The following is a 225,480-nucleotide window of genomic DNA, read 5'->3' on the forward strand; positions in this document are numbered from 1 at the left end:
AAGCGCTGTCAACCATCATCTCAACCGCTGGCGATCATTAGATCGTAGCCCTTACAGCATCTTTCGAATCGCCTAACTCATTGAATTTCAAGGAGTTTGTCGTTCCGTTGTCGCTGGAAGTGGGGCGCATTATAAGGGGATTCGAAAGGCCGTCAACCTTTAATTTCAACAAACCTTCAGATCCCTGAAAAAGCAAAGCGGGGAGGCCTGACGGCCTCCCCGCTTTCAATAGACGCTGAAGCCTCTACAGCACACCATTACCGCGCAAGCGCTGCACCTCGCTCGCATCCAACCCTAGCAGTTCCTCCAGCACAAGCTCCGTATGCTCACCCAGCAGCGGCGGCGCACGACGATACTCCACCGGCGTCTCCGACAAGCGTATCGGGCTGGCCACCTGTGGGACGCTACCCGCCAACGGATGCGGCATCATTACTGCCAAACCACGCGCCACTACCTGAGGGTCCTCGAACATCTGCGCCAGGTCATTGATAGGCCCGCACGGCACCCCGGCCGCCTCCAACTGGCTCACCCACTCCGCCGTGGTCTTGAACACCGTGGCCTGACGAATCAAAGGAATCAACTCGACCCGATTGGCCACGCGCAACTTATTAGTGGCAAAGCGCGGGTCGTCCGCCCATTGGGGTTGCCCGGCCACCTCGGCGAACTTGCGGAACTGGCTGTCGTTGCCCACGGTAAGAATGAAGTCACCATCCGCCGTCGGGAAATCCTGGTAGGGCACGATATTAGGGTGCGCATTGCCCAGCCGCCGTGGCGCAGTCCCCGTGGTCAGATAGTTCATTGCCTGGTTCGCCAGGCAAGCCACTTGCACATCGAGCAACGCCATGTCGACATGCTGGCCGACGCCAGTCTGATCCCGGTGCGCAAGGGCGGCGAGCATGGCGACCGTCGAATAGAGCCCGGTGAGAATGTCAGTAAGCGCCACCCCCACTTTCACCGGCCCAGCACCTTCTTCACCCTCCGGGCGGCCGGTCAGGCTCATCAGCCCACCCAACCCCTGAATCATGAAGTCATAGCCAGCACGCCTGGCATAGGGGCCGGTCTGACCAAAGCCTGTAATGGAGCAATAGATAAGCCGTGGATTGACCGCTTTCAGGCTCGGGTAGTCCAGTCCATACGCCGCCAGCCCCCCCACCTTGAAGTTCTCGATGACGATATCGCACTTTGCCGCCAGCTCGCGCACCAGGCGCTGCCCCTCGGGCTGGGTGAAATCGATGGTCACCGAGCGCTTGTTGCGGTTGGCCGACAGGTAATAGGCCGCCTCACTTGTATTCTCACCCTCGGCATCCTTGAGGAAGGGCGGCCCCCATGAACGCGTGTCGTCGCCGCTGCCCGGGCGCTCGACCTTGATCACGTCAGCACCGAGGTCAGCGAGAATCTGGCCAGACCACGGGCCGGCCAACACGCGCGAAAGGTCCAGCACCCGCAGATGTGAAAGCGCGCCCATGGGCTGGCTCCTTATCAATAGAAGGCCTGGATACCGGTCTGTGCACGCCCCAGGATTAGCGCATGCACGTCATGGGTACCCTCATAGGTGTTGACCACCTCCAGGTTCACCAAGTGACGGGCCACGCCAAATTCGTCGGAGATACCGTTGCCGCCCAGCATGTCACGCGCCATGCGGGCGATATCCAGCGCCTTGCCGCAGGAGTTGCGCTTCATGATCGACGTGATCTCCACCGCAGCCGTACCTTCGTCCTTCATACGCCCCAGGCGCAGGCAGCCCTGCAGCGCCAGGGTGATTTCGGTCTGCATGTCGGCAAGCTTCTTCTGGATCAGCTGGTTGGCGGCCAGCGGGCGGCCGAACTGCTGACGGTCCAGGGTGTACTGGCGGGCGGTGTGCCAGCAAGCTTCAGCGGCACCTAGCGCCCCCCAGGAAATACCGTAACGAGCCGAGTTCAGGCAGGTGAATGGGCCTTTCAGACCACGCACATCCGGGAATATGTTCTCTTCCGGCACGAATACGTTGTCCATCACGATTTCGCCGGTGATAGAAGCGCGCAGGCCGACCTTGCCGTGAATCGCCGGGGCACTCAGACCTTGCCAACCCTTCTCCAGGACGAAGCCGCGAATGTCACCCGCATCATCCTTGGCCCAGACAACGAAGACATCGGCGATCGGGCTATTGGTGATCCACATCTTGCTGCCGGTCAAGCGATAGCCACCGTCGACTTTCCTGGCACGGGTAATCATCGAACCCGGGTCGGAGCCATGATTGGGCTCGGTCAGGCCGAAGCAACCGATCCACTCGCCACTCGCCAGCTTGGGGAGGTACTTCTGCTTTTGTGCCTCTGTGCCAAATTCATTGATCGGCACCATTACCAGCGACGACTGCACGCTCATCATCGATCGATACCCCGAGTCGATGCGCTCCACTTCGCGGGCAATAAGGCCATAGCACACATAGTTCAGGCCACTGCCGCCGTACTGCTCGGGAATGGTAGCCCCCAGCAGACCGACGTCACCCATCTCGCGGAAGATCGCCGGGTCGGTCTGCTCGTGACGAAACGCTTCGAGCACGCGCGGGGCCAGCTTGTCCTGGGCGAACTGATAAGCGCTGTCACGCACCATGCGCTCTTCTTCAGTAAGCTGCTGATCCAGCAGCAGCGGGTCGATCCAGTTGAAGCTTGCTTTAGCGGCCATGAGCGAAATCCTCGAAATAGGGCTCAGTTTCTCGTGCCTTTGAGCCTAGGCCTGATCGGCCGCCGGGACAAACGAGTATTGCGCACCAACCAGTGATAATTCCTCACTTCGTAGATCGAAAAACCGCCATACTGAACGCCTTACAAGTGAGGTAGATGTACATGCGTCGCAAGATCCCCAGTACAACTGCCCTGGTTTGCTTCGAAGCGGCAGCGCGCCACGAGAGCTTCACGAAGGCTGCTCAGGAGCTTGCGCTGACCCAGGGCGCCGTTTGTCGGCAGATCGGTGGCCTGGAAGCCTTCCTCAATGTGGAACTGTTCCGTCGCTCGCGCCGCGGCGTAAAGCTGACCGAAGCCGGCCTCTCTTACAGCCGCCAGGTCGCCGCCCAACTGGACGCCGTGGAGCGCGATACGCTATCCGTGATGCGCCAACAGGGCGCCAACGTGATCGAACTGGCAGTGGTGCCTACATTTGGTACCCAATGGCTGCTTCCTCGGCTCAAGGACTTCCAGCAGCGGCACCCCGATGTCACGGTCAACCTCACCAACCGCACTCGGCCATTCCTGTTTGCCGACACCACCTTCGATGCCGCCATCTATTTTGGTGACGCTGACTGGTCCGGCACCCAGTCGCACCGCCTGATGGGGGAAAACCCGGTCCCCGTCTGCAGCCCAGCGCTGCTAGCCGGGCAGGGCACCCTCGAAGCAGAGCGCATCGCCCAGCTACCCCTGCTGCAGCAAAGCACGCGCCCCTACGCTTGGCGACAATGGTTCGCCAGCACAGGCATAAATGTGGAGTGCGACATGACAGGCCCCCGCTATGAACTATTCTCGATGCTCGCCCAAGCAGCCATGCACGAGATGGGCATAGCCCTGATACCGCCGTTCCTGATCCAGCGCGAGTTGCAGGAGGGTAGGTTGGTGGTCGCTAACAGATACGCCCTGAGTAGCGACAAGGCCTACTATCTGATGATCCCAGAGCGCAAGGTGGAATCTGCCTCGTTGCGCGCTTTCCGCGACTGGCTGCTAAGCCAAGCCCAGGCGTACAGCGCGCAAGCGTGATCAAGATCGACAACCTGACTCCGTAGTCAATAATTTTAAACACCTACAGATATATGTATCTGTCGCATATACGTAAACTGTTACGTAAGCCCAAAAATACCCTTTAACCCTCATGACTGCGCGGCTTTGCGGGTTATTTAGCGACATTCAGCAAGTCGAAAGCGAATTGACCGAAATTTTTTGATTTTTTCTCCTAATCTGCCAATAGCCCATGATTGACGGGCTGCAGCCATGTAGCTGCGACACGCGGTCACAGGGTGACTTGTAGTTTTGACTTCGTTTCGCTCCAGAACCGGTTGAAGGCCCCTGGCTTCGTCTGCAAAATGCTTCGCCCGCCCGGGATCCGGCGGGATGGCGCTCCACTGCCGCCCCAGCACACCATCCGCAGTGCGCTGGCTTTTACAAAGACAAAAGGTCACCGCAGGAGAAATAGTCGTGCACATTGGTGTTCCTCTCGAGACGCAGACCGGTGAGACAAGGGTCGCTGCGACCCCCGAAACCATCAAGAAACTGATTGGCCAAGGCCATCAGGTCACCGTCCAACGTGGGGCAGGTCTCAACGCCGCCATTCCGGACAGTGCCTATGAGGCCGTGGGTGCTTCCTTGGGGAGCGCAGCCGATGCCTACGGCGCCCAATTGGTCCTCAAGGTGGTCGCTCCCAACGACCAGGAACTGGCGCTGATCAACAGCGGCAGCCTTCTGGTGGGCATGCTCAACCCGTTCAACAACGAACTGATCGGCAAGATGGCCGAACGCGGCATTACCGCCTTCGCCCTTGAAGCGGCGCCGCGTACCTCCCGGGCACAGAGCCTGGACGTGCTGTCTTCGCAGGCAAACATCGCGGGTTACAAGGCGGTCTTGCTGGCTGCGCATCACTACCCACGCTTCATGCCCATGCTGATGACCGCCGCCGGCACCGTTAAGGCTGCGCGCGTGCTGATCCTGGGCGCAGGCGTTGCCGGCCTGCAGGCCATCGCTACGGCCAAGCGCCTGGGTGCGGTGATCGAAGCGTCCGACGTACGTCCGGCAGTGAAGGAGCAGATCGAGTCGCTGGGCGCCAAGTTCATCGACGTGCCCTACGAAACCGACGAGGAGCGCGAATGCGCCGAGGGCGTCGGCGGTTATGCCCGGCCCATGCCAGCCAGCTGGATGCAACGCCAGGCCCAGGCCGTCCACGAGCGCGCCAAGCAGGCCGATATCGTCATCACCACCGCGCTGATCCCCGGGCGCAAAGCACCGACCCTGCTTAGCGCCGAAACCGTGGCGCAGATGAAGCCAGGCTCGGTGGTCATCGACCTGGCTGCAGCCCAAGGCGGCAACTGCCCGCTGACTGTCGCGGACCAGGTGGTACAGGCAAATGGCGTGACCATCGTTGGGCCGACCAATTTGCCAGCCCAAGTAGGCGCCGATGCCTCGGCCCTGTATGCACGCAACCTGCTGGACTTCATGAAGCTGCTGTTCGACAAGGACGGCGCACTGGTCATCAACCTCGAAGACGACATCGTCGCGGCCTGCCTGATGTGCCGCGATGGGCAGGTCGTCCGCAAGAACGGCTAAGGAGCACGACAATGGAAGACATGCTGATTTCCCATGGCATCTACAACCTGATCATCTTCGTGCTGGCCATCTATGTGGGCTACCACGTGGTGTGGAACGTGACCCCGGCGCTGCACACACCGCTGATGGCAGTCACCAACGCCATCTCGGCCATCGTCATCGTCGGCGCCATGCTCGCTGCAGCCCTGACCGTGACCCCGGCCGGCAAGCTGATGGGCACCCTGGCGGTGGCACTGGCGGCGGTCAACGTGTTTGGTGGCTTCCTGGTCACGCGCCGGATGCTTGAAATGTTCAAGAAGAAAACCAAGAACGAGGCGCAGAAGTAAGCATGAGCATGAATCTGGTAACGCTCCTCTACCTCGTCGCCTCGGTATGCTTCATCCAGGCGCTCAAGGGCCTGTCGCACCCGACCACCTCGCGGCGCGGTAACCTGTTCGGCATGATCGGCATGGGCCTGGCCATCCTCACCACGGTGGGCCTCATCTATAAGCTGGGGGCTGAGCTTGCCACCGCCGGCATCGGCTATGTCATCGTCGGCCTGCTGGTCGGCGGCACCGCCGGTTCGATCATGGCCAAGCGCGTCGAGATGACCAAGATGCCCGAGCTGGTCGCCTTCATGCACAGCATGATCGGCCTGGCCGCGGTATTCATCGCCATTGCAGCCGTGCTCGAGCCGCAGTCGATGGGTATCGTCGCGTCCATCAGTGACCCGATCCCCACCGGTAACCGCTTGGAGCTGTTCCTCGGCGCAGCCATTGGTGCCATTACCTTCTCGGGTTCGGTAATCGCCTTTGGCAAGCTGTCGGGCAAGTACAAGTTCCGCCTTTTCCAGGGTGCACCGGTACAGTTCGCTGGCCAGCACAAGTTGAACCTGATCCTGGGCCTGACCACCATCGCCCTGGGCCTGCTGTTCACCTTCACGGGTCACTACAGTGCATTCACCCTGATGCTGGCCCTGGCCTTCATCATGGGCGTGCTGATCATCATCCCGATCGGCGGCGCCGACATGCCGGTGGTGGTATCGATGCTCAACAGCTACTCGGGCTGGGCAGCGGCCGGTATCGGTTTCTCGCTGAACAACTCGATGCTGATCATTGCGGGTTCCCTGGTAGGTTCGTCCGGTGCCATCCTCTCGTACATCATGTGCAAGGCGATGAACCGGTCGTTCTTCAACGTCATCCTCGGCGGCTTTGGCGGCGATACCGACGCCGGCGCGGCGCAAGGTTCACAAGAGCAGCGCCCGGTGAAGTCCGGGTCGGCCGACGACGCCACCTTCCTGCTGAGCAACGCCGACAGCGTGATCATCGTCCCTGGCTACGGCCTGGCGGTCGCTCGCGCCCAGCACGCACTGAAGGAGCTTACCGAGAAGCTGACCCACAACGGTGTGACCGTTAAATACGCGATCCACCCGGTGGCGGGGCGTATGCCTGGGCACATGAACGTACTGCTGGCCGAGGCCGAGGTGCCGTATGACCAGGTGTTCGAGATGGAAGACATCAACGCCGAGTTCGGCCAAGCTGACGTAGTACTGGTGTTGGGCGCCAACGACGTGGTCAACCCGGCGGCGAAGAACGATCCAAAGTCGCCGATCGCCGGCATGCCAATCCTCGAAGCGTTCAAGGCCAAGACCATCATCGTCAACAAACGCTCGATGGCCAGCGGCTATGCAGGCCTGGACAACGAGTTGTTCTACCTGGACAAAACCATGATGGTGTTCGGTGACGCCAAGAAGGTCATTGAGGACATGGTCAAGGCAGTGGAGTAAAACCTCTCTGCAAACCAGCTGATATAAAGGAAGCCCCGGTCAGAATCTGCCGGGGCTTTTCTTTTATTGATCCGGATCAACGGCTCTATTTCGAGGCTTCTCATACGACCATGGTCGCGGGACGGCAATGGGCGAAATCTCTAGACTGCGCGGCAGTAGTTTCAGTAGCCCGAGATAACAATCCATGTACCGTGATCGTATCCGCTTGTCCTCCCTGCACAGCAAGGTAATGAGTGCGGCTGATGCCGCTGGTCTGATCGAGGACGGCATGACCGTCGGCATGAGCGGTTTCACTCGCGCCGGCGAAGCCAAGGCCGTACCGCATGCACTGGCCGAACGTGCCAAGCAGTCGCCACTGAAAATCAGCCTGATGACCGGCGCCAGCCTGGGTAACGACCTCGACAAGCAGCTGACCGAGGCCGGTGTATTGGCCCGCCGCATGCCGTTCCAGGTCGACAGCACCCTGCGCAAGGCCATCAACGACGGCCAAGTGATGTTCATCGACCAGCACCTGTCGGAAACCGTCGAGCAGCTGCGCAACCAGCAGCTGAAGCTGCCTGACATCGCGGTCATCGAAGCGGTGGCCATCACCGAGCAGGGCCACATCGTGCCAACCACTTCGGTGGGCAACTCGGCCAGCTTCGCGATCTTCGCCAAGCAAGTGATTGTCGAGATCAACCTCTCGCACAATACCAACCTCGAGGGGCTGCACGACATCTATATCCCGACCTACCGCCCGACCCGCACGCCTATCCCGCTGGTCAAGGTCGACGACCGCATCGGCAGCACCGCCATCCCGATCGACCCGGCCAAGATTGTCGGTATCGTCATCAGCGACCAGCCGGACTCACCGTCCACCGTACTGCCGCCGGATGACGAAACCCAGGGCATCGCCGACCACCTGATCAACTTCCTCAAGAAAGAAGTGGCCGCCGGCCGCATGACCAACAAGCTCGGCCCGCTGCAGGCCGGTATCGGCAGCATCGCCAACGCAGTAATGTGCGGCTTGATCGAGTCCCCCTTCGAAGACCTGACCATGTACTCCGAGGTGCTGCAGGACTCCACCTTCGACCTGATCGACGCCGGCAAGCTGAGCTTCGCATCGGGCAGTTCGATCACCCTGTCGACACGCCGCAACGCCGATGTCTTTGGCAACCTGGAGCGTTACAAGGACAAGCTGGTATTGCGCCCGCAAGAAATTTCCAACCACCCGGAAGTCGTGCGTCGCTTAGGCATTATCGGTATCAACACTGCACTGGAGTTCGATATCTACGGCAACGTCAACTCCACTCACGTGTGCGGCACCCGAATGATGAACGGCATCGGTGGTTCGGGTGACTTCGCCCGCAATGCCCACTTGGCGGTGTTCGTCACCAAATCGATTGCCAAGGGCGGTGCGATTTCCAGCGTGGTGCCGATGGTCAGCCATGTCGACCACACCGAGCACGACGTGGACATCCTGGTCACCGAGCAAGGCCTGGCTGACCTGCGTGGCCTGGCGCCTCGCGAGCGCGCAAGGGCAATCATCGACAACTGTGTGCACCCAGACTATCGCGCTGCGCTGAACGATTACTTCGATCGCGCCTGCCAGCGTGGCGGCCATACCCCACACATTCTGCGCGAAGCCTTGAGCTGGCACGAAAACCTGGAAGAAACCGGGCGCATGCTGGCGAGCTGATACAGCTGTGGTGCGGAACGCCGGCGCTGCTCCCGGCGTTCCGGCCTTTTCGCGGGCTGGCCCGCGGAAAGGCGTCAACACCAAATCCTTCTATCAAGATACGTTGCGAACAACACGCTGAATAATCTGTTCTACTGTACCGGTCATCTCTCGCTTCCTTCCCTCAAAAATTCGCTCTCTGAGCAAATACGCACCAAACAAGTGCGCACCAGTACAGTTGCGCCTATTTCGAGTGCAACAGTAGGATTACACAGTTAACTGAGCCATCGTCTTTCAACAGAACTGTATCTACTGTTATGGACAAGAGGGGAGGATCATTGGCATCAGTTAAATCACTACCTAATCCCGCCATAAGCGGAAGGATGAAGCATCATGGAACGTACCCTCAGTTCCGGTCTGGTTTTTGAAAGCAACGCCCAGCAATCCAACGCCTCGCTGCCGCTGCGCGCTCTGTCGACCCTGCTGCTGTGGCAGCGCCGTATGGCCAGCCGCCGTCAACTGGCTCGCCTGGACGCCCGCCTGCTGGCCGACGCCGGTATCAGCGAGTCGCAGCGTTACGAAGAGCTGAGCAAGCCTTTCTGGCGCTAAGCACCGGCTTGCCGGCTGCGGCCGGCACCGCGAATTCCAAAAACCCGTTGCAGGAAACTGCAACGGGTTTTTTGTTTCCGGGCCGCATGCCAGAGCGTCTGGCCCAGTAACATGCACAGTTTTGGAAAACCTTACAACATACCAGTACAGTTTAATGGTGCGCTGTTCATTAACTACCGCAAACACTGGCGCGTGATACGCTTGGCTTAACAGCTTGGTATAAACCACTGTCAAAAGTACCGCGATGCGCTGTGCAAGCGTCCGATAGACAGAACTACCCGCCCATAGTCCAGGAGTCCACCATCATGTCCCGTAAATACCTGATTGGCGCCGCCCTGATGCTGAGCCTGGCTGGCACCGCAAACGCCACCAGCTTCGTTGTCACCACTGACGCTGTCGTAGGCGCAGTAGCCGCGTCCACCGATGCCACTTCCGATGTTTCCTCCTCCTTCCGTGACGACAAGATCGTCCAGGCTGCCCGTGACGACGCCGCCAGCTTCGTTGGCAGCCAGGGCGACATCCGCGGCGCCAAGCTGGAAAGCGCATTCCTGCACATCCGCTCGCAGATGCCAGCCCTGCAGGCCAGCGACGCACAACTGGCCCAGGCCATCCTGGCACTCTGACCCGGCCTGAATAAAGCAGCTGTGCTGGTCAGCACCAGCACAGCCGTACCCGGCACTGCCGCTACTGTCTCCAGCCGTTTATAGAGCCCATGCGTTATCTGTTGTCTCTGCTGCTTTCCCTCGCCTGCGTGGCTAGCGCCCATGCCATGGACACCACCACGCAAGGTCTGGTGATTACCGGCTACGTTACCAGCCAGGTCACCTCCGCCCCGTTCGACCGCAAGCTGGTCCGCCAGGCACGTGACGATGCTGCGGCGTTCGTTGCCAGCGAGGGCCTGATTCGTGGAGCGCGCCTTGAAGCCGCTCTGGAATCATTACGCCACAATTGCACACGGCATGCCGTCGGCGACCTGGAACTGGCACAGGCAATTCTCGTCCAATAACTACCCCTGACTCCCTGTATTTTTCGGAGATGCTCCATGCGTAAACCGCTGATTGCCGCTACCCTCGGCATGCTGCTGCTGGCTGACCTGGCCCAGGCACAGACTCTGGTGGCCACCAGCAACATCATCGTGCGTGCCTTTGGCCGCTCGATCGACTTCACCTCGGACACCACTACTTCGATCCGCGACTCCAAAGTGGTACGTGAGGCCCATGACGACGCCGCCAGTTTCGTCGCCAGCAACGGAGATATCCGGGGCGCGCAACTCGAGGCCGCTTTCAACACTCTGCGCGAGCGCGTACCGCAAGCGCGCGGCGCAAGCGACCAGGTACTGGCCGAAGCCATCCTCGCACTGTGAAGCGCATACGCGCCTGGCTGCTCGGCTGCGCCCTGACGTTGCTCGGCACGCCCGCCTTGGCCGACCTGCAGCTTGAGCTGCAGGCGTCCGGCCTCGACCCGCAACAAACCCAAGCTACCCAGGCCTTGCTCGACGAGGCCATGGGCAAGCTGCCCCCACGCTTCAAACAACAGCTGGACCGCCGCGTGCGGGTCAGCTGGAGTGACAACATGCCGGCCGACGCCTATGGCCAGGCCTCGCTGGTGTCCACCCTTGAGCTCAACCGCCGCCTGCTCCCCAGCCTCACCGACGGCAGCGCCGCCCAAGAGCGCACCAGCCGCCCGCATGGCACAGTGCGCGAGGAGTTGCTGGCCACCGTGTTGCACGAGCTCACCCATATCTATGACCGTGCCCGCCTGTGGCCGAGCGCCGAAAAGTCGCTGATCGCCCGCTGCAAACGCCAGCAAGGCACGCTGGGCAAGGTCGGTCTGCCAGAGGAATGCCGTGGCCAGGCAGAGCGCCGCTTCACCCTCAGCGACGACCCGCGCCTGCTCGACCTGGCTGGCTGGCAGCAGTACGTCGGCCGGCGCGGCGAGCGTGAGCAGCACAACGGCCAGTTCGTGCGCAGCCCCGACAGCTACGAGTTGAGCAGCCCCAAGGAATACATCGCGGTCAATATGGAGTATTTCCTCCTCGACCCGAGCTATGGCTGCCGCCGCCCGGCACTGAACCAATACCTGCGCGAACACTTCGGCTGGGTACCGCAACAGGACACCTGTGCCAAGGGCCTGCCGTTCATCAACGCCGGCAGCGACTTCGCGCGCCAACCGCTGGGCGAGATAGACCCCGAACGGGTCTATGAAGTGGATTACCTGCTGGCCGAGGCCAACCAGAACCTGGTCAGCCGCTGGGGCCACAGCATGCTCCGCCTGGTCATCTGCAAGCCGGGCCGCCCTCGCGGGCCGGATTGCCGCCTGGACCTCGACCAGAGCCTGGTGCTGTCGTACCGCGCCTTCGTGAACGACGTACAACTGTCCAGCTGGGATGGCCTGGTCGGCGTTTACCCATCGCGGTTGTTCGTACTGCCGCTGGGTCAGGTGATCGACGAATACACCAAGACCGAACTGCGCAGCCTGGCGTCGGTCCCGTTGAAGCTCAACCGCGAAGAAATCGAGAACCTGGTGCGCCAGGCTGCGGAGATGCACTGGAGCTATGACGGCAACTACTGGTTCCTGTCCAACAACTGTGCGGTGGAATCGCTGAAGCTGCTGCGCAGCGGCACCGCCAACCCACAGCTGAACGACCTCGACAGCATCATGCCGAACGGCTTGCTGGCCGTGCTCAAGGGGAGGGGGCTGGCCGATACCAGCGTGCTCGACAACCCGCGCGAGGCGCTGCGCCTGGGTTACCGTTTTGACTCCTACCGCGAGCGCTACCAGGCCATGTTCGAGGTGCTGCGCAAGCAATTGCCGATCGAACAGGCACAAGTGGAGGACTGGCTGGCCCTGGATGCCGAACAACGCCGGCCCTGGTTCGCCAAGGCCGACCTGCGCACCAGCGCTGCCTTGTTGCTGCTCGAACAGGCCAGCTTGCGACGGCAACTGCTGCTGGCCCAGGACGAGGTCAAGCAACGCTACCTGAACGCCGCCGCGCTGAAGGACGGCAGCATCAACAAGGCCGATTCGACGCTCAAGCAGATGCTCGCCAACAGCGGTTTTCTCAGCCGGCCGGCAGAGTTGCTGGATGCCAAGGGCTATGGCCTGCCACAGCTGGAGGAGCGCAAGCACCTGGAGCAGGAGAGCACCGAGCGGCAGGCACAGCTGTTGCGCTTGAGTACCAGCCTGGACAAAGAGGTGAGGGCGCTGCTGGAGCCTTCGCGGGCCAAAGAAATTGCTGCGGTCGAGGCTAACGTGAAACAGATCGGCGAGCATCTGCGAGCGCTGCACAAGGCTGCGGGCGGCCTGCAATTATGATGACTGGTGCATCGAACCTGTCGCGCCGCAAGGCCGCTCCTACGACGCCTCTCCAGCGTCCGAAGGCAAGCCCTCGTCCAGTTGCAACCAAGGCAACCGGCTAGCCACCCAGATATGCCGGTTGGCCCGCACCCGCTCCGGGTGGTCAAGCGTGGCCACCGTTACATCGATCGTCTGCGGGCTGTGGGTGGTCACCAGCGCCACATGCGCCCCACACTGCCCACAGAAGAAGCGGCTGCAACTGGCCGGCGCCAGGTAGCAGCTGGGCTCACCCGCCAGCCACTGGAAGCCAGAGCGGGGCAGGGTGAGCCATGTCACCACCAGCCCGCCGCTAACCCGCCGGCAAATCGAGCAATGGCAGTGGGCGATGTCCGTCAGGTCACCCTCCAGCCGATAACGCAAGGCGCCACAATGGCAGCCACCCTCGGTTACATCCTGCATCACCTACCTCTCGTCGCCTTTGCATTGGCGAAAGCTGGCTGAAAGCTTGCCCTCATAGGATAGGCCCACCACCGGCACAAGACCGGTCAGCCAGGGCACCCGGTAAAAACCGCGCCCGGCCCAATCAACAACAACAATGGTGATTCTGATGTATTCCTGTGCCCGCCTTCCTGCAGTACCCCTCCGCATGCTCCCCGCGCACCGCCATACGCGCTGATCCGCCCGAATCGACGTTCCTTTCGTAGCGCCACGCCTGGAGTATTGCCATGCTGACCTTCCTCGGCTTTGCCATGGTCATCACCTTCATGTACCTGATCATGACCAAGCGCCTGTCGGCCTTGATCGCGTTGATCCTGGTACCGATCCTGTTCGCCCTGTTCGGTGGTTTTTCCGCCAAGATCGGCCCGATGATGCTCGAAGGCATCAGCAAGCTTGCGCCAACCGGCGTGATGCTGATGTTCGCCATCCTGTACTTTGCCCTGATGATCGACTCCGGCCTGTTCGACCCGGCCGTGCGCAAGATCCTCAAGCTGGTCAAGGGTGACCCGCTCAAAGTCTCGGTCGGTACCGCCGTGCTGGCCTTGGTGGTCTCGCTCGACGGTGACGGCGCCACCACCTACATGATCTGCTGCGCCGCCATGCTGCCGATGTACAGCCGCCTGGGCATGAGCCCGCGGATCATGGCCGGCCTGATCATCCTCGCCGGTGGGGTGATGAACATGACCCCATGGGGTGGCCCGACCGCCCGTGCCGCCAGCGCCCTGCATGTCGACCCGTCGGACATCTTCGTGCCGATGATCCCGGCCATGCTGTTCGGCGTGCTGGCGATCCTGGCCATCGCCTATATGTACGGCAAGCGCGAGCGTGTCCGCCTTGGCGAGCTGCACCTGCCTACCGACGACATCGACCATAGCGAAGTCAGCGTGTCGCAGTACCCGGAAGCGCGCCGGCCCAAGCTGCTGTACTTCAACGGCGCGCTCACCGCCGCCCTGATGGTCGCCCTCATCGCCGGCGTATTGCCGCTGCCGGTGTTGTTCATGATCGCCTTCAGCATCGCCATGATCGTCAACTATCCGTGCCTGCAGCAACAGAAGGACCGTATCGCCGCCCACGCCGGCAGCGTGCTGGCCGTGACCGGGCTGATCTTTGCCGCCGGCATCTTCACCGGCATCCTGTCGGGTACCGGCATGGTCGATGCCATGTCCAAGAGCCTGCTGGCGGTGATCCCCGAGGCACTGGGCCCGTACCTGGCAGTCATCACCGCGATCGTGAGCATGCCGTTCACATTCTTCATGTCCAACGACGCGTTCTACTACGGCGTGCTGCCGGTGCTGGCCGAAGCCGCCAGCCACTACGGTATCAGCCCGGTCGAAATGGCCCGAGCCTCGATCGTCGGCCAGCCGGTACACCTGCTGAGCCCGCTGGTGCCTTCCACTTACCTGCTGGTGGCCCTGGCGGGTATCGAATTCGGCGATCATCAACGCTTCACCCTGAAGTGGGCAGTGCTGGTCTGCCTGTGCATAATGTTCGCCGCGCTGCTGATGGGGATTTTCCCGTTGTTCAGTAGTCTTTAATAAGTACGAATTACCCTACCGCGACGCGCCCTTGGTTTGGGCCCGTCGCCTTTACCGTTCAAAGGAAAAAACATGGAATGGCTGACCAGCCCGGAAATCTGGGTTGCCTTTTTTACCCTTACCGCGCTTGAGATCGTCCTTGGGATCGACAACATCATCATGATCTCGATCCTGGTCAGCCGCATGCCCAAGCACATGCAGCCGCGCACCCGGATCTTCGGCCTGGCCCTGGCGATGGTCACCCGCATCATGCTGCTGCTTTCGATCACCTGGGTCATGCGCCTTACCGCCGACCTGTTCGTGGTATTCGGCCAGGGCATATCCGGGCGGGACCTGATCTTGTTCTTTGGTGGCCTGTTCTTGCTGTGGAAAAGCTCGCAGGAGATCTACCACGGCCTGGAAGGCGAAGACGAAAGCTCCGACGAGCCGAAAGGCGCAGGTGGCAAGTTCTTCTACACCATCATCCAGATCGCGATTATCGATATCGTGTTCTCGCTGGACTCGGTGATCACTGCGGTGGGCATGGTTTCCCACGTGCCGGTGATGATCGCCGCCATCGTCGTTGCCGTGCTGGTGATGATGCTGTGCGCGGGCGCCATCAGTAACTTCATCGACAAGCACCCGTCGCTGAAGATGCTTGCACTGTCGTTCCTGATCGTGGTCGGTACCGTGCTGATCGCCGAAGCGTTCGAGGTGCATGTGCCGAAGGGCTACGTGTATTTCGCCATGGCCTTCTCGCTGGCGGTAGAAGCTATCAACATCCGCATGCGTACTGCCCTTGCCCGCAAGGAAGGCAAAGAGCATGAGCCTGTGAAACTGCGCAAGGACATTCCGGGTCAATAGGATCAGGAGTGCAGGACAGGAAAGGGCCCTTCGGGGCCCTTTTTCATGCCTGCACGCCAGTGCTCGGCCGCTGTGGGAGCCGACTTGCCCGCGAGGTGGAACGCACAGGCAACATTCATCTCCCATGTGTTTCAAATAAATGACCACCATGCGAAGCTGGCGACAGCTGCGCAAAACAACTAAAGCTTTGAGTGAGCACTGAAAATTATTCAAACACTCACGCTTCTTCCCTTGGCCCGCTGGGCCTGTACAACAGGGGGCCTTCGCCATGCTGACCCTGCTCAACCTGCTCTCGGCCGTGACGCTTCTGGTCTGGGGCACCCATATCGTGCGTACCGGCATCCTTCGGGTATTCGGTTCCGACCTGCGCCGCATCATCAGCCAGAACATGAACAAGCGCCCGCTGGCATTCATCGCGGGTATTCTGGTCACCGCCATGGTTCAGAGCAGCAACGCTACTGCCATGTTGGTCACGTCATTCGTTGGCCAGGGCCTGATGGCCATGACCCCGGCGCTGGCAATCATGCTCGGTGCCGACGTGGGTACAGCGCTCATGGCCAGGGTACTGACCTTCGACTTGTCGTGGCTGTCGCCGCTGTTGATTTTCCTCGGTGTGATCTTCTTTCTCTCTCGCAAGCAGACGAGGGCCGGCCAGCTGGGCCGGGTAGGGATAGGCCTGGGGCTGATCATTCTCGCACTGGAGCTGATCGTGCAGTCAGCTGCGCCGATCACTCACGCCCAGGGCGTGAAAGTGCTGTTCGCCTCGCTGACCGGCGACATCATGCTCGACGCACTGGTCGGGGCGATGTTCGCCATGATTTCCTATTCCAGCCTTGCCGCCGTGCTGCTTACCGCAACCCTGGCCGGTGCCGAACTGATCAGTCTGCCGGTGGCGATCGGCCTGGTGGTCGGGGCCAACATCGGCAGCGGCCTACTGGCGTTCATCAGCACCAGCATGCAGAACGCCGCCGGGCGCCGGGTGGCCTTGGGCAGCCTGCTGTACAAGTTGATCGGCCTGGTGCTGATCATTCCGGTACTGCACCCGCTGGTGGAGTGGATGGACTCGCTGAGCTTCAGCCCGCAGGAGCTGGTTATCGGCTTCCACCTGCTCTACAACACCCTGCGCTGTTTGCTGATGCTACCCACGGTCAAACCCATGGGACGGCTGTGCAACAGCCTGTTGCCCGAGCGGGAAGCCGGCAACGGCCAAGTCCGGGCGCGCCACCTCGATGCCTCGGCCCTGCAGACCCCCAGCCTGGCCCTTGCCAATGCCGCCCGCGAAACCCTGCGCCTGGGCGATATCGTCGACAGCCTGCTCGAAGCCATGCTCGGAGCCCTGCGGGGTACCCAGACCGCCCTGCCACAGCAGGTTCGCGCCTTGGGCGAAGACGCCGATGCCTTGTACAGCGCGATCAAACTCTACTTGGCGCAGATGTCCCGTGAAGACCTCGGTGAACAGGACAACCGCCGCTGGGCCGAAATCATCGAGCTGGCAATCAACCTCAAGCTGGCCTGCGACCTGATCGAACGCATGCTGCGCAAGGTCCAGCAGCAGAAAACCAGCCAGCGCCGGGAGTTTTCCCAGGTCGGCCTGGAAGAACTGACCGGCCTGCAGGAACAATTGCTGGCCAACCTGCGCCTGGGGCTGTCGGTATTCCTCAGCGCCGACCCGGAAAGCGCCCGCCTGCTGCTGCGGGAAAAGCGTCGCTTTCGCGCCCAGGAACGGCGCCTGGCGCACGCCCACGTCAGCCGCCTGCAGCGTAAGGTAGTGCAAAGTATCGAAACCAGTTCGCTACACTTGGAGCTCATCGCCGACATGAAACGGTTGAACTCTTTGTTCTGTAGCAGTGCCTATGTGGTACTGGGCGGCTCGGACACCGGCGGGCTGATGCTCGACAGCGTGCCGGATGAAGCCCGCCAGCCGTGATTTTGCCTAGCTAAGGACCCTTGCTCGCCAATGCGTTGCCTGATGTTCGTTTGCCTGCTGATCTGCAGCCTGTCCTCATTGGCCCTCGACCGCTCGCGGGTTGAGGGTTACCTATTGCCCAACGGGCTGCAGGTGATCCTGAAAGACGGCTATGAACGTGACCATGTGGCGATTCGCCTCGTGGTTGGGGTCGGCCTGGACGACTTCGATTGCGAACAGAAAGAGCTGCCACACTTGCTCGAGCACCTGCTGTTCAGCGGCATCGACGAAACTGGCGAGGGTGGCCTGGAAGAACGCCTGCAAGCGCTTGGCGGCGAATGGAACGCCTATACCAGCAGCGCCGACACCACCTTTGTCATCGAGGCCCCGGCGCGCAACCAGCGCAAAGTGCTCGACCTTTTGCTGGCGATTGTCCGTGACACCCGCATCGACGCCAAGGCGCTGGCCACCGCCAAGCGCATCATCGAACGCGAAGATGGCGGCCACTATGGCCACCTGCAGCGCTGGCTGGACCGCCAGGACATCGGCCACCCGGCCAGCGACCAGCTGGCGACCGAGCTGGGCCTTAAGTGCCCGGAACGCTCCAACATCGACGACATGACTCTGGAGCAAGTGCAGGCACTGCGTGATCACTGGTATGCGGCCAACAACATGACCCTGATCATGGTCGGTGGTCTCGACCGCCTGCTGCCGGCTTATCTGGAGCGCACCTTTGGTGAGCTGCCTGCCACCGAACCTGAAGAGCGACGCAGCCTGGAGAGCATCACCCAGCAGGCCGAGCAGCGCCGTGACCTGACCCGCGGCTGGCTGGGTGACAGCGTCAAACTGCACTGGCTGTTCATCGAACCGGTGCTGGACAATGACCACCAAGCCACCCTCGACCTGCTGTCACGCTACCTGGACTGGGCACTGTACGACCAGCTGCGCCTGCGCAATGGCTTGTCCTACGGACCCTCGGTGCAACGGGAAAGCTTTGGCGATACCGGCCTGCTCAGCCTCAATGCCGACCTGGAGCGCGATGACATAGACAAGGCCGTCTCGGCAATGCAGGCGTTGTTCGATCACCTGCGCAAGGAAGGCCTCGATCCGGATACATTCGCTCGCATCAAGGATGCCAGCGTTGCCAAGGAAAGCTGGAGTACCCAGGGCAACAGCGCCTTGGCCGACTATTACTGGGGCGCGCTGAACGACTACACCGATGGGCGCTTTATCAACCCGGTACGCAAGCTGCGCCAGGTCAGCCTGGAGCAGGCCAATCAGGCGTTGAAGGAACTGCTCAAGGAGGAGGGGTATGTACGGATCGAGAAACCATTGCTCGGCTATGACGAACTGTACGGGCTGGTGGCCTTGCTGGCGGGGCTGATTCTGGCGGCGGGGATGCTGCGTTGGCGGCGGCATGGCCCGCAGCGGCCAAGTGGTGCTACACGGCAGCGGTGAATCGGCGGTATCCTTTTGCCAGTACCGGCCTTTTCGCAAGCACGTCCACGCCCATAAAGGCCGCATCATCGCTGAGCCCTGTGGCAGAAGGCATGCCTGCGTAGAGGCCAGTACCGCCATCTCATCCTTTCTGTTGTAGCCCCCAATGCCCCAAATTCCCCATATCGTCCAGCGCATCATCGAACTGCTCAAACGCTACCCCGGCATCATCGCGCTCGGCGGTTTCCTCTCCGGTATCGGCAGTTTCATCCTGGTCGACCGCCAGGCCGGCCTGGCCAGTTGGGTAGCCGTGCTGATGCTGGTCAGTTGGGTCTGGCTGATGTTGGAGAACACCCTCACCGGCCTCTTCGCACGTACCTTCAACCGCGAAATCCCGCAACCGCTGCTGCGCTACGCAACGCAGATGATTCACCAGGAAACGCTGTTCTTCGTGCTGCCGTTCTTCTTCATCACCACCACCTGGAACAGCGGACAGCTGGTGTTTACCGGCCTGCTCGGTGCCGCCGGCCTGATTTCCATCACCGACCCGCTTTACTACAAATGGCTGGCCCCACGGCGCTGGCTGTTCCTGGCGCTGCACACCCTGACCCTGTTCGCAGCACTGCTGACCGCGCTGCCGATCATCCTCCACCTGACCACCGCGCAAAGCTTCAAGCTGGCGCTGATCGCGGCCATGGCCCTGTCGTTCCCCAGCCTGGCCAGCAGCTTCCCGATCAATACCTGGCGCCGGGGCGTGGCGCTGGTGCTGGTTACCCTGTCGGTCGGGGCCGGTGGCTGGCTGCTGCGCTCCTGGGTGCCGCCGGCAACCCTGTGGATGACCGAGGTGGCGGTCAGTACCGAGGTGCTCAACCGCCAGCCGGGCGATTCGCTGGACGAAATTGCTGCCAGTCGCATCCGCAGCAGCGGCTTGTACGCCTACACCGCGATCAACGCGCCACGCGGCCTGAACGAGCGGATCTACCATGTCTGGCAGAAGGACGGCCAGGAGGTCGACCGCATTGCCCTGGACATCCACGGCGGGCGCAAAGAGGGCTACCGCGCCTGGACCCACAAGCAGAACTTCCCGCCAAACCCGGTGGGCAAGTGGCAGGTGCGGGTACTGACCGAGGATGGGCAGGTGATTGGCGTGCTGCGCTTCAAGGTGGTCGATGATGCCCCGGCGCAGTAATTGACAGGGGCGCTTTGCGCCCCGATGCCCCCTACACACAGCACATAATCACCAAACAGCCCATGCCCACTGCGCTATGATCAGCCCCTAAGCCTTAGCGCCGAGTCAAATGCATGGAGCCTGTGACCATCCCCAGCGCCACCCTGGACACCAGCAGCCATCCGGCCCGCCTGCGCATCACCGGTGACTGGACCCTGGCGCACTACGCCAGCCTCAAGCGCGAGAGCGAGCAGCTGCGTTCGCAGTACACTGCCGACACCGTCGCCGACCTAAGCCAACTGGGCCGCCTGGATACCGCCGGCGCTTCGCTTCTGGCCGAACTGCTCGGCTCCGAGCGCCTGTCACGCTGCACCCAAGAACTGCCCGAAGCCAGCCGCGCGCTGCTGAAGAATGTCTACTGCTCGGTCCAGGACTACTGCATTCCGGTCAAGGAGCCCGAGCGCAACGTGCTGCTATTGCTGCTGGAGCGCATCGGTTGCGCCGTCGGTACACTGTGGCAAGACAGCATGCAGCTGCTCGGCTTCATCGGTGTAATCCTCGAAACCTTGCTGCGCCGCGCCATCCAGCCCCATCGTTGGCGCATCACCCCAGTAGTTGCGCACATCGAACAGACCGGCCTGGATGCGGCACCTATCGTCGCCTTGCTGACCTTCCTGGTGGGCGCAGTGGTGGCGTTTCTGGGGGCTACGGTGCTGGCCGACTTCGGCGCGACCATTTTCACCGTCGACCTGGTGGCATTTTCGTTCCTGCGCGAATTCGCCGTGCTGCTGACCGCCATTCTCATGGCTGGCCGCACTGCCAGCGCCTTTACCGCACAGATCGGCTCGATGAAGGCCAACGAAGAAATCGACGCCATCCGCACCCTGGGCCTCAACCCCATGGAACTGCTGGTGGTTCCCCGGGTTCTGGCCCTGCTCATTTCGCTGCCGTTGCTCACCTTTGTCGCAATGATCTGCGGCATCGTTGGCGGTGCGGTGGTGTGCGCCCTGACGCTAGATATCTCGCCGGCCATGTTCCTGTCGCTGCTGCAAAGCGACATCGGCGTACAACACTTCCTGGTGGGCCTGGCCAAGGCACCGTTCTTTGCCTTCCTTATCGCCGCCATCGGCTGCCTTGAAGGCTTCAAGGTCAGCGGCAGTGCCGAATCGGTGGGGGCACACACCACCTCGGCGGTGGTGCAGTCGATATTCGTGGTCATTGTGCTGGATGCGGTGGCTGCCCTGTTCTGCATGGAGATGGGCTGGTGAATGGTAAAGAGCGCGTGATCGAAGCACGCGGCATCTGCAACCGCTTCGGCCGCCAGGTGGTGCATGAAAACCTCGACCTGGACTTGTACCGCGGCGAGATTCTCGCTGTGGTGGGCGGCTCGGGCAGCGGCAAGTCGGTGCTGCTGCGCAGCATCATCGGCCTGCGCCGGCCCAACGAAGGGCAGATCACGGTATTGGGCCAGGACCTCGCCGGCCTGCGCGAAGAGCAGCGCTCGCTGGTCGAGCGGCGCTTTGGCGTACTGTTCCAGAAGGGCGCGCTGTTCTCTTCCCTGACCGTCACCGAAAACGTGGCCCTGCCGCTGATCGAGCACGCCGGCTTGTCCCGTGCCGACGCCGAACACCTGGCCGGGGTAAAGCTGGCACTCGCCGGGCTACCGATCTCAGCCGCCGACAAATACCCGGCCTCGCTGTCAGGGGGCATGATCAAACGCGCCGCGCTGGCGCGCGCACTCGCCCTGGACCCGGACATCCTGTTCCTCGACGAGCCGACCGCAGGCCTGGACCCGATCGGTGCCGCCGCGTTCGACCAGCTGATCCTGACCCTGCGTGACGCCTTGGGCCTGTCGGTGTTCCTGATCACCCACGACCTGGACACCTTGTACACCATCACCGACCGCATCGCCGTGCTGTCGCAGAAAAAGGTCCTGGTGGCCGGCCCCCTGGCCGAGGTCGAGCAGACCAACGACGCCTGGATCCAAGAATACTTTCACGGCCCACGCGGGCGCGCTGCCGAACGGGCCGCCACACGCATCGGGCAGGAGCGCTGAACAATGGAAACCCGAGCCCATCACGTTCTTATCGGCCTGGTCACCGTTCTGGTGGTGGCCGGCGCCATGCTGTTCGGCCTATGGCTGACCAAGTCCAGCGTCGATGACGCCTTCAAGGATTACGAAGTGGTGTTCAACGAGGCGGTATCCGGCCTGTCCCGGGGTAGCCCGGTGCAGTACAACGGCATCAAGGTGGGCGACGTCTCCACCCTGCGCCTGGACCCGAAAGACCCGCGCCGGGTACTGGCTCGTGTGCGCCTGAGCGGCGATACCCCGGTGAAGGAAGACACCCAGGCCAAGCTGACCCTGGCTGGGGTGACCGGTAACTCGTTCATCCAGCTCAGCGGCGGTACCCCGCAAAGCCCCGAGCTGAAAGGCAAGGATGGCAAGCTGCCATTGATCATCGCCTCGCCATCGCCCATCTCGCGCCTGCTCAACGACAGCAGCGACCTGGTCACCAACATCAACCTGCTGCTGCACAACGCCAACCAGATGTTCTCCGAGGACAACATCGGCCACCTCAGCAACACCCTGGCCAACCTCGACAAGACTACCGGCGCCTTTGCCGGCGAGCACGGCAGTATCGCCGCGGCTATCGAACAACTGGTACAGGTAGGCAAGCAGGCCAGTGCCACCCTGGCCGAAACCCAGACACTGATGCGCAATGCCAACGGCCTGTTGGGCACCCAGGGCAAGCAAGCCATCGGCAGCGCAGAGCAGGCCATGCAGTCGCTGGCCGAAAGCACTGCGACCATCAATAGCCTGCTCAAAGACAACAGCGACGCCATCGGTGACGGCGCCCAGGGCCTGAACCAGCTGACCCCGGCCATCCGCGAGCTGCGCGAAACCCTCAACGCCCTCAAAGGTATCTCCCGGCAACTGGAAGCCGACCCCAGCGGCTACCTGCTCGGTCGCGACAACAACAAGGAGTTCCAGCCATGAAACCGTCGCTGCGCCTGCTGGCCCTCGCGGCCGCGCTGAGCCTTGCCAGTGCCTGTTCGATCCTGCCCAAGAGCGAACCTGTCGACCTGTACCGCATGCCAGTCAACCAGGCCAGCCGTACAGCAGCGCCGCTGGACTGGTCGCTGCGCCTGAACAAGCCCTTGGCCAGCGAAGTGCTGGCAGGGCCACGGATAGCCGTGATTCCCCAGGGCGATGTGGTCAGCAGCTACAAGGGCGCGCGCTGGAGCGATGCGGTACCGATACTGCTGCGCAACCGCCTGCTCGACGGCTTCCAGCGTGACGGCCAGGTACAGCGCCTGAGCGCCGATGACAGCAACCTGCAGGCTGACTACGAACTGGCGGGAGAACTGCAGGCCTTCCAGACGGAATACCGTACAGGCGGGGCGGTGGAGGTGGTGATCCGCTATGACGCACGGCTGGTACAGGGCCGGACCCAGCGCATTCTTGCCAGCAAACGCTTCGAGATCCGCCAGCCGCTGGCAGACAAGCAGGTGTCAGCGGTGGTAGCCGGGTTTGGCCAGGCCTGTGACCAGCTGACCGGGCAGGTGGTGAGGTGGACCATCGCCCAGGCGAGCAGCGTTCCCGCTGGCTAAGCTCCTGATAGGGGGGAGGGCTGCCCCTCCCACCGGGTTGCACAGGCCCAAGACCCGTGCAGTCACATCATGGCGATTAGCCGAAGAACCAGTAGCAGATGAAGATCGCCGCGACCACACCCGAGAACTCGGCCAGCAGCGCGCAACCCACCGCATGCCGCACGCGCTGGATCCCCACCGCACCAAAGTACACCGCCAGCACGTAGAAGGTAGTTTCGGTACTGCCCTGGATGGTCGCCGCCACCAGCGCCGGGAAGCTGTCCACCCCCTGCGTCTGCATGGTCTCGATCAGCATTGCCCGCGCCGCACTGCCGGAAAACGGCTTGACCAGCGCAGTCGGCAAGCCTTCGACGAAGCGCGTATCCAGGCCCATCCAGTTCACCGCATGGCGAATGCCGTCCAGCGCCAGCTCCAGCGCCCCTGATGCGCGCAGCACACCTACAGCCACCAGCATCGCCACCAGGTAGGGCAGCAGGTTCTTGGCTACGTCAAAGCCTTCCTTGGCGCCTTCTACAAAGGCTTCGTACACCTTCACCCGCCTCAAGGCTCCGATCACCAGGAACAGGATGATCACGCCAAACAACGTAAGGTTACCCAGGATCGATGACAGGCTGGCCAACGCCGCCGCCGACAACGTGCCCAGGAAGGCCATGAAGCCACCCAGCAGCAAGGCGCCAGGGATGAAGTAGGCGAGCACCACCGGGTCCCACAGGCGCAGGCGCTGCATCACCGCAACCGACAGCAAGCCAACCAGCGTCGAGACACTGGTGGCCAGCAGGATTGGCAGAAACACCATGGTTGGGTCGGGCGCGCCTTGCTGGGCGCGGTACATGAAGATGGTCACCGGCAGCAGGGTCAGCGACGAGGCGTTGAGCACCAGGAACAGGATCTGCGCATTGCTCGCCGTGGTGCTGCTGGGGTTCAGCTCCTGCAGCGCGCGCATGGCCTTCAGGCCGATCGGCGTGGCAGCGTTGTCCAGGCCCAGGCCATTGGCCGCGAAGTTCATGGTGATCAGGCCCAAGGCCGGGTGGCCCGACGGCACTTCCGGCATCAGGCGGGCAAACAGTGGGCCCAGCACCTTGGCCAGCCATTCGACGATACCGGCCTTTTCGGCGATTTTGAGAAAGCCCAGCCACAGGGTCAGCGTGCCGAACAGCAGCACCATCACCTCGACCGACAGCTTGGCCATGGCGAAGATGCTCTCGACCATCGCTGCAAAAATGCCTGCGTTGCCGCCTACCAGCCATTGGGCCATGGCGGACACCGCCGCCACCAGGAAAAAGCCGAGCCAAAGGCCGTTGAGCATCCGAGTGTTCCCCCTGAAAAATGCCCGAATGATAGCGTATCGCAGCCCCTGACTGGCGACCTCGCGCCTACAGAGAACCACGAAGGCCTGGAGAATCGCAGACAACAAAAAGCCCCGACAAGTCGGGGCTCTTGGTCAGGCAGCCATCAGGCTCAGCGCTTGGCAGCTTCGCCAACCACTGCGGCTTCCCGCTTTTCAGTCATCAGCGAGGCGTAGTACTTCTCGCCCTTCGCCGCATCGTACATGCCTTCCCAGCGAGCAATGACCAATGCAGCCAAAGCGTTGCCCACGACGTTCAGCGCAGTACGGGCCATGTCCATGATGCGGTCTACACCGGCGATGAAGGCCAGGCCTTCCAGCGGAATGCCCACGCTGCCCAGGGTAGCCAGCAGCACCACGAAGGACACACCCGGGACCCCGGCAATACCCTTGGAGGTGACCATCAGGGTCAGCACCAGCAGCAGCTGCTGGCTCCACGACAGGTCGATACCGTACAGCTGGGCGATGAAGATGGCCGCGATGCTCTGGTACAGGGTCGAACCGTCAAGGTTGAACGAGTAGCCGGTCGGTACCACGAACGAACAGATCGACTTCGGTGCACCGTACTTTTCCATCTTCTCGATCACCCGCGGCAGCACGGTTTCCGAGCTGGAGGTGGAGTAGGCGAGGATCAGTTCATCTTTCATGATGCGCATGATCTTGATCACCGAGAAGCCGAACAGGCGAGCAACCAGGCCCAACACCATGAACGCGAAGAAGGCGATGGCGAAGTACACCAGCAGTACCAGCTTGGCCAGCGGCAGCAGCGAGCTGAAGCCGAAGTTGGCCACGGTCACGGCGATCAGGGCGAACACGCCGATCGGGGCGTAGTTCATGATCATGTGGGTGACCTTGAACATGGTTTCCGATACGGCCTGGAAGGTCCGCACCAGCGGGTCGCGCAACTCTGCCTGCAGGCTCGACAAGCCCAGGCCGAACATCACCGAGAAGAAGATGATCGGCAACATTTCACCACGCATCAGCGCAGCGAAGATGTTCGACGGGATCAGGTTGAGGAGGGTTTCGATGAACGCATGCTCATGCTGTACCTCGGCCGCAGTCGCCTGGTACTTGGAGATGTCCACGGTACCCAGGGTGCTCATGTCGATACCGGCGCCCGGGTGGAACAGGTTGGCCAGAACCAAGCCGACGACGATGGCGATGGTGGTCACCACTTCGAAGTAGATGATGGTCTTCAGGCCGATGCTGCCCAGTTTCTTCGCATCGCCAACCCCGGCGATACCCACGATCAGCGACGAAATCACGATCGGGACGACGATCATCTTGATCAGGCGAATGAAGATGTCACCGGCGGGCTGGAGGACATTGCTGATCCACCAGGCCTTTTCTGCGCTGAAGTGGTTCAGCAGCGCGCCGATTGCAACGCCCAGGACCAGACCGATGACGATCTGCCAAGCGAGGCTCAGTTTTGCCTTCTTCATGTCTTTACCCTTTGTTCTAGTGGTCATGGCGCTTGGCGGAAACGTGCGTGACACAGCCGTGGCCAGGTCACGGGCAGCAATGTTTCACCCGGCGACTTCATGTAAGGACACCGCAGGCGAGCGACAGGGCGCTCTGGCCAGCGAAAAAGGCGGCAACTATTGCGATGGCAAGGTGGGAAATCTAATGCCGGAAACGCATACCCCATACCGTTTGTGCATACTGTTTTATGGCACCTCAGGGGTGTCGCAAGTGCTTGATTTATAACGTTCGGAATCCCGAACAAGACCAAACCGCCATATTTCGGCAGAATCAGCGGTACACAAAGGGCATTGAAGATGGCTTGTTCGACAATCCGAATGGCCGAAATACCGCTTGAACAAGCAGTACGGGGTAAGAAAAAAATTTGATGTACGGTCGAGACAAAATGTGTCCCAAAGGAAAAAACGCGCAAGCAAAGCGATAGAACCTACATGGCTCCTCGGAAGTCAGGTCTGGCATGGTGTCCCTTGACACCGCCGACCTGATGCTTCCGATTCCGCCTTTCCTGACCCGGCCCATCGCTGGAGGCACTCCCTGTACCCCTAGGCCACTCCGATCCTGCAACAATCAGAACAGCCCGGCCCCATGGTCATGTGCTGCCCCTCCTCGAGGCGGCGCATCATAGAAGGCTGAACTATAGAAAGGTTCAGCTTCTATTACGTGACAGTGCGTGACCTTTCTTGGGTACCGGCACTAACCGCTCAGTACCAGTTCGGATCACGCTTGAGCTGCTCCTGCAGCATGGCCTTCATGCCATCGTCGGGCTCGCCTATCCAACGGTATTGCGCATGTCGGGTAGGCGACTTGTCCTTCGGCAAGCCTTCAGGTACCTCTACGAGCATCCCGTAGGCGTCATCCTTGTCCCAGCTGAACGCCACGATCAGGCGTTTGAAGGTGCACTTGTCCTGAGCCTCACACAACGGGCCGACCAAGTACTTGTCACCCTCTTCGCTAACTGCGGACATTTGCTGCTGGGCACTGCCGGTCAAATTGACCACCCAATCAGGCAGGCGTTCCTCGCCCTTGATCGTGTCCTGCCAGGTTTCCCGGTACTCGGGGTCCGAGCCGAGCAACTGGTCGACCCGGACCTGGCCGTCATTGGCCGCCATCGCCGCCGCGCTGCTACCCAGTAACAGGGCGGCAGCCAGGGCTGAACGGAGCTTCCTGCTCATTTTCAACCTCGTCCACGTCCAAAGAAGAAAGAAGCTACGAACAGCACCAGGAAGACAATGAACAGAATCTTCGCGATACCCGTCGCGGCGCCGGCGATACCACCAAAGCCCAGTACAGCGGCGACAATGGCGATGATGAGGAAAGTGATAGCCCAGCTCAGCATGGTGATTCTCCTTTCTTTGCGGAATCGGTTCGGCCAGTGGATCAGAACACCCAACGGTCCTGGGGTACGACATTTTCCACAGTGGCCGGCGAAGCAGTGGCCCGGCCGCCAGATACTGGCTCTGCGGCCTTGACCAGAGTATTGGCACGGGTTGCCTGAATCTGCGTCAACAAGGCAGTCTGCGCTGCCACTTGCTCGGCCAGGCGCGCGGTCTGCCAGCTGTAATAGAACAGGCCAGCGGCCAAAGTCAGCAGCAGCGCCATGCCGAGTGACAGCATCTGGCGAAGAGGCAGTGCGGCGATCTGCGAGCGGTTGACGGATTGGCGGTTCATGCCGGCTCCTCCTGCTGTAATTTTTGTTCAAACCTGAACAGGTAATTGCAGCCTGCATGCCAGTCTTTGAAATTAAATAAAATCCTTTAAAAACAATGACTTACTTACACCTACCAAAACCGCCTAGGACGTATACTGCACGATGCCGCCCATGGGGTCGTGCGAATTGCACGATCAGCCTTCGACCTTGGTCGCCACCTTCAGCAGGTCGGCATCCACCCCACGCACGCCGATGATTTCGCGGGCGATATCTACCGCGATGGTTTTCTGCTCGGCGCTGACTACCTCTCCCGATAACCGCACCATGCCGTCCACGCTGGCCACTTTCAGGTTCAGGCCATCCAGGTTGCGGCTGAAGCGGTAACTGTTCTGGACCTTGTCGATGATCCAGCTGTCGCTTGGCTGCGGCCCCTCGGGCGCCCCGACGGGGGATTGCCGCGCCTTGGCCATGGCGGCGGTATCCAGGCTGACCAGGTTGTTGACCAGATACACCCCGTCGGTGGTACGCGCCACCACGCCCGCCAGCTCCTTGGCCTCAGCACTATCGACCCGGCCACGCAGCGTCACCACGCCTTGGTTGCTCTGCACGTCTATGGGTGCCTTCTCGGTGGTGCGACTCCACAACAGCCGTGCCCGGATGACCGCCGCCAGGGTGGCGTCCTCCAGCCTCTGGGCGTAGGCACGCAGTTCCAGCGGGCGCTCCACCAGTTCGGGATTGACCTGCAATTGGTTATCCACCTGTTCGATGCCGTGGGTAGCCCGCGCCACATCCTCGGCCAACTGCCGCTCGACGTTGTTCTCTACCTCACCGGAAAGCCGCGCTTGCTTGCCATCCACCTCGACCTTGATGCGGAACGGGTTGAGCATGCGGTTCAGTGACAAGGCAGTGTGCAGCGCGCCTTCCAGACGGGCGTCCTGCACCGGCTCGGCGAATGCCGGGGTAAATACTGTCAGCAGGGTGGCTGCCAACACGGCTCTAGGCAGGGGAAAGGGCATGGCAGTGGCTCCTTTTGGGCAAAAGGTGAAAATCCTCGCAACCAATGTGCCACCGCGTACCTCTAAGCAAATCATTGGAAAAACGCGGGTTGCAGGCATCATTTGGCCATTGGCTAGCATGCAAAGGACAGAATCCTTCAGAATTGACCATGCAACTTGCCCGATTTTTCCCACACTAAATACAGATCTATCTCAAAGGAGCGCAGGAAATGGAATCAGCCCAGGACAACCAAGGCCGCATTCTGCTGGTGGATGACGAGTCCGCGATCCTGCGCACCTTCCGCTATTGCCTGGAGGACGAGGGCTACAGCGTGGCCACGGCCAACAGCGCTGCCCAGGCCGAAACCCTGTTGCAGCGCCAGGTATTCGACCTGTGCTTTCTCGATTTGCGCCTGGGTGAAGACAACGGGCTGGATGTACTGGCGCAGATGCGTATCCAGGCCCCGTGGATGCGAGTGGTGATCGTCACCGCGCACTCGGCGATCGACACCGCAGTAGACGCCATCCAGGCCGGTGCCGCCGATTACCTGGTCAAGCCGTGCAGCCCCGACCAGTTACGCCTGGCCACCGCCAAGCAATTGGAAGTGCGCCAGCTCTCTGCACGCCTTGAGGCGCTGGAAGGTGAAGTGCGCAAACCCAAGGATGGGCTCGACTCGCACAGCCCGGCGATGATGGCGGTGCTGGAAACCGCCCGCCAGGTTGCCACCACAGACGCCAACATTCTGATTCTTGGCGAGTCCGGCACCGGTAAAGGCGAGTTGGCCCGCGCCATCCATGGCTGGAGCAAGCGTGCGCGCAAAGCCTGCGTGACCATCAACTGCCCATCGCTGAACGCCGAACTGATGGAAAGCGAACTGTTCGGCCATACCCGCGGCGCCTTCACCGGTGCCAGCGAGAGCACCCTGGGGCGGGTCAGCCAGGCTGATGGCGGCACACTGTTCCTCGACGAGATCGGCGATTTCCCGCTGACCTTGCAACCCAAGCTGCTGCGATTCATCCAGGACAAGGAATACGAGCGCGTCGGCGACCCGGTTACCCGCCGTGCCGACGTGCGAATCCTGGCTGCCACCAACCTGAACCTTGAAGAAATGGTGCGCGAAAGCCGCTTCCGTGAAGACCTGCTGTATCGCCTGAACGTCATCACCCTGCATCTGCCGCCGCTGCGTGAGCGCAGTGAAGATATCCTGACCCTGGCAGACCGCTTCCTTGCCCGCTTCGTCAAGGAGTACTCCCGTCCCGCCCGAGGCTTCAGTGATGAGGCTCGCACAGCCCTGCTCAATTACCGCTGGCCCGGCAACATTCGCGAGCTCCGCAACGTGATAGAACGGGCAAGCATCATCTGCCCACAGGAACGGGTGGAGATCACCCACCTGGGCATGGGCGAACAACCCACTGGCAATGCCCCGCGCGTGGGTGCCGCGCTTAGCCTGGATGAACTGGAGCGCGCCCACATCGGAGCCGTACTGGCCGCCAGCGATACGCTCGACCAAGCGGCCAAGACCTTGGGCATCGACGCGTCGACCCTGTACCGCAAACGCAAGCAGTACAACCTGTGAAGTGGCCACCCATGAAGCTGCGCACGCGGCTTTTCCTCAGCATCTCGGCCCTGGTCACGGTGGCGTTGCTCGGGCTGCTGCTGGGCCTGGTCAGCGTGCTGCAGATGGCCACCGTGCAACAGCGACTGGTGCAAGACACCACCCATGCCCTGGAGGTAGGGCTGAAGCTGCGACAGAACCTGGGCGAACAGCTGACCCTTATCCTCGATGAAGACACCGCTCCGGAAAGCCTGCGGTTGCTGCAGGACAACTTCCAGAACCTGCTCAACCAAGGGTTGGAGCAAGGCGGCGAACGCACCGGTTTCAGCAAAGCCAGCAGCAACTACCAGACGTTCCTCCAGGCCTACCGCGACAGCCCCGCGCCGGCCCGCAGCATGGGTGTCGACCAGCCGCTGGGGGCCGCGTTCAACCAGGTGCGCACTGACCTGATCGACTCCCATAAACAGGCATTGGAACTCATCACCCGTAGCGAGGAACGCTCCCGCGATCAGGCCCTGCTGGTCAGCGGCGTCCTTGGCCTGATGGGCCTGGTGGTGCTGGTATTGGGCTTTGTCACCGCACACAACATCGCCCGGCGTTTCGGCCAGCCAATCGAGGCCTTGGCCAAGGCTGCCGACCAACTCGGCAAAGGCAATTTCGACGTTACCCTGCCAGTCACCCAGGCCACCGAGCTTAACCTGCTGACCCGCCGCTTCGGCCTAATGGCTGATGCCTTGCGCAAGCACCAGGCAACCAACATCGACGAACTACTGGCCGGTCAGCAGCGTTTGCAGGCGGTGCTCGACAGCATCGACGACGGCCTGCTGATCATCGACCGTCAAGGCCGTCTGGAACACCTCAACCCGGTGGCCCAGCGCCAACTGGGCTGGAACGACAGCCGCGTAGGCAGCAGCCTGGCCGAAGCCTTGCAGCGACCGGAGCTGGAACAGCAACTGCGCCAGGTGCTGCGCGGCGGCAGCCTCGACCGCCCGCCAGACGACCTGAACATGGAGGTGGATGAGGAAAGCCGCCTGCTTACCTACAGCCTGACCCCGGTTAGCCACCCGCAGGGGCCTATCCTTGGTGCGGTGATGGTGCTGCACGATGTGACAGAGCAGCGTGCCTTCGAGCGCGTTCGCAGCGAATTCGTACTGCGCGCCTCTCATGAATTGCGCACACCGGTAACCGGCATGCACATGGCCTTCGGCCTGCTGCGTGAGCGGATCAAGTTCCCGCCCGAGGCGCGCGAGAACGACCTGCTGGAAACCATCGGCGAGGAAATGCAGCGGCTGACCCAGCTGATCAACGACCTGCTCAACTTCTCGCGCTACCAGAGCGGGTTGCAAAAACTCGAGCTGGCACCCTGCGCCATCGACGAGCTGATAGCGCGCGCGCAACTGCGTTTTGCCGAGCAGGCCGCACATAAGCAGATCGAGTTGATCAAGGAACTGGAACCACCACTGCCGCGCATCCAGGCCGATCTGGCCCAACTCGACCGGGTGCTGGACAACCTGTTGCACAACGCCATCCGCCACACCGCCAGCGGCGGGCGCATCCGCCTGCATGCCCGGCGGCATGCGGAGCGGGTAATCATCAGCGTCGAGGATAATGGCGAGGGTATTGCCTATGGTCAGCAAGGGCGTATTTTCGAGCCCTTCGTGCAGGTAGGCCGCAAGAAAGGTGGGGCAGGGCTGGGGTTGGCGCTGTGCAAGGAAATCGTGCAACTGCATGGTGGGCGCATGGGCGTGTTCTCCCGGCCCGGGCAGGGTACCCAGTTCTATATGGCCCTGCCGGTATGAGTATCGCCTGCTCCGGCCTCATCGCCGACAAGTCCGCGAGGGGCCGGTGCTGATTATTCAGTGTTCTACCCGTCGCGGCAGATGGCCACGGCTGACAAGCTCGGCAAACTGCCGGGCGTTCAATGGCCGGGCAAACAGCCAGCCCTGCCCGTAATTGACGCCTTCGCTATTCAGCAGTACCGCCTGGTCCTCACACTCGATTCCTTCGGCAATCACCCGCAGGTGGAGGTCATGGGCCATGCGGATGATATGCGGGGCAACTCCGCTACTGGCTGCATCATGGCCGAGGGCATCGATGAACGCCTTGTCGATCTTCAGACAGTCCACCGGCAAGGTCTGCAGGTAGGCCAGGCTGCAGTAACCGGTTCCGAAATCATCGATCAGCACCTGGTGCCCCACGGCACGCAATGCTTGCAGGTTGTCACGAGCCACCACCACGTCGATCAGGCCGCGCTCTGTCACTTCGAAGGCAATCTGGCTGGCCGCCACCCGATGCAAGGCCAACAGGCGCGCTGCTACCCGGCCAATACGCGGCACCATCACATCGCAGGCCGCCAGGTTCACCGATATGTACAGTTTGGGGTGCGAGCGCAGTAGCTGACCCAGTTGTTCAAGTACGCGTTGCAGGACAAAGTCGGTGATCTGGCGAATCTGCCCGGTGTTCTCGGCCAGCGGAATGAACAGGTCGGGGCTGGTCAGCGAGCCGTCGGGGCGGCGCCAGCGCACCAGGGCCTCAGCCCCCACGCAGCGCCGGCTGTCGAGTTCGATGATTGGCTGATAAAGCACCTGCAGTTCGCCACGGCGCAAGGCATGCTGCAGTTCCGAGCTCATCGATCGCCGCTGCAGGATCAACTGCAACACCAGCCACCCGATGCAGCAGGCCGCAAGCACGCTACCAGGGAACAGTAGCCAAAGCATGCCATTCATCCGCAGCGGTAGGCTGGCCCGCGGGGCAATCAGCACCAGTTGATAATCCGGCGACTTGGTTGGCATACGGTAGATCAACCGGTCACTGAGTTCGAGCAGCGACTTGTGGCTGGTTGACCAGGCTGACGGCGGTGGCCATACCTGGGGCGGGCCCAGCACCGGGATAGCCCGGGCGCCGTTATCCAGCACTACCACCAGGCTGCCGCCCGGGGGCAGGTCGACAACATCAGTCAGGTGCCCGCGCGATGTGGATACCAGGAATTTGCCCCGGCCCAGCATCAAAGCAGCCAGGTTCTCGTTCGGCTCGGTGGTAGTGTTGAGCCAGTAGCTGTAGGTCGGGCCCTGGATGTCCGGCGGCCGCAGTGGCACGAATGCGCGCTCGTTACCGCGGTTGGAGCAAGCAATGTCACCATCCACATAGGTTGCTTCGTAGATGAACCGCGAACTCAGGCCTACCTGTTGCAAGGCAGCCAGCATCGCCGGGCTACAGCCGCGCAACGGCTGTGCCTGCAACAGGTCGACACCCTCGCGCAACTGGCCGAACACCTGCTCAAGGCGGTCGAGAAACCGCTCGCCCTGGGCATTCATCTGCTCACTCTCACTTTGCTTCATCTGTTGCAGGGCAATGCCGATGCTGGCGGAGAGCAACAGCGCGGCGCTGGCCAACGCCGCCAAAGTGGCCAGCATCCAGGGACGGTAGAAAATTTGGCGCAGCAGGGTGATGAGTGCTGACATCAAGGGCATCCAGTTGATTACTAAGGTATAGCAACTGAATCAATAATCACCCTCACCGTTTGGCGCTTCGCTCGTTTGTGGTGTGAGCAGCCCTGGGCTGCGAATCAACGCATGCGGTTAAGCACCTGCAGCATCGCCGCCGTCTGCGCATCCGGCATGCCATCGAAGCGCTGCGGGCGGAAGCGCATCTGGAACGCGGCGATCACATGGCGGGTGGCCACATCCAGCACGCCGGTCTGCTCGATCTGGTAGCCAAAGCGTGCCAGCTCCTGCTGGTACCAGCCAATGCTGGGCGGGTTGACGCTGAAATAGGCCTGTTGACGGGCCACGGCATTGGCATCCGGCCAGATCCCCAGGCCAGCATCGGCCAAGCGCTTCCATGGGAACAACGGGCCTGGGTCAAGCTTGCGCAGCGGGGCAATGTCGCTGTGACCGATAATATGACGCGGCTCGATGTTGTTGCGTTTGACGATGTCCTTGAGCAGTGCGATCAACGCCTCGACCTGCGCCTCGCTGTAAGGGTGCCAAACCCGACCGTTCGGGGTGTCGGTGAAACCCGGATTGACGATTTCGATGCCGATGGACGAGGAATTCAACCACGTGCGCCCTTGCCATTGGCTATCACCGGCATGCCAGGCGCGCCGGCTTTCGTCCACCAGTTGGTACACCGTCGCCGGACCATCGCCGATCAGGTAATGGCTGCTGACCTCGCCATGAGTGAGCAGCGCCAGTGAACGCTCCAGCGAAGCATTGGTGTAATGCAGCACAACGAACTGGATGCGGTTGTCCTGATTGGCCGAAGGGTGACTGCGGTCGATGCGCAGGCCGGTCGAGCAGCCGGCGACAGCCAACAGCAAGGAATAAATCAGGGTTTTTTTAAGCGTGGAAAGCACGTCAGTGGCCTCGGCGTATGAGCGCTACAGTATAACGTGCTCGCCACGGCCGCGCCTGCCGTGGCTCTGCGCTGGCCGGCTAGTTCTGTTGCACGCGATTGCGGCCCTGGTCCTTGGCCCGGTACAACGCTGTATCGGCACGTTTGAGCACTTGGTCGGCGCGCTCCCCGGAGTGGAATGCAGCCAGCCCGATCGAAGTGGTGATTACCACCCTTTCACCCTTGAAGTGAAACGGGCAGGCTTCGACCGTGGCCCGCAGCACTTCCGCCATCTGGGCAGCTGCAGCGGGTGGTGTCTGCGGCAAGAGCAGGACGAATTCCTCACCGCCAAATCGGGCGATGAAGTCACGAGCACCCAAGCGTTTGCGCAACTGATCGGCGACGATCTTCAACACTTTGTCACCAGCCAGATGCCCGTAGCTGTCGTTGATACGCTTGAAGTGGTCCAGATCGAGGATCGCCATCGCCAGGTGACCGCCATTCTCCTGCCACTCAACCATTTCACGCTCAACCCGCTCGCTCCAGGCCGCACGGTTGGGCAGGCCAGTGAGCGGATCGAGCAGGGCCTTCTGCCGCTGCTCCTCCAGGTGCTCGCGGTAGCCAAGCGCCTCGTGTTCCATGTTCGCCACCCGCTCCGAGAGCCCTTGCAGGCGGCCTGCCAGGTCCTGCTCGCGGCGGTCGCGCTCAAGCTTGTGCTCATCCATGGTCACCAGCAGGCCTTCCAGACGGTTTTCCAGGATGTGCTTCAGGCTGTCCACGTCGGCGGCACCTAGCACACTGCTTTGCAGCCCGTCGACGTGTTCGCGCAACTGGGTATCCAGCTCGCGGGCAGCACTACTGTTGTCGGCGTGGCCGGCGCTGGCCTCATGCAGGTGGCTCTGGAAACCTTCCAGGCGTTCGTTGAGTTGCTGCAGGTAAGCTTCAAATTCGTGCTGGCCACTGTCGGTGATCGCCAGCATCAGCACCGCCAAGTCATCCAGCACCGGGATCAGCTCATACCAGTTCAGCCCGCGGGCAACCCGTTCGCGCATTTCCAGGGCCTGGGCCTTGTGTCGCTCAGGCAGGCTGAGGTCGTCGAGCAGGCCGATCAGGGTCTGCTCGATGTGAGCGGCCACCTGGCTGTAGGGCGGCTCTACCGCGTAGGGCAGGGCATAGGGCTCATCTTCGCCAAGGACTTCCTCAGGCGTCTGCACCAGCTCTTGCTCAGCCAATGGGTCGCTAGCGGCGGCCTGCGCTGCTGGTTCTGCGTCCGGTTGTGGCGGTACCGATAAAGCGAGCGGGGGCTCGATGGTTTCGATCAGTGCCGGGCCTGCTGACTCCAGCTCCGGCCCGGGCGCCATGGCCAGCTCGGCTGCAGGGGGCGCAGTTGGCAGGGGTTGCAGAGCATCGACGTCGTCAGCCGGCAGGGCCTCGACAGGGCTCGATGCTGCCGGGGGCGGCGTCTCGGCACCAGGCACTGGCACGGGGGCCGGCTCTGGCTCACCTTGGGCATCATCCTCACGGTTACCGAACAAACGCTGCAGAAAGCCGGGACGGATTTCTTCGCCCGGCTTACCCAGGGCCGATAGCGCGCGGCCCTGCAAACCGCTCAACTCCCCCAGCAATGGCGGCAGGTCACGGGACTGGGCGACGCCGCCGTCGAGCTTCTTCGCCAGTTTTTTCAACGGCCGCGAGATATCGTTGGGCAGCGGTAGGCTCTGCAACTGGCCAACCAGCGCGGTCAGCGCATCACCAACCTGGTTCATGCGCGTTTCCCGGCGCTGTTCCGAGTCCAGCACCGCTTTTTCAAGACGTGGAATCAACCCGGCAAGGCCAGCGTCCATGTTGTCGCTGCGGATAACCTCGCGCATTTCCTTCATGCACTGGTCCACCACCTTGTCGCTACCTTCGGCCGCCAGGGTACTGCGCACCAGACCGCGCCGCAGCAGGTCGAGGCGGGCGTTCCAACGCCGTTCGAGCTTTTCCTGCTGCTCGATGCTCTTAAGGTATTTTTCTTTCCAGCGCTCAGCGTCTTCAGTCATGCCCGGTTCCGCAAACGGTGATGGCAATTAGCTCAAAACCGGCAGCGTATCCACAGTCAATGCATCAGGCAATCGAATCTCGACAGCAACGGGAAGGTGGTCGGATATTGGTCGGGCCAACACCTCGACACGCTCCAGCGTGAGGCTTGGGCTGAGCAGAATATGATCCAGGCAACGCTGAGGCCGCCAGCTGGGGAAGGTGGCCTCGACTTGCGGCGCGATCAGACCCAGATCACGCAGCGGCGAGTGCTCCAGCAAGTCTGTTGCATGGGTGTTCATATCGCCCATCAGCACCTGGTGGCGATAACCGCCAATCAGCTCGCGAATGTAGCCCAGCTGCAAGGCGCGGGTCTTGGCGCCGAGTGCAAGATGCATCATCACCACGATCAGTGCATCTTCGCCCTCGCCAAAACGCACCAATATCGCCCCGCGCCCGGCCGGCCCTGGTAGCGGATGGTCTTCGAGCAACTGGGGCTTCAAGCGGCTGAGCACGCCATTGCTGTGCTGGGCAAAACGCCCGAGATTGCGGTTGAGTTGCTGGTACCAGTAGGGGAAGGCCCCCAGATGAGCCAGGTGCTCGACCTGGTTGACATAACCGGAGCGCAGGCTGCCCCCATCGGCTTCCTGGAGCGCCACCAGGTCGAAGTCGCCGAGCAGATCACCGATTTTCTGCAAGTTGCCGGCACGCCCATTGTGCGGGAGCAAGTGCTGCCAACTGCGGGTCAGGTAGTGCCGGTAACGCTCGGTACTGATGCCGACCTGGATGTTGAAGCTGAGCAGCCGCAGGCGACCATCCTGGGGCAGGCCAGAGGCCTGCAGGTGATGCTCGTTGACCTGCGGCTGGTGCAGGCCAATGCCTCGCGTGGTTCTGAAGCGGGGCATGGGTTACGCCGCCTACTTGGCGGCGCGCTCCTTGTCGATCAGCTGGTCGGCGACGTTCAGCACGCCTTCCGGCCCGCCAGCGGTACCCAGGTCGAAGCGGTACTTGCCATTGACCACCATGCTCGGTACCCCAGTAATTTCGTACTTCTTCGCCAGTTCCTTGGCCTGGTTGACCTGGCCCTTGATGGCGAACGAGTTGAAGGTGGCGAGGAACTTGTCCTTGTCCACACCCTGGGTAGCGAGGAAGTCGGCCATGTCCTGCGGGTCGGTCAGGCGTTTGTGCTGGTTCTGGATGGCATCGAACACCGCAGCGTGCACCTTGTGCTCGACACCCATGGCTTCGAGGGTCAGGAACATCTGGCCATGGGCGTCCCATGGGCCGCCAAACATCGCCGGTACGCGCTTGAAGTTGACATCTTGGGGCAGTTTATCAACCCATGGGTTGATGGTCGGCTCGAAGTGGTAGCAATGTGGGCAGCCGTACCAGAACAGCTCGACCACTTCGATCTTGCCAGGCACGGAAACCGGAACAGGGTTGCTCAGCTCGATGTATTCCTTGCCTGCAACAGGCTCGGCGGCCTGCACGGCAGTCATACCGAACACGCTGGCGGCGACCAGCGCGGCGCTGAGAATCAGTTTACGCATGCTTTACTCCTGAGCAGTCGAAAGTCGCCTCTACGCGACCCGTATTGAGACAGGCCGGCAACGGCGTGAGTTCTGTAGTGTAACGGCTGCGGACTGAAAAAAGAGCGGCCCGGCCGCCCTTTCATCATTGGCCTACAACATTAACTGAAAGTTAATGCAGGCCCTGGATGTAACTGGCCAACGCTTCGATGTCGTGGTTGCTCAGCTTACCGGCGATGGTGCGCATGGTCATGGCGTCGCCATCGTTGGTCCGATTGCCTTCACGGAAGTCGGTCAGCTGCTTGGTCACATACTGCGAATGCTGCCCACCCAAGTGCGGGAAGCCGGCCAGCGCGATACCCGCGCCATTGGGCGAGTGGCAGCCGGTGCAGGCAGGCATGCCTTTCTCCAGGTCGCCGCCGTTGAACAGCGCGCGGCCACGCTCAACCAGTTTGGGATCGGCGGCGCCCACGCTGCCTTTCTGGCTGGCGAAGTAGGCCGCGATGTCAGCCAGGTCCTGGTCGCTGAACGCGGTCAGCATGCCGGTCATCTCCAGCACGGTACGTTTGCCCGACTTGATGTCGTGCAGTTGTTTTTCCAGGTAACGCTGGCCCTGGCCGGCCAGTTTCGGAAAGTTCGGTGCCAGGCTGTTGCCGTCGGGGTTGTGGCAGGCGCCACAGACGGCCGTCTTGGCCTGACCGGCGGCGGCATCGCCTTTGACAGGTTGCGCAGCAGTGGCCGCACCTGCGACACCCAGGGTCAACAGCAGACTCACGACTAGTTTGTTCATCAGCTAATCCAACACGGCTAAGGGTGAAATGTTATGTATCGGGACTGCCGCTCATCCAAAGGATGACCAAACGGTAGTCCTCGGCACTGCAGTCCATGCACAATCCACGCGGCGGCATAGCCTTGAAACCCTGGGTTACATGCTTCACCAGTACATCCATGCCCTGCGCCAGCCTTGGCTCCCAAGCTGCCCGGTCACCCTGCCTGGGTGCCTGTGGCAACTGCCCGGTGTGACAGGCCGCACACGTGCGGTTGTACAACACCTCGGGATCCTGTGTAGCCTGTGCGCTGAAATACGGCAGGAACATACCGACAGCTAGCAGCCTTTTCGCCAGGCGAAACGACCTGACAGGGTTGGGGGACGCGCTGCGTTCTGATGCGCAAGCTATAGTTCGGCACCCCATGCCCGCTCTCCTTCGCTGGGAGAATGGGCACACAAAAACTGGGGCATTATATACTTCTGTCAGCCAAACGGAAACGACACCGCTTGCCGGCCTAGGCTTTGGCAACACCCACATCGGAAATCCCATGCAAGTCAAGAACCCCATCCTCGGCCTCTGCCAGAAAGCCAAATTCGCCCTCAGCGCAGCCAAGGTCGAACAATGCCCGGACGACCAGGGTTACGAGGTGGCTTTTGCCGGCCGTTCTAACGCCGGCAAATCCAGCGCCCTCAACACCCTGACTCATGCCAGCCTAGCGCGAACCTCGAAAACCCCAGGGCGCACCCAGCTGTTGAATTTCTTCAGTCTGGACGATGAACGGCGTTTGGTCGACCTGCCCGGCTACGGTTATGCAAAAGTACCGATTCCACTGAAGCAGCACTGGCAGAAACACCTGGAAGCCTACCTGGGCAGCCGTGAGTGCCTGCGCGGCATCATCCTGATGATGGACGTGCGCCATCCAATGACCGACTTCGACAAGATGATGCTCGACTGGGCCAAGGCCAGCGGCATGCCGATGCACATCCTGTTGACCAAGGCAGACAAGCTGACCCACGGCGCCGGCAAGAACACCCTGCTGAAGGTGCAGTCGGAAATCAGAAAGGGCTGGGGCGATGGCGTGACCATCCAGCTGTTCTCGGCGCCCAAGCGTTTGGGCGTTGAGGAGGCCTACCGGGTGCTGGCAGGCTGGATGGAGCTGGAAGACAAGCCAGCTGTTTGAGGGCCCTATCGCCGGCAGCCGGCTCCCCCAGGTACAGCACAGGCCTCAAGGGCGGTGATACCTGGGCGGGGGCTGGCTTGTCGGCGATGAGGTCAGCACGGCCTGACCAAATTTCGGGCAAAAAAAACCCCGGACTTCGTATGGGGAGGGGGAAGTTCGGGGTCCAAGTCCGGACCGCTAGGGCGGGGTCCAGATATCTGCCAACACTTAACACAACATAGGAGCATCGAAAGGCTTCACCAGCCATTCAGTTACTCTGAGTTCCGCTTCACCGGTTTAGTTCCGGAGCCCTGAAAACTATTTGCGATAGTTTGATGAACCATCAGCACCAACGGCACTAGCGGTGCCAGGATCCGCGTCCCTACATCGCAGATCCTACACAGCTTTCCCGGCTCAATCAGTGAGCTTCGTCCCAATTTGCGCCAATTCCTGCCTCAACCAGCAGCGGCACATCCAGCTGCGCCGCCTGGCTCATGTGCTGGCGAATTTCATCTTTCACCTGCTGAACCAGGTCCTCACGCACCTCTAGCACCAGTTCGTCGTGTACCTGCAGGATCACCCGGGCGTCCAGCCCGCTCTCGCTCAGCCAGTTATCCACATTGACCATGGCGCGCTTGATGATGTCCGCCGCAGTACCCTGCATCGGCGCGTTGATGGCCGTGCGCTCGGCACCTTTACGCAGGGCCGGGTTCTTGGCGTTGATGTCTGGCAGGTACAGGCGGCGACCGAACAGGGTTTCGACAAAGCCTTGCTCGGCCGCCTGGGCGCGGGTGCGCTCCATGTAGGCCAACACGCCTGGGTAGCGGGCGAAGTAACGGTCGATGTAGTCCTGCGACTGCTTGCGGTCGACGCCGATCTGCTTCGCCAGGCCAAACGCGCTCATGCCATAGATCAGGCCGAAGTTGATGGCCTTGGCTTTACGACGCTGGTCGGTAGTGACGTCTTCCAGCGCCACCCCGAACACTTCGGCAGCCGTGGCACGGTGCACGTCAAGGTCGTTGCGGAAGGCGTGCAGCAAGCCTTCGTCCTTGGCCAGGTGGGCCATGATGCGCAGTTCGATCTGCGAGTAGTCCGCCGCCAGCAGCTTGTAGCCAGGGCTGGCAACAAACGCCTGCCGGATACGCCGGCCTTCAGCGGTGCGGATCGGGATGTTCTGCAGGTTCGGGTCGCTCGACGACAGCCGGCCGGTAGCCGCCACCGCCTGCTGGTAGGAGGTGTGGATACGCCCGGTGCGCGGGTTGATCTGCCCCGGCAATTTATCGGTGTAGGTGCTTTTCAGCTTGCTCAAACTGCGGTACTGCATCAGCACCTCAGGCAGCGGGTAGCCCTGCTCGGCCAATTCGTCGAGTACCGCTTCGGCAGTGGAGGGCTGGCCCTTGGCGGTCTTGCTCATTACTGGCATGCCCAGCTTGTCATACAGGATTGCGCCAAGCTGTTTGGGCGAGCCGAGGTTGAACTCCTCACCCGCCAGCTGGTAAGCACGCTGCTCCAGCTCGGCCATCTTCACGCCCAGCTCACCGCTTTGCACCTGCAGCAGTGCAGCATCGACCAGTGCGCCTTGGCGTTCGATCTTGGCCAGCACGGGCACCAGCGGCATCTCGATGTCCATCAGCACCGGCTGCAAGCTCGGCGTCTGCGCCAGGCGGGCCTGCAGCGCATGATGCAGGCGCAGAGTGATGTCGGCGTCTTCAGCGGCGTACGGGCCGGCTTTGTCCAGGTTGATCTGGTTGAAGGTCAGTTGCTTGGCACCCTTGCCGGCGATGTCCTCGAAGGCGATGGTGCTGTGGTCGAGGTACTTCTGCGCCAGGCTGTCCATGTCGTGACGCGTCGCGGTGGAGTTGAGCACATACGACTCGAGCATGGTGTCGTAGGCCACGCCGCGCATCTCGATCGCTGGCGAATTGTTGGCGAGGATATTGATATCGTACTTGGCGTTCTGCCCGACCTTGGCCTTGCCCGGGTCTTCCAGCAGCGGCTTCAACGCCAGCAGCACAGCGTCGCGGTCCAGCTGCGCCGGCGCGCCTTCATAATCGTGGGCCAGCGGCACATAGGCGGCCTCATGCGGTTCGACCGCGAACGACAGGCCAACCAATTGTGCCTGCTGAGCATCCAGACCGGTGGTCTCGGTATCGAAGGCGAACAGCGGCGCCTGGCGCAGCTTTTCCAGCCAAACGTCGAAACGCGCCTGGTCGAGGATGGTTTCGTATTTTGGCTCGACCTTGGCCGCCGGCTCTGCAGCCGGCGCAATGTCATCACCGGCCCTGGCTGCATCGCGCTGCACCTCGGCGACCCAGCTCTTGAATTCCATTTCGGTGTACAGCGCAAGCAACGCATCGCGGTCGGGCTCACCGCACACCAGCGCCTCGACCTCGACATCAAGCGGCACGTCACACTTGATGGTGGCCAGTTCATAGGAAAGGAACGCCGAGTCACGGTGCTCTTCCAGCTTGGCCGGCAGGGTCTTGGCGCCGCGAATGGTTAATGTCGGGACCTTGTCCAGGTTGGCGTACAGGTCGCTGAGGCCGCCACCGATACCCGTCAGCAGCCCCACAGCGGTTTTTTCGCCCACACCCGGCACACCGGGAATGTTATCGACCTTGTCACCCATCAAGGCCAGGAAGTCGATGATATGTTCAGGCCCGACGCCAAATTTCTCGTGCACGCCAGCCACGTCCAGCACGCTACCCGTCATGGTGTTGACCAAGGTAATGTGGCCGTCCACCAGTTGCGCCATGTCCTTGTCACCGGTCGAGATGATCACCGGGCGGCCCAGGGCGGCGCTGCTGCGCGCCAGGGTACCGATCACGTCATCGGCCTCGACCCCTTCGACGCACAGCAGCGGGTAGCCCAGTGCCTTGACACTGGCATGCAGCGGCTCGACCTGTACCCGCAGGTCGTCGGGCATGCTGGGACGGTTGGCCTTGTATTCGGCGAACATGGCATCACGGAAGGTACCGCCCTTGGCGTCGAATACCACCGCGAACAGGCTGTCGGGGTATTGCTTGCGCAGGCTCTTGAGCATGTTCAGCACACCTTTCACCGCACCGGTCGGCATGCCCTTGGACGTGGTCAGCGGCGGCAGGGCGTGGAAGGCGCGGTACAGGTAGGAGGAACCGTCCACCAGGACGAGGGGCGCTTGGCTCATGAGCAGAATCAACCTTTTCGACGGGTCCGGCGCTAGAATAGCCAGAATCATTGACGACAAAGGGACTAGGTTATCATGCGTACACTCAATCGCCTGTTACTGCTCGGCCTGTTGGCAACCACGCCTGTCGTCACCCTGGCGGCGGACGACGCCCCCTCGGCCGATCCCGAGGTGACCATTCGCACGGAAGGCGACAAAACCATCCAGGAATACCGGCAGAACGGTTTCCTGTATGCGATCAAGATCACACCGAAAAACGGCAAGCCTTATTTCCTGGTACGCGCCGATGGCACCGATGCCAATTTCATTCGATCCGACCAGCCGGACATGCTGATACCGTCCTGGAAGATCTTCGAGTGGTAATCTGACGCGCGCACCGTTCACATCAACCCGGCACTTCCCGGCGGAAGTGCCCGTATGGGCAATTTTTCATCATGTCAGTCTTCACCCCCGTGACCCGGCCTGAGCTGGAAACCTTTCTGGCGCCGTACGAGCTGGGCCGTCTGCTCGACTTCCAGGGCATTGCCGCCGGTACCGAGAACAGCAATTTCTTCGTCAGCCTCGAACAGGGGGAGTTCGTCCTGACGTTGATCGAGCGTGGGCCGAGCGAGGACATGCCGTTCTTCATCGAACTGCTCGACACCCTGCACGCGGCCGACATGCCGGTGCCGTATGCCATTCGTGACCGCGACGGCAACGGCCTGCGCGAGCTGTGCGGCAAGCCTGCATTGCTGCAACCACGCCTGTCGGGCAAGCACATCAAGGCCCCCAACGCCCAGCACTGCGCCCAGGTCGGCGAGCTGCTGGCGCACATCCACCTGGCCACCCGCGAACACATCATCGAGCGCCGCACCGACCGCGGCCTGGACTGGATGCTGGCCTCGGGTGCCGAGTTGCTGCCACGCCTGACTGCCGAACAAGCCGCGCTACTGCAGCCAGCGCTGGACGAAATCGGCGCGCACAAGGCACAGATCCTGGCACTGCCAAGGGCCAACCTGCATGCCGACCTGTTCCGCGACAACGTGATGTTCGAAGGCACCCACCTGACCGGCGTGATCGACTTCTACAACGCTTGCTCCGGGCCCATGCTGTATGACATCGCCATCACCGTGAACGACTGGTGCCTGGATGAGCATGGCGCAATCGATATGCCGCGCGCCCAGGCGCTGCTGGCAGCCTATGCGGCGCTGCGGCCGTTCACTGCCGCCGAGGCCGAGCTGTGGCCGGAAATGTTGCGTGTAGGCTGCGTGCGCTTCTGGCTGTCGCGCCTGATTGCGGCGGAATCTTTTGCCGGAATGGATGTAATGATCCATGACCCGAGCGAGTTCGAAGTGCGTCTGGCGCAGCGCCAGCAGGTGGCTTTGCACCTGCCGTTCGCTCTGTAGACCGCGCCTGCTTCTTCGCGGGTGAACCCGCTCCCATAGGGATAGCGACAGCCTTGAGGCCTGCGCAGTACCTGTGGGCACGGATTCACCCGCGAAGGGGCCGGTACAGGCTTACAACTGTTCCAGGCAGCCTGCCAGGTCACCGCCCAGCTTCTCCAGCAAGCGTTCATACCCTTTGCCATCCACCGGATCGGTGCCACCCAAGGCATCCAGCTCGGCCAGACGCACCGGTAACCCGGCAGTCAGGGTTTCGGCCAACCGCGGCCGCAGTGGCGGCTCGCTGAACACGCAGGTCTTGCCTACTTCCTGCAAGCGTTTGCGCATGGCGGCCACATGCTGCGCCCCCGGCTGCACCTCGGACGCCACGCTGAACACGCCGGTGTGCTTCAGGCCATATTCTGCCTCGAAGTAATCGAAGGCCTCGTGGAACACGAAGTACGGCTTGTCGGCAATGCCGGCCACCCGCGCCTTGATCCGCCCATCAAGTGCATCCAGGCGTTCATTGAAGGCGTTCAGGTTGCTCTGGTAGCGGATAGCATTTGCAGGATCTACCTGGGCCAGGTCAGCCGCCATTTTTGCCGCGATTACCCGCGCATTGACCGACGATAGCCACAGGTGCGCATCCAGGCTGCCAGGGCGATGGTCGTGGTCATGATCGTCGTGGTCCGCTTCCTCATGGGAATGACTGTCCTCGCCAAAGTGGCGCAACTTCATGCCCGGCAGCGACTGCACAGCCACGGTAGCCTTGCTCCGGCTACCCAATACGCGTGACAGGAAGTTCTCCATGTCCGGGCCGATCCAGTACAGCAAGTCGGCATCACCTACCCGCCGTACGTCGGATGGGCGCAGCGCGTAGTGGTGCGGTGAAGCACCGGGCGGCAGCAAGACATCAGGGCTGCCGACACCCTCCTGAACGGCAGCGGCAATCTGCTGCAGCGGCTTGATACTGGTCAGCACGCGCACATCGGCTTGGGCCGAGCATGCGATGAATACGACAAAAAGGGCTAGAAATCGGGACACGGTGAATACTCGAGTCGTGAGAAACAGGTAACATAATAACGTCTCCATCCAGAACCGTCGCTGCCCATGTCCATCACGCCGCTGGCCAACCGCCCTCACGATCACTCCCATTGCGTCCATAGCGCACTGGCTGAAGCCGACGCCTTGTGCACGCGGCAGGGCCTGCGCCTGACCGCGCTGCGCCGCCGTGTGCTGGAGCTGGTTTGGCAAAGCCACAAGCCGCTGGGTGCCTACGACATCCTCGCCGTGCTCAGCGAGCAGGATGGCCGCCGCGCTGCCCCGCCTACGGTGTACCGCGCCCTCGACTTCCTGCTGGAAAACGGCCTGGTCCACCGCATCGCCTCGCTCAACGCCTTCATCGGCTGCAGCCACCCGGAGCATGTGCATCAGGGGCAGTTCCTGATCTGCCGTGAATGCCATGTGGCCATCGAACTGGAACAGAGCAGCATCAGCGAGGCCATCATCACCAGCGCCAAGGGCGTAGGCTTCACGGTAGAGACCCAGACCGTGGAAGTGGTGGGGCTGTGCGGCAACTGCCGGAGTGCGGCATGAGCGACGCACTGATCCGCCTGGAACAGGTCGGCGTCACCTTTGCCGGCGAGGCGGTGCTCGACAGCATCGACCTGTCGGTAGCTCCGGGCCAGATCGTCACTCTGATCGGCCCCAACGGCGCGGGCAAGACTACCTTGGTACGTGCCGTGCTCGGTCTGCTCAAGCCGCACCGCGGCAAGGTGTGGCGCAAGCCGAAGCTGCGCATTGGCTACATGCCGCAGAAGATTCAGGTCGATGCCACGCTGCCGCTGTCGGTGCTGCGCTTCCTGCGCCTGGTGCCCGGGGTAGACCGCGCGGCAGCCCTGTCGGCGCTGCAGGAAGTGGGTGCCGAGCAGGTCATTGACAGCCCGATCCAGACCATTTCCGGTGGCGAAATGCAGCGCGTGCTGCTGGCCCGCGCGCTGCTGCGCGAGCCCCAGCTGCTGGTGCTCGACGAGCCGGTACAAGGCGTGGACGTGGTTGGCCAGACCGAGCTGTACAACCTCATCACCCGCCTGCGCGATCGCCACGGCTGCGGCGTATTGATGGTGTCGCACGACCTGCACCTGGTGATGAGCGCCACCGACCAGGTGGTGTGCCTGAACCGCCACGTGTGCTGCTCGGGCCACCCGGAGCAAGTCAGCAACGACCCGGCCTTCGTCGAACTGTTCGGCCAGAACGCCCCTAGCCTGGCCGTTTACCACCACCACCACGACCACAGCCACGACCTGCACGGCTCGGTGGTGGCGCCCGGCAACCATGTCCACGGAGAGCACTGCAAGCATGGCTGATTTTCTTCTTTACGCCTTGCTTGCGGGCCTTTCCCTGGCAGTCGTTGCGGGCCCGCTTGGCTCTTTCGTGGTGTGGCGGCGCATGGCGTATTTCGGCGACACCCTGTCCCACGCCGCGCTGCTTGGCGTGGCAATGGGTTTCGTGCTGGACGTAAGCCCGGCCTTGGCGGTAACCGTCGGCTGCCTGTTGCTGGCGATCCTGCTGGTGACCTTGCAGCAACGCCAGCCATTGGCCTCGGACACTTTGCTCGGCATCCTGGCCCCCAGCACCTTGTCACTGGGCCTGGTGGTGCTGAGTTTCATGCACGATGTGCGCATCGACTTGATGGCCTACCTGTTCGGCGATCTGCTGGCCATAAGCCCCACCGACCTGGCCTGGATCCTCGGCGGCAGTGCGCTGGTGCTGTTGCTGCTTGCCGCGCTGTGGCGGCCGCTGCTGGCGGTTACCGTGCACGAAGAACTGGCCATGGTCGAAGGCCTGCCGGTGGCCGGCCTGCGCATGGCGCTGATGCTGCTGATTGCCGTGGTAATAGCCGTGGCCATGAAGATCGTCGGCGTGTTGCTGATCACCTCGCTGCTGATCATCCCCGCTGCTGCGGCGCAGCGTCACGCCCGCTCGCCCGAACAGATGGCGCTGGGCGCCAGCCTGCTGGGCATCGCCGCCGTCTGTGGCGGTTTGGCCATGTCCTGGTTCAAGGACACCCCAGCAGGGCCGTCGATCGTGGTCTGTGCAGCAGTGCTATTCTTGCTGAGCCTGGCGTTGCCAAAGCGCTGAACACAGGGCGTGCGCAGGCACGCCTTGCAACCTTTTGCCAGGTAAAGGGTCTGTAAGACCTGTTTTCGAGCGTGCGCACCTGGGTGTAGACTTGCTCGCTTTTTGCGCAAATAGAGAGTCGCAGGAATGAAGCCGTTCGCCTCCCGTTATCTGCTTGTTGCCGCGTTTTCCCTGTTCCTGGCTGCCTGCTCCAGCGCGCCGGTAGAGCAGGCCACCGCACCTGCCCAAGCCGATGCCTGGCAGCAGTTGCAACAGAACATTGCCAGCAACGAGCTGGCCACCGCCGAAGACCAGTTGACGACCCTGCAGGCCCAGGCGCCCGATGACGCGCGTCTGGAGCAATATCAGCGACAACTGGCCGAGGCTTACCTGCAACGTAGCCAGATCGTCCTGCAAAAGGGCGATGTGAATGCGGCGGCAACTGCCCTGGCCCGTGCCCGTGCGCTCATGCCACAGGCCCCGGCGGTGACCGGTGGCGACGCTGTAACCCAAGCGCGCAAGGCCGAGCTGGAGAAGGCGGAGGCGGCGCTGAAGGCAGCCGAGGCCAAGCCCAAGGCACGCATCATCGACCCAACTGCGCCCAGCACCGTGGTGGCCTTGAAGACCACCGACAGCCGCGCCATGCGTCGCCAGCTGGACGAGATTGCCGCCGATGTAGTGAGTTACCAATGCGAGGTGGTGTTCCAGGTGCCGCGCACCGAGGATGCACCTTGGCTGAAGACGTTGCTGGAGAAGCGCGTGCGCAAGATCGACAGCGGGTTCGATTTGAAGCAAAAGCATGAAATCCAGCGCTCGCTGCCGGCGCAGGTGGTTCTGGTCCCACATCAGCAGTAAACCTTTACAGCCCTATTGCCGGCAAGCCAGCCCCCACAGGTACAGCCTTACGAGCAGTGATGTACCTGTGAGAGCTGGCTTGCCGGTGACGGTATGCAAAGCGCGCCTTAGGCCGGTACCGCCTCCGCAGCCGCCTCCCGTTCCCACACCCGATGCCCCTCGACCGCTTTCACAAACGCATCCACGGTCTTCTGCTCATCCCCCACCAATAATCCCTTGTCTTCCTTGAGCCCCAGCGCTTTGACCAAGTCCTTGGTCAACACCAACGCCTTCAGATGCTTGTAACCCTCCAGCAGGAAGTGCTTGGCCAATCCGCTGGCCGCCAAGGCATTCGTTGCAGCATCACCCCCGGGCACGACAATGCCGTCAAACATGATCGACGGCATCCCCTCCATCGACGCATCCACCGGCAACTGCTTGCCATCCGCCGCCTTCACCGGCGCCGAGGTCGGCCCCAGCAGCATTGGCCGCGCACTGTGCGCCTCCAGCGCCTTCACCAGCCGGTCGACACTCGCTGCATCCACACCATCGGCTATCAATACGGCGATCTTGCGCCCCTTGATGCCTATTGAGCCGGGGTGATTCATCTGGCTCAACGCCTTGGACTGCGCCAGCTTGCTGCCTTGCACCTTGACCGTACCTTGCTTGGGCGCCGGTAGCCCCAGGTTCGCCGCCACGGCCGCCGCCAGTTTCAGATCGATATTGGCGAGGATCTCGTTAACCTCCCGCGCCCGGATGTGTTCCCGCTCCACCTTGCCCAGCTCGAAGCTATAGGCCTTGATGATGTGCTGCTGCTCGGTCGGGCTCATGCTCTGGAAGAACAACCGGGCCTGCGAGAAGTGGTCGCCAAACGACTCGCTGCGCTGGCGGATCTTGTGCGCGTCGATACGCTCCTGGTAACTCTCGAAACCGCCGTCCTGTGCGGCAGGCGGTGTTTCCTTCGGCCAGCCGCCATCAATCGAGTTGGGCTCGTACGAGGCCCGGCCCTTGTCGATGGTCATGCGGTGCATGGCATCGCGCTGGCCACTGTGGTTCGGTGCCACCGGCCGGTTGATCGGGATTTCATGGAAGTTCGGCCCGCCCAACCGGCTGATCTGCGTATCGGTGTATGAGAACAGCCGGCCCTGCAGCAGCGGGTCGTTGGTGAAGTCGATACCCGGCACGATATGCCCCGGGCAAAACGCAACCTGCTCGGTTTCAGCAAAGAAGTTGTCAGGGTTGCGGTTAAGCACCATCTTGCCCAGCAGCGTCACCGGTACCAGCTCTTCGGGGATGAGCTTGGTCGGGTCGAGCAGGTCGAAGTCGAACTTGTGTTCATCGGCCTCGGGCACGATCTGCACGCCCAGTTCCCATTCCGGGTAGTCGCCGGTCTCGATCGCTTCCCACAAGTCGCGGCGATGGTAGTCGGTGTCCTTGCCTGCCAGCTTCTGCGCTTCGTCCCACAATACCGAATGAACGCCTTGGCGCGGTTTCCAGTGGAACTTGACGAAGCTGGCCACACCCTCGGCGTTGATCAAGCGGAAAGTATGTACGCCAAAGCCTTCCATCATCCGCAAGCTGCGCGGGATGGCCCGGTCGGACATGGCCCAGATCACCATGTGCGCCGACTCCGGCACCAGCGAAACGAAGTCCCAGAACGTGTCATGGGCCGAGCCGCCAGTAGGCATTTCGTTATGGGGTTCAGGCTTCACTGCATGCACAAAGTCCGGGAACTTGATGGCATCCTGAATGAAGAACACCGGCATGTTGTTGCCAACCAGGTCGAAATTACCCTCATCGGTATAGAACTTGACGGCGAAGCCGCGTACATCGCGTACCGTGTCCCCCGAACCACGTGGCCCCTGCACCGTGGAAAAGCGCACGAATACCGGGGTAATTTTCTCAGGGTCCTGCAGGAAACCGGCCTTGGTCAGCTCGGCATGGCAGCCGTAGCTCTGGAAATAACCGTGCGCACCGGTACCGCGGGCATGCACGATACGCTCCGGGATGCGCTCATGGTCAAAATGGGTGATCTTCTCGCGCATGATGAAGTCTTCAAGCAACGAAGGCCCACGCGCACCAGCCTTGAGGCTGTTCTGGTTATCGGCAATCTTCACCCCCTGGTTGGTGCGCAACGCCTGGCCGGTGGCATCGCTGCGAAAACCCTCCAGGCTCTGCAGCTTGGTATTGGTGTTGGCCCGGTCGGGGGTCTGGGTTCCGGCGGCCTCGCTGTGCTTGGGCGCGTCCGTTTTCTTGCTGGGCATGGGTCGGCTCTCCTCATCAGTCTTCAGGCGTGCCCGTTCGGGCTTGTTCAAGTAGTGACTAGAGGGCTTTGGCGAGCGTTCAATCAGGATTACCGGTTGTCGCGATATGCCCGAAGGATTGGTGCATTACGAAATAAATGCTAAGAACAGCTATGGGAAAAGGCTAAAATGCGCGACCCCAGCTAACCGCTGACCCCAATTCCATGCGCCCCACAAGGTTCGCTACGTGATCGAGTTCCAACAGGTACATAAAACCTACCGCGTTGCCGGTAGGGAAATCCCCGCACTGAATCCGACCAGCCTGACCATCGAAGATGGCCAGGTGTTCGGCCTGATCGGCCATTCCGGCGCCGGCAAAAGCACCATGCTGCGCCTGATCAACCGTCTGGAAGAGCCCTCCGGCGGCAAGATCATCGTCGACGGCGAAGACGTCACCGCGTTCAACGCCAACCAGCTGCGCGGCTTCCGCCAGCAGGTCGGCATGATCTTCCAGCACTTCAACCTGCTGGCCTCCAAGACCGTCGCCGACAACGTTGCCCTGCCGCTGACCCTGGCAGGCGAGCTGTCGCGCAGCGAAATCGACAAGCGCGTCACCGAACTGCTGGCTCGCGTCGGCCTGTCGGACCACGCCAGAAAGTACCCGGCGCAGCTGTCCGGTGGCCAGAAGCAGCGTGTCGGCATCGCCCGCGCCTTGTCCACCAACCCGAAGATCCTGCTGTGCGACGAGGCCACCAGCGCCCTCGACCCGCAAACCACGGCCTCGGTCCTGCAACTGCTGGCCGAGATCAACCGTGAGCTGAAGCTGACCATCGTGCTGATCACCCACGAAATGGACGTGATCCGCCGGGTCTGCGACCGTGTGGCGGTAATGGACGCCGGCCAGATCGTCGAACAAGGCTCGGTGGCTGACGTGTTCCTGCACCCGCAGCACGCCACCACCAAGCGCTTCGTCCAGGAAGACGAGCAAGTCGACGAAGGCGAGCAGCGCGACGATTTCGCCCACGTGCCAGGCCGCATCGTGCGCCTGACCTTCCAGGGCGACGCCACCTATGCGCCGCTGCTGGGCACCGTAGCCCGTGAAACAGGTGTGGACTACAGCATCCTCGCGGGGCGCATCGACCGCATCAAGGATATCCCCTATGGCCAGCTCACCCTCGCCCTGATCGGCGGTGACATGGAAGCGGCATTCGCCCGCTTCAAGGCAGCTGACGTACATATGGAGGTACTGCGTTGATGGACGCCCTGAATTTCTTTGCCAATGTCGACTGGGCCGAAATCTGGCTGGCCACCATCGACACCATGATCATGCTGTTCGGCTCGTTGTTCTTTACCGTGCTGCTGGGCCTGCCGCTGGGCGTGCTGCTGTTCCTCTGCGGGCCAAAACAGATGTTCGAACAGAAGGGCGTGTATGCGCTGCTGTCGCTGGTGGTCAACATCCTGCGCTCGCTGCCGTTCATCATCCTGCTGATCGTGATGATCCCGATCACCGTACTGATCACCGGTACCTCGCTGGGCGTTGCCGGCGCCATCCCGCCGCTGGTAGTGGGCGCCACGCCGTTCTTCGCACGGCTGGTGGAAACCGCCCTGCGTGAAGTGGATCGCGGCATCATCGAAGCCACCCAATCGATGGGCGCCACCACCCGCCAGATCATCACCAGCGCGCTGCTGCCAGAGGCCCGCCCGGGCATCTTCGCGGCCATTACCGTGACCGCCATCACCCTGGTTTCGTACACCGCCATGGCCGGTGTGGTCGGCGCTGGCGGCCTGGGCGACCTGGCCATCCGCTTCGGTTACCAGCGTTTCCAGACCGACGTGATGGTGGTGACCGTGGTACTGCTGCTGGTACTGGTTCAAGTACTGCAAAGCGTTGGCGACAAACTGGTCGTGCATTTTTCCCGTAAGTAACCCCAATGGGGTCGGCCCGGCCGACCCGTTCGGGGGCCGTCGCGGCCCTCACAAGGAGTGATCAATGAAGAAGCTGCTTGCTGTTGTCGCCGCTGTCGCGGCCTTTTCGGCCAATGCCGCCGAAACCCTGACCGTCGCTGCCACCCCGGTGCCGCACGCTGAAATCCTCAACTTCGTCAAACCTGCACTGGCGAAAGAGGGCGTTGAGCTGAAGGTCAAGGAATTCACCGATTACATCCAGCCAAACGTGCAAGTTGCGGAAAAGCGCCTGGACGCCAACTTCTTCCAGCACCAGCCGTACCTGGATGAATTCAACAAGGCCAAGGGCACCAACCTGGTGAGCGTGGCCGGCGTGCATATCGAACCGCTGGGCGTGTACTCGACCAAGATCAAGAAGCTGGACGAGCTGTCCTCCGGCGCCACCGTGGTCATCCCCAACGATGCTACCAACGGCGGCCGCGCCCTGCTGCTGCTGGACAAGGCCGGCGTGATCAAGCTGAAGGACAACAAGAACATCCTGTCGACCGTGAAGGATGTGGTGGAGAACCCGAAGAACGTCAAGTTCCGTGAGCTGGAAGCCGCCACCATCCCGCGCGTGCTGACCCAGGTCGATGCCGCCCTGATCAACACCAACTACGCGCTGGAAGCCAAGCTGAACCCTGAGAAAGACGCTCTGGCTATCGAAGGCAGCGACTCGCCTTACGTGAACATCCTGGTTGCCCGCCCGGACAACAAGGACTCCGATGCGATGAAGAAGCTCGCAGACGCGCTGCACTCGCCTGAAGTGAAGCAGTTCATCACCGAGAAATACAAAGGCGCTGTGGTTCCGGCGTTCTAAGGCGTCACATCGCGCTGGATTCTTCGCGGGGCAAGCCCGCTCCCACAAGGTAAGGCGTACGCCGACCCATGTGGGAGCGGCCTTGTGTCGCGATAGGCCTGCGCAGCAGGCCCAGCATTCTCAATCCCGCTTCACAAGCCCGGGCAACTGCGCCACCAGCTTCTGGTTGTTGAACGGCGCCCGAATGAACCCCCGCTGACGCCCATCCGGCCCGACAATCGCCAGGTTGCCGCTGTGATCCACGGTATACCCCGGCTTGCTGGTATCCGCCGGGATGAACGGAATGCTCAAGGCATTAGCCAGTTTCTGGGTATCCTCGATCGACCCCGCCACCCCGATAAAATCCTTGTCGAAATAGCCCAGGTACTGCTTCAGCTGGTTCGGCGTATCGCGGTTCGGGTCCACACTCACCAATACCACCCGCAACCGGTCGACGGCTTCCTTGGGCAGTTCGCTCTTCACCTGGCGCAACTGGGCCAATGTGGTCGGGCAGATGTCCGGGCAGTAGGTGTAACCAAAGAACAGCAGCGACCATTTGCCCTTCAGATCATCCAGTTGCACCGGCTGGCCGTTCTGGTCAGTCATGGTCACGTCGGCCACGGTGCGGCTCTGCGGCAGCAGGATGATGCCGGCGTCGATCAGTTCGGTGGGGTTGGGCTGGTCGCGGCCATTGAGCACCTTGTTGACGGTCAGGCCCAGGATCAACGCGACCAGGGCAACGAGAATGAAGACGGTTTTCTGGGTTCGGGTCATAGGTTCAGCAACAGGTAGTGGTCGAGGAGCAACGCGATGAACAGCGCGAACAAGTAGGCGATAGAGTACTTGAAGGTGCCAATCGCCGCGTGCGGCCGGCTGCCACGGTACAACACCCAGGCCCATTGCAGGAAGCGCAGGCCCAAGGCCAGGGCACAGGCGAGGTACAGCGGGCCGCTCATGTGAATGGCATAAGGCAAAAGGCTCACCGCCAGCAAGATCAGGGTGTAGAGCAGGATATGCAGCTTCGTGTAGCGCTCACCATGGGTCACCGGCAGCATCGGGATATCGGCCTTGGCGTACTCCTCCTTGCGGTGGATGGCCAGTGCCCAGAAGTGCGGTGGAGTCCAGGCGAAGATGATCAGCACCAGCAGCAAAGGCTCGGCGCTGACGTGGCCGCTTACCGCAACCCAGCCGAGCAAGGGCGGGGCAGCGCCAGCCAAGCCCCCGATAACGATGTTTTGCGGCGTGGCACGCTTGAGAAAGCCTGTGTAGAGCACGGCATAACCGAGCAGCGAAGCCAAAGTCAGCCAGGCGGTGAGCGTGTTGGTGAACACCAACAGCAGGGCCATGCCCAATAGCGCAAGGGCCAGGGCGAACAGCAGCGCCGGCAGCGGCTCGACTCGGCGCTGGGCAAGCGGCCGCTTGCGAGTACGCGCCATCAGCGCGTCGATGCGCCGGTCCACCACATGGTTGACCACCGCCGCACCACCGGCACACAGGCCAATGCCCAGGTTGCCGAACAGCAGCACACTCCAACCCACCCCCGCGCGGGTGGCGAGGAACATACCCGCCAGCGAGGTGATCAACATCAGCACCACCACCTTGGGCTTGGTCAGTTCCAGGTAGTCGCGCCAGGTGGCCCGCCGTGCGCTCAGAAGCGTCGCCACGAATCGTTCCTCATATGATGGGAGATGCCTACGCCGGTCACCGGCCGCAGGCGCCAGCCGTGGCCGACACCTACGCGCACCTTGTCGACCACCCGAATGCGGTAGTTCACCAGCACCATGCTCAGCAGCAACAGTGCGCCGCCAGCGTTGTGCGCCACGGCCACCGCCAACGGCAGATGCAGCAGCACGTTGCTGATCCCCAGGCCCACCTGCACGGTCAGCGCCAGCAACACCAGCCGCGCCAGGCTGGCAAGGCCACAGCGATGCAGCTTCCAGCTGAGCATCAGCAGCACGCAGGTCACCAACAGCGCTCCCAGGCGATGGCTGATATGAATGGCCGTGCGCGCATCACTGTCCAGTTGCCCGCCCAGGTAGTTGGGGCCGACGTGCTGGGTCAGGTGGAAACCGTTGCTGAAGTCCGCCGCCGGCCACCACTGGCCATGGCAGGTCGGCAGGTCGATACAGGCAACCGCCGCGTAGTTGGCACTGACCCAGCCGCCCAAGGCAATCTGGCCGATGACTACCAGCAGGGCCAGCGCAGCGATCCGGCGCAGGCTCAAAGGCAATTTGGGCAAGGGCGCAAAAGCCCGGGACAGGCGCAGGGATAACAGGAATAGCAAGCTCAGCGTGGTGAAACCACCCAGCAAGTGCGCGGTGACCACCTGTGGCCACAGCTTCAGGGTGACCGTCCACATGCCAAAAGCTGCCTGGGCCAACACTACCCCCAGCAACAGCACTGGCAGGCGATACGGCTGGCCATCGCGGGCATGTCGGCGTATCGCCTGAAAGGCGAGCAGGGCGATTACCACGGCCAGGGTACCGGCGAAGTAGCGATGAACCATCTCGGCCCAACCCTTGGCAGCTTCCACAGGGTGCTCAGGGAAGTGCAGCTCGGCATGAGCCAGCTGCGCTTCGCTCTTGGGCACGCTGATGAAGCCGTAGCAACCCGGCCAGTCAGGGCAGCCGAGGCCGGCGTGGGTCAGCCGGGTATAGGCACCGAGCAGGACAACCAGCAGTGCCAGCAGGGTGGCGAACACAGCAAGGCGAAATCCGGGTCTGGCCATGGCAGGCTCCTAGCCGATGTTGGACAGCTTGAGCAGGTGGCGCAGGTCATCCAGCACATGCTTGCCATTGACCTTGTCGCCGTAGCGCAGTACCAGGTTGCCGTGCGGGTCGACAATCCATAGCTGCGGGCCAGCCTCGCCGACCTGCTTCAGGTAGCGCTGCGCATCCAGCGGGTAGCGTTGCAATTGCGGGTACTCGCGGCCGAGCAGGGCCTGATAATCGGTGCTCAGCGGCTGGGCGGTAGCCAGCGCATGGCTGGCACGGCTGGCATCGCGCCCCAGGCCGACCTGGATCTGCCGGGCCAGATAAACCAAGCGCTGGCAATCTTCGGCACAGGCCTGCGGCGCGCTGACCAGCAACTGCCAGCGCTCGTCCTGGCCAGCCACGCCAAGATCGGCACGGCTTTGCCCGTTGCCGATCATGGCGCCGTGGTAGCTGCGGCCTTCCGGCACCCAGAACTTGAGCTTGTACATGCTCGTGGCCAGGATCATTGGCCCAAGCACCACCAGCAGGATCAACAATAGCTGCAAACGCCCGCGGGCTCTGGGTTTGCTACGTTCAGGCACGTCCAGTGGAGTGGCGGTGGCCATGGCGTTTCTCCTTGTTGTGGTGCCAGCCGAAATAGAGGTAGAGCAGGACCAAAGCAGTAGCCAGGGCAAACCATTGCACGGCATAGCCCACGTGTTTTTCCGGGCCCATGGCCACGATCGGCCAGTCCAGGCGATAGGTAGCCGGGCCCGGTTCCAGGCGCAGTTCGTGGGCGAAACCTTCCCGATCCAGCTGCGGCCAAAGCTGAGCGGCGTCGACGGCGGTCAGCAGGTGGGGCCACTGACCGCCAACCGGGTCCGGGTGCAGCTGGAAGGTGCTACCGGGTGCGACGTACACCGAAGCGTCCAGTGCCAAGGCCTGGGCAGGCGTGTCGAAGTGCACAGGCACGCGGCGATCTGGCCAGGGTAGCCAACCGCGATTGACCAGCACCCACAAGCCGCTGGCCTGGTCATGGAAGGGTTGCAGCAGCTCGACGCCGGCCTGGCCATCGCGCATGCGGTTGTCCAGCAACAGGCTGTGTTCGGCGTCGAAGCGGCCGTACAGGTGCACGCGGCGGAAGGCGTTGTCCTGGTTGCTGGTCAGCTGGGCAATGGCTAATGGCGCTTCGATACGCCGCTCGGCATAGCTGGCCAGCAGCGCACGCTTTTCCTCTGCGCGACCCAGTTGCCAGCAGCCAAGCGCGATCAACCCCGGCAGCAGCGCAAGCACCACCAGAGTCGGCACCCAGCCTGGACGAAACGGCCTCATCGGCGCCTCGCTATACTTATCCACATCACCGCATCCCCCCGGAGAAGCGCCATGCTCAAGGCCGCGATTGTCCTGATGCTGTTGGCCACGATTGCCAGCCTGTTCAGTGGCCTGGTGTTCCTGGTCAAGGACGACGAAAACTCGACCCGCCTGCTGAAAGCGCTGACAGTGCGAGTGACCCTGGCGGCCCTGACCATCGGCCTGGTCGCCTGGGGTTTCATGAGTGGTCAGCTGGTTTCACATGCTCCCTTCTGAATCTGCATGGGCCTTAAAGCACATACACAAAGATGAACAACCCCACCCACACCACATCGACGAAATGCCAGTACCAACTGGCCGCCTCGAAGCCGAAATGTTTCTCTGGGTTGAAGTGCCCCCGCATGATCCGCACGAACATCACGATCAGGATGATGGTGCCCAAGGTCACGTGCGCACCGTGGAAGCCGGTGAGCATGAAGAACGTCGCCCCGTAAATGCCCGAACCCAGCGTCAGCCCCAGCTTGGTATAGGCTTCGTGATACTCGAAGGCTTGCAGCGCGATGAAGCTGATGCCCAACAGGATGGTCAGCGCCATCCAGAGTTTCAGCGGCCTACGGTGGTCACGGCGTAAGGCGTGATGGGCGAGGGTGATGGTCACGCTGGAGCTGACCAGCAGGATGGTGTTGATCAGCGGCAGGTGCCACGGGTCGATCACTTCCTTGGGCGGCGGGAACAGTTTCGGGTCTGGCGTATGCAGCAGCGGCCAGGTGAACTCGAAACTTGGCCACAGCATGTGCGCCACGCCCTTGGCACCTTCCCCCCCCAGCCATGGCCCTGCCAGCACACGCACGTAGAACAGCGCGCCGAAGAAGGCCAGGAAGAACATCACCTCGGAAAAGATGAACCAGCTCATGCCCCAGCGGAACGAGCGGTCCAGCTGCGGGCTGTACAGCCCTGCACGGCTCTCCTTGACCACCGCCCCGAACCAGCCGAACAACATGTAGGCCAGGAACAACGCACCAACAAAGAAGATCAGTGGCCCATGCGAGTCCGGGTGGCCGGCCTTCATGTCGTTGAACCAGGTGCCCAGGCCAAACACCGTGATGAACATGCCGAGGGTGGCGATGATCGGCCATTTGCTCTGCGCCGGGACGTAATAGTGCTCATGACTTGCCATTGCTGTTCTCCTTCCCTTAACGGGCGCCCTGGACGTCCTGGGACGCGACATGCGCGACCGGCGGGTGGCGAGCGGTGATGTCGAACAAGGTGTAGGCCAGTGTCAGGTGCTTCACGCTGGCCGGCAGGTCGCGGTCAACGATGAATCGCACCGGCATCTCGATGCGTTCGCCGGGCTGCAGCACCTGCTGGGTAAAGCAGAAGCACTCGGTCTTGTGGAAGTACGCCGCGGCCTCGGCCGGGGTAATGCTGGGTATTGCCTGCGCACTCATCGGCCGGTCGGTCGGGTTGTGGGCAATGAAGATCATCTGGTTCACCGCCCCGGGGTTGACCTCCAGCTGGTCGGCAGTGGAGTAGAAGTCCCAGACCATGTCGCTGGCATTGGTCGACATGAACTGCACCCGCACAGCACGCGTCGGGTCACTGACCTGGCTACCTTCGTATTGGCCGCCGGTCTTGCCGTTGATACCGAACGCTTTGCACATCACGTCATAGATCGGCACCAGGGCGAAACCGAAGGCGAACATCACCACCGTCAGCATCAACAGGCGCGTTACCAGGCGCTTCAGCGAAAGGCCTTTCATGGCAGGGTTCCTATTTCACTTCCGGTGGAGTCTGGAAGGTGTGGTAGGGCGCCGGTGAAGGAATCGACCATTCCAGGCCCTCGGCGCCATCCCAGGGTTTGGCCGGTGCCGGCGCGCCACCACGGATGCACTTGATGACAATGAACAGGAAGAAGATCTGAGTGGCGCCAAACATGAACGCGCCGATCGACGACACCATGTTGAAATCGGCGAACTGCAGGTTGTAGTCGGGGATGCGCCGCGGCATGCCCGCCAGGCCAACGAAGTGCATGGGGAAGAAGGCCATGTTCATGCCAATGAACGACAGCCAGAAATGCAGCTTGCCGAGGGTTTCGTCGTACATGTGGCCGGTCCACTTGGGCAGCCAGTAGTAGGCCGAAGCGAAGATGCCGAAAATGGCCCCGGGCACCAGCACGTAGTGGAAATGCGCCACCACGAAGTAGGTGTCGTGGTACTGGAAGTCCGCCGGGGCAATCGCCAGCATCAACCCGCTGAAGCCGCCGATGGTGAACAGGATGACGAAGGCAATGGCAAACAGCATCGGCGTTTCGAAGGTGAGCGAACCTTCCCACATGGTGCTGACCCAGTTGAACACCTTCACCCCGGTGGGCACGGCAATCAGCATGGTGGCGTACATGAAGAACAGCTCGCCGACTACAGGGATGCCGACCACGAACATATGGTGAGCCCACACGATGAACGACAGGAAGGCGATGGCGCCGGTGGCGTACACCATCGAGGTGTAGCCGAACAGCGGCTTGCGCGAGAATGCCGGGATGATCGAGCTGACCGCGCCGAAAGCCGGCAGGATCATGATGTACACCTCGGGGTGGCCGAAGAACCAGAACACGTGCTGGAACAGCACCGGGTCACCGCCACCGGCCGCGCTGAAGAAACTGGTGCCGAAGTGAATATCCATCAGCATCATGGTCACCACGCCCGCCAGCACCGGCATCACAGCAATCAGCAGGAATGCCGTGATCAGCCAGGTCCAGACGAACAACGGCATCTTCATCAGGGTCATGCCAGGCGCACGCAGGTTGAGGATGGTGGCGATCACGTTGATCGCGCCCATGATCGAGCTGATGCCCATCAGGTGGATGGCGAAGATGAAGAAGGTGACGCTGGCAGGTGCATAGGTGGTGGACAGCGGGGCGTAGAAGGTCCAGCCGAAGTTCGGCCCGCCGCCCGGGCTGAAAAGGGTCGAGACCAGCAGCAGAAACGCCGCCGGCAGCAGCCAGAAGCTGAAGTTGTTCATCCGCGGCAGGGCCATATCGGGCGCCCCGATCATTAACGGGATCATCCAGTTGGCCAGGCCGACAAAGGCCGGCATCACCGCACCGAACACCATGATCAAACCATGCATGGTGGTCATCTGGTTGAAGAACGCCGGCTCCACGATCTGCAAGCCAGGCTGGAACAGCTCGGCCCGGATCACCATGGCGAACGAGCCACCCAGCAGGAACATGATGAAACTGAACCACAGGTACATCGTGCCGATGTCTTTATGGTTGGTGGTCAACACCCAGCGCATCAAGCCCTTGGCCGGGCCGTGTGCATGGTCGTGCCCGTGGGCGTGGTCGTCGATCACTGCACTCATGTCCTGTCTCCTGCAATCCGTTGATTGCCGCGAGTAACCCGGTTCACTTGGCTTCTGCCTGCTTCAGCGCCAGCACGTCCTTGGGCGTGACCATGTCGCCTTTGTTGTTGCCCCAGGCATTGCGCTCGTAGGTGACCACAGCAGCGATATCGACTTCCGACAGCTGCTTGCCAAAAGCGGCCATGGCCGTGCCGGGTTTGCCATGGAAGACAATGCCCAGATGGCCTTCCTTCGGCCCGGTGGCAATCTTCGAGCCCTTGAGCGCCGGGAACATTGGCGGCAGGCCCTGGCCCTCAGCCTGGTGACAGGCTACGCAGGTGGTGTGGTAGACCTTGTCGCCGCGCTCCACCAGCTCTTCCAGGGTCCATTCCTTGCTGGTCAGCTCCTTGAGCTTGGCGGCTTCAGCCTTGCGCTCGCCCAGCCAGGTGTCGTAGTCGGCCTTGGACTTGACCTCGACCACCACCGGCATAAAGCCGTGGTCCTTACCGCACAGCTCGGTGCACTGGCCGCGGTAGATGCCGGGTTTTTCGATACGGGTCCAGGCTTCGTTGACGAAACCGGGGATGGCGTCGCGCTTTACCGCGAAGGCCGGCACCCACCAGGAATGAATCACGTCGGCAGCAGTCACCAGGAAGCGCACCTTGGCGCCCACCGGCAGCACCAGCGGCTGGTCGACCTCAAGCAGGTAATGCTCGTCCTTGGGCGCTTGGTTGTGAATCTGCTCGGTGGGGGTGGCCAGGTTGCTGAAGAACTCCACGTCCTGGCCCAGGTACTTGTAATGCCACTTCCACTGGTAGCCGGTGACCTGGATGTCGATGTCCGACTCACTGGCGTCGTAGATGTCGATCAGGGTCTTGGTGGCCGGGATGGCCATGGCCACCAGGATCAGGAACGGGATCACGGTCCAGAGAATTTCCACCCAGGTGTGCTCGTGGAAGTGCGCGGCCTGTTGGCCGGTGGAGCGACGGTGTATGACCATCGACCAGAACATCGCGCCAAACACCACGATGCCGATGATCACGCAGATCCAGAAGATGATCATGTGCAGGTCGAAGACGGCGTTGGAGACTTCCGTCGCCCCCGGGTGCATGTTCACGGTCCAGGCAGCGTTGGCCTGACCAAAAACCGACCACAACAGGAGGCCCATCCAGACATGTGGATGTCGCATCATTGCGGGTTCCCCTTCTCGTTCTTGTTGTCCCGGAGGCGTGGCCTGCGGCAAGAGGGAACGGCGGTCAAGACTGCCTGGCTTCGACGACCGAGCCCCTGCTAAAAGCAGCTGGGCCTCATCAACGAATCACGTTCAACGGGAGTATAGACAGCGACCAATGGCACGCAATGAAGCCTGTGAAATGAACTTCATGAAAAGAGGAAATAGCCCGAAAACCGCGTGCTTGATAGGGTATGGCCAAATAATGGCAATCCGATATGCCTGATTGCGCACACGTTTGCGTGATTTATAACAAATACGTCTTAGGTATTCTGTATACCGAGCTAATTTAGTGTCTTCCGTTTGAAACGTAATGTCCCTGGAGTTGTCATGAACATCGCTGCTGTACGCGAGCAGGTAAGCCAAGCCCATCAACATGAAGGCCAGACCGGCCAATTGAAACAGCGTCTCGAGCTGCAACTGCCCCACCTGCATCCCTCGATCCAACTGCCTGAGCAGGACGCCCAGGGTACTTTGGCGCGCTTCGTCAGCGCCTACATCGACCAGGTTCCGGAACTGCTGGAGGCCGCCCACGAGGTCGCCCGCGAGGCCGGCATCGAATCGCAGATCACACCCGTGCTGAAAATTGCCGAGGCCTACTTCCTGCAGCCGCCCAGCGTGATGCAAGGACATGTGGGCCTGGACTGCCTGCTGGACGAGGCCTACCTGGCACACCGCCTGGTGGAAGAGGTGAACGACCTGTACATCCGCCATTTCCAGCAGCCGTTGATTCCGGTCGACACCACTGTCGCCAACCTGATCGCCCACCAGTTGATTGGCGAAAGCTTTGCCAACCAGCTGGATGAAGTGGTGCACCACTCGGTTGACGAAATGCTCAACGACGAGAGCTTTGCGGTTGAGTCGGTGGAGGTTTATCGGGAGAAACTGAGCAGCCCGGCCACCGGCGAGGCGTGGAAGCGCTGGCCTTGCCTGTCGCGCCAGCTAGGTGTCGAGCTAGGACAGCCAGCCTGATACTCCTGTCCCGGCCTCTTCGCGGGCTCGCCCGCTCCCACAGGTACCCCACATGTGGTTTTACTGTGGGAGCGGGCGAGCCCGCGAAGAGGCCGGATCAGGCACCAATGACTGCGCCCCTATGCCCCAACCCCCGCCGTGGTCCGCAAGCGCCCCTCGATCCGCCGCTTCAGGCGCCGCTGCTCTATCAGCAACCGTGACCCATTGGCAGAATTGCTGCGGCTCCAATCCTCGAGCAACTCAAGGCACGAGTGGTCGATATAGCTCAGGTTGCCCAGCGGCACATGCAGCGTGGTGCCCGCCGGTACGGTATCCAGCACCTGGGTCAGCGCCGGCACCTTCAGGAACGTCGCCGCGCCGCTGAGGCGCAACTCCATGTGCCCATCCTTGGCCAGGCTCACCAGGTTGATCTTCAGCCGCGCCGCCTTGAACGCCAGCTTCAGCAAGGTCAGGGCAAAGCCCAGCAGTACACCGGTCAGCAGGTCGGTGAAGATGATCGCCAGCGCAGTCGCCGCGTACGTGAACATCGGCATGCGCCCATAACGGCCCAGCCCGCGAAATGCCTTGAAGTCGACCAGTTTGACCCCGGTAAACACCAGCACCCCCGCCAGGCTCGCCACCGGGATCTGCTGCAGCACGCTGCTCAGCGCTACCACGAAGGCCAGCAACCACAAGCCATGGAAGATCGCCGACGCCCGGGTTTGCGCACCGGCCTGGACGTTGGCCGAGCTGCGCACGATCACCCCGGTCATCGGCAGGGCACCGAGCACCCCGCACAGCATATTGCCGATACCCTGGGCCGACAGCTCGCGGTCGAAGTCCGAACGCTGGCCGCTGTGCATGCGGTCCACTGCTGCGGCCGACAGCAAGGTTTCTGCGCTGGCAATGAACGCCAGGGCAAAGGCGGCGACCAGCAGGGTAGGGTCGGCCAGCTGCATCAGGTCCTCCGGACGAAGCCAGTCGATGGCCTCGGACAGGTCAGCCGGTACCTGCACACGGTTCACCGGCAAGGCCAGCCACATGCTGATAGCGGTCATGCTGGCCACGCCGAGTAAAGCACCCGGCACGAAACGCAGCCGCTGCGGCCGCAAGCGCTCCCAGCCCCACATGATGGCGATGGTCCCAAGCCCCAGCGCACCGGCCATCCAGCCCGAGCCCGTGCTCTCCTGTGGCAGGGCTGCCGACAAAGTTGCCGGGAATTCCAGCAGGTTCTGCAGGCCCGACGGTTGCGGCGCGGTGTCGAACATCACATGCACCTGCGAAAGCACGATCAGCACGCCAATCCCCGCGAGCATGCCGTAAACCACCGCCGGCGCGGTCACGCGGAACCAGCAGCCCAGGCGCAAGCGACCGGCCAGCAACTGCAACAGGCCGGCCAGCAGCAGAATTGGCCCGAGCATGGCCATGCCGTGCTGGCGTACCAGCTCGAACACCAGTACCGCCAGACCGGCAGCGGGGCCGCTGACCTGTAGCGGGGACCCGGCCAGGAAACCGACGACAATACCGCCGATAATCCCGGTAATCAGGCCTTTTGCCGGCGGCATACCAGAAGCGATCGCAATGCCCATGCACAACGGCAGGGCCACCAGGAAGACCACCACCGACGCCAGCAACTCACGCGGCAGGGCCGCTTTCAACTGTGTAATGTTCACCGTGTTTCTCCTTTCTCTAGTCGCACGGCCATTCCCCTGGCCGTGGGCACGTTTGCCCCTGACAGGCGCGCAGGCGCGGGCCGCCAGCGAGCACGCCGGCAGGGCAGTCAGGGAATTCAAGGCAGCCGAAGGCCGCGCCACACCCCTACAGGGTGCAGCCGGCTATCAAGGTTCTAGCGGCGGACGGGTCGCTTAGTAGCGGCCTCTCGGAGTGGCGCAGGGAACTGGTTCACCAGCGGCCAAGGGCATGAAGCTGTCGCTGGCAGCGTCGTAGGCTTCGATCTTGCTGGTCTCGATGTCGTACACCCAACCATGAATGAACAGCTCACCAGCTGCCAGGCGCGAAGCCACCGAAGGATGGGTGCGCAAGTGATGCAGCTGGGCGATGACGTTCTCTTTGGTCAGCACTTGCATCGTCTCGTGCTCGCTGCCGCAGGAGCAATTGTTCTCGACCACGGTGCGAGCCACTTCAGCGTGGCGCAACCAGGCGCCAACGGTAGGCATCTTGGTCAGCGACTGCGGGTTGAGTACGGCACGCATGGCGCCACAGTCAGAGTGACCACAGATGATGATGTGGTGCACTTTAAGCGCCATTACGGCGTATTCGATGGCGCTGGAAACGCCGCCGTTCATCTGGCCGTAAGGCGGTACCACGTTACCCACGTTACGGGTCACGAACAGGTCGCCTGGCGAGCTCTGAGTGATCAGCTCGGGCACGATGCGCGAATCGGCGCAGGTGATGAACATGGCGCGAGGCGTTTGCGCGGTGGCGAGTTTCTTGAACAGCTCTTGCTGATCGGGGAACACATCATGGTGAAAGCGCAGGAAGCCGTCGACGATGTGCTTAAAAGCAGCATCGGCGCTTTCCGCGGGGACCTGCGGTACGACCTTGGATGGGTCCTTGACGGGCATGATTCATCCTCTTGACGGTGTGTAGGTAAATCCATTTTACCGGTGAAAGATTCTGGCTATGCAGGGTATTAGATGACTCGCACGGACCATAGATCACAGTCGGTGTGGACTGGTTTCCTACGCTAGCGGGGAAAACTTAACTGAAACTTAATTCGAGGGCTCTAGAACGGGCGTTCCAGATGAAAAAGGCGGGAACTCGATAATAGCAAAAAAACATCAGTTGCCAATATGTATTAGCGCAATTATCAACTTGGATGAGTGGGATTCGGGGCTGGCAATACGCCCACTGCAGGAGCGCAGCCCTGTGGTATTTCAGAACAACGCCATCTGCCCACCCGGCCGGCAGAATGCGGAGCAATCCAGCGCCTGCGCATCCCGCCCCTGGAACTCAAGGCGTTTCATGGCCTTGGCGAAGCGCTGGGCCAGTAATTCGGCAAACACCCCTTCACCGCGCATGCGCGCGCCGAAGCGGCTGTCATACAGCTCGCCACCACGGCTCTGGCGAATCAGGCTCAGGACATGCGTTGCCCGCTGCGGGTAATGGTCCTGCAACCACTGCTCAAACAACGGCGCCACCTCCAGCGGCAGCCGCAGCATCATGTAGGCCGCACTTTGCGCACCGGCCTCCTTGGCAGCCTCCAGCAGGCGTTCCAATTCACTGTCGTTGATCATCGGAATCATCGGCGAGCACAGCACCCCCACAGGCACGCCCGCGTCACGCAGTACCCGGATGGCACGCAGCCGCGCACCGGGTGAGGCCGCCCGGGGTTCGAGCACGCGCTTAAGGTCGTCGTCCAGCGTGGTCAGGCTGATCATCACCCTTGCCAGGCGCTGGCGGGCCATCTCGGCGAGCAGGTCGAGGTCGCGCAATACCAGCGAGCCCTTGGTGACGATGGTCACCGGATGGCGAAAACGCAGCAGCACCTCAAGCAGGCGACGCGTCAGCATCTGATCCCGCTCAATGGGCTGGTATGGATCGGTATTGGAGCCCAGGTTGATCGGCGCACACACATAGCCCGGTTTGCTCAATTGCTGCGCCAGAACCTCGGCAGCGTTGGTCTTGGCAATGAGCTTGGTCTCGAAATCCAGCCCAGGGGACAGATCCCAGTACGCGTGGGAGGGGCGGGCATAGCAATAAATACAGCCGTGTTCGCAACCGCGGTAAGGGTTGATGGATCGATCGAAGGGCAGATCAGGTGAGGTGTTGCGGCTGATCACGGACTTCGCCGTCTCGATCCTCACCTCGGTCCCTTGGCTTTGCGGCACTTCTTGATACCAGCCGTCATCCTCTGCTACCGAGTGGTTCGGCGCGAAGCGGTTGTGGGGGTTATGTGCCGTACCACGGCCCTTTTGCGGTGCAGGAGGAATCATGGTCAACTCCAATACTGTATTTACATACAGTATATCGTCAACCGTGATTCCACCAGCGCCTCTGGTCCGACAGACGTGGGCCTACTCAGGCTTCTTCAGCTTCGGATTAGGGAAGAATTGCACCGTCTGAACCTTGGCCGGGGCGGCTTTCGGTTGCAGATGGTTGACCCGGGTGCCGAGCTCCTTCGGCACCGACAAGCCCTGCTCGTTGAGGGTGTCGGTAAAGCCGCAGGCCACGCACTCGCGGTGCGGTACATCGTCTTCGTTCCACATCATCAACTTGTCGGGCTCGCTGCATGCCGGGCACACGGCCCCGGCAATGAAGCGTTTCTTGGTTTTGTTCACAGCTACCTCACTCATGCCGCCACGGCCTCGGTCAGGCCACTGTGGCGCAGCAATGCATCGATGGATGGCTCACGGCCACGGAAGTCGACGAACAGCTCCATCGGCTCGCGCGAGCCGCCGCGGGCCAGAATTGCCTCACGGAAGGCCCGGCCTGTCTCGGCATTCAGTACGCCTTCTTCCTCGAAGCGCGAGAAGGCGTCAGCCGACAGCACTTCGGCCCATTTGTAGCTGTAGTAGCCGGCCGCGTAACCGCCCGCAAAGATGTGCGCAAAGCTGTTCGGGAAGCGGTTATACGCGGGAGGGCGCATGACCGACACCTCATCGCGCACGCCTTCAAGCACCTGCAGCACGCTGCGGCCATCGCCATGGCTGGCATGCAGCTCGAAGTCGAACAGCGAGAACTCCAGCTGGCGCACCATCATCATGCCCGACTGGAAGTTCTTCGCCGCCAGCATCTTGTCCAGCAGGTCCTGGGGCAGGGCCGCACCGGTTTCATAATGGCCGGAGATCAGCGCAAGGCCTTCAGGCTCCCAGCACCAGTTTTCCATGAACTGGCTTGGCAGCTCGACCGCATCCCACGCCACGCCATTGATGCCGGACACACCGGCATGCTCGATGCGGGTCAGCATGTGATGCAGACCATGGCCAAATTCGTGGAACAGGGTGGTGACCTCATCGTGGGTCAGCAACGCTGGTTTGCCAGGTGCGGCGGGGGTGAAGTTGCACACCAGATTGGCCACTGGGCTCTGCAGCTGGCCGGCGGCCGTGCGGCGACGGTCGCGGGCGCCGTCCATCCAGGCACCGCCGCGCTTGTTGGCGCGGGCATACAGGTCGAAGAAGAAGCGGCCGACATGCTGGCCGTTCTCCTTGATTTCGAACAGGCGCACGTCCGGGTGCCAGCTGTCGAAGCCCTTGAGCTCGGCGATTTCAATGCCGTACAGACGCTGCACGATGCTGAACAGGCCGCCCAGCACCTTGTCGATCGGGAAGTAGGCACGCAGGGCTTCCTGCGACACGCTGTAGCGCTGCTCACGCAGTTTCTCGCCATAGTAGCCGGCGTCCCAGCTGGCCAACTCAGGGCAGCCCTGCTCGGCAGCATAGGCCTTGAGCTGCTGCAGGTCCTGGGCGGCGAACGGCTTGGAGCGCTTGGCCAAGTCACGCAGGAAGCTCAGCACTTGGTCGCTGGACTCAGCCATCTTGGTCGCCAGGCTCAGCTCTGCATAGTTCTGGTAACCCAGCAGCTCGGCCAGCTCCTGGCGCAGGTCGAGGATGTCCTGCATCACCGGGCCGTTGTCGTTCTGGCCGGCGTTCGGGCCCTGGTCCGAGGCGCGGGTGCAATAGGCCGCGTACACCTCTTCGCGCAGGGCGCGGTCGCTGGCGTAGGTCATGACTGCGTAATAGCTGGGGAACTCCAGGGTGATGAGCCAGCCATCAAGGCCCTTGGCCTGGGCGGCGGCGGCCATCTGCGCCTTGGCCGAGTCGGTCAGGCCGGCCAGTGCAGCTTCATCGGTAACGTGCTTGGTCCAGGCCTGAGTGGCGTCGAGCAGCTGGTTGGAGAAGCGGCTGCCCAGCTCGCTGAGCTTGCTCTGCACTTCGGCGTAGCGCTGCTGCTTATCCGCCGGCAGGTCGATACCCGACAAGCGGAAGTCACGCAGGGCGTGCTCGAGAATAGTCTTTTGCGCCACGTCGAAGCTGGCAGCCTCAGGGCTGTTGATCAACGCCTGGTAGGATTCGAACAACGCACGGTTCTGGCCCAGTTCGGTAGAGTAGGCGCTCAGGGCCGGCAGGCAAGACTCGTAAGCCTCGCGCAGCTCGGCGCAGTTGCACACCGCATTGAGGTGGCTGACCGGGCTCCAGGCGGCGCCGAGGCGGTCGTTCAGTTCGTCCATGGCCAGCACCAGGCCGGCCCAGGTAGGGTTGTTGCCCTGCTTTTCGAGGATCTCGGCAATGGCTTTACGGTTGTCGGCCAGGATCGCTTCGATCGCCGGCAACACGTGTTCGGCACGGATTTGCGAGAAGGGCGGCAGATCGTAGGACTGCAGAAGTGGGTTGTTCGCACTCACGGTTCGGATACCTTGGCAGAAGAAACACTGCCCCATCTTAATTACAATCGACGCCGACCGCAGCAGGCAGCCTGCCTATCGGCACAGATGAGAGACGCTATCATGGCCATTCGCAGCTTCCAGCAACACACTCCAAAAGTGGGGCCCAAGGCGTTCGTCGACCGTTCGGCGGTGGTATTGGGCGACGTGGAGATCGGCGAAGACAGCTCGATCTGGCCACTGACCGTGATACGCGGCGACATGCACCGCATCCGTATCGGCGCGCGCACCAGCGTGCAGGATGGCAGCGTGCTGCACATCACCCACGCTGGCCCGTTCAACCCCGACGGCTTCCCCTTGATCATCGGCGACGAAGTGACCATCGGTCACAAGGTGATGCTGCATGGCTGCACCCTGGGCAATCGCATCCTGGTGGGTATGGGCAGCACTATCATGGACGGCGCCATCGTCGAGGACGAAGTGGTCATCGGTGCCGGAAGCCTGGTGCCGCCCGGCAAACGCCTGGTCAGTGGCTACCTGTACATGGGCAGCCCGGTAAAACAGGCCCGGTTGCTGAACGACAACGAGCGTGCGTTCTTCGCCTACAGCGCCGGCAATTATGTGAAGCTCAAGGACCAGCACCTGGCCGAAGGCTACGATCAACCTGAATGACCGTATTCGCGGGCTCGCCCGCTCCCACAGGTTGAGTGGAGCCTTCAAGGCATGCGCTGTACCAGTGGGGGCGAGCAGGTCCGCGAAGATGGCCACGCAGCACTCAAGTGGAACCCTGTACATGCACCAGCAAAACATCCTTTTCGACCTCGACGGTACCCTGACCGACCCACGCCTGGGCATCACCCGCTCGATCCAGTACGCCCTGGCCAAGCTGGGCATCGACGAACCGGACCTGGCCCGCCTCGAACACTTCATCGGCCCACCCCTGCTGCAGGCTTTCATGCAGTTCTACAGCTTCGACGAAGCCAAGGCCTGGGATGCGGTGAACTTCTACCGGGAGCGTTTCCGCGTCACCGGCCTATACGAAAACCTGGTGTTCCAAGGTGTGCCGGAGTTGCTCGAAGCCCTGAACGGGCAGGGCCGGACGCTGTACATCGCTACCTCCAAGCCGTGGGAGTTCGCCCGCGAAATCGCCCGGCATTTCGCCTTCGACCACCACTTCAAGGTGATCTACGGCAGCGAACTGGACGGCACGCGCACCAACAAGGTCGAGCTGATTCGCCATTTGCTGGATGAAGAACGGCTGGACCCGGCGCAAACCCTGATGATCGGGGACCGCAAGCATGACCTGATCGGCGCGCACAGCAATGGTTTGCAGGCCGTAGCGGTGGGGTATGGGTTTGGTACCAGCGAAGAGTTGATGGCGGAAGAACCCGCTTTCCACTTCGCCACGGTAGCCGATTTGCATCAGGCTTTTAGCAAGGCGTGAGGGCCAGCAGGGCTGCTTTGCAGCCGGCCCCCCCACATCGATCGGCGTACGCAGGGCCTTTGTAGGGGCCTTGTGTCGCGATGGGCCGCAAAGCGGCCCCTTACCTCACTGGCTAACCATCAGACGCTGCAGCGCCGCTTTTCTTTCTTCAGTAGACAACCGCCCCAACTGCTCGACCCGCTTGTAAAACCGAGCCCAATCCCCACCCGCGTCACGAAACAGCGCCGCAAACGCCGGCACCCACTGGTCATACAGCCCGAACGGCAACAGCTTGGCGTTATTCATCGGCCCATACATCCAGGCGTCATAGCGCTTGTCACCGCCCCACTGGCCATCACGCACCTGCCGGTATTCACCCCTCAAACGCTCAAACTCGGCCTGTTTGGCCTGGCGTTTGTGTGCATCATCCAATGGCCCTGCATAAAGCGCCTGCAATCGCTCACGGCTGCCCAGCACCAGGCGGATAAACTGGTCGCGCTGCTTTCCCTGATCCCCGCCAACCGCCGCAAGGCCACGTGCCGCTCGCCATTGCCGCGTGCCTTCCTGCTCGACAAACGAGGCAAATGACTCATTGAACTCGGTGTCGTCCTGCACATAGAAGCGCTGATGGGCCAGCTCATGGAAGATCAAGGTCGCCAGGCGCTCGTCACCCCAGCCCACCATCGAAGACAGGATCGGGTCATCGAACCAGCCCAAAGTCGAATAGGCTTCCACCCCGCCGACGTACACATCCAGCCCGCCCTGGCGCATCAGTGCCGCCGCCCCACGCGCTGCCCCTTGCTGATAGTAGCCACGGTAAGCCACGCATCCGGCAATCGGGAAGCAGTGCGTCACCGGCTGCAACGACAGCTCGGGCGTGGCGAACACGTTCCACACCACGTAGGGGCGGCCCAGGTCGGCATAGACCCGGTAGCTGCGGTTGTCGGGCAGTTTCAATTGCTGGCTGGCAAAAACCCGCGCCTGTTCAGCCCGTTGCAGGTGGGCGCGCAACGCTGGCGGGGTAGCCGGGTCAGCGACTACCTGTTCCACCGGTTGCCGCGCCTGCAACAACTGCCACTGCCCCTGCGCCAGCTGCCCGTAGTAGGCGGCGCTGCTGCAACCGCTCAGCAGAAGCGCAGCCGCCAGCGGAACCAAATGGGTGAAAACGCGGTCGAGTGCCCCAGGGCCTGAGCGCTGCATAAGAAAAAGTCGAAGCATCCGGGACTGTCTGACTCGCTCAAGGCTGACTTCGCTCCAAGACTATCTCGCCAAGGGGGAGTTTCGCCATGCGTGCATTGTGGGTCGCCGGTTCACTGATGCTGATATCTGCCTGTTCGACATTGCCAGATCCCGACCCTAACCAGGCCTGGATCGACCTCACCCCCTACGACAACACTTCGCTTGATGCGGTGCAGGTGGATGAACGTGACTGGGCCGACAACCGGTATTTTGAAGTGCAACCCGGTAGCCATGAGCTGACCGTGCGCTACCAGTTCCCGGTTACCCCCAGCAACATCGGCCCGGTCGAAGAGCCGCTGTGGCGCGATTGCCAGGTGAAACTGACCTTCAAGGACTTCAGCGCCGGGCAGCGCTACCAACTGCAGGCCGGCAGCATCGGCTTTCGTCCCTGGATCAAACTCTACGACCAGCAGCAGAAACTGCTTGGCCAAGGCCTGCCGGCGGGTTGCCAGCGCACCTGACACGCGCAAACGGCGCTATGCTTATAGCGTGTAAATCGCAAGTGGGAGCTTTGCCATGCGCCAGCCCATGATGCTGATCGCCCTCAGTGCACTGGGGGCTTGCGCCAGCCCCTTGCCGCCCGTCGACCCCAAGCAAGCCTGGGTCGACCTCTACACCATGACCCCTGGCCGGGTGATCATGGCCGACCGCCTGGATGGCAAGCGTCTGGATGACGGCCGCTATTTCCAGGTAACACCGGGCAAGCACGAACTGGTGGTGCGCTTCGATTACGAGATTTACTCGGGCGGCATCATGAGTGAGCCGCGGGACCGTACCTGCTACCTGACCGTGCGCTTTGACGACTTCAAGGCCGGTGAGCGTTATCGTCTGGAGGCACGGGCGCCGGTGATGGAGCCGCAGGTGCTGCTGTATGACGCAAGCCGCAAGGTGTTGGTGAATGAGCCTAGCGAGGTGTTCTGCATTCCGTGAACCTGGGGCCGCAAAGCGGCCCCAAGGTCCGGGACCCTACCGATCATTCTTCTGGTAAATGATTTTCTTGGTCCCACCATCGCAAGTCCCGACCACCATGTTCTGGTCCTTGACCTCGCTGTTGGGCACGATTTCGAGGGTGTAGGATGCTACCCCTTGGGCCTGGATCTTGGCCTCGATCTCGGCTTTTAGTTCCTCGCACGGCTTCACCGCCGCCAACGCGGACGTGGCGACCAGCGAAGCCATCACGGCGATTGCTACGCGAATCATGGAACGGCTCCTGAAAGGGCAGTTGTGCTGCCGACGCTGTTTAGACTACAGCAAACTGCCATCGTTGCGCCGCCTCAGCCCACCAACGCAGCATCCAGGCTGATCTTTGCATTCAGTACCTTGGACACCGGGCAGCCTTCCTTCGCTTTGTTGGCGATCTCCATGAATTGCGCCTCGGTGGCGCCAGGCACCTTGGCCCTGAGCACCAAGTGCACAGCGGTAATGGCAAAGCCATCTGCCTGCTTTTCGAGCGTCACTTCGGCTGCCGTGTCGATTCTGTCAGGAGTGAGCCCTGCCTCGCCTAGCATCATGGACAGTGCCATCGAAAAGCACCCCGCATGCGCCGCCCCGATCAACTCTTCCGGGTTCGTTCCTGGCGTGCCCTCGAAACGGGTATTGAAGCCATAAGGGTTCTGCTTGAGTGCGCCGCTTTCAGTCGAAAGCAAGCCCTTGCCTTCTTTCAAACCACCTTGCCATATTGCCGATGCTGTCTTTTTCATGATGCCTCCTTGTCGCTGGTTACGTGCTTATGGGTTCAGAGGTCAGTCGCCTACGGCAAGTTCAGAGCAATCACACGGCAACCATTGAATCCGTCGAATACGCCCATACAGAGTCTTAAAGGCCTCTGGCCAATCACTCTTGCGGAGGCCCCATGACGCAGCTGCGTGACTTGAAGATTTCCACCCTCGATTTGGTGCCCGTTCGCGCCGACGCCGGCCCGGCACAGTCGCTGCGCAACTCGCTGGACCTGGCGCAGCACGTCGAGCGCTTTGGCTACAACCGCTTCTGGGTGGCCGAACACCACAACATGGACGGCATCGCCAGCTCTGCCACTTCGGTGCTGATCGGCTACCTGGCCGGGGGCACCTCGACTATTCGCGTGGGTTCTGGTGGTGTCATGCTGCCCAACCATGCGCCGCTGGTAATTGCCGAGCAGTTCGGCACCCTGGCCAGCCTGTACCCTGGGCGTATCGACCTGGGCCTGGGCCGTGCCCCAGGTTCCGACCAGATGACCGCCTATGCCCTGCGCCGCGATCGCGCGGGCGGCCCTGACGACTTCCCGGACGATGTCGAGGAGTTGTCACGCTATCTCGGCCCGCGGACTGATGATCAAAAAGTGATCGCCGTGCCTGGGCACGACACCGAAGTGCCGATGTGGCTGCTGGGCTCCAGCCTGTTCAGCGCCCAGCTGGCCGGCATGCGCGGCATGCCTTATGCCTTCGCTTCGCACTTTGCGCCACGCTACATGCACGAGGCGATCCGCGTGTACCGCAATCACTTCAAGCCTTCCACCACGCTGGACAAACCCTATGTGATGCTGGGCATTCCCATGGTTGTGGCAGAGACAGATGAGAAGGCCGAGTACCTGGCGACCTCGGTGTACCAGCGCATTCTCGCGCTGATTCGCGGGCAAAGCCTGATGCAGAAGCCGCCGGTGGAGAGCATGGATGGCTTGTGGCTACCCCACGAGCGCGATGCGGTGAGCAGTTTCCTGGGCTTGGCGATGATCGGCAGCCCGCAGAAGGTGCGGGCCAAGGTGGAGGTGCTGCTGGAGCAGACCGGGGCGGATGAGCTGATCTTTACCTGCGACCTGTACGAGCATGCCGACCGGATCCGGTCCTATGAATTGTTGGCGCAGGCCCTGAAAACCGAGTGAGCTTGCGGCTTGCCCACTCCCACAGGAACTGCACGGACGCTTGAATCTGTGGCGAACCTGTGGGAGCGGGCAAACCCGTGAACACGCCAGCACTCAACCGCGGCGATACACAATTTCCTTGGTACCCGCCTCGCAGCTACCAATCACCTTGCCTGCCGGTTCGCCTTTGTCGACGATCTCAAGCTTGTAGCCGGTGACCCCCTTGGCATCCAGCTTGGCGGCAATTTCCGCCTTCAGCTCCTCACACGGCTTGCCCGCTGCCAGCGCACTGCCAGCCAAGGTCATCAGGCCCAGCGCCAGAATCAGTTTGGTCATCACTCGCATTCCTTGTGCAGATGAAATCAGAAAGGGCGCCCGCCTAGACGCCCTTTTCCTAAATACCCCATCCCGCCAGGCTGTTCCAGCCTGGCGATGTATCAGCTATTGGCGATACGGAAGCCAACCTTCAGCGTTACCTGGAAATGTGCAGCCTTGTTATCGCGAATATGGCCACGGGTATCGACCACTTCAAACCACTCCAGGTGCTTGATGCTCTTGCCGGCTTCGGCCAGGGCATTGTTGATCGCCTCTTCGATGCTGGTTGGGGAAGACCCCACCAGTTCGATCTTCTTGTAGGTGTGATGATCGGTCATGAGCACTCTCCTTGGGTGACAATGGAATTGAGCCTAGCAGCGCAGGCCTGGTTTACCTGCGAGCTGTCACCGTCAGCGAAAGTTCGATCGCACTTTCCCGCAGCCGAAGGGTCGCAATCCTTACAGCCCATACTGCAAAGGAGAGTCAACATGCACCGCAACTCGCTGCGTAAAACGTCCCTGGAAAGCATGGAAGCAGAGATCGAAAGCCTGCTGAAAAGCCTGGAGAACCTGAAGCACGATGCCTCCGAAGAAACCCAGAAGTCAGTCAAGGCCATGCGCAGCAATGCTGAGAGTGCCCTGCGCCATTCGCGCAGCCTGCTGAGCGATGCGTATGAAGAAGTGAAACAGCGCACCCGCCAGACCGGTATCGCCACCCGCGACTACGCCCAGGAACATCCCTATACCACCGCAGGTGTAGCCATTGGGGCGCTGGGTCTGCTCGCGGCGTACCTGCTGACCAAGCGCAACTAAGCGCCCTGCCGCACCAACTCCGCCCGTAACCATTGCGCCAGCTGCTCGGCGCGCCCGTCTGCGGCGCGTCGGGGCACCCATAGCGCCAGCGCCGCTGGGGTAGGGGAGAAGCCCCACGGCGCACTCAGGCGACCCGCCCGCAGGTCATCGGCGACCAGCGGCTGTGGCGCGATCGCCACGCCCAAACCCGCCACTGCGGCTTCCAGCAGGTAGTAAAGGTGCTCAAAGGCCTGACCATAATGGATGGCCGTTGGCTCAAGCCCCTGCTGCTCCGCCCAGGTAGGCCAGGCTTGCGGCCGCGATGTGGTGTGAAGCAGGGCTTCCCCCATCAGCGCTCGGGCAGGTGCCCCCTGCAAACGTTCGAAACCTGAGAAATGCGGGCTCAAGACCGGCCCTATTCGTTCTTCAGCCAGTACATGTACCTGCATGTCCGCCGGCCACGGCGGTTCGGCATACACCAGCAGCGCGTCCAGCCCCGGCCGCCGCGGGTCGAGATCACCTTCACCGGCTGAAAGATGCAGACGCAACTCGGGTAAATCCGCCTGGAGCCGTCCAAGCCGCGGGATGAACCAGCGCGCCAGCAGGCTTCCCGAGCAGCCCAGTACAAATGGCGCTTCACTGACATCCCGGCTCAGTTCGGCACACACGCTGCGCAGGCGGTCGAAGGCTTCGCCACTGGCATCACGCAGGCGCACGCCGGCATCTGTGAGTTTGATGCCACGCCCGTCCTTTTCGAAAAGGGCCACCCCAAGGTGTTCTTCCAGCACCTTGATCTGCCGACTCACGGCGCCATGAGTGACATGCAGCGCCTCGGCCGCCTGACTGACGCTGTTGAGCCGGGCGGTTGCCTCAAAGGCGCGGAGGGCATTCAGGGGAGGGAGGTCGTGGGCCATGGTACCTGTGAGTTTTTCTGACAAGTTTGCGCAATCTTATCGGTTTTCAGACGGGCTTGCCGTGGTTAGAGTAAAGCCCATCACTCATTCATTACGCCCTGGAGCGCCATATGACCCAGTCCCAATACCGCCCCGGCCCCGACGCCAACGGCCTGTTCGGCTCGTTCGGCGGCCGCTACGTGGCCGAAACCCTGATGCCACTGGTGCTGGACCTGGCCCGCGAGTACGAAGCGGCCAAGGCAGACCCTAAGTTCCTCGAAGAACTGGCTTACTTCCAGCGCGACTACATTGGCCGCCCCAACCCGCTGTACTTCGCTGAGCGCCTCACCGAACACTGCGGCGGCGCAAAAATCTTCTTCAAGCGTGAAGAACTCAACCACACCGGCGCGCACAAGGTGAACAACTGCATTGGCCAGGTACTGCTGGCCAAGCGCATGGGCAAGAAACGCCTGATTGCCGAAACCGGCGCCGGTATGCACGGCGTGGCCACTGCCACCGTGGCCGCACGCTTCGGTCTGCCATGCGTGATCTACATGGGCGCCACCGATATCGAGCGACAGCAGGCCAACGTGTTCCGCATGAAGCTGCTGGGCGCCGAAATCGTCCCGGTTACCGCTGGCACCGGCACCCTCAAAGACGCCATGAACGAAGCCCTGCGTGACTGGGTGACCAACGTCGACGACACCTTCTACCTGATCGGCACCGTGGCAGGCCCGCACCCATACCCGGCAATGGTCCGCGACTTCCAGTCGATCATCGGCAAGGAAACCCGCGCCCAGTTGCAGGAGAAGGAAGGCCGTCTGCCGGACAGCCTGATCGCCTGCGTTGGCGGTGGCTCCAACGCCATGGGGCTGTTCCATGAGTTCCTCGAGGAACCAAGCGTGCAGATCATCGGCGTCGAAGCCGGTGGCCACGGTGTGCACACCGACAAGCACGCCGCCAGCCTGAACGGCGGTGTACCGGGCGTGCTGCACGGCAACCGGACGTACCTGCTGCAGGACGAAGACGGCCAGATTACCGACGCCCACTCGATTTCCGCCGGCCTCGACTACCCGGGTATCGGCCCGGAGCACGCCTACCTGCACGAAGTGAAGCGCGTGGAATACGTCAGCATCACCGACGACGAGGCGCTGGATGCGTTCCACGCCACCTGCCGCCTGGAAGGCATCATCCCGGCCCTGGAAAGCTCCCACGCCCTGGCCGAAGCGATCAAGCGCGCACCGAAGCTGCCCAAGGACCACCTGATGGTGATCTGCCTGTCGGGGCGCGGTGACAAAGACATGCAAACCGTCATGAACCACATGGCCGCCCAGGAGAAACAGGCATGAGCCGCCTTGAACAACGCTTCGCCGAGCTGAAGGCCGAAGGCCGCTCGGCACTGGTCACCTTCGTCACCGCAGGCGACCCGGGCTACGACGCCTCACTGCAGATCCTCAAGGGCCTGCCGGCCGCTGGCGCCGACGTCATCGAACTGGGCATGCCGTTCACCGACCCAATGGCGGACGGCGTGGCCATCCAGCTCGCCACCCTGCGCGCCTTGGAGGCTGGCCAGACCCTGGCAAAAACCCTGCAGATGGTTCGCGAATTCCGTGTGGATAATCAGACCACGCCGATCGTGCTGATGGGCTACTACAACCCGATCCATCGCTTTGGCGTGGACACGTTCGTGGCTGAAGCCAAGGAAGCAGGCGTCGATGGCTTGATCATCGTCGACCTGCCGCCAGAGCACGACGCCGAACTGGCCACCCCGGCCCAGGCTGCGGGCATCGACTTCATCCGCCTGACCACCCCGACCACCGACGATGCCCGCCTGCCGCGGGTGCTGGAGCGCAGCTCCGGGTTCGTCTACTACGTGTCGGTGGCCGGTGTGACCGGTGCCGGCTCGGCGACTACCGAGCATGTGACCGAGGCGATTGACCGCCTGCGCCGGCATACCGATCTGCCGATCAGCGTTGGCTTCGGCATTCGCACGCCGGAACAGGCAGCGAACATCGCCCGCCTGGCTGATGGCGTGGTGGTGGGCTCGGCGCTGGTCGACAAGATCGCTCAGGCCAAGCGTGCAGATCAGGCGGTGACCGATGTATTGAGCCTGTGCTCGGCACTGGCTGAAGGGGTGCGCTCAGCTCGCAATTGATTGCGAGGGCACCGCCCTCGTTCGCGGCACAACGCCGCTCCTGCAAGGTGATCGCAATACCCTGTAGGAGCGGCCTTGTGCCGCGAACGACGCCGGCACAGGCAATACAAATCTACCCACCAAAAATCGACAGCTTCAATGGCCGCACGGCCCCCATCCAGATCGCATGATCCCGATGGTCCGCCAGTTCATCCCCGGTTTCCGGATGCATGAACACCACCAAGCCCTTGCGGTACAACGCCAGCCAAGGCAAGACTACCCCTACCACTTCAGGCCCGAACGCCAGCTGGCAACTCCAGTCCGGATGCGGTCCCACCGGTTTCTGGTGCATGCGCCCCATGGTTACAGGGAATAGCCGCGCCGCTTCCTCGCATAGTTCACGCGCCTGCTCCATGGTCGACGCATCGTAGTAAATGTGGGCGTGGTAACCCTTGATCCTCTGCACGATAACTCCTGAGTGCGGTCCAACCATCACCACCTGCAAAGGGAGTGATGCAGTGAAAAACGCCGAAACCCCAGTGTTCAAGCTGGTCTTGTTCGGGCCTGAAAGCAGCCTGGGCAATGCCCTGACGCTCGAGCTGCTGTCGCGCCAGCACGAGGTCACCGCCGTGGTCGACGACCTCAACCGTCACTCGCCACGCCCTGGCTTGCATTTCAAGATAGGCGGGCTGGGAGATGCCGACCAGGCGGAGCAGGGCGCAGCGGGCGGCTCGGCGGTGATTGCCGTGTTACCAGCGCTGGCGCCGGGTGACCTGCCGGGGCAGGCACGCTTGAGCGAGGCGCTGATAGTGGGACTTGCGCGTACGACTATACGCCGGCTGTTGTTGGTGGGCGATTTCGATGTGCTGGATCAGCCGGCCAAGTACAGCGAAGGGGAGCGGGAATGTGTCGACCACGTGGTTGATGGGCTGCAGCGCAGTGCATTGCGCTGGACACTGATCAATGCGCCACAGGAGCTGCCAGAGGCGGGGTGGGCACGTGTTGCGGCAGGGATGGTTGATATGCTGGAGCTGGATCTGCACCGCGGCGAGCATCTGAACTTCGTCATCTAGACCGTCCGGGCCGCAAGACCTCAATGGCTGCGCTCCTGCTCCAGCCAATCCACAAACCGCTCGATCAACGCCCCACGCCGCTTGCGCGGTGGCAACACCGCGTAATAACCGCGTTCCGAGCGCAAACTCCCCTCCAGCGGCCGACACAGCAACCCTTGCTCCACCAACCCATCCACCAGGTGCGCCCAGCCAATCGCCACCCCTTGCCCGGCAATCGCTGCCTGAATCAGCAAGGTATAGTTATCAAACCGCAACTGCCCCGCCGGCGGTGGGCTGTCCACACCAAACCCACGAAATACCCCCGCCCAGTCAAACCAGCGGCTGGCCTGCTCACCCTTCAAATGCAGCAGCGGCAATCGTTGCAAAGCCACAGCAGACAAGGCTTTGCCATGAATCAGATGGGGGCTGCACACCGGGAACACTTCCTCATCGAATAGCCAGCGGCTTTCTCCTTGGTGAAAGCGTCCATCGCCAAACAGCACCGCCACATCAATGTCCGGGCGCAACATGCCCTGGCTGCGCTCTCCGGTCACCAGGCTCACATCCACCTGTGGATAAGCCTCGTGAAATCGCTGCAACCGGGGCATCAGCCAGAACGCCGCAAAGGCAAAGTCGGTGGCCACCTGCAACACCTCGTGCTGGCCGCGTCCGCTGGCCTGGGCGACACCCTCGTCCATTGCCTGCAGGCCTTGATGTATTTGCTCGAACAACACCTGGCCGGCCTCGGTCAGTTCGATACCCCGGTAAATACGATCGAACAGGCGCGTACCCAACTGCGCCTCCAACCGTTTCACCTGCTGGCTGACGGCCGGCTGCGTAGTGCCCAGCTCCAGCGCCGCTGCAGTAAAGCCGCGCAGACGCGCAGCAGCTTCGAAGACGCGCAAGGTATCCAGCGACAGCTCGGCAAGGTGCTCAAACATAAGCTTGGCTAATCCCAGTCATTGCCCGCCATGGGCTTTACCCATGTTATTCACAGTCGCATCTTGATAGGCAAGCGGTTCGCATAATCCCCAACGATGGAAGCCACCATGACGCGCCCGAATATCCTGTTCATCATGGCCGACCAGATGGCCGCACCCTTGCTGCCGATCTACGGCCCGTCGCCGATACAAATGCCACACCTGAGCCGCCTGGCCGAGCAGGCGGTGGTGTTCGACTCGGCCTACTGCAACAGTCCGCTGTGCGCGCCGTCGCGCTTCACCCTGGTCAGCGGGCAGTTGCCCAGCCGCATCGGCGCCTACGACAACGCTGCCGATTTCCCCGCCGACGTACCCACTTACGCCCACTACCTGCGCCGCTTGGGCTACCGCACCGCGCTGTCGGGCAAGATGCACTTCTGCGGCCCGGACCAGCTGCACGGCTACGAAGAACGCCTGACCAGCGACATTTATCCGGCCGACTATGGCTGGGCGGTGAACTGGGATGAGCCCGACGTGCGCCCAAGCTGGTACCACAACATGTCCTCGGTATTGCAGGCCGGGCCATGCGTACGCACCAACCAGCTGGATTTCGACGAGGAAGTGGTGTTCAAGGCGCGCCAGTACCTCTATGACCATGTGCGCGAAAACGATGGCCGGCCGTTCTGCCTGACCGTGTCGATGACCCACCCGCATGATCCGTACACCATTCCAAAGCGCTATTGGGATCGCTACGAGGGTGTGGATATCCCTATGCCCCGCGCCGAATTCAGCCAGGCAGAGCTCGACCCGCATTCCCAGCGCCTGCTGAAGGTATACGACCTGTGGAACAAGCCGCTGCCTGTGGAAAAGATCCGCGATGCCCGCCGAGCCTACTTCGGTGCCTGCAGCTACATCGACGACAACATCGGCCAGCTGTTGCAGACACTGGAGGAATGCAACCTGGCCGATGACACCGTGATCGTGTTCTCCGGCGACCACGGCGATATGCTTGGCGAGCGGGGCCTCTGGTACAAGATGCACTGGTTCGAGATGTCGGCACGGGTGCCGTTGCTGGTCCATGCCCCCACACGCTTTGCCGCAGGCCGGGTCAGTGCATCGGTATCGACCTGCGACCTGCTGCCGACCTTGGTCGAACTGGCCGGTGGTGGTGTGGATAACCAGCTGCACCTGGACGGCCACTCGCTGCTTGGCCACCTCCAGGGGCAGGGCGGCCACGACGAAGTGATTGGCGAGTACATGGCCGAAGGCACCGTCGGCCCACTCATGATGATCCGCCGTGGGCCTTATAAATTCGTGTACAGCGAAGACGACCCTTGCCTACTCTATGACCTGAGCCGCGACCCGCACGAGCGGGAGAACCTCACCAGCAGCCCGGACCACCAGGCGCTGCTGCAGGCATTTGTCGATGAAGCGCGGCAGCGCTGGGACATCCCCAGCCTGCGCCAGCAGGTACTGGCCAGCCAGCGGCGCCGCCGCCTGGTGGCCGAGGCGCTGGCCATCGGCAAGCTGAAAAGCTGGGACCATCAACCGCTGGTGGACGCCAGCCAACAGTACATGCGTAACCACATCGATCTCGACGACCTCGAGCGCAAGGCACGTTATCCACAGCCCGCACCCATGGATTGAGAAGAGAGGCCGTCATGCACAAGTTCTCCGCCGCCGTATTCACCCTGGCCTTGGGCCTGGGTACCGCCACAGCCCACGCCGCCGACAGCGATGCTCAATGCAGCACCGTGAAAATGGCCGACCCCGGCTGGAGCGACATCGCCACCACCAACGCTGTCGCCCGCCTGTTGCTGGAAAGCCTGGGCTACCAAGTGAAGATCGACAGCCTCGCCGTACCGATCATCTACGGCGGCCTCAAGGACGGCCGGGTCGATGCGTTCCTTGGCAACTGGATGCCGGCGCAACAGGGCTTCCATGACAAGTTCATCGCGAATGGCGATGTGCAGCAGTTGTCACGTAACCTGGAAGGCACCGAGTTCACCCTGGCAGTGCCCGACTACGTGTGGAATGCCGGGGTGAAGGATTTTGCCGACCTGCAGAAGCATGCCGACCAGTTCGACAACAAGCTGTACGGGATCGGCTCTGGTGCACCTGCCAACTTGTCGCTGAAGGAAATCATCGACAAGAATGAATTCAACCTCGGCCAGTGGAAGCTGGTCGAGTCCAGTGAGCAGGCGATGCTGGCGCAGGTCGACCGTGCGGTGAAAAAGCAGCAGTTCATCACCTTCCTCGGCTGGACCCCGCACCCGATGAACGTGAAGCTGAAAATGCACTACCTGACCGGTGGGGAAAAGTGGTTCGGCAGCAAGGGCGAGGTGTACACGCTGACCCGCAAAGGTTATCCACAAGCCTGCCCGAATGCCGCGAAGCTGCTGGGTAACCTCAAGTTCACACTGGACATGGAAAACAGCATCATGGCAGAGGTGGTGGACAAGAAGATCAGCTTCGATGAGGCGGTCAGGGCATGGGTGAAAGCGCATCCTGAACAGTTGGAGGGGTGGTTGGCCGGAGTTACCACCAAGGCTGATGGTGATGCCCTGGAGGCCGTCCAAGCCAAACTGTAATCTCAGACACGACACGCTTCTGTGGGAGCGGGTTCACCCGCGAATGCCGTATGGAATGTACCGACGCATTCGCGGGTAAACCCGCTCCCACAGGGGACAGTGGACCTTTGGAAATGTGAATATCTCATGCATCGCATCATCCACTTGCTGCCCTTCCTCACCTGGCTTCCCCGCCAGTCGGGCCGCAGCCTGCGCCAGGATCTGCTAGTGGGCCTGAGCGGTGCCATCCTCGCCCTGCCGCAATCCATCGCTTACGCTCTGATCGCCGGCCTGCCCGCCGAGTACGGCCTGTACGCCGCCATCGTCCCAGTGCTGATCGCTTGCCTTTGGGGTTCCTCCTGGCACCTGATCTGCGGCCCGACCGCGGCCATTTCCATCGTGCTCTACGCCAGCATCAGCCCACTGGCCGTGGCCGGCAGTGCCGACTACATCACCCTGGTGCTGCTGCTCACCTTCCTCGGCGGCATCTTCCAATTGCTGCTGGGGCTGCTGCGCTTTGGCGCGTTGGTCAACTTCGTATCGCATTCCGTGGTGCTGGGTTTCACCCTCGGCGCAGCCATCGTCATCGCCCTGGGCCAACTGCCGAACCTGCTGGGCATGGACCTGCCCAGCCAGTCCACGGCGCTGAAGACCGTGCAAGACCTGGCCAGCCATGCCGGTGAGGTCGATCTGCCGTCGCTGGTCCTTGGCCTGGCCACTGTGGTGATCGGCGTGGTACTCAAACTGTGGCGCCCACGCTGGCCCAGCCTGTTGATAAGCCTGATCGTAGTGAGCCTGCTGGCCTGGCTGCTGCCGGGTTTGTTTGGCCATGTGCCGAGGGTGACCGCCTTCACCGGGCAACTGCCGCCCTTCAGCCCGCTGCCCTTGTTGGACGTGGAATTGATACTGCGGCTGCTGCCCAGTGCCGTTGCGGTGGGCATGCTGGGGCTGGTCACCAGTCTGTCGATTGCCCGTTCATTGTCGGCCCGGTCGGAACAGCTGATCGACCCTGACCAGGAAATTCGAGCACAGGGCCTGTCCAACATTGCCGGGGCGTTTTTCTCAGGTTACCTGTCTGCCGGTTCCTTCACCCGCTCGGGCCTGAGCTATGAGGCCGGCGCCCGCTCGCCCATGGCCGGGGTGTTCTCGGCGCTGTGGGTGGCGCTGTTCGCCGTTGGCGGCGCCGGGTTGATCGCGCACCTGCCGATTCCAGCGATGGCTGGCAGTATTCTGCTGATCTGCTGGGGGTTGGTTGACCACAGGGCCATCCGCGCGCTGTTCCGGGTCAGCCGCTCAGAGTTCCTGGTGATGGCATTGACGGCGGCGGCGACCTTGCTGCTGGAGTTGCAGACGGCGATCTATGCCGGGGTACTGGCGTCGCTGTTCTTCTATCTGAAGCGCACCTCACGGCCACGGGTGCAGCAAAGCCGCGAAGGGGAGGCGGATGTGCTGCGGGTGGGCGGGTCGATCTTCTTTGGCGCAGCGCATTACCTGCAGGTGCGCCTGCAGCGCTGCCAGGGGCCACATGTGGTGATCGATGCGCGGCAGGTGAATTTTATCGATTATTCCGGTGTGGATATGTTGCACCGCGAGGCACGGCGGTTGCGTCGATTGGGGGGGAGCTTGACCTTGCACCGGGCCAGGCCGCAGGTGATCGAGGAATTGCAGAAGCTGGAAGGGGTGGAGTTGTGCCCAATCCGGTTTGAGGAGTGAGGTTGGGATTCTGGGGCTGCTTTGCAGCCCCGGCAATCTCAGCCCCGAGCAAGTTGCCGGCGCAATTCAGCCAATACCGGCGCCGTGTCCGGCCTCACGCCACGCCAGATAAAGAAGGCTTCGGCCGCCTGCTCAGCCAGCATCCCCAAGCCATCCATTACCTTGGCAGCCCCCAACTTGGTAGCCCACTGGCAAAACGGCGTCGGCGCCTTGCCATACATCATGTCGTAGCAAACCGTCCGACCTGCCTCGACCAGGCTGTCGGCAATAGGCGGCAATTCCCCGGCCAAACTCGCCGAAGTGGCGTTGATGATCACATCCACCGGCTCCTGCAACCAAGCGAACCCGCTGGCCACCACCGGCCCGAGTTCATCGAACTCACGCGCCAGCTGCTCGGCCTTTTCCACAGTACGGTTGGCGATGACCAGCGACTGCGGCTTGTGGGCCAGAATCGGCTCCAGCACCCCACGTACCGCGCCACCGGCACCCAGGATAAGAATACGCTTGCCGGCCAGCTCGACCCCGGCATTCACCGTCAAGTCACGCACCAGGCCTGCACCATCGGTGTTGTCGCCCTGCAGGGTGCCATCAGCCAGCTTGCTCAGCGTGTTCACTGCACCCGCGCGCTGGGCCCGGGGGGTCAGGCTGTCGCACAGGCGGTAGGCCTCTTCCTTGAACGGCACGGTGACGTTGCCGCCGCTGCCTTGCTTGAAAAAGCCGCGCGCGCAGTCGCTGAACTCATCCAGTGGCGCGAGCAGAGTGGCGTATTGCAGGTCTTCGCCGGTCTGCTCGGCGAACAGGCGGTGGATCAGCGGCGACTTGCTGTGGCCGATCGGGTTACCAAAAACGACGTACTGGTCCATGACGGCTCCTTGGTTGTCCACAGGCTTACTGGCCAAGCCAGTCGCGGTCTTGCAGGAAGTATTCGGTCAGGCGTGCTTCTTCACTGCCAGGCGTGGCCTTCCAGTCATAGCCCCAGCGTACCTGCGGTGGCAGCGACATGAGAATGGACTCGGTACGCCCGCCCGACTGCAGGCCAAACAGGGTGCCACGGTCGTAGACCAGGTTGAACTCAACGTAGCGGCCGCGACGGTACTCCTGAAACTCGCGCTGCTGCGGGGTGTAGGGCGTGTCCTTGCGGCGCTGGACGATCGGCAGGTAGGCATCGACGAAGGCATCGCCAATGGCGCGGATGAAGGCAAAGCAGGTGTCGAAGTCCCACTCGTTCAGGTCATCAAAGAACAGGCCGCCGATGCCGCGTGGCTCGCCACGGTGCTTGAGGTGGAAATAGCGGTCGCACCAGGCCTTGTAGCGCGGGTACACGTCGGCGCCGAACGGCGCGCAGGCCTGCTCGGCCACACGGTGCCAGTGAATGCAGTCTTCTTCATTGCCGTAGTACGGCGTCAGGTCAAAGCCGCCACCGAACCACCATACGGCCTCTTCACCTTCTTTTTCGGCGATGAAGAACCGCACGTTGGCATGGGAGGTCGGCACATGCGGGTTGTGCGGGTGGATCACCAGCGACACCCCCAAGGCCTCAAAGCCACGGCCCGCCAGTTCGGGGCGGTGGGCGCTGGCCGATGGCGGCAGGCCTGCGCCGAATACGTGCGAGAAGTTGACCCCGCCCTTCTCGATCAGCTTGCCGTCACCGATCACCCGCGTACGGCCCCCACCCCCGGCTTCGCGCACCCAGGCATCCTCGACGAAACGGGCGCCGCCGTCTTCGGTTTCGAGGGCAGAGCAGATGCGGTCTTGCAGGTCGAGCAGGTAGGCTTTCACGGCCTCGGTGCGGCTAGTCATCGGGTCACCAGGAACGGGCAGGGAAGAATTCGCCGCGTAGCATACCACCGCCAGCGCGCGCGCCGCAGTTGACGGCGATCAAGCAAAGGCGTCCGATAGAAGGCCTTTTCCGATCCCGACTACAGGAGTGCGAGATGGCCAAGCGTATCCAGTTCAGCCAGCATGGCGGCCCGGAAGTGCTGCAGTTTGTGGACTTCGAACCCGCCCCACCCGGGCCCCAGCAGGTGCGTGTGCGCAACCATGCAATCGGCCTGAATTTCATCGACACGTACTTTCGCAGCGGGCTGTATGCACCGCCGTCCCTGCCTTCGGGCCTGGGTACCGAGGCGGCCGGCGTGGTCGAGGCCGTGGGCGAGGGAGTGACCCGCCTGAAGGTGGGTGACCGCGTGGCCCATGCCGGTGGCCCGCTGGGTGCATACAGCGAGGTGCATACGCTGCCGGAAGCCAACCTGGTCAAGCTGCCCGACAACATCAGCTTCGAGCAGGCGGCAGCGGTGATGCTCAAAGGTTTGACCGTGCAATACCTGCTGAAGCAGACCTACGAGGTGAAGGCGGGGGATGTGATCCTGTTCCACGCCGCAGCGGGTGGGGTCGGTTCGCTGGCCTGCCAGTGGGCCAAGGCCCTGGGCGCCAAGCTGATCGGCACCGTGAGTTCTGCCGAGAAGGCCGAGCGCGCCAAGGCGCTGGGGGCTTGGGCGACCATCGACTACAGCCATGAAGACGTGGCCAAGCGGGTGCTGGAGCTGACCGACGGCAAGAAATGCCCGGTGGTGTATGACGGCGTGGGCGCCGACACCTGGCTGACCTCGCTGGACTGCCTGCAGCCGCGCGGGTTGATGGTGAGCTTTGGCAACGCTTCCGGTGCGGTGAGCGGGGTGAACCTGGGGATCCTGGCGCAGAAGGGCTCGCTGTATGTCACCCGGCCGACCTTGGCCACCTATGCCAACAATGCCGAGAACACCCAGGCCATGGCCGATGACCTGTTTGCGATGATTGCGAGCGGGAAGCTGGTTGTGGATATCCAGCAGCGGTATCCGTTGAGCGAAGCGGCCAAAGCGCAGGCAGAGCTGTCGGCGCGCAGGACTGTGGGGTCGACTGTCTTGTTGCCTTGAGAAACGCGGGGAATTGCGTCAGGGCGGCCAGGCGCTTGCCTTGAGAGTTTCAGCGCCTGTGAAATCGAGCGCCGCCCGCGCGGCGCTTCGCGGGACAAGCCCGCTCCCACATCTGTTTCGGGCCAATTATTCCTGTGTCAGGTGGGTTGCAGCTTTGGTACATGGCTGCAGATCGAGGAACTGCAGTTGCGCAACCCTCGATATCAAATGGAACAAACAAAGCGGGCAGCGGTGACTTCCCAGAAGGGATTGGCCCGAAACAAATGTGGGAGCGGGCTTGCCCCGCGATGCGCCGCGCGGGCGGCGCTCGATCTCATAGGCGAAGAGAGCTTCAAGGCTGGCACCCGTTAGCCCTCACACAATCACCCGCCAACCGAGACAAATCAGAAAAATCTGCGGAAGGCTTGTGGAAAGATGTCAGCCCGGCCGAACGACCTCGCCGGTTGCCAGGTTGCGAATCACACTCGGGTTCTTCCGGCCCCCCAGCGCCCCGCCAAGCACCAGGTCCAGCTGGCCGTGGAAGTACTGCTCCACCCGCAACCGGGTCTTCGCCGCCGGGCGCCCGCCAGGGTTGCACGAGGTGGAAATCAGCGGCCCCACCAGTGCGCACAGTTCACGCACCACCGGGTGATCACTGACCCGTAGCGCCACCGTGTCATGCTCCCCGGTCACCCACTCGGGCAACAGGTCCTGGTGCGGCACCAGCCAGGTGTTCGGCCCCGGCCAGGTGCTGCCCATGCGGTCGATCCAGTCTTCGGGGAAGTCCTCGAACAGGAAGTCGAACTGACGGATGTTGTCGGCGATCAGAATCAGCCCTTTATCCACAGGGCGCGACTTCAGCGCCAGCAGGCGATACACCGCGTCCTCATTCCATGGATCGCAGCCCAGGCCCCAGACCGCTTCCGTCGGGTAGGCGATCACTGCACCCGCCCGGATCTCACGTGCGGCTTGTTGCACACGAAAACTGCTCACCATTGCTGTTACTCCGCCTATAAACATTGCCTGTGAGCAGTGTACTTAGCCCACGCGGGCAAACCAACGCCCGGCTTCATTGCTGACACGGCCTTCGAGCTCGAGCTCGGTCAGCTGCGCCAGCACTTCGGCCAGTGGCTGCTCGCTGCAGTGGGCCAGGCTTTCAGTGGTTTGAGGCGCGGCATGCAGCAAGGCAAGCAGCGGGTGATCGAATTTATCCACAACTGCAGGCGGCAGGTTCTGCCAGCCCTGCAGGCTTTCCATGATCTGCTCCACAGTTTCCACCAGCAACGCGCCGTCGCGAATCAACTGATGGCAGCCCTTGGCGCCGGGGTGGTGGATGGAGCCCGGTATGGCATACACCTCGCGGCCTTGTTCTGCCGCCAGGCGCGCCGTGATAAGCGAACCACTGGCCAAGCTGGCTTCGACCACCAGCACACCAAGCGAAAGCCCGCTGATGATGCGGTTGCGACGAGGGAAGTTGCCAGGCAATGGCCCGGCATCCAGCGGGTACTCCGAAACCAACGCGCCACCGTTGTCGATCATCGCCTGCGCAAGGGCTGTGTGCCGCTGTGGATAAAGTTTTTGCAACCCCGTGCCAAGCACCCCGATCGTGCCCCCACCGGCCTGGAGTGCAGCCCGATGAGCGGCACCGTCAATCCCCACGGCCAGCCCGCTGGTGATAGTGAAACCTGCCTGCGACAGGTATCGGGAAAATGCTGCAGCGGTGTCGATTGCCGGGGGTGAAGCACGCCTGCTACCCACAATTGCCAGCTGCGGGCGTTCGAGCAGGGCAGGGTCACCGGCGACGAAAAGCAGCGGCGGAGCGTCATCGATTTCGCCCAGCAGTGGCGGGTAGCCAGGGCCGTCAAACATCAGCAAATGCTGGCCAGGGCGCTCTAGCCAGGCCATTGCGGCCAATGCGCCCTCGCGAATTTCGGCGCTGCGCCGGGCATCGATACTGGCCTGGGGTACGCCCAACGCGCGCCAGGCGCCGGCTGGTGCGCACAGTGCAGAAGAGGCACTGCCGAAGGCCTCCAACAAGGTACGAAAGCGTCGCAATCCGGTCTCCGGCAGACGATGCAGGCGTAATCGCGCCTCCAGCTCGGCAGGTGGAAGAGGCGACGAATGGTGACTCAACATGGGGATCATCCTTGATCAAAAAAGGGCCATCGACGTGGTACAAACTGTGGATAACTTTGTTGATAACGCTTTGACAACCTGTCCATCGAATGGGCCATAAGCAAGCTCTGAAAACCCTAGACCAGCTTTCACAGGTGCTGAAATCCCCTTTTCCCTTTATTATGTGTGCTCAGTTTTCAACCGAACGCACAGTGACTGCCTGACCTTATGGCCATCTTGAACATTCTCGAATTCCCGGACCCGCGCCTGCGCACCATCGCCAAGCCGGTGACGGTGTTCGACGACGCCCTGCGTCAGCTGATCGACGACATGTTTGAAACCATGTACGAAGCCCCTGGCATCGGCCTGGCCGCCACCCAGGTCAACGTGCACCTGCAGGTCGTGGTCATGGACCTCAGCGAAGACCGTAGCGAACCGCGCGTCTTCATCAACCCCACGGTCGAAGAGCTGACCCACGACATGGGCCAGTACCAGGAAGGCTGCCTGTCGGTACCCGGCTTCTACGAGAACGTCGACCGCCCGCTGCGGGTACGGGTGAAGGCCCAGGACCGCGATGGCAAGCCGTACGAACTGGAATGTGAAGGCCTGCTGGCGGTCTGCGTGCAGCACGAGTTCGATCACCTCAACGGCAAGCTGTTCGTCGACTACCTGTCGCAGCTCAAGCGCGACCGGATCAAAAAGAAGCTGGAAAAACAGCACCGCCAGCAAGCCTGATCCCCACCTTCCAGAAGGCTTGCTCCGGCAAGCCTTTTTCTTTTTTGAAGCGAGAACTCCATGCGCATCGTCTTTGCAGGCACTCCAGAGTTTGCCGCCGAACACCTCAAGGCCCTGCTCGACAGCCCGTACGAGGTCGTGGCTGTCTACACCCAGCCTGACCGCCCTGCCGGCCGTGGCCAGAAGCTGATGCCAAGCGCGGTCAAGGCGCTGGCCGTGGCCCATGACATCCCGGTGTTCCAGCCACAGACCCTGCGCAACGCCGATGCCCAAGCCGAACTGGCCGCGCTCAAGCCCGACCTGATGGTGGTGGTCGCCTATGGCCTGATCCTGCCGCAAGCCGTGCTGGATATCCCGCGCCTGGGCTGCATCAACAGCCACGCCTCCCTGCTGCCACGCTGGCGCGGTGCGGCGCCGATCCAGCGTGCCGTCGAAGCCGGCGACGCCGAAAGCGGCGTGACCGTGATGCGCATGGAAGCCGGCCTGGACACAGGCCCGATGCTGCTCAAGGTGGTCACCCCTATCAGCGCCGACGACACGGGCGGCAGCCTTCACGACCGCCTTGCGCAGATGGGCCCGTCGGCAGTAGTACAGGCCATCGCCGGCCTGGCCGACGGTTCGCTGCAAGGCGAGGTGCAGGACGATGCACTGGCCACTTATGCGCACAAGCTGAACAAGGACGAAGCGCGCATCGACTGGAGCCGTCCGGCCCTCGAACTGGAGCGCCTGATCCGTGCCTTCAACCCGTGGCCGGTGTGCCACAGCACCCTGGATGGCGAAAGCGTGAAGGTGCTGGCCGCCAACTTGTCCACAGGCAACGGCGCCCCCGGCGAGATCCTTTCCGCCAGCAAGGACGGCCTGGTGGTCGCCTGCGGTGACCAGTCGCTGAGCCTGACCCGCCTGCAACTGCCTGGCGGTAAGGCACTGAACTTCAGCGACCTGTTCAACAGCCGCCGCGAGAAGTTCGCCGCCGGCAAGGTACTGGGCCAATGAACCCGCGCCTCGCCGCCGCCCGGGCCCTTGCCGCTGTACTCAGCGGCAAAGCGTCGCTGAACAGCTCGCTGCCGGCCCAACTGGACAAAGTCGACGAACGCGACCGTGGCCTGACCCAGGACCTGGCGTTCGGCACCGCCCGCTGGCAGCCTCGCCTCGACCTGCTGGCCGCGCAGTTGCTGCAAAAGCCATTCAAGGCCGCCGACGCCGATGTGCAAGCGCTGCTGCTGGTTGGCCTGTACCAGCTGTTCTACACCCGTATTCCGGCCCATGCCGCCATCGGTGAAACGGTAGGCTGCGCCGACAAACTGAAGAAGCCGTGGGCCAAGGGCCTGCTCAATGCCGTACTGCGCCGCGCCCAGCGCGAGGGCGAGGACCTGCTCGCCAGCATGGAGCGCGACCCGGTGGTGCGCACCGCTCACCCGCGCTGGCTGCAAAAATCGCTGAAGGCCTTCTGGCCAGAGCAGTGGGAAGCCATCTGCGCTGCCAACAACGCTCACCCGCCGATGATTTTGCGGGTCAATCGCCGCCACCACAGCCGCGATGCCTACTTGGCGCTGCTGACCGAAGCGGGCATTGGTGCCAGCGCCTGCCAGTACAGCCGTGACGGCATCGTCCTGGCCGAAGCCTGTGACGTGCGCGGCCTGCCGGGCTTTGCCGAAGGCTGGGTGAGCGTGCAGGACGAAGCCGCGCAGCTGTCCGCCGACCTGCTCGAACTGGCGCCCGGCCAGCGCGTGCTCGACGCTTGCTGCGCGCCTGGCGGCAAGACCTGCCACCTGCTTGAAGCCGAACCGGGCCTGGCCCACATGACGGCCATCGACCTCGAAGCCAAGCGCCTGACCCGCGTGCGCGAGAACCTCGACCGCCTGCAACTGGACGCCGAACTGATCGCCTGCGATGCCCGCGATACCGCCAGCTGGTGGGACGGCAAGCCATTCCAGCGCATCCTTCTCGACGCGCCCTGCTCGGCTACCGGCGTGATCCGCCGCCACCCGGACATCAAGCTCACCCGCCAGGCCGACGACATCCCGGCCCTGGCCGCCCTGCAAGGCGAGCTGCTCGATGCCCTGTGGCCGACCCTGGAAGTAGGCGGCATGCTGCTGTATGCCACCTGCTCCAGCCTGCCAACCGAGAATACCGAAGTAATCGGCGCCTTCCTCGCCCGCACCCCGGGCGCCCGGGAGCTGGACCTGGCCACCGAAGCCGGCCTGCGCCAGCCCCACGGCCGCCAGTTGCTCGCCCAGGAAGGCGGCCACGACGGTTTCTACTATGCCAAGCTGATCAAGATCGCCGCCTCGCGCGGGTAAGCACACAAAAGGGTAGGGAGTAGCGGATGAAAATCATCATCCTCGGCGCAGGGCAGGTGGGCGGTACGCTGGCGGAACACCTGGCCAGCGAAGCCAACGACATTACTGTGGTCGACACCGATGGCGACCGCCTGCGCGATTTGGGCGACCGCCTGGACATACGCACCGTGCAGGGCCGCGGCTCGCTGCCGACAGTGCTGCGCCAGGCCGGTGCCGACGACGCTGACATGCTGGTGGCGGTAACCAACAGCGACGAGACCAACATGGTCGCCTGTCAGGTGGCCTATTCGCTGTTCCACACCCCGACCAAAATCGCCCGGGTGCGCGAGTCGTCCTATCTGACCCGTGAAGAGCTGTTCGACAATGACCATATCCCGGTCGACGTACTGATCAGCCCCGAGCAGGTAGTGACCAACTACATCAAGCGCCTGATCGAACACCCGGGCTCGCTGCAGGTCATCGACTTTGCCGAAGGCAAGGCTCAGCTAGTGGCGGTAAAGGCCTACTATGGCGGCCCGCTGGTCGGACAGCAGCTGCGCCAGATCCGCGCCCACATGCCCAACGTCGACACCCGCGTGGCGGCCATCTTCCGCCGCGACCGGCCGATTACCCCGCGAGGCGACACGGTGATCGAAGCCGACGACGAGGTGTTCTTCATTGCGGCGAAGAAGGACATCCGTGCGGTGATGGGCGAGCTGCGCCGTATCGACGAAACCAACAAGCGCATCGTCATCGCGGGCGGCGGACAAATTGGCGAGCGCCTGGCCGAAGCCATCGAAAGCCGCTACCAGGTGAAGATCATCGAGATGAGCCCGGCCCGTTGCCGGCACCTCTCCGATACCCTGGAAAGCACCGTGGTGCTGCAGGGCAGCGCCTCGGACAAAGACCTGATGCTTGAAGAGAACATCGCTGACGCGGATATTTTCCTGGCCCTGACCAACGACGACGAAGCCAACATCATGTCGTCGCTGCTGGCCAAGCGCCTGGGCGCGGGCAAGGTGATGACCATCATCAACAACCCGGCTTATGTAGACCTCGTGCAGGGCGGCGATATCGACATTGCCATCAGCCCGCAGCTGGCCACAATCGGCACCCTGCTGGCGCACGTGCGCCGGGGCGACATTGTCAGCGTGCACTCGCTGCGCCGCGGTGCGGCCGAAGCGATCGAGGCGGTGGCACATGGCGATTCGAAGTCGAGCAAGGTAGTCGGCAAGGCCATCGAGGACATTGCCCTGCCACCGGGCACCACCATCGGCGCGATCATCCGTGACGAAGAGGTAATGATTGCCCACGACGACACCATGATCGAATCGGGTGACCATGTGATCCTGTTCGTTGTGGATAAAAAGCATATTCGTGATGTGGAGAAGCTGTTCCACGTCGGCTTGAGTTTCTTCTAGGAGAAAAGGGCATGCGCGAGTCGCTGGAGAAGATGCTGGCCAAGGGTGTGGATAACCCGTTGCTGCGGTTCGGCCTGGGCAAGGCCTGGCTGGATGAAGGCAATGGTGCTGAAGCGGCGGTGCACCTGGCGCGCTGTGTAGAGCAGGACCCGAAGTATTCCGCGGCGTGGAAGCTGCTGGGCAAAGCGTATCAGTTGCAGGGTGACCTGGCGGCGGCGCGTAAGGCCTGGGAAGACGGTATCGTGGCGGCGCAGGCCCATGGTGACAAGCAGGCCGAAAAAGAGATGACTGTGTTCCTGAAGAAAATCAATAAAACAGCAGGTTGACGCGGTCCCTGTGGGAGCGGGTTCACCCGCGAATGCGTCGGTGAAGCCAACATTGCATTCGCGGGTAAACCCGCTCCCACAGGGTCCCTGCTACAGCAGGCAGGATTGCATTCAGCCTGCTGTAAGCGCAGTCGATAACTCAGTACCAGCGCGGCTCGCCAGCCGGGCGCTTCTTGAAGCGCTTCATGCTCCACATGTACTGGCTCGGGTACTCGCGCACATAACGCTCGACCACTTTACTCATCGCCGCCGCCGACACGTTCACGTCGGTGCTGTACATCTCTTCCGGCGCAGCTTCGAGGAACACCTTGAAACCCGAGCCGTCCGGCAGCCGCAAGGCATGCAGGAACACGCCCACCGCCTTGCCTCCCGCCAGCATGTTCGGCACGAACTTGCTGGTCAGCGCCTGAGTGCCGAGGAACGGCACGAACACGCCTGCCGATTCCGCCGGCTCCGGGTCGGCCGGGATCCCCACCTGGCCCCCTCGGCGCACTTCCTTGATCACGCTGAGGATGCCTTCCTTGGTCGAAGGCGCCACGCGGTTGCCCATCTGCACACGCTGCTCGCGTAGCAGGTCATCCACCGCCTTCAGTTTCGGCGGGCGGTAGAAGATGATCGGTTTGCACTGGTTGCAATAGAAGTGGTTCAGCACTTCCCAGTTGCCCAGGTGGCTGGTGATGCCAACCACGCCCTTGCCCGAGGCCAGAGCCTGCTGCAGCACTTCCAGGCCATGCACTTCCTTGACCAGTTCCAGCGAACGCTGGGGCGGCCAGATCCAGGCACAGGCGCTTTCGACAAAGGATTTGCCGATATCCCGCAGGGCCTGGCCGACCAGTTGCTCACGGGCAACCGGGTCCATTTCGGGAAAACACTTGGCCAGGTTGATCCGCACCACGTTGCGCGAACCGTTGGGGATCTTCCACATCAGCCAGCCGATACCGGCACCCACGCGCTGAACTGCGCCCCAGGGCAGCTTGGCGAACAGACGCAGCACCCCGACCATCAGGGCGCCCTTGAACTTTTCCACAGGCGAATTCCTTATTTCAGCAAGGCGCGCATTGTAACCCCTCAGCGCACCAAGGCGGCGTAGCGATCGCAATCGGTGGTGTGGTCCATGACCATGCCGGTGGCCTGCATGAAGGCGTAGCAAATGGTCGGGCCGACGAACGTGAAGCCGGCTTTTTGCAGGGCCTTGCTCATGGCCTTGGCTTCATCGGTCACCGCTGGCACTTCGCTGCGGTCGGTGAAGTGGTTGACCTTCGGCACGCCACCAACGAACGACCACAGCCAATCGACGGGGTTATCCACAGCCAGCCAGGCCTGCGCATTGCGCCGGGCAGCCTTGAGCTTCAGGCGGTTGCGAATGATGCCGGCGTCCTGCATCAACTCTTCGATGCGTTCATCGCGCATGGCGGCAAGTTTTACCGGATCGAAGCCGAACATCACCTCACGATAACGCTCGCGTTTGCGCAAAACGGTGATCCAAGACAGCCCTGCCTGGAACCCTTCGAGCAAAAGCATCTCGAACAGCAACGCCGGGTCACGCTGGGGCGTTCCCCATTCCTGGTCATGGTAGGCCTGGTACAACGGATCGTCGGTACACCAAAAGCAGCGTGGCATAAGGCTCCAATGAGTAGAGGGCGAGGCGAATCAGGTTATACTCCCGCTCTTTACATCCGCATCCCCAGATACAGGTGAATTTCGTGAGCCAGCCTACGCCAGCCGTGCGTACCTTCCAAGACCTGATCCTCGCCCTGCAAAACTACTGGGCAGCTCAAGGTTGTGTGGTGCTTCAGCCCTACGATATGGAAGTAGGCGCCGGCACTTTCCACACCGCTACATTCCTGCGCGCGGTGGGTCCAGAAACCTGGAACGCCGCCTACGTGCAGCCTAGCCGTCGCCCTGCCGACGGGCGGTATGGCGAAAACCCCAACCGCCTGCAGCACTACTACCAGTTCCAGGTGGTGCTCAAGCCGAACCCGGCCAACTTCCAGGAGCTGTACCTCGGCTCGCTGAAAGCCATTGGCCTGGACCCGCTGGTGCACGACATTCGTTTCGTCGAAGACAACTGGGAGTCGCCAACCCTCGGCGCCTGGGGCCTGGGCTGGGAAATCTGGCTGAACGGCATGGAAGTCACCCAGTTCACCTACTTCCAGCAGGTAGGTGGTATCGAGTGCTACCCGGTCACTGGTGAAATCACCTACGGCCTCGAGCGCCTGGCCATGTACATCCAGGGCGTCGACTCGGTGTACGACCTGGTGTGGGCCGACGGCCCGTTCGGCAAGGTCACCTACGGTGATGTTTTCCACCAGAACGAGGTGGAACAGTCGACCTACAACTTCGAACACGCCAACGTCGACAAGCTGTTCGAACTGTTCGACTTCTACGAAAGCGAAGCCAACCGCCTGATCAAGCTGGAACTGCCGCTGCCGACCTATGAAATGGTGCTGAAGGCCTCGCACACCTTCAACCTGCTGGACGCCCGCCGCGCCATCTCGGTAACCGAGCGCCAGCGCTACATCCTGCGTGTCCGTACCCTGGCCCGGGACGTGGCGCAAAGCTATCTGCAAGCCCGCGCACGCCTGGGCTTCCCGATGGCCACCCCTGAACTGCGTGACGAAGTGTTGGCTAAGCTGGAGGCTGCACAATGAGTGCTCAAGATTTCCTGGTAGAACTGGGCACCGAAGAGCTGCCTCCCAAGGCCCTCGCCAGCCTCGGCGACGCCTTCCTGGCCGGCATCGAGAAAGGCCTGCAGGCGGCTGGCCTGAATTACACCGGCAAGCAGGTATACGCCGCGCCGCGTCGCTTGGCGGTGCTCATCCGCCAGCTGGACGTGCAGCAGCCTGACCGCAGCATCAATATCGATGGCCCACCCCTGCAAGCTGCCTTCAACGCCGAAGGCGAGCCAACCCAGGCTGCCTTGGGCTTCGCCAAGAAGTGCGGCGTGGATCTGGCCGAGATCGACCAGAGCGGCCCCAAGCTGCGCTTCTCCCAGCACATCCCGGGCAAGGCTACCGTTGGGCTGCTGCCGACCATCGTCGAAGATTCGCTGAACGACCTGCCGATTCCCAAGCGCATGCGCTGGGCGGCCAGCCGTGAAGAGTTCGTGCGCCCGACCCAATGGCTGGTGATGCTGATGGGCGATCAGGTGGTCGACTGCACCATCCTGTCGCAAAAGGCCGGCCGTGAATCCCGTGGCCACCGCTTCCACCATCCAGAAAACGTGCTCATCACCACCCCGGCCAACTACGTCGAAGACCTGCGCAAGGCCTACGTCCTGGCCGACTTCGCCGAGCGCCGCGAGCTGATCAGCAAGCGTACCGCAGAGCTGGCCATGCAGCAGGAAGGCACGGCCATCGTTCCACCTGCGCTGCTGGACGAAGTGACCGCACTGGTCGAGTGGCCGGTGCCGCTGGTGTGCTCGTTCGAGGAGCGTTTCCTCGACGTGCCGCAAGAAGCCCTGATCACCACCATGCAGGATAACCAGAAGTACTTCTGCCTGCTGGACAGCGAAGGCAAGCTGCTGCCGCGCTTCATTACCGTGGCCAACGTCGAAAGCCGCGACCCGAAGCAGATCGTGCAAGGCAACGAAAAGGTCGTACGCCCGCGCCTGACCGACGCCGAGTTCTTCTTCAAGCAGGACAAGAAGCAGCCACTGGAAACCTTCAACGAGCGCCTCAAGAACGTGGTGTTCCAGGCTCAGCTCGGCACCGTGTACGACAAGGCGGAACGTGTTTCCAAGCTGGCCGCCTTCATTGCCCCGCTGATCGGCGGCGACGCCCAGCGCGCTGGCCGTGCCGGCCTGCTGTCGAAGTGCGACCTGGCCACCGAGATGGTCGGCGAATTCCCTGAAATGCAGGGTGTTGCCGGTTACTACTACGCGCTCAACGACGGTGAGCCGGAAGACGTCGCACTGGCCCTGAACGAGCAGTACATGCCGCGCGGTGCAGGCGCCGAGCTGCCGCAGACCCTCACCGGTGCTGCCGTAGCCATCGCCGACAAGCTCGACACCCTGGTGGGCATCTTCGGCATCGGCATGCTGCCTACCGGCAGTAAAGACCCCTATGCCCTGCGCCGTGCCGCCCTGGGCGTGCTGCGAATTCTGATCGAGAAGCAACTGGACCTGGACCTGACCGGTGCAGTCGAGTTCGCGGTCAAGCAGTTCGGCGCCAAGGTCAAGGCCGCCGGCCTGGCTGACCAGGTGCTGGAATTCATCTTCGACCGCCTGCGTGCGCGCTACGAAGACGAAGGTATCGACGTCGCCACCTACCTGTCGGTACGTGCCCTGCAGCCAGGCTCCGCACTGGACTTCGACCAGCGCGTTCAGGCCGTGCAGGCGTTCCGCAAGCTGCCGGAAGCCGAGGCCCTGGCAGCGGTGAACAAGCGCGTGTCGAACCTGCTGAGCAAAGCCGAGGGCGCCATCGCCGAGCAGGTCGAGCCGAAGTACTTCGACAATGCCAACGAGTTCTCCCTGTACTCGGCCATCCAGCAGGCCGACCAGGCCGTGCAACCGATGGCTGCTGCACGCCAGTACAGTGAATCGCTGGCCCGCCTGGCAGCCCTGCGCGACCCGGTCGACGCCTTCTTCGAGGCGGTGATGGTCAACGCCGAAGACGCCAAGGTACGTGCCAACCGTTATGCCCTGCTCAGCCGCCTGCGCGGCCTGTTCCTGGGTGTGGCTGACATTTCGCTGCTGGGGTAAACCTTGAAACTGCTGATTCTCGACCGTGACGGGGTGATCAACTACGACTCCGACGCCTACATCAAGACGCTGGAAGAGTGGATTCCGATCCCTGGCTCGGTCGCAGCGATCGCGCAGTTGAGCAAGGCGGGCTGGACGGTGGCCGTGGCCACCAACCAGTCCGGCATTGCCCGTGGCTACTATCCGCTGGCAACCCTCGAAGCCATGCACGCGCGCCTGCGCGCGCTGGTGGCAGAGCAGGGTGGCGAGGTGGGCCACATCGTCTATTGCCCTCACGGGCCGGACGAAGGCTGCGATTGCCGCAAGCCCAAGCCCGGCATGCTGCGGGCGATCGCCGAGCATTACCAGGTTTGCCTTGAAGGCGTCTGGTTCGTTGGCGACAGCAAAGGTGACCTGGAGGCCGCCCTGGCCGTCGGTGCACAACCCGTGTTGGTGAAAACCGGCAAGGGTGAGCGGACCCTGGAAAAAGGCGTCCCGGAAACTACACTGATTTTCGACGATCTGGCAGCTATCGCCAGAGAACTAATTTAAACAATGCGCCTTCAGGCGCATTTTCCTCAGGCGGGCATGCCCCGCAATGGTACGAGCCACTATGTCGATCCTGCAGGCGATCAGAATCTTTCTTTTTTACCTGCTGCTGGGCACCAGTTCACTGCTGTGGTGCTCGCTGAGCTTCTTCGTCGCGCCATTTTTGTCGTTCCCCAAGCGCTACAAGTTCATCAACGTGTACTGGTGCCGCTGCGCGCTGTTCCTGGTGCGCACCGTTCTGGGCATTGACTACAAGATCACTGGCGCCGAGAACGTGCCGGCTGAGCCTTGCGTGATCCTGTCGAACCACCAGAGCACCTGGGAAACCTTTTTCCTATCCCAGTACTTCTCGCCGCTGAGCCAAGTGCTCAAGCGCGAGCTGCTGTATGTGCCGTTCTTCGGATGGGCCATGGCCATGCTGCGGCCGATCGCGATCAACCGCGATAACCCGAAGGAGGCGCTGCGCCAGGTGGCCAGCAAGGGTGACGAGCTGCTCAAGCAGAAGACTTGGGTGCTGATCTTCCCGGAAGGTACCCGCGTGCCATTTGGCACCGTCGGCAAGTTCTCGCGCGGCGGTACCGCGCTGGCGGTGAATGCCGGGCTGCCGGTTCTGCCGATTGCCCACAATGCGGGTAAGTTCTGGCCGAAGACCGGGTGGGGCAAGCGCGCCGGCACCATCGAGGTGGTGATTGGCGAGCCGATGTATGCCAACGGTACGGGGCCACGCGCCATTGCCGAACTCAACGACCGTGCTGCAGCGTGGAACGAAGCGACACAGCGGGCCATGGGTTCGCTGCCGCCAGCGGAGGAAAAACCCCAGGAGCAGATGGCCTGACCATCTGTGGATAACTTGTGAGCAGTTTTTCGACAAAATGCTCGGAGTGATGCCTAACTCGTTGAATTAGCTGTTTATTTTTTTGTATGACATTTTCTTGAAAAACGTGCATAAGTTTTTTCAGGGCATAAGAAAACCGGCTTTTACAGCCGGTTTTTTTATGCCCTGCAGCCAGCATGAATGGCCTTCAGAGCTTGTCGATATCTACATCCTTGGTTTCTTTCAGGCAGAAAATCCCCACAACCAGGCTAATCCCGGTCACCAGCACTGGGTACCACAGACCGTAGAATATATCCCCGGTGTACACCACCAGCGCGAACGACACGGTCGGCAAGAAGCCACCGAACCAGCCATTACCGATGTGGTAGGGCAACGACATAGAGGTGTAGCGGATACGGGTCGGGAACAGCTCGACCATCACCGCCGCCAACGGGCCGTAGGTCATGGTCGCAATCAGGATCATCGCTACGATCAGCACCACCACCATCACCTGGTTGACCTGTGCAGGGTCGGCCTTGGCCGGATAGCCCGCCTGCTCCACCGCCGATCGCATGGCCGCTTCGTCGAAGCCGTTGATGGTTTTGTCACCAATGTTGACCACCACCTCGCTGCCAGCCACGCTTACCGCGCGGTAGGGGAGGCCCTGCTTGACGAGGAAGGTCTTGACCTTATCGCACGGGCTATCGAAACGTGCCTTGCCGACCGGGTCAAACTGGAAGGTACAACCTTGTGGGTCAGCAGTAACCACGATCGGCGCCTGCCGGCTGGCGGCATCGATCTGTGGGTTGGCGTAGTGGCTCAGCGCCTTGAACAGCGGGAAGTACAGCACGGTGGCCAGCAGCAAGCCGAGCATCAGGATCGGCTTGCGCCCGATACGGTCCGACAACCACCCGAAGAACACAAAGAACGGAGCACCGATCACCACACTGATGATCAGCAGGGTGTTGGCCTGGGCCGGGTCCATCTTCAGCATCTGGGTCATGAAGAACAACACGTAGAACTGTGCGGTGTAGAAAGTTACCGCTTGACCGGCATTGATACTGAACAGCGCGGTAAGCACTACTTTAAGGTTTGGCCAGGAAGTGAACGACTCTCGGATTGGCGACTTGCTGACCTTGCCTTGGGCCTTCATTTTCACGAAGGCCGGCGACTCATGCATGCTCATGCGGATCCAGGTGGAGATAGCCAGCAGCACGATCGACAGCAGGAACGGCAGGCGCCAGCCCCAGGTTTCGAACTGGTCCCCACTGACATAGCGGCTCCCCAGTACCACCAGCAACGACAGCAAAAGGCCCAAAGTAGCGGTGGACTGAATGAAACCGGTATGGAAGCCACGCTTGCCGGGCGGCGCATGTTCGGCCACATAGGTCGCCGCACCGCCATATTCACCGCCCAGCGCCAACCCTTGGAGCATGCGCAGGATCACCAGGATAATCGGTGCGGCAATGCCGATGCTGGCGTAGGTGGGCAACAAGCCCACGGCGAAGGTGGACAGGCCCATCAGGACGATAGTGACCAGAAAGGTGTATTTGCGCCCGATCATGTCGCCCAGCCGGCCGAACACCAGCGCGCCGAACGGCCGCACCAGAAAGCCCGCAGCAAACGCCATGAGGGCGAAGATGAACGCGGTGGTGTCGTTCACGCCAGCGAAGAACTGCTTACTGATGACCGCTGCCAGCGCGCCATAGAGAAAAAAGTCATACCACTCGAAAACCGTCCCGAGGGATGACGCGAAAATGATCTTGCGTTCTTCACGGCGGCTGGAGCTGCTGGCCGCCGCACCCTGCTCTTGGATGTAATCCGACATCGTTGCTGTCCTCGGCCCGCAGGCCACAGTGATTATTCTTGTTGTTCCACTGTCGGCAGCTTTCGACCGCAAGCTGCCGCTACTGCACGCACCCGGGTCAGGGGGTCGGTAACGCGTCTTCGTTCAAGTAGGTCTGGGTAGCAGCTCCTTTGAGGATCAGTTGGGCCGCCTTCTCGGCGATCATCAGGGTGGGGGAACAGGTATTGCCCGAGGTGATCTGCGGCATGATCGAGGCGTCGGCCACGCGCAAGCCGGGGATCCCACGTACGCGCAACTGGTTATCCACAACGTCCATTTCCCCAGTGCCCATGCGACAGGTACCCACCGGGTGAAAAATGGTAGTGCCGATCTGGCCGGCAGCTTCGAACAGGTCCTGCTCGGATTGCAGGGTGGGGCCCGGCAGGTATTCCTTGGGTTCGAAGGCGGCCAGGGCAGGGGCCTGGACGATGCGCCGGGTAAGCCGGATGGCATCGGCGGCGACGCGCAGGTCTTGGGGGTCACTCAGGTAGTTGGGGTCGATCAGCGGGGGGCTGTTCATGTCGGTGCTGCGGATATCGACCCGTCCGCGGCTGGCCGGGCGCAGGTTGCATACCGAAGCGGTGAAGGCCGGGAACTGATGCAAGGGCTCGCCGAAGCGCTCAAGAGACAGTGGCTGCACGTGGTACTGCAGGTTTGCGGTGGCCTGATCCGGGCTGGAACGTACAAACACGCCCAGCTGGCTCGGCGCCATGGCCAGCGGACCGCTGCGGTCGTAGAGGTAGCGCAGGCCCATGCCCATCTTGCCCCACAGGCTGTTGGCCATCTGGTTCAAGGTACGGGTGTTGCGAATTTGGTAGATCAGCCGCAGCTGCAAGTGATCCTGCAAGTTGCCACCAACCCCGGGCATGTCGTGGCGCACGCCAATACCCAAACTTTCCAGCAACTGCCGCGGGCCAATACCGGAGCGCTGCAGGATGCCGGGCGAACCGACTGCCCCAGCGCAGAGGATGATCTCGCGACGCGCGGGAAACTCGTGCCAGGCACCTTGCCAGAATGCCTTCACTGCACGGGCGCGAGTGTTGTTGAGCAGTATCTGGTCAACCTGCACACCGGTCAGCACGGTAAGGTTGGCGCGGTGCTTGATCGGCCGCAGAAAAGCCTTGGAAGCGTTCCAGCGTACACCGCTGCGCTGGTTCACCTGAAAGTATCCACAGCCCTGGTTGTCGCCGGTATTGAAGTCATCGACCTTGCCAATGCCGCTTTGCTCGGCGGCATCGCGGAAGGCATCGAGGATCGGCCAACTGTAGCGCTGGCGCTCGACCCGCCACTCGCCGTCGCCGCCATGATGTTCGCTGGCGCCGGCAAAGTGGTTTTCACTGGCTTTGAACAGCGGCAGCACGTCCCTCCATGCCCAACCGTCGTTGCCTTGCTCGGCCCAATGGTCGTAGTCGGCAGCCTGACCACGCATGTAGATCATGCCATTGATAGAAGAACAGCCACCGAGCACCTTGCCGCGTGGATAACCCAATGAGCGACCGCCCAGGCCAGGCTGTGCCTCGGTTTTGAAACACCAGTCGGTGCGTGGGTTGCCGATGCAGTAGAGGTAACCCACCGGAATGTGAATCCACGGATAGTTGTCGCGACCGCCCGCTTCCAGCAGCAGCACCCGACAATCAGGGTTGGCGGACAAACGGTTGGCCAGCAAGCACCCGGCTGGACCGGCCCCAACGACCACGTAATCGAAGACAGAATCGGCTGATGGCATGTGCAACCTCGGGCCTGATTATTATTCTTGTCCCGATTCATCTTAGTGAGTAATTTCGTGGAGGAAACACGAGATTTCGCGCAGCCGTTGTGCGTTTTAGCACAGGGGTAATCCTGGACCGACCTGTTCGCGGGCTCGCCCACTCCCCAGAGGGATCGCGTCACCGTCAGGTTTCGCTGTCTCTATGGGAGCCGGTATGCCTGCGAAGAGGTCGGGACGAACAGCCACAAGGATCAGCATGTTCGACTGGAACGATCTGCGGTTTTTCCTCGAGTTGCAGCGCAGCGGCCGCCTGCTAAGCGCCGCCAAACGCCTCAACACCACTCACAGCACCGTGGCCCGGCACATCGAGAACATCGAGCAGAGCTTGGGTACAGCGCTTTTCGTGCAGCACGCCCAAGGGTATGAGCTGACCCCCTCGGGGCAGGCGCTGCTCAAGCACGCCGAAGCCATGGAGAACGTCGCCCTGCTGGCCCAGGAAGAGATCACCCAGGCCATCACCCCGCTCGGTAAGATTCGCCTGGGGGTTACCGAAGGCATCGGCATCATGTTTTTCACCCCACGCATGAACGCATTGTTCGAGCGTTACCCCGGGCTGGAGGTGGAACTGGTCGCAGTGCCAAGGTTCGTCAGCATCCTCAACCGCGAAGCGGAGATCAGCATCCACCTTGAGCGGCCCAACGCCGACCTGCTGATCACTCGCAAACTCACCGACTATCGGCTGGCGCTGTATACCAGCCAGGCTTACCTGGACCGCGCACCGCCACTGCGCAACCGAGAGGACCTGGCCCGGCACAGCTGGATTGGCTACGTCGACGACTTGCTGTTCAGCCAGGAGTTGCTGTTTCTCAACAGCTTCTGCCGAGCACCCAACGTGGTGTTTCGCAGCACCAGCGTGATCGCCCAGCAAGCCGCCGCCCGCGCCGGTCTGGGCATTGCCGTGCTGCCCAACTACATGGCCCGCCAGGACCCGACCCTGGTACGTGTGCTGCCTGGCGAGACCATCCAGCGCAGCTACTGGATCTGCACCCGCCGCGAGCTGCACAAGTCGGTAAGACTGCGGGTAGTGTGGGACTATCTGCTGGCGCTGTGCGCAGAACAACAAAGCGAGCTGCTAGCTCAGTAGCGCTTTGCTGCCCAGCAGCAGGGCAGCGGCCCAACCTGCTACCGCAAACATCTGCTGCAGGCGCGGCCCGGCCAACCTCCTCGCCAGCGGCCTTACCAACAGCAGGCCAAGCACTGCACCGACGGCAAACGGGCCGCCAATTTGCCAATGCAGGACACCCGCAAGGCTGGCGCTGACCACACTGCCGGTAGAGACCAGGGCGATCACAGCCAATGACGTGGAAACGATGCTGGCCATACGCAGGTTGGTGTAACGGTTAAGGGCAGGGATAATGACGAACCCTCCACCGACGCCAAGCAGACCGGACAATAACCCGGATAGAGCCCCCGTTAACGCCAATGCTCTTGCGCAAGGCAGGGTCCAGCGTAACCGGCCCTGTAGCGGGTTCAGCACACACGGCTCAATGTAGCGATGGGCATCGTTGGCTTCGCCGCGCAGCTCTTTGGCCGCCTTGCGCCAGATACGCAGGCAGGCATGAACCAGCACCCCGGCGAACACCAACTGCAAGGGCGTATTCGGCAAACGGTGCGCCAGCATCAACCCCAACGGCGCTGCCGCGACACCAATGACTGCAATGAACAGCGCTGCGCGGTAGCGTACCAAGCCTTGGCGCAAACCCAGAACAGCGCCCACCGCCGCCGCCATGCCCACTGCCAGCAGGCCTACCGGGGCCGCCTCGACCATTGATAGCCCAAGGCCAAATACCAGCAACGGCACGGCGAGAATGCCTCCGCCTGCGCCGGTCAGCGCCAGCACGGCACCGATGATTGCGCCCAGGCCCGCCCCCAATAATTGATGTTCGATCACTGCCCATCCTCGGTTACCAGATGCGGGCGGGCCAGCCACTCACGGCCCTTGAGCATGCCTTGCCAGTACAGCGGGGGCAGCGCCTGCGCTTTGAGCAACCAGGCCAGCCGCGTGGGTTTGCGGCCATCCAGCAACCAGTTGGGGAAACTCGGTGCAAGCTTGCCGCCATAGGTGAATTCGGCCAAAACGATCTTGCCGCGCTCGACGGTAAGCGGGCACGAGCCATAGCCGTCGTAACGGGCCAGGGTCGGCAACCTGCCCAGCGCAACCAGCACGTTGTTGGCCACGACGGGGGCCTGCTTACGTGCAGCTGCAGCGGTCTTGGCATTGCTGGTGTTGGCGACATCGCCCAGGGCATGAACGTTGGTGTATTTGCGGTGGCGCAGGGTGTGCGGGTCGACATCGACCCAACCGGCGCCATCGGCCAACGGGCTTTCGCGAATGAAGTCCGGCGCTACCTGCGGCGGCACTACATGCAGCATGTCGAAGGCTTCAATGCGCGTCTCACTGCTGCCGTCGGCCAGGCTACGGACGAAGGTAGCGCGCTGGTTCGGGCCGTCCACGGCTGTCAGCCGATGGGAGAAATTGAGGTCCACCGCATACTTTTCGATGTACTTCATCAGCGCAGGGACGTAGTCCGCCACACCGAACAACACGGCACCGGCGTTGAAGAAGCTGGCTTTCACCGCCCCCAAATGGCCGTTGCGAAGCCAATGGTCGCACGACAGGTACAGCGCCTTCTGCGGCGCGCCGGCGCACTTGATCGGCATGGGCGGCTGGCTGAACAGGGCACGGCCTTGCTTGAGCTTTTGCACTAGCTCCCAGGTGTAGGGCGCCAAGTCGTAGCGGTAATTGGAGGTGACACCGTTACGGCCAAGGGTCTCGCTGAGCCCATTGATGGCCGCCCAGTCCAGCTTGAGCCCGGGGCAGACCACCAATTGTTCATAACTGATGGCGCGGCCATCGTCGAGCATGACCAGCTGGCCCGATGGATCGAAGCCCTGAACGCGCGCCTTGATCCAGCGCACACCGCGCGGGATGGTCGAGGCCATGGTGCGCGCGGTGCTCGGTGCCTTGAACACACCGGCACCGACCATGGTCCAGCCGGGTTGGTAGTAATGCACTTCGGCGGGGTCAATCAAGGCAATGTCCAGTGACGGGTCACGGCTGATCAGGCTGGAAGCAGTGGCGATACCAGCGGCACCGGCACCGACGATGAGTACTTTGTGGTGATCGGTATTGGCAGGGGACAACAAGGCGGGCATGGCGGTAAATCCTGGAATCTGATTATGGGGCAGGGCGGTTACAGCTTGTTCAGCGGAATTTTCAGGTAACTCACGCCGTTTTCTTCCGGCGTGGGGAGCTGGCCACTGCGCATGTTCACCTGTACCGAAGGCAGGATCAGCACGGGCATATCGAGGGTCTTGTCACGGGCTTCGCGCATGGCGACGAAACTGTCCTCGTCGACGCCTTGGTGAATATGAATGTTGCTGGCGCGCTGCTCGGCTACGGTGGTGACGTACTGCATGTCGCGGCCATCTGGCAGGTAGTCGTGGCACATGAACAGCCGGGTGTGGTCGGGGAAAGCCAGCAGACGACGGATCGAACGGTACAGGGTACGGGCATCTGCCCCTGGGAAGTCGCAGCGGGCAGTACCGTAGTCGGGCATGAACAGGGTGTCGCCCACGAACACCGCGATCTCGCCGGCGTCCTCGATCATGAAACTCATGCACGCGGGCGTATGCCCAGGCGTGTGCAGTGCCCGTGCGTGCAGGTTACCAATGCGGATGACTTCTTCGTCTTCGAGCAGCACATCGAACTGGCTACCATCGCGTGCAAAGCCAGGCTCGGCGTTGAACAGGGCACCGAACACTTTCTGCACCTGGGTGATGTGCGCGCCGATGGCGGTATGCCCCCCAAGTTTTTCCTTCAGGTAGGCCGCTGCTGAAAGATGGTCGGCGTGCACATGTGTTTCCAGAATCCAGCGCACGCTGGCATTCAATTCGGTCACACGCTCGATCAGCCGATCCGCCGAGGCGCTGCAGGTGCGCCCGGACTTCGGGTCGTAATCCAGCACGCTGTCGATCAATGCGCATTGCCGGGTTTCACGGTCCATGACCAGGTAGCTGATGGTCGAGGTCGCCTTGTCAAAGAAGGCGTCCACGTGAAGGTTGTTGCCGATGATCATCACGTTCTCCAATTTATCCGCCACGCCTTGTGGGGCGTAGGCAGTGCCAGGAGGTTCATCAAGATGCATGCCAGGCTTCAGTCGGCCCATGGTCCAATGAATCCGGCCCGTTGCTGACAGCGGTTGGCGAAACTGACAGCGTGGATGGCAGTCGACTGTCAGCCAATGGCAGTGTTTGGCAGTCCTTGTTAACCTGCGCCGGTCATCCCAATGGTGTCGTCATGCCTCAAACTCATCCCATCATCCTAGCTCTGGTTTCCTACCTTGAGCACGATGCCCTGCCGACCATCGTGCTGGACACTCACTACAACATCCTGGCTGCCAATGCGGCCTACCGCCGCCAGTTCGGCCAGCATGACCAGGCGCCGCTGGGCGAAAAGTGCCACAAGGTCTCGCACCACTATGCCGTGCCATGCGACCAGGCTGGTGAGCATTGCCCAATGCGCAAGGCGTGGGAGAGCAAAGTGCCGGAGCGTGTGTTGCACATTCATCACACCCCACGTGGCCCCGAACATGTGGATGTGGAACTGCGGCCGATCCTGGATGAACAGGGCAGCGTGGTGGCCTTTGTCGAACGACTGACCACCATCACCCTCGCGTCAGCGCAGCCTCAGGAGCAGGGCTTGGTGGGGCGCGCCCCCGCCTTCAAGGCCGCCTTGGCCAGCCTGCAACGGGCGGCGCCAGCGCAGATTCCGGTGCTGCTGCAGGGGGAGTCGGGGAGCGGTAAAGAACTGTTCGCTCGCGCGGTACACATGGGCAGTCCCAGAGCGAATGGCCCGCTGGTGGTGGTCGACTGCACAGGTCTGTCTGAGTCGTTGTTCGAGAGCGAGCTGTTTGGTTACGAGAAGGGTGCATTCACCGGTGCCAACCAACGCAAGATCGGCCTGGCTGAGGCGGCCCATGGGGGCACCCTGTTCCTCGATGAAATTGGCGAAGTACCGCTGGCGATGCAGGTGAAGTTGCTGCGTCTGATCGAGTCTGGCAGCTTCCGCCCGGTGGGCAGCCTGCGCACGGTGCATTCGGATTTCCGCCTGGTATCGGCCACCCACAAGCCGCTCAAGCAGATGGTTGCGCAGGGCTCCTTCCGTGAGGACCTGTACTACCGCATCAGCGGCTTTCCGATCCGCCTGCCGGCATTGCGCGAGCGGGTGGAAGATCTACCCCTGCTCGCACAGAGCCTGCTGCAGCGCATGGCCATGACTGGCAAGCCAACGCCCAGGCTGAGTGACGATGCCTTACAGCAACTGGGGTTACATCCGTTTCCGGGCAATATCCGCGAGCTGCGCAACATACTGGAAAGAGCCCGTCTGTTCGCCGATGACGGGCTGATCCGACCTGAACACTTGCAGGAAGATATCGGGCCAGCCGGGGCGACTATGGCAGGTAGCCGTCGCTACAACCTAGGTGAGGTGGCGCAGGCACTGGAACAGTTCAAGGGCTCGCGCAGCGAACTGGCCAGCCATCTTGGCATCAGTGAGCGCACGCTGTATCGCCGCTTGAAAGCGCTTGGGCTTAACTGAAACAGCGGCAGACTTTACCGGACCTTTACCTGAGTCCTGACATTAAACGGAAAAAAGCGTGGTCTTATCAGTTAACCGAATCTGGCAATTCATACTGGCCAGGCGATAACAGGCAGAGGACCGCATCAAATGAAAAAGACCCTAACCGTGATCTGCGCGGCGCTCATGTTCAGCGCACCGCTGGCCAGCTTCGCGCAGCCGGGCCCACCCGACCGCCATGATGGCGGGCCATCGCATCAGGGCAACCCGCCACATGGTCAGCCCCAGCAACAGGGCCGACATGACAATGGCCACGATCCTGCTTACCGTGACCCGAACTTCCGTCCACAACAAGGCATGCCAGTACCGCACCAGCAGTGGCAGCGTGGTCATGCAGTTGATCCACATTACCGTGGCGACCGTTACTGGGTAACCGACTGGAAAGCGCGCCACCTGTATGCGCCACCACGTGATCATCGCTGGCTGTATGTGAACGGGGACTACGTGCTGGTGGCTATTGCCAGTGGCGTGATCGTTAACATTCTTACCGGCTACTGATCATCAGACACTAAAAAGCCCGCATCAGCGGGCTTTTTAGTGTCTGCAAACTACAACCTGATCAGAAATCCAGGTTCGAGACCGACAGCGCGTTGCTCTCAATGAACTCACGACGCGGCTCGACTGCGTCACCCATCAAGGTGTTGAAGATCTGGTCGGCAGCGATCGCATCCTCGATGGTGACCTTGAGCATGCGGCGGACAGCCGGGTCCATGGTGGTTTCCCACAACTGGTCCGGGTTCATCTCACCCAGCCCTTTGTATCGCTGGATGGTATGACGTTTGGTGGTCTCGTTCATCAGCCAGTCCAGGCCTTCCTTGAACTCGACAATTGCCTTGCGGCGTTCACCACGTTGCACGTAAGCACCTTCACCCAGCAGGCTAGAGAGCTTGGCACCGATGTTGACTACGGTCCGGTAGTCATTGCTGCCAAAGAAGTCACGGTTGAACGTGATGTAGCTAGCCAGGCCGTGGGAGGTGATTTCTACTTCCGGCAGCCATACGTTGCGCTCTTTGTCTTCGCGCAGGCTGGCGCTGTAAGCCAGGCCAGACTTCTGGTTGGAGTTCAGACGCGCCTGGAACTGGGCCAGCCATGCTTGCATCACCGCGTGGTCACCCAACTGTTCCAGGGTCACCTCAGGCAGGTAGACGAAGTGCTCGGTTAGTTCTTCCGGGTACAAACGCGACAGGCGCTTGAGTGTCTTCATGACACTGCGGAATTCATTCACCAGGCTTTCCAGCTGCACACCAGAAACTGCTGGCGCTGACTCGTCCAGGTGCAGGCTCGCGTCCTCCAGAGCCGACTGGGTCATGTATTCTTCCATGGCCTCGTCGTCCTTGATGTACTGCTCCTGCTTGCCTTTTTTCACCTTGTACAGTGGAGGCTGGGCAATGTAGATGTAGCCGCGCTCGACCAGCTCCGGCAACTGACGGAAGAAGAAGGTCAGCAGCAAAGTACGGATGTGCGAACCGTCAACGTCAGCATCGGTCATGATGATGATGTTGTGATAGCGCAGCTTGTCGATGTTGTACTCTTCGCGACCGATCCCGCAGCCCAGTGCCGTGATCAGCGTGCCCACTTCCTGGGACGAGATCATCTTGTCGAAACGAGCCTTCTCGACGTTGAGGATCTTGCCCTTCAGCGGCAAGATCGCCTGGGTGCGGCGGTTTCGACCTTGCTTGGCCGAACCACCTGCGGAGTCACCCTCCACCAGATACAGTTCGGAAAGGGCAGGGTCTTTTTCCTGGCAGTCAGCCAGTTTGCCCGGCAGGCCGGCGATATCCAGCGCGCCTTTGCGGCGAGTCATCTCACGGGCTTTACGGGCCGCTTCCCGTGCACGGGCAGCGTCGATCATCTTGCCAACGACGGCCTTGGCTTCGTTCGGGTTCTCCAGCAGGAAATCGGCGAAGTATTTATTCATCTCTTGTTCCACGGCGGTTTTCACCTCCGAGGAAACCAGCTTGTCTTTGGTCTGCGAGCTGAACTTAGGGTCTGGGACCTTCACCGAGATAATCGCGGTCAGGCCTTCACGGGCGTCGTCGCCAGTGGTCGCCACCTTGTTCTTCTTGGCCAGGCCTTCCTGCTCGATGTAGCTGTTCAGGCTACGGGTGAGGGAAGAACGGAAGCCCACCAGGTGAGTACCACCATCACGCTGCGGAATGTTGTTGGTGAAGCACAGCAGGTTTTCGTTGAAACTGTCGTTCCATTGCAGAGCAACTTCTACACCCACGCCGTCTTCACGCTGGACGTTGAAGTGGAACACCTGGGAGTTGACTGGAGTCTTGTTGGTGTTCAAGTACTCGACAAATGCACGCAGGCCGCCTTCGTATTTGAAGAACTCTTCCTTACCGCTGCGTTCATCCTTCAGCAGAATGCCCACGCCCGAGTTCAGGAACGACAACTCGCGGATACGCTTGGCCAGGATGTCCCAGCTGAAGTGGATGTTCTTGAAGGTTTCAGCCGATGGCTTGAAGTGGATGTGGGTACCCGTCGTTTCACTGTCACCGACAACCGCCATTGGCGCTTGTGGAACACCGTGAACGTAGGTCTGCTCCCAGATTTTGCCACTACGGCGAACGGTCAGTACCAGCTGCTCGGACAGGGCGTTCACAACCGAAACACCTACACCGTGCAGACCGCCGGATACCTTGTAGGAGTTATCGTCGAATTTACCGCCAGCGTGCAGCACAGTCATGATGACTTCAGCTGCGGAAACGCCTTCTTCTTTATGCACGTCAACCGGAATGCCGCGACCGTTGTCGCGCACACTGATGGATTCGTCCGGGTGGATGATGACCGTGATGTCATCGCAGTGACCGGCGAGGGCTTCGTCGATGGAGTTGTCGACCACCTCGAAGACCATGTGGTGCAGGCCGCTACCATCATCGGTGTCGCCAATGTACATGCCGGGACGCTTGCGTACGGCATCCAAACCTTTCAGCACCTTGATGCTGGAGGAGTCGTACGTTTGATTTTCGCTCATGCCTTCACTCCCGATGGTCGTGGGTCTGGGTGATACGGCCTTGTTCCACGTGGAACAAAGCAACTGGCGTTTCCGTCTGCCAGCCTTCCCTCAGTAGTTCGTGATCTACACAGGTGATAAACACCTGGCAGCGTAATTCTTCAAGCAAGCGGCACAATGCGCGGCGATGCTGGTCGTCCAGCTCGGACGGCAAGTCATCCACGAGATAAATACAATGACCGCGGCGAGCCTGACTGACGAGGTGGCCTTGGGCAATGCGCAATGCGCACACCACCAGCTTTTGCTGACCACGCGACAGGATGTCTGCTGCGTTGTTGGCAGCCAGACGAAGACGCAGATCAGCACGCTGCGGACCGGCCTGGGTATGGCCCATCTGCTGATCGCGAAGGAGAGAGGAGGCGAGTACTTGCTGCAGTTCCCGGTCCTTGTCCCAGCCTCGGTAGTAGCTCAGGGTCAACCCGTCCAGCTCGACCAGTTCGCTCAGGGTTTGCTCGAAGACGGGCTTCAAGGCCTTGATGTAGTTGCGACGGTATTCATCTATTTCCGCACTGGCCAGGCACAATTCCCGGTCCCAGGCGGCTTGCGAAGCTGGGTCAAGTGTACCATGCCGCAACCATGAGTTCCGCTGCCGCAGCGCCTTCTGCAGCCGTTGCCAGGCTGGCAAAAAGCGAGGTTCCACGTGGAACACCCCCCAATCTAGAAACTGGCGACGTATTTTGGGGGCTCCCTCCAACAGCCGAAAACTGTCCGGGTTGATGAGCTGCAACGGTAACAACTCTGCCAGCTGGGCAGCGCTGCGCGCGTTCTGCCCATCAATGCGAATAGTGAACTCCCCCTGACGCTCCCGTGACACACCGAGGTTGCTGGTGCCACCCTCAGTCAGCAGCACCTCGCCAAACACGGTACAAGCAGACTGCTCGTACTGAATGACGGGGTTCAAGCGGGTACTGCGGAATGAGCGCGCGAGCCCAAGCAGGTGCACGGCCTCCAGTACACTGGTCTTGCCACTGCCATTGGCGCCGTAAAGGATGTTGATGCGGGGGGAGGGTAAGAGAGTCACCGGGTGCAAGTTGCGCACCGCGGTGACCATGATACGTCGAAGGGACATGTCGCCTGGCTACGGTTACAGGCGCATCGGCATGACAACGTAGGAAGAATCGTCATTGCCGGCTTCCTGCAGCAAAGCGCTGCTGTTGGAATCCGACAGGATCAGACGAACTTGCTCGGTAGTCATCACGCCCAGCACGTCCAGCAGATAGCTGACGTTGAAGCCGATTTCCAGCGAGCTACCTTCGTAGTCCACACTGATTTCTTCTTCAGCCTCTTCCTGCTCGGGGTTGTTGGCCTGGATCTTCAATTGACCGGCAGCCAGTTGCAGGCGAATACCGCGGTACTTTTCGTTGGAAAGAATTGCAGTGCGGCTGAATGCTTCACGCAGCGCCTGACGATCACCGACAACCAGTTTGTCGCCACCTTTGGGCAATACGCGCTCGTAGTCAGGGAATTTGCCATCGACCAGTTTGGAGGTGAAGGTGAACTCACCGGTGGTCGCGCGGATGTGATGCTGGCCCAGGACGATGCTAACCATGCCCTCCGGATCGGTCAGCAGGCGCGCCAGTTCCAGGATGCCTTTGCGCGGTACGATCACCTGGTGGCGATCATCCTGCTCGATCGGCGCGGTCATGGAGCACAGCGCCAGACGGTGACCATCAGTAGCCACTGCACGTAGGGTGTTGCGGGACACCTCCAGCAGCATGCCATTGAGGTAATACCGCACGTCCTGCTGAGCCATGGCGAAGCTGGTGCGTTCGATCAAGCGGCGCAGCTTGCTCTGCTCCAGGTTGCAGGTCAGCGAACCAGGGCCTTCTTCCACAGTCGGGAAGTCATTGGCTGGCAGGGTCGACAGGGTGAAGCGGCTGCGGCCGGCCTTTACCAACAATTTCTGCTCATCGACCTTGATATCGATCAGGGCGTCGTTAGGCAGGCTTTTGCAGATGTCCATCAGCTTGCGCGCCGGGACGGTGATCTCGCCAGGCTCGGCTGGTTCTTCAAGTTGCACGCGGCCTACCAGTTCGACCTCCAGGTCGGTACCGGTCAACGACAGTTGCTGGCCTTGCACGACCAGCAATACGTTGGACAGGACCGGCAAGGTCTGACGGCGCTCGACGACACCGGCGACCAGTTGCAGGGGTTTCAACAGGGCTTCGCGTTGAATGGTGAAATGCATGGTCTAGTCCCTTGCCTTCAATTAGCTGCGCAGACGGCCATCAGGTCGTCAGCGTCCGCAGCAGGTTCTTGTAGTCCTCGCGGATGTCCGCGTCGGATTCCTTCAGTTCATTGATCTTGCGGCAGGCGTGCAGCACGGTCGTATGGTCGCGGCCACCGAACATGTCGCCGATTTCCGGCAGACTGTGGTTGGTCAGCTCCTTGGACAGGGCCATGGCCACCTGCCGCGGACGCGCGACAGAACGCGAACGCCGCTTGGACAACAGATCGGAGATCTTGATCTTGTAGTACTCAGCGACGGTACGCTGAATGTTATCCACACTGACCAGCTTGTCTTGCAGCGCCAGCAGATCCTTCAGCGACTCGCGAATCAGCTCGATGGTAATGTCGCGACCCATGAAGTGCGAATGCGCGATCACCCGCTTCAGTGCACCTTCCAGTTCACGTACGTTGGAACGGATGCGCTGGGCAATGAAGAAGGCGGCATCATGCGGCAGCTCGACCTTGGCCTGGTCGGCCTTCTTCATGAGGATCGCCACGCGTGTTTCCAGTTCTGGCGGCTCGACAGCAACCGTCAGGCCCCAGCCAAAGCGTGACTTCAGGCGCTCTTCCAGGCCTTCGATCTCCTTGGGGTAGCGGTCGGAGGTAAGGATTACCTGCTGACCACCCTCAAGCAGGGCATTGAAGGTGTGGAAAAACTCTTCCTGTGAGCGCTCTTTACGGGCGAAGAACTGGATATCGTCGATCAGCAACGCATCCACCGAGCGATAGAAGCGCTTGAATTCGTTGATGGCGTTGAGCTGTAGCGCCTTGACCATGTCGGCCACGAAACGCTCCGAATGCAGATACACGACCTTGGCATTCGGGTTCTTCTTCAGCAGGTGGTTACCCACAGCATGCATCAGGTGGGTTTTACCCAGGCCCACGCCACCATAAAGGAACAGCGGGTTATAACCATGCTTAGGGTTATCCGCTACCTGCCAGGCAGCCGCGCGTGCCAGCTGGTTCGACTTGCCTTCGACAAAGGTGTCGAAAGTGAAAGTTCGGTTCAGGTAGCTGGTGTGCTTGAGCGCACCTTCAACCTGCACAGTGCGCTGCTCGGTCCGGCCACTGCTGGCCGGCGCCGTGGCCGGTTCAGCCATGGCATCGAAGCTGTCGCGTGTGGACGCCTCAGCCATTTCATCGACGAGCACAGGCTCGGCAAGGGTGACCGGGACCGGATCGACCGCCGGTACTGCCGACACAGGTTTTTGGGGCTGGCTCTGCGCCTGGTTTTGCGCCAGCGAAGCCGCCACCGCCGCGCTTACCGGCGCGTTGGGTGCAGCACGGGGCGCAGAACTGCGACGACTGCCTATCAACAAGGAGAGGGCCGGTGCAATACCGCTGCCATTTTCCCCCAACAGCTCGAGCAAGCGGCCCAGGTACTTTTCATTGACCCAATCGAGAACGAAACGGTTAGGCGCATAGACGCGCAACTCGTCGCCTTCGGCTTCGACCTGTAGCGGACGGATCCAGGTGTTGAATTGCTGGGCAGGCAGTTCATCGCGCAGAAGCTCTACGCACTGCTGCCAAAGTTCCACTGACACGGATATCCCCTGAGTTTGAAAGCCGGATGAGGCAAAAACAAACCGCCATTGTACCGGTCGAGCGTTCAGTTATCCACATGTGGACACGTTAGGATCCATGACAAAACAGCCATTTATCGACCAAAACGTCTTTACCGCGCTGTGAATAAACCCTGTGGATAACCGACACTGAGGGCTATGCACAACCCTGGGTGTCAGCCTGTTGATAACTCGCTTGTGGATAATCAACGATTTCATCCACAGCTTCTGCGCACGATGGGAACAAGCGGAGCACCGGTTGAGAACACGGTTGTGAAATTCTGTACAGCCCGTATTTACTGGCCTATAGCGTGTTATCCACAGACAGTCGCCTACCTAAGATTTATAAGTTCTTCAGAAAAGCTTTTTATATGTCTCTCTTTTTTTTTCATGTTGTCCCCGATTCATGTGTCCGATCAAGCAGCAGTCGGTGATCCACCCACAGGCACCGTCCATCACATGCTCTATATGGAAAGACTGGTTGGAAATTGACCTACGGGCTTGCTTTCTCTAGAATCGCCGGTCTCTTAAAAAGGGGGCCATCCCGGCCCGTCGTCGACAAACCAGGTAACACGCCATGAAACGTACTTTCCAACCAAGCACCATCAAGCGCGCGCGCACTCACGGTTTCCGTGCCCGTATGGCTACCAAGAACGGCCGTGCTGTTCTGTCGCGTCGTCGTGCCAAAGGCCGTAAGCGTCTGGCCATTTGATTTTTCGGCACAGGTGGTGAGTCAGGACTTCAGTCGGGAAAAGCGACTGCTTACACCCCGGCACTTCAAAGCGGTCTTCGACTCCCCAACCGGCAAGGTTCCAGGGAAAAACCTGCTGATCCTTGCTCGCGAGAACGGCCTTGATCACCCACGCCTCGGCCTGGTGATCGGCAAGAAGAGCGTCAAGCTCGCCGTTCAACGCAATCGCCTCAAGCGCTTGATGCGCGATTCCTTTCGTCTGAACCAGCACATGCTTGCCGGGTTGGACATCGTGATCGTCGCGCGCAAGGGATTGGGTGAGGTAGAAAACCCGGAATTGCACCAACACTTTGGCAAGCTCTGGAAACGCCTGGCGCGCAGCCGGCCAACCCCAGCAGTAATCGCCGATTCCGCAGGGGTAGACAGCCAAGATGCGTAAACTGGCACTCGTTCCGATCCAGTTTTACCGTTATGCCATTAGTCCTCTGATGGCCAATCACTGTCGTTTCTTCCCCAGTTGCTCCTGTTACGCGTATGAAGCCATCGAAAACCATGGCATCTGGCGTGGTGGGTGGCTGGCCGTTCGTCGCCTGGGGCGTTGTCATCCGTGGAATGACGGCGGTTTCGACCCCGTTCCACCCGCTCCTTCCTCCCGAACTTCTTCGATAGCCGAGTAATCATGGATATTAAACGCACGATCCTGATCGCCGCGCTGGCAGTCGTGTCCTACGTCATGGTCCTGAAGTGGAACGATGACTACGGCCAGGCTGCCCTGCCGACTCAGAATACTGCTGCCAGCACTGTTGCTCCGGGCTTGCCCGATGGCGTGCCGGCCGGTAACAACGGTGCCAGCGCCGATGTACCGAGCGCCAACGCCGAATCGAGCCCTGCCGAACTGGCACCGGTCGCACTCAGCAAGGACCTGATCCGAGTCAAGACCGACGTTCTGGAACTGGCTATCGATCCGGTCGGTGGTGACATCGTCCAGTTGAACCTGCCCAAGTACCCACGCCGTCAGGACCATCCGGACATTCCATTCCAGTTGTTCGACAATGGTGGCGAGCGTGTCTACCTGGCACAAAGCGGCCTTACCGGTGCCAACGGCCCGGATGCCCGCGCCAGCGGCCGCCCGCTGTATGCCGCAGAACAGAAGAGCTACCAACTGGCTGACGGCCAGCAGCAACTGGTGGTTGACCTGAAGTTCAGCGACAACGGCGTCAACTACATCAAGCGCTTCAGCTTCAAGCGCGGTGAGTACGACCTGAATGTCAGCTACCTGATCGACAACCAGAGCGGCCAGGCCTGGAGCGGCAACATGTTTGCCCAGCTCAAGCGTGACGCCAGCGGCGATCCTTCTTCCAGCACTGCCACCGGTACCGCAACCTACCTGGGTGCGGCCCTGTGGACAGCTGCCGAGCCTTACAAAAAGGTCTCGATGAAGGACATCGACAAAGGTAGTTTGAAAGAAAATGTGTCTGGCGGCTGGGTGGCCTGGCTTCAGCACTACTTCGTGACTGCCTGGATTCCGGCCAAGTCGGACAACAACGTTGTCCAGACCCGTAAGGACAGCCAGGGCAACTACATCATCGGCTACACCGGTCCGGCGCTTAACGTACCTGCAGGTGGTAAGGTCGAAACCAGTGCCATGCTGTACGCTGGCCCGAAGATCCAGTCCAAGCTGAAAGAGTTGTCCCCAGGCCTGGAATTGACCGTCGACTACGGCTTCCTGTGGTTCATCGCCCAGCCGATCTTCTGGCTGCTGCAACATATCCACAGCCTGCTGGGCAACTGGGGCTGGTCGATCATCGTGCTGACCATGCTGATCAAAGGCCTGTTCTTCCCACTGTCGGCTGCCAGCTACCGCTCCATGGCGCGTATGCGTGCCGTTGCTCCAAAACTTGCCGCTCTGAAGGAACGCTTCGGTGATGACCGCCAGAAGATGTCCCAGGCAATGATGGAGCTGTACAAGAAAGAGAAGATCAACCCGTTGGGCGGCTGCCTGCCGATCCTGGTCCAGATGCCGGTGTTCCTGGCCCTGTACTGGGTGCTGCTGGAAAGCGTGGAAATGCGCCAGGCCCCATGGATGCTGTGGATTACCGACCTGTCGATCAAGGATCCGTTCTTCATCCTGCCGATCATCATGGGCGCCACCATGTTCATCCAACAGCGCCTGAACCCGACGCCGCCGGATCCGATGCAGGCCAAGGTGATGAAAATGATGCCAATCATCTTCACCTTCTTCTTCCTGTGGTTCCCGGCTGGTCTGGTGCTGTACTGGGTTGTGAACAACTGCCTGTCGATTTCGCAGCAGTGGTACATTACCCGCCGCATCGAAGCAGCAACGAAAAAAGCTGCTGCTTGACGGGCTACTGCGCTAGCCTGTGAATAAAAAACGCCCCCTAGTGGGGCGTTTTTGCTATCTGTCGTTTTTGTCGTAGAGGCTTTCGAGCATGAACATTGTGCGTGAAACCATCGCCGCCATTGCTACCGCCCAGGGCCGCGGTGGTGTGGGGATTGTCAGGTTGTCCGGCCCGCTGGCTGCCAAGGCCGGCCAGTTGATCACCGGTCGTACACTTACCCCTCGCCACGCCCACTACGGCCCATTCCGCGACGAGGAAGGGCTGGTACTGGACGAAGGCATCGCGTTGTATTTTCCCGGGCCGAATTCGTTCACTGGCGAGGATGTGCTTGAACTTCAGGGCCACGGTGGCCCGGTGGTTCTGGACATGCTGCTGCAGCGCTGTGTACAAGTCGGCTGCCGGCTGGCCCGGCCGGGCGAGTTCAGCGAGCGCGCATTCCTCAACGACAAGCTTGACCTGGCCCAGGCCGAAGCCATTGCCGACCTGATCGAGGCCAGTTCCAGCCAGGCCGCGCGCAATGCCCTGCGCTCGCTGCAAGGTGAATTCTCCAAACGTGTGCACAGCTTGACCGAGGCGTTGATTGCCCTGCGTATCTACGTTGAAGCAGCGATCGACTTCCCAGAGGAGGAAATCGATTTCCTCGCCGATGGCCACGTGTTGTCTATGCTCGATGCAGTGCGCGGCGAGTTATCCACCGTGCAGCGCGAAGCCGGGCAGGGTGCGCTGCTGCGTGACGGCATGACCGTAGTCATCGCTGGGCGGCCCAATGCCGGCAAATCGAGCCTGCTGAACCAGTTGGCCGGGCGCGAAGCTGCCATCGTCACTGATATCGCTGGCACCACCCGGGACATCCTGCGCGAACATATCCACATCGACGGGATGCCGCTTCATGTGGTTGATACAGCTGGTTTGCGCACTACTGATGACCATGTGGAAAAGATCGGCGTAGAACGCGCGCTCAAGGCCATCGGCGAAGCGGACCGGGTGCTGCTGGTCGTCGACTCCACTGCCCCCGAGGCCAGCGACCCGTTCGCCCTGTGGCCAGAGTTTCTCGACCAGCGCCCGGACCCGGCCAAGGTCACGCTGATTCGTAACAAGGCTGACCTGAGTGGTGAGCGGGTGGCGCTGGAACAGTGCGATGACGGCCATGTCACAATCACTCTCAGCGCCAAAGGTGACGATGCGGGCCTGCAGTTGCTGCGCGACCACCTGAAAGCTTGTATGGGTTATGAGCAGACCGCCGAGAGCGGTTTCAGCGCTCGCAGGCGCCATCTGGATGCTTTGCGCCAGGCCAGTGCGCACCTGGAACACGGCCGCGCACAACTGACGCTGGCGGGCGCGGGAGAGCTGTTGGCGGAAGACCTACGGCAGGCCCAGCACGCCCTGGGTGAGATCACCGGAGCATTCAGCTCCGATGACCTGCTGGGGCGTATTTTCTCCAGCTTCTGCATCGGAAAGTAATCCACAGCCATCCAAAGCCAAACGCCGCTCCCTCTGGAGCGGCTTTTTTTTGCCTGGCATTTATGCAGTTGTCACGCTGACCTCATGCTCGAAAAGCGGCTCCCAGGGTTAAAGCCATCCATTTTTTTGTGAGTAGGTCCTTCTGTGGGAGGGGATTACTCGCCAAAAAGCCAATGACGGAAGAAAAAATTTGATCACAGGCGCCGATTCGCCGTCAGGAGCCCTGTGGAAAACCCGGCTTCAGCTCCGTTGATAAGCAGGCTTTTTTTCTGAGGACAAAGCGCCCTGTGGGTAAATAGGCATTTAATCCACAGGCTAAAATGGGTTATCCATAGCCCTCATGGCACTCCAGACACAGGGTTTAATTTCTCTATACACAGCGTGAGATATGGGCTGTAGAGCTTTATCCACAGATATGGGTGTGCATAAGAATAAACATAAAAACAAAGCTTTTTTAAATTTTTCCTCTTTGATTTCTGTTGTTTGCCACTCATCCACAGACTGGTCAAAATTTGCTCAGACGGTTTCTTTAAGGGGGGCTAAGTCCCTATACTTGTCCGCTTACCTTCTCTATTCGCAAAAACAGGCACGAGGTGCGTGGTGGATTTCCCTTCCCGTTTTGAAGTGATCGTCATCGGCGGCGGCCATGCCGGTACCGAGGCTGCGCTTGCGTCTGCACGCATGGGTGTGAAAACCCTGCTGTTGACCCATAACGTGGAAACCCTCGGTCACATGAGCTGCAACCCCGCTATTGGCGGTATTGGCAAAAGCCATCTGGTCAAAGAGATCGATGCCCTCGGCGGCGCCATGGCGCTGGCCACCGACAAGAGCGGCATCCAGTTCCGCGTTCTGAACAACCGCAAGGGCCCGGCCGTACGCGCCACCCGTGCGCAGGCCGACCGCGCCATCTACAAGGCAGTGGTGCGTGAAATCCTGGAAAACCAGCCGAACCTGTGGATATTCCAGCAATCCTGCGACGACCTCATCGTCGAGCAGGATCAGGTCAAAGGCGTAGTGACCCAGATGGGCCTGCGTTTCTTCGCAGAATCAGTGGTACTTACCACCGGCACCTTCCTCGGTGGCCTTATCCACATCGGTTTGCAAAACCATTCCGGCGGTCGCGCCGGTGACCCGCCTTCGATTGCCCTGGCCCACCGCATGCGTGAACTGCCGCTGCGCGTTGGCCGCCTGAAAACCGGGACCCCGCCACGCATTGATGGGCGTTCGGTGGACTTCTCGGTCATGACCGAGCAGCCAGGCGATACCCCGATCCCGGTGATGTCGTTCATGGGCAATGCCGACATGCACCCGCGCCAGGTGAGTTGCTGGATTACCCATACGAACGCACGCACTCACGAGATCATTGCCTCGAACCTCGACCGTTCGCCGATGTACTCGGGCGTGATCGAAGGGGTCGGTCCACGCTACTGCCCGTCGATCGAAGACAAGATCCACCGCTTCGCCGACAAGGAAAGCCACCAGGTGTTCATTGAGCCGGAAGGCCTGACCACCCATGAGCTGTACCCCAACGGAATATCCACTTCGCTGCCATTCGACGTGCAGTTGGAGCTCGTGCGTTCCATCCGTGGCATGGAAAACGCCCACATCGTGCGCCCCGGCTACGCCATCGAGTACGACTACTTCGACCCGCGTGATCTCAAGTACAGCCTCGAGACAAAAGTCATCGGCGGCCTGTTCTTTGCCGGGCAGATCAACGGCACCACCGGGTACGAAGAAGCCGGTGCCCAAGGCCTGCTGGCCGGGACCAACGCCGCACTGCGGGCGCAGGGCCGTGACAGCTGGTGCCCGCGCCGTGACGAGGCTTACATCGGTGTACTGGTGGACGACCTGATTACCTTGGGTACCCAGGAGCCGTACCGCATGTTTACCTCGCGTGCCGAGTACCGGCTGATACTGCGCGAAGACAACGCCGACTTGCGCCTGACCGAAAAGGGCCGTGAACTGGGCCTGATCGATGACCAGCGCTGGGCTGCGTTCTGCGCCAAGCGCGACGGTATCGAGCGTGAGGAACAGCGCCTGAAATCGACTTGGGTTCGCCCGAATACCGAGCAAGGCCAGGCGGTTGTGGATAAATTCGGCACTCCGCTGAGCCACGAGTACAGCCTGCTCAACCTGCTGGCACGCCCAGAAATCGACTACGCCGGCCTGATCGAAGCGACTGGCGGTGAAGCGATCGATCCACAGGTTGCCGAGCAGGTAGAAATCCGCACCAAGTACGCCGGTTACATCGACCGCCAGCAGGATGAAATTGCCCGACTGCGCGCCAGCGAAGACACCCGGCTGCCTGTGGATATCGACTACACGTCGATTTCCGGCCTGTCCAAGGAGATACAGGGCAAGCTGAGCCAGACCCGTCCGGAGACGCTGGGCCAGGCTTCGCGTATCCCGGGTGTGACCCCTGCGGCAATTTCCCTGTTGCTGATTCACTTGAAAAAACGCGGCGCTGGCCGCGAATTGGAGCAAAGCGCTTGAGTTCCCTGGTCACCCCGCAACACGCTGAAGAGTTGTCCACAGGTGCACGACAGCTTGGTGTCGAGCTGACTGCCGAGCAGCACGAGAAGCTGCTTGGCTACCTGGCTCTGTTGATCAAATGGAACAAAGCCTACAACCTGACTGCCGTGCGCGACCCAGACGAGATGGTCTCGCGTCACCTGCTCGACAGTCTCAGCGTCATGTCGTTTATCCACAACGACCGTGACAACTGGTTGGATGTTGGCAGCGGCGGTGGCATGCCCGGCATCCCGCTGGCTATCCTGCATCCACACAAGCGTGTCACTGTGCTGGACGCCAATGGCAAGAAAACCCGCTTCCTGACCCAAGTGAAAATGGAGCTCAAGCTGGACAACCTCGCGGTTATCCACAGCCGGGTAGAGGCCTTCCAGCCAGCACAAGCGTTCGACGGAATCATTTCTCGTGCTTTCAGCAGCATGGAGAACTTCACCAACTGGACCCGCCACCTGGGCGACACCGGGACGCAATGGCTTGCAATGAAGGGGCTGCATCCTGCCGATGAACTGGTAGCATTGCCCGCAGACTTCACAGTGGAAAGCGAACAGGCCCTGACCGTTCCGGGTTGCCAGGGCCAGCGCCATCTGCTGATACTGCGCCGCAAGGCATGACTGGGAACACGCGCATCAATGGCTAAGGTATTCGCAATCGCGAACCAGAAAGGTGGTGTAGGCAAGACCACCACCTGTATCAATCTCGCCGCCTCGCTGGCCGCGACCAAGCGTCGTGTGCTGCTGATCGACCTCGATCCGCAGGGCAACGCCACCATGGGCAGCGGTGTGGACAAACATGAGCTCGAGCACTCGGTCTACGACCTGCTTATCGGGGAATGTGACTTGGCTCAGGCCATGCATTACTCCGAGCATGGTGGTTTCCAGCTGCTTCCGGCCAACCGTGACCTGACCGCCGCCGAAGTGGTGCTGCTGGAAATGCAGGTCAAGGAAAGCCGCCTGCGCAACGCGCTGGCGCCGATCCGCGAAAACTACGACTACATCCTCATCGACTGCCCGCCGTCGCTGTCGATGCTGACGCTCAATGCGCTGGTCGCTTCCGATGGCGTGATTATCCCCATGCAGTGTGAGTATTACGCGCTGGAAGGTCTCAGCGACCTTGTGGATAACATCAAACGCATCGCCGCCCGGCTGAACCCGGAGCTGAAGATCGAAGGCTTGCTGCGGACCATGTACGACCCACGCCTGAGCCTGAACAACGATGTTTCGGCGCAGTTGAAAGAGCACTTCGGCCCACAGCTGTACGACACCGTCATTCCACGCAACATTCGCCTGGCCGAGGCCCCTAGCTTCGGCATGCCGGCCTTGGCTTACGACAAGCAATCGCGCGGCGCGCTGGCGTATCTGGCCCTGGCGGGGGAACTGGTTCGCCGTCAGCGCCGTCAATCACGCACTGCACAAACAACTTAAGGAATCCGTATGGCCGTCAAGAAACGGGGTCTCGGACGTGGGTTGGATGCACTGCTCAGTGGTCCCTCCGTCAGCGCGCTCGAAGAGCAGGCTGTGAAGATCGACCAGAAAGAACTGCAACACCTGCCGGTCGAACTGATCCAGCGTGGCAAGTACCAGCCACGCCGGGACATGGACCCTCAGGCGCTGGAAGAGCTTGCGCACTCGATTCGCAGCCATGGCGTGATGCAACCGATCGTGGTTCGTCCGATCGGCGACAACCGTTACGAGATCATTGCCGGTGAGCGCCGTTGGCGCGCCACCCAGCAGGCCGGCCTGGACACCATCCCGGCCATGGTCCGTGAAGTGGCTGACGAAGCTGCCATTGCCATGGCGCTGATCGAGAACATCCAGCGCGAAGACCTCAACCCACTGGAAGAGGCTCTGGCCCTGCAGCGCCTGCAGCAAGAGTTTGAGCTGACCCAGCAACAGGTTGCGGATGCCGTGGGCAAGTCGCGGGTGACCGTGGCCAACCTGCTGCGCCTGATTAGCCTGCCCGAGGCGATCAAGACCATGCTCGCCCATGGCGATCTGGAAATGGGTCACGCCCGCGCATTGCTCGGTCTGGACGAGAGCCGTCAGGAGGAGGGGGCGCGTCATGTTGTCGCACGCGGCCTCACTGTGCGCCAAACTGAAGCACTGGTTCGCCAGTGGCTCAGCGACAAGCCTGAACCGGTCGAACCGAGCAAACCTGATCCGGATATCGCACGCCTTGAACAGCGGCTCGCAGAGCGCCTGGGCTCGGCCGTGCAGATCCGTCATGGCAACAAGGGCAAAGGCCAGTTGGTTATTCGCTACAACTCGCTTGACGAGTTGCAAGGCGTGCTTGCTCACATCCGCTGAAACAATTCCTGTTGTAGCGCGCAGTCGGAAATCACTACCGAATAGTTGAATAGGGGTTAATCCACCCCTATACTCTGCGCGCATTTTGTCGGCACAAATTATGCCAAGTCATAACTGACTTGCTGGTCGACTTCCGAGGAGCAGTTGTGATGGAAATCCGCACGCCAAACCGCCTGCCTTTCCATCGCTGGGCGGTTTTTCCGGTACTGCTGGCTCAATTCGTCGTATTCCTGCTGGCAACCTTGGTGTTGTGGCAGTGGAAAGGGGCGGTCAGTGGATATTCAGGCCTTTGCGGAGGTTTGATTGCCTGGCTGCCTAATGTGTATTTCGCCTGGAAGGCTTTTCGCTTCAGCGGAGCTCGGGCGGCACAAGCCATCGTCAAGTCGTTCTACGCTGGCGAGGCAGGCAAGATGATTTTGACGGCAGTGCTTTTTGCACTGACCTTCGCAGGAGTGAAGCCACTGGCGCCGTTAGCAGTCTTCGGCGTCTTCGTGTTGACCCTTTTGGTCAGCTGGTTCGCGCCCCTGCTGATGAATAAAAGACTTTCGAGACCTTAGGGCGTTTGAGGCAACCATGGCAGCAGAAACCGCTTCGGGCTATATCCAGCACCACTTGCAGAACCTGACCTACGGTCAACTACCAGACGGCAGCTGGGGCTTTGCCCATTCGGCTGCAGAAGCCAAGGCAATGGGCTTCTGGGCGTTCCACCTGGACACCCTGGGTTGGTCCGTCGCGCTGGGTCTGATCTTCCTGTTCATCTTCCGCATGGCGGCCAAGAAGGCGACTTCCGGCCAGCCTGGCGGCCTGCAGAACTTCGTGGAGGTGATGGTCGACTTCGTCAACGGCAGCGTGAAGGACTCCTTCCACGGCCGTAGCCCGGTGATTGCACCGCTGGCGCTGACCATCTTCGTCTGGGTATTCCTGATGAACGCCGTCGACCTGGTACCGGTCGACTGGATTCCTCAGCTGGCCATCCTGATTTCCGGTGATCCGCACATTCCGTTCCGCGCCGTGTCGACCACCGACCCGAACGCGACCCTGGCCATGGCCTTCTGCGTGTTCGCCTTGATCATCTTCTACAGCATCAAGGTCAAGGGCCTGGGCGGTTTCATCGGTGAGCTGACCCTGCACCCGTTCGGTAGCAAGAACATCTTCGTGCAGATCCTGCTGATTCCGGTCAACTTCCTGCTGGAATTCGTCACCCTGATCGCCAAGCCGATCTCGCTGGCACTGCGTCTGTTCGGCAACATGTACGCCGGCGAGCTGGTGTTCATCCTGATCGCCGTCATGTTCGGCTCTGGCCTGCTCTGGCTGAGCGGCCTGGGTGTGGTGCTGCAATGGGCGTGGGCCGTGTTCCACATCCTGATCATCACCCTGCAAGCTTTCATCTTCATGATGCTGACCATCGTCTACCTGTCGATGGCGCACGAAGATAACCATTAAGACCGCCTGGCGTGTCTGATAGCCTTCCCCGCTCGTTTGGGGGGAGGGCTTAAAAAGTCCGCAAGGGCATGCTGTACCAAACGATTTGTTTTACCGCTTCAACTTAAAAACCTAACCAATACGACGTAAAAGTCGGGAGGAAAGATGGAAACTGTAGTTGGTCTGACCGCTATCGCTGTTGCTCTGCTGATCGGCCTGGGTGCTCTGGGTACCGCCATTGGTTTCGGCCTGCTGGGCGGCAAATTCCTGGAAGGCGCTGCTCGCCAGCCAGAAATGGTTCCAATGCTGCAGGTTAAAATGTTCATCGTTGCCGGTCTGCTCGACGCCGTAACCATGATCGGTGTTGGTATCGCTCTGTTCTTCACCTTCGCGAATCCGTTCGTTGGTCAAATCGCCGGCTAATCACTCGTTAACCACGAGTTGATAGCTGTGATGAACCAAAGACCGAGCGAGGTGTTGGCGTGAATATTAATGCAACCCTGATTGGCCAATCCGTTGCCTTCCTGATTTTTGTACTCTTCTGCATGAAGTACGTATGGCCTCCGGTCATCACTGCCCTGCAAGAGCGTCAAAAGAAGATTGCCGACGGCTTGGACGCTGCCAACCGCGCAGCTCGCGACCTGGAGCTGGCCCAAGAAAAAGCGGGTCAGCAACTGCGTGAAGCTAAAGCACAGGCAGCCGAAATCATTGAGCAAAGCAAGAAACGCGCTGCTCAGCTTGTCGAGGAAGCCCGTGAACAGGCCCGCGTCGAAGCTGACCGTGTGAAGGCTCAGGCTCTGGCCGAGATCGAACAGGAACTGAACAGCGCCAAAGACGCCCTGCGTGCCCAAGTGGGTGCCCTGGCCGTTGGTGGTGCTGAAAAGATCCTTGGCGCCACAATCGATCAAAACGCGCATGCGGAGCTGGTTAACAAACTGGCCGCTGAAATTTAAGCGAGGGCGATCATGGCAGAACTGACCACGTTGGCCCGACCTTACGCTAAGGCTGCCTTTGAGCATGCCCAGGCCCATCAGCAACTGGCCAATTGGTCAGCCATGCTCGGCCTGGCTGCTGCGGTGTCGCAAGACGACACCATGCAGCGCCTGCTCAAGGCCCCGCGACTGACGAGCGCAGAAAAGGCCGCCACGTTCATTGACGTGTGCGGTGACAAGTTCAATGCACAGGCACAGAATTTCATTCATGTTGCCGCGGAAAACGACCGTCTCCTGCTCCTGCCGGAGATTGCCGCCCTGTTCGACCTGTACAAGGCCGAGCAAGAGAAATCCGTGGACGTGGAAGTCACCAGTGCCTTCGCGTTGAACCAAGAACAGCAAGACAAACTCGCCAAGGTTCTCAGTGCACGGTTAGGCCAGGAAGTGCGCCTGCACGCGTCGGAGGATGCCAGCCTGATTGGCGGCGTCGTCATCCGCGCTGGTGACCTGGTAATCGATGGCTCTGTTCGCGGCAAAATCGCGAAACTGGCCGAAGCATTGAAATCTTGAGTTTGAAGGGGCAGCAGAGCAATGCAGCAACTCAATCCTTCCGAAATTAGTGAAATCATCAAGGGCCGCATCGATAACCTCGATGTGAGCTCCCAAGCCCGTAACGAAGGTACCGTTGTTTCGGTATCCGACGGTATCGTGCGGATCCACGGTCTGGCCGACGTCATGTACGGCGAAATGATCGAGTTCCCTGGCAGCGTCTACGGCATGGCCCTGAACCTGGAGCAAGACTCCGTAGGTGCAGTGATCCTGGGTGCCTATGACACCCTCGCCGAAGGCATGAGCGCCAAGTGCACCGGCCGCATCCTGGAAGTTCCAGTTGGTAAGGAACTGCTGGGTCGCGTCGTTGACGCACTGGGTAACCCGATCGACGGCAAAGGTCCTCTGGGCAACACCCAGACCGACGCCGTCGAGAAAGTGGCTCCAGGCGTGATCTGGCGTAAGTCGGTAGACCAGCCTGTACAGACTGGCTACAAGTCCGTCGACGCCATGATCCCTGTCGGCCGTGGCCAGCGCGAGCTGATCATCGGTGACCGTCAGATCGGCAAGACCGCCATGGCCATCGACGCCATCATCAACCAGAAAGACTCCGGTATTTTCTGTGTTTATGTTGCAGTCGGCCAGAAGCGTTCCACCGTTGCCAACATCGTTCGCAAGCTGGAAGAAACCGGCGCCCTGGCCAACACCATCGTGGTCGTTGCCAGTGCTTCGGAATCCGCCGCACTGCAGTTCCTGGCGCCATACGCCGGCTGCACCATGGGCGAGTTCTTCCGTGACCGCGGTGAAGACGCCCTGATCGTTTACGATGACCTGTCCAAGCAGGCCGTTGCCTACCGTCAGATCTCCCTGCTGCTGCGCCGTCCACCAGGACGTGAAGCGTACCCAGGTGACGTGTTCTATCTCCACTCCCGTCTGCTGGAGCGTGCATCGCGCGTTTCCGAAGAGTACGTCGAGAAGTTCACCAATGGCGCAGTCACTGGCAAGACCGGTTCCCTGACCGCCCTGCCGATCATCGAAACCCAGGCTGGCGACGTTTCTGCGTTCGTTCCGACCAACGTGATTTCCATCACCGACGGTCAGATCTTCCTGGAATCGGCCATGTTCAACTCGGGCATCCGCCCTGCAGTGAACGCCGGTGTTTCGGTATCCCGCGTAGGTGGTGCCGCTCAGACCAAGATCATCAAGAAGCTGTCCGGTGGTATTCGTACCGCTCTGGCTCAGTACCGTGAACTGGCTGCATTCGCCCAGTTCGCTTCCGATCTGGACGAAGCGACCCGCAAGCAGCTGGAGCATGGTCAGCGCGTAACCGAGCTGATGAAGCAGAAGCAGTACGCGCCGATGTCCATCGCGGACATGGCCCTGTCGCTGTATGCCGCTGAGCGTGGTTTCCTGACTGACGTGGAAGTCTCCAAGGTCGGTAGCTTCGAGCAAGCGCTGATCGCCTTCTTCAACCGTGATCACGCCGACCTGATGGCGAAGATCAACGTGAAGGGTGACTTCAACGACGAAATCGACGCTGGCCTGAAAGCCGGTATCGAGAAGTTCAAGGCCACCCAGACCTGGTAAGCCGCAGCGGGGGCTCCGGCCCCCGCTTGCTAACCTGATAGGTGATACATGGCAGGCGCAAAAGAGATTCGCAGTAAGATTGCGAGCATCAAAAGCACGCAAAAAATTACCAGCGCCATGGAGAAAGTGGCGGTCAGCAAAATGCGCAAGGCACAAATGCGCATGGCTGCTAGCCGTCCTTACGCGGAGCGTATCCGCCAGGTGATCGGTCATCTGGCCAACGCCAACCCGGAATACCGCCACCCGTTCATGATCGAGCGCCCTGTAAAGCGCGCCGGTTATATCGTGGTGAGCAGTGACCGTGGTCTGTGCGGTGGCTTGAACACCAACCTGTTCAAGGCCCTGGTCAAGGACATGAGCGAAAACCGCGAACAGGGCGTTGAAATCGACCTGTGCGTGATCGGCAGCAAGGGTGCGACTTTCTTCCGCATCTTTGGCGGCAACGTTGTAGCCGCGATCAGCCACCTGGGCGAAGAGCCATCGATCAATGATCTGATCGGCTCCGTCAAAGTGATGCTGGACGCCTACATGGATGGCCGTATCGATCGCCTTTCGGTGGTTTCGAACAAGTTCATCAACACCATGACCCAAAAACCGACGGTCGAGCAATTGGTACCGTTGGTGGCAACCCCGGATCAGGAACTCAAGCACCACTGGGACTACCTGTACGAACCCGACGCAAAAGAGCTGCTGGACGGCTTGATGGTGCGTTACGTGGAGTCGCAGGTCTACCAGGCGGTGGTCGAGAACAACGCTGCTGAACAAGCGGCCCGGATGATCGCCATGAAGAACGCCACAGACAACGCCGGTGATTTGATCAAAGAGCTGCAATTGATCTACAACAAGGCGCGTCAGGCTGCGATCACCCAGGAGATCTCGGAAATCGTCGGCGGCGCTGCCGCGGTTTAACGGTTCAAAAATTCAGAGGATCCAGCTATGAGTAGCGGACGTATCGTTCAAATCATCGGCGCCGTCATCGACGTGGAATTCCCACGTGACAGCGTACCGAGTGTTTACAACGCGCTGAAAGTACAAGGCGCGGAAACCACCCTGGAAGTTCAGCAGCAGCTGGGCGACGGCGTGGTTCGTACCATTGCGATGGGCTCGACCGAAGGCCTGAAGCGCGGTCTGGATGTCGTCGACACCGGCGCTGCCATTTCCGTTCCTGTTGGTAAGGCCACTCTGGGCCGCATCATGGACGTACTGGGCAACCCGATCGACGAAGCCGGCCCGATCGGCGAAGAAGAGCGTCGCGGTATCCACCAGCCAGCGCCTTCGTTCGCTGACCAGGCTGGTGGCAACGACCTGCTGGAAACTGGCATCAAGGTTATCGACCTGGTTTGCCCGTTCGCCAAGGGTGGTAAAGTTGGTCTGTTCGGTGGTGCCGGTGTAGGCAAGACCGTAAACATGATGGAACTGATCCGTAACATCGCCATGGAACACAGCGGTTATTCCGTGTTCGCTGGTGTGGGTGAGCGTACTCGTGAGGGTAACGACTTCTACCACGAGATGAAGGACTCCAACGTTCTCGACAAGGTAGCGCTGGTCTACGGTCAGATGAACGAGCCACCAGGAAACCGTCTGCGCGTGGCGCTGACCGGCCTGACCATGGCTGAGAAGTTCCGTGACGAAGGTAACGACGTTCTGCTGTTCGTCGACAACATCTATCGTTACACCCTGGCCGGTACCGAAGTATCCGCACTGCTGGGCCGTATGCCTTCGGCAGTAGGTTACCAGCCGACCCTGGCTGAAGAGATGGGCGTTCTGCAAGAGCGCATCACCTCCACCAAGGAAGGTTCGATCACCTCCGTTCAGGCCGTATACGTACCTGCGGACGACTTGACCGACCCGTCGCCAGCGACCACCTTCGCCCACTTGGACGCCACCGTCGTTCTGTCCCGTGACATCGCCTCCCTGGGTATCTACCCAGCGGTTGATCCACTGGACTCGACTTCGCGCCAGCTGGACCCGAACGTGATCGGCAACGAGCACTACGAGACCGCTCGTGGCGTTCAGTATGTTCTGCAGCGCTACAAAGAGCTGAAGGACATCATCGCGATCCTGGGTATGGACGAACTGTCCGAAAGCGACAAGCAACTGGTAGCCCGCGCTCGTAAGATCCAGCGCTTCCTGTCGCAGCCGTTCTTCGTGGCCGAAGTCTTCACCGGTTCGCCAGGCAAGTACGTTTCCCTGAAAGACACCATCGCTGGCTTCAGCGGCATCCTCAAAGGTGACTACGACCACCTGCCAGAACAAGCGTTCTACATGGTCGGCAGCATCGACGAAGCGATCGAGAAAGCCAAGAAACTGTAATCCCGGCGCCCCGCAAGGGGCGCTAATCAGGTTGAGGCAAGCAGATGGCTATGACAGTCCATTGCGACATCGTCAGCGCGGAAGGAGAAATCTTCTCCGGCCTGGTCGAGATGGTAGTAGCGCACGGCAACCTGGGCGATCTGGGTATCGCTCCAGGCCACGCGCCGCTGATCACCAATCTCAAGCCAGGTCCGATCACGCTGACCAAGCAGGGTGGCACTCAAGAGGTGTTCTACATCTCCGGTGGCTTCCTCGAAGTGCAGCCGAACATGGTGAAGGTTCTTGCCGACACCGTACAACGTGCTGCCGACCTGGACGAAGCTCAGGCTCAGGAAGCCCTCAAGGCTGCCGAGAACGCGCTGAACACTAAAGGCTCGGATTTCGACTACGGCGCAGCTGCCGCACGTCTGGCCGAGGCTGCAGCTCAGCTGCGTACTGTCCAGCAAATGCGCAGAGGCAAGTAATCCGGCTTTGGCCGCGTACTTGCGTTGCGATTGAGTTAAAGGGTAGCCATCGGCTACCCTTTTTCTTTTGTGAAACTCATAGAACCGGTCATTTCACTGACCGCCCAGGATTGGTAGCCAGTAATGTCACTCGATATCGTTATTCTCGCCGCCGGCCAAGGCACCCGCATGCGCTCGGCCCTGCCCAAGGTACTGCACCCGGTAGCCGGCAACTCCATGCTTGGCCATGTTATCCACAGTGCACGCCAGTTGCAGCCGCAGGGGATTCATGTGGTCATTGGTCATGGGGCCGAGTTGGTGCGAGAGCGCCTGGCTTCTGACGACCTGAATTTCGTCATGCAGGACAAGCAGCTGGGTACCGGCCATGCGGTTGCCCAAGCCCTCCCGGCGCTCACCGCCGACACCGTGCTGGTACTGTACGGCGATGTGCCGCTGATCGAAGTGGAAACCCTGCAGCGTCTGTTGGCCAAAGCCAACGACCAGCAATTGGGCCTGCTTACCGTCACGCTCGACGACCCGACTGGCTATGGCCGTATCGTTCGTGACGAGCAAGGCCAGGTCACTGCCATCGTTGAGCACAAGGACGCCGACGACGCGCAGAGAGCAATCAAGGAAGGCAACACCGGCATTCTGGCCCTGCCGGCCGCGCGCCTCGCCGACTGGATGGGCCGCCTGTCGAACAACAACGCCCAGGGCGAGTACTACCTGACCGACGTCATTGCCATGGCCGTGGCCGATGGCCTGGTGGTGGCAACCGAACAGCCCCACGACCCGATGGAAGTGCAGGGCGCCAACGACCGCCGCCAGCTGTCCGAGCTTGAACGCCACTACCAGCTGCGTGAAGGCCGTCGGCTGATGGCCCAGGGGGTGACACTGCGTGATCCAGCCCGCTTCGATGTGCGCGGTGAAGTGACCGTTGGTCGTGATGTACTCATCGACATCAACGTGATTCTCGAAGGCAAGGTGGTCATCGAGGACGATGTGCAGATTGGCCCTAACTGTGTGATCAAGAACACCACCCTGCGCAAAGGTGCGGTGGTGAAGGCCAACAGCCACCTGGAAGGTGCCGTGATGGGCGAGGGCAGCGATGCTGGTCCGTTCGCCCGCCTGCGCCCGGGAAGCGTGCTGGAGGCCAAGGCCCATGTGGGTAACTTCGTCGAACTGAAAAATGCCCACCTGGGTGAAGGCGCCAAGGCTGGCCACCTCACTTACCTGGGTGACGCCGAGATCGGCGCGCGCACTAATATCGGCGCGGGTACCATCACCTGTAACTACGATGGCGCCAATAAGTTCAAGACCGTAATGGGCGAGGACGTGTTCATCGGTTCGAATAATTCCCTGGTCGCGCCTGTGGAAATCCAGGCTGGGGCCACCACTGCTGCCGGTTCGACCATTACCCAAACTGTCGAAGCCGGCGATCTGGCGGTGGGCCGTGCACGCCAGCGCAATATTTCGGGCTGGAAGCGGCCGGAAAAACTCAAGAAGAGTTGAGTTGTCCACAGATGTTTCGATCGAAAGCCGACTTGTGTGAATAAGTCGGTTTTTTTTTGAGCGTCTTGCGGGGGCTCCTTCAGCGGCGCTGATAGCGCGATCGGCTTCAAACCAGCGCTCCAGTTACTGCCTCCCCCCGATTTCAAAGACCGCTTATCTGCCATTTGCGGCACTCCCTCAAAGCGCCCGGCCAGTGCCCAAACATTATCCACAGGGCAGGCGGAACTTGACGAGCCGCTCATCTTGAGTTTTGATTGGCATCATTATCTTTCGAATCGAAACTTAACCGCTCATGTCGAAACGAAACACCCCACAACGTCGGCACAATATCCTCGCTTTGCTCGCTGAGCAGGGCGAGGTGAGCGTGGACGCCTTGGCCAAACGTTTCGAAACATCGGAAGTGACCATACGCAAAGACCTCGCCGCGCTGGAAACCAACGGCCTGTTGCTGCGCCGCTACGGTGGTGCGGTACCGGTGCCGCAAGAACTGCTGGGTGAGCCCGCCCAGCCCGTGTCTTCCTACAAGAAGGCCATCGCCCGGGCAGCAGTAGGGCGTATCCGCGAGCATGCGCGCATCATCATCGACAGTGGCAGCACCACGGCGGCGATGATCCCCGAGCTGGGGCGCCAGCCTGGCCTGGTGGTGATGACTAACTCGCTTAATGTGGCCCGTGCCATTTGCGACCTTGAACATGAGCCGGTGCTGTTGATGACCGGTGGCACCTGGGACCCGCATTCCGAGTCGTTTCAGGGTCAGGTCGCCGAGCATGTCCTGCGCTCCTACGATTTCGACCAGTTGTTCATCGGTGCTGATGGCATCGATCTCGGCAGGGGTACCACCACCTTCAACGAGTTGCTCGGCCTGAGCCGGGTCATGGCCGAAGTGGCCCGTGAAGTGATCGTCATGGTCGAATCGGACAAGGTGGGGCGCAAGATCCCCAACCTTGAGCTGCCCTGGGGCAGCGTGCACACCCTTATTACAGATGAGCGCCTGCCCGCAGCGGCACGCGAACAAATTCAAGCCCGCGGCATCAACCTGATCTGCGCCGCGATCAGCCAGGAGCAATAACTATGTGTGGAATCGTTGGTGCCGTCGCCGAACGCAATATCACCGCCATCCTGATCGAAGGCCTCAAGCGTCTTGAGTACCGCGGTTACGACAGCGCTGGCCTGGCCGTGCTATCCCAGAATGGTGAGCTGCATCGCCGCCGCCGCATCGGCAAGGTCAGCGAGCTGGAAGCTGCTGTCGCTGCAGACCCGCTGGCTGGCCAGTTGGGCATCGCCCACACGCGTTGGGCTACCCACGGCGCGCCAACCGAAGGCAACGCCCACCCGCACTTCTCTGGCAACGAAGTGGCCGTTGTGCACAATGGCATCATCGAGAACCATGAAGAGCTGCGCGAAGAGTTGAAGGGCCTCGGCTATGTCTTCACTTCGCAGACTGACACCGAAGTCATCGTGCACTTGATCCAGCACACCCTGAAGAGCATTCCGGACCTGGCCGATGCCCTCAAGGCCGCAGTGAAGCGCCTGCATGGTGCTTACGGCCTGGCACTGATCAGCGCCAAGCAGCCTGACCGCCTGGTAGCCGCACGCAGCGGCAGCCCCCTGGTTATCGGCTTGGGCTTGGGTGAGAACTTCCTGGCGTCTGACCAATTGGCCTTGCGCCAGGTCACGGACCGCTTCATGTACCTGGAAGAAGGCGATATCGCTGAGATCCGCCGTGAGCAGGTCACCATCTGGGACCAGGCCGGCCACAAGGTCCAGCGCGAAACCGTGCAGTACCATGAAGGCGCCGAAGCTGCGGACAAGGGTAACTACCGCCACTTCATGCTCAAGGAAATCCACGAGCAGCCAAGCGTTGTCCAGCGCACCCTGGAAGGTCGCCTGGGCAAGGATAATGTGCTGGTCCAAGCCTTCGGCCCGAACGCTGCGGAGTTGTTCGCCAAGGTGCGCAACGTGCAGATCGTTGCCTGCGGCACCAGCTACCACGCTGGTATGGTCGCCCGCTACTGGCTGGAAAGCCTGGCCGGCATCCCATGCCAGGTTGAAGTGGCCAGCGAGTTCCGTTACCGCAAGGTGGTGGTGCAGCCGGATACCCTGTTCGTCTCCATCTCGCAGTCCGGTGAAACTGCCGACACCCTGGCCGCGCTGCGCAACGCCAAGGAACTGGGTTTCCTTGGCAGCCTGGCAATCTGCAACGTCGGCATCAGCTCGCTGGTACGTGAATCGGACCTGACCCTGTTGACCCTCGCCGGCCCGGAGATCGGCGTTGCTTCGACCAAGGCCTTCACTACACAGCTGGTATCGTTGATGCTGCTGACCTTGGCGCTGGGCCAGGTGCGCGGTACCTTGGAAGCCGGTGTCGAAGCCGAGCTGGTGGAAGAACTGCGCCGTCTGCCTACCCGCCTGGGCGAGGCACTGGCCATGGACGCGACCGTCGAGAAGATCGCCGAGCTGTTTGCCGACAAGCACCACACCCTGTTCCTCGGCCGCGGTGCGCAGTACCCGGTGGCGATGGAAGGTGCACTCAAGCTCAAGGAAATCTCCTACATCCACGCTGAAGCCTACCCGGCAGGCGAGCTGAAGCACGGCCCGCTGGCGCTGGTAGACAACGACATGCCGGTGGTTACCGTTGCACCGAACAACGAACTGCTGGAAAAGCTGAAGTCCAACCTGCAGGAAGTGCGTGCCCGTGGCGGCGAGCTGGTGGTATTCGCTGACGAGCAAGCTGGCATGACCAATGGCGAAGGCACCCACGTGATCAAGGTGCCGCACATCGCGGACGCCCTGGCGCCGATCCTGTACACCATTCCACTGCAGCTGCTTTCGTATTACGTGGCCGTACTCAAGGGGACTGACGTTGACCAGCCTCGGAATCTGGCCAAGTCCGTTACTGTCGAGTAACAGGTAGCTGCACGTTGCTAAAATGCCCTCCATCCGGAGGGCATTTTACTTTCAGATCGCGAAACCCTGATTGGTAGCGCCACCCGGGACAAAGACTTCGACTTCAGCAGCACTTCCCGGAGACAAGCACGTTCATGCCAGCCGGCGCGCGATCTGCTGGAGGGCAGTGTTCCGCAGCGCCAAGTGCAAGAGAGAGTAACTGACGCTGCGAATGTGCCCCATCAGATTTGCATGGCCATGCCATCCACATTCATCGCTGCCTGGCGCAACGCCTCGGAGCGGGTCGGGTGCGGGTGGCAGGTGAGGGCGATGTCTTCTGCAGAGGCCGAGAACTCCATGGCCACGCAGAACTCCCCAATCATTTCGCTGACGCTTGGGCCCACCAGGTGTACACCCAGCACTTCATCGGTTGCGGCGTCAGCGATGACCTTGGCGAAGCCTTCGGTTTCGTGGTTGATCTTGGCGCGGCTGTTGGCGGTGAAGGGGAACTTGCCTACCTTGTAGGCGCGCCCTTCGGCCTTGAGCTGCTCTTCGGTCTTGCCCACGGTAGCCAGCTCCGGGCGTGTGTAAATCACACCTGGGATCAGGTTGTAGTTGACCTCGTGGGGCTTGCCAGCGATGCGCTCGATGCAGGCTACTGCTTCATCTTCGGCCTTGTGCGCCAGCATCGGGCCGGATGTGACGTCACCAATCACCCACACGCCCGGCACAGAGGTGCGGTGGTGCTGGTTGCCGAGCATGCCGCGCTGGTCGGTTTCCAGGCCCACGCTTTCAAGGTTCAGGCCTTTGGTGTAGGGGCGGCGACCGATAGCCACCAGCACGTAGTCGGCTTGCAGTGACTCTGCAGTACCGCCAGCGGCAGGCTCCAGTGTCAGGCTCACGCCATCGGCGCTGGCCGTCGCTTGGGTCACTTTGCTGCCCAGCTTGAATGCCATGCCTTGCTTGGCCAGGGCCTTCTGCAGGGTTTTGGCGGTTTCGGTGTCGGTGCCTGGGCAGATCCGGTCGAGGTATTCGATGACCGTAACCTGGCTACCCAGGCGTCGCCAGACCGAACCCAGTTCAAGGCCGATCACGCCGGCGCCGATGACGACCAGGTGTTTGGGCACTTGTGGCAGGGACAGTGCGCCGGTCGAGTCAATGATGCGCTGGTTGTCGATGGTCACGCCTGGCAGCGGGGTGGGCTCGGAGCCGGTCGCAATGACGATGTCCTTGGCCTGCAGCGCTGTCTCGCTACCGTCTTCAGCTTTGACCACGACCTTGCCGACACCGTCCAGGCGGCCCCAGCCCTTGATCCAGTCGACCTTGTTCTTGCGAAACAGATACTCGATGCCCTTGGTCAGGCCGGTCACGCTCTCGTCCTTCTGTTTCATCATCTGGGCGAGGTTGAGGGTGGGCTTTACTTCGATACCGAGGTGGGCGAATTCGTCGCCGCTAGCCGCTTCGTACAATTCAGAAGCATGCAACAGTGCCTTGGACGGCATGCAGCCGACATTCAGGCAGGTGCCGCCCAAGGTCGAGCGGCCTTCCACGCAGGCTACGCTCAGGCCCAGCTGGCCAGCGCGGATGGCCGCATTGTAGCCACCAGGGCCACCGCCGATGATCACCACGTCATAGGATTTCATGGGTTCAACTCCAGGATGTAGAAGCGCGAGAGGGGCACAAGGTTAAGCTGAGACGCAGAAATTGTATACAATCTGCTGTGCGAATAAGACCAGTTGGTTCTAGACCATGGTCGTGTTTAGAGGAAACATCCCACGAATGAACTACTCTGATCCGGCAACGTTCGAAATATAAGGCGTCGTGGCCATATACGGATTTGGAGGGTCGTTCATGCTTGCGCAACTTCCACCGGCACTGCAGAGCTTGCATCTGCCGCTACGGCTGAAACTTTGGGACGGCAATCAGTTCGATCTGGGGCCCAGCCCGCAGGTCACTATCCTGGTCAAGGAACCGCAACTGATCAGCCAGCTGACTCACCCAAGCATGGACCAGCTGGGCACTGCGTTCGTTGAAGGCAAGCTTGAGCTGGAAGGCGATATTGGTGAGGCCATCCGCGTATGCGATGAACTGAGTGACGCATTGCTGAAGGACGAGGATGAAACGCCACCGCAACGGCTGTCTCACGACAAGAGCACGGACGCCGAAGCCATCTCTTATCACTATGATGTGTCCAACGAGTTTTACCAGCTGTGGCTGGATAAGGACATGGCCTATTCGTGTGCCTACTTCCGCGAACCGGACAACACCCTGGATCAAGGCCAGCAGGACAAGTTCGATCACTTGTGCCGCAAGCTACGCCTGGATGCGGGCGACTACCTGTTGGATGTGGGCTGTGGCTGGGGTGGGCTGGCGCGTTTCGCTGCCCGTGAGTATGGCGCCAAGGTGTTTGGCATCACCCTGAGCAAAGAGCAGCTCAAGCTTGGTCGCCAACGCGTCAAAGCAGAGGGCCTTGCCGACAAGGTCGACCTGCAGATCCTGGACTACCGCGACTTGCCCCAGGATGGTCGCTTCGACAAAGTCGTCAGCGTGGGCATGTTTGAGCACGTTGGGCACGCCAATCTGGCGCTGTATTGCCAGAAGCTGTTTGGCGCGGTGAGGGAGGGCGGGCTGGTGATGAACCACGGCATCACCGCCAAGCACGTCGATGGCCGGCCGGTCGGGCGGGGCGCTGGCGAGTTTATCGACCGCTACGTGTTTCCTCATGGGGAGCTGCCGCATTTGTCGATGATCAGCGCCAGTATCTGCGAAGCGGGGCTGGAGGTGGTGGACGTGGAAAGCCTGCGCTTGCATTACGCCAAGACGCTGCATCACTGGAGTGAGAACCTGGAGAACCAGCTGCACAAAGCGGCGGCGCTGGTGCCCGAGAAAACCCTGCGGATCTGGCGCTTGTACCTGGCCGGGTGTGCTTATGCGTTCCAGAAAGGCTGGATCAATCTGCACCAGATTCTGGCTGTGAAGCCGTATGCCGATGGGCACCATGATCTGCCATGGACCCGCGAGGATCTGTACCGCTAGATCACCTTCGACTTGCGTTAACAGCTTTGCGTTGCATAGGGGTCGGTCAAGCTGAAAGGTTCGCTCAGCTTGACCGGCCCCTATGCAACGCAAGCGGGTGTCGCGAGGTCCTGCCTCCAGCGTTAGAGAATCGGCGAGATCAACCGTGCAATACGCATCCCCAATTGCTGCAGCCGATGAGTATCGCGGCTGTCCTCAGCGGTTATCTCCCGCGACTGCTCAAAGTCATCGTTCAGCATATGCTCGACCTGATCTGCAAACCCACGGTCGACCGTCAGCAGGGTAATTTCGAAGTTCAGGCGGAACGAGCGGTTGTCCAGGTTGGCACTGCCAATGGCACTGACATCGTCATCCACCAGCACCACTTTCTGGTGCAAGAAGCCCGGCTGGTAACGGAACATGCGTACCCCCGCGCGTACTGCTTCGAAGGCGAACAGGCTGGATGCGGCATAGACGATACGGTGGTCTGGCCTTGATGGAATCAGCACCCGTACATCGACCCCGCGCAATACCGCCAGCCGCAATGCGGCAAACACCGCTTCGTCAGGAATGAAATACGGGCTGGTAATCCACACCCTGCGGGTGGCCGAATGAATCGCTTCGAGGAAGAACAACGAGCAGGTTTCCTGTGGGTCGGCCGGGCCGCTGGCTAGCGCTTGGCACAACACGCCGTTGTCCGGGTAGGTATCTGGAAGAATCAGCGGGGGTAGCTGGCGCGTGGCCCAATACCAGTCCTCGGCAAACGACTCTTGCAGGCAGGCAAGCACTGGCCCGCCGATTTGCACATGGGTGTCGCGCCAGGGGGAAAGATGCGGGTGCGCACCCAGGTACTCGTCCCCCACGTTGTGCCCCCCGATAAAACCGAGCAGGCCATCCACCACCACGATCTTGCGATGGTTGCGGAAGTTCACCTGGAAGCGATTGAACCAGCCACGGCGGGTAGCGAACGCATGAATCTGTACTCCGCCCTCACGCAGTACCTGGCTGTAACTGGCCGGTAAGGCATGGCTGCCCACGCGGTCATACAACACGAAAACCTGTACCCCTTCCGCGGCTTTGCGTAACAGCAGTTGCTGCAGTGCCTTGCCAAGGGTGTCGTCATGGATGATGAAGAACTGCACCAGCACCACGTCCCGGGCTTTCTCGATGGCTGCAAAGATGGCATCGAAGGTGGCTGCGCCATTGATCAGCAGCTTCACTTGGTTGTTTGCCAGGCAAGGCATACGCCCCAGCTTAGGCATGGCGCGCAACGCCACATAGCTTTGTGATTCGCGGGCAGTCAGGGCTTCTTCAACCCAAGGGCGCCAGTTGAGGTTGGCCATGGCCACGTGCATTTCCTGATTGGCTTGCCGTCGCGCCTTGATGTAGGCATAGAACGAGCGGGCGCCAAAAACCAGGTAGGGGATCAAGGTCAGGTAGGGTATGAAGAACAAAGGCATGGCCCAGGCAATTGCGCCTTGGGCTGTGCGCACGGTGAACAGCGCGTGAAGCGCGGCAACGATACCCAGCAGGTGGATCAGGCCGAGTAGGTAACCGAAGAAGTAGGGGCTGTGGTAATCCATTTGCATCCTGCTTGCCGAGTACACTTGAGGTAACAGAACACGTTCCCGGTCCACCTTGCAACCCGCAGGTGGATTTGGCGTCTAAGGCTCAGCCCGGCCCGCTTGGCCGGCTTTTTTCCAGGAGCGTTCGTCCATGAAGATTCGTCTGCCACTGTTGGCGTTGGCCCTAGGTTTGAGCAGCCCATTGGTGCATGCCCAGATGCTGCAACCAGGTTTGTGGGAGCTGACTACCAGCAACATGCAGGTCGATGGCAAGCCGCTGCCCGACATGGAGTTCATGCTCGGCCAGCTTAAGAACCTGCCGCCGGAGCAGCGCGCAATGATGGAAGGGGTGTTGGCAAAACAGGGGGTAACTGTCGGTGGCAAGGGCGTTCGGTCGTGCCTGACACCAGAGCAAGTGGCGACCAATGACATCCCGTTGCAGGACCCCAAGTCAGGCTGCACTCAGAAAATTACCGACCGTACCGGCAATGTCTGGAAGTTCCAGTTCAGCTGCCCGAAAGCACAGGGCACCGGCCAGGCCACATTCCTCAGTGACCGCGAATTCACTACGCAGGTGAGTGGCACTTTCAACGCTTCGGGTGTGCAGCAGCAAGGCAGCATGAACACCCGGGCGGTGTGGTTGGGCAATGACTGCGGTACGGTCAAGCCGCGCAGTTGAGCCCCCACTGCCACTGGCTTGTGGCAACCGCGTCGTGGGCATGCAGGCTCTCTGCATGTTCCACGCGCAGCTTGAAGGCAGTGCTCCATTCAACTTGGCGCAGTGCCTGGTGCAGGCGCCGAGCTGCATCTTCGCAGAACATCAGGTTCTGCCCATTGGCCAACGCAAACGCTTGTTCGTCTGCTCGCTTCACTGCGGTTTGCACCGCGGTCCCCAAGCTCCTCTCGATGCCATCTATCAATTCGGTAACTGGCAATACCGGCTGGTGATGGCGTAGCCGCACCTGAACATGCGCTGCACTACGCTGGCTGTGGGGCGTAGCCACGATGCCTTCGGCAGTGCCTAGCCATTGCAGCACCGCAGACTTGTCGACCTGCTGCTCGCTGAAGCCCGCTAGGAACTGCTGCTGAATCAGTTGCCGCGCCAGTGCCGCCGAGCATGGGCAAGTCGATGAGTATGGGATGGAAACGGATAGTTCCACGTGGAACATTCCATTAACGATTCTGGCATCCACCGTCACGGCGTAGCTTTTCCAGCCCGCCAACGGACTGACCAAGGCGGGTCGTTTTAGCAAGTGTTCGAAGCTGATTCGTAGATAGGCCGCCGAGGAAAGCCCTTCATGGCTGCTGAGAAAACTCAGCAAAAGCTGGTGGATTGCGATTGGAGTCAGCGGCTGATTTTCCAGCGATTCCAAGGCAAGGTACAGCCGCGACATATGGATACCGCGAGAACAACCATCCACCAAGCTGACCCCGGCATCGATGTTGGCGGCAGCGATGCGTCCCTCGAATTGCACCGGCAAGGCGATTCCACACATGCCCACCCAGTCCAACGGCAAAGTGTACTGCTGGGTTTGTGCGGCGATGTCTGGGAGCTTGAGCTGGGTCATCTGGCTTTCCAATCAAAAAAAAAGGCGTCAACGGCAACCGCCGATCAAGCTGCAATGCAGCTTGAAGCGTTGGCCGCTGGAACTGGACACGCGGTTCAGGGTAGTCCAGCCAACGCGGCGGCTGTAGCCCACCCAGGCCTCTCCGTCGCTGGCCAGGCCGGTGAAAAAGGTTAGCGTGCCATAGCGGCTGTTTGTTTGTGCCCACAGGCGTTGGCTATTGAAGTCGTAGCCGCGCAGGAACAACGTGCTGCCTTCGCTGCGCACGCTGTAATAACTGCCCTTGCCATCCTGGCAAGCGATCAGCATTGCACTGCGGGTACACAGCGCCAGGCCACTGCTTTGTGGCATGGCTAGCAGCGAGGTGGGCATCGCAAGCATCAGCATCACCATGATGCAAGGCAGTTTCATGTTTCATCCCCAGTGAGCACGCGTCCGTCGATTACGACTTGGCGAAATTGTATTGTTACTTTATAACATTGTGCAATGCATCGTTTCGAATGCGCTCGCCTGAAGAGGTTTCGCCCATGTCCAACCGTTTACCCGTCACCGTGCTGTCCGGATTTCTTGGCGCCGGCAAAAGCACCTTGCTCAACCATGTGCTGCGTAACCGCGACAACCTGCGGGTTGCGGTGATCGTCAATGACATGAGTGAGATCAACATCGACGCCAGCGAGGTGCAGCGCAATGTCAGCCTCAACCGTGCCGAAGAAAAATTGGTGGAGATGAGCAACGGCTGCATCTGCTGCACGCTGCGTGAAGACTTGCTCGAAGAGGTAGCGCGGCTAGCAGAGGAAGGACGTTTCGATTACCTGCTCATCGAATCCACCGGTATCTCCGAGCCTCTGCCGGTGGCTGAAACCTTCACGTTCCGTGATGAGCAGGGCCGAAGCCTCTCAGACATGGCGCGGCTAGACACCATGGTTACCGTGGTCGATGGCCTGAACTTTTTGCGTGACTACCAGGCCGCTGACAGCCTGGCCAGCCGCGGCGAAACCCTGGGCGAAGAAGACGAGCGCTCCATCACTGATCTGTTGATCGAGCAGGTCGAGTTTGCCGATGTGCTGCTGCTGAGCAAGATCGACCTGATCAGCCACCATGAGCGGGAAGAGCTCACTGCTATTTTGCGCAGCCTCAATGCCCGGGCGCAGATCATACCCATGGTCATGGGCCAGGTGCCGCTGGCGCGCATCCTCGATACCGGTTTGTTCGACTTCGACCAGGCTGCGCAGGCGCCAGGCTGGCTGCAGGAGCTGCGCGGTGAGCATGTGCCGGAAACCGAAGAGTACGGGATCGCTGCAACAACCTGGCAGGCGCGTCGACCGTTTCATCCACAGCGCTTTTTCAACTTTATCCACACGCACTGGAGCAACGGTCGGCTGTTGCGTTCCAAAGGCTTTTTCTGGCTGGCCAGTAAATATCAGGAAGCCGGAAGCTGGTCGCAGGCTGGAGGGATGATGCGCTATGGCCTGGCCGGGCGCTGGTGGCGGTTCGTGCCACGCGACCAGTGGCCGCAAGATGTGGATAACACCAGTGCAATTCTCAAGCACTGGATCCCCGAAACGGGTGACTGCCGCCAGGAGCTGGTGTTCATAGGGCAAAACATTGACTTCGAAAAACTATCCACAGCCCTTGATGCCTGCTTGTTGACGGATGAAGAAATGGATCTGGGGCATATGGAGTGGTTGCGACTGCCTGACCCGTTTGGCCCCTGGCACGAGGAGGTGGCGGCATGAACCTGGCACACCGGCCTGTGGATATTTTCCAGGTGTCGGGCGAAAACCCACAGGTGCTGACTGAAGTACTTCGGGATGGCGTTAATTTAGCCGTATGGCACCGGCGCTTGCCGCCGCAGCTGGAAGACTTTGCCGACCTGGTGATAAGCCTTGGCGTGCCGCTCGCCGATCAGCGGGTAATCGATGTGGACGAGCAAAACACGCCGATATTGCCTGACCTGCTGCGCGAAGCTGCGGAGTTGCAAGGCTACGAGGCCTTCGTTGCCGATGTAACCTGGTTGGTGGCGGCTTATACGTGCCTGGTGGGTGCACGGCGGGTTGGTTTGCGTCTGCGGGTACTGCACAACCCGATGTGCCCGCGCTTCCATGTGGATAACGTTCCATTAAGGCTGCTCACCACCTATGTGGGTCCCGGTAGCGAATGGTTGCAGGAGCAGCAAAGCACGCGCAGTGAGTTACCCACAGCTGATCGGTATGTGGATAACATTCAGCAACTGCTGGCCGGTGAAGTGGCGGTGCTCAAGGGCGAAAAATGGCAGGGTAACGAAGGCGCGGGCCTTGTCCACCGCTCGCCTTCGGGGCAGCAGGCGCGCCTGTTGCTCAGCCTTGACTGGCTGGCCTGACAGCGCATAGTTAGATATTGCAATCGCCTGAAGCCAACCCATGCTGCAGAACATTCCCACCCACGTGATTGCCGGGCCGTTAGGTGCCGGCAAGACCACCCTGATCCGCCACCTGCTGGCCCAACGCCCTGCCAATGAACGCTGGGCGGTGTTGATCAACGAGTTCGGCCTGGTAGGCCTGGATGCGGCCTTGCTCAGCCGTGATGAAGACGGCATTGCCATCGGTGAAGTCGCGGGCGGCTGCCTGTGCTGCGTCAACGGTATGCCATTCCAGGTAGGGCTGGGCCGTTTGTTACGTAAATCCCGCCCTGATCGGTTGTTCATCGAGCCTTCTGGCTTGGGCCATCCGCTTCAGTTATTGGCCAAACTGCAAGCGGCGCCTTGGGCCGGAGTGCTGACAATTCAGCCGCTTTTGACTGTTCTGGATGCCCAGGCCATGGTTCGGAACGAGCCGCTTCCAGACGCCCAGCAGCAGGCATTCAACGCCTCGGATAATGTGATTTTCAACAAGTCTGAGGCTGTGGATGAATCATTTAAGTTGTTGATAACTAATAAATTTAAAGATAAGAAAATCATCTGGACCGTGCAAGGGGAGCTACCGCTTGAAGGCTTGCCGACAGCACCCTTGCAGATTGTTGACAGCCCATTTCGCGATATCGAGATTGTCGACAATCCTGAGAGTGCGCCAGCCGTCCTATGGACGGATGCCAGTCAGCCGATCTGTCTTGCCCAAGACGGGGAGGGAGGGTGGAGTATTGGCTGGCGCTGGCACCCCAGCCAGCAGTTTTATCCACAGCGGCTGGAAGCGTTCTTGCGCACTTGGCCCTGGCGTCGCGCCAAGGGAGTTATCCACAGTTTGGAAGGTTGGCAGTCATTCAATGGGCTGGACGGGAACTTACCCGCCTGGCAGCCCAGTGACTGGCGCAGAGACAGCCGGATCGAGCTGATTTTCGACCAGCCGCAAGACCAACCCGCATTGCACGCCGGATTGCGTGAATGCCATATCAGTTGATCAATTACGCCAGCGGTTGTGCTCCTGGCGCCACTGCTGCATCTCGATGACATTGCCGGTACGTGGCGGGGTCTTGATTTCGAACGGGTAGGGCGCAAGCTCGATATGCACGCTGTGCGCGCCAAACTGGGTCACCGTACCGGGGTGGCGCTGCTCGCCGGTGACGGTGAACTCGAAGGCGTAGATGCGCGCCAGGCGCTTGCGGCCGTTGGCATCGCGGACGAAGGCTATGCGCTTGAGCGCAACGGCGTCATCGAGCAGCTCAAGGTCGAGCTTGGCGCAATGCTGTTTGACCCGTTCCAGGGCTTTTTCGCGCAACCCGTGGTTGTGCCACAACCAGGCGCCTGCCGTGGCTACCAGCATCAGGACGAAGAGGTTCTCCAGGGTCAACATTTGCATATGCTCCAAACAGGTAGATCCAGCTTAACTGCGTCCCTGGCCTGTCGTACAGGTGGCAATCGAGTTCATACTGCGCTGCGCACAATTCTTGAAACAGCTTTGGAAACCTCCCGCATGAAACGTACCCCGCACCTGCTCGCCATCCAGTCCCATGTGGTGTTCGGCCACGCCGGCAACAGCGCCGCGGTGTTTCCCATGCAGCGTATCGGGGTCAATGTCTGGCCGCTCAATACCGTGCAGTTTTCCAATCACACACAGTATGGCCAGTGGTCGGGCGAAGTGCTTGCCCCGGCGCAAATTCCTGCGTTGGTGCAAGGCATTTCCAACATTGGCGAGTTGGGCCACTGCGATGCGGTGCTGTCGGGCTACCTGGGCAGTGCCGAACAGGGCCGGGCGATTTTGGCCGGCGTCGAGCGGATCAAGGCGGTGAACCCTAAAGCCTTGTACCTGTGCGACCCGGTCATGGGGCACCCGGAGAAGGGCTGCATCGTGCCACCGGAAGTCAGTGAGTTCCTGCTCGATGAAGCTGCTGCCAGGGCCGACATCCTGTGCCCCAACCAGCTGGAGCTGGATAGCTTCTGTGGGCGCCGCGCGCAGTCGCTTGAGGATTGCGTAGACATGGCGCGCAGCTTGCTGCAGCGCGGGCCGCAGGTGGTGCTGGTCAAGCACCTGGCTTACCCCGGCCGTGCCGAGGACCAGTTTGAAATGCTGCTGGTCACTGCCGAACACAGCTGGCACTTGCGCCGCCCGATGCTGGCGTTCCCACGTCAGCCGGTGGGGGTGGGGGACCTGACTTCCGGGTTGTTCCTGGCCCGCGTGCTGCTCGGCGATAGCTGGGTGCAGGCGTTTGAGTTCACCACCGCTGCGGTGCACGAAGTACTGCTGGAAACCCAGGCCTGCGCCAGCTACGAACTGCAGCTAATTCGGGCCCAGGACCGTATCGCGCATCCACGGGTGCGCTTCGAGGCGCAGTTGCTGGCGTTCTAGTTGGCGTCGGTTTTCAGGTCCTGGTAGCGCTTTTCCAGCTCCTGACGAATCTGGCGGCGCTGCTGGCCTTGCAGGAAGCGGCGCTTTTCTTCGCTGGTGTGCGGCTGGCGCGGCGGCACCGGCACCGGCCGGCGGTTGTCGTCGACCGCGACCATGGTGAAGAAGCAACTGTTCGAATGGCGCACCGAGCGCTCGCGGATGTTTTCGGTCACCACCTTGATACCCACCTCCATCGAGGTGTTGCCGGTGTAGTTGACCGATGCCAGGAAGGTCACCAGCTCTCCTACATGTACCGGTTCGCGGAAGATCACCTGGTCTACCGACAAAGTCACCACATAACTGCCGGCATAGCGGCTGGCGCACGCGTAGGCCACCTCGTCGAGGTACTTGAGCAGGGTGCCGCCATGTACGTTGCCAGAAAAGTTGGCCATGTCCGGGGTCATCAGGACGGTCATGCTCAGCTGGGCGTTTCCAGGTTCCATAGTGTGCTCACGGTTAGGTTGCGCTGAATCGGGCGAGTGGAGGGCGTTATCTGCTGACACTTCTGTTCCCCTCTTTTGAATATGCCTTGCGGATACGGGACGTTGGCTGACGCGCCATCGTCACGCTGATCATGCCATCAGCGGTGCTTTTCCGGCCGATCTGTTTCTGCATATTGCATCGGCTTTTTGCCGCGTATCGCGATGTTACCCTGAGTACGCCCATGCAATGTGGGCCTTCCGGCATTCAATACAGTATGTACGTGCTGCTCGCTCAAGGACGCCTTGGCAGCGGAGCGGTCTGCCCAGGCATCCAGAAAAAGACGAGAAAAGGAGTATCACGCCATGCATGCCATCAGCTTCATCCAGGACCTGGCAGTCATCATGCTGGTCGCTGGCGTGGTGACCATTCTGTTCCACCGGTTCAAGCAGCCGGTGGTGCTGGGCTACATTGTCGCCGGCTTCATCATCGGCCCGCACACCCCGCCGTTCGGCCTGATCCACGATGAAGACACCATCAAGACCCTGGCCGAACTGGGGGTGATCTTCTTGATGTTCTGTCTGGGGCTTGAGTTCAGCTTGCGCAAGCTGTTCAAGGTGGGGGCTACTGCATTTATCGCGGCGTTCCTGGAAATCGTGCTGATGATCTGGATCGGTTTCGAGATCGGCCGCTGGTTCGGCTGGAACACCATGGACTCACTGTTCCTTGGCGCCATCCTGGCCATTTCTTCGACCACCATCATCGTCAAGGCGCTCAACGACCTGAAGATGAAAAACGAGCGCTTTGCCCAGCTGATCTTCGGTGTGTTGATCGTCGAGGACATCCTTGGCATCGGCATCATCGCCCTGCTCTCGGGCATCGCCGTCAGCGGCACGGTCAGCTCGGGCGAGGTGTTCTCCACCGTCGGCAAGCTGTCGCTGTTCATGATCGTTGCCTTGGTCATCGGCATCCTGCTGGTGCCAAGGCTGTTGGCCTATGTGGCCAAGTTCGAAAGCAACGAGATGTTGCTGATTACCGTGCTGGGCCTGTGTTTCGGCTTCTGCCTGCTGGTAGTGAAACTGGAGTACAGCATGGTGTTAGGCGCCTTCCTGATCGGCGCGATCATGGCCGAGTCGCGCCAGTTGCTGAAGATCGAGCGTCTGATCGAGCCGGTACGCGACCTGTTCAGCGCCATCTTCTTCGTTGCCATCGGTCTGATGATCGACCCGCAGGTACTGGTCGACTACGCCTGGCCAATCGTGGTCATCACCCTTGCCGTAGTACTGGGCAAGATGCTGTCCTGCGGCATGGGGGCGTTCATTGCAGGCAATGACGGACGGACCTCGTTGCGCGTGGGCATGGGCCTTTCGCAAATCGGGGAGTTCTCTTTCATCATCGCTGCACTGGGCATGACCCTGCAGGTAACCAGCGACTTCCTCTACCCGGTGGCGGTCGCCGTATCGGCAATCACCACGCTGCTGACGCCGTACCTGATCCGTGCTGCCGACCCGCTGTCGCAGAAGCTGGGCAATGTGGTGCCCCGCCGCCTGGCGCGGGTGTTGTCGTTATATGGCGAGTGGCTGCGCAACATTCAGCCGCAGGGCGAGAGCGCCATGGTGGCGGCCATGATCCGGCGCATTCTGTTGCAGGTGGGGGTTAATCTGGCGTTGGTCATCGCCATCTTCTTCAGTGGTGGCTACTTCGCCGGGCGTATCGGCAACTGGCTCAGTGAATGGGTAAGCGATGCCAGCCAACAGAAAGCAGTGATCTGGGGCGCGGCGTTGTTGCTGTCGCTGCCATTTTTGATCGCCGCGTACCGCAAACTCAAGGCGCTGTCGATGCTGCTGGCGGAGATGGGTGTGAAACCGGAAATGGCCGGGCGGCATACCCAGCGTGTGCGCCGTGTGATTGCCGAGGTCATTCCGCTCTTGTCGCTGCTGGTGATTTTCTTGCTGCTATCAGCGTTGTCGGCGAGCATCCTGCCGACCAATGAATTGCTGCTGGTCATTGCCGTAGTGGCTGCGGTGGTGGTGGCGCTGTTGTGGCGCTGGTTCATCCGCGTGCATACGCGGATGCAGATTGCCTTGCTCGAGACGCTGGAAAACAGCCGCGAGAATTCGCACTGAGAAGGGATCACGCTCCCTGCGCAAGCTTTCACCGTCGTCCGAGGGGATGGAGCGGTAGCGATGTCGCCAGACGCAGAAAGCCTGGCGATTTTACTACATAGATGGCACCAAGCCATACGGCCCGGTCTCGGCCTCATCCAGGGTTGAATCAGCTCTCCAGCCAGACATCCCGCGCCCAGTGCCACACCGATTCCCAGCTTTCCTCGCCGACGATTTCGTCTTCTGCGCTCCACAGCACCACGGTTCCGTCTTCTTCGACGCAGTAATAGTCGTCGCCGTCCTGGCACAACGGGATCAGCTCACGGGGTACGCCCGCATCCCAAGCGGTAGCGGCAACTTCTGGCAGGTACGTGTGTGAATGTGGGTCAGTACAGGTCACGGGCTCAAGGGAGCCGTAAACCACGTCACTCACGGTTAGCAGAAATTCCTTGAACACGTATGGAATGTTAATGAACAGCTGTTCTTCGATCTCTACCAGCTGGTCCTCATCGGGCAGCTCCAGAGGCACCGGTACCGGCTCATTGGCTTCACGGAGTTGTTCGATCACTTCTTCCACGGTTCACTTCCTCTGACCTAGATGACAACGCTGCGCGTTATACCCTAGTAGGCCACTCTGGCAAAAGCAAAAACCCCGGAGCAGGTCCGGGGTTTTTGGTGCAGCACTCAGCGGTTAGCCGTTTTGACGGATACCGGCAACCAGCCACGGCTGGTTCTCGCCCGGGGCGCGAACCATGTGCCAGCTTTCGCTGAACACTTCGCCTTGGTCGAAGCGCGAGTTCTTCGACACGCCACGGAAGGTCAGGGTAGCGTCGGTGCGGTCGGCGCGATCGTCGACGCCGTCCAGCTGCACTTCGAGGTTATCGATGTAGGTGGACTGGAAGCCGTCACCCAGTTCGGCACGCTCGCGCTTGAGGAACTCAAGCATTTGCGGGGTGACGAACTCGGCGATCTTGTCCATTTCATTGGCATCCCAGTGCTGCTGCAGCGACTGGAAGTGGTTACGGGCGGCAGCCAGGAAGCTCTGCTCATTGAACCAGGCTGGGGCGTTGATCACCGGGGCAGCGGCGGCGGCAGGCGCAGCCGAACCACCGAAGATCGACGGCTGGGCAGGCTGACCGTGAGCTTCACGCTGCATGGGTGCGTGGCCCGGCATGGCCATTTGCGGCTGCTGCTGGCGACGGCGTGCGGCGATGAAGCGGAACACCAGGAAGGCGATGAGCGCAATGATCAGGAAGTCCATGATCTGGAAGCCTTCGAAACCGTCGCCCATGAACATGGACGCCAGCAGGCCACCCGCGGCCAGGCCGGCGAGTGGGCCCAACCAGCGCGAAGCACCGCTGGCCGCCGGAGCTGCACGACCAGGAGCGGTCGGCGCGGCGGCAGGCGTGGTTGGCGTGGCCTGGCGGGTCTGGTGGATAGGCGCGGAGCCCGAGCTCTTGCCGCCGCCGAAACGCTTGGCGTTGGCGTCCAGGCTCAGCGTCAGGCCGACGCAGAGCGCCAGAGCGATGCTAAGAAAACGTTGCATAAGTGGGATATCCCCTATTGTGGATTGCACGCGCATCATGTTGCACAGGTTCGTGGCCGCATGACCAGCAACATAATGTTTCGAGCTTTTGCCTGAAGTTGCAAACCTGGCAGTCCAGGCTCTTGCAGGTGCAGCCAGTGGCAGGTTCAGAGGGCCTCGAGCTTGGCGTACCCCAGCATCAGCCACTTGCTGCCTTCGGCAAAATTCACCTGCACCCGTGCCTGCGCGCCGGAGCCCTCGAAGTTGAGGATTACACCCTCGCCAAACACCGCATGCTGCACCCGCTGGCCGAGGTTGAAGGCGGTCTGTGGAATGCTGGCGTTGGCGAACAAGTTGCTGTTGGAGGCCGTTTTCGCGCCGCCGAACGGGCGGCTGACGCTGTTGGACAGGCGCACTTCCTGAACCAGACCCGCCGGAATCTCGCGTACGAAACGCGACACCTTGTTGTAGGTCTCACTGCCGTACAGGCGACGTGTTTCGGCGTAGGTCATCACCAGTTGGCGCATGGCTCGGGTGATGCCCACATAGGCCAGGCGGCGTTCCTCTTCCAGGCGGCCAGGTTCTTCCAGGCTCATCTTGTGCGGGAACAGGCCTTCTTCCATACCCACCAGGAACACATACGGGAACTCCAGACCCTTGGCGCTGTGCAGGGTCATCAGCTGGATACTGTCTTCATGCTCGTCGGCTTGGGTATCGCCGGCTTCCAGCGAGGCGTGGCCAAGGAAGGCGGAAAGCGGCGAGAGGTCGGCGTCTTCTTCTGTGGATTCGAAGTTGCGCGCTGCGCTGACCAGTTCCTCAAGGTTTTCTACCCGTGCCTGGCCTTTTTCACCCTTTTCTTCCTGGTGATAGGTGATCAGTCCGGACTGCTCGATAGTGGTCTGGGTCATGGTATGCAGCGGCATGTCCACCACCTTGGTCGCCAGCCCCTCGATCAGCTCGACGAAGGCGCCCAGGGCACTGGCGGCGCGGCCTTTCAGGGCCTTGGCGGCCAGCAGCTGGCACATGGCTTCCCACATGGAGAGCTGGCTGTGGCGGGCGTGCTCGCGGATGGCCTCGACGGTTTTTTCGCCAATGCCGCGCGGCGGCACATTGATTACCCGTTCCAGGGCGGCATCGTTGCCACGCCCCTCGATCAACCGCAGGTATGCCATGGCGTTCTTGATTTCGGCGCGTTCGAAGAAACGCTGGCCGCCATAGATCCGGTAGGGAATGCGTTCGCGCAGCAAGGCTTCTTCCAGCACCCGCGACTGGGCGTTGGAGCGGTACAGAATGGCGATTTCGTTACGCGTATTCCCCTGCTTGACCAGGCTTTCAATGGTTTCGACCACGTAGCGCGCTTCGTCATGCTCGTTGTAGGCCGCGTACAGGGTCAGCGGTTCGCCTTCGCCCATGTCGGTCCACAGCTCCTTGCCCAGGCGGCCGCTGTTGTTGGCGATCAGTGCGTTGGCCGCCTTGAGGATGCCGCCGGTGGAGCGGTAGTTCTGCTCCAGGCGGATCATTTCGGCGTCGGGGAAATCGGCGGTGTATTGGTGAATGTTCTCGATCTTGGCGCCACGCCAGCCGTAGATCGACTGATCATCATCGCCCACCGCCATCAGGCTGGCACCACCACGCGCCAGCAAGCGTAGCCAGGCGTACTGAACGGCGTTGGTGTCCTGGAACTCGTCTACAAGCACATGTTGGAAGCGCCGCTGGTAGTGCTCCAGCAGGCCGGGGTGGTCGCGCCACAGGTCCAGGGCGCGGAGCAGCAGTTCGGAGAAATCGATGACACCGGCACGTTCGCAGGCCTGTTCGTAGGCGGTATAGACTTCGCGCATGGTCGCCAGGAACAGGTCGCCGCCAGCCTGAATATGCTGCGGGCGCAGGCCCTCGTCCTTCTGTCCGTTGATGAACCATTGGGCCTGGCGTGCTGGCCACTTCTGCTCGTCCAGGCCCAGCTCGCGCATCACCCGCTTGATCAGACGCTGCTGGTCGTCGCTGTCGAGGATCTGAAAGTTCTGCACCAGCCGCGCTTCCTGCCAGTGAGCCCGAAGCAGGCGATGGGCGAGGCCGTGGAAGGTGCCGACCCACATGCCTGCCGGGTTGATGCCCAGCAGTTGCTCGATCCGCTGGCGCATTTCTGCTGCGGCCTTGTTGGTGAAGGTCACCGACAGGATCGAGTGCGGCGAGGCCTGCTCCACCTGGATCAACCAGGCGATGCGGTGCACCAGCACGCGGGTTTTACCGGAACCGGCGCCGGCAAGCACCAGTTGACGCCCCAGCGTGGCCGCTACGGCCTGGCGTTGGGCATCGTTGAGGGAGTTCAGCAGGAGGGAGAGGTCGTCTGTGCGCATCGGGCCATTCTAGGGCGAGGCAAGGGCAGGGGCAAATGCCTACTGTATAAATGTTCACCTCTCGCGCTGCCACCCATCGGCCAGGACGGTTCTGGTTTTCACGATGGGTGCAGGGTGCTCAGCGCAACCATGCCCTGCCGGTATGTGCCAGCAACTGATTGGCCTGCTCCGGGCCATTGCTGCCAGCAGCGTAGGGCCGAGGTGCCTGAAAGTGCTCTTCCCAGCCCTTGAGCATGGAATCGACCCAGGCCCAGGCTGCTTCCACTTCGTCGCGGCGCATGAACAGTGTCGAATCGCCTTCCAGCACATCCAGCAACAGGCGCTCGTAGGCTTCCCAGCGACGAGTCTGGCTGAATACCTGAGCCAGGTTCAAGTCCAGGTCCACCGGCTCCAGGCGCATGCCTTTGCCCGGGCTCTTGGTCATCATGCGCAGGCTGATGCGTTCGTCCGGTTGCAGCTGAATCAGCAACTGGTTGACTTGGCCCCCGCTGAACAGCTCGTGCGGTACCGGTTTGAACTGGATGACGATCTGCGACGAACGCCGCGCCATGCGCTTTCCGGTACGCAAGTAGAACGGCACGCCCGCCCAGCGCCAGTTGTCGATGTGGGCCTCGATAGCGACGAAGGTTTCAGTGTCGCTGTCGTTGTCGACGTCCTTTTCGAAGTAGTAGGCCGGCACTTCCTGGCCGCCGATTCGCCCGGCCCCATACTGGCCGCGCACGGTCTTGTCCTGCACGTCCTGGCCGGTGATCGGCTTGAGCGCGCGCAGGATCTTCACCTTTTCGTCGCGTACCGCCTCGGCCTCGAACTGCGCCGGTGGCTCCATGGCCACCAGGCACAGCAGCTGCAGAAGGTGGTTTTGCAGCATGTCGCGGATTGCCCCGGCGCGGTCGTAGTAGGCACCGCGGTTCTCTACACCCAGCGTTTCGCAGACGCTGATCTGCACATGATCGACCTGGCTGTTGCGCCACACCGGCTCCAGCAGGGCGTTGGCGAAGCGCAGCGCCATCAGGTTCTGCACGGTTTCCTTGCCCAGGTAGTGGTCGATGCGGAACACCTGGTTTTCCTCGAACACCGCGCCAATCGCTTCGTTGATGGCAGTGGCCGATTCCAGCGAGTGGCCGATGGGCTTTTCCAGCACGATGCGCGCTTCGCTGTCGGCCAGGCCGGCAACGCGCAGGTGGTTGGCAATCGGTACGAACAGGTTGGGTGCCGTGGCCAGGTAAAAGATGCGCGTCAGCCCGCCTGGCTCGCCCAGGTAGCGTGCCAGGCGGCCAAAGTCGGCGCTCTGCGAGGCATCCATGGGAAAATAGTCGAGCCGCGCGGAAAACCGCTGCCAGACTTCTTCGTCGAAGTCGCTGCGGGCAACCTGTGCACGGCAATGGCGTTCGGCGAGTTTCAGGTAGTCGTTGCGTGGCAAGTTGCGTCGGGCCAGCGCGATGACCCGCACGGCAGGGTTCAGACGGGCCTCGCGGAACAGGTGGTAGAGCGCCGGAAGCAATTTGTGCAGGGCCAGATCGCCGGTGCCGCCGAAGACCAGAATGTCGCAAGGAATAGTCAAACCGCCACTCTCCACGTTCGTTTAACTGGGCGGGTTGGCGTCCATGTAGTATAACTACAAGAAAGCTACAACCCGGCCAGCCGATCATAACCGAGTCCCGCCCGTGAATCTGTTGCAACATATCGCCCAATCGCGCCACCTGCTGCGCAAATCGGAATTGAAAGTGGCCGACCATGTGCTGCTCGACCCGGCTGCCGTCATGCACAGCTCAATGGCCGACTTGGCGCACAGCGTGGGTATCAGCGAGCCGACCATCGTGCGATTCTGCCGAGCCATCGGCTGCTCGGGCTTTCAGGACCTGAAGCTGAAGCTGGCGCAAAGCCTGGCTGCCGGGGCCAGTTTCGGCCAGTTCGCCATCCATGAAGACGACTCGGTCGCCGACTACAGCCTGAAGATTTTCGACACCACCCTGCACACCCTGATGGAAGTGCGCGAGCATCTCGACCCGCAGGCGCTGCAACAGGCGGTGAGCGCCATGGCCCAGGCGCAGCGTGTGGAGTTCTACGGGTTTGGTGCCTCCGGCGCGGTGGCGGCCGATGCCCAGCACAAGTTCTTCCGCCTGCTGCTCAGCGCGGCGGCATATTCCGACCCGCACATGCAGGCAATGTCGGCCGTTACCCTGAAACCAGGCGATGTGGCGGTGTGCATTTCCCAGTCGGGCCGCTCCAAAGACCTGCTGATCACCGCCAACCTGGTGCGTGAGAGCGGTGCCAACCTGATAACCCTGTGCCCCAGCCAGACGCCTCTGGCCGAGTTGTCGACCGTCAACCTGGCGATCGACGTGCATGAAGACACCGAAATCTATACCCCGCTGACCTCGCGGATCGCCCACCTGGTAGTGATCGACGTGCTGGCCATGGGCGTGGCCATGGCGCGCGGGCCGAGCCTGGTCAACCACCTCAAGAGCGTGAAGCGCAGCTTGCGCAGCCTGCGTTTGTCGCCCAAGTCGATCAAGGCTACCGACGATTGAGATGAATGGCCTGTGCTGGCCTTATGGCTGGCACAGGCAGTGAAGATTCACGATTTTGTCACCATTCCTCAGCCAAACCGTAAACCTCTAAGGCCAGTCTGAAGTTCCCGCATCCTATCTGGGAGACAGGCAATGGCTCGTGACTTCGACGGAACGTACCAACCCAACGCCAAAGCTCGCAAGCAGCAGGAAAAGGACCAGCGCCGCATGGAGTACCGCCGCGCGATCGAGAGCTATTGCGACCAGCGGCAGCTGCTGCGCGACTTGGCGGATTACCCCGAGCTGCAGGAACTCACGGTGTGGCAGGCGTCGGCGGCAATTTCCCCGAAAAACGCTCAACCAGCGCGCTGATCAACGCACGTTCGCCGCGGATGAACGCCAGAAAGGCCAAGGCCACCGGTGACTGCCGCTTGGCCTTGGCCTGAACCACGCACCAACTGCGGTACAGGGGCAGCTCCTCCACGGGCAGCTCTTTCAGTACGCCCGTAGCCAGCTCGAGGTTCACCGCATGGCGGGTCAACAGGGCGATGCCCAGCCCGGCGATCACGCATTCGCGTTGGGCATCGGCCGAGGCCACTTCGAGGGTTTGGGTGAAGTGCACGCGCTTGTCCTTGAAGTACTCTTCACACGCCTTGCGCGTGCCCGAGCCCTGCTCGCGCACCAGCAGGGTGTGAGGCTCCAGATCCTGCAGGCGCAGTTGTTCCAGTTTGCACAGCGGGTGCTCGGGGGGAGCAACGGCAATTATCGGGTTGTTGAGGAACGGCAGAAACTCCAGGCCCATGTCCTGCGGCACCATGGACATGATGATCAGGTCGTCGCGGTTGTCGGAAAGGCGGCGGATGGCCTGAGCGCGGTTGACCACCGTGAGGGTCAGGTTGACCTCCGGGTGACGCTGCTTGAAGGCGGCGAACAGGTGTGGCACGAAGTACTTGGCACTGGACTCGATCGCCAGCTTCAACTGCCCCTGCAGTGAGCCCTGCATGTCCGACAACTGCATGTCCAGGCTCTCCAGCCGCCCGAAGATGTCACGGCTGGCGCGCTGCAGGGCCTCGGCCGCTTCGGTCAGGTACAGCTTTTTGCCCACATACTCGAACAGCGGCTGGCCAATCAGCTCTTCAAGCTGGCGGATTTGTAGACTTACGGCGGGTTGCGTCAGCGCCATCTCCTCGGCCGCCCGGCTATAAGAACGCAAATCGCATACCTCATTGAAGATCTGCAATTGACGCAAAGTCATACGCATCAAGGACTTACGCATTTTATAGGGGCTCTTCGGCAATACCTTGTTACCTAACTATAAGCTTTTGCTAATACAGCCCCTAACAAATATTGATTTTTGTTTATCGACCTACAGCGCTAGGGTGAATGTGCGACTGGCCAGCAACGTCTGGTCACGCGCCGACCGGTAGAACCGGCTCGACTGTTCCTACGGCTTTGGGAAGACTCCAGTGATAAAAAAAATCCTGATCGCCAACCGGGGTGAAATCGCAGTTCGGATCGTGCGTGCCTGCGCCGAGATGGGCATTCGCTCGGTAGCGATCTATTCCGACGCCGACCGCCACGCCTTGCATGTCAAGCGTGCCGACGAAGCACACAGCATTGGTGCCGAGCCACTGGCCGGTTACCTGAACCCGCGCAAGCTGGTGAACCTGGCTGTGGAAACAGGCTGCGATGCCCTGCACCCGGGCTATGGTTTCCTGTCGGAAAACGCCGAACTGGCAGAGATCTGCGCCGAGCGCGGAATCAAGTTCATCGGCCCGGCCGCCGACGTGATTCGCCGCATGGGCGACAAGACCGAAGCGCGCCGCACCATGATCGCCGCTGGTGTGCCGGTAACCCCGGGCACTGAAGGCAACGTGGCCGATATCCATGAAGCCCTGAGTGAGGGTGAGCGCATTGGTTACCCGGTGATGCTCAAGGCTACCTCCGGTGGTGGCGGCCGAGGCATTCGTCGCTGCAACAGCCGTGAAGAACTGGAACAGAACTTCCCACGGGTAATTTCCGAGGCGACCAAGGCCTTTGGTTCGGCCGAAGTGTTCCTGGAAAAGTGCATCGTCAACCCCAAGCACATCGAAGCGCAGATCCTCGGTGACAGCTTCGGCAACGTGGTGCACCTGTTCGAGCGCGACTGCTCGATCCAGCGCCGTAACCAGAAGCTCATCGAAATTGCCCCAAGCCCACAGCTCACCCCCGAGCAGCGCGCCTACATCGGCGACCTGGCGGTGCGTGCAGCCAAGGCGGTGAACTACGAGAACGCCGGTACCGTGGAGTTCCTGCTCGCCGATGGCGAGGTGTACTTCATGGAAATGAACACCCGGGTGCAGGTGGAACACACCATCACCGAAGAAATTACCGGTATCGACATTGTCCGTGAGCAGATCCGCATTGCGTCTGGCCTGCCGCTTTCGGTGAAGCAGGAAGATATCCAGCACCGCGGTTATGCGCTGCAGTTCCGTATCAACGCGGAAGACCCCAAAAACAACTTCCTGCCCAGCTTCGGCAAGATCACCCGTTACTACGCCCCCGGTGGCCCGGGCGTGCGTACCGATACGGCGATCTACACCGGCTACACCATTCCACCGTTCTACGACTCCATGTGCCTGAAACTGGTGGTGTGGGCGTTGACCTGGGAAGAAGCCATGGACCGCGGCCTGCGGGCCCTGGACGACATGCGCGTGCAAGGGGTGAAGACCACCGCCGCGTACTACCAGGAAATTCTGCGCAATCCGGAATTCCGTAGCGGCCAGTTCAACACCAGCTTCGTTGAAAGCCACCCGGAACTGACCAACTACTCGATCAAGCGCAAACCCGAAGAGCTGGCCCTGGCCATCGCCGCCGCCATCGCCGCCCACGCAGGCCTGTGAGGAACCCCATAATGTCCAAGAAAATTCACGTAACCGACACGATCCTGCGCGACGCCCACCAGTCCCTGCTGGCTACCCGCATGCGTACCGAAGACATGCTGCCGATCTGCGACAAGCTCGACAAGGTTGGCTACTGGTCGCTGGAAATGTGGGGCGGCGCCACTTTCGACGCCTGTGTGCGCTTCCTCAAGGAAGACCCGTGGGAGCGACTGCGCAAGCTGCGTGCAGCGCTGCCCAACACCCGCCTGCAAATGCTGCTGCGCGGCCAGAACCTGCTGGGCTACCGCCACTACAGCGATGACGTGGTCAAGGCCTTCGTTGCCAAGGCGGCGGTCAACGGCATTGACGTGTTCCGCATTTTCGACGCCATGAACGACGTGCGTAACCTGCGTGTGGCCATCGAGGCGGTCAAGGCTGCCGGTAAACACGCTCAGGGCACCATCGCCTACACCGTCAGCCCGGTGCATACCATCGAAGCCTTCGTGAACCAGGCCAAGCAGATGGAAGCCATGGGTTGTGACTCGATCGCGATCAAGGACATGGCCGGCCTGCTGACGCCGTTCGCTACCGGCGAACTCGTCCGGGCGCTGAAGGCCGAGCAGTCGCTGCCGGTGTTCATCCACTCGCACGACACCGCCGGCCTGGCTGCCATGTGCCAGCTCAAGGCTGTGGAAAACGGCGCTGACCACATCGACACCGCCATCTCCAGCTTCGCCTGGGGCACCAGCCACCCGGGTACCGAGTCGATGGTTGCTGCGCTCAAAGGCAGCGAGTTCGACACCGGCCTGGACCTGGAACTGCTGCAGGAAATCGGCCTGTACTTCTATGCCGTGCGCAAGAAGTACCACCAGTTCGAGAGCGAGTTCACCGCCGTGGACACGCGTGTGCAGGTCAACCAAGTGCCGGGCGGCATGATTTCCAACCTCGCCAACCAGCTCAAGGAGCAGGGCGCGCTCAACCGCATGAACGAAGTACTGGCCGAGATCCCGCGTGTGCGTGAAGACCTTGGTTTCCCGCCGTTGGTAACCCCGACTTCGCAGATCGTTGGTACCCAGGCGTTCTTCAACGTGCTGGCCGGCGAGCGCTACAAGACCATCACCAACGAGGTGAAGCTGTACCTGCAAGGCGGTTACGGCAAGGCCCCGGGCGTGGTCAACGAGCAACTGCGCCGCCAGGCCATCGGCAGCGAGGAAGTGATCGACGTGCGCCCAGCCGACCTGCTGAAGCCGGAAATGGCCAAGCTGCGTGGCGACATCGGCGCCCTGGCGCGTTGCGAAGAAGACGTGCTGACCTTTGCCATGTTCCCGGACATCGGCCGCAAGTTCCTTGAAGAGCGCGAAGCCGGCACGCTGACCCCTGAAGCCCTGCTGCCGATTCCGGAAGCCGGTGCCGTGGCGGCCCCTGGCGGGGAAGGCGTACCGACCGAGTTCGTCATTGACGTGCATGGCGAAACCTACCGCGTCGACATTACTGGCGTGGGTGTGAAGGCCGAAGGCAAGCGTCACTTCTACCTGTCGATCGACGGCATGCCCGAAGAAGTGGTGTTCGAGCCGCTCAACGAGTTTGTCGGCGGTGGCGGCAGCAAGCGCAAGCAAGCGAGCGCGCCGGGCCACGTCAGCACCAACATGCCAGGCAACATCGTCGATGTGCTGGTCAAGGAAGGCGACATGGTCAAGGCCGGCCAAGCGGTGCTGATCACCGAAGCCATGAAGATGGAGACCGAAGTGCAGGCCGCCATCGCTGGCAAGGTCGTGGCCATCCATGTGGCCAAGGGCGACCGTGTGACGCCGGGTGAGATCCTGATCGAGATCGAGGGCTGATTCAGCCCCCTTCATCTACAAGCGGTTTACCTCTGGGGAGCGGATGCTCCCCTTTTTTTCAGCCTTTGCGGCACACCTCAAGGGTTTCAACCTGCCCACCCGGTTGCTGATTCGTTTCGCTCAACCACCGCTCAAACCCAGCAGCCACTTGCGGCCACTCATCATCGGTAATCGAATACCACGCCGTATCGCGGTTGTGGTCTTTCACGACCAGGTGCTTGCGGAACACCCCTTCGAACACAAAACCAAAGCGCTCCGCCGCGCGCTTGGAGCGGGCGTTGGCGTTGTTGCACTTCCACTCCAGCCGGCGGTTACCCAGCTCGAAGCCCAGTTTGCCCAGCAGGTACACCGCCTCGGTGCCCTTTGGCGTGCGTTGCATGGCAGCGCCGAAGGCGATGTGGCCGATTTCGATGCGGCCGTGGTCGGGCACGATCGACATCAGGCTGAGAATTCCCTGGGCCTGGCCGCTGGGGCGGTCGATGACGGTGTAGTACAGCGGGTCGCGGCCTGCGGCGTTACCTTCCAGCCAGTGGTCGAAAGCGGCACGTTCGCTGAATGGGCCATAGGGTAGGTAGTCCCATAGCACGGGGTCTGAGCTCGGGCCTTGCAGTACCTCCCAGAGGTCATCGCCATGGCGTGCGGGCTCAAGCTTTTCCAGGCGAATGAAGCGGCCCTCTATCGGCTCGGCCTGGGGCGTTGCGGCGGGTTTCCAGTTCAGTGCATCTGTCATGTTCAACCTACAAGCCTTTGCGGAATTGAATGAAGCCCGAGCGCTCGGCAACCTGTTGGTACAGGCTGATGGCGGTGGCGTTGGTTTCGTGGGTCAGCCAGTGCACCTTGATGCAGTTGTCGGCCTTGGCAGTGGTGTAGACGTGCTCGATCAGCTGGCGGCCAATACCCAGTCCGCGCTGCGTGCTATCCACAAATAGGTCCTGCAGGTAGCAGGAATTCTCGATGCTCCAGTTGGAGCGATGGTAGATGAAGTTGACCATTCCCACGGCCTTGCCATCGATCCAGGCTAGCGCCGAATGGGTGGGTTCGCTGGGATCGAGCAGGCGCTGCCAGGTGCTGAGGCTGACGTCATCGGCGAGCTCGGTTTCGTAGAAGTGCAGGTAGGCTTGCCACAGGGCATGCCAGGCGGCGTGATCTTGAGCGGTGACGGGGCGCAGGGTAACGCTGGGCATGGGGTTATTCCCTTACAGTTGGCGCATGTGCGCGGCGAGTTGGTTGTCCATTTGATCGGGGCTGGCGCTCAGGCCTTCGCGCACGCCGATGATGTCCTGTTCGGAGCGGTTCTGGCTGAGCTTGCGCGCGCCTTGCAGGCGGGTGATCGGCAGGCGAATACCGACGATGGCGCGCAGCATGCCGTCGAGGTAGTCGGCGGGGGCATCGGTGACTTTCCACGGTTCACTGCGGCCGCGCTCATGCCGGTCGGTTAGGCGGCTGACAATCGCCAGCAGTGGCTCCGCGTCGTGGATCACTTCAGCCGCGCCATAGGCGTGCACGGCCAGGTAGTTCCAGGTCGGCACGACTTTGGGGTTATCGGCCTTGCTCGGGTAGTAGCTGGGGCTGACATAGGCATCGGCCCCAGGGAACACCAGCATCGCTTCAGCCCCCAGCGCCAGGTCCTGCCATTGGCGATTGGCGCGTGCCAGGTGAGCATAGACGGTACCGAATTCGCCTTCGGCGGTATCCACCAGAACCGGAAGGTGCGTGGCCAGCAGGCCTTGTTCGCCGTGGCTGACCAGCACGGCCAGGCGGGTGTCGAGCATATGCTGATGCAGGCGAGCGAGGTCGTGTTCCTGGTGGGGCTTGCTGTTGTACATGGCTGGGGTCCTTGTGGAATGGCTTCATCCTAGGCAGGCTATTGGCTCTGGGTAAGAGCCATTCCTAGCTGTTTTCATAGGTCCAATGCCATGAGCGAACGCCCCCTCATCCTGCCTTTCGACCCCGCCGGGATCGCCTTGGATCGTCGCCGCGGGCTGAGCCAGCAGCTCTACCAGGCGCTGCGCGCACGCGTACTGGACGGGCGCCTGAGCAGTGGCACGCGGTTGCCGGCCAGTCGTGATCTGGCCGCTATGCTGGCGTTGTCACGCAACAGCGTAGTGCGTGCTTACGACCAACTCTATGCCGAGGGCTACATCGAGAGCCGGGTCGGCGATGGCACATACGTCAGTCGGCTGCCGAAATTATCCACACAAGTATCCACAGGGTTATCCCGGGGGTTATCAACAGGTTTATCCACATTTTGCTCTGATGATACTGAGGATTTATCCAGCAAGCGTCCTCTCAGCGAGCCTTTGCAGCGCCTGAAAAATAACCACTTGCCGCCGCCGAGAAGTGGCGCGCCACGTGCATTTCGCGTCGGCATACCTGCGTTCGATTTGTTCCCATTTGACGTTTGGGCCAAGCTGCAGGCGGGTTTCTGGCGCAATCCATCTCCTGCGCATTTGGGCTATGGTGACCCCGCAGGCGAGCCTGCATTGCGCGAGCTGGTCGCCGCCTACCTGCGACGGTCAAGAGGGTTGAGCTGCACGGCTGAACAAATTGTGATCACCAGTGGCGCGCAGCAGGCAATCAGCCTTTGTGCACAGTTGCTGTTGCAGCCTGGCGACACGGTGGCTGTGGAAAACCCAGGCTATCGGGCGGCTGGTCACGCCTTTGCATTGGCCGGTGCCAGGGTGTCCGGTGTGCCGGTGGATGAAGAGGGAATGGACTGCAATCGGCTGGGGCAAGTGGCTGATTGCCGACTGGTCTATGTCACACCTGCGCACCAGTACCCGACCGGAGTGACCATGAGCCTGGCACGTCGTCTGGAGTTGCTGGCCTGGGCTGAGCGCAACGATGGCTGGGTCATAGAGGATGACTACGATGGCGAGTACCGCTACAGCGGTGCGCCCCTCGCCCCGCTGGCGGCTCTAGACCAGCATGGTCGGGTACTGTACGTCGGCACCTTTGGCAAGATCGCCTTCCCGGCGCTGCGCCTGGGCTACCTGGTACTGCCACCGCAGTTGGCGCAGGCCTTTAGCCAAGGCAGGGCGCTGGCGGTGCGACATTCGGAGGTCAGCAGCCAGTGCGTGATGGCCGAGTTCATGGCCCGTGGGCATTTTCAGCGGCATATACGGCGTATGCGTAAAGCGGCGTTGTGCCGGCGCAATGTGCTGAGCGCCGGCTGGCCTGTGGATGTTCCGGGCTTGGGAGCCATGCCCGAGGTGGCGGCGGGTCTGCATGTCAAAGTGGATGTGGATAACTTTGCGCTGGAGCAGGCGCTGGTGGCCAAGGCCGAGGCCGTAGGGGTGGAGGTGACGCCGCTGAGCAATTTCTGGTTGGCGGACAGCGAGGTGCCTGTGGATAAGCGCGCGGGGCTGGTGCTGGGGTTTGCTGCGGTGCCGGAAGGGGAGATTGCCGAGGCCTTGATTAAATTGCGCAAGGTTTGGCGGCCGTTTCGCGGGTGAACCCGCTCTCACAGGATCTGCGCCGCATCTGAGGTCGGCGCACGCCCTGTGGGTTCACCCGCGAAGAAGCAAACTCAGGTTCCGGATTTGATCCGCGTCCAGGCCCGAGTCCTGGCCCGCTCGGCATCCCTGGCCAACGGCTTGAGCGTATACAACTTGGCCATTGCCTCTGGCGTTGGGTACAGGTTGGGGTTGTTGCGAATCGCCGGGTTCACCTTGTCGGTGGCATCCTTGTTCGGGTTCGGGTAGCCGACAAAATCGCTGATCGGCGCAATCACCTCTGGGCGCAGCAGATAGTTGATGAACGCGTGGGCATCATCCGGGTTGGCCGCGTTTTTAGGGATCGCCAGCATGTCAAACCAGATTGGCGCACCCTCCTTGGGCAGGCGCATGTCCACCACCACGCCGTTTTTTGCCTCCTTGGCGCGGTTGGCGGCCTGCGAGAAGCTGCCGCTGTAGCCCACCGCCACGCAGATATCGCCGTTGGCCATGTCAGCCATGTACTTCGAGGAGTGGAAGTACGTGATGTGCGGACGAATCTTCAGCATCAGCTCCTCGGCCTTCTTGTAGTCGGCCGGTTTATCGCTGTTCGGTGGCAGGCCGAGATACTGCAGGGCCAGCGGCAGAATCTCGGACGGCGAGTCGAGCAGGGCCACACCGCACTGCTTGAGCTTGGCGATGTTCTCTTCCTTGAAAATCAGGTCCCAGCTGTCTACCGGTGCGTTGTCGCCCAGCGCAGCCTTGACCTTGGCCGGGTTGAAGCCGATCAGCACGGTGCCGTACATGTACGGGACAGCAAACTTGTTGCCTGGGTCGTTGGCTTCTATCAACTTCATCAGCGACGGGTCCAGGTGCTGCCAGTTCGGCAACTTGCTGCGGTCCAGCGGCTGGAATACCCCGGCTTCGATCTGCTTGGCGAGGAACACGTTGGACGGTACCACCACGTCATAGCCGGAATTGCCGGTTAGCAGCTTGGCCTCCAAGGCCTCGTTGGTATCGAAGATGTCGTATACCAGCTTGACGCCGCTGTCCTTCTGGAAGTCGGTCAAGGTCTGCGGGGTGATGTAATCGAACCAGTTATACACACGCAGGGTGCGCTGCTCGGCTTGGGCCTGCAGGGCTCCGGTGAGCAGGGTGGCAGCGATGAACGGGGCGAGCAGGCGCTTGAGTCGGACCATTATCGGGCTCCTGGCTGGGCGCGCTGGAAGCCTTCCAGCACATTGACTGCGTTGATACCGATTTCTTCCACAGCGTAGCCGCCTTCCATCACGAACAGGGTGGGCTTGCCGAGCTGACCGATGCGCTTGCCCATTTCCAGATAGTCAGGGCTGTCCAGCTTGAACTGCGAGATCGGGTCGTCCTTGAAGGTGTCCACGCCCAGCGATATCACCAGCACGTCGGCGTCATAGCGGGCGATGCGCTGGCAGGCATCTTCTAGGGCGGCGCTCCAGGCTGCCCAGTCGCTGCCGGCCGGTAGGGGGTAGTTGATGTTGCAGCCCTCGCCGGCACCCTCACCGGTTTCATCGGCATAGCCGAGGAAGAACGGGAACTCGTCCTGCGGGTCGCCGTGGATCGAGGCGAAAAACACGTCGTCGCGGCTGTAGAAGATGTCCTGGGTGCCGTTGCCATGGTGGTAGTCGACATCGAGGATGGCGACCTTGCGCCGGCCCTGGTCAAGGAAGGCCTGGGCGGCGATGGCGGCGTTGTTCAGGTAGCAGTAGCCACCCATTACTTCGCCAGCCGCGTGATGCCCTGGTGGGCGGCACAGGGCAAAGGCGGAATGCGCGCCTTGCTGGATGGCTGCCTGAGCGGTAAGGGCGACCTGGGCGGCGCTGTAGGCGGCCTGCCAGGTACCGGCGGTAATCGGCGCGCCGGCATCGAAGCTGTAGTAGCCCAGTTCGCCGTGCAGGCCCGTGGGTTTTACCTGGCGTAGGGTACGTGCAGGCCAGGTGAACGGCAGCAGGTCGCCTTCCTGGCCCATGGCGGCCCAGCGCGCCCAGGCGCCTTCGAAGAAGTCCAGGTAGTCGGCACTGTGGATACGCAGAAGCGGCGCACGGCCGAAGTCGGTGGGGCCCTGGATGTCACCCAGGTTGCGCTTTTTCACCTGATTGAGCACATGGTCAGCGCGCGAAGGCATTTCGAAGCAGGGCATCAGCTTGCCGTCGATCAGCTCGCAGCGGCCATGGTGCAGGCGGTGGTCATCGGAATAGATCGTCAGCATTGTTGTTCTCCGGTGGGTACTGGCGTGGGTCCATTGTCATGGGCGGGTCAGTAACGGAGAACGACGCAAACGGCCAAAAGGGGATCGATATGGCCAAGCTGTTTGGCCGCATTGTTTGTGCCGGCCCCTTCGCGGGCTCGCACGCGAAGGGAGCGCAACAGGTCAACCGCGAAAATGGCTGGGCGCCACGCCGCTCCAGCGCTGGAAGGCATGCCGAAAACTGGCTGTTTCACTGAACCCCAAGGTCTCGGCAATCCGGTAGATCGGCATCTGCTCGTCTGCCAGCAACTGCTTGGCCCGCTCGAACCTCAGTTCATCCAGCAACTGTTGATAACTGCAGCCCTGCGCCTGCAAATGCCGGCGCAGGGTGCGCGACGAGCAGTTCATCTGCCGCGCCAGCCCTTCCAGCCCCGGGGCCGCGTCCAGTTGTTGCGCCAGTAGTTGGCGAATTTTCCCCAGCCAGGCCTGCCGGCCGGTGAACTCCAGGTTCAGGCGTCGGCAGCGTTCGCTCATGGCCTTGTGGGTGATCGGGTCGGCCAGCGGCAACGGCGTCTCTAGCCAGCGCCTTTCGAAAGCGAAGGCGTTGTCCTCGGCAGCGAAACTTACGGGGCACTGGAAAGCACCGGCATAGCGCATATGGTAACCCGGGCGAGGGTGTTCGAAGCGGGCCCCCAGCAGTGGTAGTGGGCGGCCGAGCAGGTCGTCGCAGATAACCTTCAACGACACCAGGCAGAATTCGGCGTTGAAAGCGCTCAGCGCCGGGCTGTCGTGATAATCGCTGGCGCTGAACCACACGCGCTGCCCATCGTCGCGCAAGCGCAGCTTGAAGACTGTTCCCAGCAGTGCCGGATACTGCAACGCCAGGCTCAGGGCGTCACCCAAAGTGGCACTGGAGAGCAAGGCGTAACCGAGCATGCCGTAGCACGACACATGCATACGTTGGCCCAGTTCCAGGCCGATGTCCTCGCGCCGGGCCACGGCATTGGCGCACACCTGCAGTTCCTGCTGGGTAGTGATGCGCGCATCGGCAAGCCCCAGGTCTGCCGGGCCGATGCCGCTGCCGGCCAACAGCGCCGAAGCCTCGCAACCGTCTGCCTGGAAGACGTTGAGGATCAGCGAAACCGCGTTGAGGGTGGTCAGGTGGCTGTGCAGCATGCTGGGTAATCCCTTTGCTTGGGATGCATTACGGAGCAAGTAGTGTGCCGTAATTCCGGTCGCTAACCGGGCCGACAATCCATCAGGCAAAAAAAAGGCCCGAAGCATTGGCTCGGGCCTTGAAAGGTTGAGAGGTGTCTAGTCCCTTAACCTGGTGAGACAGTGTGCAGCAGCCGGGTTACGCCTTCAGCGGAACCAGACGTGGAGCGATCATGTTTTCGGGACGCAGGATGTCGTTAAGCATCTCTTCATCCAGCAGCTTCTCTTCGCGTACCAGTTCCAGCACACCGCGGCCGCTTTCCAAGGCAACGCGGGCGATACGGGTGGCGTTTTCGTAGCCGATGTACGGGTTCAGTGCGGTGACCAGGCCGATCGAGTGCTCGACCAGTTCACGGCAGCGCTGTTCGTTGGCAGTGATGCCGACGATGCAGTGTTCGCGCAGCATGTCCATGGCGCGTTGCAGCAGGCGGATCGAGTCGAAGATCTTGTAGGCGATCAGCGGCTCCATCACGTTCAGCTGCAGCTGGCCACCTTCGGCGGCGACGGTCAGGGCCAGGTCGTTGCCCATGATGGCGAAGGCCACTTGGTTCACGGCTTCCGGGATAACCGGGTTGACCTTGCCTGGCATGATCGAGCTGCCTGGCTGACGCGCTGGCAGGTTGATCTCGTTGATGCCGGTACGCGGGCCGCTGGACAGCAGGCGCAGGTCGTTGCAGATCTTCGACAGCTTGACCGCAGTACGCTTGAGCATGCCCGAGAACAGCACGAAAGCGCCCATGTCGGAGGTGGCTTCGATCAGGTCGGCAGCCGGTACCAGCGGCTGGCCGCTGATGATTGCCAGGCGCTGTACGGCCAGGGCTTGGTAGCCAGGGTCGGCGTTGATGCCGGTGCCGATGGCGGTACCGCCCAGGTTGATTTCGGTCAGCAGTTCCGGAGCCAGCGAGCGCAGGCGCTGCAGGTCTTCGGTCATGGTGGTGGCGAAGGCACGGAATTCCTGGCCCAGGGTCATTGGCACCGCGTCCTGCAGCTGGGTACGGCCCATTTTCAGTACGTGGTCGAACTCTTTACCCTTGGCAGCGAAGGCCTGGATCAGGCTGTCGAGGCTGGCCAGCAGGGCGTCGTGTCCCAGCAGCAGGCCCAGACGGATAGCAGTCGGGTAGGCGTCGTTGGTCGACTGCGCCATGTTCACATCGTTGTTCGGGTGCAGGTACTGGTACTCACCCTTCTGGTGGCCCATGGCCTCCAGCGCGATGTTGGCAATGACTTCGTTGGCGTTCATGTTGGTGGAAGTACCTGCACCACCCTGGATCATGTCGACCACGAACTGCTCGTGATAGTCGCCTTTGATCAGTCGACCGCAAGCAGCGCTGATGGCAGCATGCTTGGCATCGCTCAGGTGCCCCAGCTCTCGGTTGGCGTCAGCAGCGGCCTGCTTGACCATCGCCAGGCCGACTACCAGTTTCGGGTAGTGCGACAGCGGAACACCGGAGAGGTGGAAGTTGTTGGCAGCGCGCAGTGTCTGGATGCCGTAGTAAGCATCAGCAGGAACTTCAAGGGTGCCCAACAAATCTTTTTCGACGCGGAACGATGCAGCGGAGGACATGATGTATATCATCTCGATTTTGACCCGGCACATGCCGGAATGGCGCCAATCCTAGGCCTGAAGGTGATTTTGCGGCCAATGCTGTTGCACGCTAACCTATGCACAAACGGCATAGTGTTTCATGTGACGCCAATTGACATTCGAACGTGTTCCATTTTGGTGCACGCCGGGAGATGTGCTTTGTGAACCTCGAAAGCAAATGGCTGGAAGACTTCAGCGCGCTGGCCGCTACCCGCAGTTTTTCCCAGGCGGCAGAGCGGCGTTTCGTCACCCAACCGGCCTTCAGCCGGCGTATTCGCAGCCTTGAAGCGGCCTTGGGCCTGCAACTGGTGAATCGTTCCCGCACGCCGATCGAACTGACCGAGGCCGGGCAGCTGTTTCTGGTCACAGCACGTACCGTTGTCGACCAGTTGGGCGAAATTCTGCGTCATTTGCATCACCTTGAAGGTGGCCAAGGCGAAGTGGTGCAGGTCGCCGCGGCACACTCCCTGGCATCGGGCTTTTTCCCGCGATGGGTGGCTCAGTTGCGCCACGACGGGTTGAACATCGCCACCCGCCTGGTTGCGACCAACGTAGGAGATGCCGTGCATGCATTACGCGAAGGGGGCTGCGACCTGATGCTGGCGTTCTACGACCCGGATGCAGCCTTGCAGATGGACGCCGAGATCTTCCCCTCGCTGCACATGGGCAACACCGAGATGCTGCCGGTGTGCGCCGTGGATGATGACGGCAAGCCATTGTTCGACCTGGAAGGTGAGGGCAGCGTGCCGCTGCTGGCCTATTCCGCTGGCGCCTTCCTCGGCCGTTCGGTCAACTTGCTGCTGCGCCAGCGCAACCTGCGCTATACCACCGTTTATGAAACCGCCATGGCCGACAGTCTCAAGAGCATGGCGCTGGAAGGCATGGGTATCGCCTGGGTGCCGCGCCTGTCGATGCGGGGCGAACTTGAGCGGGGCGAACTGGCGATCTGTGGCGGCAGCCAGTGGCACGTGCCGCTGGAAATCCGCCTGTACCGCTGCGCGCTGGTGCGCAAGGCCAACGTCAGGCTGTTGTGGCGCAAGCTCGAGGGTGCCGCAGCGGTTGACCCAAAAGTCAGTCAAAGCCCCGAAAAATAAGGGGCGACAGTTGGTCGCCGGGGTGCCTTAAACGCACCACCTTACGGTATACTGCGCGGCCTTTCGACCGGATGTGTCCGGTTCTGATCAGCAAACAAGCCACGCCGGTCGTCCCGCGTGGCTTGTTGTTTTTTGACGCGCCCAAGGGCGCACAAGCGAAGAGGCTCGACGATGAGTGCACTGGTTGGCGTGATCATGGGCTCCAAGTCCGATTGGTCCACCCTTAGCCACACCGCCGATATGCTGGAAAAACTCGGCATTCCCTACGAAGTGAAGGTGGTTTCTGCCCACCGCACCCCGGATCTGCTGTTCCAGTATGCCGAGGAGGCCGAGGGCCGTGGCATCGAGGTGATCATCGCCGGTGCCGGTGGCGCAGCCCACCTGCCAGGCATGTGCGCCGCCAAGACCCACCTGCCGGTGTTGGGTGTGCCGGTGCAGTCGTCGATGCTGTCGGGCGTCGATTCGCTGTTGTCGATCGTGCAGATGCCCGCCGGTGTGCCAGTTGCCACCCTGGCCATCGGTCGTGCCGGCGCGGTCAACGCAGCGCTGCTGTCGGCCAGCATCCTTGGCGCCAAGTATCCGCAGTACCACGCGGCACTGAAGCAGTTCCGCACGGAACAGACCGACACCGTGCTGGATAATCCAGACCCGCGCCAGGCTTGAGGCTCAACCCATGAAGATCGGTGTAATCGGTGGCGGCCAGCTGGGCCGCATGCTGGCCCTGGCGGGTACTCCGCTGGGCATGAACTTCGCCTTCCTCGACCCGGCACCGGACGCCTGCGCGGCGCCCCTGGGCGAGCACCTGCGTGCCGACTATGGCGATCAGGACCACCTGCGCCAGTTGGCCGACGAGGTCGACCTGGTCACCTTCGAGTTCGAAAGCGTCCCGGCCGAGACCGTGGCCTTCCTCTCGCAGTTCGTGCCGGTGTACCCCAGCGCCGAAGCGTTGCGCATTGCCCGCGACCGCCTGTTCGAAAAGAGCATGTTCCGCGACCTGGGTATCCCCACCCCAGCCTTTGCGGACATCCTCTCCCAGGCAGACCTGGACGCTGCGGTGGCCAGCATCGGCCTGCCGGCCGTGCTGAAAACCCGCACCCTGGGCTATGACGGCAAGGGCCAGAAGGTGCTGCGCACGCCAGAAGACGTGGTAGGCACCTTCGCCGAACTGGGCAGCGTCCCGTGCCTGCTGGAAGGCTTCGTGCCGTTCACTGGCGAAGTATCGCTGGTGGCCGTGCGTGCCCGTGATGGCGAAACCCGCTTCTACCCGCTGGTGCACAACACCCACGAGAGCGGCATCCTGCGCCTGTCGGTGGCCAGCCAGGCACACCCGCTGCAGGCCCTGGCCGAAGACTACGTCGGCCGTGTGCTGCAGAAGCTGGATTATGTGGGCGTGATGGCTTTCGAGTTCTTCGAAGTCGACGGCGGCCTGAAGGCCAACGAGATCGCCCCGCGTGTACATAACTCCGGGCACTGGACCATCGAAGGCGCCGAGTGCAGCCAGTTCGAGAACCACCTGCGCGCCGTTGCCGGCTTGCCGCTGGGCTCGACTGCCAAGGTGGGCGAGAGCGCGATGCTGAACTTCATCGGCGAAGTGCCGGCGGTGGAGCAGGTTGTCGCCATCGATGACTGCCACCTGCACCACTACGGCAAGGCCTTCAAGGTCGGCCGCAAGGTTGGCCACGCCACCCTGCGCTGCCGTGACATGGCCACCCTCGAGCTCAAGATTTCCGAAGTAGAGGCCCTGATCAGCAACTGATCGAACTTCTACATGCGCCATGCCCTCTGAAATGGCAACAAGCCGAAGTGCTGTCTAGGCTTCGGCTTGTTTCATATTCACTGCAGAGGGATTGCCATGGGCATCATTGGAACCATTTTCATCGGCCTCATCGTCGGCCTGCTGGCCCGTTTCATCAAGCCGGGCGACGACAGCATGGGCTGGATCATGACCATCCTGCTGGGTATCGCCGGCTCCCTGTTGGCCACCTATGGCGGCCAGGCCTTGGGCATTTACCAGGCCGGGCAGGCGGCGGGCTTCTTTGGCGCGCTGGTCGGTGCCGTTGTCCTTCTGGTGATCTACGGATTCATCAAGAAACGCTGAATACTGGTTAGAATGCCCGGCAATTCACCCGAGTTGCCGAGCATTGCCATGCGTGCCTTTTTTCTTATCCCCCTGCTGTTGGCCAGTACCCTGGCCCATGCCGAACTGCCCGAAACCGACTGGCTGGAGTTGATGCCGAAGTCGGACCAGAAGGCGCTCGAGCAAATGCCCGAAATCGATCACAACTCGCCGGAAGCCATGGGCACCTTCACCGCCAAGGGTGGGCTCAAGCAGAGCAAGGGCCTGCCCGCGGTGATGTACTCGACCAAGACCGTTCCGGCCATGAATGGCAAGGACATCCGTCTGGGTGGCTACCCTGTGCCGCTGGAGAGTGACGCCAAGGGCAACAGCACATTGTTCTTCCTGGTGCCGTATCCGGGTGCGTGCATCCATGTGCCGCCACCGCCGCCCAACCAATTGGTACTGGTGCGCTACCCGAAAGGCCTGAAGATCGATGACATCTACACCCCGCTATGGGTCAGCGGCAAGCTGAAGGTGGAAAAAGTAAGCAATGACCTGGCCGACGCGGCCTATGCACTCGATGCGGGGAAAGTGAGGGTGGTGGAGGACGCTGACCTCTGATAATTGGCCCGGCCTCTTCGCAGGCGTGCTCGCGAAGAGGCCGGCAAAGTGCAGGGCTCAGATATTTTCACAACCGATCTGGACGCCCAGCGAATGACTCGCCCCAGGCTTCAAGTCCACCAGGTCATTCCACACATTCGCCGTCTCGATGCACAGCATCCGCTGCCAGCCATCATCAGCCATGTCCGCCAATGCCCTGGCCCGATCGGTCCAAGGGTTCCAGATCACCGCCGAGCGCGAGCCACTGCTGGTCAAGGTAATACGGCGGCTCCAATGCGGGTCGACAATGCTCAGCGTTTGCGGGGTGTCGAGGTAGATCCGGTCCGTCTCCCCGGCAAACTCGAGTGCCCCCTGCTGCTGGCGCTGCTCCCAGTCGGCCAAAGTCTCGATGTAGTCCAGCCCCTCGACCCCTTCGATACGCGCCTGGCGCACATCGCTGACGGCAAAGTAGCTGTGCAGGGCCTGGCTGATGGTCACCGGGCTATCGCCCATGTTGCGGCTTGTGAGTTTCAGCGCCAACGCTTCGCCCAGCTCCACTACCAGCGTGAGCTCCACATTGTGCGGCCAGCCGGGCAGGTGGCCTTGGGCTTCTGGGAGGTTGAATTCGATGCGTAGGTTTTCGCCCGCTTCCTCGATACCCAGCAGCTGCCAGTCACGTGAGCGCGCCAGCCCGTGAGCAGGCGCCTGTTCGCCGTGGTACATAGCCTGAACGGCCTGGGGGTTGCGCTGCAGGTTGCCGAACCACGGCCAGCACACCGGCACACCGGCACGGACCGACTTGCCCTCGCGGAAGATCGCCTGGTCACTCAGCCACAGCAGCGGCGGCTCGCCGACCCGCTGGTAGCTGAGGATCTGCGCGCCCTGCTGGGCGATCAGGAGTTCGGCGCGGTCGCTGCTGATACGCCAGCAGTTCAGTTCGCCATGTTGCTCGGTTACGACCTGGAAGGTAGCCATTGCATTCGTCTCATTGTATTGCCAGAAGGCCTTGGACCCTGGCTCATCCAATGAGTTTACCGCCGGCGTGGCTCAGCGACGAGGCACGGAGCGGGTGCGGCCACTGCCGTCGATGGCGACGAAGACGAATACCGCTTCGGTGACCTTGCGCCATTCGCTGGACAGTGGGTCGTCGCTCCACACCTCGACCATCATCTGGATCGAGCTGCGGCCGATTTCCAACGTCTGGGTATAGAACGACAGCTGCGCGCCTACCGCAACCGGTACCAGAAAGGCCATGCGGTCGATGGCCACGGTCGCCACGCGGCCGCCGGCGACGCGGCTGGCCATGGCAGTGCCGGCCAAGTCCATCTGGGCAACCAGCCAGCCGCCGAAGATGTCGCCAAAGCCGTTGGTCTCGCGCGGCAGCGCGGTGATCTGCAAGGCCAGGTCGCCTTGCGGGATAGGATCTTCTTGTTCGAGCTCAATCATGCGATGGGGCCTCTGACCCGTGACGCTTTCGTTGGTGTGGCGCAAAGGCCGGGTAAACGATTCAGCTTGAAACATACTACGCCGATTTCGTTTCACTGGGCGGCCGTAGGGAAACTCTGCGAAACCGTCTGACATCAAGACCGACGTTTTCGCACAACATCCCACACTAGCAGCCACCTTTTCCTACGAATCCCCAGTATATAGAGCATAACGGCCAGCGACGACCGCACATTCATGAATATCTGTAGGGATTTTGTATCGCTTTCAGCGCGGCTCGGCAATTTGCTATCTTCGCCTGTCTACCAATTCAGAAGCCGCGCGCCAAGCGGCCTGCATGCCCTACAAAGAGAACAACGAGCGATGACTTCCGTGCCGAGCAGTATCGAGCAGCCCTCGCGGCCGCTGACCCGCAGCGACTACAAGACCCTCTCACTGTCCGCCCTGGGCGGCGCGCTGGAGTTCTACGACTTCATCATCTTCGTGTTCTTTGCCACGGTGGTGGGCAAGTTGTTCTTCCCGGCCGACATGCCGGAGTGGCTGCGGCTGATGCAAACGTTCGGGATCTTCGCCGCCGGTTACCTGGCGCGGCCGCTAGGCGGCATCATCATGGCCCACTTCGGTGACCTGCTCGGTCGCAAGAAGATGTTCACCCTGAGCATCTTCATGATGGCCCTGCCGACCCTGATCATGGGTTTGCTGCCGACGTATGCGCAGATCGGCATGTGGGCACCGATCCTGCTGTTGCTGATGCGCGTGATCCAGGGTGCGGCAATTGGCGGTGAAGTACCGGGCGCATGGGTGTTCGTCTCCGAGCACGTGCCGGCTCGCAACACCGGCTATGCCTGCGGCACTCTGACCGCTGGCCTGACTGCCGGCATCCTGCTGGGCTCGCTGGTAGCGACCCTGATCAACAGCGTGTACAGCGCGGAAGAAGTGGCTGACTACGCCTGGCGTATTCCGTTCCTGCTTGGCGGTGTGTTCGGCCTGTTCTCGGTGTACCTGCGCCGTTGGCTGCACGAAACCCCGGTGTTCGCCGAAATGCAGCAACGCAAGGCACTGGCCGAGGAGCTGCCGCTGCGCGCTGTGCTGCGCGACCACCGTGGCCCGATCATCCTGTCGATGTTGCTGACCTGGCTGCTTTCAGCCGGCATCGTGGTGGTCATCCTGATGACCCCGGCGCTGCTGCAGAGCTTCTACCACATCAGCGCGACCGACTCGCTCAAGGCCAACAGCCTGGCCATCGTGTTGCTCAGCTTCGGTTGTATTGGTGCCGGCAGCCTGGCCGACCGCTTTGGTGCGGGCCGAGTGTTCGTGATCGGCAGCCTGTTGTTGCTGGCCAGCTCCTGGACCTTCTACCACAGCCTGCCGACCCAGCCCGAGCTGCTGTTCCCGCTGTACGCGCTGACCGGCCTGTGCGTCGGCGTGATCGGCGCGGTGCCTTATGTAATGGTCAAGGCATTCCCCGCGGCGGTACGCTTCAGCGGGCTGTCGTTCTCGTACAACGTGGCCTACGCAATCTTCGGTGGTTTGACGCCGATGGTGGTGACCGCGCTGCTGAAAGTAAGCCCGATGGCGCCTGCCTACTACGTGGCAGGCCTGTGTGCCGTTGGTCTGGCCGTGGGCCTGTACCTGCTCGCCAACAAGCGCTGATCTGCGTTACGGCTACTCTTCGCGGCTAAAGCCGCGAAGAGGGCAGACCTGCCTTCAGTGATGGCCTTTCATCCATTTGTCACAATCAGGTCATATTGTATTCATGCGGCCTGCCGATACTTGGGCCCGTTCCATCCAGCACCCCCAAATTCCTGCTAGGAGCAAGGCATGAAACTGAAGCGTTTGATGGCGGCCCTCACAATTGCCGCCGCTGGCGTTGCAACCGCCAACGCGGTAGCCGCTGTCGATCCTGCGATCCCGACCTACACCAAGACCACCGGTGTTGCGGGCAACCTCTCCAGCGTCGGTTCCGACACCCTCGCGAACCTCATGACTCTGTGGGCCGAGGCCTACAAGAAGGAATATCCGAACGTAAACATCCAGATCCAGGCTGCCGGCTCCTCGACCGCGCCACCTGCGTTGACCGAAGGCACTGCCAACCTCGGCCCGATGAGCCGCAAGATGAAGGACGTCGAGCTGCAGGCTTTCGAGCAGAAGTACGGCTACAAGCCGACCGCCATCCCGGTTGCCGTCGACGCCCTGGCCGTGTTCGTGCACAAGGACAACCCAATCAAGGGCCTCACCATGGCTCAGGTAGACGCCATCTTCTCCTCCACCCGCCTGTGCGGTGGCAAGGCCGAGATCAAGACCTGGGGTGATGCCGGTGTGACCGGCGACCTGGCCAACAAGCCAATCCAGCTGTTCGGCCGCAACTCGGTATCGGGCACTTACGGCTACTTCAAGGAAGAAGCCCTGTGCAAAGGCGACTTCAAGCCTAACGTCAACGAACAGCCTGGCTCGGCTTCGGTCGTGCAGTCGATCAGCTCCTCGCTGAACGGCATTGGCTACTCGGGCATCGGTTACAAGACTGCCAGCGTCAAGACCGTAGCCCTGGCCAAGAAAGAAGGCGGCGAGTTCGTCGAAGACAACGAAACCAACGCCCTGAATGGCTCTTACCCGCTGTCGCGTTTCCTCTACGTGTACGTCAACAAGGCCCCGAACAAGCCTCTGGCCCCGCTGGAAGCCGAGTTCGTCAAGCTGGTGCTGTCGCAAGCTGGCCAGCAGGTCGTGGTGAAGGATGGCTACATCCCGCTGCCGGCTAAAGTTGTCGAGAAGACCCTGGCTGACCTGGGCCTGTCGCATGCCGGTAACGTTGCAAAGAAGTAAGTAACTGAAGAGGAGGCCGGCGCCGCTGCCCGGCCTCTTCCACGATGTTCCGGTCCGAAGCCAGGTATCCTGTGCGGCGGGCTTTCGCGCGTCACCACTTTGTAATGTTTTTGTCACACGGGACCGCTAGGGTGTGCGCATGAATGATCTGGCCAATTCCAACATGACCCAAAACTCCCAGCCCGTGCGCATTGATTTCAATACGCCCGAGTTGCAACGCAAGCGCCGCATGCGTGCGCTCAAGGATCGCCTGACCCGCTGGTATGTGCTGGTGGGCGGGCTTGCCGTATTGGCGGCCATCACCCTGATCTTCTTCTACCTGGCCTATGTGGTGCTGCCACTGTTCCAGGGTGCCGAGCTGACCAGCAAGAAAGCCCTGGAGCCGACCTGGCTGCAGCAGGACGCTGGCAAGCCGCTGATGATCGCGCTCGAAGAGCAGAACCTGGTGGGCATGCGGGTTTCGGACAAGGGCCAGGCATTGTTCTTCGATACCAAGACCGGTAACGAGCTCAAGCGTGTTGACCTGCCGGTACCAACGGGCACCCAGGTCACCTCGATCAGTGCCGACCAGCCTGGCAGCCCTCTGGTGGTGCTGGGCATGTCCAACGGTCAGGCGCTGGTGTTCCACCACACCTACAAGATCACCTACCCGGACAACAAGAAGACCATCACCGCCAACATCGACTACCCGTACGGCGAGCAGCCGTTCGTGCTCGACGAGCAGGGGCGTGCGTTGGAACACGTCAGCGTCAACGTCAATGGCGACACCCTGGTGCTGGCCGGCTCCACTGGTGCGCAATTGCAGGTGTTGGAACTGACCCGTAGCGAAAACATGATGACCGAAGAGGTCACCACCGAGCAGAACCGCATCGTCCTGCCGCAGATGACCGAAGTGGTGAAGAACATCTTCATCGACCCGCGGCAGCAGTGGCTTTACGTGATCAACGGCCGTGCCACGGCCGATGTATTCAGCCTGCGCGACAAGAGCCTTAACGGCCGCTACAAACTGTCCGAAAGTGCAGACACCGAAGTCACCGCCACCGGCCAGTTGGTGGGTGGTATCTCGCTGATCATCGGTGACTCCAAGGGTGGCCTGGCCCAGTGGTTCATGGCCCGCGACCCGGATGGCGAATCGCGCTTCAAACAGATCCGTACCTTCCAGCTGGGCAAGGCGCCAGTCGTGCAGATCGACGCCGAAGAGCGCCGCAAGGGCTTCATCGCCCTCGACGCCGAGGGCAAGCTGGGTGTGTTCCACAGCACCGCGCACCGTACCCTGCTGGTCGAACCGGTTGCCGAGGGCCCTGGCATCCTTGCCCTGTCGCCACGCGCCAACCGCATCATCATCGAACAAGGCGGCAAGCTGCTGCCGCTGAGCTTGCGTAACCCGCACCCGGAAATCTCCTTCAGCGCGCTTTGGGGCAAGGTCTGGTACGAGAACTACGACGAGCCTAAATACGTCTGGCAATCGACCGCTTCCAACACCGACTTCGAGCCCAAGCTGAGCCTGTCGCCCCTGACCTTCGGTACCCTCAAGGCCGCGTTCTACGCGATGATCCTCGCGGCTCCGCTGGCCATCGCTGCCGCTATCTACACCGCCTACTTCATGGCCCCCGGCATGCGTCGCAAGGTCAAGCCGGTGATCGAGCTGATGGAAGCGATGCCGACGGTGATCCTTGGCTTCTTTGCCGGCCTGTTCCTGGCCCCCTACCTGGAAGGCCACCTGCCAGGTGTGTTCAGCCTGTTCCTGCTGATGCCGTTCGGCATTCTGCTGGCCGGCTTTACCTGGACCCGCCTGCCAGAATCGATTCGCCTGCGCGTGCCGGACGGCTGGGAAGCGGCGATCCTGATCCCGGTCATCCTGTTCACCGGCTGGTTCGCCCTGACCATGAGCCCGCATCTGGAAAGCTGGTTCTTCGGTGGCGACATGCGTCTGTGGATTACCAATGACCTGGGGATCACCTACGACCAGCGAAACGCCCTGGTGGTGGGTATCGCCATGGGCTTTGCGGTTATTCCCAACATCTACTCCATCGCCGAAGACGCCGTGTTCAGCGTGCCGCGCAGCCTCACCCTGGGCTCGCTGGCGCTGGGTGCGACGCCCTGGCAGACCCTGACCCGCGTGGTCATCCTCACCGCCAGCCCGGGGATCTTCTCGGCGCTGATGATCGGGATGGGCCGTGCGGTGGGCGAGACCATGATCGTACTGATGGCCACCGGCAACACCCCGGTGATGGAGATGAACCTGTTCGAGGGCATGCGCACCCTGGCCGCCAACGTGGCCGTGGAAATGCCCGAATCGGAAGTCGGCGGCAGCCACTATCGCGTGCTGTTCCTGGCCGCGCTGGTGCTGCTGATGTTCACCTTCATCATGAACACCTTGGCCGAGCTGATTCGCCAGCGTCTGCGCAAGAAATACTCGTCGCTTTGATAGAAAGGTAGCGATCCGTGAAAAAGGCTTCCCTCAAAGGCTGGTTCAAGAGCGGCGCCCCAGGCGTCTGGATGAGCGGCGGTGCGGTGGCGATGGCGGTGATCATGACCGTCGGCCTGCTGGCGGTCATCGCCGTGCGCGGCCTGGGCCACTTCTGGCCAGCTGACCTGGTCCAGGCCACCTACAAGGTGCCAGGCCAGGCTGACCACGTCGTCATCGGCGAAGTAGTGCAAAAGGAAGATGTACCCCGTGCCCGTCTGAAAGGCGCCGGCCTGCCGGTACCGGACCAGGGCCCGGAGTTCATGACCCGCGAGCTGATCAAGGTAGGTAACCGCGACCTCAACGGCAGCGATTTCACTTGGGTGGTCGGCGACTGGCTGGTGGACGAACAGCGTCCGGCCGACCTGATGGCCCTCGAGCGCCGTGAGTGGGGCAACTTCTATGGCTACCTGGTCAGCGTCAAGGAACAAGGCCGTGTGGTTGCCGAAGGCCCCGCTGCCTGGAACGAACTGCAGGCCCGGCTCAAGCGTGCCAACCAGCTCAACAACGAGCTGCAGCAGCTGGAGAAGAAGGACATCGGTGCCATCAACCATGGCCTTGAGCGCCTGCGCCTGCAAGCGCGCAAGCTGGAGCTGGACGGCAAGCTGGACGCCGCCGCCCAGGCCGACATGGACGCCGACCGTGCCGAACTGAACAGCCGCTACAAGGCTATCGAAGACCGCCTGACCGGCCTGCACCAGGCATTCTCCCGCGACAGCCTGGTGGCCCGGGATGGCAATGGCCGTGAGGTGGAAATCAACCTGAGCAAGGTGGTGCATGCTATTCAGCCGAACGGCATGTCGGCGTTCTCCAAGTTGGGCACCTACTTCGGCAAGGTCTGGGAATTCCTCAGCGACGACCCGCGTGAAGCCAACACCGAGGGCGGTATTTTCCCGGCCATCTTCGGGACCGTGATGATGACCCTGATCATGGCCGTAATCGTCACCCCGTTCGGTGTGCTGGCTGCCGTTTACTTGCGTGAGTACGCAAGGCAAGGGCCGGTAACCCGGCTGATCCGTATTGCCGTGAACAACCTGGCGGGTGTGCCGGCGATCGTCTACGGCGTGTTCGGCCTGGGCTTCTTCGTCTACGTGCTGGGCGGCTCGATTGACCGCCTGTTCTTCCCCGAAGCGCTGCCGGCGCCGACCCTGGGGACCCCGGGCCTGCTGTGGGCATCGCTGACCCTGGCACTGCTGGCGGTGCCGGTGGTGATCGTCGCCACCGAAGAAGGCCTGGCGCGTATTCCACGCACCGTGCGTGAAGGCTCGCTGGCGCTGGGTGCAACCAAGGCCGAGACGCTGTGGAAGATTGTCTTGCCCATGGCCAGCCCGGCGATGATGACTGGCATGATCCTCGCCGTGGCCCGCGCCGCCGGTGAAGTGGCGCCGCTGATGCTGGTGGGGGTAGTGAAGCTGGCGCCGTCACTGCCGGTGGACGGTAATTATCCGTATCTGCACCTGGACCAGAAGATCATGCACCTGGGCTTCCACATTTATGACGTCGGCTTCCAGAGCCCCAACGTCGAAGCCGCGCGGCCGCTGGTCTATGCCACGGCGCTATTGCTGGTACTGGTGATTGCAGCCCTCAACCTCTCGGCGGTGTGGATCCGGAACCACCTGCGCGAGAAGTACAAGGCGCTGGACAGCTGACCCTGATTGCATGCGTGCCGCCCGCAGGCCGGGCGGCCCTTTGAAACGACTTGATAGCGTATGGAGTTGACCATGCAGCAAGATTCCAACACCCATGGCATCGACATGTCTGCCCTGGGCCGCAACAAGCAGGGCCTGCGCCTGGCCGAAGAAACCGTGGCCATCGAAGTGCCGGGCCTGAGCCTGTTCTATGGCGACAAGCAAGCCCTGTTCGACGTCAGCCTGAACATTCCCAAGCAACGCGTGACCGCCTTCATCGGGCCGTCCGGCTGCGGCAAGTCGACCCTGCTGCGCACCTTCAACCGCATGAACGACCTGGTTGACGGCTGCCGCGTGGAAGGCGCCATCAACCTGTACGGCAACAACATCTACCGCAAGGGTGAGGACGTGGCCGAATTGCGTCGCCGCGTGGGCATGGTGTTCCAGAAGCCCAACCCGTTCCCCAAGACCATTTACGAGAACGTGGTCTACGGTCTGCGTATCCAGGGCATCAACAAGAAGCGCGTGCTTGACGAAGCGGTCGAGTGGGCGCTGAAGGGCGCGGCCTTGTGGGACGAGGTCAAGGACCGCCTGCACGAATCGGCGCTGGGCCTTTCTGGTGGCCAGCAGCAGCGTCTGGTCATCGCCCGCACCATTGCCGTTGAGCCGGAAGTACTGCTACTCGACGAGCCGTGCTCGGCGCTGGACCCGATCTCGACCCTGAAGGTTGAAGAGCTGATCTACGAACTGAAATCCAAGTACACCATCGTCATCGTTACCCACAACATGCAGCAGGCGGCCCGTGTTTCGGACTACACCGCATTCATGTACATGGGCAAACTGGTCGAATTCGGTGATACCGACACCCTGTTCACCAACCCGGCGAAGAAGCAGACCGAAGACTACATTACCGGTCGCTACGGCTAGCAGCCCTGCGGCCCCGGTGGGTGGGGCATGCCCGCACCCACAGGGTACAAGACGAATTATTTGAAGCTTGCAGCTTGTTCGCGGAGCGAAACGATGATCAACAAAGAAAGCCTTACCCATCATATTTCCCAGCAGTTCAACGCCGAGCTGGAAGAAGTGCGCAGCCACCTGCTGGCCATGGGCGGGCTGGTGGAAAAACAGGTCAACGACGCGGTTACCGCGCTGATCGAAGCTGATTCGGGTTTGGCCCAGCAGGTGCGCGAGGTTGACGAGCAGATCAACCAGATGGAGCGCAACATCGACGAAGAATGCCTGCGCATCCTCGCCCGTCGCCAGCCGGCGGCCTCTGACTTGCGCCTGATCATCAGCATTTCCAAGTCGGTGATCGACCTTGAGCGCATCGGTGACGAATCGACCAAGATCGCCCGTCGCGCCATCCAGTTGTGCGAAGAAGGCGAGTCGCCGCGCGGCTACGTCGAGGTCCGCCACATTGGCGACCAGGTGCGCAACATGGTCCGTGATGCGCTGGACGCCTTTGCCCGCTTCGACGCCGACCTGGCATTGTCGGTGGCTCAGTACGACAAGACCATCGACCGCGAGTACAAGACCGCGCTGCGCGAGCTGGTGACCTACATGATGGAAGACCCGCGTTCGATCTCGCGGGTACTCAGCGTAATCTGGGTGCTGCGCTCGCTGGAGCGGATTGGCGACCATGCGCGCAATATCTCCGAACTGGTGATCTACCTGGTGCGCGGCACCGACGTGCGCCACATGGGGCTTAAGCGGATGACTGCCGAGGTGCAGGGTACTGCGATCGCCGACGGCGAAAAGGCTAATGTTTCCGGTGAATCTGACGATAAGTAAGGTTGCTCCCGAGCATCGACGCCCGGCCTTGGCCGGGCGTTTTCGTTTGCGGTCGAGAGCCGGCAGGCACCCGCGAACAATGTGATGAAGTCCCGGCGTGACCAGGTTGTAGCAAATGGCCAGTATTTGGCAGTAGGCTAGTCGGGTTCAGAAGGAGTATCGATGAGTAAAGTGAATGTGCTGGTCGTGGATGACGCCCCGTTTATCCGTGACCTGGTCCGCAAGTGCCTGCGCAATGCCTTCCCGGGCATGGCGATCGACGATGCGGTCAACGGCCGCAAGGCCATGGCCCTGCTCGGCAAGGAAGCGTTTGACCTGGTCCTGTGCGATTGGGAAATGCCGGAGATGTCTGGCCTGGAACTGCTCACCTGGTGCCGCCAGCAGCCTGAGCTGAAGAACCTGCAGTTCATCATGGTGACCAGCCGTGGCGACAAGGAAAACGTCATCCAGGCGATTCAGGCGGGTGTTTCCGACTTTGTCGGCAAGCCGTTCACCAACGAGCAGTTGCTGACCAAGGTGAAAAAGGCCTTGAGCAAGATTGGCAAGCTCGACAGCCTGATGGCCATCGGTCCGGCGCGGGCCAACCCGGCGTTCGCCAACGATTCGCTGAATGCACTGACTGCCGGCAAACCGCAAGCGGTCAAGGTTGCAGCGCCTGCACCAGCAGCGGCGTCTGCCAGGCCCCCCGTCAGTGCGCCGGCACCTGCTGCCGCTGCGCCGAGCGGCCGTGGCCAAGGCCAGTTGCGCCTGGCAAGTGGCACCCAGCCTTGCGTGATCAAGGCGCTGAGCTTGAAGGAGGCGCTGCTGGTGGTGCGTCGTGGTGAAGTGCTGCCACAGGTGCTGGAAGGCGCGGTACTGGACCTGGAGCAAGGGGAAAACGCTGAGGTTGCCCGCCTGAACGGTTACCTGCATGCCGTTGCAGCGCTGGAGCCCAAGCCGGACAGCGACTGGCTGCAGCTGACGTTCAAATTCGTCGACCAGGATGCGCAAAAGCTCGACTACCTGTCGCGGCTGATTGCCCGTGGCACTGCGCAGAAGCATTTCACCCCCGGCGCCTGACCCCAGCTTCACGCCGCGTTTTGTGGCCGCTATTGCAGTTGGTCGGAAGCTCGCGCCGCTGCCATCCGACCAACTGCAATACCTGCCACAAAACCCGCTGCTAGGCTTCGACAGATCATAACTGTCAAAAAGCCACTATCATGCCCGCGCGCCTGCTGCTGTTCTGTGCATTGCTCATGGCCTCGGCGTCGAGCCTGGGTGTGACGCTTTACAAGATCACTGACGAATCCGGTGTGATCTCCTATTCCGACCGGCCCGGCCCGGGCGCCAAGCCATTGGTCCTGCTCGAGCCCATGACCGAGACGCTGGAGGGCCAGGTGCTGCTGAACGCGAAAACCTTTCAAGGTGGTGTCAGCTTCTCGGCCCGTAATGAGCTGCATGTGCCGGTGGAGGTCGAGTTGCGCCTGGACAACCTGGTGAATGCCCAGGGCGGCGATGCCCCACGGATCGTGCGTAGGCTGCTGCCGCCACGCACCACGCAGCTGCTCAGTGTGCTCAGGGGCCGGCCCGGGCTGCTGCTGAACTACCGTTCGACTCTGCTGCAGGCCATGGGTGACCCCGGCAGGCGGCCCCAGGGCTTCCGCTATGCGTTTCCGTGGGTGGGCGGGCCATTCCGTGTCACCCAGGGCCCTAATGGCCGTGTCAGCCATTTTGGGCCCAAAGGGCGCTATGCCATGGATATTGCAATGCCGGAAGGCACGCCGATTATCGCGGCGCGGGAAGGCGTGGTGGTGAAGACGCAAAATAGCCAGAGCGGGCGTGAGCCCAATCCGTCGGGCAACTTTGTGCGAATCCTGCACGCGGACGGCACCATGGGCGTGTACCTGCACCTGATGCGTGGATCAGTGGTGGTGACGGAGGGGCAGCGGGTGCGGCAGGGGCAGACGCTGGCCAAATCGGGCAATACCGGCAACAGCACCGGTCCGCACTTGCATTTCGTGGTGCAGCGCAACGTGGGGTTGGCGCTGGAGTCGATACCTTACCGGTTCGACAGGCCGATCAGCGGCTTGCCGGACTTTACTGCGGGCAACCCTTGAGGTTTTGGGGCTGCATAGCAGCCCCTGACCGTCAATCCAGCTTGAGTACCTTGGCCAGCACGATCTTCGGCCCCTTCATCTTCTTGATGATGATGCGCAGCCCTTCGACCTCCAGCACTTCCTCTTCCTCAGGCACGCGCTTGAGGGTCTCGTAGACCAGCCCCGCCAGAGTTTCCGCTTCGATGTGGTCCAGGTCGACCCCCAGCAGGCGCTCGACCTTGAACAATGGCGTGTCGCCGCGCACCAGCAGCTTGCCTGGCTGGTAGGCGAGGATGCCGCGTTCGGTCTTGCGGTGCTCGTCCTGAATGTCGCCCACCAGCACTTCCAGCACGTCTTCCATGGTCAGGTAGCCGATCACCTTGCCGTCGGCTTCCTCCACCAGCACGAAGTGCGCGCCGCCCTTGCGGAACTGCTCCAGCAGCTGGGCCAGCGGCATGTGCCGCGATACACGCTCCAGTGGCCGGGCGAGGTCATCCAGGTCGATGGTTTCGGGCAAGTGCTCGAGTTCTGCCAGTTCCAGCAGCAGGTCCTTGATGTGCAGCAGGCCGGTGAATTCCTCACGTTCGGCGTCGTACACCGGGTAGCGGCTGAACTTGTGGCGGCGCACCAAGGCCAGGATCTGCTTCAGCGGCGCTTGGGCATCGATAGTGACCATGTCCTCGCGCGAGTTGGCCCAGTCGACCACTTCCAGCTCGCCCATTTCCACTGCCGAAGCCAGCACACGCATACCTTGGTCGCTTGGGTCCTGGCCACGGCTGGAGTGCAGGATCAGCTTCAGTTCTTCGCGGCTGTAGTGGTGCTCGTGATGCGGGCCAGGCTCGCCCTGGCCGGCAATGCGCAGGATGGTGTTGGCGCTGGCGTTGAGCAGGTAGATGGCCGGGTACATTGCCCAGTAGAACAGGTAGAGCGGCACAGCGGTCCACAGCGACAGCAGCTCTGGCTTGCGAATGGCCCAGGATTTTGGCGCCAGCTCGCCGACCACGATGTGCAGGTACGAAATGACGAAGAAGGCGACGAAGAACGAGACGCCTTTGATCAGCTCGGGCGAGTCGACACCGAAGTACGCCAGTAGCGGCTCGAGCAGGTGGGCGAACGCCGGTTCACCGACCCAGCCCAGGCCCAGCGAGGCGAGGGTGATACCCAGCTGGCAAGCTGAGAGGTAGGCGTCCAGCTGGTTGTGTACCTTGCGCAGGATGTTGCCGCGCCAGCCATGCTGCTCGGCGATGGCCTCTACACGCGTGGCGCGCAGCTTGACCATGGCGAACTCGGCGGCAACGAAGAAACCGTTGAGCAGCACCAGCAGGAAGGCAAAGATGATCATGCCGAAATCGGCGAATAACGAGGTGAGGCTGATACCAGGGGAAGGGTCCATGATGGAGTTTTTACGGGGTCCGTCTTTGATATAGGGAGAAAAAAAGTGCCAGCTCAAGCTGGCACAGGGGGTTCAATGTAGCGGCTGGGGCCGCAAAAGCAAAGGGTGATGGCTTTGTTGCGGCCTCTGTGAGAGTGGGCGGGCCCGCGAAGGGCTGCGCGGCAGCGCCCCTCTCAAGCCTTGCCGTTGGCCAATTGTGCTGGCGAAAAGTGACAGGTGAAGGTGCTGCCATGCCCTGGAACACTGCTGATTTCCAGCTTGCCACGGTGGCGCATCAGCACATGCTTCACGATCGCCAACCCCAGCCCGGTCCCGCCGGTATTCGAAGCACGGCTGGAATCCACCCGGTAGAAGCGCTCGGTCAGGCGTGGCAGGTGCTTGGCATCGATGCCAACCCCCGAATCCTGTACAGACAGGTGCGCGCCCTGGGCATCGGCCCACCAGCGGATACGGATATTGCCTTCGTCCTGGGTGTACTTGACTGCGTTGAACACCAGGTTGGAAAAGGCGCTGCGCAGCTCCGACTCGCTGCCCTTGAGTTTTATCCCGGGGGCGGCCTCCAGGGTGATGCGCTGGTTGCGCGGCCCGGACAGGGCCTGGGCGTCATTCATTATCGAGGCGAGCAGAGTGTCGACCGCCACCGGTTGGTTGTCCGACGGGTAATCGGTGGCCTCCAGCTTGGCCAGCAGCAACAGGTCGTTGAGCAGCGTTTGCATGCGCGAGCCTTGCTGGCTCATCTGCTGCAGGGCGCGGCCCCAGCGCGGGTTCACGTCTTCGACGTTGTCGAGCAGGGTTTCCAGGTAGCCGGTGATCACCGTCAGCGGCGTGCGCAGCTCGTGCGACACGTTGGCGACGAAGTCCTTGCGCATCTGTTCCAGCTGGTGGATGCGGGTGACATCGCGCACCAGCATCAGGTGCTCGTTGTTGCCGTACCGGGTGATGTGCAGCTGCACCCGCATGCGGTCGTTGATCGGCGAAGGGATTTCCAGCGGTTCGAGGTAGTTCTCTGCCTCGAAGTATTCCTTGAAGCGCGGGTGGCGCACCAGGTTGGTCACTTGCTGACCACCGTCCTGCGGGGTCTTGAAGCCCAGCAGGGTTTCGGCGGCGCGGTTCCACCATTCCAGGTTGCCGTCGCTGTCGAGCATGATCACTGCATCACGCAGCGCGGCGGTGGACTCCTGCACCCGGTCGATCACTGCCTGCAGGCGGCCGCGCACGCGCTGATCCCGGCGTTGCAGGTGGTAGATGCTGTCGAAAACCTCGCCCCACAGGCCGTAGCCGTCGGGCGGCGCCTCATCGGGCTGGTGGTTGCGCAGCCAGTCATGCAGGCGCAGCAGTTGCTTGAGGGTCCAGCCCAGGTAGAGCGCCAGGCCTATGGCCAGGCTCCAACCATAGTAGCCGCTGACCAGCCCGCCAATCAGGCAGACGGTAATCAGCAGCAGCAGGTGGCGAATCAGGGTCGCATGCCAGTTCTGGTTCAATTGACGGTCCTTGTACAACGACGTGCAGCTTGGCGCTCTTGAGCCCGATCAGCTCTTGGTCGAGAAGCGGTAGCCAGTGCCCCGGACGGTTTGTACCAGATTTTCGTAGGCTTCACCCAACGCCTTGCGCAGGCGTCGGATGTGCACGTCGACCGTACGTTCCTCGACATACACGTTCCCGCCCCACACCTGATCGAGCAGCTGGCCACGGGTGTAGGCGCGCTCTTGGTGGGTCATGAAGAACTGCAGCAGGCGATATTCGGTGGGGCCCATCTCGGCCGGCTTGCCGTCGATGGTCACGCGATGGCTGATTGGGTCGAGCAGCAGGCCGCCGACTTCGATCGGTGCTTCGCTGTCGCTCGGGCCGGTGCGGCGCAGCACGGCTTTCAGGCGTGCGACCAGCTCGCGCGGTGAGAACGGCTTGGTGATGTAATCGTCGGCGCCCACTTCCAGGCCCTGGATCTTGTTGTCTTCCTCACCTTTGGCGGTGAGCATGATGATAGGAATGTCGCCCGTCAGCTCGTCGCGCTTGAGACGGCGGGCCAGCTCGATGCCAGAGGTGCCCGGCAGCATCCAGTCGAGCAGGATCAGGTCCGGCTTGCGGTCGACGATGATCGCGTGGGCCTGTTGGGAGTTTTCCGCTTCCAGGCAGTCATAGCCGGCCATTTCCAGGGCAACGGCGATCATCTCGCGAATAGGCGCTTCGTCGTCGACGATCAGAATGTTCCTGCCAACCATGCTCAAAACCTCTCCTGGATTCGGTGTCTTGGCCCGCATTAGATAACGGAATTATTGCAGCTGTGTGACAGGGTGTTGGCCGTTCTGGCGACATTCCGTGACTGGACTAGGCTACAGAAGGCCGCAGTTGTGGCAACTCGAACTCATTTCCCCCCGAAACAATGGTGAATCCAATGACACGACATACGCTGAGCTGGATGGCCCTTTTCACTGCGCTGGCGCTCCCGGGGGTGGCCTCGGCCCACCATGCCATGGAGAAGGACGGCATGTGGGTCGATTCTGCCGGCATGACGCTGTACACCTTTGACAAGGATGCGGGCGGCAAGTCGATGTGCAATGGCGATTGCGCTACCAACTGGCCGCCATTGAAGGTGACGGCTGGCGAAAAGGCCGAGGGTAAGTGGACGCAGATCGAACGCGACGACGGCTCGATGCAGTGGGCCTACGACGGCAAGCCGCTGTACACCTTCATCAAGGACAAGAAGGCCGGCGACATGACCGGTGACGGCATGAAGGACGTCTGGCACGTCGCCAAGCCTTGAACATCCCCGCGTAACCTTGTGGGAGCGGGTGAAGCCGCTTCCACAAGGTTGATCTGTCAGCGCAACGCGTAGTCCAGCACCACCCCGATGAACACCAGCATCCCGGCCCAGTGGTTGTGCAGAAACGCCTTGAAGCACGACTCTCTATCCAGCTTGCGCGTCGACCAGTATTCCCAGGCAAAACACACCACCGCACCCAGCAACCCCAGGTGGAACCAGCCCCCGAGGTCGAAGCGGCTACCCGCCAGCAACAGGCAGCCCAGCGACAGCAACTGCAAAGTCAGGATGATGGTGCGGTCGGCATCGCCGAACAGAATGGCGGTCGATTTCACACCAATCTTCAGGTCGTCATCCCGGTCGACCATGGCGTAGTAGGTGTCGTAGCCCACTGTCCACAGCAGGTTGGCGATGTACAGCAGCCACGCACTGGCCGGCAGCTCGCCGCCGGCAGCCGTGAAGGCCATGGGGATGCCCCAGGAATACGCCGCCCCAAGCACCACCTGCGGGTAATAGGTGTAGCGCTTCATGAACGGGTAGCAGAACGCCAGGGCCACCGCGCCGAACGACAGCCACACCGTGCGGCTGTTGGTGCACAGCACCAGCAGGAAGCTCACCCCGACCAGGATCGCGAACAGCGCCAGCGCCTCGCGTGGCCGCACCCGGCCACTGGCCAGGGGGCGGTCGGCGGTGCGCTTGACGTGGCCGTCCACCTTGCGGTCGGCAAAGTCATTGATACAGCAGCCGGCTGCGCGCATCAGTACCACGCCTAGGCCGAAAATCAGCACGTTGGCCAAGGTGGGGGAGCCGTTGCCGGCAATCCACACCGCCGACAGGGTGGGCCACAGCAGCAGGTAGATGCCAATCGGGCGGTCCATGCGGCTTAGCTGAACGAAGTCCCAGGCCCGCGGGTGCAGGCGGTTGAGCGACTTGAGCAGGTGCAGGTACATCAGCGGTTATCCTCTTTGGCCGCTTGCCACAATGCCGGCAGGAACACTTCAGCCACCAACAGGTCCAGGCCGTCACGCTCGAAGCGCGAGCGACGGCCCCACAGTGCTGGATGCGCAGCTTCAGGCGGCAGCCAGGCCTGTGGATAACTGCACACTTCGAGCGGGTGGCGGATGAACGCCTGGTCGCAGAACAACAACTCGCCCAGCGAGCGGCTGCCGAGGGTTTCGAGGTCCAGCCCGCCGCGCTCCAGCGCCCTGCGGCTGGCCACGCTGCGGGCGAATACCCAAGGCTGGCCGTGGCCGCGAAGGTACACCTCACGCACCCAGCCTTCGGCGCCGGTAACGATACCCAGCGCCTGGCACTCGTCATCGCGCAACGGCTGCCAGCCCTCGAACAACGGGGTGACCGAGAAGTGGTCAAGGGACAGGCGAGTCAGGCGGCGGGTCAGCGAGCTTTCGTCGAACAGCCAGTCAAGGGTGGGCTGGTCGATGTCGGTCGCCAGCTGCGAATACGGCAGCCACGCGACAGCGGCTGCTTGCGGGGATTCGTACGACACGTCAGTCTGCTTGTTACAACCAGAGAGGCGGCGAGCTTAGCATGATTGCCCCGACTGCTTGCATACTAGGGACAGGGCCGCTACAAAGCCAAGCTTCAGCCCCCAACCGAGGAAAAAGACCCGATGAAAAAGTGGCAATGTATTGTCTGTGGCCTGATCTACGACGAAGCCGAAGGCTGGCCCGACGACGGCATCGCCCCCGGCACCCGTTGGGAAGATGTGCCAGCCGACTGGCTGTGCCCCGACTGCGGCGTCGGCAAAAGCGACTTTGAAATGATCTCCATCGGCTAAGCGAGGCAAGCACGACATGACGTCCCCTGTGGTAATCATCGGTACCGGCCTTGCGGGCTACAACCTGGCTCGTGAGTTTCGCAAGCTCGATGCACAAACGCCGCTGCTGCTGATCACCGCTGACGACGGGCGGTCCTATTCCAAGCCCATGCTTTCGATGGGCTATGCCAAGCAGAAGGACGCCGATGGCCTGTGCATGGCCGAGCCGGGCGTCATGGCCGAGCAACTGAACGCCGAGATCCGCACCCATACCCGCATAAGCGGCATCGACCCAGGCCATAAGCGTCTATGGATCGGCGAAGAGGCTGTGGAGTACCGCGACCTAGTGTTGGCCTGGGGGGCGCAGACCGTACAGGTGCCAATCGAGGGCGATGGCAGCCATCTGGTGTTCCCGATCAACGATCTGGAGGACTACGCTCGCTTTCGCGCCGCCGCTGTCGGCAAACAACGCGTGCTCATTCTCGGTGCCGGCCTGATCGGCTGCGAATTCGCCAACGACATGAGCCTGGGCGGCTTCCAGGTAGACGTGGTGGCGCCCTGCGAACAGATCATGCCGACCCTGCTGCACCCGGCCGCTGCGGTGGCGGTGCAGGGCGGTCTCGAAGGCCTGGGTGTACGCTTCCACCTGGGGCCTGTGCTGACCCGCCTGCAGCAGGTGGCCCAAGGGCTGGAGGCGCACCTGTCGGATGGCCGCGTGATTGCCTGCGACCTGGTGGTGTCGGCCATCGGCCTGCGCCCGCGCATCGACCTGGCCGCCGCGGCCGGCTTGCAGACCCATCGTGGCGTCAGCGTAGACCGCGAGCTGCGTACATCCCACGCCAACATCTTCGCCCTCGGCGACTGTGCCGAGGTCGAGGGTATCAACCTGCTGTATGTGATGCCGCTGATGAGCTGCGCCCGGGCGTTGGCGCAAACCCTGGCCGGCAAACCGACGGCGGTGGCCTACGGGCCGATGCCGATTACCGTCAAGACCCCGGCTTGTCCGCTGGTGGTTTCGCCGCCGCCGCCGGGCCAAGAAGGTACTTGGCAGGTAGAGGGGCAGGGCAGTGACCTCAAAGTGCTCTGCTACGGCGCCGACGGCGAATTGCTGGGCTACGCCCTGACCGGGGCAGCTGTCATGGAAAAGCTGGCACTTAATCGCCAGTTACCACCGGTAATGGCGTAAATAGCGCGCGTTCTGTCGGATTTATCCTGTTGTTGACTGCACAATGGCCGCCCAGATACTGGCGCGGCCCCTGAGCTCGTGCCATTCTCACTCCCGTCTGCCGCAGATTAGAGCCTGCGGTGCCTTGAGCGCTGCTCCCAGAGGCAGCACGGCATAACAACAAGAATTCCGTCAAAGAGGCTTCACTATGCGCAAACCAGAACTCGCCGCCGTCATCGCCGATAAGGCTGACCTGACCAAGGAAAAGGCCAATCAGGTTTTGAACGCGATTCTCGACAGCATTACCGGTGCCCTGGACAAGGACACCGTGACCCTGGTCGGTTTCGGCACTTTCGAAAAACGTCATCGCGGCGCGCGTACCGGCAAGAACCCGCAAACCGGCGAGCCGGTCAAGATCAAGGCCAGCAATACCGTGGCCTTCAAGCCAGGCAAGAACCTGCGCGACAGCGTCAATGCGCCGGCAAAACCGGCCAAGAAAGGCAAGTGATCGCTTCCTGACAACCGCGGTAACAGCCAAGCGGGCGCCTCAGGGCGCCCGTTGTGCTTTCTGCAGGCAAAATGTTTCGAGCCTGCATAAAAAGTTCTGGAAAAGGATAGACTGCGCGCCTCAGTCACTTTTTATTCGAGGCGCGTTGATGAAGTTCCGCTTTCTTCTCTGGGCCATGGGGCTGTTGATGGCCAGGGCCAGCCGCAACAACCCAGCGTTCCAGCAGCAGCTCAAGGGCAAAGACCTGGTGTTCCAGATGCAAACCCTGGATGGCAAGGTCGCCCGGCACTTCACCGTCAACAACGAGCGCATCACCAGCAAGGGCGGCGCGCACCCACAGCCGGCCTTCGCCATCGCTTTCAAGGACGCGGCTTACGGCTTTGCCACGATGCAGGCGGGCAACAAGCAGTTGGCGTTCATGCAGGGGATTCAAGACAAGAACATCCAGATCAAGGGCAATCCGGCGTTGGTGATGTGGTTCCAGGGCTTGATGAAGTACCTGAAGCCGAAGAAGAAAGGCTGAAGCCAATAGGGTTGCTGACAGCTGTACCTGTGGGTGCGGGCACGCCCGCGCCCACAGGTCACGTGCTCAATGCGGTGCGTGAAACTGCGAAGCCAGTTCCCGCAACAGGCTCTCGGCCTCCAGCACCTTGCTCACCACATCCTCGGCCTTGTCCCGGGTAACCCCCAGACGCTCCAGCAGTTCGTCAGGAATCTCTTCCGACGGCCCCGAGCCGATTCCCCGCGAGCGCAGCAGGCGAGTCGCCAGGCAGACCAGGTTGGGGAATACCGATAACTCGCCGTCGTAGGCCGGGTCGTGCTGGAAGCGCAGCGCTGTCGACAGCTCTTCCGGCATGTCCCACAGCTTCATCAGCCACGCGCCAATCTGCTCGCGGCTGATGCCCAGCAGGTGCTGCTCCACGTAGGTGTGGTTCAGGTGCGGGTTAACCTCCAGGTGGCGGCATATCAGTGAGAAGTGCGGTGGGAACACGTGCGCCAGCAACAGGTAGCCAAAGTTGTGCAGCAACCCGGCCAGGTAGGTCAGGCCCGCCTCCGGGCGTTCGGCACGCGGCATGGCACGGGTCAGGCCTTCGATGATGGCGGCGGTGTAGATGGATTGTTGCCAGTAAGGCGTAGCCTGTTGTGGCTGATCTTTGGGCAGGCTCAAGGTCTTGCCAAGCGCCAGGCCCAAGGCCAGGTTGATTACCAGGTCGAAGCCCAGCACGCGCACGATGGCATCTTCCACCGAACGGATCTTGCCCGGCGAGGCATAGTAGGGCGACGCGGCCCAGCTCACCACCTGCGCGGCCAGTGCCGGATCGGTTTCGACCACGCCGGTAATGTCATCGATGCTGGCGTTGGGGTCTACGCGCAGCTTGATGATTTTTTGCGCGGTATCGGCCAGCGGCGGGATTTCGATGGTTTCTTCAAGGCGCTTCTGGATGCGTCGGGCAGTGAAAGCCTGCACGGCATTGGTGATTTCCCGGGTGTCGTCATCGGGGCGGTCGAGGTTGGGGGTGATCGCCTCGACTTGCTGGCCGAAACTGCTGGCGCTGGCCTTGGCCAGCATGCGCTTGAAGTGTGCGCGTTCGATTTCCAGCAGCAGGCCGGCTTCGCCTGACTCGATAAACACGGTGTCGACGTCGAGCAGGCTCTTTTCGTACTGGCACGGCGAGCTGGTCAGCGCCGGGATGCCCGGCAGTGCCTTGAGCTGGTGCTTATCGAGCATATGCTTCAGGCGCGGCACCGACACGGCCGTGAGTTTGCGCCCAGTCAGTTCGGCCAGGCGGTTCAGGTCCAGCAACTGGCTCTGCGGGAACAGCACCATCAGGGCGCCGACCTCGTCGTCGAGCAGCACGGCCTGCATTCGCGAGGCTGGCGGCAGGTGCGGGTGTTCTACCACCTCGCTGTAGGCCACGCCGAGCTTGTCGAGCAGTTGCTTGATGACGGGGGGTGCGTGTGGGGTTGCGGTGTCCAGGGCAACTTCAGTCATGGTCCGTATCCACTGATTCTTTTAAATGCGAAGTATAACCACCCTCGGGCCAAATCTGGATCCATGATGGGACTGACGTCACACTTGGCCATATTGCTGGCCATGACGTAGCCAGCGATCCAGCAACGGGCTGACGTGATCCGGCCAGCGAGCGATCAGGGCTTGGGCGGCGTCGCGCACAGCCGGGAGCAGATCGGCGTCGCGCATCAGGTCGGCGACCTTGAACTGCAACAGGCCGGTCTGGCGGGTGCCGAGCATCTCACCCGGGCCGCGTAGCTCCAGGTCCTTTTCGGCGATGATGAAGCCGTCATTGGTTTCGCGCATGATCCCCAGCCGTTCGCGGCCGATCTGCGACAGCGGCGGGTGATACAACAGCACGCAATGGCTGACGGCGCTGCCCCGGCCCACCCGGCCGCGCAACTGGTGCAACTGGGCCAGGCCCAGGCGCTCGGGGTTCTCGATGATCATCAGGCTGGCATTGGGGACGTCCACGCCTACCTCGATCACCGTGGTGGCGACCAGCAGCTGCAGCTCGCCGGCCTTGAACTGCGCCATGATTTCGGCTTTTTCCGCTGGCTTCATGCGGCCGTGGATCAGCCCCACCCGTAGCTCGCCCAAGGCGCTGCCAAGCTCCTCGTAGGTGCTTTCGGCGGCCTGGCAGGTCAGCTCTTCGGACTCTTCGATCAGGGTGCATACCCAATAGGCCTGGCGCCCTTCGGCGCAGGCGGCGCGTACCCGCTCGACCACTTCGAAGCGGCGGCTGTCGGCCACCAGCACGGTGTTCACCGGGGTACGACCGGGCGGCAGTTCGTCGAGCACCGAGGTGTCCAGGTCGGCATAGGCGCTCATCGCCAGGGTGCGCGGTATTGGTGTGGCAGTCATGATCAGCTGATGCGGGCACAGTTCGCCAGCCACGCCCTTTTTGCGCAGGGCCAGGCGCTGCTGCACGCCAAAACGGTGCTGTTCGTCGATGATCGCCAGCGCCAGGTGCTTGAATTTCACCTCTTCCTGGAACAGCGCATGGGTGCCGACTACCATCGGCGCGCCGTTGGCGATCTGCTCCAGAGACGCAGCCCGGGCCTTGCCCTTGAGTTTGCCGGCCAGCCAGGCCACTTCGATGCCCAACGGCTCCAGCCAGCGTTTGAAGGTGATGTAATGCTGTTCGGCGAGGATTTCGGTCGGCGCCATCAGCGCCACCTGATAACCGGCCTCCAGTGCCTGCAGTGCGGCCAGCGCCGCGACCACGGTCTTGCCGGCGCCAACGTCGCCTTGCACCAGGCGCATCATCGGCTCGTGCTGGCTGAGGTCGTAGGCAATCTCGTTGGCGACCCGCTGCTGTGCGCCGGTCGGCTGGAACCCCAGGTTGGCCAGGTATTGCGCCTGCAGGCGGGTTGGCTTGGGCAGCACTGGCGCGCGCAGGCTGCGCAGGCTTTCGCGCAGGCGCTGCTGTGACAGCTGGTGGGTCAGCAACTCTTCGAAGGCCAGGCGGTGCTGCGCCCAGTGGTGGCCCAAGGCTAGCTCTTCGAGGTCTGCGTCGGCTGGTGGGTTGTGCAGGTAGCGGATAGCATCGTCCAACGGCGCCAGCTGGTAATCGCGGGCCAGTTCGTCAGGCAGCCAGTCGGGCAGGCTGCGGGGGCCGAGCATGCCAAGGCTTTGCTGGCACAGCAGGCGCAAGCGTTGCTGGGTAAGGCCTTCAGTGGACGGATAGATCGGCGTCAGCGTCTGCTCGACCGGTGGTGGCGGCTCGTCGCCGTTCAGTGCACGGTATTCTGGATGGTAGATTTCCAGGCCCGAAGCACCGGGGCGGGCTTCGCCATAGCAGCGTAGATGGGTGCCCCGCTTGAGGCCTTCCTTTTGCGCGTTGCTGAAGTGGTAGAAGCGCAGCGTAAGCACGCCGCTACCATCGCCCAGGCGCACCACGAGGCTGCGTCGCTTGCCCATGGTCACGTCAGTACCGCTGACCACGCCCTCGATCACCGCGTCCTGGCCGGGGCGCAGCTGGCCGATTGGCACTACACGGGTGCGGTCCTGGTAGCGCAGGGGCAAGTGAAACAGGACGTCCTGCAGATTTTCCAGGCCGACCTTGGCGAGTTTTTCCGCCATGGCCTCGCCAACACCCTTGAGGACGGTGACCGGGACGTTCGACAGCTCACTCATGACTCAGGCCGGTTGTTCCGCAGGGGCTTTGGCGACCGAGCACAGGCGGATCGAGTCGGCGAGGATCTCGATGGCCTTGGGCCGAGGGAAGCTGGCGCGCCAGGCGATGGCCACGGTGCGGAACGGTGCCGGTGCAGTCAGCGGGCGCACCTCTATCACCCCGGGAGCATAATGATGGCTGTGCACTGCCGACAGCGGCAGGATCGACACGCCGAGGCCTGAGGCCACCATGTGGCGAATGGTTTCCAGCGAGCTGGATTCGACCGTTGTGTGCCGGGCGCCGTCACCACCCTTGTTCAGGGTCGGACAGGCTTCGAGTACCTGGTCGCGGAAGCAATGGCCCTCACCGAGCAGCAGCAGGCTCTTGTCGTTGAGCATGGCGGTGTCGATGGTTTTCTTCGCCGTCCACGGATGGTCGGCAGGCATCAGGGCGCAGAACGGTTCGTCGTACAGCGGCAAGGTCAGCACATCGGCTTCGTTGAACGGCAGGGCGATGATCACCGCGTCCAGTTCGCCGTTACGCAGCTTTTCGCGCAGTACGTGGGTGAAGTTTTCTTCGATGTACAGCGGCATCTGCGGGGCAACGCGGTGCAACTGCGGGATCAGGTGCGGGAACAGGTAGGGGCCCACGGTGTAGATGGCGCCCACCTTGAGCGGGGCAGTCAGTTGGTTCTTGCCGGCCTGGGCCAGTTCGCGAATGCCCTGGGCCTGCTCCAGTACCTTCTGTGCCTGGGCGACGATGCTTTCGCCGACGGGGGTCAGGCGTACTGCGCTTTTGCTGCGCTCAAAGATCAGAACGCCAAGCTCATCCTCAAGCTTCTTCACACCGACCGACAGGGTCGGCTGGCTCACGTGGCAACGCTCGGCGGCATGGCCGAAGTGCTGTTCCTGGGCGAGTGTGACGATGTAGCGTAGTTCTGTGAGGGTCATAACGTGCGTCCATGAAGTTGCGGGCCCAGCATAGCGGCTGCAATCGATAGACGCACGTTATCAGACTTACCGATTTGTGACAGAAACAAAAGTCTCAGCGGCGGTCCAGGGAGTAGACGAACGGTGCCACGACTTCGATCGTGCCATTGTTCAGCAACTCGGGTGGCGGCTTGGGTACCGTGCCGGCTCGACGGATCATTTCCAGGGTCGCTCGGTCCAGTGCTGCACTGCCCGAGCCACCCGCCATGGAATACGACACCACCTTGCCTTCGGCGTCGACCACGAAGCGCAGGCGGTTGATGCCCTGCAGGCCGCGACGGCGCGCGTCTTCCGGGTAGCGCTTGTACTTGGCCAGATGGCGTAGCAGGTCACTCTGCCAGGTGGGCAGGGCGTTGCTGTTGGACGCAATGCTCGGTGCCGGTGCCGCAGACTTTTGCGGTGGCGTGTTGCTCGGCGGTGCGTCTACCGTCTGCTCGGTTGGCGGTGTTTCCTTCGGCGGCTCAGGCTTTTTCTCGGGCTTCGGCGGCTGTGGCTTGGCCTTCGGCTTGGGCGGCTTGGGGATGGCAATCTTCGGCTTGGGCGCTTCCACCAGCTTCGGCAGCGGCGGTTCCTCGACCGGTGCCGGTGGCTGCGGCGCCGCCTTTGGAGGTGGTGGTGGCGCAGGCTCTGGCAACGGCGCCAGTTCGACCATCATCGCTGCCGGCGGCAGCTCGATGGCCTGTGGCACCGACCAGTTGAGCGTCAGCAGCACGGCGACCACGTGCACGCCCAGCACGATCGCCAGGCTGCCACCGTAGCGCGCCATGTTAGAGCGCGGTTTTGTCATTTCTTGGCTGCCGTCTCGAGACCTACCAGACCGACTTTCAGGTAGCCGGCCGCGCGCATGTTGTTCATCACTTCCATCAGGTCACCGTAATCCACGCCTTTGTCGGCCTGGAAGAAGATGGTGGTTTCCTTGTCACCCTTGGTCTTGGCGTCGAGCATCGGGCCAAGCTGGTCGGGTGCTGCAACCTGATCGTCGCCGACGTACAGCTTCTGGTCGGCCTTGACGCTGACGAACACCGGCTTCTCGGGCCTCGGCGCCGGCTTGGCGGTCGAGGCCGGCAGGTCGACCTTGATGTCGACCGTGGCCAGAGGAGCTGCGACCATAAAGATGATCAGCAGCACCAGCATCACGTCGATGAACGGCGTAACGTTGATTTCGTGGTTTTCGGCGAGGTCATCGCCACCTTCGTTGAGATGCAGGCCCATGGATTACCCCACTTTCACCATGTGCGGGGCGGCGCGCTCGCTGCCCTGGTGGTCCAGGTCACGGCTGACCAGCAGCAGTACCTGGGCGGAGGCGTCGGACACTTGGGCCTTGTAGCCAGCGATGGAGCGGGCGAAGACGTTGTAGATGACCACTGCCGGGATTGCCGCGACCAGGCCCAGGGCCGTGGCCAGCAGCGCCTCGGCGATACCTGGGGCAACCACAGCCAAGTTGGTGGTCTGCGTCTTGGCGATGCCGATGAAGCTGTTCATGATGCCCCACACGGTACCGAACAGACCGACGAACGGGGCGGTAGAACCGATGGTGGCGAGTACGCCGGTACCGCTGCTCATGGTGCGGCCGCTGGCGTGCACCAGGCGCTCAAGGCGGAAGCTGACGCGCTCCTTGATGCCCTCTTTCTCGCGGGCGTTGGCCGACAGGCGCATTTCTTCGAGGGCGTCGTGGACCAGGGTGTGAGCCAGTGTGCCTTCCTTGTTGGTGGCTTCACTGGCTTCTTTCAGGGTGGTGGACTTCTTCAGCTGGGCGATCTCACCACGCAGGCGACGCTTGGCGCCCATCAGCTCGAAGCCTTTGGCAATCCAGATGGTCCAGGTGATGATGGAAGCGATGGCCAGGCCGATCATGACGATCTTCACCACGATGTCGGCGTTCTTGTACATGCCCCATGGGGACAGGTCGTGGGCCATGCCCAACGAGTTGTCCTCCACCAGGGCTTGAGCGCTCGGCTCTGCTGGGGTCTGTGCATCGGCCGGGGTGGCAGCAGTAGCGTTGGCAGCAGGCGCCTGCGCATCGGCAGCCGGGGCTGCAGCAGGTGCGGCCGGGGCAGTGGCTGCGGCAGGCGCGGCGGCGTTGGCGGTCGGCTCATCGGCCATGGCCACCGGGGCCAGCACCAGGCTGAGCATCAGCGCGGCGATGGCGCGCCAGGCGCGCGACGGGGTTGGCGAAGCGGAAGGTTGAATACGTGTCATGCTGGCCGGACCTGATGAAGAAATTGAGTGAGCGTTCTCCAAGGCCTCGAGGTAGGCCGAGAACAAATTGGCGGCCATTATTGCAAGTAATTCTTGTTAACAAAAGTAATCTTGTTGCTTTTTTCGCCTATGGTCTAGCCACCCATCGTGTAGCGTGGCCGGGCTGATCAATTGGTCTAGGGAGTTTAGAGATGTCAGACCTTTCCGTGATGGTGGTGGGTTGTGGTGATGTGGGTGGGCGTCTGGCCCAGCAAATGATTGCCAAAGGCTGGCAGGTGAGCGGCCTGCGCCGCTCTGTCGGGCAGCTGCCTGCGGGCGTCCAGCCAGTTGCCGCGGACTTGGCCGATCCGGCAATCCCGCCAGCCTGGCCACAGGGGCCGCTGGATTACCTGGTGTACTGCGTGGCGGCCAGCCAGCACGACGAAGCGGGTTACCAGGCGGCCTATGTTGATGGCTTGCGCCATGTGTTGGCGTGGCTGGCCGAGCGTGGTCAGCGCCCGCGTCGCCTGTTGTTCGTCTCCAGCAGCAGCGTGTATGCACAAAAGAATGGCGAGTGGGTCGAGGAGGGGGCGGCCACCGAGCCTGAAGGTTATTCCGGGCGGGTTATGCTGGAGGCTGAACGACTGGCGCTGGCCAGTGGTGTTCCGGCGAGCGTGGTGCGCCTGACCGGCATCTATGGCCCGGGCCGCGAATGGCTATTGAGCCAGGTGCGCCAGGGTTACCGTGTGGCCCAGGACCCGCCCCTGTATGGCAACCGCATTCATGCCGAGGATGCCGCCAGCCTGTTGGCGTTTCTGCTGCAGGCCGATGCGGATGGCAAGGTGCTGGACGACTGCTACATTGGCGTGGACGATGACCCGGCGCCGCTGGCCGATGTAGTGGCCTGGCTACGCGCGTACATGGGGGTTACCGAATGGTCCGATGAGCAGCGGGTGCGGCGTACTGGCAGCAAGCGCTGCAGCAATGCCCGGGCCCGGGCGCTGGGCTGGGCGCCGGTGTATCCGAGTTACAAGGAAGGGTATGCAGCCATTCTGAAAGGAGGGCGCTGAGTCTGCTGGCCTCTTCGCGGGTCAACCCGCTCCCACTGGTACTGCACAGCGCTGAAGGGCAGTGAAGATCCTGTGGGAGCGGGTTTACCCGCGAAGAGGCCTGTGCATTCAGTGCAAATGCAGCAGGACTCAGCTGCGCTCCAGCACCCACTGACGCTTGCCTGCGGCCAGCTCCGGCATTTCATCTGGCTGGGCACGGTTCACTGCCTGGAAAATCTCCAGCTTGTCGCCATCACGCTTGATGATGAACGGTGCGCCGCGCTGGTTACGCTCCAGCCACAAGCTGTCATTGCTACCGCCCATGGTCGCGCAGTCACCTGCCAGGCACAGGGCGAAACGGTCCGGCCCCGGCAGGCCGGTGACGTTCCCGGTGTCGCTGAAGCGCACGCTGGCTCCTTTTCCTTCGCCTTCGACCACCTTCCAATTGCCGCCCAGGTAGGCCTGGTACAGCGCTTTCTCGAAGCTGCTGCCCAGCGGCACATTGGCAGTAGCCGGTGCCTTGGCGCGGACGAAGGTCTGCTTGGTGCCGCGCTGGTCGACGGCTTGCAGCTCGTCACCATCGAGTGACAGCTGCTCGGTCTGGCCGCCCTCGAAGCGGGCCTGCCATTGCTTGTCTTTGGCGCTCAGCTGGCCGTCAGCGGCCTCGAAACCATTGCTGTAGCTAGCCTGTTGGTTGGCAACGTCGAGCTTCCATTCGAACACCGGGCCGTGCTCGTTAAGCGCCTGGCGCAGGCTGCCGCCCTTGACCGCAGCAGTGATGGCGTCCTGGTTGATCCAGGTACCGTTGAAATCTTCAGGTTTGTGGCTGGCGCAGCCGCCCAGTAGCAGGGCTGCCAGCGCGAGGGACAGTGCTTGACGCATGACGGGATAACCTTGCAGGGAAGGGGAGGTGACGGGCGAGGCGCCCGTCACCAAGGGCATCATTCGATGACCAGGATGGCGTCCATTTCGACTTGAGCGCCTTTTGGCAGTGCGGCAACGCCGATCGCGGCGCGGGCCGGGTAGGGCTGCTCAAAGTAGCGGCCCATCACCTCGTTGACCTTGGCGAAGTGGCTCAGGTCGGTGAGGAAGATGTTCAGCTTGACGATGTCCTTGAACGAGCCGCCAGCAGCTTCAGCAACGGCCTTGAGGTTCTCGAAAACCTGCACGGTCTGGGCTTCGAAGCCTTCGACCAGCTCCATGGTTTTAGGGTCCAGCGGAATCTGGCCGGACATGTACACGGTGTTGCCGGCCTTGATCGCCTGCGAGTAGGTACCGATAGCAGCTGGGGCTTTGTCGCTGTTGATGACGGTCTTGCTCATGATGACTCCTTGCGGTTGGCGGACTACGTACGCATGCGGGTGATGCGGACCACACCGGTCAGGGTACGAAGCTTCTTGATCACACGCGCCAGGTGCACGCGGTCGTGCACGCTGACCACCAGTTGGACCACGCTGATACGGCCGTCGCGTTCGTCCATGCTGATCTTCTCGATGTTGCCGTCGGCGGCGTTGACGCTGCTGGCCAGCAGGGCGATCAGGCCGCGCTGGTGTTCCAGTTCGACGCGCAGTTCGACATTGAATTCACCGGCGATGTCTTTGGCCCAGGAGAGTTGCACGCACTTTTCCGGGTTGTGGCGGATTTCACTGATGTTGCGACAGTTTTCCAGGTGCACGACCATGCCTTTGCCCGCCGACAGGTGGCCGACGATCGGGTCGCCCGGGATCGGCGTACAGCACTTGGCGTAGCTCAGCACCAGGCCTTCGGTTCCGCGGATCGCCAGCGGGCCTTCCGGTGCCGGCAGCTGCTCGCCATCGGCCGACAGCAGGCGGCGCGCGACCACGTAGGCCATGCGGTTGCCCAGACCGATGTCTTCGAGCAGGTCTTCGATGAGCTCCAGGCGGTATTCGGCGAGAATTGCCTGGGTGCGTTCCTGGGGGATTTGCTCCAGGCTGCTGTCGAAGCCGGTGAGTACCTTGTTCAGCAGGCGTTCGCCCAGGCTGATGGACTCGGAGCGGCGCTGCTGCTTGAGCGCGTGGCGTATGTGCGTGCGCGCTTTGCCGGTAACCACGAAGTTGAGCCAGGCCGGGTTTGGCCGGGCGCCCGGGGCGCTGACGATTTCCACCGTCGAGCCACTTTGCAGCGGTTCGGAAAGCGGCGCCAGGCGGCGGTTGATGCGGCAGGCGATGCAGCTGTTGCCAACGTCGGTATGCACTGCATAGGCGAAGTCGACAGCCGTGGAGCCTTTGGGCAGCTCCATGATCCGGCCTTTGGGCGTGAATACGTAGACCTCGTCCGGGAACAGGTCGATCTTCACGCTCTCGATGAATTCCAGCGAGTTACCGGCCCGTTGCTGCAGTTCGAGGATGCCCTTGACCCATTGGCGGGCGCGGGCGTGGTTACCCTTGGGCTGCTCGTCGTCGTTGGATTTGTACAACCAGTGCGCGGCGATGCCGTTGTTGGCCATCTCTTCCATTTCGCGGGTGCGAATCTGGATTTCGATGGGCACGCCGTGCATGCCGAACAAGGTGGTGTGCAACGACTGGTAGCCGTTGGCCTTGGGAATCGCGATGTAATCCTTGAAGCGACCGGGCAGTGGCTTGTACAGGTTGTGTACGGCGCCGAGCACACGGTAGCAAGTGTCTACCTTGTCGACGATGATGCGGAACGCATACACGTCCATGATCTCGTTGAAGGCACGGCGCTTGCCGCGCATCTTCTTGTAGATGCCATAGAGGTGCTTCTGTCGGCCGCTTACCTCGCCTTCGATGCCATCGGCAGCCAGGCAGTTGGCCAGCGAGTGCTCGATCTTGGCGACAATTTCTTTACGGTTGCCGCGTGCGCTTTTCACTGCCCGGTGAATCAGTGAGGAGCGCATTGGGTGCATGGCTTTGAAGCCGAGGTCCTCGAACTCCACGCGCACGTTGTGCATGCCCAGGCGATTGGCGATGGGGGCGTAGATTTCGAGGGTTTCCTTGGCGATGCGCCGGCGTTTTTCGCCGGACAGCACTTCCAGGGTGCGCATGTTGTGCAGGCGGTCGGCCAGCTTGACCAGGATCACGCGGATATCGCGGGCCATGGCCATGGCCATTTTCTGGAAGTTTTCGGCCTGTGCCTCGGCCTTGGTCTCGAAGTTCATCTGGGTCAGCTTGCTGACCCCATCGACCAGCTCGGCCACGGTCTCGCCAAACTGTTGGCTGAGGGCTTCCTTGGCGATACCGGTGTCTTCGATCACGTCGTGCAGCATGGCCGCCATCAGGCTTTGATGGTCCATGTGCATGTCAGCGAGGATGCTGGCCACGGCCAGCGGGTGGGTCACGTAGGGCTCGCCGCTGCGGCGGCGCTGCCCATCGTGAGCCTGTTCGGCGTAGAAATAGGCACGCCGGACCAAGTTGACCTGTTCGGGGCCAAGATAGGTCGACAGCCGTTCGGCCAAAGCTTCTATACCCGGCATGGGTTTACCTCCTGCCGAGGAAGAGGGCCTTGCGCCGTGCGACGTCGACCTGGCATCAATCAGACAGCCTCGTTGTTCTCGTCCTCGAACGCGGCGAACACCGGATCCTCGGTGACGATCTCTTCAGCGGCGATGAACTCGTTGGTGACGATGCCTTCGGCGATTTCACGCAGGGCAACAACGGTCGGCTTGTCGTTTTCCCACGCAACGCGTGGCTCTTTGCCGCCGGTCGCCAGCTGGCGAGCGCGCTTGGTCGAGAGCATGACCAGCTCGAAGCGGTTATCCACGTGTTCCAGGCAGTCTTCAACAGTTACGCGGGCCATGGTCTTCCTCAGTAGCAAATGCGGTGGGCGTGCAGCCCGATAATGGGCAGGCGGACTCGATAGTATAAAAATTCACCAGCCAATAGGGAAGCGCTGTTTTGTCGGGCCACGTTAACCTCAGGCCCAGGACCGCACCCAGTGGGAGCGGCTTTCGCCGCGAAACGGCCGGAACAGACGCCGTCAATGGATGAGCCTGACGATAACCTCAGAGCATCGCGCCGCGCAACCGGGGGGTCAGTTCTTCGAACAAGGTCTGCACCGAGCGCAGTGCCCGGCAATCCGGCCGGGTCAGCAGCCACAGCTGGGTGTCGCAGCCGGCCAACGGTCCGCTCAGCGCATCCACACCCGGCAGCGCATGCACCATATAGTCCGGCAGCGCCGCCACGCCTAGCCCGGCGGTCACCAGCTGGGCGATGGTCGACATGCTGCTGCACTGGTAGCGCGGGCTCAGCCCTGGGTATTGCTGGTTGCGCCAGACCACGGTGGGGTGGTCCTGCATCGAGTCGTCAGGAGCGATCCACGGCGTGCCGGCGGGCGATTCGGTCAGGCGCTCGCGCCACTGCGGCTGGCCGCAAACCACATAGGACGTAGAACCCAGGTTGCGGCCCACCAGATGCTCCGGGGGCGTGTTGGTCAGGCGCAGGGCAATGTCGGCATCGCGCCGGCTGAGGTTGGCGAACGTATTGGAGGTGCCCATCTCCAGCGACAAGGCCGGGTAGTTGGGCATGAACTCGGCCAGCGCCGGCAACAACAGGCTGTGCATCACCGCCTCGGTGCAGGTCAGGCGCACTGTACCGCTAACCACCTGCTCGCCGCTGGTCATGGCGATGCGTGCGGCTTCCAGCGCCTGTTCGGCGCGTTCGGCCTGCTCAGCCAGGGCCTGGGCAGTGTCGGTCGGCAGGTAGCCTTTGCGGCTTTTTACGAACAGCGCGGTGCCCAGTGCCGATTCCAGCCTGCGGATTGAGCGGAACACGGTCGAAACATCGACTTTCAGCAGCTCGGCGGCCTTGGCCAGCGAGCGGCCGCGCTCCAGTGCCAGGACCAGGGAGAGGTCGGCGTGAGTAATCTGATATTGCATTGGTGCACGCTCTGCTTGCCGAATTGCCAATGTCTGTTGCGTCAGGGCCATTTTATAGTGAAACGGCCCCCCGGAATCAATGCGTCCGGTCGGGTAACCAGTCCCCACGATGGGAAAGTGAAAAGAACAACAGCTGCAACCATCGTCGCCCGTGAGGCGCCAGCCGTATCCCCACATCGCCGCAGCAAATCAAAGGATGTACAGCCATGACGTCGGTAACCCCGTGCGCCAGTTCTTCCAGCGAGATGAATGACTTCCTCCAGGCCCATCCGGACACGCAGTACGTCGATCTGCTGATCTCCGACATGAACGGCGTGGTGCGTGGCAAGCGCATCGAGCGGGCCAGCCTGCACAAGGTGTACGAAAAGGGTATCAACCTGCCGGCATCGCTGTTCGCCCTGGACATCAACGGCTCTACCGTTGAAAGCACCGGCCTTGGCCTGGACATCGGCGATGCCGACCGTATCTGTTTCCCGATCCCCGGCACGCTGTCGGACGAGCCGTGGCAGAAGCGCCCGACCGCCCAGCTGCTGATGACCATGCACGAGCTGGATGGCCAGCCGTTCTTTGCCGACCCGCGTGAAGTGCTGCGCCAGATCGTGAGCAAGTTCGATGACCTGGGCCTGGATATCTGCGCCGCGTTCGAGCTGGAGTTCTACCTGATCGACCAGGACAACCTCAACGGCCGCCCGCAACCGCCGCGTTCGCCCATCTCCGGCAAGCGCCCGCAGTCGACCCAGGTATACCTGATCGACGACCTCGACGAGTATGCCGACTGCCTGCAAGACATGCTCGAAGCGGCCAAGGAGCAGGGGCTGCCAGCCGATGCCATCGTCAAGGAGAGCGCCCCGGCGCAGTTCGAAGTGAACCTGCACCACGTGGCCGACCCGCTGAAGGCCTGCGACTACGCGATTCTGCTCAAGCGCCTTATCAAGAACGTTGCCTACGACCATGAAATGGACACCACCTTCATGGCCAAACCCTACCCGGGCCAGGCCGGCAATGGGCTGCACGTGCACATCTCGCTGCTGGACAAGAAGACCGGCAAGAACATCTTCGCCAGCGACGACCCGTTGCAAAGCGACACGCTGCGCCACGCGATCGGCGGCGTGCTGGAAACCATGCCGGCGTCGATGGCCTTCCTCTGCCCGAACATCAACTCCTACCGTCGCTTCGGTGCGCAGTTCTACGTGCCCAATGCGCCAAGCTGGGGCCTGGACAACCGCACCGTCGCCGTACGCGTACCCACCGACAGCAGCGACAACGTGCGCCTTGAGCACCGCGTGGCGGGCGCCGACGCCAACCCGTACCTGATGCTGGCGGCAATCCTGGCCGGTGTGCATCACGGTCTGACCAACAAGGTCGAGCCCGAGGCGCCGATCGAAGGCAACTCTTACGAACAGCTGGAGCAGAGCCTGCCGAACAACCTGCGCGACGCCCTGCGTGCGCTGGACGACAGCGAAGTCCTTAACCAATACATCAGCCCGGACTACATCGATATCTTCGTGGCCTGCAAGGAAAGCGAACTGGCCGAGTTCGAGGTGTCGATTTCCGACCTTGAGTACAACTGGTACCTGCACACGGTGTAAGCCCATGAGCGCAATTGCGGTCCCCTTGATCGGTGTCAGCGCCTGCCGCCAGCAGGTGGGGAAAAACTCGTCGCACACGGTAGGCGACAAGTATGTCGAGGCGGCCGGCTTTGCCGGCCTGCCGCTGATCTTGCCGGCCCGTGACGGCGGCAGCGACACGCACGCTTTGCTGGCCCGGCTGCACGGCATTGTTTTTACCGGCTCGCCTTCAAATATCGAACCGCATCATTACAATGGCGCCCCCAGTGCGGCCGGTACCCGTCATGACCTGGCGCGTGATCGCCTGACCCTGCCGCTGCTGCAGGCGGCCATCGCTGCCGGCGTGCCGGTGTTCTGCATCTGCCGTGGGTATCAGGAACTGAACGTGGCCCTTGGCGGCAGCCTGCATCAGCGTGTGCAGGAACTGCCCGGTTACCTTGATCACCGCGAACCTGAGGACGCACCCCTGGAGGTGCAATATGGCCCTCGTCACCCCGTCGCCCTCGAGCCTGGCGGGTTGTTCGAGCGCCTGGGCCTGGCGGCGCAGTTCGAGGTCAACTCGCTGCACAGCCAGGGCATCGATCGCTTGGCCCCCGGGCTGCGCGTCGAGGCACGGGCCCCGGATGGCCTGATCGAAGCAGTGTCCATGCCCGATGCCCCTGGCTTTGTGCTTGGTGTGCAGTGGCACCCGGAGTGGCGCTTCAATGAAAACCCGGTTTCGCTGCGTCTGTTTCAGGCGTTTCGCGAGGCCTGCATTGCTTATGCAGCACGGGAGGGTGCACGGCAGGAGTGATTCTGGCGTCAGCCGAAGGTCTCGGATGACTGGTTCCCGACAGCAAGCTTTCAATGAGTGAAAGCGGGCCTTGTACGCAAGGCCTGTGAAAACAATTCCAAAATTTACGGCAAATACTCATGAGCAATTACACAGAAGCCGGCCGCCCACCCGATGTGGTGGCCGACGCGGGAAACACTCAGCGCAGCAAGGGCCTGGCCCAAGGCCGCCTGGGCTTGCTGGCCAGCGTGGTGCTGGGCATTTCCACCATCGCCCCGGTTTACACCTTGACCGGCGCCCTTGGCCCGACCGTGCGCGAGGTGGGGGCCCACCTGCCGGCCGTGTTCATCGTCGGCTTCCTGCCGATGCTGCTGGTGGCCCTGGGCTACCGCGAGCTGAATTCGGCAGAGCCGGACAGCGGCACGTCGTTTACCTGGTCGGCGCGTGCCTTCGGGCCGATGATCGGTTGGATCGGCGGCTGGGGGCTGGTCGTTGCCACCACTATCGTGCTGTCCAATCTGGCCGGGGTGGCGGTCGACTTCTTCTACCTGTTCCTCGGCCAGATCACCGGCAAGCATGAGCTGGCGGCGTTGGCCGACAATCTGTTGATCAACATCACGACCTGTTGCGTGTTCATCGCCCTGGCGGTGTGGATCTGCTGTCGCGGCATTGCCACCACCATGACCGTGCAGTACGGCCTGGTGGCCTTGCAGTTGCTGGTGTTGATCGGCTTTGCCTTCGCCGCCTTCGGTGGCACCACCGCGCCGGCACCGCTGGAATTCGATTTCGCCTGGTTCAACCCGTTCGGCGTCGAATCCTTCTCGGCCTTTGCCGCCGGCCTGTCGCTGTCGATCTTCATCTTCTGGGGTTGGGACACGTGCCTGACCGTGAGCGAAGAGTCGGTAGGCAGTGAAGAGGTGCCGGGCAAGGCCGCCACCTGGACCGTGATGTTGATCCTCGGCCTGTACCTGTTCACCGCCATTGCCACGCTGCAGTTTGCCGGTATCAGCGAAACCGGCCTGGGGCTGAACAACCCACGCATTCAGGAGAACGTGTTCGCCCATCTGGCAGGCCCGGTCATGGGGCCGTTGGCGATCCTGATGTCCATTGCCGTGCTGGCCAGTACGGCAGCGTCGCTGCAGTCAACCTTCGTGGCACCGGCGCGCACGCTGTTGGCCATGGGTTACTACGGCGCGGTACCACCGAAGTTCGCCAGCGTCTGCCCACGTTCGCAGACACCACGCTATGCCACCATCTGCGCCGGCCTGGCGGCAGGCCTGTTCTACGTGACGATGCGGACCCTGAGCGAGAACGTGCTGGCAGATACCATCACCGCGCTTGGCATGATGATCTGCTTCTACTATTCGCTGACCGCGTTTGCCTGCGTCTGGTATTTCCGTGACAGCCTGTTCGACAGCGTGCGCCACTTCGTCATGCGCGGCCTTTGCCCGCTCGTGGGAGGGGTGATCCTGTCGGTGATCTTTGCGCGTACCGCCATCGACAGTGCTTCGCCGGATTTCGGCAGCGGCTCGCATGTAGGTGGGCTGGGGCTGGTGTTCGTCATCGCCGCGATCATCTCGGCGCTTGGCATTGGCTTGATGATGCTGTCGCGCATGCGCGCGCCGGCGTACTTCCTGGGGGCTACCCTGCGTCAGCAGGCTACCTTGCCCCTGCAGGAATAATTGGAAGGGGCTGCTCTGCAGCCCATTCGCGGGCCAAGCCCGCTCCCACAGGACAACCGCTGCCTTCAATGCCGGCGCAGCATTTGTGTGAGCGGGCTTGCCCCGCGAATGGGCCGCAAAGCGGCCCCATCGTTTTCAGCCAACCAACTGTTTCAGCAATGCGCCGTGGCGCTGTTGCTGCTTCTTCAGCAGCAGGCGATTCGAACGGAACACTGCTTTCAAGTCTGCCAGCGCCACGTCGAAATCATCGTTGATGATCACGTAGTCATATTCGTCGTAGTGCACCATCTCGCTGACCGCTTCCTTCATGCGCCCGGCAATGATCTCTTCGCTGTCCTGCCCGCGGCCGTCCAGACGCTGGCGCAGCGCTTCCTGGCTTGGCGGCAGGATGAACACCGACAGTGCCTGCGGCATCAGCTTGCGCACCTGCTGGGCGCCTTGCCAGTCGATTTCCAGGATCAGGTCATAGCCCTGGTCCAGGGTGTGCTGCAATGCGCTGCGCGAAGTGCCATAGAAGTTACCGAACACTTCGGCATGTTCCAGGAAGTCACCTTGCGCGATCAGTGCCTTGAATTCCTCGTGGACGACGAAGTGGTAGTTCACCCCGTGCTGCTCGCCCGGACGCATGGCGCGGGTAGTGTGCGAGACCGAGACGCGAATCTGCTGGTCGTCCTTGGTCAGGGCGGTGACCAGGCTGGTCTTGCCGGCGCCGGAAGGGGCCGAAACGATGTAGAGGGTGCCGCTGCTGTGGTTCATGGTCGGGGTGGCCTTACTCGATGTTCTGTACTTGTTCACGCATCTGTTCGATCAATACCTTCAGGTTGACCGCCGCTTGCGTGCTGCGTGGGTCGAAGGCCTTGGAGCCGAGGGTATTGGCCTCGCGGTTGAGTTCCTGCATCAGGAAGTCCAGGCGCCGGCCTGCGGCGCCACCTCCTTTGAGCACCCGGCGTACTTCGGTAACGTGGGTGCTGAGGCGGTCGAGTTCCTCGGCCACGTCGCTTTTCTGTGCCAGCAGTACCATCTCCTGCTCCAGGCGCTGCGGGTCGAGTTCGGCCTGCATGTCGCCGAAGCGGTCGAGGATCTTCTGCCGCTGCGCCGCCAGCATCTGCGGCACCAGTGCGCGCAGAGTGGTGACTTCGCCGGCCATGTTGTCCAGGCGCTCGTTGATCAACCGGGCCAGTTCCTGGCCTTCGCGCTGGCGCCCGGCCTTGAGTTCGGCCAAGGCTTCGTCGAACAGCGCCATGGCTTCGGCGTTCAGCGCCTGCGGGTCGCTGGTGTCGGCCACCAGCACGCCCGGCCACGACAGCACTTCCAGCGGATTCAACGGGGCCGGCTGTTTGATCAGGCCGGCCACTTCTTCGGCGGCGGCCACCAGTTGCGCGGCACGCTCGCGGTCTACCTTCAGGGGTTTGCCATTGCTGTCTTCGTTCAGGCGCAAGGTGCATTCCACCTTGCCCCGCGACAGGCCTTGGCGCAGGCCTTCACGCACGCCGCCTTCAAGGTCGCGCAGGGCCTCGGGCAGGCGCAGGTGCGGTTCCAGGTAACGGTGGTTGACCGAACGCAGCTCCCAGACCAGGGTGCCTTGGCTGCCGGCGCGCTCGACACGAGCAAAAGCGGTCATGCTGTGCACCATGGGGAGTACCTCGCGTAGTTGAATGAACGGTGGGAGCCTCTCGGCTGCAAGGCGCAGGATTGTAGCGCAGTGGGGCCGTGGCGCCCAATCCGCCTATGTTACCGAGGGGTGGCTGCAGTGGTAGGAAAAGGCGACGGGCAGCCCCGCGTACGACAATAGGCATGTCCTCGCCGGGCTGCGGGCTCTATAATGCTCGGCAGATTCAAAGTCCCAGTACAGGTATCCCAGATGAAACGTCCAAGTGGTCGCGCCGCCGATCAGCTCCGCTCGATCCGCATCACCCGCAACTACACCAAGCACGCCGAAGGGTCGGTACTGGTCGAGTTCGGTGACACCAAGGTCATCTGCACGGTCAGCGTGGAGAACGGTGTACCGCGCTTCCTCAAAGGCCAGGGCCAAGGTTGGCTGACCGCCGAATATGGCATGCTGCCGCGCTCTACCGGCGAGCGTAACCAGCGCGAAGCCAGCCGTGGCAAGCAGGGTGGCCGCACCCTGGAAATCCAGCGCCTGATTGGCCGCTCGCTGCGTGCTGCGCTGGACATGAGCAAGCTCGGTGACATCACCCTGTACGTCGACTGCGATGTGATCCAGGCCGATGGCGGTACCCGCACCGCGTCCATTACCGGTGCCATGGTCGCCCTGTGCGACGCCCTGGCAGTGATCAAGAAGCGCGGCGGCCTCAAGGGCGGCAACCCGCTCAAGCACATGATCGCAGCCGTATCTGTCGGCATGTACCAGGGCGAAGCGGTGCTCGACCTGGACTACCTGGAAGATTCCGCCGCCGAAACCGACCTGAACGTGGTCATGACCAGTGCCGGTGGCTTCATCGAGGTACAGGGTACCGCCGAAGGCGCGCCGTTCCAGCCGGAAGACTTCAACGCCATGCTGGCGCTGGCGCAGAAGGGCATGAACGATATCTTCGAGCTGCAGCAGGCGGCTCTGGCTGACTGACTGTTTGGGGCCGCTGCGCGGCCCCTTCGCTGGACAAGCCCGCTCCCACAAGATGGACTGCCCCCAAGGGTTGGATTGGTGTCCAGCTTCTTGGGGGCAGTCCAAGATTTGTAGACTTTACAGCCATACATGAATCCTGTGGGAGCGGGCTTGTCCCGCGAATGGGCTGCGCAGCAGCCCTAGCACTCAGATGGTCAACGTCCAGTCATAGTCGACAATCAGCGGCGCATGCTGGGAGAAGCGCGGCTGACGCGGCAGGCGGGCATTGCGCACGAAGCGGCGCAGGCCCGGCGTGAGGATCTGGTAGTCGAACCGGTAGCCCAGGTTGAGCATCTCGGCCTGTTCGTTGTCCGGCCACCAGCTGTACTGGTCGCCTTCACGGCTGACTTCGCGCAGGGCATCGACGTAGCCCATTTCGCCAGTTATCGCATCCATCCAGGCCCGTTCAGGCGCCAGGAAACCCGGCGACTGCTGGCTGTCACGCCAGTTCTTGATGTCGAGCTTCTGCTGCGCCACATAGAACGAGCCGCAGTAGATGTACTCGCGACGCTTGCGGCGCTGCTTGTCCAGGTACTTGGCGAAGTCGTCCATCAACTTGAACTTCTGGTTCAAGTCTTCGTCGCCGTTCATGCCCGAAGGCAGTAGCAGGCTGGCAATACTGACTTTGTCGAAATCTGCTTGCAGGTAACGCCCGTAGCGGTCGGCTGTCTCGAAGCCCAGGCCGGTGATGACTGCCTTGGGCTGCATGCGCGAGTAAAGGGCCACACCACCTTGGGCTGGCACCTCCGCGTCGCAGGCATAAAGGAAATAGCCATCGAGCTGGAAAGCTGGGTCATCGAGTTCAAAGGCCGAGGCGCGGGTATCCTGAAGGCAGATGACGTCGGCATTCTGGGCTTGCAACCAGCTGAGCAAACCACGCTCGGCTGCAGCCTGAATGCCATTTACGTTCACACTGATGATCCGCATAAATGGCCCCATAAATCTCGTGCGTGTATGATACCCGAGCTCAACCCATTTAGCTAAATCCGTGGTGTCCGGGACTATTCATGCAGCCGTATCAGCGCGACTTTATCCGTTTTGCCATCGATCGCGGGGTACTGCGTTTCGGTGAATTCACCCTGAAATCGGGGCGTACCAGCCCGTATTTCTTCAATGCCGGCCTGTTCAACACCGGTTCCGCCCTGGCCGAACTGGGCCGTTGCTACGCCGCCGCCATCGTCGACAGCAAGATCCCCTTCGATGTGCTGTTCGGCCCGGCCTACAAGGGTATCCCGCTGGCGGCGACCACCGCCGTAGCGCTGGCTGACCAGCATCAGCTCGACGTGCCATGGTGCTTCAACCGCAAGGAAGCCAAGGACCACGGCGAAGGCGGTAGCCTGGTCGGCGCACCACTGGCCGGCGAAGTGCTGATCATCGACGACGTGATCACTGCCGGTACCGCCATCCGTGAGGTCATGCAGATCATCAACGCCCAGCAGGCCAAGGCCGCCGGCGTGCTGATCGCGCTGAACCGCGAAGAGCGTGGCAATGGCGAGTTGTCGGCGATTCAGGAAGTGGAGCGCGACTTCGGGATCCCGGTGGTCAGCATTGTTTCGCTGACCCAGGTGCTGGAGTTCCTGGCTGACGATCCGCAGCTGAAGCAGCACCTGCCGGCTGTCGAGGCCTACCGGGCGCAGTACGGGATCTGATCCTGGCCTGGAAATGAAAAAGGCGACCTTCACATGAAGGTCGCCTTTTTTGTGTCACCTGTTCAGACCCTTTCGCGGGTTAACCCGCTCCCACCGGATCTCCACAGCCCTCAAAGGCGGTGCTATCCCCTGTGGGAGCGGGTTTACCCGCGAAGAGGCCGATGCAGGCTAGCCAATCACTCAGCGTGGCTTGCGATTGGTAATCAGGGTACCCACGCCGCTGTCGGTGAAGATCTCCAGCAGCACTGCATTCGGCACTCGACCGTCGATGATGTGCGAGCTGTTCACGCCGCCCTGCACCGCATCCAGCGCACATTTGATCTTCGGCAGCATGCCGCCGTAGATGGTGCCGTCAGCGATCAGTTCGTTGACCTGCTCGGTGGTCAGGCCGGTCAGGACCTGGCCCTGCTTGTCCATCAGGCCGGCGATGTTGGTCAGCAGCATCAGCTTCTCGGCCTTCAGCGCCTCGGCCACCTTGCCCGCCACCAGGTCGGCGTTGATGTTGTACGACTCACCGTTGGCACCCACGCCGATTGGCGCGATGACCGGGATGAAGTCGCCCTTCACCAGCATGTTCAACAGGTCGGTGTTCACGCTCACCACTTCACCGACGTGACCGATGTCGATGATTTCCGGGGTGGTCATCTCTGGCGTCTGGCGGCTGACGGTCAGCTTGCGTGCGCGGATCAGCTCCGCGTCCTTGCCGGTCAGGCCGATGGCGCTACCGCCGTGGCGGTTGATCAGGTTGACGATGTCCTTGTTGACCTGGCCACCCAGCACCATCTCCACCACGTCCATGGTCGCCGAGTCGGTGACGCGCATGCCGTCGATGAAGTGGCTTTCGATCGACAGGCGCTTGAGCAGGTCGCCGATCTGCGGGCCACCACCGTGGACCACCACCGGGTTGATGCCCACAGCCTTCATCAGCACGATGTCACGGGCGAAGCCGGTCTTGAGCTCCTCGCTCTCCATCGCGTTGCCGCCGTACTTGATCACCAGGGTCTTGCCGACAAAGCGGCGGATGTAAGGCAGTGCTTCGGACAAAACCTCGGCTACATGGGAAGCGGCATCGCGATCGAGGGTCATGCAGGGCTCCTGTAAGGAACAGATAGTCGGTCAGAACGGCAGTTGCAGCTCAGGCTCAACCCGCAGCAACTGGGTACGGAAAACATCCTTGATACGTTGCAACTCGGCGTCACTGTCGGCCTCGAAGCGCAGCACCAGCACCGGCGTGGTGTTGGAGGCGCGAACCAGGCCCCAGCCGTGGTCGTAGTCGACCCGCACACCGTCGATGGTGGTCAGGTTGGCTTCGCCCCAGTCGGCGTCGCGTTGCAGTGCATCAATGATGCTGAATTTACCCTCGTCGGTCACATCAATATTGATTTCCGGCGTGGAAATATCATTCGGGAAGGCGGCAAACAGGTTTTCGGCGCTCTGCTTGGTCTTGCTGAGGATCTCCAACAGGCGTGCGGCGCTGTAGATACCGTCGTCAAAACCGTACCAGCGTTCCTTGATGAAGATGTGACCGCTCATCTCGCCAGCCAGCAGCGAACCGGTCTGTTTCATCTTCTTCTTGATCAGCGAGTGGCCGGTTTTCCACATCAGTGCGCGGCCGCCGTGCTGTTCGATCAGCGGGGTCAGGCGACGGGTGCATTTGACGTCGAAGATGATCTCGGCGCCCGGGTTGCGCCCCAGTACGTCCTGGGCAAACAGCATCAGAAGGCGGTCTGGGTAGACGATGCTGCCGGTGTTGGTCACCACGCCGACCCGGTCGCCGTCACCGTCGAAGGCCAGGCCGATGTCGGCACCGGTTTCCTTGACCTTGGCGATCAGGTCTTCGAGGTTTTCCGGCTTGCCCGGGTCCGGGTGGTGGTTGGGGAAGTTGCCATCGACCTCGCAGAACAGCGGGATCACCTCGCAGCCCAGGGCTTCGATCAGTTGTGGCGCAATCACGCCGGCGGCACCGTTGCCGCAGTCCACCACTACCTTGAGCTTTTTCGCCAGCTTCACGTCGCCGACAATCTGCTTGAAGTAGCGGTCAAGAATCTTGACCTTTTCCACGCGGCCTTCGGCCAGGGTCAGGTCGTTGGTTTTCAGGCGGGTCAGCAGGGCCTGGATCTGTTCATTGGCCAAGGTGTCGCCGGCGATGACGATCTTGAAACCGTTGTAGTCCGACGGGTTGTGGCTGCCAGTCAGCATCACGCCAGACTTGCCGGCCAGTACGTTGGCTGCGTAGTACAGCGCCGGGGTAGGAACCAGGCCGACGTCGCTGACCTGGCAGCCGGCGTCAACCAGGCCCTTGATCAGCTGTTCGACCAGCATCGGCCCGGACAGGCGGCCATCACGACCTACCGAAACCTGCGGTTCGCCTTGGGCCAGGCTCTGTGCGCCGATGGCGCGGCCGATCCAGTAGGCGGTTTCGGCGTGGAGGGTTTTGCCGACCACGCCGCGGATGTCATAAGCGCGGAAAATGCTGTCTGGCAATGCGGCGGGGACCAGGCGGGCCATGTCGTTCATCTCTGGAAGCTCCATTAGTCAAAGGCTTTCTGGGCAGGCGCAAACTGAACGCTTGGACGGTGGTTTCGCCAGAGAGTTCGCCATCCTTGGCCCGAACGGTCATTTGCCGGCTCAGTGGCTGCCGGAGTGACCGAAGCCGCCAGCGCCCCGCTGGCTTTCATCGAATGCCTCGACGATGTCGAAGTGGGCCTGTACCACCGGTACCAGCACCAACTGGGCGATACGTTCGCCAACCGCGATGGTGAACGGGGTGTTGCCTCGGTTCCAGCACGACACCATCAGTTCGCCCTGGTAGTCCGAGTCGATCAGCCCGACCAGGTTGCCCAGCACGACGCCGTGCTTATGGCCCAGGCCCGAGCGCGGCAGGATGACCGCAGCCAGGCCTGGGTCGCCGATATAGATCGACAGGCCGGTAGGGATCAGCAGGGTCTGGCCAGGCTCGAGGACCGTGTCCTCCTTCAGCAGGGCGCGCAGGTCGAGGCCGGCGGAGCCGGGGGTGGCGTAGGTCGGCAGCGGGAATTCGCTGCCCAGGCGTGGGTCGAGGATCTTGGCTTGAAGAGCGTGCATGTAACTTATTGAACCTGATTGAGCCGTTCGGCGATGAAGGCGACCAGTTGCCGGGCAATCTTGCCCTTGCTGGTCTGCGCGAAGAGAGTCTGGTGCTGCTGGCGGTCGATCACGGTCAAGGCGTTTTCTTCGCTGTTGAAGCCGATGCTGGGGTTGGCCACATCATTGGCGACGATCAGGTCGAGGTTCTTGTCCTTGAGCTTGCGCGTGGCGTAATCGAGCAGGTGCTCGGTTTCGGCGGCAAAGCCGACGCTGAACGGGCGATCGGCGCGGCCAGCAATGGTGGCAAGGATATCGGGATTGCGCACCATCTGCAGCAGCATGCCGTCGCCGGTCGTAGGATCTTTCTTCAGTTTTTGTGCGGCAACCACTTCGGGGCGGTAGTCCGCAACCGCTGCCGAGGCAATGAACAGGTCGCACGGCATGGCCGCTTCACAGGCCGAGAGCATGTCCCGCGCGCTGACCACGTCGATGCGGCTGACACGGTCTGGGGTTGGCAGGTGCACCGGACCGGTGACGAGGGTTACCCGAGCCCCGGCTTCAGCGGCCGCTTCGGCCAGCGCGAAGCCCATCTTGCCGGAGCTATGATTGGTGATGTAACGCACCGGGTCGATGTTTTCCTGGGTCGGCCCGGCGGTGATCAGCACGTGCTTGCCGGTCAGTGCCTGGCGCTTGAAGCTTTCTGCGGCACACCAGGCCAGGTCGGTGGCTTCAAGCATGCGCCCCAGGCCGACGTCGCCACAGGCCTGGCTGCCGGAGGCCGGGCCGAACACCTGGATGCCACGGCTCTTGAGCAGTTCGAGGTTGGACTGGGTGGCCGGGTCGCGCCACATGGCCTGGTTCATCGCAGGCGCCACGGCAACGGTGGCATCGGTGGCCAGTACCAGGGTGGTCAGCAGGTCGTCGGCCATCCCTTGGGCCATGCGCGCCATCAGGTCGGCGGTGGCTGGGGCGATCAGCACCAGGTCGGCCCACTTGGCCAGTTCGATATGGCCCATGGCCGCTTCGGCGGCCGGGTCGAGCAGGTCCATGTGCACCGGATGGCCCGACAGCGCCTGCAGGGTCAGCGGGGTGATGAACTCGGCACCACCACGGGTCATGACGACGCGCACCTGCGCGCCGTGCTCCAGGAGTCGGCGAATCAGCTCGGCGCTTTTGTAGGCGGCAATGCCACCACCTACGCCGAGAACGATGCGCTTGCGATACAGCCGCTGCATAGGCTTGCCTTTTTCCAGTGAGAGCGGGCGGCGACGTTTGAAAATGCCTGCGGCAGAACGTCGCATGTACGAGGCGAAATAGATTACCACAGGGCCGAAATGGGCCGCAGCAAGGGGCAGGGATGAATATCAGGGAGTGGCCGGCTGAAGAACGGCCGAGGGAGAAGTTGTTGCAGCGAGGGGCTGCTGCGCTGTCGGATGCAGAGTTGCTTGCCGTACTGCTGGGCTCCGGGGTTGCCGGGCGCAATGTGCTGGACCTTGCGCGAGGGCTGCTGGTGCGTTTTGGCGGGCTCAGGCAGTTTCTTGAGGCCGAACGCGAAGCGGTGCTGCGTGAGCCGGGCATTGGCACCGTAAAATACGCACAGTTACAGGCGCTGTTGGAGATTGGCCGGCGTTATCTGGATGAGAACCTCGAGCGCGCATCGGCGCTCGAGGGCCCTGCGGCGGTGCGGCGCTATCTCAAGGCTATGTTGCGTCATGAGATCAGTGAGGTATTCGGTTGCCTGTTTCTGGATACCAAGCACCGCCCATTGGCGTTTGAGATCCTGTTCAGGGGCACGATAGACCGGGCCAGTGTCTACCCGCGGGAGGTCGTGCGGCGGGCACTGCTGCACAACGCGGCGGCGTTGATCCTGTGCCACAACCACCCTTCAGGCAACAACGAGCCGAGCCAGGACGATGTGCATTTGACCTTGTCGCTGAAGCGGGGGCTGGCGTTGATTGACGTGCGGGTGCTGGACCACATCATCATCGGCGACGGGGAGCCGTTGTCGATGGTCGAGCATGGGTGGATTGTGGCGTAAGGCAGGTCAATGCGGTCAGGGCTAGCACGCGCCTGCCTTGAGGTTTGTGGCGTCTGTGAGATCGAGCGCCGCCCGCGCGGCGCTCGATCTCACAGACGCCACAACGCTTAAGGCAGGCGCCCCAAAACTCACTTGGTCACTGTCACCTTGCTGAAGTCCAGCCGCCCGAACGGGCTCACCTGGTACCCCTCGACGCCTTGGCGCAGCAAGGTCGCCGCCGTCGGGTGCGCCAGTGGCACCCACAGCGCCTGCTGCTGGATCAGTGTCTGCGCCTGCTGGTACAGCCGGCTACGCACGCTCTGGTCGTTGGTGGTGCGCCCGGCGCTGATCAGCTGGTCCAGGCGGCTGTCGCAGAAGCGCGCGAAATTGGTCCCCGATTCCACTGCCGCACAGGAAAACTGCGGACTGAGGAAATTGTCCGGGTCGCCGTTATCGCCCGCCCAGCCCATGAACAGCAAGTCATGCTCGCCGGCCTTGGCGCGGCGTATCAGTTCGCCCCACTCGATCACGCGGATCTCCGCTTTCACGCCAATCTTCGCCAGGTCGGCTTGCAGCATCTGCGCGCCAAGGCTGGGGTTGGGGTTGAGCAGGCTACCCGAGGGCCGGGTCCAGATGGTGGTACTGAAGCCGTCGGCCAGCCCGGCCTTGGCCAGCAGGGCTTTGGCTTTCTTCAGGTCCAGCGGGTAGCCGGGCAGGTCCTTGGCGTAGCTCCAGGTATTAGGCGGGTAGGGGCCGTTGGCAGCCACCGCAGAGTCTTCGAACACGGCCTTGAGGTAGGCCTGCCTGTCGAAGGCCAGGTTGATCGCCTGACGCACTTCCGGCTTGTCCAGCGGCGGGTGCTGGCTGTTGATGGCGACGAAGGCAGTCATGAATGCCGGCGTGGTGGCCACCTTGAGGTTGCCGTCCTTGCCCGCTTCGGCAATGTCCAGCGGCTTCGGCGACAGGGCAACCTGGCATTCGCCACGCTTGAGTTTTTGCAGCCGCACGTTGGCATCGGTGGTGATGGCGAAGATCAGCGGGTCGACGGCCGGCTTGCCCGCGAAATAGTCCGGGTTGGCGCGGTAACGGACCACGGCATCTTTCTGGAAGCGCTGGAACACGAACGGCCCGGTGCCGATCGGCTGGCTGTTGAGCTTTTCTGGCGTGCCTGCCTTGAGCAGCTTGTCGGCATACTCGGCCGAGTAGATCGAGGCGAAGCCCATGCTCAGGGTGGCCAGGAAGGTGGCATCCGGGTGGCTGAGGGTGAAGCGTACGGTGTTCGGTGCCGGCGCCTCGATTGCCTTGATCAGGCTGCCCAGCTGCAGCGACTGGGCATGCGGGTAGCCGCCCGGCGCGGTCTTGTGCCAGGCATGCGCCGGGTAGAGCATGCGCTGGAAACTGAACAGCACGTCATCGGCATTCAGTTCACGGCTGGGCTTGAAGTACGGGGTACTGTGGAACTTCACGCCGTCACGCAGGGTGAAATCATACACCAGGCCGTCGGCCGATACCGTCCAGCTGGCGGCCAGGCTGGGTACCACCTTGCCTTGGGCCGCGTCGAACTCTACCAGGCGGTTCATCAATACGTCGGCGGTGGCATTGGTGGTGGTCAGCGAGTTGTACTGCACCACATCGAAGCCTTCGGGGCTGGCCTCGCTGCAAACGCTCAGTGGCGCAGCCTGGGCAACGCTGGCCGTGAACAGGGCGCCAGCGGCGAACAGGGAGTTGAACAGTAACGAAAGGGCGGCGGCACGCATCGTGGCTCCTTGGCTGTCAAATGGCCCATCTGCCAGTGCAGTCTGGAAAAGGCTTACCCTAGTGCGCCCGTTGGCAAATGACCACACCCTTTTTTACAAATCTGGCGACGAGCGGTCGACGGCTGACGGGGCCTGCCGCTATGCTGGCCCGGCGCGTTCTGGCTTGCGGCAATGCACATCTACTGTTGTTGCAATCAAGTCTTTCTGGTATAAAGCAGCGCTCTTTTCTAGGGGCTCGGCCTGTCGCATCAGCGGATCCGGTCGATAAGACCTCCAGAATCACGGCGCCCAGGCGCCAAAGACTGAGAGATTAAGCGGCCAACCCATGCCGGGTTGGGCATGTGGTTTTAGAGGGCTGAGTCATGTCGAGAGTCTGTCAAGTTACTGGTAAGGGTCCAGTAACCGGGAACAACATTTCCCACGCAAACAACAAAACCCGTCGTCGTTTCCTGCCGAACCTGCAGCACCACCGTTTCTGGGTTGAATCCGAGAAGCGTTTCGTGCGTCTGCGCGTTTCCGCCAAAGGCATGCGTATCATCGACAAGCGCGGCATCGACGCCGTTCTGGTTGACATCCGTAAAGCTGGCGCCAAGGTTTAAGGGAGAGCATCATGCGTGAATTGATCCGTCTGGTTTCGAGTGCCGGTACCGGCCACTTCTACACCACCGACAAGAACAAGCGCACCACCCCGGACAAAATCGAGATCAAGAAATATGATCCGGTTGTTCGCAAGCACGTGGTGTACAAGGAAGCCAAGATCAAGTAATTGATCGGCGACCTGCAAAAAACCCGCATCCGAAAGGACGCGGGTTTTTTTTTGGCTGCAGCAGGGTCAGTTGAAGGCGAAACTCTGGATCATCAGGTCGGCGTCGGCCTTGATCTGGATGCGCTCGGCGTCGTAGTCGCGGGTGGATATCTCGTTGGGGCCAACCACGCGAGTGCGCCCGGTGAGGGCGCAGATGGTGCCTTTCAGCTCCGGCACGTAGCGGGTGCCGAGCAGGTGAGCGAGGGTTTGCAGGACTTCTTCGTTGGTCATGCCGATTTTCCTTGTGAGGCTGAATGGCCCGAAACGGGCAGGGTCATCCTCACGCATGGCTGCAAACCCCCTGCGCTACATAGTTACTTCTGCTCGAACATCACATAGATCTTGCGGCACGGCTCCAGCACCTCCCAGGTGCCCTTGAAGCCGGCGGGGATGACAAACCGATCGCCGGCACGCAGGGTTTTCGCGCCGCCGTCCTGGTCGCGCAGCACCGAAACGCCCTGAACGATCTCGCAGTATTCATGCTCGGTGTAGCCCACCGTCCACTGTCCCACCTCACCTTCCCAGACGCCAGCCGCAAACTGCCCGCATGGGCTGGAGTAATGGTTGTAGACGGCCTGGTCGGGCTCACCCTTGAGGATTTTTTCTGCGGCCGGGCGGTAACGTTCGGCCTCGGTGATGACCTGTGCGAAGTCGATGATGCTGTCGATGCTCATGGTGCGGCTCCTGTTGTTGTTTAATAAAATGAACATCAGTAGGCTTTTAGGCCTTTCGTGTCAAATATATTGATAGTTTATACGGGCTGGTTTAGGGTATCGCTTGCCAGTGTGCGCTCGTCGCCCGGCCAGAATTCTGACAACGCCTGTGAGTCCTCAGTGCGGCGTTGCACCTAAACAAGAGGAGGAGTTTCGTATGACCACCCTGACCCGTGCGGACTGGGAACAACGTGCCCAGCAACTGAAGATCGAAGGCCGTGCCTTCATCAACGGCGAATACACCGATGCCGTATCCGGTGAAACCTTCGAGTGCCTGAGCCCGGTCGACGGACGCTTCCTGGCCAAGGTTGCCAGCTGCGACCTGGCCGACGCCAACCGCGCTGTAGAAAACGCCCGTGCCACCTTCAATTCCGGCGTCTGGTCGCAGCTGGCCCCGGCCAAGCGCAAAGCCAAGCTGATCCGCTTCGCCGACCTGCTGCGCAAGAACGTCGAAGAGCTGGCGCTGCTGGAAACGCTGGACATGGGCAAGCCGATTGGCGACTCCTCCAGCATC

General features: G+C 61.5%; 221 protein-coding genes (1 of these 221 only partly in view). 119 read left to right on the forward strand and 102 right to left on the reverse strand.

Translation table 11 applies throughout. The annotated features are described in order from the left end of the window. Positions 1–244: 244 nt before the first annotated feature. Positions 245–1,465, reverse strand: coding sequence for a CaiB/BaiF CoA-transferase family protein (locus E8E68_RS02945; protein ID WP_280339635.1), 1,221 nt, complete (start codon positions 1,463–1,465; stop codon positions 245–247). A gap of 14 nt (positions 1,466–1,479) precedes the next feature. Beyond that, complete coding sequence (locus tag E8E68_RS02950) at positions 1,480–2,661, reverse strand: acyl-CoA dehydrogenase (protein ID WP_110743591.1); 1,182 nt, start codon at positions 2,659–2,661, stop codon at positions 1,480–1,482. A 161-nt stretch (positions 2,662–2,822) separates the two neighbouring features. Here E8E68_RS02950 and E8E68_RS02955 point away from each other — a divergent pair, with 161 nt between their 5' ends. The 10 genes from E8E68_RS02955 (at position 2,823) to E8E68_RS03000 (ending at position 12,625) form a co-directional block, all read left to right on the forward strand. Continuing rightward, positions 2,823–3,722, forward strand: a complete 900-nt coding sequence (locus E8E68_RS02955) for a LysR family transcriptional regulator (RefSeq protein WP_266033825.1) — start codon at positions 2,823–2,825, stop codon at positions 3,720–3,722. A gap of 435 nt (positions 3,723–4,157) precedes the next feature. Further along, the gene (locus E8E68_RS02960) at positions 4,158–5,279 is read left to right on the forward strand and encodes a Re/Si-specific NAD(P)(+) transhydrogenase subunit alpha (protein WP_266033823.1); all 1,122 of its coding nucleotides are present in this window, start codon (positions 4,158–4,160) and stop codon (positions 5,277–5,279) included. Between the two features lie 11 nt (positions 5,280–5,290). Continuing rightward, on the forward strand, positions 5,291–5,605 hold the full coding sequence (locus E8E68_RS02965) for an NAD(P) transhydrogenase subunit alpha (RefSeq protein ID WP_003256966.1): 315 nt from the start codon (positions 5,291–5,293) through the stop codon (positions 5,603–5,605). A gap of 2 nt (positions 5,606–5,607) precedes the next feature. Further along, positions 5,608–7,044: an NAD(P)(+) transhydrogenase (Re/Si-specific) subunit beta gene (locus E8E68_RS02970; RefSeq protein ID WP_266033819.1), complete on the forward strand. Its 1,437-nt coding sequence runs from the start codon at positions 5,608–5,610 to the stop codon at positions 7,042–7,044. A gap of 184 nt (positions 7,045–7,228) precedes the next feature. Continuing rightward, on the forward strand, positions 7,229–8,722 hold the full coding sequence (locus E8E68_RS02975) for an acetyl-CoA hydrolase/transferase family protein (RefSeq protein ID WP_110743588.1): 1,494 nt from the start codon (positions 7,229–7,231) through the stop codon (positions 8,720–8,722). A gap of 372 nt (positions 8,723–9,094) precedes the next feature. Beyond that, positions 9,095–9,310: a DUF1127 domain-containing protein gene (locus E8E68_RS02980; protein WP_003256968.1), complete on the forward strand. Its 216-nt coding sequence runs from the start codon at positions 9,095–9,097 to the stop codon at positions 9,308–9,310. Positions 9,311–9,615: 305 nt separating this feature from the next. Continuing rightward, positions 9,616–9,933 carry a DUF2388 domain-containing protein gene (locus E8E68_RS02985; protein WP_201204206.1) on the forward strand — a complete coding sequence of 106 codons (318 nt, stop codon included), beginning with the start codon at positions 9,616–9,618 and terminating at the stop codon, positions 9,931–9,933. An 89-nt stretch (positions 9,934–10,022) separates the two neighbouring features. Continuing rightward, positions 10,023–10,316: a DUF2388 domain-containing protein gene (locus E8E68_RS02990; RefSeq protein ID WP_266033806.1), complete on the forward strand. Its 294-nt coding sequence runs from the start codon at positions 10,023–10,025 to the stop codon at positions 10,314–10,316. A 36-nt stretch (positions 10,317–10,352) separates the two neighbouring features. Further along, positions 10,353–10,673 (forward strand): DUF2388 domain-containing protein, encoded by a 321-nt coding sequence (locus tag E8E68_RS02995; protein WP_266033804.1) that lies wholly within the window; start codon positions 10,353–10,355, stop codon positions 10,671–10,673. Beyond that, complete coding sequence (locus E8E68_RS03000; protein ID WP_280339644.1) at positions 10,670–12,625, forward strand: DUF4105 domain-containing protein; 1,956 nt, start codon at positions 10,670–10,672, stop codon at positions 12,623–12,625. Before E8E68_RS02995 ends, E8E68_RS03000 begins: the two co-directional genes overlap by 4 nt. A 39-nt stretch (positions 12,626–12,664) precedes the next feature. Here the strand turns inward: E8E68_RS03000 and E8E68_RS03005 are convergent, their stop codons facing one another. Beyond that, positions 12,665–13,066, reverse strand: a complete 402-nt coding sequence (locus E8E68_RS03005; RefSeq protein ID WP_266033799.1) for a GFA family protein — start codon at positions 13,064–13,066, stop codon at positions 12,665–12,667. Positions 13,067–13,332: 266 nt separating this feature from the next. Between E8E68_RS03005 and E8E68_RS03010 the strand changes: the two genes are divergently transcribed. The 9 genes from E8E68_RS03010 (at position 13,333) to E8E68_RS03050 (ending at position 23,606) form a co-directional block, all read left to right on the forward strand. Beyond that, the gene (locus E8E68_RS03010) at positions 13,333–14,640 is read left to right on the forward strand and encodes a CitMHS family transporter (RefSeq protein ID WP_110743582.1); all 1,308 of its coding nucleotides are present in this window, start codon (positions 13,333–13,335) and stop codon (positions 14,638–14,640) included. 72 nt (positions 14,641–14,712) lie between these two features. After that, positions 14,713–15,483 (forward strand): TerC family protein, encoded by a 771-nt coding sequence (locus E8E68_RS03015; RefSeq protein WP_110743581.1) that lies wholly within the window; start codon positions 14,713–14,715, stop codon positions 15,481–15,483. A gap of 268 nt (positions 15,484–15,751) precedes the next feature. Next, positions 15,752–17,410 (forward strand): Na/Pi cotransporter family protein, encoded by a 1,659-nt coding sequence (locus tag E8E68_RS03020; protein WP_110743580.1) that lies wholly within the window; start codon positions 15,752–15,754, stop codon positions 17,408–17,410. Between the two features lie 30 nt (positions 17,411–17,440). Then, entirely contained in the window at positions 17,441–18,847 is a 1,407-nt protein-coding gene (locus tag E8E68_RS03025; protein WP_280339650.1) for a pitrilysin family protein, read from the forward strand. 145 nt (positions 18,848–18,992) lie between these two features. Beyond that, entirely contained in the window at positions 18,993–20,015 is a 1,023-nt protein-coding gene (locus tag E8E68_RS03030) for a DUF5924 family protein (protein ID WP_110743578.1), read from the forward strand. Positions 20,016–20,128: 113 nt separating this feature from the next. Then, positions 20,129–21,262 (forward strand): MlaE family lipid ABC transporter permease subunit, encoded by a 1,134-nt coding sequence (locus tag E8E68_RS03035; RefSeq protein ID WP_266033792.1) that lies wholly within the window; start codon positions 20,129–20,131, stop codon positions 21,260–21,262. Beyond that, complete coding sequence (locus E8E68_RS03040; protein WP_280339653.1) at positions 21,259–22,050, forward strand: ATP-binding cassette domain-containing protein; 792 nt, start codon at positions 21,259–21,261, stop codon at positions 22,048–22,050. Before E8E68_RS03035 ends, E8E68_RS03040 begins: the two co-directional genes overlap by 4 nt. 3 nt (positions 22,051–22,053) lie before the next feature. Then, positions 22,054–22,992 (forward strand): MlaD family protein, encoded by a 939-nt coding sequence (locus E8E68_RS03045; RefSeq protein WP_266033786.1) that lies wholly within the window; start codon positions 22,054–22,056, stop codon positions 22,990–22,992. Next, entirely contained in the window at positions 22,989–23,606 is a 618-nt protein-coding gene (locus E8E68_RS03050; RefSeq protein WP_280339655.1) for an ABC-type transport auxiliary lipoprotein family protein, read from the forward strand. Before E8E68_RS03045 ends, E8E68_RS03050 begins: the two co-directional genes overlap by 4 nt. Positions 23,607–23,682: 76 nt before the next feature. Here E8E68_RS03050 and E8E68_RS03055 read toward each other — a convergent pair whose 3' ends face one another. From E8E68_RS03055 to E8E68_RS03080, 6 genes are all read right to left on the reverse strand, one after another. Beyond that, positions 23,683–24,912 carry a spore maturation protein gene (locus tag E8E68_RS03055; protein ID WP_110743573.1) on the reverse strand — a complete coding sequence of 410 codons (1,230 nt, stop codon included), beginning with the start codon at positions 24,910–24,912 and terminating at the stop codon, positions 23,683–23,685. A 152-nt stretch (positions 24,913–25,064) separates the two neighbouring features. Then, positions 25,065–26,393: a glutamate/aspartate:proton symporter GltP gene (gene gltP / locus E8E68_RS03060; protein ID WP_266033779.1), complete on the reverse strand. Its 1,329-nt coding sequence runs from the start codon at positions 26,391–26,393 to the stop codon at positions 25,065–25,067. Positions 26,394–27,134: 741 nt separating this feature from the next. Next, positions 27,135–27,605 carry an inhibitor of vertebrate lysozyme family protein gene (locus tag E8E68_RS03065; protein ID WP_280339658.1) on the reverse strand — a complete coding sequence of 157 codons (471 nt, stop codon included), beginning with the start codon at positions 27,603–27,605 and terminating at the stop codon, positions 27,135–27,137. 2 nt (positions 27,606–27,607) lie between these two features. Continuing rightward, complete coding sequence (locus tag E8E68_RS03070) at positions 27,608–27,769, reverse strand: DUF1328 domain-containing protein (RefSeq protein ID WP_003252966.1); 162 nt, start codon at positions 27,767–27,769, stop codon at positions 27,608–27,610. 41 nt (positions 27,770–27,810) lie between these two features. Beyond that, positions 27,811–28,101: a hypothetical protein gene (locus tag E8E68_RS03075; protein WP_280339660.1), complete on the reverse strand. Its 291-nt coding sequence runs from the start codon at positions 28,099–28,101 to the stop codon at positions 27,811–27,813. A gap of 174 nt (positions 28,102–28,275) precedes the next feature. Beyond that, positions 28,276–29,097 (reverse strand): BON domain-containing protein, encoded by an 822-nt coding sequence (locus tag E8E68_RS03080; protein ID WP_280339662.1) that lies wholly within the window; start codon positions 29,095–29,097, stop codon positions 28,276–28,278. A 209-nt stretch (positions 29,098–29,306) separates the two neighbouring features. Here E8E68_RS03080 and algB point away from each other — a divergent pair, with 209 nt between their 5' ends. After that, entirely contained in the window at positions 29,307–30,653 is a 1,347-nt protein-coding gene (algB, locus tag E8E68_RS03085; protein ID WP_110743568.1) for a sigma-54-dependent response regulator transcription factor AlgB, read from the forward strand. An 11-nt stretch (positions 30,654–30,664) separates the two neighbouring features. Beyond that, positions 30,665–32,431 (forward strand): KinB sensor domain-containing domain, encoded by a 1,767-nt coding sequence (locus tag E8E68_RS03090; RefSeq protein ID WP_266033763.1) that lies wholly within the window; start codon positions 30,665–30,667, stop codon positions 32,429–32,431. A gap of 57 nt (positions 32,432–32,488) precedes the next feature. On the opposite strand, the gene E8E68_RS03095 is transcribed toward E8E68_RS03090, so the two are convergent. From E8E68_RS03095 to E8E68_RS03125, 7 genes are all read right to left on the reverse strand, one after another. Further along, complete coding sequence (locus E8E68_RS03095) at positions 32,489–34,093, reverse strand: EAL domain-containing protein (protein WP_266033760.1); 1,605 nt, start codon at positions 34,091–34,093, stop codon at positions 32,489–32,491. Positions 34,094–34,197: 104 nt separating this feature from the next. After that, a complete protein-coding gene (locus E8E68_RS03100; RefSeq protein WP_266033757.1) occupies positions 34,198–34,986 on the reverse strand; it encodes an N-acetylmuramoyl-L-alanine amidase in 789 nt (262 codons plus the stop codon). A 79-nt stretch (positions 34,987–35,065) separates the two neighbouring features. Further along, positions 35,066–37,006 carry a GGDEF domain-containing protein gene (locus E8E68_RS03105; protein WP_280339665.1) on the reverse strand — a complete coding sequence of 647 codons (1,941 nt, stop codon included), beginning with the start codon at positions 37,004–37,006 and terminating at the stop codon, positions 35,066–35,068. Positions 37,007–37,033: 27 nt separating this feature from the next. Continuing rightward, positions 37,034–37,888 (reverse strand): endonuclease/exonuclease/phosphatase family protein, encoded by an 855-nt coding sequence (locus tag E8E68_RS03110; RefSeq protein ID WP_266033752.1) that lies wholly within the window; start codon positions 37,886–37,888, stop codon positions 37,034–37,036. Positions 37,889–37,900: 12 nt separating this feature from the next. Beyond that, a complete protein-coding gene (dsbA, locus tag E8E68_RS03115) occupies positions 37,901–38,533 on the reverse strand; it encodes a thiol:disulfide interchange protein DsbA (protein WP_266033750.1) in 633 nt (210 codons plus the stop codon). A 151-nt stretch (positions 38,534–38,684) separates the two neighbouring features. Beyond that, entirely contained in the window at positions 38,685–39,302 is a 618-nt protein-coding gene (locus E8E68_RS03120) for a c-type cytochrome (protein ID WP_266033746.1), read from the reverse strand. A gap of 31 nt (positions 39,303–39,333) precedes the next feature. Further along, positions 39,334–39,636, reverse strand: coding sequence for a c-type cytochrome (locus E8E68_RS03125; protein ID WP_110743610.1), 303 nt, complete (start codon positions 39,634–39,636; stop codon positions 39,334–39,336). A 193-nt stretch (positions 39,637–39,829) separates the two neighbouring features. On the opposite strand from E8E68_RS03125, the gene yihA reads away from it, so the two are divergent. Then, on the forward strand, positions 39,830–40,462 hold the full coding sequence (yihA, locus tag E8E68_RS03130) for a ribosome biogenesis GTP-binding protein YihA/YsxC (protein ID WP_110743560.1): 633 nt from the start codon (positions 39,830–39,832) through the stop codon (positions 40,460–40,462). Between the two features lie 397 nt (positions 40,463–40,859). On the opposite strand, the gene polA is transcribed toward yihA, so the two are convergent. Continuing rightward, positions 40,860–43,607, reverse strand: coding sequence for a DNA polymerase I (gene polA, locus E8E68_RS03135; protein ID WP_266033743.1), 2,748 nt, complete (start codon positions 43,605–43,607; stop codon positions 40,860–40,862). Positions 43,608–43,682: 75 nt separating this feature from the next. Between polA and E8E68_RS03140 the strand changes: the two genes are divergently transcribed. Both E8E68_RS03140 and E8E68_RS03145 read left to right on the forward strand, forming a co-directional pair. Beyond that, positions 43,683–43,970 carry a DUF2782 domain-containing protein gene (locus E8E68_RS03140; protein ID WP_003252997.1) on the forward strand — a complete coding sequence of 96 codons (288 nt, stop codon included), beginning with the start codon at positions 43,683–43,685 and terminating at the stop codon, positions 43,968–43,970. A gap of 71 nt (positions 43,971–44,041) precedes the next feature. Then, a complete protein-coding gene (locus E8E68_RS03145; RefSeq protein ID WP_110743558.1) occupies positions 44,042–44,992 on the forward strand; it encodes a homoserine kinase in 951 nt (316 codons plus the stop codon). Between the two features lie 111 nt (positions 44,993–45,103). On the opposite strand, the gene E8E68_RS03150 is transcribed toward E8E68_RS03145, so the two are convergent. After that, positions 45,104–46,060, reverse strand: a complete 957-nt coding sequence (locus tag E8E68_RS03150; protein WP_280339668.1) for a zinc ABC transporter substrate-binding protein — start codon at positions 46,058–46,060, stop codon at positions 45,104–45,106. Positions 46,061–46,078: 18 nt separating this feature from the next. Here E8E68_RS03150 and zur point away from each other — a divergent pair, with 18 nt between their 5' ends. The 4 genes from zur to E8E68_RS03170 all read left to right on the forward strand — a co-directional run bounded on the left by zur (position 46,079) and on the right by E8E68_RS03170 (position 48,943). Continuing rightward, positions 46,079–46,564 (forward strand): zinc uptake transcriptional repressor Zur, encoded by a 486-nt coding sequence (gene zur, locus E8E68_RS03155; protein WP_110743556.1) that lies wholly within the window; start codon positions 46,079–46,081, stop codon positions 46,562–46,564. Next, complete coding sequence (znuC, locus tag E8E68_RS03160) at positions 46,561–47,334, forward strand: zinc ABC transporter ATP-binding protein ZnuC (protein WP_266033736.1); 774 nt, start codon at positions 46,561–46,563, stop codon at positions 47,332–47,334. The genes zur and znuC overlap by 4 nt, the downstream gene beginning before the upstream one ends. Next, positions 47,327–48,109, forward strand: coding sequence for a zinc ABC transporter permease subunit ZnuB (gene znuB, locus E8E68_RS03165; protein ID WP_110743554.1), 783 nt, complete (start codon positions 47,327–47,329; stop codon positions 48,107–48,109). The genes znuC and znuB overlap by 8 nt, the downstream gene beginning before the upstream one ends. Positions 48,110–48,235: 126 nt before the next feature. Further along, positions 48,236–48,943 carry a PA5502 family lipoprotein gene (locus E8E68_RS03170; RefSeq protein ID WP_110743553.1) on the forward strand — a complete coding sequence of 236 codons (708 nt, stop codon included), beginning with the start codon at positions 48,236–48,238 and terminating at the stop codon, positions 48,941–48,943. 107 nt (positions 48,944–49,050) lie between these two features. Here the strand turns inward: E8E68_RS03170 and katE are convergent, their stop codons facing one another. After that, entirely contained in the window at positions 49,051–51,237 is a 2,187-nt protein-coding gene (katE, locus tag E8E68_RS03175) for a catalase HPII (RefSeq protein WP_280339673.1), read from the reverse strand. A gap of 175 nt (positions 51,238–51,412) precedes the next feature. On the opposite strand from katE, the gene E8E68_RS03180 reads away from it, so the two are divergent. The 3 genes from E8E68_RS03180 (at position 51,413) to E8E68_RS03190 (ending at position 53,929) form a co-directional block, all read left to right on the forward strand. After that, the gene (locus E8E68_RS03180) at positions 51,413–52,420 is read left to right on the forward strand and encodes a methionine ABC transporter ATP-binding protein (protein WP_280339675.1); all 1,008 of its coding nucleotides are present in this window, start codon (positions 51,413–51,415) and stop codon (positions 52,418–52,420) included. After that, entirely contained in the window at positions 52,420–53,091 is a 672-nt protein-coding gene (locus E8E68_RS03185) for a methionine ABC transporter permease (RefSeq protein ID WP_056793728.1), read from the forward strand. The genes E8E68_RS03180 and E8E68_RS03185 overlap by 1 nt, the downstream gene beginning before the upstream one ends. 64 nt (positions 53,092–53,155) lie before the next feature. Further along, positions 53,156–53,929 (forward strand): MetQ/NlpA family ABC transporter substrate-binding protein, encoded by a 774-nt coding sequence (locus E8E68_RS03190; protein ID WP_266033721.1) that lies wholly within the window; start codon positions 53,156–53,158, stop codon positions 53,927–53,929. A gap of 120 nt (positions 53,930–54,049) precedes the next feature. Here the strand turns inward: E8E68_RS03190 and E8E68_RS03195 are convergent, their stop codons facing one another. From E8E68_RS03195 to E8E68_RS03215, 5 genes are read right to left on the reverse strand one after another with little or no spacing between them, the layout of a single operon-like run. Beyond that, positions 54,050–54,682: an SCO family protein gene (locus E8E68_RS03195; RefSeq protein ID WP_280339681.1), complete on the reverse strand. Its 633-nt coding sequence runs from the start codon at positions 54,680–54,682 to the stop codon at positions 54,050–54,052. Next, complete coding sequence (gene cyoE, locus E8E68_RS03200) at positions 54,679–55,572, reverse strand: heme o synthase (protein ID WP_280339683.1); 894 nt, start codon at positions 55,570–55,572, stop codon at positions 54,679–54,681. The genes E8E68_RS03195 and cyoE overlap by 4 nt, the downstream gene beginning before the upstream one ends. Continuing rightward, positions 55,557–56,636, reverse strand: a complete 1,080-nt coding sequence (locus E8E68_RS03205; protein WP_266033713.1) for a COX15/CtaA family protein — start codon at positions 56,634–56,636, stop codon at positions 55,557–55,559. The genes cyoE and E8E68_RS03205 overlap by 16 nt, the downstream gene beginning before the upstream one ends. A gap of 9 nt (positions 56,637–56,645) precedes the next feature. Further along, positions 56,646–57,227, reverse strand: coding sequence for a hypothetical protein (locus E8E68_RS03210; protein ID WP_266033710.1), 582 nt, complete (start codon positions 57,225–57,227; stop codon positions 56,646–56,648). Beyond that, entirely contained in the window at positions 57,196–57,933 is a 738-nt protein-coding gene (locus E8E68_RS03215) for an SURF1 family protein (protein WP_266033707.1), read from the reverse strand. The genes E8E68_RS03210 and E8E68_RS03215 overlap by 32 nt, the downstream gene beginning before the upstream one ends. A 51-nt stretch (positions 57,934–57,984) precedes the next feature. Between E8E68_RS03215 and E8E68_RS03220 the strand changes: the two genes are divergently transcribed. Then, complete coding sequence (locus tag E8E68_RS03220; RefSeq protein WP_266033704.1) at positions 57,985–58,188, forward strand: twin transmembrane helix small protein; 204 nt, start codon at positions 57,985–57,987, stop codon at positions 58,186–58,188. Positions 58,189–58,201: 13 nt separating this feature from the next. Here E8E68_RS03220 and E8E68_RS03225 read toward each other — a convergent pair whose 3' ends face one another. From E8E68_RS03225 to coxB, 4 genes are read right to left on the reverse strand one after another with little or no spacing between them, the layout of a single operon-like run. Further along, positions 58,202–59,089, reverse strand: coding sequence for a cytochrome c oxidase subunit 3 (locus tag E8E68_RS03225; protein ID WP_280339685.1), 888 nt, complete (start codon positions 59,087–59,089; stop codon positions 58,202–58,204). A gap of 16 nt (positions 59,090–59,105) precedes the next feature. Next, the gene (locus E8E68_RS03230; protein WP_280339687.1) at positions 59,106–59,672 is read right to left on the reverse strand and encodes a cytochrome c oxidase assembly protein; all 567 of its coding nucleotides are present in this window, start codon (positions 59,670–59,672) and stop codon (positions 59,106–59,108) included. A 10-nt stretch (positions 59,673–59,682) separates the two neighbouring features. Beyond that, positions 59,683–61,272, reverse strand: coding sequence for a cytochrome c oxidase subunit I (gene ctaD / locus E8E68_RS03235; protein ID WP_003253037.1), 1,590 nt, complete (start codon positions 61,270–61,272; stop codon positions 59,683–59,685). A 43-nt stretch (positions 61,273–61,315) separates the two neighbouring features. Further along, positions 61,316–62,443, reverse strand: coding sequence for a cytochrome c oxidase subunit II (coxB, locus tag E8E68_RS03240; protein ID WP_266033694.1), 1,128 nt, complete (start codon positions 62,441–62,443; stop codon positions 61,316–61,318). A 369-nt stretch (positions 62,444–62,812) separates the two neighbouring features. On the opposite strand from coxB, the gene E8E68_RS03245 reads away from it, so the two are divergent. Continuing rightward, a complete protein-coding gene (locus E8E68_RS03245) occupies positions 62,813–63,454 on the forward strand; it encodes a hypothetical protein (protein WP_280339690.1) in 642 nt (213 codons plus the stop codon). Between the two features lie 119 nt (positions 63,455–63,573). On the opposite strand, the gene E8E68_RS03250 is transcribed toward E8E68_RS03245, so the two are convergent. The 5 genes from E8E68_RS03250 to prlC form a co-directional block, all read right to left on the reverse strand. Continuing rightward, a complete protein-coding gene (locus E8E68_RS03250; protein ID WP_266032065.1) occupies positions 63,574–65,106 on the reverse strand; it encodes a SulP family inorganic anion transporter in 1,533 nt (510 codons plus the stop codon). Between the two features lie 192 nt (positions 65,107–65,298). Continuing rightward, on the reverse strand, positions 65,299–66,018 hold the full coding sequence (locus E8E68_RS03255) for a carbonic anhydrase (protein ID WP_110743538.1): 720 nt from the start codon (positions 66,016–66,018) through the stop codon (positions 65,299–65,301). A 312-nt stretch (positions 66,019–66,330) separates the two neighbouring features. Next, entirely contained in the window at positions 66,331–67,389 is a 1,059-nt protein-coding gene (locus E8E68_RS03260) for a PA0069 family radical SAM protein (protein WP_266032066.1), read from the reverse strand. A gap of 81 nt (positions 67,390–67,470) precedes the next feature. Next, on the reverse strand, positions 67,471–67,749 hold the full coding sequence (locus E8E68_RS03265; protein WP_110743536.1) for a YheV family putative zinc ribbon protein: 279 nt from the start codon (positions 67,747–67,749) through the stop codon (positions 67,471–67,473). Continuing rightward, on the reverse strand, positions 67,746–69,797 hold the full coding sequence (prlC, locus tag E8E68_RS03270) for an oligopeptidase A (RefSeq protein WP_280339695.1): 2,052 nt from the start codon (positions 69,795–69,797) through the stop codon (positions 67,746–67,748). Before prlC ends, E8E68_RS03265 begins: the two co-directional genes overlap by 4 nt. Before the next feature lie 102 nt (positions 69,798–69,899). Between prlC and E8E68_RS03275 the strand changes: the two genes are divergently transcribed. Further along, complete coding sequence (locus tag E8E68_RS03275; RefSeq protein ID WP_266032068.1) at positions 69,900–70,448, forward strand: gamma carbonic anhydrase family protein; 549 nt, start codon at positions 69,900–69,902, stop codon at positions 70,446–70,448. Positions 70,449–70,569: 121 nt separating this feature from the next. After that, complete coding sequence (locus tag E8E68_RS03280) at positions 70,570–71,220, forward strand: HAD family hydrolase (RefSeq protein ID WP_280339698.1); 651 nt, start codon at positions 70,570–70,572, stop codon at positions 71,218–71,220. A 105-nt stretch (positions 71,221–71,325) separates the two neighbouring features. Here the strand turns inward: E8E68_RS03280 and E8E68_RS03285 are convergent, their stop codons facing one another. Next, positions 71,326–72,399 (reverse strand): aminopeptidase, encoded by a 1,074-nt coding sequence (locus E8E68_RS03285; protein ID WP_266032070.1) that lies wholly within the window; start codon positions 72,397–72,399, stop codon positions 71,326–71,328. A gap of 86 nt (positions 72,400–72,485) precedes the next feature. Here E8E68_RS03285 and E8E68_RS03290 point away from each other — a divergent pair, with 86 nt between their 5' ends. Then, a complete protein-coding gene (locus E8E68_RS03290; protein ID WP_110743531.1) occupies positions 72,486–72,899 on the forward strand; it encodes a hypothetical protein in 414 nt (137 codons plus the stop codon). Positions 72,900–72,954: 55 nt separating this feature from the next. Further along, positions 72,955–73,368 carry a hypothetical protein gene (locus E8E68_RS03295; RefSeq protein ID WP_110743530.1) on the forward strand — a complete coding sequence of 138 codons (414 nt, stop codon included), beginning with the start codon at positions 72,955–72,957 and terminating at the stop codon, positions 73,366–73,368. A gap of 36 nt (positions 73,369–73,404) precedes the next feature. On the opposite strand, the gene E8E68_RS03300 is transcribed toward E8E68_RS03295, so the two are convergent. Both E8E68_RS03300 and E8E68_RS03305 read right to left on the reverse strand, forming a co-directional pair. After that, on the reverse strand, positions 73,405–73,638 hold the full coding sequence (locus tag E8E68_RS03300; RefSeq protein ID WP_266032071.1) for a DUF1161 domain-containing protein: 234 nt from the start codon (positions 73,636–73,638) through the stop codon (positions 73,405–73,407). A gap of 74 nt (positions 73,639–73,712) precedes the next feature. Next, on the reverse strand, positions 73,713–74,138 hold the full coding sequence (locus E8E68_RS03305; RefSeq protein WP_110743528.1) for an OsmC family protein: 426 nt from the start codon (positions 74,136–74,138) through the stop codon (positions 73,713–73,715). A 152-nt stretch (positions 74,139–74,290) separates the two neighbouring features. Here E8E68_RS03305 and E8E68_RS03310 point away from each other — a divergent pair, with 152 nt between their 5' ends. After that, positions 74,291–75,295, forward strand: a complete 1,005-nt coding sequence (locus E8E68_RS03310; protein WP_280339702.1) for an LLM class flavin-dependent oxidoreductase — start codon at positions 74,291–74,293, stop codon at positions 75,293–75,295. Between the two features lie 93 nt (positions 75,296–75,388). On the opposite strand, the gene E8E68_RS03315 is transcribed toward E8E68_RS03310, so the two are convergent. Next, positions 75,389–75,610: a DUF1161 domain-containing protein gene (locus E8E68_RS03315; RefSeq protein ID WP_110743526.1), complete on the reverse strand. Its 222-nt coding sequence runs from the start codon at positions 75,608–75,610 to the stop codon at positions 75,389–75,391. A gap of 101 nt (positions 75,611–75,711) precedes the next feature. After that, positions 75,712–75,927 carry a dodecin gene (locus E8E68_RS03320; RefSeq protein ID WP_003253076.1) on the reverse strand — a complete coding sequence of 72 codons (216 nt, stop codon included), beginning with the start codon at positions 75,925–75,927 and terminating at the stop codon, positions 75,712–75,714. Positions 75,928–76,077: 150 nt separating this feature from the next. Between E8E68_RS03320 and E8E68_RS03325 the strand changes: the two genes are divergently transcribed. Continuing rightward, the gene (locus E8E68_RS03325; RefSeq protein WP_110743525.1) at positions 76,078–76,401 is read left to right on the forward strand and encodes a DUF883 family protein; all 324 of its coding nucleotides are present in this window, start codon (positions 76,078–76,080) and stop codon (positions 76,399–76,401) included. Here the strand turns inward: E8E68_RS03325 and E8E68_RS03330 are convergent. Beyond that, entirely contained in the window at positions 76,398–77,294 is an 897-nt protein-coding gene (locus E8E68_RS03330) for a LysR family transcriptional regulator (RefSeq protein WP_266032073.1), read from the reverse strand. The two genes, E8E68_RS03325 and E8E68_RS03330, sit on opposite strands and share 4 nt — an antisense overlap. Before the next feature lie 110 nt (positions 77,295–77,404). On the opposite strand from E8E68_RS03330, the gene trpB reads away from it, so the two are divergent. Both trpB and trpA read left to right on the forward strand, forming a co-directional pair. After that, a complete protein-coding gene (gene trpB, locus E8E68_RS03335; protein ID WP_110743523.1) occupies positions 77,405–78,622 on the forward strand; it encodes a tryptophan synthase subunit beta in 1,218 nt (405 codons plus the stop codon). Further along, complete coding sequence (gene trpA / locus E8E68_RS03340) at positions 78,619–79,428, forward strand: tryptophan synthase subunit alpha (protein ID WP_110743522.1); 810 nt, start codon at positions 78,619–78,621, stop codon at positions 79,426–79,428. The genes trpB and trpA overlap by 4 nt, the downstream gene beginning before the upstream one ends. Positions 79,429–79,540: 112 nt before the next feature. Here the strand turns inward: trpA and E8E68_RS03345 are convergent, their stop codons facing one another. After that, on the reverse strand, positions 79,541–79,873 hold the full coding sequence (locus E8E68_RS03345; protein WP_110743521.1) for a DOPA 4,5-dioxygenase family protein: 333 nt from the start codon (positions 79,871–79,873) through the stop codon (positions 79,541–79,543). Between the two features lie 52 nt (positions 79,874–79,925). Between E8E68_RS03345 and E8E68_RS03350 the strand changes: the two genes are divergently transcribed. Next, positions 79,926–80,480, forward strand: a complete 555-nt coding sequence (locus E8E68_RS03350; RefSeq protein ID WP_280339709.1) for an NADH-flavin reductase — start codon at positions 79,926–79,928, stop codon at positions 80,478–80,480. 20 nt (positions 80,481–80,500) lie between these two features. Here the strand turns inward: E8E68_RS03350 and E8E68_RS03355 are convergent, their stop codons facing one another. Beyond that, positions 80,501–81,400 carry a LysR family transcriptional regulator gene (locus E8E68_RS03355; RefSeq protein ID WP_280339711.1) on the reverse strand — a complete coding sequence of 300 codons (900 nt, stop codon included), beginning with the start codon at positions 81,398–81,400 and terminating at the stop codon, positions 80,501–80,503. A 108-nt stretch (positions 81,401–81,508) separates the two neighbouring features. On the opposite strand from E8E68_RS03355, the gene betC reads away from it, so the two are divergent. The 3 genes from betC (at position 81,509) to E8E68_RS03370 (ending at position 85,662) form a co-directional block, all read left to right on the forward strand. Then, entirely contained in the window at positions 81,509–83,026 is a 1,518-nt protein-coding gene (betC, locus tag E8E68_RS03360; protein ID WP_110743518.1) for a choline-sulfatase, read from the forward strand. A gap of 14 nt (positions 83,027–83,040) precedes the next feature. Then, on the forward strand, positions 83,041–83,970 hold the full coding sequence (choX, locus tag E8E68_RS03365) for a choline ABC transporter substrate-binding protein (RefSeq protein WP_266032076.1): 930 nt from the start codon (positions 83,041–83,043) through the stop codon (positions 83,968–83,970). Positions 83,971–84,096: 126 nt separating this feature from the next. Then, positions 84,097–85,662 carry a SulP family inorganic anion transporter gene (locus E8E68_RS03370; protein ID WP_280339715.1) on the forward strand — a complete coding sequence of 522 codons (1,566 nt, stop codon included), beginning with the start codon at positions 84,097–84,099 and terminating at the stop codon, positions 85,660–85,662. Positions 85,663–85,700: 38 nt separating this feature from the next. Here the strand turns inward: E8E68_RS03370 and aroE are convergent, their stop codons facing one another. Both aroE and hemF read right to left on the reverse strand, forming a co-directional pair. After that, a complete protein-coding gene (gene aroE, locus E8E68_RS03375) occupies positions 85,701–86,525 on the reverse strand; it encodes a shikimate dehydrogenase (RefSeq protein ID WP_266032078.1) in 825 nt (274 codons plus the stop codon). A gap of 25 nt (positions 86,526–86,550) precedes the next feature. Continuing rightward, entirely contained in the window at positions 86,551–87,462 is a 912-nt protein-coding gene (gene hemF, locus E8E68_RS03380; RefSeq protein ID WP_266032079.1) for an oxygen-dependent coproporphyrinogen oxidase, read from the reverse strand. 134 nt (positions 87,463–87,596) lie between these two features. On the opposite strand from hemF, the gene E8E68_RS03385 reads away from it, so the two are divergent. Continuing rightward, positions 87,597–88,574, forward strand: a complete 978-nt coding sequence (locus E8E68_RS03385) for an NADPH:quinone reductase (protein ID WP_266032080.1) — start codon at positions 87,597–87,599, stop codon at positions 88,572–88,574. A 417-nt stretch (positions 88,575–88,991) separates the two neighbouring features. Here the strand turns inward: E8E68_RS03385 and E8E68_RS03390 are convergent, their stop codons facing one another. After that, complete coding sequence (locus E8E68_RS03390; protein WP_266032081.1) at positions 88,992–89,549, reverse strand: L-threonylcarbamoyladenylate synthase; 558 nt, start codon at positions 89,547–89,549, stop codon at positions 88,992–88,994. Positions 89,550–89,591: 42 nt separating this feature from the next. Continuing rightward, positions 89,592–90,689, reverse strand: coding sequence for a DNA-processing protein DprA (dprA, locus tag E8E68_RS03395; protein WP_280339720.1), 1,098 nt, complete (start codon positions 90,687–90,689; stop codon positions 89,592–89,594). Between the two features lie 207 nt (positions 90,690–90,896). Here dprA and def point away from each other — a divergent pair, with 207 nt between their 5' ends. Genes def through E8E68_RS03420 form a run of 5 tightly spaced genes read left to right on the forward strand, consistent with a single transcriptional unit; the run spans position 90,897 to position 95,429 of the window. Next, positions 90,897–91,403, forward strand: a complete 507-nt coding sequence (def, locus tag E8E68_RS03400; RefSeq protein ID WP_016712797.1) for a peptide deformylase — start codon at positions 90,897–90,899, stop codon at positions 91,401–91,403. A gap of 60 nt (positions 91,404–91,463) precedes the next feature. After that, a complete protein-coding gene (gene fmt, locus E8E68_RS03405; protein ID WP_266032083.1) occupies positions 91,464–92,396 on the forward strand; it encodes a methionyl-tRNA formyltransferase in 933 nt (310 codons plus the stop codon). Then, a complete protein-coding gene (gene rsmB / locus E8E68_RS03410) occupies positions 92,393–93,703 on the forward strand; it encodes a 16S rRNA (cytosine(967)-C(5))-methyltransferase RsmB (RefSeq protein WP_266032084.1) in 1,311 nt (436 codons plus the stop codon). The genes fmt and rsmB overlap by 4 nt, the downstream gene beginning before the upstream one ends. Before the next feature lie 26 nt (positions 93,704–93,729). Continuing rightward, positions 93,730–95,103 carry a Trk system potassium transporter TrkA gene (gene trkA, locus E8E68_RS03415; protein WP_012269873.1) on the forward strand — a complete coding sequence of 458 codons (1,374 nt, stop codon included), beginning with the start codon at positions 93,730–93,732 and terminating at the stop codon, positions 95,101–95,103. An 11-nt stretch (positions 95,104–95,114) separates the two neighbouring features. Next, the gene (locus E8E68_RS03420) at positions 95,115–95,429 is read left to right on the forward strand and encodes a tetratricopeptide repeat protein (RefSeq protein WP_266032085.1); all 315 of its coding nucleotides are present in this window, start codon (positions 95,115–95,117) and stop codon (positions 95,427–95,429) included. A 139-nt stretch (positions 95,430–95,568) separates the two neighbouring features. Here the strand turns inward: E8E68_RS03420 and E8E68_RS03425 are convergent, their stop codons facing one another. Both E8E68_RS03425 and E8E68_RS03430 read right to left on the reverse strand, forming a co-directional pair. After that, a complete protein-coding gene (locus E8E68_RS03425; RefSeq protein WP_266032086.1) occupies positions 95,569–96,456 on the reverse strand; it encodes a lysophospholipid acyltransferase in 888 nt (295 codons plus the stop codon). Positions 96,457–96,497: 41 nt separating this feature from the next. Beyond that, positions 96,498–97,049 carry a DNA-3-methyladenine glycosylase I gene (locus E8E68_RS03430; RefSeq protein ID WP_266032087.1) on the reverse strand — a complete coding sequence of 184 codons (552 nt, stop codon included), beginning with the start codon at positions 97,047–97,049 and terminating at the stop codon, positions 96,498–96,500. Between the two features lie 83 nt (positions 97,050–97,132). On the opposite strand from E8E68_RS03430, the gene glyQ reads away from it, so the two are divergent. From glyQ to E8E68_RS03450, 4 genes are read left to right on the forward strand one after another with little or no spacing between them, the layout of a single operon-like run. Continuing rightward, a complete protein-coding gene (gene glyQ, locus E8E68_RS03435; protein ID WP_003253126.1) occupies positions 97,133–98,080 on the forward strand; it encodes a glycine--tRNA ligase subunit alpha in 948 nt (315 codons plus the stop codon). Next, positions 98,077–100,131 (forward strand): glycine--tRNA ligase subunit beta, encoded by a 2,055-nt coding sequence (gene glyS, locus E8E68_RS03440; RefSeq protein WP_266032088.1) that lies wholly within the window; start codon positions 98,077–98,079, stop codon positions 100,129–100,131. Before glyQ ends, glyS begins: the two co-directional genes overlap by 4 nt. Before the next feature lie 3 nt (positions 100,132–100,134). Further along, positions 100,135–100,662 carry a D-glycero-beta-D-manno-heptose 1,7-bisphosphate 7-phosphatase gene (gene gmhB, locus E8E68_RS03445; protein ID WP_266032089.1) on the forward strand — a complete coding sequence of 176 codons (528 nt, stop codon included), beginning with the start codon at positions 100,135–100,137 and terminating at the stop codon, positions 100,660–100,662. A gap of 46 nt (positions 100,663–100,708) precedes the next feature. Then, positions 100,709–101,494, forward strand: coding sequence for a lysophospholipid acyltransferase family protein (locus E8E68_RS03450; protein ID WP_266032090.1), 786 nt, complete (start codon positions 100,709–100,711; stop codon positions 101,492–101,494). A 187-nt stretch (positions 101,495–101,681) separates the two neighbouring features. Here E8E68_RS03450 and E8E68_RS03455 read toward each other — a convergent pair whose 3' ends face one another. Together E8E68_RS03455 and E8E68_RS03460 are read right to left on the reverse strand one after the other, a co-directional pair. After that, on the reverse strand, positions 101,682–103,301 hold the full coding sequence (locus E8E68_RS03455; RefSeq protein ID WP_280339729.1) for an MFS transporter: 1,620 nt from the start codon (positions 103,299–103,301) through the stop codon (positions 101,682–101,684). Between the two features lie 97 nt (positions 103,302–103,398). Next, positions 103,399–105,045 (reverse strand): GMC family oxidoreductase N-terminal domain-containing protein, encoded by a 1,647-nt coding sequence (locus tag E8E68_RS03460; protein ID WP_280339731.1) that lies wholly within the window; start codon positions 105,043–105,045, stop codon positions 103,399–103,401. Between the two features lie 238 nt (positions 105,046–105,283). On the opposite strand from E8E68_RS03460, the gene E8E68_RS03465 reads away from it, so the two are divergent. Beyond that, on the forward strand, positions 105,284–106,171 hold the full coding sequence (locus tag E8E68_RS03465) for a LysR family transcriptional regulator (RefSeq protein WP_266032093.1): 888 nt from the start codon (positions 105,284–105,286) through the stop codon (positions 106,169–106,171). Here the strand turns inward: E8E68_RS03465 and E8E68_RS03470 are convergent. Genes E8E68_RS03470 through E8E68_RS03480 form a run of 3 tightly spaced genes read right to left on the reverse strand, consistent with a single transcriptional unit; the run spans position 106,160 to position 109,166 of the window. After that, positions 106,160–106,978: a sulfite exporter TauE/SafE family protein gene (locus E8E68_RS03470; protein WP_266032094.1), complete on the reverse strand. Its 819-nt coding sequence runs from the start codon at positions 106,976–106,978 to the stop codon at positions 106,160–106,162. The two genes, E8E68_RS03465 and E8E68_RS03470, sit on opposite strands and share 12 nt — an antisense overlap. Further along, positions 106,975–108,243 (reverse strand): FAD/NAD(P)-binding oxidoreductase, encoded by a 1,269-nt coding sequence (locus tag E8E68_RS03475; protein ID WP_280339734.1) that lies wholly within the window; start codon positions 108,241–108,243, stop codon positions 106,975–106,977. Before E8E68_RS03475 ends, E8E68_RS03470 begins: the two co-directional genes overlap by 4 nt. Positions 108,244–108,281: 38 nt before the next feature. Beyond that, positions 108,282–109,166: an MBL fold metallo-hydrolase gene (locus tag E8E68_RS03480; RefSeq protein ID WP_280339840.1), complete on the reverse strand. Its 885-nt coding sequence runs from the start codon at positions 109,164–109,166 to the stop codon at positions 108,282–108,284. A gap of 221 nt (positions 109,167–109,387) precedes the next feature. On the opposite strand from E8E68_RS03480, the gene E8E68_RS03485 reads away from it, so the two are divergent. Then, a complete protein-coding gene (locus tag E8E68_RS03485) occupies positions 109,388–110,686 on the forward strand; it encodes a sigma 54-interacting transcriptional regulator (RefSeq protein ID WP_266032096.1) in 1,299 nt (432 codons plus the stop codon). Positions 110,687–110,815: 129 nt separating this feature from the next. Then, positions 110,816–111,223, forward strand: a complete 408-nt coding sequence (locus E8E68_RS03490; RefSeq protein WP_280339737.1) for an RcnB family protein — start codon at positions 110,816–110,818, stop codon at positions 111,221–111,223. 61 nt (positions 111,224–111,284) lie between these two features. Here E8E68_RS03490 and gyrB read toward each other — a convergent pair whose 3' ends face one another. From gyrB to dnaA, 4 genes are read right to left on the reverse strand one after another with little or no spacing between them, the layout of a single operon-like run. Then, a complete protein-coding gene (gene gyrB, locus E8E68_RS03495) occupies positions 111,285–113,705 on the reverse strand; it encodes a DNA topoisomerase (ATP-hydrolyzing) subunit B (RefSeq protein WP_266032098.1) in 2,421 nt (806 codons plus the stop codon). A gap of 4 nt (positions 113,706–113,709) precedes the next feature. Next, positions 113,710–114,813, reverse strand: a complete 1,104-nt coding sequence (gene recF / locus E8E68_RS03500) for a DNA replication/repair protein RecF (protein WP_110743495.1) — start codon at positions 114,811–114,813, stop codon at positions 113,710–113,712. A gap of 15 nt (positions 114,814–114,828) precedes the next feature. Next, positions 114,829–115,932: a DNA polymerase III subunit beta gene (gene dnaN, locus E8E68_RS03505; RefSeq protein ID WP_266032101.1), complete on the reverse strand. Its 1,104-nt coding sequence runs from the start codon at positions 115,930–115,932 to the stop codon at positions 114,829–114,831. A gap of 40 nt (positions 115,933–115,972) precedes the next feature. Continuing rightward, on the reverse strand, positions 115,973–117,517 hold the full coding sequence (gene dnaA / locus E8E68_RS03510) for a chromosomal replication initiator protein DnaA (RefSeq protein ID WP_280339741.1): 1,545 nt from the start codon (positions 117,515–117,517) through the stop codon (positions 115,973–115,975). 595 nt (positions 117,518–118,112) lie between these two features. Here dnaA and rpmH point away from each other — a divergent pair. The 21 genes from rpmH (at position 118,113) to glmS (ending at position 138,544) form a co-directional block, all read left to right on the forward strand. Then, on the forward strand, positions 118,113–118,247 hold the full coding sequence (gene rpmH, locus E8E68_RS03515; protein WP_003253163.1) for a 50S ribosomal protein L34: 135 nt from the start codon (positions 118,113–118,115) through the stop codon (positions 118,245–118,247). A 13-nt stretch (positions 118,248–118,260) separates the two neighbouring features. Next, the gene (gene rnpA, locus E8E68_RS03520) at positions 118,261–118,665 is read left to right on the forward strand and encodes a ribonuclease P protein component (RefSeq protein WP_110743492.1); all 405 of its coding nucleotides are present in this window, start codon (positions 118,261–118,263) and stop codon (positions 118,663–118,665) included. Next, a complete protein-coding gene (gene yidD, locus E8E68_RS03525) occupies positions 118,658–118,903 on the forward strand; it encodes a membrane protein insertion efficiency factor YidD (protein ID WP_003253169.1) in 246 nt (81 codons plus the stop codon). The genes rnpA and yidD overlap by 8 nt, the downstream gene beginning before the upstream one ends. A gap of 2 nt (positions 118,904–118,905) precedes the next feature. Next, the gene (yidC, locus tag E8E68_RS03530) at positions 118,906–120,588 is read left to right on the forward strand and encodes a membrane protein insertase YidC (protein WP_266032104.1); all 1,683 of its coding nucleotides are present in this window, start codon (positions 118,906–118,908) and stop codon (positions 120,586–120,588) included. A gap of 88 nt (positions 120,589–120,676) precedes the next feature. Further along, a complete protein-coding gene (gene mnmE, locus E8E68_RS03535) occupies positions 120,677–122,047 on the forward strand; it encodes a tRNA uridine-5-carboxymethylaminomethyl(34) synthesis GTPase MnmE (RefSeq protein WP_280339745.1) in 1,371 nt (456 codons plus the stop codon). A gap of 600 nt (positions 122,048–122,647) precedes the next feature. Further along, positions 122,648–124,540, forward strand: a complete 1,893-nt coding sequence (mnmG, locus tag E8E68_RS03540; protein WP_110743608.1) for a tRNA uridine-5-carboxymethylaminomethyl(34) synthesis enzyme MnmG — start codon at positions 122,648–122,650, stop codon at positions 124,538–124,540. After that, on the forward strand, positions 124,537–125,187 hold the full coding sequence (rsmG, locus tag E8E68_RS03545) for a 16S rRNA (guanine(527)-N(7))-methyltransferase RsmG (RefSeq protein ID WP_266032107.1): 651 nt from the start codon (positions 124,537–124,539) through the stop codon (positions 125,185–125,187). The genes mnmG and rsmG overlap by 4 nt, the downstream gene beginning before the upstream one ends. Before the next feature lie 18 nt (positions 125,188–125,205). Then, entirely contained in the window at positions 125,206–125,997 is a 792-nt protein-coding gene (locus E8E68_RS03550; RefSeq protein WP_012274913.1) for a ParA family protein, read from the forward strand. Between the two features lie 9 nt (positions 125,998–126,006). Beyond that, on the forward strand, positions 126,007–126,879 hold the full coding sequence (locus E8E68_RS03555) for a ParB/RepB/Spo0J family partition protein (RefSeq protein WP_266032108.1): 873 nt from the start codon (positions 126,007–126,009) through the stop codon (positions 126,877–126,879). 149 nt (positions 126,880–127,028) lie between these two features. Further along, complete coding sequence (locus E8E68_RS03560; protein ID WP_009684665.1) at positions 127,029–127,436, forward strand: F0F1 ATP synthase subunit I; 408 nt, start codon at positions 127,029–127,031, stop codon at positions 127,434–127,436. Positions 127,437–127,452: 16 nt separating this feature from the next. Beyond that, on the forward strand, positions 127,453–128,322 hold the full coding sequence (gene atpB, locus E8E68_RS03565; RefSeq protein WP_003260030.1) for a F0F1 ATP synthase subunit A: 870 nt from the start codon (positions 127,453–127,455) through the stop codon (positions 128,320–128,322). Between the two features lie 144 nt (positions 128,323–128,466). Continuing rightward, the gene (gene atpE, locus E8E68_RS03570; protein ID WP_003097235.1) at positions 128,467–128,724 is read left to right on the forward strand and encodes a F0F1 ATP synthase subunit C; all 258 of its coding nucleotides are present in this window, start codon (positions 128,467–128,469) and stop codon (positions 128,722–128,724) included. A gap of 59 nt (positions 128,725–128,783) precedes the next feature. Then, entirely contained in the window at positions 128,784–129,254 is a 471-nt protein-coding gene (locus E8E68_RS03575; RefSeq protein WP_003253189.1) for a F0F1 ATP synthase subunit B, read from the forward strand. 12 nt (positions 129,255–129,266) lie between these two features. Beyond that, complete coding sequence (locus E8E68_RS03580; protein WP_003253191.1) at positions 129,267–129,803, forward strand: F0F1 ATP synthase subunit delta; 537 nt, start codon at positions 129,267–129,269, stop codon at positions 129,801–129,803. Between the two features lie 21 nt (positions 129,804–129,824). Then, positions 129,825–131,369, forward strand: a complete 1,545-nt coding sequence (gene atpA / locus E8E68_RS03585; RefSeq protein WP_110743486.1) for a F0F1 ATP synthase subunit alpha — start codon at positions 129,825–129,827, stop codon at positions 131,367–131,369. Between the two features lie 48 nt (positions 131,370–131,417). Further along, positions 131,418–132,278 carry a F0F1 ATP synthase subunit gamma gene (atpG, locus tag E8E68_RS03590; RefSeq protein WP_009684663.1) on the forward strand — a complete coding sequence of 287 codons (861 nt, stop codon included), beginning with the start codon at positions 131,418–131,420 and terminating at the stop codon, positions 132,276–132,278. A gap of 27 nt (positions 132,279–132,305) precedes the next feature. Beyond that, positions 132,306–133,682: a F0F1 ATP synthase subunit beta gene (atpD, locus tag E8E68_RS03595; RefSeq protein ID WP_110743485.1), complete on the forward strand. Its 1,377-nt coding sequence runs from the start codon at positions 132,306–132,308 to the stop codon at positions 133,680–133,682. A gap of 44 nt (positions 133,683–133,726) precedes the next feature. Further along, positions 133,727–134,146 (forward strand): F0F1 ATP synthase subunit epsilon, encoded by a 420-nt coding sequence (locus tag E8E68_RS03600; protein WP_029886844.1) that lies wholly within the window; start codon positions 133,727–133,729, stop codon positions 134,144–134,146. Positions 134,147–134,269: 123 nt separating this feature from the next. Continuing rightward, positions 134,270–135,637: a bifunctional UDP-N-acetylglucosamine diphosphorylase/glucosamine-1-phosphate N-acetyltransferase GlmU gene (gene glmU / locus E8E68_RS03605; RefSeq protein ID WP_280339750.1), complete on the forward strand. Its 1,368-nt coding sequence runs from the start codon at positions 134,270–134,272 to the stop codon at positions 135,635–135,637. Positions 135,638–135,929: 292 nt separating this feature from the next. Further along, positions 135,930–136,706: a DeoR family transcriptional regulator gene (locus E8E68_RS03610; protein ID WP_280339752.1), complete on the forward strand. Its 777-nt coding sequence runs from the start codon at positions 135,930–135,932 to the stop codon at positions 136,704–136,706. 2 nt (positions 136,707–136,708) lie between these two features. Then, the gene (glmS, locus tag E8E68_RS03615) at positions 136,709–138,544 is read left to right on the forward strand and encodes a glutamine--fructose-6-phosphate transaminase (isomerizing) (protein ID WP_266032111.1); all 1,836 of its coding nucleotides are present in this window, start codon (positions 136,709–136,711) and stop codon (positions 138,542–138,544) included. 221 nt (positions 138,545–138,765) lie between these two features. Here the strand turns inward: glmS and lpdA are convergent, their stop codons facing one another. Further along, positions 138,766–140,166, reverse strand: coding sequence for a dihydrolipoyl dehydrogenase (lpdA, locus tag E8E68_RS03620; protein ID WP_266032112.1), 1,401 nt, complete (start codon positions 140,164–140,166; stop codon positions 138,766–138,768). A gap of 208 nt (positions 140,167–140,374) precedes the next feature. Between lpdA and cfaB the strand changes: the two genes are divergently transcribed. Then, entirely contained in the window at positions 140,375–141,559 is a 1,185-nt protein-coding gene (gene cfaB, locus E8E68_RS03625) for a C17 cyclopropane fatty acid synthase CfaB (RefSeq protein WP_110743476.1), read from the forward strand. Positions 141,560–141,681: 122 nt separating this feature from the next. Here the strand turns inward: cfaB and cls are convergent, their stop codons facing one another. Further along, positions 141,682–143,121 (reverse strand): cardiolipin synthase, encoded by a 1,440-nt coding sequence (cls, locus tag E8E68_RS03630; RefSeq protein ID WP_266032113.1) that lies wholly within the window; start codon positions 143,119–143,121, stop codon positions 141,682–141,684. A gap of 133 nt (positions 143,122–143,254) precedes the next feature. Here cls and E8E68_RS03635 point away from each other — a divergent pair, with 133 nt between their 5' ends. Next, the gene (locus E8E68_RS03635) at positions 143,255–143,782 is read left to right on the forward strand and encodes a DUF3617 domain-containing protein (RefSeq protein WP_266032114.1); all 528 of its coding nucleotides are present in this window, start codon (positions 143,255–143,257) and stop codon (positions 143,780–143,782) included. On the opposite strand, the gene folE2 is transcribed toward E8E68_RS03635, so the two are convergent. Together folE2 and E8E68_RS03645 are read right to left on the reverse strand one after the other, a co-directional pair. Then, on the reverse strand, positions 143,766–144,671 hold the full coding sequence (folE2, locus tag E8E68_RS03640; RefSeq protein WP_280339756.1) for a GTP cyclohydrolase FolE2: 906 nt from the start codon (positions 144,669–144,671) through the stop codon (positions 143,766–143,768). The genes E8E68_RS03635 and folE2 overlap by 17 nt on opposite strands. Positions 144,672–144,698: 27 nt before the next feature. Beyond that, the gene (locus E8E68_RS03645; RefSeq protein WP_266032116.1) at positions 144,699–145,079 is read right to left on the reverse strand and encodes a glutamine synthetase; all 381 of its coding nucleotides are present in this window, start codon (positions 145,077–145,079) and stop codon (positions 144,699–144,701) included. A 116-nt stretch (positions 145,080–145,195) separates the two neighbouring features. Between E8E68_RS03645 and zigA the strand changes: the two genes are divergently transcribed. Genes zigA through E8E68_RS03660 form a run of 3 tightly spaced genes read left to right on the forward strand, consistent with a single transcriptional unit; the run spans position 145,196 to position 148,039 of the window. Then, complete coding sequence (gene zigA, locus E8E68_RS03650; RefSeq protein ID WP_280339759.1) at positions 145,196–146,404, forward strand: zinc metallochaperone GTPase ZigA; 1,209 nt, start codon at positions 145,196–145,198, stop codon at positions 146,402–146,404. Further along, entirely contained in the window at positions 146,401–147,027 is a 627-nt protein-coding gene (locus E8E68_RS03655; RefSeq protein ID WP_266032118.1) for a DUF1826 domain-containing protein, read from the forward strand. The genes zigA and E8E68_RS03655 overlap by 4 nt, the downstream gene beginning before the upstream one ends. Positions 147,028–147,067: 40 nt before the next feature. Beyond that, entirely contained in the window at positions 147,068–148,039 is a 972-nt protein-coding gene (locus E8E68_RS03660; protein ID WP_280339761.1) for a CobW family GTP-binding protein, read from the forward strand. Here the strand turns inward: E8E68_RS03660 and E8E68_RS03665 are convergent, their stop codons facing one another. Further along, positions 148,040–148,432 (reverse strand): DUF3301 domain-containing protein, encoded by a 393-nt coding sequence (locus E8E68_RS03665; protein ID WP_266032120.1) that lies wholly within the window; start codon positions 148,430–148,432, stop codon positions 148,040–148,042. It abuts the gene before it with no gap. Positions 148,433–148,552: 120 nt separating this feature from the next. Between E8E68_RS03665 and pdxY the strand changes: the two genes are divergently transcribed. Next, positions 148,553–149,425, forward strand: a complete 873-nt coding sequence (pdxY, locus tag E8E68_RS03670; RefSeq protein ID WP_280339763.1) for a pyridoxal kinase PdxY — start codon at positions 148,553–148,555, stop codon at positions 149,423–149,425. On the opposite strand, the gene E8E68_RS03675 is transcribed toward pdxY, so the two are convergent. Then, positions 149,422–149,907 carry an acyl-CoA thioesterase gene (locus tag E8E68_RS03675; protein WP_110743466.1) on the reverse strand — a complete coding sequence of 162 codons (486 nt, stop codon included), beginning with the start codon at positions 149,905–149,907 and terminating at the stop codon, positions 149,422–149,424. The two genes, pdxY and E8E68_RS03675, sit on opposite strands and share 4 nt — an antisense overlap. Positions 149,908–150,249: 342 nt before the next feature. Here E8E68_RS03675 and E8E68_RS03680 point away from each other — a divergent pair, with 342 nt between their 5' ends. After that, positions 150,250–152,010: a cation:proton antiporter gene (locus E8E68_RS03680; protein WP_266032122.1), complete on the forward strand. Its 1,761-nt coding sequence runs from the start codon at positions 150,250–150,252 to the stop codon at positions 152,008–152,010. A 148-nt stretch (positions 152,011–152,158) separates the two neighbouring features. Here E8E68_RS03680 and E8E68_RS03685 read toward each other — a convergent pair whose 3' ends face one another. From E8E68_RS03685 to zwf, 4 genes are all read right to left on the reverse strand, one after another. Next, on the reverse strand, positions 152,159–152,566 hold the full coding sequence (locus E8E68_RS03685) for an SMI1/KNR4 family protein (RefSeq protein WP_110743464.1): 408 nt from the start codon (positions 152,564–152,566) through the stop codon (positions 152,159–152,161). Positions 152,567–152,680: 114 nt separating this feature from the next. Further along, the gene (locus E8E68_RS03690; protein ID WP_110743463.1) at positions 152,681–153,535 is read right to left on the reverse strand and encodes a TIM44-like domain-containing protein; all 855 of its coding nucleotides are present in this window, start codon (positions 153,533–153,535) and stop codon (positions 152,681–152,683) included. Between the two features lie 146 nt (positions 153,536–153,681). Further along, on the reverse strand, positions 153,682–155,868 hold the full coding sequence (gene uvrD / locus E8E68_RS03695) for a DNA helicase II (protein WP_266032123.1): 2,187 nt from the start codon (positions 155,866–155,868) through the stop codon (positions 153,682–153,684). 118 nt (positions 155,869–155,986) lie between these two features. Continuing rightward, positions 155,987–157,429 (reverse strand): glucose-6-phosphate dehydrogenase, encoded by a 1,443-nt coding sequence (gene zwf, locus E8E68_RS03700; protein ID WP_266032124.1) that lies wholly within the window; start codon positions 157,427–157,429, stop codon positions 155,987–155,989. 103 nt (positions 157,430–157,532) lie between these two features. Here zwf and hexR point away from each other — a divergent pair, with 103 nt between their 5' ends. Both hexR and E8E68_RS03710 read left to right on the forward strand, forming a co-directional pair. Then, positions 157,533–158,399, forward strand: coding sequence for a transcriptional regulator HexR (gene hexR / locus E8E68_RS03705; RefSeq protein ID WP_003253273.1), 867 nt, complete (start codon positions 157,533–157,535; stop codon positions 158,397–158,399). A gap of 132 nt (positions 158,400–158,531) precedes the next feature. Continuing rightward, complete coding sequence (locus E8E68_RS03710) at positions 158,532–158,750, forward strand: hypothetical protein (RefSeq protein ID WP_110743460.1); 219 nt, start codon at positions 158,532–158,534, stop codon at positions 158,748–158,750. On the opposite strand, the gene E8E68_RS03715 is transcribed toward E8E68_RS03710, so the two are convergent. Then, on the reverse strand, positions 158,692–159,639 hold the full coding sequence (locus tag E8E68_RS03715; protein ID WP_280339843.1) for a LysR family transcriptional regulator: 948 nt from the start codon (positions 159,637–159,639) through the stop codon (positions 158,692–158,694). The genes E8E68_RS03710 and E8E68_RS03715 overlap by 59 nt on opposite strands. 205 nt (positions 159,640–159,844) lie before the next feature. Here E8E68_RS03715 and E8E68_RS03720 point away from each other — a divergent pair, with 205 nt between their 5' ends. Together E8E68_RS03720 and oadA are read left to right on the forward strand one after the other, a co-directional pair. Next, positions 159,845–161,260: an acetyl-CoA carboxylase biotin carboxylase subunit gene (locus E8E68_RS03720; RefSeq protein ID WP_016489867.1), complete on the forward strand. Its 1,416-nt coding sequence runs from the start codon at positions 159,845–159,847 to the stop codon at positions 161,258–161,260. A gap of 11 nt (positions 161,261–161,271) precedes the next feature. Beyond that, positions 161,272–163,080, forward strand: a complete 1,809-nt coding sequence (oadA, locus tag E8E68_RS03725) for a sodium-extruding oxaloacetate decarboxylase subunit alpha (RefSeq protein ID WP_110743457.1) — start codon at positions 161,272–161,274, stop codon at positions 163,078–163,080. A gap of 58 nt (positions 163,081–163,138) precedes the next feature. On the opposite strand, the gene E8E68_RS03730 is transcribed toward oadA, so the two are convergent. The 3 genes from E8E68_RS03730 to E8E68_RS03740 are packed head-to-tail and all read right to left on the reverse strand — an operon-like array spanning position 163,139 to position 164,906. Further along, a complete protein-coding gene (locus tag E8E68_RS03730) occupies positions 163,139–163,810 on the reverse strand; it encodes a GNAT family protein (protein WP_280339773.1) in 672 nt (223 codons plus the stop codon). A gap of 7 nt (positions 163,811–163,817) precedes the next feature. Then, positions 163,818–164,264: a GNAT family N-acetyltransferase gene (locus E8E68_RS03735; protein WP_266032126.1), complete on the reverse strand. Its 447-nt coding sequence runs from the start codon at positions 164,262–164,264 to the stop codon at positions 163,818–163,820. A gap of 12 nt (positions 164,265–164,276) precedes the next feature. Further along, positions 164,277–164,906 carry an FMN-binding negative transcriptional regulator gene (locus E8E68_RS03740; protein WP_266032127.1) on the reverse strand — a complete coding sequence of 210 codons (630 nt, stop codon included), beginning with the start codon at positions 164,904–164,906 and terminating at the stop codon, positions 164,277–164,279. A 90-nt stretch (positions 164,907–164,996) separates the two neighbouring features. On the opposite strand from E8E68_RS03740, the gene E8E68_RS03745 reads away from it, so the two are divergent. Further along, on the forward strand, positions 164,997–166,535 hold the full coding sequence (locus E8E68_RS03745) for a PLP-dependent aminotransferase family protein (protein ID WP_280339776.1): 1,539 nt from the start codon (positions 164,997–164,999) through the stop codon (positions 166,533–166,535). A gap of 74 nt (positions 166,536–166,609) precedes the next feature. Here the strand turns inward: E8E68_RS03745 and E8E68_RS03750 are convergent, their stop codons facing one another. The 4 genes from E8E68_RS03750 to aspA all read right to left on the reverse strand — a co-directional run bounded on the left by E8E68_RS03750 (position 166,610) and on the right by aspA (position 171,514). Beyond that, complete coding sequence (locus E8E68_RS03750) at positions 166,610–167,713, reverse strand: polyamine ABC transporter substrate-binding protein (RefSeq protein WP_266032129.1); 1,104 nt, start codon at positions 167,711–167,713, stop codon at positions 166,610–166,612. Beyond that, complete coding sequence (locus E8E68_RS03755; protein WP_280339778.1) at positions 167,713–168,756, reverse strand: histone deacetylase family protein; 1,044 nt, start codon at positions 168,754–168,756, stop codon at positions 167,713–167,715. The genes E8E68_RS03750 and E8E68_RS03755 overlap by 1 nt, the downstream gene beginning before the upstream one ends. Positions 168,757–168,918: 162 nt before the next feature. After that, positions 168,919–169,911, reverse strand: coding sequence for an AraC family transcriptional regulator (locus E8E68_RS03760; protein ID WP_266032131.1), 993 nt, complete (start codon positions 169,909–169,911; stop codon positions 168,919–168,921). 178 nt (positions 169,912–170,089) lie between these two features. Beyond that, the gene (gene aspA / locus E8E68_RS03765) at positions 170,090–171,514 is read right to left on the reverse strand and encodes an aspartate ammonia-lyase (RefSeq protein ID WP_110743606.1); all 1,425 of its coding nucleotides are present in this window, start codon (positions 171,512–171,514) and stop codon (positions 170,090–170,092) included. A gap of 182 nt (positions 171,515–171,696) precedes the next feature. Here aspA and E8E68_RS03770 point away from each other — a divergent pair, with 182 nt between their 5' ends. The 5 genes from E8E68_RS03770 to E8E68_RS03790 all read left to right on the forward strand — a co-directional run bounded on the left by E8E68_RS03770 (position 171,697) and on the right by E8E68_RS03790 (position 175,309). Then, positions 171,697–172,629 carry a LysR substrate-binding domain-containing protein gene (locus E8E68_RS03770; RefSeq protein WP_177410705.1) on the forward strand — a complete coding sequence of 311 codons (933 nt, stop codon included), beginning with the start codon at positions 171,697–171,699 and terminating at the stop codon, positions 172,627–172,629. 171 nt (positions 172,630–172,800) lie between these two features. Continuing rightward, positions 172,801–173,292, forward strand: a complete 492-nt coding sequence (purE, locus tag E8E68_RS03775) for a 5-(carboxyamino)imidazole ribonucleotide mutase (protein ID WP_003253304.1) — start codon at positions 172,801–172,803, stop codon at positions 173,290–173,292. 10 nt (positions 173,293–173,302) lie between these two features. Further along, a complete protein-coding gene (locus E8E68_RS03780; protein WP_280339784.1) occupies positions 173,303–174,385 on the forward strand; it encodes a 5-(carboxyamino)imidazole ribonucleotide synthase in 1,083 nt (360 codons plus the stop codon). 96 nt (positions 174,386–174,481) lie between these two features. Then, positions 174,482–174,727 (forward strand): GlsB/YeaQ/YmgE family stress response membrane protein, encoded by a 246-nt coding sequence (locus tag E8E68_RS03785; RefSeq protein ID WP_010955824.1) that lies wholly within the window; start codon positions 174,482–174,484, stop codon positions 174,725–174,727. Between the two features lie 48 nt (positions 174,728–174,775). Continuing rightward, complete coding sequence (locus tag E8E68_RS03790; RefSeq protein WP_177410704.1) at positions 174,776–175,309, forward strand: DUF3299 domain-containing protein; 534 nt, start codon at positions 174,776–174,778, stop codon at positions 175,307–175,309. 57 nt (positions 175,310–175,366) lie between these two features. On the opposite strand, the gene E8E68_RS03795 is transcribed toward E8E68_RS03790, so the two are convergent. Together E8E68_RS03795 and E8E68_RS03800 are read right to left on the reverse strand one after the other, a co-directional pair. Continuing rightward, on the reverse strand, positions 175,367–176,263 hold the full coding sequence (locus tag E8E68_RS03795; protein WP_280339786.1) for a D-hexose-6-phosphate mutarotase: 897 nt from the start codon (positions 176,261–176,263) through the stop codon (positions 175,367–175,369). Positions 176,264–176,335: 72 nt separating this feature from the next. Then, positions 176,336–176,734: an acyl-CoA thioesterase gene (locus tag E8E68_RS03800; protein WP_003253317.1), complete on the reverse strand. Its 399-nt coding sequence runs from the start codon at positions 176,732–176,734 to the stop codon at positions 176,336–176,338. Between the two features lie 360 nt (positions 176,735–177,094). On the opposite strand from E8E68_RS03800, the gene E8E68_RS03805 reads away from it, so the two are divergent. From E8E68_RS03805 to E8E68_RS03840, 8 genes are all read left to right on the forward strand, one after another. Further along, a complete protein-coding gene (locus E8E68_RS03805) occupies positions 177,095–178,384 on the forward strand; it encodes an MFS transporter (RefSeq protein WP_280339787.1) in 1,290 nt (429 codons plus the stop codon). 168 nt (positions 178,385–178,552) lie between these two features. Next, positions 178,553–179,551: a phosphate ABC transporter substrate-binding protein PstS gene (locus E8E68_RS03810; protein ID WP_280339788.1), complete on the forward strand. Its 999-nt coding sequence runs from the start codon at positions 178,553–178,555 to the stop codon at positions 179,549–179,551. 139 nt (positions 179,552–179,690) lie between these two features. Then, entirely contained in the window at positions 179,691–181,979 is a 2,289-nt protein-coding gene (locus E8E68_RS03815; protein WP_280339789.1) for an ABC transporter permease subunit, read from the forward strand. 71 nt (positions 181,980–182,050) lie between these two features. Continuing rightward, positions 182,051–183,667 (forward strand): phosphate ABC transporter permease PstA, encoded by a 1,617-nt coding sequence (gene pstA, locus E8E68_RS03820; protein ID WP_280339845.1) that lies wholly within the window; start codon positions 182,051–182,053, stop codon positions 183,665–183,667. A gap of 72 nt (positions 183,668–183,739) precedes the next feature. Then, positions 183,740–184,573: a phosphate ABC transporter ATP-binding protein PstB gene (gene pstB, locus E8E68_RS03825; protein ID WP_110743439.1), complete on the forward strand. Its 834-nt coding sequence runs from the start codon at positions 183,740–183,742 to the stop codon at positions 184,571–184,573. Positions 184,574–184,666: 93 nt separating this feature from the next. Beyond that, positions 184,667–185,437 carry a phosphate signaling complex protein PhoU gene (phoU, locus tag E8E68_RS03830; protein ID WP_110743438.1) on the forward strand — a complete coding sequence of 257 codons (771 nt, stop codon included), beginning with the start codon at positions 184,667–184,669 and terminating at the stop codon, positions 185,435–185,437. Positions 185,438–185,599: 162 nt separating this feature from the next. Continuing rightward, the gene (locus E8E68_RS03835) at positions 185,600–186,496 is read left to right on the forward strand and encodes a response regulator (RefSeq protein WP_280339790.1); all 897 of its coding nucleotides are present in this window, start codon (positions 185,600–185,602) and stop codon (positions 186,494–186,496) included. Positions 186,497–186,636: 140 nt separating this feature from the next. Beyond that, a complete protein-coding gene (locus E8E68_RS03840) occupies positions 186,637–187,533 on the forward strand; it encodes a peptidoglycan DD-metalloendopeptidase family protein (protein WP_266032140.1) in 897 nt (298 codons plus the stop codon). Positions 187,534–187,564: 31 nt separating this feature from the next. Here the strand turns inward: E8E68_RS03840 and E8E68_RS03845 are convergent, their stop codons facing one another. From E8E68_RS03845 to phoB, 3 genes are all read right to left on the reverse strand, one after another. Then, positions 187,565–188,905: a hemolysin family protein gene (locus tag E8E68_RS03845; RefSeq protein WP_110743436.1), complete on the reverse strand. Its 1,341-nt coding sequence runs from the start codon at positions 188,903–188,905 to the stop codon at positions 187,565–187,567. A 173-nt stretch (positions 188,906–189,078) separates the two neighbouring features. Then, entirely contained in the window at positions 189,079–190,386 is a 1,308-nt protein-coding gene (gene phoR, locus E8E68_RS03850) for a phosphate regulon sensor histidine kinase PhoR (protein WP_280339792.1), read from the reverse strand. A 48-nt stretch (positions 190,387–190,434) separates the two neighbouring features. Beyond that, positions 190,435–191,124, reverse strand: a complete 690-nt coding sequence (gene phoB / locus E8E68_RS03855; protein ID WP_003253341.1) for a phosphate regulon transcriptional regulator PhoB — start codon at positions 191,122–191,124, stop codon at positions 190,435–190,437. A gap of 173 nt (positions 191,125–191,297) precedes the next feature. On the opposite strand from phoB, the gene E8E68_RS03860 reads away from it, so the two are divergent. Then, positions 191,298–191,666 carry a hypothetical protein gene (locus E8E68_RS03860; protein ID WP_110743434.1) on the forward strand — a complete coding sequence of 123 codons (369 nt, stop codon included), beginning with the start codon at positions 191,298–191,300 and terminating at the stop codon, positions 191,664–191,666. Positions 191,667–191,722: 56 nt separating this feature from the next. On the opposite strand, the gene ubiA is transcribed toward E8E68_RS03860, so the two are convergent. Both ubiA and E8E68_RS03870 read right to left on the reverse strand, forming a co-directional pair. Beyond that, complete coding sequence (gene ubiA, locus E8E68_RS03865; RefSeq protein ID WP_110743433.1) at positions 191,723–192,613, reverse strand: 4-hydroxybenzoate octaprenyltransferase; 891 nt, start codon at positions 192,611–192,613, stop codon at positions 191,723–191,725. After that, positions 192,613–193,170 (reverse strand): chorismate lyase, encoded by a 558-nt coding sequence (locus tag E8E68_RS03870; RefSeq protein WP_280339793.1) that lies wholly within the window; start codon positions 193,168–193,170, stop codon positions 192,613–192,615. Before E8E68_RS03870 ends, ubiA begins: the two co-directional genes overlap by 1 nt. Positions 193,171–193,293: 123 nt before the next feature. Between E8E68_RS03870 and E8E68_RS03875 the strand changes: the two genes are divergently transcribed. The 4 genes from E8E68_RS03875 to E8E68_RS03890 all read left to right on the forward strand — a co-directional run bounded on the left by E8E68_RS03875 (position 193,294) and on the right by E8E68_RS03890 (position 195,636). After that, a complete protein-coding gene (locus tag E8E68_RS03875; RefSeq protein WP_110743431.1) occupies positions 193,294–193,461 on the forward strand; it encodes a rubredoxin in 168 nt (55 codons plus the stop codon). Between the two features lie 16 nt (positions 193,462–193,477). Beyond that, the gene (locus E8E68_RS03880; RefSeq protein ID WP_280339796.1) at positions 193,478–194,626 is read left to right on the forward strand and encodes an FAD-dependent oxidoreductase; all 1,149 of its coding nucleotides are present in this window, start codon (positions 193,478–193,480) and stop codon (positions 194,624–194,626) included. Between the two features lie 187 nt (positions 194,627–194,813). Continuing rightward, a complete protein-coding gene (locus E8E68_RS03885; RefSeq protein ID WP_003253355.1) occupies positions 194,814–195,113 on the forward strand; it encodes an HU family DNA-binding protein in 300 nt (99 codons plus the stop codon). A 148-nt stretch (positions 195,114–195,261) separates the two neighbouring features. Then, positions 195,262–195,636: a helicase gene (locus E8E68_RS03890; RefSeq protein ID WP_266032144.1), complete on the forward strand. Its 375-nt coding sequence runs from the start codon at positions 195,262–195,264 to the stop codon at positions 195,634–195,636. 66 nt (positions 195,637–195,702) lie between these two features. On the opposite strand, the gene E8E68_RS03895 is transcribed toward E8E68_RS03890, so the two are convergent. From E8E68_RS03895 to exbB, 6 genes are all read right to left on the reverse strand, one after another. After that, positions 195,703–197,106, reverse strand: coding sequence for an aminoacyl-tRNA deacylase and HDOD domain-containing protein (locus tag E8E68_RS03895; RefSeq protein ID WP_280339798.1), 1,404 nt, complete (start codon positions 197,104–197,106; stop codon positions 195,703–195,705). Positions 197,107–197,184: 78 nt separating this feature from the next. After that, positions 197,185–199,263: an ATP-dependent DNA helicase RecG gene (gene recG, locus E8E68_RS03900; protein WP_266032146.1), complete on the reverse strand. Its 2,079-nt coding sequence runs from the start codon at positions 199,261–199,263 to the stop codon at positions 197,185–197,187. A gap of 3 nt (positions 199,264–199,266) precedes the next feature. Further along, complete coding sequence (locus tag E8E68_RS03905; protein ID WP_110743426.1) at positions 199,267–200,193, reverse strand: hydrogen peroxide-inducible genes activator; 927 nt, start codon at positions 200,191–200,193, stop codon at positions 199,267–199,269. A 94-nt stretch (positions 200,194–200,287) separates the two neighbouring features. Continuing rightward, positions 200,288–201,019, reverse strand: coding sequence for an energy transducer TonB (locus E8E68_RS03910; protein ID WP_110743425.1), 732 nt, complete (start codon positions 201,017–201,019; stop codon positions 200,288–200,290). Further along, positions 201,016–201,444 carry a TonB system transport protein ExbD gene (gene exbD, locus E8E68_RS03915; protein ID WP_003253367.1) on the reverse strand — a complete coding sequence of 143 codons (429 nt, stop codon included), beginning with the start codon at positions 201,442–201,444 and terminating at the stop codon, positions 201,016–201,018. The genes E8E68_RS03910 and exbD overlap by 4 nt, the downstream gene beginning before the upstream one ends. Positions 201,445–201,447: 3 nt before the next feature. Continuing rightward, on the reverse strand, positions 201,448–202,431 hold the full coding sequence (gene exbB / locus E8E68_RS03920; RefSeq protein WP_280339802.1) for a tonB-system energizer ExbB: 984 nt from the start codon (positions 202,429–202,431) through the stop codon (positions 201,448–201,450). Between the two features lie 191 nt (positions 202,432–202,622). Between exbB and E8E68_RS03925 the strand changes: the two genes are divergently transcribed. Next, on the forward strand, positions 202,623–203,480 hold the full coding sequence (locus E8E68_RS03925) for an SDR family oxidoreductase (RefSeq protein WP_280339805.1): 858 nt from the start codon (positions 202,623–202,625) through the stop codon (positions 203,478–203,480). Between the two features lie 129 nt (positions 203,481–203,609). Here the strand turns inward: E8E68_RS03925 and E8E68_RS03930 are convergent, their stop codons facing one another. From E8E68_RS03930 to E8E68_RS03950, 5 genes are all read right to left on the reverse strand, one after another. Continuing rightward, positions 203,610–204,341: a hypothetical protein gene (locus tag E8E68_RS03930; protein ID WP_280339807.1), complete on the reverse strand. Its 732-nt coding sequence runs from the start codon at positions 204,339–204,341 to the stop codon at positions 203,610–203,612. Between the two features lie 59 nt (positions 204,342–204,400). Next, on the reverse strand, positions 204,401–204,781 hold the full coding sequence (locus tag E8E68_RS03935; RefSeq protein WP_009684531.1) for a RidA family protein: 381 nt from the start codon (positions 204,779–204,781) through the stop codon (positions 204,401–204,403). Positions 204,782–204,804: 23 nt separating this feature from the next. Continuing rightward, positions 204,805–206,913, reverse strand: coding sequence for a bifunctional GTP diphosphokinase/guanosine-3',5'-bis pyrophosphate 3'-pyrophosphohydrolase (gene spoT / locus E8E68_RS03940; protein ID WP_110743422.1), 2,109 nt, complete (start codon positions 206,911–206,913; stop codon positions 204,805–204,807). A gap of 59 nt (positions 206,914–206,972) precedes the next feature. Then, positions 206,973–207,236: a DNA-directed RNA polymerase subunit omega gene (rpoZ, locus tag E8E68_RS03945; protein ID WP_003253383.1), complete on the reverse strand. Its 264-nt coding sequence runs from the start codon at positions 207,234–207,236 to the stop codon at positions 206,973–206,975. Positions 207,237–207,441: 205 nt separating this feature from the next. Continuing rightward, positions 207,442–208,314 (reverse strand): LysR family transcriptional regulator, encoded by an 873-nt coding sequence (locus E8E68_RS03950; protein ID WP_280339809.1) that lies wholly within the window; start codon positions 208,312–208,314, stop codon positions 207,442–207,444. A 206-nt stretch (positions 208,315–208,520) separates the two neighbouring features. Here E8E68_RS03950 and E8E68_RS03955 point away from each other — a divergent pair, with 206 nt between their 5' ends. The 3 genes from E8E68_RS03955 (at position 208,521) to E8E68_RS03965 (ending at position 212,336) form a co-directional block, all read left to right on the forward strand. Then, positions 208,521–209,903: a glutamine synthetase family protein gene (locus E8E68_RS03955; protein ID WP_110743420.1), complete on the forward strand. Its 1,383-nt coding sequence runs from the start codon at positions 208,521–208,523 to the stop codon at positions 209,901–209,903. 4 nt (positions 209,904–209,907) lie between these two features. Next, positions 209,908–210,675 carry a gamma-glutamyl-gamma-aminobutyrate hydrolase family protein gene (locus E8E68_RS03960; protein ID WP_266032151.1) on the forward strand — a complete coding sequence of 256 codons (768 nt, stop codon included), beginning with the start codon at positions 209,908–209,910 and terminating at the stop codon, positions 210,673–210,675. A gap of 119 nt (positions 210,676–210,794) precedes the next feature. Further along, a complete protein-coding gene (locus E8E68_RS03965) occupies positions 210,795–212,336 on the forward strand; it encodes an APC family permease (RefSeq protein WP_266032152.1) in 1,542 nt (513 codons plus the stop codon). A 135-nt stretch (positions 212,337–212,471) separates the two neighbouring features. On the opposite strand, the gene gmk is transcribed toward E8E68_RS03965, so the two are convergent. Both gmk and E8E68_RS03975 read right to left on the reverse strand, forming a co-directional pair. Beyond that, positions 212,472–213,092, reverse strand: a complete 621-nt coding sequence (gene gmk / locus E8E68_RS03970) for a guanylate kinase (protein ID WP_266032153.1) — start codon at positions 213,090–213,092, stop codon at positions 212,472–212,474. Between the two features lie 13 nt (positions 213,093–213,105). After that, a complete protein-coding gene (locus tag E8E68_RS03975; protein ID WP_110743416.1) occupies positions 213,106–213,969 on the reverse strand; it encodes a YicC/YloC family endoribonuclease in 864 nt (287 codons plus the stop codon). Positions 213,970–214,197: 228 nt separating this feature from the next. Here E8E68_RS03975 and rph point away from each other — a divergent pair, with 228 nt between their 5' ends. Then, positions 214,198–214,920: a ribonuclease PH gene (gene rph / locus E8E68_RS03980; RefSeq protein WP_266032154.1), complete on the forward strand. Its 723-nt coding sequence runs from the start codon at positions 214,198–214,200 to the stop codon at positions 214,918–214,920. Positions 214,921–215,106: 186 nt separating this feature from the next. Here rph and E8E68_RS03985 read toward each other — a convergent pair whose 3' ends face one another. Beyond that, positions 215,107–215,886 (reverse strand): exodeoxyribonuclease III, encoded by a 780-nt coding sequence (locus E8E68_RS03985; protein WP_003253401.1) that lies wholly within the window; start codon positions 215,884–215,886, stop codon positions 215,107–215,109. Positions 215,887–215,966: 80 nt separating this feature from the next. Here E8E68_RS03985 and pyrE point away from each other — a divergent pair, with 80 nt between their 5' ends. Further along, positions 215,967–216,608: an orotate phosphoribosyltransferase gene (gene pyrE, locus E8E68_RS03990; protein WP_014861506.1), complete on the forward strand. Its 642-nt coding sequence runs from the start codon at positions 215,967–215,969 to the stop codon at positions 216,606–216,608. Positions 216,609–216,788: 180 nt separating this feature from the next. On the opposite strand, the gene argB is transcribed toward pyrE, so the two are convergent. From argB to coaBC, 4 genes are all read right to left on the reverse strand, one after another. Continuing rightward, positions 216,789–217,694, reverse strand: a complete 906-nt coding sequence (argB, locus tag E8E68_RS03995) for an acetylglutamate kinase (protein WP_004575216.1) — start codon at positions 217,692–217,694, stop codon at positions 216,789–216,791. A gap of 30 nt (positions 217,695–217,724) precedes the next feature. Continuing rightward, entirely contained in the window at positions 217,725–219,125 is a 1,401-nt protein-coding gene (locus E8E68_RS04000) for a phosphomannomutase/phosphoglucomutase (protein WP_266032155.1), read from the reverse strand. A 111-nt stretch (positions 219,126–219,236) separates the two neighbouring features. Next, positions 219,237–219,692, reverse strand: coding sequence for a dUTP diphosphatase (gene dut / locus E8E68_RS04005; RefSeq protein WP_110743413.1), 456 nt, complete (start codon positions 219,690–219,692; stop codon positions 219,237–219,239). Between the two features lie 5 nt (positions 219,693–219,697). Next, the gene (gene coaBC / locus E8E68_RS04010; protein ID WP_280339816.1) at positions 219,698–220,909 is read right to left on the reverse strand and encodes a bifunctional phosphopantothenoylcysteine decarboxylase/phosphopantothenate--cysteine ligase CoaBC; all 1,212 of its coding nucleotides are present in this window, start codon (positions 220,907–220,909) and stop codon (positions 219,698–219,700) included. A gap of 122 nt (positions 220,910–221,031) precedes the next feature. On the opposite strand from coaBC, the gene radC reads away from it, so the two are divergent. Then, complete coding sequence (gene radC / locus E8E68_RS04015; protein ID WP_266032156.1) at positions 221,032–221,712, forward strand: DNA repair protein RadC; 681 nt, start codon at positions 221,032–221,034, stop codon at positions 221,710–221,712. Between the two features lie 128 nt (positions 221,713–221,840). Here radC and E8E68_RS04020 read toward each other — a convergent pair whose 3' ends face one another. Next, a complete protein-coding gene (locus E8E68_RS04020) occupies positions 221,841–223,448 on the reverse strand; it encodes an ABC transporter substrate-binding protein (RefSeq protein ID WP_280339818.1) in 1,608 nt (535 codons plus the stop codon). A gap of 362 nt (positions 223,449–223,810) precedes the next feature. Between E8E68_RS04020 and rpmB the strand changes: the two genes are divergently transcribed. Continuing rightward, positions 223,811–224,047, forward strand: a complete 237-nt coding sequence (rpmB, locus tag E8E68_RS04025; RefSeq protein WP_003253504.1) for a 50S ribosomal protein L28 — start codon at positions 223,811–223,813, stop codon at positions 224,045–224,047. 11 nt (positions 224,048–224,058) lie between these two features. Then, positions 224,059–224,214, forward strand: coding sequence for a 50S ribosomal protein L33 (gene rpmG / locus E8E68_RS04030; protein ID WP_003253507.1), 156 nt, complete (start codon positions 224,059–224,061; stop codon positions 224,212–224,214). Positions 224,215–224,280: 66 nt separating this feature from the next. On the opposite strand, the gene E8E68_RS04035 is transcribed toward rpmG, so the two are convergent. Further along, positions 224,281–224,484 carry a hypothetical protein gene (locus tag E8E68_RS04035; protein ID WP_266028947.1) on the reverse strand — a complete coding sequence of 68 codons (204 nt, stop codon included), beginning with the start codon at positions 224,482–224,484 and terminating at the stop codon, positions 224,281–224,283. A gap of 83 nt (positions 224,485–224,567) precedes the next feature. After that, positions 224,568–224,927: a cupin domain-containing protein gene (locus E8E68_RS04040; protein ID WP_266028948.1), complete on the reverse strand. Its 360-nt coding sequence runs from the start codon at positions 224,925–224,927 to the stop codon at positions 224,568–224,570. A gap of 196 nt (positions 224,928–225,123) precedes the next feature. Here E8E68_RS04040 and E8E68_RS04045 point away from each other — a divergent pair, with 196 nt between their 5' ends. Next, a protein-coding gene (locus E8E68_RS04045) for an aldehyde dehydrogenase (protein ID WP_010955785.1) crosses the window boundary here: on the forward strand, positions 225,124–225,480 show its start. The gene runs 1,137 nt beyond the window's last position; the window shows 357 of its 1,494 coding nt (coding positions 1–357); it begins with the start codon at positions 225,124–225,126; its stop codon lies beyond the right edge, outside the window.

Origin of the sequence: Pseudomonas sp. BN607, assembly GCF_029871175.1 — a bacterium.
GTDB lineage: Bacteria > Pseudomonadota > Gammaproteobacteria > Pseudomonadales > Pseudomonadaceae > Aquipseudomonas.

Excerpts from the sequence above, each read along its gene's own strand:
- E8E68_RS02945 (WP_280339635.1), bottom strand. The coding sequence starts at position 1,465 with ATGGGCGCGCTTTCACATCTGCGGGTGCTGGACCTTTCGCGCGTGTTG.
- E8E68_RS02950 (WP_110743591.1), bottom strand. The coding sequence starts at position 2,661 with ATGGCCGCTAAAGCAAGCTTCAACTGGATCGACCCGCTGCTGCTGGAT.
- E8E68_RS02955 (WP_266033825.1), top strand. The coding sequence starts at position 2,823 with ATGCGTCGCAAGATCCCCAGTACAACTGCCCTGGTTTGCTTCGAAGCG.
- E8E68_RS02965 (WP_003256966.1), top strand. The coding sequence starts at position 5,291 with ATGGAAGACATGCTGATTTCCCATGGCATCTACAACCTGATCATCTTC.
- E8E68_RS02970 (WP_266033819.1), top strand. The coding sequence starts at position 5,608 with ATGAGCATGAATCTGGTAACGCTCCTCTACCTCGTCGCCTCGGTATGC.
- E8E68_RS02975 (WP_110743588.1), top strand. The coding sequence starts at position 7,229 with ATGTACCGTGATCGTATCCGCTTGTCCTCCCTGCACAGCAAGGTAATG.
- E8E68_RS02980 (WP_003256968.1), top strand. The coding sequence starts at position 9,095 with ATGGAACGTACCCTCAGTTCCGGTCTGGTTTTTGAAAGCAACGCCCAG.
- E8E68_RS02985 (WP_201204206.1), top strand. The coding sequence starts at position 9,616 with ATGTCCCGTAAATACCTGATTGGCGCCGCCCTGATGCTGAGCCTGGCT.
- E8E68_RS02990 (WP_266033806.1), top strand. The coding sequence starts at position 10,023 with ATGCGTTATCTGTTGTCTCTGCTGCTTTCCCTCGCCTGCGTGGCTAGC.
- E8E68_RS02995 (WP_266033804.1), top strand. The coding sequence starts at position 10,353 with ATGCGTAAACCGCTGATTGCCGCTACCCTCGGCATGCTGCTGCTGGCT.
- E8E68_RS03005 (WP_266033799.1), bottom strand. The coding sequence starts at position 13,066 with ATGCAGGATGTAACCGAGGGTGGCTGCCATTGTGGCGCCTTGCGTTAT.
- E8E68_RS03010 (WP_110743582.1), top strand. The coding sequence starts at position 13,333 with ATGCTGACCTTCCTCGGCTTTGCCATGGTCATCACCTTCATGTACCTG.
- E8E68_RS03015 (WP_110743581.1), top strand. The coding sequence starts at position 14,713 with ATGGAATGGCTGACCAGCCCGGAAATCTGGGTTGCCTTTTTTACCCTT.
- E8E68_RS03020 (WP_110743580.1), top strand. The coding sequence starts at position 15,752 with ATGCTGACCCTGCTCAACCTGCTCTCGGCCGTGACGCTTCTGGTCTGG.
- E8E68_RS03025 (WP_280339650.1), top strand. The coding sequence starts at position 17,441 with ATGCGTTGCCTGATGTTCGTTTGCCTGCTGATCTGCAGCCTGTCCTCA.
- E8E68_RS03030 (WP_110743578.1), top strand. The coding sequence starts at position 18,993 with ATGCCCCAAATTCCCCATATCGTCCAGCGCATCATCGAACTGCTCAAA.
- E8E68_RS03035 (WP_266033792.1), top strand. The coding sequence starts at position 20,129 with ATGGAGCCTGTGACCATCCCCAGCGCCACCCTGGACACCAGCAGCCAT.
- E8E68_RS03045 (WP_266033786.1), top strand. The coding sequence starts at position 22,054 with ATGGAAACCCGAGCCCATCACGTTCTTATCGGCCTGGTCACCGTTCTG.
- E8E68_RS03050 (WP_280339655.1), top strand. The coding sequence starts at position 22,989 with ATGAAACCGTCGCTGCGCCTGCTGGCCCTCGCGGCCGCGCTGAGCCTT.
- E8E68_RS03055 (WP_110743573.1), bottom strand. The coding sequence starts at position 24,912 with ATGCTCAACGGCCTTTGGCTCGGCTTTTTCCTGGTGGCGGCGGTGTCC.
- gltP (WP_266033779.1), bottom strand. The coding sequence starts at position 26,393 with ATGAAGAAGGCAAAACTGAGCCTCGCTTGGCAGATCGTCATCGGTCTG.
- E8E68_RS03065 (WP_280339658.1), bottom strand. The coding sequence starts at position 27,605 with ATGAGCAGGAAGCTCCGTTCAGCCCTGGCTGCCGCCCTGTTACTGGGT.
- E8E68_RS03070 (WP_003252966.1), bottom strand. The coding sequence starts at position 27,769 with ATGCTGAGCTGGGCTATCACTTTCCTCATCATCGCCATTGTCGCCGCT.
- E8E68_RS03075 (WP_280339660.1), bottom strand. The coding sequence starts at position 28,101 with ATGAACCGCCAATCCGTCAACCGCTCGCAGATCGCCGCACTGCCTCTT.
- E8E68_RS03080 (WP_280339662.1), bottom strand. The coding sequence starts at position 29,097 with ATGCCCTTTCCCCTGCCTAGAGCCGTGTTGGCAGCCACCCTGCTGACA.
- algB (WP_110743568.1), top strand. The coding sequence starts at position 29,307 with ATGGAATCAGCCCAGGACAACCAAGGCCGCATTCTGCTGGTGGATGAC.
- E8E68_RS03090 (WP_266033763.1), top strand. The coding sequence starts at position 30,665 with ATGAAGCTGCGCACGCGGCTTTTCCTCAGCATCTCGGCCCTGGTCACG.
- E8E68_RS03095 (WP_266033760.1), bottom strand. The coding sequence starts at position 34,093 with ATGTCAGCACTCATCACCCTGCTGCGCCAAATTTTCTACCGTCCCTGG.
- E8E68_RS03105 (WP_280339665.1), bottom strand. The coding sequence starts at position 37,006 with ATGACTGAAGACGCTGAGCGCTGGAAAGAAAAATACCTTAAGAGCATC.
- E8E68_RS03110 (WP_266033752.1), bottom strand. The coding sequence starts at position 37,888 with ATGCCCCGCTTCAGAACCACGCGAGGCATTGGCCTGCACCAGCCGCAG.
- dsbA (WP_266033750.1), bottom strand. The coding sequence starts at position 38,533 with ATGCGTAAACTGATTCTCAGCGCCGCGCTGGTCGCCGCCAGCGTGTTC.
- E8E68_RS03120 (WP_266033746.1), bottom strand. The coding sequence starts at position 39,302 with ATGAACAAACTAGTCGTGAGTCTGCTGTTGACCCTGGGTGTCGCAGGT.
- yihA (WP_110743560.1), top strand. The coding sequence starts at position 39,830 with ATGCAAGTCAAGAACCCCATCCTCGGCCTCTGCCAGAAAGCCAAATTC.
- polA (WP_266033743.1), bottom strand. The coding sequence starts at position 43,607 with ATGAGCCAAGCGCCCCTCGTCCTGGTGGACGGTTCCTCCTACCTGTAC.
- E8E68_RS03140 (WP_003252997.1), top strand. The coding sequence starts at position 43,683 with ATGCGTACACTCAATCGCCTGTTACTGCTCGGCCTGTTGGCAACCACG.
- E8E68_RS03145 (WP_110743558.1), top strand. The coding sequence starts at position 44,042 with ATGTCAGTCTTCACCCCCGTGACCCGGCCTGAGCTGGAAACCTTTCTG.
- E8E68_RS03150 (WP_280339668.1), bottom strand. The coding sequence starts at position 46,060 with ATGGAGACGTTATTATGTTACCTGTTTCTCACGACTCGAGTATTCACC.
- zur (WP_110743556.1), top strand. The coding sequence starts at position 46,079 with ATGTCCATCACGCCGCTGGCCAACCGCCCTCACGATCACTCCCATTGC.
- znuC (WP_266033736.1), top strand. The coding sequence starts at position 46,561 with ATGAGCGACGCACTGATCCGCCTGGAACAGGTCGGCGTCACCTTTGCC.
- znuB (WP_110743554.1), top strand. The coding sequence starts at position 47,327 with ATGGCTGATTTTCTTCTTTACGCCTTGCTTGCGGGCCTTTCCCTGGCA.
- E8E68_RS03170 (WP_110743553.1), top strand. The coding sequence starts at position 48,236 with ATGAAGCCGTTCGCCTCCCGTTATCTGCTTGTTGCCGCGTTTTCCCTG.
- E8E68_RS03185 (WP_056793728.1), top strand. The coding sequence starts at position 52,420 with ATGGACGCCCTGAATTTCTTTGCCAATGTCGACTGGGCCGAAATCTGG.
- E8E68_RS03190 (WP_266033721.1), top strand. The coding sequence starts at position 53,156 with ATGAAGAAGCTGCTTGCTGTTGTCGCCGCTGTCGCGGCCTTTTCGGCC.
- E8E68_RS03195 (WP_280339681.1), bottom strand. The coding sequence starts at position 54,682 with ATGACCCGAACCCAGAAAACCGTCTTCATTCTCGTTGCCCTGGTCGCG.
- E8E68_RS03205 (WP_266033713.1), bottom strand. The coding sequence starts at position 56,636 with ATGGCCAGACCCGGATTTCGCCTTGCTGTGTTCGCCACCCTGCTGGCA.
- E8E68_RS03210 (WP_266033710.1), bottom strand. The coding sequence starts at position 57,227 with ATGGCCACCGCCACTCCACTGGACGTGCCTGAACGTAGCAAACCCAGA.
- E8E68_RS03215 (WP_266033707.1), bottom strand. The coding sequence starts at position 57,933 with ATGAGGCCGTTTCGTCCAGGCTGGGTGCCGACTCTGGTGGTGCTTGCG.
- E8E68_RS03220 (WP_266033704.1), top strand. The coding sequence starts at position 57,985 with ATGCTCAAGGCCGCGATTGTCCTGATGCTGTTGGCCACGATTGCCAGC.
- E8E68_RS03225 (WP_280339685.1), bottom strand. The coding sequence starts at position 59,089 with ATGGCAAGTCATGAGCACTATTACGTCCCGGCGCAGAGCAAATGGCCG.
- E8E68_RS03230 (WP_280339687.1), bottom strand. The coding sequence starts at position 59,672 with ATGAAAGGCCTTTCGCTGAAGCGCCTGGTAACGCGCCTGTTGATGCTG.
- ctaD (WP_003253037.1), bottom strand. The coding sequence starts at position 61,272 with ATGAGTGCAGTGATCGACGACCACGCCCACGGGCACGACCATGCACAC.
- coxB (WP_266033694.1), bottom strand. The coding sequence starts at position 62,443 with ATGATGCGACATCCACATGTCTGGATGGGCCTCCTGTTGTGGTCGGTT.
- E8E68_RS03245 (WP_280339690.1), top strand. The coding sequence starts at position 62,813 with ATGAACATCGCTGCTGTACGCGAGCAGGTAAGCCAAGCCCATCAACAT.
- E8E68_RS03255 (WP_110743538.1), bottom strand. The coding sequence starts at position 66,018 with ATGCCCGTCAAGGACCCATCCAAGGTCGTACCGCAGGTCCCCGCGGAA.
- E8E68_RS03260 (WP_266032066.1), bottom strand. The coding sequence starts at position 67,389 with ATGATTCCTCCTGCACCGCAAAAGGGCCGTGGTACGGCACATAACCCC.
- E8E68_RS03265 (WP_110743536.1), bottom strand. The coding sequence starts at position 67,749 with ATGAGTGAGGTAGCTGTGAACAAAACCAAGAAACGCTTCATTGCCGGG.
- E8E68_RS03275 (WP_266032068.1), top strand. The coding sequence starts at position 69,900 with ATGGCCATTCGCAGCTTCCAGCAACACACTCCAAAAGTGGGGCCCAAG.
- E8E68_RS03280 (WP_280339698.1), top strand. The coding sequence starts at position 70,570 with ATGCACCAGCAAAACATCCTTTTCGACCTCGACGGTACCCTGACCGAC.
- E8E68_RS03285 (WP_266032070.1), bottom strand. The coding sequence starts at position 72,399 with ATGCAGCGCTCAGGCCCTGGGGCACTCGACCGCGTTTTCACCCATTTG.
- E8E68_RS03290 (WP_110743531.1), top strand. The coding sequence starts at position 72,486 with ATGCGTGCATTGTGGGTCGCCGGTTCACTGATGCTGATATCTGCCTGT.
- E8E68_RS03295 (WP_110743530.1), top strand. The coding sequence starts at position 72,955 with ATGCGCCAGCCCATGATGCTGATCGCCCTCAGTGCACTGGGGGCTTGC.
- E8E68_RS03300 (WP_266032071.1), bottom strand. The coding sequence starts at position 73,638 with ATGATTCGCGTAGCAATCGCCGTGATGGCTTCGCTGGTCGCCACGTCC.
- E8E68_RS03305 (WP_110743528.1), bottom strand. The coding sequence starts at position 74,138 with ATGAAAAAGACAGCATCGGCAATATGGCAAGGTGGTTTGAAAGAAGGC.
- E8E68_RS03310 (WP_280339702.1), top strand. The coding sequence starts at position 74,291 with ATGACGCAGCTGCGTGACTTGAAGATTTCCACCCTCGATTTGGTGCCC.
- E8E68_RS03315 (WP_110743526.1), bottom strand. The coding sequence starts at position 75,610 with ATGACCAAACTGATTCTGGCGCTGGGCCTGATGACCTTGGCTGGCAGT.
- E8E68_RS03320 (WP_003253076.1), bottom strand. The coding sequence starts at position 75,927 with ATGACCGATCATCACACCTACAAGAAGATCGAACTGGTGGGGTCTTCC.
- E8E68_RS03325 (WP_110743525.1), top strand. The coding sequence starts at position 76,078 with ATGCACCGCAACTCGCTGCGTAAAACGTCCCTGGAAAGCATGGAAGCA.
- E8E68_RS03330 (WP_266032073.1), bottom strand. The coding sequence starts at position 77,294 with ATGGCCCACGACCTCCCTCCCCTGAATGCCCTCCGCGCCTTTGAGGCA.
- trpB (WP_110743523.1), top strand. The coding sequence starts at position 77,405 with ATGACCCAGTCCCAATACCGCCCCGGCCCCGACGCCAACGGCCTGTTC.
- trpA (WP_110743522.1), top strand. The coding sequence starts at position 78,619 with ATGAGCCGCCTTGAACAACGCTTCGCCGAGCTGAAGGCCGAAGGCCGC.
- E8E68_RS03355 (WP_280339711.1), bottom strand. The coding sequence starts at position 81,400 with ATGTTTGAGCACCTTGCCGAGCTGTCGCTGGATACCTTGCGCGTCTTC.
- betC (WP_110743518.1), top strand. The coding sequence starts at position 81,509 with ATGACGCGCCCGAATATCCTGTTCATCATGGCCGACCAGATGGCCGCA.
- choX (WP_266032076.1), top strand. The coding sequence starts at position 83,041 with ATGCACAAGTTCTCCGCCGCCGTATTCACCCTGGCCTTGGGCCTGGGT.
- E8E68_RS03370 (WP_280339715.1), top strand. The coding sequence starts at position 84,097 with ATGCATCGCATCATCCACTTGCTGCCCTTCCTCACCTGGCTTCCCCGC.
- aroE (WP_266032078.1), bottom strand. The coding sequence starts at position 86,525 with ATGGACCAGTACGTCGTTTTTGGTAACCCGATCGGCCACAGCAAGTCG.
- hemF (WP_266032079.1), bottom strand. The coding sequence starts at position 87,462 with ATGACTAGCCGCACCGAGGCCGTGAAAGCCTACCTGCTCGACCTGCAA.
- E8E68_RS03385 (WP_266032080.1), top strand. The coding sequence starts at position 87,597 with ATGGCCAAGCGTATCCAGTTCAGCCAGCATGGCGGCCCGGAAGTGCTG.
- E8E68_RS03390 (WP_266032081.1), bottom strand. The coding sequence starts at position 89,549 with ATGGTGAGCAGTTTTCGTGTGCAACAAGCCGCACGTGAGATCCGGGCG.
- dprA (WP_280339720.1), bottom strand. The coding sequence starts at position 90,689 with ATGTTGAGTCACCATTCGTCGCCTCTTCCACCTGCCGAGCTGGAGGCG.
- def (WP_016712797.1), top strand. The coding sequence starts at position 90,897 with ATGGCCATCTTGAACATTCTCGAATTCCCGGACCCGCGCCTGCGCACC.
- fmt (WP_266032083.1), top strand. The coding sequence starts at position 91,464 with ATGCGCATCGTCTTTGCAGGCACTCCAGAGTTTGCCGCCGAACACCTC.
- rsmB (WP_266032084.1), top strand. The coding sequence starts at position 92,393 with ATGAACCCGCGCCTCGCCGCCGCCCGGGCCCTTGCCGCTGTACTCAGC.
- trkA (WP_012269873.1), top strand. The coding sequence starts at position 93,730 with ATGAAAATCATCATCCTCGGCGCAGGGCAGGTGGGCGGTACGCTGGCG.
- E8E68_RS03420 (WP_266032085.1), top strand. The coding sequence starts at position 95,115 with ATGCGCGAGTCGCTGGAGAAGATGCTGGCCAAGGGTGTGGATAACCCG.
- E8E68_RS03430 (WP_266032087.1), bottom strand. The coding sequence starts at position 97,049 with ATGCCACGCTGCTTTTGGTGTACCGACGATCCGTTGTACCAGGCCTAC.
- glyS (WP_266032088.1), top strand. The coding sequence starts at position 98,077 with ATGAGTGCTCAAGATTTCCTGGTAGAACTGGGCACCGAAGAGCTGCCT.
- E8E68_RS03450 (WP_266032090.1), top strand. The coding sequence starts at position 100,709 with ATGGTACGAGCCACTATGTCGATCCTGCAGGCGATCAGAATCTTTCTT.
- E8E68_RS03455 (WP_280339729.1), bottom strand. The coding sequence starts at position 103,301 with ATGTCGGATTACATCCAAGAGCAGGGTGCGGCGGCCAGCAGCTCCAGC.
- E8E68_RS03460 (WP_280339731.1), bottom strand. The coding sequence starts at position 105,045 with ATGCCATCAGCCGATTCTGTCTTCGATTACGTGGTCGTTGGGGCCGGT.
- E8E68_RS03465 (WP_266032093.1), top strand. The coding sequence starts at position 105,284 with ATGTTCGACTGGAACGATCTGCGGTTTTTCCTCGAGTTGCAGCGCAGC.
- E8E68_RS03475 (WP_280339734.1), bottom strand. The coding sequence starts at position 108,243 with ATGCCCGCCTTGTTGTCCCCTGCCAATACCGATCACCACAAAGTACTC.
- E8E68_RS03480 (WP_280339840.1), bottom strand. The coding sequence starts at position 109,166 with ATGATCATCGGCAACAACCTTCACGTGGACGCCTTCTTTGACAAGGCG.
- E8E68_RS03485 (WP_266032096.1), top strand. The coding sequence starts at position 109,388 with ATGCCTCAAACTCATCCCATCATCCTAGCTCTGGTTTCCTACCTTGAG.
- E8E68_RS03490 (WP_280339737.1), top strand. The coding sequence starts at position 110,816 with ATGAAAAAGACCCTAACCGTGATCTGCGCGGCGCTCATGTTCAGCGCA.
- gyrB (WP_266032098.1), bottom strand. The coding sequence starts at position 113,705 with ATGAGCGAAAATCAAACGTACGACTCCTCCAGCATCAAGGTGCTGAAA.
- recF (WP_110743495.1), bottom strand. The coding sequence starts at position 114,813 with ATGTCCCTTCGACGTATCATGGTCACCGCGGTGCGCAACTTGCACCCG.
- dnaN (WP_266032101.1), bottom strand. The coding sequence starts at position 115,932 with ATGCATTTCACCATTCAACGCGAAGCCCTGTTGAAACCCCTGCAACTG.
- rpmH (WP_003253163.1), top strand. The coding sequence starts at position 118,113 with ATGAAACGTACTTTCCAACCAAGCACCATCAAGCGCGCGCGCACTCAC.
- yidD (WP_003253169.1), top strand. The coding sequence starts at position 118,658 with ATGCGTAAACTGGCACTCGTTCCGATCCAGTTTTACCGTTATGCCATT.
- yidC (WP_266032104.1), top strand. The coding sequence starts at position 118,906 with ATGGATATTAAACGCACGATCCTGATCGCCGCGCTGGCAGTCGTGTCC.
- mnmE (WP_280339745.1), top strand. The coding sequence starts at position 120,677 with ATGAACATTGTGCGTGAAACCATCGCCGCCATTGCTACCGCCCAGGGC.
- E8E68_RS03550 (WP_012274913.1), top strand. The coding sequence starts at position 125,206 with ATGGCTAAGGTATTCGCAATCGCGAACCAGAAAGGTGGTGTAGGCAAG.
- E8E68_RS03555 (WP_266032108.1), top strand. The coding sequence starts at position 126,007 with ATGGCCGTCAAGAAACGGGGTCTCGGACGTGGGTTGGATGCACTGCTC.
- E8E68_RS03560 (WP_009684665.1), top strand. The coding sequence starts at position 127,029 with ATGGAAATCCGCACGCCAAACCGCCTGCCTTTCCATCGCTGGGCGGTT.
- atpB (WP_003260030.1), top strand. The coding sequence starts at position 127,453 with ATGGCAGCAGAAACCGCTTCGGGCTATATCCAGCACCACTTGCAGAAC.
- atpE (WP_003097235.1), top strand. The coding sequence starts at position 128,467 with ATGGAAACTGTAGTTGGTCTGACCGCTATCGCTGTTGCTCTGCTGATC.
- E8E68_RS03580 (WP_003253191.1), top strand. The coding sequence starts at position 129,267 with ATGGCAGAACTGACCACGTTGGCCCGACCTTACGCTAAGGCTGCCTTT.
- atpA (WP_110743486.1), top strand. The coding sequence starts at position 129,825 with ATGCAGCAACTCAATCCTTCCGAAATTAGTGAAATCATCAAGGGCCGC.
- atpG (WP_009684663.1), top strand. The coding sequence starts at position 131,418 with ATGGCAGGCGCAAAAGAGATTCGCAGTAAGATTGCGAGCATCAAAAGC.
- atpD (WP_110743485.1), top strand. The coding sequence starts at position 132,306 with ATGAGTAGCGGACGTATCGTTCAAATCATCGGCGCCGTCATCGACGTG.
- E8E68_RS03600 (WP_029886844.1), top strand. The coding sequence starts at position 133,727 with ATGGCTATGACAGTCCATTGCGACATCGTCAGCGCGGAAGGAGAAATC.
- glmU (WP_280339750.1), top strand. The coding sequence starts at position 134,270 with ATGTCACTCGATATCGTTATTCTCGCCGCCGGCCAAGGCACCCGCATG.
- E8E68_RS03610 (WP_280339752.1), top strand. The coding sequence starts at position 135,930 with ATGTCGAAACGAAACACCCCACAACGTCGGCACAATATCCTCGCTTTG.
- glmS (WP_266032111.1), top strand. The coding sequence starts at position 136,709 with ATGTGTGGAATCGTTGGTGCCGTCGCCGAACGCAATATCACCGCCATC.
- lpdA (WP_266032112.1), bottom strand. The coding sequence starts at position 140,166 with ATGAAATCCTATGACGTGGTGATCATCGGCGGTGGCCCTGGTGGCTAC.
- cfaB (WP_110743476.1), top strand. The coding sequence starts at position 140,375 with ATGCTTGCGCAACTTCCACCGGCACTGCAGAGCTTGCATCTGCCGCTA.
- cls (WP_266032113.1), bottom strand. The coding sequence starts at position 143,121 with ATGGATTACCACAGCCCCTACTTCTTCGGTTACCTACTCGGCCTGATC.
- E8E68_RS03635 (WP_266032114.1), top strand. The coding sequence starts at position 143,255 with ATGAAGATTCGTCTGCCACTGTTGGCGTTGGCCCTAGGTTTGAGCAGC.
- folE2 (WP_280339756.1), bottom strand. The coding sequence starts at position 144,671 with ATGACCCAGCTCAAGCTCCCAGACATCGCCGCACAAACCCAGCAGTAC.
- E8E68_RS03645 (WP_266032116.1), bottom strand. The coding sequence starts at position 145,079 with ATGAAACTGCCTTGCATCATGGTGATGCTGATGCTTGCGATGCCCACC.
- zigA (WP_280339759.1), top strand. The coding sequence starts at position 145,196 with ATGTCCAACCGTTTACCCGTCACCGTGCTGTCCGGATTTCTTGGCGCC.
- E8E68_RS03655 (WP_266032118.1), top strand. The coding sequence starts at position 146,401 with ATGAACCTGGCACACCGGCCTGTGGATATTTTCCAGGTGTCGGGCGAA.
- E8E68_RS03660 (WP_280339761.1), top strand. The coding sequence starts at position 147,068 with ATGCTGCAGAACATTCCCACCCACGTGATTGCCGGGCCGTTAGGTGCC.
- E8E68_RS03665 (WP_266032120.1), bottom strand. The coding sequence starts at position 148,432 with ATGTTGACCCTGGAGAACCTCTTCGTCCTGATGCTGGTAGCCACGGCA.
- pdxY (WP_280339763.1), top strand. The coding sequence starts at position 148,553 with ATGAAACGTACCCCGCACCTGCTCGCCATCCAGTCCCATGTGGTGTTC.
- E8E68_RS03675 (WP_110743466.1), bottom strand. The coding sequence starts at position 149,907 with ATGGAACCTGGAAACGCCCAGCTGAGCATGACCGTCCTGATGACCCCG.
- E8E68_RS03680 (WP_266032122.1), top strand. The coding sequence starts at position 150,250 with ATGCATGCCATCAGCTTCATCCAGGACCTGGCAGTCATCATGCTGGTC.
- E8E68_RS03690 (WP_110743463.1), bottom strand. The coding sequence starts at position 153,535 with ATGCAACGTTTTCTTAGCATCGCTCTGGCGCTCTGCGTCGGCCTGACG.
- uvrD (WP_266032123.1), bottom strand. The coding sequence starts at position 155,868 with ATGCGCACAGACGACCTCTCCCTCCTGCTGAACTCCCTCAACGATGCC.
- E8E68_RS03710 (WP_110743460.1), top strand. The coding sequence starts at position 158,532 with ATGGCTCGTGACTTCGACGGAACGTACCAACCCAACGCCAAAGCTCGC.
- E8E68_RS03715 (WP_280339843.1), bottom strand. The coding sequence starts at position 159,639 with ATGCGTATGACTTTGCGTCAATTGCAGATCTTCAATGAGGTATGCGAT.
- oadA (WP_110743457.1), top strand. The coding sequence starts at position 161,272 with ATGTCCAAGAAAATTCACGTAACCGACACGATCCTGCGCGACGCCCAC.
- E8E68_RS03730 (WP_280339773.1), bottom strand. The coding sequence starts at position 163,810 with ATGACAGATGCACTGAACTGGAAACCCGCCGCAACGCCCCAGGCCGAG.
- E8E68_RS03735 (WP_266032126.1), bottom strand. The coding sequence starts at position 164,264 with ATGCCCAGCGTTACCCTGCGCCCCGTCACCGCTCAAGATCACGCCGCC.
- E8E68_RS03740 (WP_266032127.1), bottom strand. The coding sequence starts at position 164,906 with ATGTACAACAGCAAGCCCCACCAGGAACACGACCTCGCTCGCCTGCAT.
- E8E68_RS03745 (WP_280339776.1), top strand. The coding sequence starts at position 164,997 with ATGAGCGAACGCCCCCTCATCCTGCCTTTCGACCCCGCCGGGATCGCC.
- E8E68_RS03750 (WP_266032129.1), bottom strand. The coding sequence starts at position 167,713 with ATGGTCCGACTCAAGCGCCTGCTCGCCCCGTTCATCGCTGCCACCCTG.
- E8E68_RS03755 (WP_280339778.1), bottom strand. The coding sequence starts at position 168,756 with ATGCTGACGATCTATTCCGATGACCACCGCCTGCACCATGGCCGCTGC.
- E8E68_RS03760 (WP_266032131.1), bottom strand. The coding sequence starts at position 169,911 with ATGCTGCACAGCCACCTGACCACCCTCAACGCGGTTTCGCTGATCCTC.
- aspA (WP_110743606.1), bottom strand. The coding sequence starts at position 171,514 with ATGTCCTCCGCTGCATCGTTCCGCGTCGAAAAAGATTTGTTGGGCACC.
- purE (WP_003253304.1), top strand. The coding sequence starts at position 172,801 with ATGAGTGCACTGGTTGGCGTGATCATGGGCTCCAAGTCCGATTGGTCC.
- E8E68_RS03780 (WP_280339784.1), top strand. The coding sequence starts at position 173,303 with ATGAAGATCGGTGTAATCGGTGGCGGCCAGCTGGGCCGCATGCTGGCC.
- E8E68_RS03785 (WP_010955824.1), top strand. The coding sequence starts at position 174,482 with ATGGGCATCATTGGAACCATTTTCATCGGCCTCATCGTCGGCCTGCTG.
- E8E68_RS03790 (WP_177410704.1), top strand. The coding sequence starts at position 174,776 with ATGCGTGCCTTTTTTCTTATCCCCCTGCTGTTGGCCAGTACCCTGGCC.
- E8E68_RS03795 (WP_280339786.1), bottom strand. The coding sequence starts at position 176,263 with ATGGCTACCTTCCAGGTCGTAACCGAGCAACATGGCGAACTGAACTGC.
- E8E68_RS03800 (WP_003253317.1), bottom strand. The coding sequence starts at position 176,734 with ATGATTGAGCTCGAACAAGAAGATCCTATCCCGCAAGGCGACCTGGCC.
- E8E68_RS03805 (WP_280339787.1), top strand. The coding sequence starts at position 177,095 with ATGACTTCCGTGCCGAGCAGTATCGAGCAGCCCTCGCGGCCGCTGACC.
- E8E68_RS03810 (WP_280339788.1), top strand. The coding sequence starts at position 178,553 with ATGAAACTGAAGCGTTTGATGGCGGCCCTCACAATTGCCGCCGCTGGC.
- E8E68_RS03815 (WP_280339789.1), top strand. The coding sequence starts at position 179,691 with ATGAATGATCTGGCCAATTCCAACATGACCCAAAACTCCCAGCCCGTG.
- pstA (WP_280339845.1), top strand. The coding sequence starts at position 182,051 with ATGAGCGGCGGTGCGGTGGCGATGGCGGTGATCATGACCGTCGGCCTG.
- pstB (WP_110743439.1), top strand. The coding sequence starts at position 183,740 with ATGCAGCAAGATTCCAACACCCATGGCATCGACATGTCTGCCCTGGGC.
- phoU (WP_110743438.1), top strand. The coding sequence starts at position 184,667 with ATGATCAACAAAGAAAGCCTTACCCATCATATTTCCCAGCAGTTCAAC.
- E8E68_RS03835 (WP_280339790.1), top strand. The coding sequence starts at position 185,600 with ATGAGTAAAGTGAATGTGCTGGTCGTGGATGACGCCCCGTTTATCCGT.
- E8E68_RS03840 (WP_266032140.1), top strand. The coding sequence starts at position 186,637 with ATGCCCGCGCGCCTGCTGCTGTTCTGTGCATTGCTCATGGCCTCGGCG.
- E8E68_RS03845 (WP_110743436.1), bottom strand. The coding sequence starts at position 188,905 with ATGGACCCTTCCCCTGGTATCAGCCTCACCTCGTTATTCGCCGATTTC.
- phoB (WP_003253341.1), bottom strand. The coding sequence starts at position 191,124 with ATGGTTGGCAGGAACATTCTGATCGTCGACGACGAAGCGCCTATTCGC.
- E8E68_RS03860 (WP_110743434.1), top strand. The coding sequence starts at position 191,298 with ATGACACGACATACGCTGAGCTGGATGGCCCTTTTCACTGCGCTGGCG.
- ubiA (WP_110743433.1), bottom strand. The coding sequence starts at position 192,613 with ATGTACCTGCACCTGCTCAAGTCGCTCAACCGCCTGCACCCGCGGGCC.
- E8E68_RS03875 (WP_110743431.1), top strand. The coding sequence starts at position 193,294 with ATGAAAAAGTGGCAATGTATTGTCTGTGGCCTGATCTACGACGAAGCC.
- E8E68_RS03880 (WP_280339796.1), top strand. The coding sequence starts at position 193,478 with ATGACGTCCCCTGTGGTAATCATCGGTACCGGCCTTGCGGGCTACAAC.
- E8E68_RS03885 (WP_003253355.1), top strand. The coding sequence starts at position 194,814 with ATGCGCAAACCAGAACTCGCCGCCGTCATCGCCGATAAGGCTGACCTG.
- E8E68_RS03890 (WP_266032144.1), top strand. The coding sequence starts at position 195,262 with ATGAAGTTCCGCTTTCTTCTCTGGGCCATGGGGCTGTTGATGGCCAGG.
- E8E68_RS03895 (WP_280339798.1), bottom strand. The coding sequence starts at position 197,106 with ATGACTGAAGTTGCCCTGGACACCGCAACCCCACACGCACCCCCCGTC.
- recG (WP_266032146.1), bottom strand. The coding sequence starts at position 199,263 with ATGAGTGAGCTGTCGAACGTCCCGGTCACCGTCCTCAAGGGTGTTGGC.
- E8E68_RS03905 (WP_110743426.1), bottom strand. The coding sequence starts at position 200,193 with ATGACCCTCACAGAACTACGCTACATCGTCACACTCGCCCAGGAACAG.
- E8E68_RS03910 (WP_110743425.1), bottom strand. The coding sequence starts at position 201,019 with ATGACAAAACCGCGCTCTAACATGGCGCGCTACGGTGGCAGCCTGGCG.
- exbD (WP_003253367.1), bottom strand. The coding sequence starts at position 201,444 with ATGGGCCTGCATCTCAACGAAGGTGGCGATGACCTCGCCGAAAACCAC.
- exbB (WP_280339802.1), bottom strand. The coding sequence starts at position 202,431 with ATGACACGTATTCAACCTTCCGCTTCGCCAACCCCGTCGCGCGCCTGG.
- E8E68_RS03925 (WP_280339805.1), top strand. The coding sequence starts at position 202,623 with ATGTCAGACCTTTCCGTGATGGTGGTGGGTTGTGGTGATGTGGGTGGG.
- E8E68_RS03930 (WP_280339807.1), bottom strand. The coding sequence starts at position 204,341 with ATGCGTCAAGCACTGTCCCTCGCGCTGGCAGCCCTGCTACTGGGCGGC.
- E8E68_RS03935 (WP_009684531.1), bottom strand. The coding sequence starts at position 204,781 with ATGAGCAAGACCGTCATCAACAGCGACAAAGCCCCAGCTGCTATCGGT.
- spoT (WP_110743422.1), bottom strand. The coding sequence starts at position 206,913 with ATGCCGGGTATAGAAGCTTTGGCCGAACGGCTGTCGACCTATCTTGGC.
- rpoZ (WP_003253383.1), bottom strand. The coding sequence starts at position 207,236 with ATGGCCCGCGTAACTGTTGAAGACTGCCTGGAACACGTGGATAACCGC.
- E8E68_RS03950 (WP_280339809.1), bottom strand. The coding sequence starts at position 208,314 with ATGCAATATCAGATTACTCACGCCGACCTCTCCCTGGTCCTGGCACTG.
- E8E68_RS03955 (WP_110743420.1), top strand. The coding sequence starts at position 208,521 with ATGACGTCGGTAACCCCGTGCGCCAGTTCTTCCAGCGAGATGAATGAC.
- E8E68_RS03960 (WP_266032151.1), top strand. The coding sequence starts at position 209,908 with ATGAGCGCAATTGCGGTCCCCTTGATCGGTGTCAGCGCCTGCCGCCAG.
- E8E68_RS03965 (WP_266032152.1), top strand. The coding sequence starts at position 210,795 with ATGAGCAATTACACAGAAGCCGGCCGCCCACCCGATGTGGTGGCCGAC.
- gmk (WP_266032153.1), bottom strand. The coding sequence starts at position 213,092 with ATGAACCACAGCAGCGGCACCCTCTACATCGTTTCGGCCCCTTCCGGC.
- E8E68_RS03975 (WP_110743416.1), bottom strand. The coding sequence starts at position 213,969 with ATGGTGCACAGCATGACCGCTTTTGCTCGTGTCGAGCGCGCCGGCAGC.
- rph (WP_266032154.1), top strand. The coding sequence starts at position 214,198 with ATGAAACGTCCAAGTGGTCGCGCCGCCGATCAGCTCCGCTCGATCCGC.
- E8E68_RS03985 (WP_003253401.1), bottom strand. The coding sequence starts at position 215,886 with ATGCGGATCATCAGTGTGAACGTAAATGGCATTCAGGCTGCAGCCGAG.
- pyrE (WP_014861506.1), top strand. The coding sequence starts at position 215,967 with ATGCAGCCGTATCAGCGCGACTTTATCCGTTTTGCCATCGATCGCGGG.
- argB (WP_004575216.1), bottom strand. The coding sequence starts at position 217,694 with ATGACCCTCGATCGCGATGCCGCTTCCCATGTAGCCGAGGTTTTGTCC.
- E8E68_RS04000 (WP_266032155.1), bottom strand. The coding sequence starts at position 219,125 with ATGAACGACATGGCCCGCCTGGTCCCCGCCGCATTGCCAGACAGCATT.
- dut (WP_110743413.1), bottom strand. The coding sequence starts at position 219,692 with ATGCACGCTCTTCAAGCCAAGATCCTCGACCCACGCCTGGGCAGCGAA.
- coaBC (WP_280339816.1), bottom strand. The coding sequence starts at position 220,909 with ATGCAGCGGCTGTATCGCAAGCGCATCGTTCTCGGCGTAGGTGGTGGC.
- radC (WP_266032156.1), top strand. The coding sequence starts at position 221,032 with ATGAATATCAGGGAGTGGCCGGCTGAAGAACGGCCGAGGGAGAAGTTG.
- E8E68_RS04020 (WP_280339818.1), bottom strand. The coding sequence starts at position 223,448 with ATGCGTGCCGCCGCCCTTTCGTTACTGTTCAACTCCCTGTTCGCCGCT.
- rpmB (WP_003253504.1), top strand. The coding sequence starts at position 223,811 with ATGTCGAGAGTCTGTCAAGTTACTGGTAAGGGTCCAGTAACCGGGAAC.
- rpmG (WP_003253507.1), top strand. The coding sequence starts at position 224,059 with ATGCGTGAATTGATCCGTCTGGTTTCGAGTGCCGGTACCGGCCACTTC.
- E8E68_RS04035 (WP_266028947.1), bottom strand. The coding sequence starts at position 224,484 with ATGACCAACGAAGAAGTCCTGCAAACCCTCGCTCACCTGCTCGGCACC.
- E8E68_RS04040 (WP_266028948.1), bottom strand. The coding sequence starts at position 224,927 with ATGAGCATCGACAGCATCATCGACTTCGCACAGGTCATCACCGAGGCC.